168 protein-coding genes, 6 tRNA genes, 12 pseudogenes and 1 CRISPR repeat array (2 of these 187 running past the window's edge) are annotated in these 197,157 nt (G+C 40.9%); of the genes and pseudogenes, 82 read left to right on the top strand and 104 right to left on the bottom strand.

All coding sequences use genetic code 11. From position 1 onward, the window contains the following. From L5B83_RS11390 to L5B83_RS11375, 4 genes are all read right to left on the bottom strand, one after another. Positions 1-1,016: the 5' portion of a pyridoxal phosphate-dependent aminotransferase gene (locus tag L5B83_RS11390; RefSeq protein WP_265778606.1), read on the bottom strand. It extends 154 nt beyond the left edge of the window; 1,016 of the gene's 1,170 nt are visible here — the first part of the coding sequence; its start codon is at positions 1,014-1,016; the stop codon falls past the left edge of the window. A 410-nt stretch (positions 1,017-1,426) separates the two neighbouring features. After that, on the bottom strand, positions 1,427-1,936 hold the full coding sequence (gene hemG / locus L5B83_RS11385; protein ID WP_265778605.1) for a menaquinone-dependent protoporphyrinogen IX dehydrogenase: 510 nt from the start codon (positions 1,934-1,936) through the stop codon (positions 1,427-1,429). Continuing rightward, complete coding sequence (locus tag L5B83_RS11380; protein ID WP_250351465.1) at positions 1,936-3,399, bottom strand: TrkH family potassium uptake protein; 1,464 nt, start codon at positions 3,397-3,399, stop codon at positions 1,936-1,938. The genes hemG and L5B83_RS11380 overlap by 1 nt, the downstream gene beginning before the upstream one ends. Positions 3,400-3,410: 11 nt before the next feature. Next, positions 3,411-4,022, bottom strand: a complete 612-nt coding sequence (locus L5B83_RS11375) for a YigZ family protein (protein WP_265762982.1) — start codon at positions 4,020-4,022, stop codon at positions 3,411-3,413. A gap of 70 nt (positions 4,023-4,092) precedes the next feature. Between L5B83_RS11375 and tusA the strand changes: the two genes are divergently transcribed. Next, complete coding sequence (tusA, locus tag L5B83_RS11370; protein WP_250351464.1) at positions 4,093-4,332, top strand: sulfurtransferase TusA; 240 nt, start codon at positions 4,093-4,095, stop codon at positions 4,330-4,332. A 61-nt stretch (positions 4,333-4,393) separates the two neighbouring features. Here tusA and L5B83_RS11365 read toward each other — a convergent pair whose 3' ends face one another. Continuing rightward, the gene (locus L5B83_RS11365) at positions 4,394-5,077 is read right to left on the bottom strand and encodes a 2,3-diphosphoglycerate-dependent phosphoglycerate mutase (RefSeq protein ID WP_250351463.1); all 684 of its coding nucleotides are present in this window, start codon (positions 5,075-5,077) and stop codon (positions 4,394-4,396) included. Between the two features lie 242 nt (positions 5,078-5,319). Between L5B83_RS11365 and envC the strand changes: the two genes are divergently transcribed. Then, positions 5,320-6,534: a murein hydrolase activator EnvC gene (gene envC, locus L5B83_RS11360; RefSeq protein ID WP_442780645.1), complete on the top strand. Its 1,215-nt coding sequence runs from the start codon at positions 5,320-5,322 to the stop codon at positions 6,532-6,534. Beyond that, positions 6,534-7,409 carry a divergent polysaccharide deacetylase family protein gene (locus L5B83_RS11355; protein ID WP_265778604.1) on the top strand — a complete coding sequence of 292 codons (876 nt, stop codon included), beginning with the start codon at positions 6,534-6,536 and terminating at the stop codon, positions 7,407-7,409. The genes envC and L5B83_RS11355 overlap by 1 nt, the downstream gene beginning before the upstream one ends. 693 nt (positions 7,410-8,102) lie before the next feature. Here L5B83_RS11355 and L5B83_RS11350 read toward each other — a convergent pair. The 19 genes from L5B83_RS11350 to L5B83_RS11260 form a co-directional block, all read right to left on the bottom strand. Beyond that, positions 8,103-8,279 (bottom strand): hypothetical protein, encoded by a 177-nt coding sequence (locus L5B83_RS11350; protein ID WP_265778603.1) that lies wholly within the window; start codon positions 8,277-8,279, stop codon positions 8,103-8,105. A gap of 367 nt (positions 8,280-8,646) precedes the next feature. After that, on the bottom strand, positions 8,647-10,863 hold the full coding sequence (locus tag L5B83_RS11345) for a DUF927 domain-containing protein (protein WP_265778602.1): 2,217 nt from the start codon (positions 10,861-10,863) through the stop codon (positions 8,647-8,649). Next, on the bottom strand, positions 10,860-11,210 hold the full coding sequence (locus tag L5B83_RS11340) for a hypothetical protein (protein WP_265778601.1): 351 nt from the start codon (positions 11,208-11,210) through the stop codon (positions 10,860-10,862). Before L5B83_RS11340 ends, L5B83_RS11345 begins: the two co-directional genes overlap by 4 nt. A 2-nt stretch (positions 11,211-11,212) precedes the next feature. Next, positions 11,213-11,401, bottom strand: coding sequence for a hypothetical protein (locus L5B83_RS11335; protein WP_265755482.1), 189 nt, complete (start codon positions 11,399-11,401; stop codon positions 11,213-11,215). Beyond that, the gene (locus L5B83_RS11330) at positions 11,394-11,627 is read right to left on the bottom strand and encodes a hypothetical protein (RefSeq protein WP_265778600.1); all 234 of its coding nucleotides are present in this window, start codon (positions 11,625-11,627) and stop codon (positions 11,394-11,396) included. The genes L5B83_RS11335 and L5B83_RS11330 overlap by 8 nt, the downstream gene beginning before the upstream one ends. Further along, positions 11,620-12,177, bottom strand: coding sequence for a host cell division inhibitor Icd-like protein (locus L5B83_RS11325; protein ID WP_265778599.1), 558 nt, complete (start codon positions 12,175-12,177; stop codon positions 11,620-11,622). The genes L5B83_RS11330 and L5B83_RS11325 overlap by 8 nt, the downstream gene beginning before the upstream one ends. 209 nt (positions 12,178-12,386) lie before the next feature. Then, positions 12,387-12,761: a hypothetical protein gene (locus L5B83_RS11320; protein ID WP_265778598.1), complete on the bottom strand. Its 375-nt coding sequence runs from the start codon at positions 12,759-12,761 to the stop codon at positions 12,387-12,389. Between the two features lie 37 nt (positions 12,762-12,798). Continuing rightward, positions 12,799-13,599, bottom strand: a complete 801-nt coding sequence (locus L5B83_RS11315; protein ID WP_265778597.1) for an antA/AntB antirepressor family protein — start codon at positions 13,597-13,599, stop codon at positions 12,799-12,801. Next, positions 13,596-13,868, bottom strand: a complete 273-nt coding sequence (locus L5B83_RS11310; protein WP_265778596.1) for a hypothetical protein — start codon at positions 13,866-13,868, stop codon at positions 13,596-13,598. Before L5B83_RS11310 ends, L5B83_RS11315 begins: the two co-directional genes overlap by 4 nt. A gap of 85 nt (positions 13,869-13,953) precedes the next feature. Beyond that, a complete protein-coding gene (locus tag L5B83_RS11305; RefSeq protein ID WP_265778595.1) occupies positions 13,954-14,340 on the bottom strand; it encodes a hypothetical protein in 387 nt (128 codons plus the stop codon). Between the two features lie 4 nt (positions 14,341-14,344). Continuing rightward, positions 14,345-14,590: a helix-turn-helix domain-containing protein gene (locus L5B83_RS11300; RefSeq protein WP_265778593.1), complete on the bottom strand. Its 246-nt coding sequence runs from the start codon at positions 14,588-14,590 to the stop codon at positions 14,345-14,347. Between the two features lie 13 nt (positions 14,591-14,603). After that, entirely contained in the window at positions 14,604-14,786 is a 183-nt protein-coding gene (locus tag L5B83_RS11295) for a helix-turn-helix transcriptional regulator (RefSeq protein WP_265778592.1), read from the bottom strand. A 195-nt stretch (positions 14,787-14,981) separates the two neighbouring features. Next, on the bottom strand, positions 14,982-15,908 hold the full coding sequence (locus tag L5B83_RS11290; RefSeq protein WP_265778591.1) for a hypothetical protein: 927 nt from the start codon (positions 15,906-15,908) through the stop codon (positions 14,982-14,984). A 13-nt stretch (positions 15,909-15,921) separates the two neighbouring features. Beyond that, entirely contained in the window at positions 15,922-16,182 is a 261-nt protein-coding gene (locus tag L5B83_RS11285) for a hypothetical protein (RefSeq protein ID WP_250351445.1), read from the bottom strand. Between the two features lie 148 nt (positions 16,183-16,330). Further along, positions 16,331-17,431, bottom strand: a complete 1,101-nt coding sequence (locus tag L5B83_RS11280; RefSeq protein WP_250351444.1) for an AAA family ATPase — start codon at positions 17,429-17,431, stop codon at positions 16,331-16,333. A gap of 521 nt (positions 17,432-17,952) precedes the next feature. Further along, entirely contained in the window at positions 17,953-18,165 is a 213-nt protein-coding gene (locus tag L5B83_RS11275) for a BrnA antitoxin family protein (RefSeq protein WP_265778590.1), read from the bottom strand. Next, the gene (locus tag L5B83_RS11270; RefSeq protein ID WP_265778589.1) at positions 18,162-18,449 is read right to left on the bottom strand and encodes a BrnT family toxin; all 288 of its coding nucleotides are present in this window, start codon (positions 18,447-18,449) and stop codon (positions 18,162-18,164) included. The genes L5B83_RS11275 and L5B83_RS11270 overlap by 4 nt, the downstream gene beginning before the upstream one ends. 323 nt (positions 18,450-18,772) lie before the next feature. Continuing rightward, entirely contained in the window at positions 18,773-20,023 is a 1,251-nt protein-coding gene (locus L5B83_RS11265) for a tyrosine-type recombinase/integrase (protein ID WP_265778588.1), read from the bottom strand. A 305-nt stretch (positions 20,024-20,328) separates the two neighbouring features. After that, a tRNA-Sec gene (locus tag L5B83_RS11260) sits at positions 20,329-20,423 on the bottom strand. 244 nt (positions 20,424-20,667) lie between these two features. Here L5B83_RS11260 and selA point away from each other — a divergent pair. Together selA and selB are read left to right on the top strand one after the other, a co-directional pair. Further along, a complete protein-coding gene (gene selA / locus L5B83_RS11255) occupies positions 20,668-22,056 on the top strand; it encodes an L-seryl-tRNA(Sec) selenium transferase (protein ID WP_265778587.1) in 1,389 nt (462 codons plus the stop codon). Continuing rightward, a complete protein-coding gene (gene selB / locus L5B83_RS11250; RefSeq protein ID WP_265778586.1) occupies positions 22,053-23,912 on the top strand; it encodes a selenocysteine-specific translation elongation factor in 1,860 nt (619 codons plus the stop codon). Before selA ends, selB begins: the two co-directional genes overlap by 4 nt. A gap of 205 nt (positions 23,913-24,117) precedes the next feature. Here the strand turns inward: selB and cysE are convergent, their stop codons facing one another. Both cysE and gpsA read right to left on the bottom strand, forming a co-directional pair. Further along, a complete protein-coding gene (gene cysE, locus L5B83_RS11245) occupies positions 24,118-24,915 on the bottom strand; it encodes a serine O-acetyltransferase (RefSeq protein WP_250363705.1) in 798 nt (265 codons plus the stop codon). A gap of 1 nt (position 24,916) precedes the next feature. Beyond that, positions 24,917-25,930 carry an NAD(P)H-dependent glycerol-3-phosphate dehydrogenase gene (gpsA, locus tag L5B83_RS11240; protein WP_265778585.1) on the bottom strand — a complete coding sequence of 338 codons (1,014 nt, stop codon included), beginning with the start codon at positions 25,928-25,930 and terminating at the stop codon, positions 24,917-24,919. A gap of 191 nt (positions 25,931-26,121) precedes the next feature. Between gpsA and L5B83_RS11235 the strand changes: the two genes are divergently transcribed. Together L5B83_RS11235 and L5B83_RS11230 are read left to right on the top strand one after the other, a co-directional pair. Next, on the top strand, positions 26,122-26,418 hold the full coding sequence (locus tag L5B83_RS11235; protein ID WP_265778584.1) for a type II toxin-antitoxin system RelE/ParE family toxin: 297 nt from the start codon (positions 26,122-26,124) through the stop codon (positions 26,416-26,418). 4 nt (positions 26,419-26,422) lie between these two features. Then, the gene (locus L5B83_RS11230; protein ID WP_265778583.1) at positions 26,423-26,725 is read left to right on the top strand and encodes an addiction module antidote protein; all 303 of its coding nucleotides are present in this window, start codon (positions 26,423-26,425) and stop codon (positions 26,723-26,725) included. A gap of 42 nt (positions 26,726-26,767) precedes the next feature. Here the strand turns inward: L5B83_RS11230 and secB are convergent, their stop codons facing one another. Further along, a complete protein-coding gene (secB, locus tag L5B83_RS11225) occupies positions 26,768-27,280 on the bottom strand; it encodes a protein-export chaperone SecB (RefSeq protein ID WP_265778582.1) in 513 nt (170 codons plus the stop codon). Positions 27,281-27,309: 29 nt separating this feature from the next. Continuing rightward, on the bottom strand, positions 27,310-27,756 hold the full coding sequence (locus tag L5B83_RS11220; protein WP_265778581.1) for a rhodanese-like domain-containing protein: 447 nt from the start codon (positions 27,754-27,756) through the stop codon (positions 27,310-27,312). 280 nt (positions 27,757-28,036) lie between these two features. Here L5B83_RS11220 and L5B83_RS11215 point away from each other — a divergent pair, with 280 nt between their 5' ends. The 3 genes from L5B83_RS11215 to L5B83_RS11205 all read left to right on the top strand — a co-directional run bounded on the left by L5B83_RS11215 (position 28,037) and on the right by L5B83_RS11205 (position 30,717). Then, positions 28,037-29,350: an anaerobic C4-dicarboxylate transporter gene (locus L5B83_RS11215; RefSeq protein WP_250351436.1), complete on the top strand. Its 1,314-nt coding sequence runs from the start codon at positions 28,037-28,039 to the stop codon at positions 29,348-29,350. Between the two features lie 144 nt (positions 29,351-29,494). Then, positions 29,495-30,163: an NAD(P)H-dependent oxidoreductase gene (locus L5B83_RS11210; RefSeq protein ID WP_250351435.1), complete on the top strand. Its 669-nt coding sequence runs from the start codon at positions 29,495-29,497 to the stop codon at positions 30,161-30,163. A 92-nt stretch (positions 30,164-30,255) separates the two neighbouring features. After that, positions 30,256-30,717, top strand: a complete 462-nt coding sequence (locus L5B83_RS11205) for a DMT family transporter (protein WP_265762927.1) — start codon at positions 30,256-30,258, stop codon at positions 30,715-30,717. A 257-nt stretch (positions 30,718-30,974) separates the two neighbouring features. On the opposite strand, the gene pssA is transcribed toward L5B83_RS11205, so the two are convergent. After that, on the bottom strand, positions 30,975-32,336 hold the full coding sequence (gene pssA, locus L5B83_RS11200; RefSeq protein ID WP_265778580.1) for a CDP-diacylglycerol--serine O-phosphatidyltransferase: 1,362 nt from the start codon (positions 32,334-32,336) through the stop codon (positions 30,975-30,977). A 173-nt stretch (positions 32,337-32,509) separates the two neighbouring features. Between pssA and L5B83_RS11195 the strand changes: the two genes are divergently transcribed. Continuing rightward, a complete protein-coding gene (locus tag L5B83_RS11195; RefSeq protein ID WP_265778579.1) occupies positions 32,510-33,544 on the top strand; it encodes a TrmH family RNA methyltransferase in 1,035 nt (344 codons plus the stop codon). On the opposite strand, the gene L5B83_RS11190 is transcribed toward L5B83_RS11195, so the two are convergent. Further along, positions 33,539-33,799 carry a YfhL family 4Fe-4S dicluster ferredoxin gene (locus tag L5B83_RS11190; RefSeq protein WP_250351636.1) on the bottom strand — a complete coding sequence of 87 codons (261 nt, stop codon included), beginning with the start codon at positions 33,797-33,799 and terminating at the stop codon, positions 33,539-33,541. The genes L5B83_RS11195 and L5B83_RS11190 overlap by 6 nt on opposite strands. A gap of 73 nt (positions 33,800-33,872) precedes the next feature. On the opposite strand from L5B83_RS11190, the gene L5B83_RS11185 reads away from it, so the two are divergent. The 8 genes and pseudogenes from L5B83_RS11185 to murQ all read left to right on the top strand — a co-directional run bounded on the left by L5B83_RS11185 (position 33,873) and on the right by murQ (position 40,097). Continuing rightward, complete coding sequence (locus L5B83_RS11185) at positions 33,873-34,586, top strand: ribonuclease T2 family protein (protein WP_250351431.1); 714 nt, start codon at positions 33,873-33,875, stop codon at positions 34,584-34,586. 159 nt (positions 34,587-34,745) lie between these two features. Further along, the gene (locus L5B83_RS11180) at positions 34,746-35,915 is read left to right on the top strand and encodes a phosphoglycerate kinase (protein WP_250363715.1); all 1,170 of its coding nucleotides are present in this window, start codon (positions 34,746-34,748) and stop codon (positions 35,913-35,915) included. 73 nt (positions 35,916-35,988) lie between these two features. Continuing rightward, positions 35,989-37,068, top strand: coding sequence for a class II fructose-bisphosphate aldolase (gene fbaA, locus L5B83_RS11175; RefSeq protein ID WP_250351429.1), 1,080 nt, complete (start codon positions 35,989-35,991; stop codon positions 37,066-37,068). A gap of 128 nt (positions 37,069-37,196) precedes the next feature. After that, a pseudogene (locus tag L5B83_RS11170) lies at positions 37,197-38,189 on the top strand (IS3 family transposase); the annotation flags it as partial. Between the two features lie 106 nt (positions 38,190-38,295). Continuing rightward, positions 38,296-38,484, top strand: a pseudogene (locus L5B83_RS12370) (IS630 transposase-related protein); the annotation flags it as partial. A 60-nt stretch (positions 38,485-38,544) separates the two neighbouring features. Further along, positions 38,545-38,883, top strand: coding sequence for a transposase (locus tag L5B83_RS11165; RefSeq protein WP_265778701.1), 339 nt, complete (start codon positions 38,545-38,547; stop codon positions 38,881-38,883). A gap of 10 nt (positions 38,884-38,893) precedes the next feature. Beyond that, a pseudogene (locus L5B83_RS11160) lies at positions 38,894-39,175 on the top strand (IS3 family transposase); the annotation flags it as partial. Positions 39,176-39,179: 4 nt separating this feature from the next. Beyond that, a complete protein-coding gene (gene murQ / locus L5B83_RS11155; protein ID WP_265778578.1) occupies positions 39,180-40,097 on the top strand; it encodes an N-acetylmuramic acid 6-phosphate etherase in 918 nt (305 codons plus the stop codon). On the opposite strand, the gene rfaC is transcribed toward murQ, so the two are convergent. The 9 genes from rfaC to L5B83_RS11110 form a co-directional block, all read right to left on the bottom strand. Continuing rightward, positions 40,094-41,044: a lipopolysaccharide heptosyltransferase RfaC gene (gene rfaC / locus L5B83_RS11150; protein WP_265778577.1), complete on the bottom strand. Its 951-nt coding sequence runs from the start codon at positions 41,042-41,044 to the stop codon at positions 40,094-40,096. The two genes, murQ and rfaC, sit on opposite strands and share 4 nt — an antisense overlap. A gap of 13 nt (positions 41,045-41,057) precedes the next feature. Then, positions 41,058-42,113 (bottom strand): lipopolysaccharide heptosyltransferase II, encoded by a 1,056-nt coding sequence (gene waaF / locus L5B83_RS11145; RefSeq protein ID WP_265778576.1) that lies wholly within the window; start codon positions 42,111-42,113, stop codon positions 41,058-41,060. A gap of 45 nt (positions 42,114-42,158) precedes the next feature. Continuing rightward, complete coding sequence (locus L5B83_RS11140; RefSeq protein ID WP_265778575.1) at positions 42,159-43,757, bottom strand: xylulokinase; 1,599 nt, start codon at positions 43,755-43,757, stop codon at positions 42,159-42,161. A gap of 7 nt (positions 43,758-43,764) precedes the next feature. Next, positions 43,765-44,709 carry an ABC transporter permease gene (locus L5B83_RS11135; RefSeq protein ID WP_265778573.1) on the bottom strand — a complete coding sequence of 315 codons (945 nt, stop codon included), beginning with the start codon at positions 44,707-44,709 and terminating at the stop codon, positions 43,765-43,767. 1 nt (position 44,710) lies between these two features. After that, the gene (locus L5B83_RS11130) at positions 44,711-45,667 is read right to left on the bottom strand and encodes an ABC transporter permease (RefSeq protein WP_265778572.1); all 957 of its coding nucleotides are present in this window, start codon (positions 45,665-45,667) and stop codon (positions 44,711-44,713) included. Further along, entirely contained in the window at positions 45,651-47,141 is a 1,491-nt protein-coding gene (locus L5B83_RS11125; protein ID WP_265778571.1) for a sugar ABC transporter ATP-binding protein, read from the bottom strand. The genes L5B83_RS11130 and L5B83_RS11125 overlap by 17 nt, the downstream gene beginning before the upstream one ends. Before the next feature lie 55 nt (positions 47,142-47,196). Next, the gene (locus L5B83_RS11120; protein WP_265778570.1) at positions 47,197-48,171 is read right to left on the bottom strand and encodes a substrate-binding domain-containing protein; all 975 of its coding nucleotides are present in this window, start codon (positions 48,169-48,171) and stop codon (positions 47,197-47,199) included. A gap of 150 nt (positions 48,172-48,321) precedes the next feature. Beyond that, positions 48,322-49,185, bottom strand: a complete 864-nt coding sequence (gene araC / locus L5B83_RS11115; RefSeq protein WP_265778569.1) for an arabinose operon transcriptional regulator AraC — start codon at positions 49,183-49,185, stop codon at positions 48,322-48,324. Between the two features lie 55 nt (positions 49,186-49,240). Further along, positions 49,241-49,966 carry a 3-deoxy-D-manno-octulosonic acid kinase gene (locus L5B83_RS11110; protein ID WP_265778568.1) on the bottom strand — a complete coding sequence of 242 codons (726 nt, stop codon included), beginning with the start codon at positions 49,964-49,966 and terminating at the stop codon, positions 49,241-49,243. A 93-nt stretch (positions 49,967-50,059) separates the two neighbouring features. Between L5B83_RS11110 and L5B83_RS11105 the strand changes: the two genes are divergently transcribed. Continuing rightward, positions 50,060-51,106: a glycosyltransferase family 9 protein gene (locus tag L5B83_RS11105; RefSeq protein ID WP_265778567.1), complete on the top strand. Its 1,047-nt coding sequence runs from the start codon at positions 50,060-50,062 to the stop codon at positions 51,104-51,106. A gap of 156 nt (positions 51,107-51,262) precedes the next feature. After that, positions 51,263-53,101 (top strand): ABC transporter ATP-binding protein, encoded by a 1,839-nt coding sequence (locus tag L5B83_RS11100; RefSeq protein ID WP_265778565.1) that lies wholly within the window; start codon positions 51,263-51,265, stop codon positions 53,099-53,101. Between the two features lie 61 nt (positions 53,102-53,162). Here L5B83_RS11100 and fucP read toward each other — a convergent pair whose 3' ends face one another. The 7 genes from fucP to deoC all read right to left on the bottom strand — a co-directional run bounded on the left by fucP (position 53,163) and on the right by deoC (position 60,790). After that, entirely contained in the window at positions 53,163-54,449 is a 1,287-nt protein-coding gene (gene fucP / locus L5B83_RS11095) for an L-fucose:H+ symporter permease (protein WP_265778564.1), read from the bottom strand. Positions 54,450-54,576: 127 nt separating this feature from the next. After that, positions 54,577-55,224: an L-fuculose-phosphate aldolase gene (gene fucA / locus L5B83_RS11090; RefSeq protein ID WP_265778563.1), complete on the bottom strand. Its 648-nt coding sequence runs from the start codon at positions 55,222-55,224 to the stop codon at positions 54,577-54,579. Positions 55,225-55,257: 33 nt separating this feature from the next. Beyond that, positions 55,258-55,716, bottom strand: a complete 459-nt coding sequence (gene fucU / locus L5B83_RS11085) for an L-fucose mutarotase (RefSeq protein WP_265778562.1) — start codon at positions 55,714-55,716, stop codon at positions 55,258-55,260. Then, a complete protein-coding gene (gene fucK, locus L5B83_RS11080) occupies positions 55,710-57,173 on the bottom strand; it encodes an L-fuculokinase (protein WP_265778561.1) in 1,464 nt (487 codons plus the stop codon). Before fucK ends, fucU begins: the two co-directional genes overlap by 7 nt. A gap of 53 nt (positions 57,174-57,226) precedes the next feature. Next, the gene (fucI, locus tag L5B83_RS11075; protein ID WP_265778560.1) at positions 57,227-58,993 is read right to left on the bottom strand and encodes an L-fucose isomerase; all 1,767 of its coding nucleotides are present in this window, start codon (positions 58,991-58,993) and stop codon (positions 57,227-57,229) included. A 327-nt stretch (positions 58,994-59,320) separates the two neighbouring features. Further along, complete coding sequence (locus L5B83_RS11070; protein ID WP_265778559.1) at positions 59,321-60,070, bottom strand: DeoR/GlpR family DNA-binding transcription regulator; 750 nt, start codon at positions 60,068-60,070, stop codon at positions 59,321-59,323. A gap of 45 nt (positions 60,071-60,115) precedes the next feature. Beyond that, positions 60,116-60,790: a deoxyribose-phosphate aldolase gene (deoC, locus tag L5B83_RS11065; RefSeq protein WP_265778700.1), complete on the bottom strand. Its 675-nt coding sequence runs from the start codon at positions 60,788-60,790 to the stop codon at positions 60,116-60,118. A gap of 136 nt (positions 60,791-60,926) precedes the next feature. Here deoC and rfaD point away from each other — a divergent pair, with 136 nt between their 5' ends. Further along, complete coding sequence (gene rfaD / locus L5B83_RS11060) at positions 60,927-61,850, top strand: ADP-glyceromanno-heptose 6-epimerase (protein WP_250351194.1); 924 nt, start codon at positions 60,927-60,929, stop codon at positions 61,848-61,850. Between the two features lie 413 nt (positions 61,851-62,263). Here the strand turns inward: rfaD and L5B83_RS11055 are convergent, their stop codons facing one another. The 5 genes from L5B83_RS11055 to asnC all read right to left on the bottom strand — a co-directional run bounded on the left by L5B83_RS11055 (position 62,264) and on the right by asnC (position 65,641). Next, complete coding sequence (locus tag L5B83_RS11055; protein ID WP_265778558.1) at positions 62,264-62,542, bottom strand: heavy-metal-associated domain-containing protein; 279 nt, start codon at positions 62,540-62,542, stop codon at positions 62,264-62,266. Then, positions 62,539-62,916, bottom strand: a complete 378-nt coding sequence (locus tag L5B83_RS11050; RefSeq protein WP_265778557.1) for a mercuric transporter MerT family protein — start codon at positions 62,914-62,916, stop codon at positions 62,539-62,541. Before L5B83_RS11050 ends, L5B83_RS11055 begins: the two co-directional genes overlap by 4 nt. Next, positions 62,891-63,994 carry a transglutaminase-like domain-containing protein gene (locus L5B83_RS11045; protein ID WP_265778556.1) on the bottom strand — a complete coding sequence of 368 codons (1,104 nt, stop codon included), beginning with the start codon at positions 63,992-63,994 and terminating at the stop codon, positions 62,891-62,893. The genes L5B83_RS11050 and L5B83_RS11045 overlap by 26 nt, the downstream gene beginning before the upstream one ends. A gap of 402 nt (positions 63,995-64,396) precedes the next feature. Further along, positions 64,397-65,155, bottom strand: a complete 759-nt coding sequence (gene udp / locus L5B83_RS11040; RefSeq protein WP_265778555.1) for a uridine phosphorylase — start codon at positions 65,153-65,155, stop codon at positions 64,397-64,399. A gap of 33 nt (positions 65,156-65,188) precedes the next feature. After that, positions 65,189-65,641, bottom strand: coding sequence for a transcriptional regulator AsnC (gene asnC / locus L5B83_RS11035; protein ID WP_250351369.1), 453 nt, complete (start codon positions 65,639-65,641; stop codon positions 65,189-65,191). A gap of 160 nt (positions 65,642-65,801) precedes the next feature. Here asnC and asnA point away from each other — a divergent pair, with 160 nt between their 5' ends. Beyond that, complete coding sequence (asnA, locus tag L5B83_RS11030; protein ID WP_265778554.1) at positions 65,802-66,794, top strand: aspartate--ammonia ligase; 993 nt, start codon at positions 65,802-65,804, stop codon at positions 66,792-66,794. 290 nt (positions 66,795-67,084) lie between these two features. Next, positions 67,085-67,161, top strand: a tRNA-Ile gene (locus tag L5B83_RS11025). A 236-nt stretch (positions 67,162-67,397) separates the two neighbouring features. On the opposite strand, the gene L5B83_RS11020 is transcribed toward L5B83_RS11025, so the two are convergent. After that, a complete protein-coding gene (locus L5B83_RS11020; protein WP_265778553.1) occupies positions 67,398-68,186 on the bottom strand; it encodes an outer membrane protein assembly factor BamD in 789 nt (262 codons plus the stop codon). 99 nt (positions 68,187-68,285) lie between these two features. On the opposite strand from L5B83_RS11020, the gene rluD reads away from it, so the two are divergent. Both rluD and pgeF read left to right on the top strand, forming a co-directional pair. Continuing rightward, positions 68,286-69,260 (top strand): 23S rRNA pseudouridine(1911/1915/1917) synthase RluD, encoded by a 975-nt coding sequence (rluD, locus tag L5B83_RS11015; protein ID WP_265778552.1) that lies wholly within the window; start codon positions 68,286-68,288, stop codon positions 69,258-69,260. A 1-nt stretch (position 69,261) separates the two neighbouring features. Further along, positions 69,262-69,996 (top strand): peptidoglycan editing factor PgeF, encoded by a 735-nt coding sequence (gene pgeF, locus L5B83_RS11010; protein WP_265778551.1) that lies wholly within the window; start codon positions 69,262-69,264, stop codon positions 69,994-69,996. A 26-nt stretch (positions 69,997-70,022) separates the two neighbouring features. Here the strand turns inward: pgeF and ygfZ are convergent, their stop codons facing one another. Both ygfZ and L5B83_RS11000 read right to left on the bottom strand, forming a co-directional pair. Further along, positions 70,023-70,868, bottom strand: coding sequence for a CAF17-like 4Fe-4S cluster assembly/insertion protein YgfZ (gene ygfZ, locus L5B83_RS11005; protein WP_265778699.1), 846 nt, complete (start codon positions 70,866-70,868; stop codon positions 70,023-70,025). Then, a complete protein-coding gene (locus L5B83_RS11000) occupies positions 70,868-71,731 on the bottom strand; it encodes a YicC/YloC family endoribonuclease (protein WP_265778550.1) in 864 nt (287 codons plus the stop codon). The genes ygfZ and L5B83_RS11000 overlap by 1 nt, the downstream gene beginning before the upstream one ends. Before the next feature lie 113 nt (positions 71,732-71,844). On the opposite strand from L5B83_RS11000, the gene rph reads away from it, so the two are divergent. The 4 genes from rph to dusC all read left to right on the top strand — a co-directional run bounded on the left by rph (position 71,845) and on the right by dusC (position 75,206). Further along, positions 71,845-72,564: a ribonuclease PH gene (gene rph, locus L5B83_RS10995; protein WP_250351426.1), complete on the top strand. Its 720-nt coding sequence runs from the start codon at positions 71,845-71,847 to the stop codon at positions 72,562-72,564. Positions 72,565-72,593: 29 nt separating this feature from the next. Further along, positions 72,594-73,235 carry an orotate phosphoribosyltransferase gene (pyrE, locus tag L5B83_RS10990; protein ID WP_265778549.1) on the top strand — a complete coding sequence of 214 codons (642 nt, stop codon included), beginning with the start codon at positions 72,594-72,596 and terminating at the stop codon, positions 73,233-73,235. A gap of 48 nt (positions 73,236-73,283) precedes the next feature. Beyond that, the gene (djlA, locus tag L5B83_RS10985; protein WP_250351428.1) at positions 73,284-74,156 is read left to right on the top strand and encodes a co-chaperone DjlA; all 873 of its coding nucleotides are present in this window, start codon (positions 73,284-73,286) and stop codon (positions 74,154-74,156) included. A 111-nt stretch (positions 74,157-74,267) separates the two neighbouring features. Then, complete coding sequence (gene dusC, locus L5B83_RS10980; RefSeq protein ID WP_265778548.1) at positions 74,268-75,206, top strand: tRNA dihydrouridine(16) synthase DusC; 939 nt, start codon at positions 74,268-74,270, stop codon at positions 75,204-75,206. Between the two features lie 525 nt (positions 75,207-75,731). Here dusC and L5B83_RS10975 read toward each other — a convergent pair. From L5B83_RS10975 to L5B83_RS10965, 3 genes are all read right to left on the bottom strand, one after another. Continuing rightward, positions 75,732-76,724: an amidohydrolase family protein gene (locus L5B83_RS10975; RefSeq protein ID WP_250351095.1), complete on the bottom strand. Its 993-nt coding sequence runs from the start codon at positions 76,722-76,724 to the stop codon at positions 75,732-75,734. Between the two features lie 303 nt (positions 76,725-77,027). Beyond that, positions 77,028-78,773 (bottom strand): DUF3413 domain-containing protein, encoded by a 1,746-nt coding sequence (locus L5B83_RS10970; protein ID WP_265778547.1) that lies wholly within the window; start codon positions 78,771-78,773, stop codon positions 77,028-77,030. Between the two features lie 4 nt (positions 78,774-78,777). Continuing rightward, the gene (locus tag L5B83_RS10965) at positions 78,778-78,999 is read right to left on the bottom strand and encodes a YejL family protein (protein ID WP_265762391.1); all 222 of its coding nucleotides are present in this window, start codon (positions 78,997-78,999) and stop codon (positions 78,778-78,780) included. A gap of 118 nt (positions 79,000-79,117) precedes the next feature. On the opposite strand from L5B83_RS10965, the gene yejK reads away from it, so the two are divergent. The 4 genes from yejK (at position 79,118) to cpxA (ending at position 82,756) form a co-directional block, all read left to right on the top strand. After that, positions 79,118-80,134 (top strand): nucleoid-associated protein YejK, encoded by a 1,017-nt coding sequence (gene yejK, locus L5B83_RS10960; protein WP_265778546.1) that lies wholly within the window; start codon positions 79,118-79,120, stop codon positions 80,132-80,134. A 63-nt stretch (positions 80,135-80,197) separates the two neighbouring features. Beyond that, positions 80,198-80,611 (top strand): outer membrane protein assembly factor BamE, encoded by a 414-nt coding sequence (gene bamE, locus L5B83_RS10955; RefSeq protein WP_250351091.1) that lies wholly within the window; start codon positions 80,198-80,200, stop codon positions 80,609-80,611. Between the two features lie 46 nt (positions 80,612-80,657). Then, the gene (gene cpxR, locus L5B83_RS10950) at positions 80,658-81,359 is read left to right on the top strand and encodes an envelope stress response regulator transcription factor CpxR (protein WP_250351090.1); all 702 of its coding nucleotides are present in this window, start codon (positions 80,658-80,660) and stop codon (positions 81,357-81,359) included. Between the two features lie 11 nt (positions 81,360-81,370). Further along, complete coding sequence (gene cpxA, locus L5B83_RS10945; protein WP_265778545.1) at positions 81,371-82,756, top strand: envelope stress sensor histidine kinase CpxA; 1,386 nt, start codon at positions 81,371-81,373, stop codon at positions 82,754-82,756. A gap of 409 nt (positions 82,757-83,165) precedes the next feature. On the opposite strand, the gene L5B83_RS10940 is transcribed toward cpxA, so the two are convergent. The 4 genes from L5B83_RS10940 to L5B83_RS10920 form a co-directional block, all read right to left on the bottom strand. Beyond that, a complete protein-coding gene (locus L5B83_RS10940) occupies positions 83,166-84,341 on the bottom strand; it encodes a tetratricopeptide repeat-containing glycosyltransferase (protein ID WP_265778544.1) in 1,176 nt (391 codons plus the stop codon). A gap of 24 nt (positions 84,342-84,365) precedes the next feature. Then, a complete protein-coding gene (locus tag L5B83_RS10935; protein ID WP_265778543.1) occupies positions 84,366-85,169 on the bottom strand; it encodes a hypothetical protein in 804 nt (267 codons plus the stop codon). Between the two features lie 85 nt (positions 85,170-85,254). Beyond that, entirely contained in the window at positions 85,255-90,006 is a 4,752-nt protein-coding gene (locus L5B83_RS10930) for a collagen-like protein (protein WP_265778542.1), read from the bottom strand. Continuing rightward, positions 89,951-100,135 carry an ESPR-type extended signal peptide-containing protein gene (locus tag L5B83_RS10920; RefSeq protein WP_326938365.1) on the bottom strand — a complete coding sequence of 3,395 codons (10,185 nt, stop codon included), beginning with the start codon at positions 100,133-100,135 and terminating at the stop codon, positions 89,951-89,953. The genes L5B83_RS10930 and L5B83_RS10920 overlap by 56 nt, the downstream gene beginning before the upstream one ends. A 195-nt stretch (positions 100,136-100,330) precedes the next feature. Between L5B83_RS10920 and L5B83_RS10915 the strand changes: the two are divergent. The 3 genes and pseudogenes from L5B83_RS10915 to L5B83_RS10905 all read left to right on the top strand — a co-directional run bounded on the left by L5B83_RS10915 (position 100,331) and on the right by L5B83_RS10905 (position 102,409). After that, positions 100,331-100,981 (top strand): annotated as a pseudogene (locus L5B83_RS10915) (IS1595 family transposase). A 502-nt stretch (positions 100,982-101,483) separates the two neighbouring features. Continuing rightward, positions 101,484-102,227, top strand: a complete 744-nt coding sequence (locus L5B83_RS10910; RefSeq protein ID WP_265778541.1) for a zeta toxin family protein — start codon at positions 101,484-101,486, stop codon at positions 102,225-102,227. A gap of 5 nt (positions 102,228-102,232) precedes the next feature. After that, on the top strand, positions 102,233-102,409 hold the full coding sequence (locus L5B83_RS10905) for a hypothetical protein (RefSeq protein ID WP_265778540.1): 177 nt from the start codon (positions 102,233-102,235) through the stop codon (positions 102,407-102,409). Between the two features lie 334 nt (positions 102,410-102,743). Here L5B83_RS10905 and L5B83_RS10900 read toward each other — a convergent pair whose 3' ends face one another. From L5B83_RS10900 to L5B83_RS10870, 7 genes are all read right to left on the bottom strand, one after another. Continuing rightward, positions 102,744-103,763 (bottom strand): glycosyltransferase family 2 protein, encoded by a 1,020-nt coding sequence (locus tag L5B83_RS10900; protein ID WP_265778539.1) that lies wholly within the window; start codon positions 103,761-103,763, stop codon positions 102,744-102,746. Between the two features lie 107 nt (positions 103,764-103,870). Then, on the bottom strand, positions 103,871-104,047 hold the full coding sequence (locus L5B83_RS10895) for a hypothetical protein (protein WP_265778538.1): 177 nt from the start codon (positions 104,045-104,047) through the stop codon (positions 103,871-103,873). 193 nt (positions 104,048-104,240) lie between these two features. Then, entirely contained in the window at positions 104,241-105,425 is a 1,185-nt protein-coding gene (gene tuf / locus L5B83_RS10890; protein WP_046097610.1) for an elongation factor Tu, read from the bottom strand. Between the two features lie 102 nt (positions 105,426-105,527). Beyond that, positions 105,528-105,603, bottom strand: a tRNA-Thr gene (locus L5B83_RS10885). Positions 105,604-105,607: 4 nt separating this feature from the next. Beyond that, positions 105,608-105,682: transfer RNA gene (locus L5B83_RS10880), tRNA-Gly, on the bottom strand. Between the two features lie 41 nt (positions 105,683-105,723). Then, a tRNA-Tyr gene (locus tag L5B83_RS10875) sits at positions 105,724-105,808 on the bottom strand. Positions 105,809-105,842: 34 nt separating this feature from the next. Further along, a tRNA-Thr gene (locus L5B83_RS10870) sits at positions 105,843-105,918 on the bottom strand. A gap of 215 nt (positions 105,919-106,133) precedes the next feature. Between L5B83_RS10870 and coaA the strand changes: the two genes are divergently transcribed. Next, on the top strand, positions 106,134-107,087 hold the full coding sequence (gene coaA, locus L5B83_RS10865) for a type I pantothenate kinase (protein WP_250351361.1): 954 nt from the start codon (positions 106,134-106,136) through the stop codon (positions 107,085-107,087). A 63-nt stretch (positions 107,088-107,150) separates the two neighbouring features. On the opposite strand, the gene gltS is transcribed toward coaA, so the two are convergent. Further along, entirely contained in the window at positions 107,151-108,359 is a 1,209-nt protein-coding gene (gene gltS / locus L5B83_RS10860) for a sodium/glutamate symporter (RefSeq protein WP_250351360.1), read from the bottom strand. A 233-nt stretch (positions 108,360-108,592) separates the two neighbouring features. Here gltS and L5B83_RS12515 point away from each other — a divergent pair, with 233 nt between their 5' ends. Next, a complete protein-coding gene (locus L5B83_RS12515; protein WP_442780644.1) occupies positions 108,593-108,742 on the top strand; it encodes an IS630 transposase-related protein in 150 nt (49 codons plus the stop codon). A gap of 365 nt (positions 108,743-109,107) precedes the next feature. After that, positions 109,108-109,916: a CRISPR direct-repeat array (repeat unit 28 nt; unit sequence TTTCTAAGCCATCTACGCGATGGATAAC). 194 nt (positions 109,917-110,110) lie between these two features. Here the strand turns inward: L5B83_RS12515 and cas6f are convergent. The 6 genes and pseudogenes from cas6f to L5B83_RS10830 form a co-directional block, all read right to left on the bottom strand. Beyond that, positions 110,111-110,658, bottom strand: a pseudogene (cas6f, locus tag L5B83_RS10855) (type I-F CRISPR-associated endoribonuclease Cas6/Csy4). A gap of 10 nt (positions 110,659-110,668) precedes the next feature. Then, positions 110,669-111,688, bottom strand: a complete 1,020-nt coding sequence (gene cas5fv / locus L5B83_RS10850; protein WP_265778536.1) for a type I-Fv CRISPR-associated protein Cas5fv — start codon at positions 111,686-111,688, stop codon at positions 110,669-110,671. A gap of 10 nt (positions 111,689-111,698) precedes the next feature. Next, positions 111,699-112,664: a type I-Fv CRISPR-associated protein Cas7fv gene (gene cas7fv, locus L5B83_RS10845; RefSeq protein WP_265778535.1), complete on the bottom strand. Its 966-nt coding sequence runs from the start codon at positions 112,662-112,664 to the stop codon at positions 111,699-111,701. Positions 112,665-112,693: 29 nt separating this feature from the next. Further along, complete coding sequence (cas3, locus tag L5B83_RS10840; RefSeq protein WP_265778534.1) at positions 112,694-115,348, bottom strand: CRISPR-associated helicase Cas3'; 2,655 nt, start codon at positions 115,346-115,348, stop codon at positions 112,694-112,696. A 139-nt stretch (positions 115,349-115,487) separates the two neighbouring features. Continuing rightward, positions 115,488-115,724, bottom strand: a pseudogene (locus L5B83_RS10835) (type I-F CRISPR-associated endonuclease Cas1f); the annotation flags it as partial. Positions 115,725-115,884: 160 nt separating this feature from the next. Beyond that, the gene (locus tag L5B83_RS10830) at positions 115,885-116,898 is read right to left on the bottom strand and encodes a GlxA family transcriptional regulator (protein ID WP_265778533.1); all 1,014 of its coding nucleotides are present in this window, start codon (positions 116,896-116,898) and stop codon (positions 115,885-115,887) included. 182 nt (positions 116,899-117,080) lie between these two features. On the opposite strand from L5B83_RS10830, the gene L5B83_RS10825 reads away from it, so the two are divergent. The 3 genes from L5B83_RS10825 (at position 117,081) to L5B83_RS10815 (ending at position 120,600) form a co-directional block, all read left to right on the top strand. Continuing rightward, positions 117,081-117,932 carry an MBL fold metallo-hydrolase gene (locus tag L5B83_RS10825; protein ID WP_265778532.1) on the top strand — a complete coding sequence of 284 codons (852 nt, stop codon included), beginning with the start codon at positions 117,081-117,083 and terminating at the stop codon, positions 117,930-117,932. 326 nt (positions 117,933-118,258) lie between these two features. Next, positions 118,259-120,127: a monovalent cation:proton antiporter-2 (CPA2) family protein gene (locus L5B83_RS10820; protein ID WP_265778531.1), complete on the top strand. Its 1,869-nt coding sequence runs from the start codon at positions 118,259-118,261 to the stop codon at positions 120,125-120,127. A gap of 47 nt (positions 120,128-120,174) precedes the next feature. Then, positions 120,175-120,600 carry a GNAT family N-acetyltransferase gene (locus tag L5B83_RS10815; protein ID WP_265778530.1) on the top strand — a complete coding sequence of 142 codons (426 nt, stop codon included), beginning with the start codon at positions 120,175-120,177 and terminating at the stop codon, positions 120,598-120,600. Here the strand turns inward: L5B83_RS10815 and L5B83_RS10810 are convergent. After that, entirely contained in the window at positions 120,592-121,002 is a 411-nt protein-coding gene (locus tag L5B83_RS10810; protein WP_250363880.1) for a copper chaperone PCu(A)C, read from the bottom strand. The two genes, L5B83_RS10815 and L5B83_RS10810, sit on opposite strands and share 9 nt — an antisense overlap. Before the next feature lie 159 nt (positions 121,003-121,161). On the opposite strand from L5B83_RS10810, the gene hflD reads away from it, so the two are divergent. Both hflD and purB read left to right on the top strand, forming a co-directional pair. Continuing rightward, positions 121,162-121,773: a high frequency lysogenization protein HflD gene (gene hflD, locus L5B83_RS10805; protein ID WP_250351341.1), complete on the top strand. Its 612-nt coding sequence runs from the start codon at positions 121,162-121,164 to the stop codon at positions 121,771-121,773. Between the two features lie 15 nt (positions 121,774-121,788). Then, a complete protein-coding gene (gene purB, locus L5B83_RS10800; protein WP_265778529.1) occupies positions 121,789-123,156 on the top strand; it encodes an adenylosuccinate lyase in 1,368 nt (455 codons plus the stop codon). Between the two features lie 61 nt (positions 123,157-123,217). On the opposite strand, the gene narL is transcribed toward purB, so the two are convergent. Next, on the bottom strand, positions 123,218-123,847 hold the full coding sequence (gene narL, locus L5B83_RS10795) for a two-component system response regulator NarL (RefSeq protein ID WP_250351088.1): 630 nt from the start codon (positions 123,845-123,847) through the stop codon (positions 123,218-123,220). Between the two features lie 13 nt (positions 123,848-123,860). Next, entirely contained in the window at positions 123,861-126,353 is a 2,493-nt protein-coding gene (locus L5B83_RS10790) for a class I adenylate cyclase (protein WP_265778528.1), read from the bottom strand. A 182-nt stretch (positions 126,354-126,535) separates the two neighbouring features. Here L5B83_RS10790 and hemC point away from each other — a divergent pair, with 182 nt between their 5' ends. From hemC to L5B83_RS10760, 7 genes and pseudogenes are all read left to right on the top strand, one after another. Next, on the top strand, positions 126,536-127,462 hold the full coding sequence (gene hemC / locus L5B83_RS10785; protein WP_265778698.1) for a hydroxymethylbilane synthase: 927 nt from the start codon (positions 126,536-126,538) through the stop codon (positions 127,460-127,462). A 32-nt stretch (positions 127,463-127,494) separates the two neighbouring features. Then, entirely contained in the window at positions 127,495-128,247 is a 753-nt protein-coding gene (locus tag L5B83_RS10780; RefSeq protein WP_265778527.1) for a uroporphyrinogen-III synthase, read from the top strand. Positions 128,248-128,266: 19 nt separating this feature from the next. Further along, on the top strand, positions 128,267-129,784 hold the full coding sequence (locus L5B83_RS10775; protein ID WP_442780643.1) for a uroporphyrinogen-III C-methyltransferase: 1,518 nt from the start codon (positions 128,267-128,269) through the stop codon (positions 129,782-129,784). An 11-nt stretch (positions 129,785-129,795) separates the two neighbouring features. After that, positions 129,796-131,088: a heme biosynthesis protein HemY gene (locus tag L5B83_RS10770; RefSeq protein WP_265778525.1), complete on the top strand. Its 1,293-nt coding sequence runs from the start codon at positions 129,796-129,798 to the stop codon at positions 131,086-131,088. A 38-nt stretch (positions 131,089-131,126) separates the two neighbouring features. Then, entirely contained in the window at positions 131,127-131,600 is a 474-nt protein-coding gene (locus L5B83_RS10765) for a hypothetical protein (RefSeq protein WP_265778524.1), read from the top strand. A 163-nt stretch (positions 131,601-131,763) separates the two neighbouring features. After that, positions 131,764-131,952, top strand: a pseudogene (locus tag L5B83_RS12510) (IS630 transposase-related protein); the annotation flags it as partial. 60 nt (positions 131,953-132,012) lie between these two features. Then, positions 132,013-132,351, top strand: a complete 339-nt coding sequence (locus L5B83_RS10760) for a transposase (RefSeq protein ID WP_265778696.1) — start codon at positions 132,013-132,015, stop codon at positions 132,349-132,351. A 356-nt stretch (positions 132,352-132,707) separates the two neighbouring features. Here L5B83_RS10760 and L5B83_RS10755 read toward each other — a convergent pair whose 3' ends face one another. Then, positions 132,708-134,024, bottom strand: a complete 1,317-nt coding sequence (locus tag L5B83_RS10755; RefSeq protein WP_265778523.1) for an MFS transporter — start codon at positions 134,022-134,024, stop codon at positions 132,708-132,710. 405 nt (positions 134,025-134,429) lie between these two features. On the opposite strand from L5B83_RS10755, the gene L5B83_RS10750 reads away from it, so the two are divergent. Further along, positions 134,430-134,963, top strand: coding sequence for a helix-turn-helix domain-containing protein (locus L5B83_RS10750; RefSeq protein WP_265778522.1), 534 nt, complete (start codon positions 134,430-134,432; stop codon positions 134,961-134,963). A gap of 103 nt (positions 134,964-135,066) precedes the next feature. Beyond that, positions 135,067-135,531: pseudogene (locus tag L5B83_RS12505) on the top strand (transposase). 157 nt (positions 135,532-135,688) lie between these two features. On the opposite strand, the gene ycaC reads toward L5B83_RS12505, so the two are convergent. The 3 genes and pseudogenes from ycaC to L5B83_RS12500 all read right to left on the bottom strand — a co-directional run. Beyond that, complete coding sequence (gene ycaC / locus L5B83_RS10745; protein ID WP_265778521.1) at positions 135,689-136,321, bottom strand: isochorismate family cysteine hydrolase YcaC; 633 nt, start codon at positions 136,319-136,321, stop codon at positions 135,689-135,691. A 275-nt stretch (positions 136,322-136,596) separates the two neighbouring features. Further along, positions 136,597-137,382 carry an SDR family NAD(P)-dependent oxidoreductase gene (locus L5B83_RS10740; RefSeq protein WP_265778520.1) on the bottom strand — a complete coding sequence of 262 codons (786 nt, stop codon included), beginning with the start codon at positions 137,380-137,382 and terminating at the stop codon, positions 136,597-136,599. A gap of 111 nt (positions 137,383-137,493) precedes the next feature. After that, positions 137,494-137,751, bottom strand: a pseudogene (locus L5B83_RS12500) (thioredoxin family protein); the annotation flags it as partial. A 183-nt stretch (positions 137,752-137,934) separates the two neighbouring features. Here L5B83_RS12500 and L5B83_RS10735 point away from each other — a divergent pair. Next, entirely contained in the window at positions 137,935-139,455 is a 1,521-nt protein-coding gene (locus tag L5B83_RS10735) for an HsdM family class I SAM-dependent methyltransferase (RefSeq protein WP_265778519.1), read from the top strand. A gap of 3 nt (positions 139,456-139,458) precedes the next feature. After that, a complete protein-coding gene (locus L5B83_RS10730; RefSeq protein ID WP_265778518.1) occupies positions 139,459-140,226 on the top strand; it encodes a HincII family type II restriction endonuclease in 768 nt (255 codons plus the stop codon). 199 nt (positions 140,227-140,425) lie between these two features. On the opposite strand, the gene L5B83_RS10725 is transcribed toward L5B83_RS10730, so the two are convergent. Beyond that, positions 140,426-140,968, bottom strand: coding sequence for an OsmC family protein (locus tag L5B83_RS10725; protein ID WP_250351315.1), 543 nt, complete (start codon positions 140,966-140,968; stop codon positions 140,426-140,428). Positions 140,969-140,978: 10 nt separating this feature from the next. Then, positions 140,979-141,291, bottom strand: a pseudogene (gene trxA / locus L5B83_RS10720) (thioredoxin). A 173-nt stretch (positions 141,292-141,464) separates the two neighbouring features. Between trxA and L5B83_RS10715 the strand changes: the two are divergent. Continuing rightward, the gene (locus L5B83_RS10715) at positions 141,465-142,376 is read left to right on the top strand and encodes an AraC family transcriptional regulator (RefSeq protein WP_265778517.1); all 912 of its coding nucleotides are present in this window, start codon (positions 141,465-141,467) and stop codon (positions 142,374-142,376) included. A 357-nt stretch (positions 142,377-142,733) separates the two neighbouring features. Continuing rightward, positions 142,734-143,177 (top strand): methyltransferase family protein, encoded by a 444-nt coding sequence (locus L5B83_RS10710; protein ID WP_265778516.1) that lies wholly within the window; start codon positions 142,734-142,736, stop codon positions 143,175-143,177. Positions 143,178-143,384: 207 nt separating this feature from the next. On the opposite strand, the gene L5B83_RS10705 is transcribed toward L5B83_RS10710, so the two are convergent. After that, positions 143,385-144,353 (bottom strand): DMT family transporter, encoded by a 969-nt coding sequence (locus L5B83_RS10705; RefSeq protein ID WP_265778515.1) that lies wholly within the window; start codon positions 144,351-144,353, stop codon positions 143,385-143,387. Between the two features lie 219 nt (positions 144,354-144,572). Here L5B83_RS10705 and L5B83_RS10700 point away from each other — a divergent pair, with 219 nt between their 5' ends. Then, on the top strand, positions 144,573-145,406 hold the full coding sequence (locus tag L5B83_RS10700) for a LysR family transcriptional regulator (RefSeq protein ID WP_265778514.1): 834 nt from the start codon (positions 144,573-144,575) through the stop codon (positions 145,404-145,406). 475 nt (positions 145,407-145,881) lie between these two features. Here L5B83_RS10700 and L5B83_RS10695 read toward each other — a convergent pair whose 3' ends face one another. Continuing rightward, complete coding sequence (locus L5B83_RS10695; protein ID WP_265778513.1) at positions 145,882-146,781, bottom strand: LysR family transcriptional regulator; 900 nt, start codon at positions 146,779-146,781, stop codon at positions 145,882-145,884. 138 nt (positions 146,782-146,919) lie between these two features. On the opposite strand from L5B83_RS10695, the gene L5B83_RS10690 reads away from it, so the two are divergent. From L5B83_RS10690 to L5B83_RS10680, 3 genes are all read left to right on the top strand, one after another. After that, complete coding sequence (locus tag L5B83_RS10690; protein ID WP_265778512.1) at positions 146,920-147,894, top strand: alpha/beta hydrolase family protein; 975 nt, start codon at positions 146,920-146,922, stop codon at positions 147,892-147,894. 395 nt (positions 147,895-148,289) lie between these two features. Then, positions 148,290-149,087, top strand: a complete 798-nt coding sequence (locus L5B83_RS10685; protein ID WP_265778511.1) for a hypothetical protein — start codon at positions 148,290-148,292, stop codon at positions 149,085-149,087. A gap of 6 nt (positions 149,088-149,093) precedes the next feature. Further along, complete coding sequence (locus tag L5B83_RS10680) at positions 149,094-150,182, top strand: site-specific DNA-methyltransferase (protein ID WP_265778510.1); 1,089 nt, start codon at positions 149,094-149,096, stop codon at positions 150,180-150,182. A 126-nt stretch (positions 150,183-150,308) separates the two neighbouring features. Here L5B83_RS10680 and L5B83_RS10675 read toward each other — a convergent pair whose 3' ends face one another. Together L5B83_RS10675 and L5B83_RS10670 are read right to left on the bottom strand one after the other, a co-directional pair. Then, entirely contained in the window at positions 150,309-151,439 is a 1,131-nt protein-coding gene (locus tag L5B83_RS10675) for an NADH-dependent flavin oxidoreductase (protein ID WP_265778509.1), read from the bottom strand. Between the two features lie 18 nt (positions 151,440-151,457). Further along, entirely contained in the window at positions 151,458-152,465 is a 1,008-nt protein-coding gene (locus tag L5B83_RS10670; RefSeq protein ID WP_265778508.1) for an MBL fold metallo-hydrolase, read from the bottom strand. A 91-nt stretch (positions 152,466-152,556) separates the two neighbouring features. Here L5B83_RS10670 and L5B83_RS10665 point away from each other — a divergent pair, with 91 nt between their 5' ends. Then, a complete protein-coding gene (locus tag L5B83_RS10665) occupies positions 152,557-153,399 on the top strand; it encodes a LysR family transcriptional regulator (protein WP_265778507.1) in 843 nt (280 codons plus the stop codon). 163 nt (positions 153,400-153,562) lie between these two features. On the opposite strand, the gene L5B83_RS10660 is transcribed toward L5B83_RS10665, so the two are convergent. The 4 genes and pseudogenes from L5B83_RS10660 to L5B83_RS10645 all read right to left on the bottom strand — a co-directional run bounded on the left by L5B83_RS10660 (position 153,563) and on the right by L5B83_RS10645 (position 155,674). After that, positions 153,563-154,072: a hypothetical protein gene (locus L5B83_RS10660; protein WP_265778506.1), complete on the bottom strand. Its 510-nt coding sequence runs from the start codon at positions 154,070-154,072 to the stop codon at positions 153,563-153,565. 3 nt (positions 154,073-154,075) lie between these two features. After that, the gene (locus L5B83_RS10655) at positions 154,076-154,465 is read right to left on the bottom strand and encodes a hypothetical protein (RefSeq protein WP_265778505.1); all 390 of its coding nucleotides are present in this window, start codon (positions 154,463-154,465) and stop codon (positions 154,076-154,078) included. A gap of 181 nt (positions 154,466-154,646) precedes the next feature. After that, positions 154,647-154,913: pseudogene (locus tag L5B83_RS10650) on the bottom strand (helix-turn-helix domain-containing protein); the annotation flags it as partial. 110 nt (positions 154,914-155,023) lie between these two features. Continuing rightward, positions 155,024-155,674, bottom strand: a pseudogene (locus tag L5B83_RS10645) (IS1595 family transposase). A 385-nt stretch (positions 155,675-156,059) separates the two neighbouring features. Here L5B83_RS10645 and ilvY point away from each other — a divergent pair. Both ilvY and rarD read left to right on the top strand, forming a co-directional pair. Next, complete coding sequence (gene ilvY, locus L5B83_RS10640) at positions 156,060-156,938, top strand: HTH-type transcriptional activator IlvY (protein WP_250351211.1); 879 nt, start codon at positions 156,060-156,062, stop codon at positions 156,936-156,938. A gap of 36 nt (positions 156,939-156,974) precedes the next feature. Next, positions 156,975-157,856, top strand: a complete 882-nt coding sequence (gene rarD / locus L5B83_RS10635; RefSeq protein ID WP_265778504.1) for an EamA family transporter RarD — start codon at positions 156,975-156,977, stop codon at positions 157,854-157,856. A gap of 272 nt (positions 157,857-158,128) precedes the next feature. On the opposite strand, the gene mazG is transcribed toward rarD, so the two are convergent. Then, the gene (mazG, locus tag L5B83_RS10630) at positions 158,129-158,920 is read right to left on the bottom strand and encodes a nucleoside triphosphate pyrophosphohydrolase (RefSeq protein WP_265778503.1); all 792 of its coding nucleotides are present in this window, start codon (positions 158,918-158,920) and stop codon (positions 158,129-158,131) included. Positions 158,921-159,142: 222 nt separating this feature from the next. Between mazG and uspA the strand changes: the two genes are divergently transcribed. From uspA to trmL, 7 genes are all read left to right on the top strand, one after another. Next, positions 159,143-159,568, top strand: coding sequence for a universal stress protein UspA (gene uspA / locus L5B83_RS10625; protein ID WP_250351281.1), 426 nt, complete (start codon positions 159,143-159,145; stop codon positions 159,566-159,568). A gap of 177 nt (positions 159,569-159,745) precedes the next feature. Next, on the top strand, positions 159,746-162,370 hold the full coding sequence (alaS, locus tag L5B83_RS10620; RefSeq protein WP_265778502.1) for an alanine--tRNA ligase: 2,625 nt from the start codon (positions 159,746-159,748) through the stop codon (positions 162,368-162,370). 149 nt (positions 162,371-162,519) lie between these two features. Then, a complete protein-coding gene (gene csrA, locus L5B83_RS10615; protein WP_103854347.1) occupies positions 162,520-162,702 on the top strand; it encodes a carbon storage regulator CsrA in 183 nt (60 codons plus the stop codon). A 22-nt stretch (positions 162,703-162,724) separates the two neighbouring features. Then, on the top strand, positions 162,725-164,089 hold the full coding sequence (locus tag L5B83_RS10610; RefSeq protein WP_265778501.1) for a phosphomannomutase CpsG: 1,365 nt from the start codon (positions 162,725-162,727) through the stop codon (positions 164,087-164,089). Positions 164,090-164,238: 149 nt separating this feature from the next. Next, on the top strand, positions 164,239-165,126 hold the full coding sequence (gene galU, locus L5B83_RS10605; protein ID WP_265778500.1) for a UTP--glucose-1-phosphate uridylyltransferase GalU: 888 nt from the start codon (positions 164,239-164,241) through the stop codon (positions 165,124-165,126). Positions 165,127-165,380: 254 nt separating this feature from the next. Continuing rightward, entirely contained in the window at positions 165,381-166,682 is a 1,302-nt protein-coding gene (brnQ, locus tag L5B83_RS10600; RefSeq protein ID WP_265778499.1) for a branched-chain amino acid transport system II carrier protein, read from the top strand. 115 nt (positions 166,683-166,797) lie between these two features. Further along, the gene (gene trmL / locus L5B83_RS10595; RefSeq protein ID WP_250351623.1) at positions 166,798-167,277 is read left to right on the top strand and encodes a tRNA (uridine(34)/cytosine(34)/5-carboxymethylaminomethyluridine(34)-2'-O)-methyltransferase TrmL; all 480 of its coding nucleotides are present in this window, start codon (positions 166,798-166,800) and stop codon (positions 167,275-167,277) included. Positions 167,278-167,324: 47 nt separating this feature from the next. On the opposite strand, the gene nfuA is transcribed toward trmL, so the two are convergent. Both nfuA and L5B83_RS10585 read right to left on the bottom strand, forming a co-directional pair. Continuing rightward, positions 167,325-167,909 carry a Fe-S biogenesis protein NfuA gene (gene nfuA / locus L5B83_RS10590; RefSeq protein ID WP_250351286.1) on the bottom strand — a complete coding sequence of 195 codons (585 nt, stop codon included), beginning with the start codon at positions 167,907-167,909 and terminating at the stop codon, positions 167,325-167,327. Between the two features lie 105 nt (positions 167,910-168,014). Beyond that, a complete protein-coding gene (locus L5B83_RS10585) occupies positions 168,015-168,707 on the bottom strand; it encodes an amidophosphoribosyltransferase (RefSeq protein WP_265778694.1) in 693 nt (230 codons plus the stop codon). Between the two features lie 141 nt (positions 168,708-168,848). On the opposite strand from L5B83_RS10585, the gene L5B83_RS10580 reads away from it, so the two are divergent. Further along, positions 168,849-169,664, top strand: a complete 816-nt coding sequence (locus L5B83_RS10580) for a Cof-type HAD-IIB family hydrolase (protein ID WP_265778497.1) — start codon at positions 168,849-168,851, stop codon at positions 169,662-169,664. A 76-nt stretch (positions 169,665-169,740) separates the two neighbouring features. Then, positions 169,741-170,658, top strand: a complete 918-nt coding sequence (locus tag L5B83_RS10575; protein WP_265778496.1) for a Dyp-type peroxidase — start codon at positions 169,741-169,743, stop codon at positions 170,656-170,658. 122 nt (positions 170,659-170,780) lie between these two features. Here the strand turns inward: L5B83_RS10575 and L5B83_RS10570 are convergent, their stop codons facing one another. Further along, positions 170,781-171,659: a hypothetical protein gene (locus L5B83_RS10570; protein ID WP_265778495.1), complete on the bottom strand. Its 879-nt coding sequence runs from the start codon at positions 171,657-171,659 to the stop codon at positions 170,781-170,783. A 57-nt stretch (positions 171,660-171,716) separates the two neighbouring features. Beyond that, positions 171,717-172,430, bottom strand: a complete 714-nt coding sequence (locus L5B83_RS10565; RefSeq protein ID WP_265778494.1) for a tRNA1(Val) (adenine(37)-N6)-methyltransferase — start codon at positions 172,428-172,430, stop codon at positions 171,717-171,719. Between the two features lie 81 nt (positions 172,431-172,511). On the opposite strand from L5B83_RS10565, the gene srmB reads away from it, so the two are divergent. Beyond that, on the top strand, positions 172,512-173,831 hold the full coding sequence (gene srmB, locus L5B83_RS10560; RefSeq protein ID WP_250363833.1) for an ATP-dependent RNA helicase SrmB: 1,320 nt from the start codon (positions 172,512-172,514) through the stop codon (positions 173,829-173,831). Positions 173,832-173,880: 49 nt separating this feature from the next. Here srmB and L5B83_RS10555 read toward each other — a convergent pair whose 3' ends face one another. Both L5B83_RS10555 and L5B83_RS10550 read right to left on the bottom strand, forming a co-directional pair. Continuing rightward, entirely contained in the window at positions 173,881-174,261 is a 381-nt protein-coding gene (locus L5B83_RS10555) for a hypothetical protein (protein ID WP_250351302.1), read from the bottom strand. Between the two features lie 48 nt (positions 174,262-174,309). Continuing rightward, positions 174,310-174,744 (bottom strand): GNAT family N-acetyltransferase, encoded by a 435-nt coding sequence (locus tag L5B83_RS10550; protein ID WP_250351303.1) that lies wholly within the window; start codon positions 174,742-174,744, stop codon positions 174,310-174,312. A gap of 167 nt (positions 174,745-174,911) precedes the next feature. On the opposite strand from L5B83_RS10550, the gene tpiA reads away from it, so the two are divergent. Next, on the top strand, positions 174,912-175,679 hold the full coding sequence (gene tpiA, locus L5B83_RS10545) for a triose-phosphate isomerase (RefSeq protein ID WP_017805179.1): 768 nt from the start codon (positions 174,912-174,914) through the stop codon (positions 175,677-175,679). A gap of 233 nt (positions 175,680-175,912) precedes the next feature. After that, a complete protein-coding gene (locus L5B83_RS10540; RefSeq protein WP_265778493.1) occupies positions 175,913-176,863 on the top strand; it encodes an ROK family protein in 951 nt (316 codons plus the stop codon). Positions 176,864-176,931: 68 nt separating this feature from the next. Here L5B83_RS10540 and L5B83_RS10535 read toward each other — a convergent pair whose 3' ends face one another. The 5 genes from L5B83_RS10535 to L5B83_RS12495 form a co-directional block, all read right to left on the bottom strand. Continuing rightward, the gene (locus L5B83_RS10535) at positions 176,932-178,413 is read right to left on the bottom strand and encodes a sulfatase-like hydrolase/transferase (RefSeq protein WP_265778492.1); all 1,482 of its coding nucleotides are present in this window, start codon (positions 178,411-178,413) and stop codon (positions 176,932-176,934) included. A gap of 138 nt (positions 178,414-178,551) precedes the next feature. Continuing rightward, entirely contained in the window at positions 178,552-180,015 is a 1,464-nt protein-coding gene (locus L5B83_RS10530) for a sodium:solute symporter family protein (protein ID WP_265778491.1), read from the bottom strand. Positions 180,016-180,345: 330 nt separating this feature from the next. After that, positions 180,346-182,319, bottom strand: coding sequence for a 2',3'-cyclic-nucleotide 2'-phosphodiesterase (gene cpdB, locus L5B83_RS10525; protein ID WP_265778490.1), 1,974 nt, complete (start codon positions 182,317-182,319; stop codon positions 180,346-180,348). 239 nt (positions 182,320-182,558) lie between these two features. After that, on the bottom strand, positions 182,559-190,235 hold the full coding sequence (locus L5B83_RS10520) for a YadA-like family protein (RefSeq protein WP_265778489.1): 7,677 nt from the start codon (positions 190,233-190,235) through the stop codon (positions 182,559-182,561). A 38-nt stretch (positions 190,236-190,273) separates the two neighbouring features. Beyond that, positions 190,274-190,399: an ESPR domain-containing protein gene (locus tag L5B83_RS12495; protein WP_442780642.1), complete on the bottom strand. Its 126-nt coding sequence runs from the start codon at positions 190,397-190,399 to the stop codon at positions 190,274-190,276. A 363-nt stretch (positions 190,400-190,762) separates the two neighbouring features. Here L5B83_RS12495 and rplK point away from each other — a divergent pair, with 363 nt between their 5' ends. From rplK to rpoB, 6 genes are all read left to right on the top strand, one after another. Continuing rightward, on the top strand, positions 190,763-191,191 hold the full coding sequence (rplK, locus tag L5B83_RS10515; RefSeq protein WP_265762974.1) for a 50S ribosomal protein L11: 429 nt from the start codon (positions 190,763-190,765) through the stop codon (positions 191,189-191,191). Between the two features lie 3 nt (positions 191,192-191,194). Next, on the top strand, positions 191,195-191,884 hold the full coding sequence (rplA, locus tag L5B83_RS10510; protein ID WP_265778488.1) for a 50S ribosomal protein L1: 690 nt from the start codon (positions 191,195-191,197) through the stop codon (positions 191,882-191,884). 361 nt (positions 191,885-192,245) lie between these two features. Continuing rightward, on the top strand, positions 192,246-192,737 hold the full coding sequence (rplJ, locus tag L5B83_RS10505) for a 50S ribosomal protein L10 (protein ID WP_265778487.1): 492 nt from the start codon (positions 192,246-192,248) through the stop codon (positions 192,735-192,737). Positions 192,738-192,788: 51 nt separating this feature from the next. Then, a complete protein-coding gene (gene rplL / locus L5B83_RS10500) occupies positions 192,789-193,160 on the top strand; it encodes a 50S ribosomal protein L7/L12 (RefSeq protein ID WP_265762972.1) in 372 nt (123 codons plus the stop codon). 174 nt (positions 193,161-193,334) lie between these two features. Beyond that, the gene (gene fic, locus L5B83_RS10495; RefSeq protein ID WP_265778486.1) at positions 193,335-194,450 is read left to right on the top strand and encodes a protein adenylyltransferase Fic; all 1,116 of its coding nucleotides are present in this window, start codon (positions 193,335-193,337) and stop codon (positions 194,448-194,450) included. 297 nt (positions 194,451-194,747) lie between these two features. After that, positions 194,748-197,157 carry the 5' portion of a DNA-directed RNA polymerase subunit beta gene (gene rpoB, locus L5B83_RS10490; RefSeq protein ID WP_265778485.1) on the top strand. 1,619 nt of this gene lie beyond the right edge of the window, so the window shows 2,410 of its 4,029 coding nt (coding positions 1-2,410); the start codon lies at positions 194,748-194,750; the stop codon falls past the right edge of the window.

The raw sequence follows: 197,157 nt of genomic DNA, 5'->3' as shown, positions 1-197,157 counted from the left end.
ACACTATCACCTTTGATACTGTGAAAAATGAAATTTGCACTACTTGGTATATAAGTAAGCCCTAATTCATCAAGCGCTTTCATCACCATACGACGAGATTCATCTGTAACACGACGGCTTTCTTGTAAAAATGCGTTATCTGCTAATGTCGCACGTGCAGCCACTGCAGCGGTTAAGTTAGTGTTATCGGCGCTTAAGAATTGACGTAAATAATCCATTTCTGATTTCGCTGCCACCATATAGCCAATCCGCAAGCCTGCTAATGCGTATAATTTAGAAAATGTTCTCGTTACAGCTAAATGTTCAGTTCCTTTACGCACCCATTCCATCGCACTAGTGAATTGCGGATCACCTTCGGCATATTCTGCATAAGCCTCATCAATCAACAAACGATGATTCGCTGGAATATTATCTAACCAAGGCGCCAACTGGCTATTTGGCGTCAATAATGCAGTTGGATTATTTGGGTTACAAAGATAAATAATGCTCATACCATCAAATTGATCCGCAGCAGCACGGATTGCTTTAAGATCAAATGAGAGATCCTCTTTTAGTGGAACTTTCACCACCGGCACATTGCGTGCAGCGGCATAATCTTCATAAATCCCAAATGTTGGATCGGGTGCAATCACTTGTACAGCTTGCTTTTTCTCATTCGCTTGCTGAATCCAACCTGCAATCACCGCTTCAATCGCTTCAGAAGAACCATTACCTAACCCTATATTTTCCGTATTAAGATTAAAACGCTTGGCAATATCCTCAATCAAACCTTCACGTTCACTGTCCGGATAACGATTGGATAAATTGAGATGATTAATAATCGCCTGACGTGCAGACTGGCTCATTCCCAAAGAATTTTCATTAAAGTTTAATAGCAGAGGGTGTTCAGCGCTAGGTAGCGTAAATGTTGTCTGCGTTGTAATGGCTTGTGTTTCAGCAACGACTTTGTGGTGAAAAAAGCCTGCAGCAACACCCGCAGCGGTAAGTTGTAGCATACGACGACGATTAATTTGCATAATTATTCCTTATTGAGTTTTAGTTATTAAATTTCTAATTTATAAAGCAAGCAATCAACCCCTATCAAAACTTACTTTAACGGCGTTAAATTTGTAATAATTCATCAAAATTGTCAAGTGATAAAACCCATATTTTTAAATTAATATTTAAAAATAATGAATTTTAATTCAATAAAGGTTATTTTAGTTATGCACTATACAATGACGTTCTAATAGCAACATATGATAGATGTAAGATGAGAAAAATGTTCTTGCAGAAAAGTGAAAAAGGAAACGAGAAGATGGAAGTCTTGTTCAGAGTTAGTCTATCTTTTATATCACGTTAATGCTGGGGTGCAAAATCCACTTCAACGCGACTTGTGCAAGTGCGGTGGAAATTTTGTTAATTTTTCCACCTCACTTTCTGTTGGCTAATTAAGTTGCTTCAGCTGTTCGGCAAATTCGTCCACTTTTTGCCAATCGGTATATTCAATTTCTTTACTGGTGTCCGTTTCGCCGCCCGTAATTCTCATAATAAAGCGGATCATCATTCGGTCGAACCAGCCATAACGGGGATACAATAACGCCCCCGCAAATACCGCGCATAAAGTGGGGTTCCAGTGGATACGTTGCAAAAATTTTTTGACATATGAATTCGTTTCTGGCGTATCCTTGCCGGCTTTACGCGCAGTTAAATTCACGCCAAAAAATGCCGTTTGTTTGCGATTTAAAAGTGCGGTGTTTTTTTCGATAAATTGATAAAGCAATTTGTTAAAATGTCCGTAACGGATTGACGCACCGATGATAATGCGATCAAATTCCGCTAAGTCAGGCACGTTATCACTAATGCTACGCACTTCGGCGATTAATTTTTCTGCCATAAATTGGGCGATTTTCTGCGTTTGCCCATCACAGCTAGAATACAAAATCAAAGTTTTCATCAAGTTCTCCAAAAAGCAGGACTGAATAGCACTAAGAGTGAAAAAATTTCCAAACGCCCTGCCGCCATTGCAAAGGAAAAGACATATTTTGCACTATCTGGCACACCGGCAAAGCTTGTACTGATGATACCTAGCCCCGGTCCCGAATTTGTAATGGCGGCAAAAACAGCCCCAATGGAATCAAATGCTTCCATTCCGCATAAGATAGCCGCAAAGACGCATAGCCAAAATGTAAGGAAAAAGGCAATTAAAAACGCCCAGATCCGTTCAATAACCTGCATAGATAACAAGTTATCACCGAGTTTAACTGGCACAACAAGGCTTGGATGAACTAACGATTTCAGTTCTCGTTTAAACTGCAACCAGACAACTAAGACACGGATCATTTTAAGCCCTCCCGAGGTTGAGCCGGCACAGCCCCCTAATAACCCCGCAAAGACAAGCATCATTCCTAGAAATGGTGGCAATTGATTGAAATCAAATAACGTATAGCCTGACGTCATTGCCATAGACGCAGATTGCGCACTCCCTTGGGCAAAGGCATCAATCAACGAAAGGTTATCGTAAGAAAGATAAAGCCCTAGAGATAGCACGAGAATAAAGAATCCTTGAACGAAACAAAAAAAACGAAACTCAGGATCGTGCCAATAGGTTTTCCATATACTTTGGTGTTTCATATGTGTTAAAGCCGTAATGTGCAAGCCAAAATTACAACCTGCGACAAGCATAAAAAATGCGGCTAAAAAATAAATTTTGGAATCATTAAAATACCCTAAATTGGCATCGTGAGTGGACATTCCACCATTAGAAACCGTAGAAAAACTATGGGAAATCGCGTCAAACATTGACATTCCTGCCCACCAATAAGCAAGAATACATACAACCGTAAGCACGCAATATAAAATCCATAATAGTTTTGCAACTTCTGCAATTCTCGGCAAATTTTTCTGATCTTTCAGTGGGCCTGAAGATTCAATGCGATAAAGCTGGCTTCCTCCAATCCCTAAAATAGGTACAACGGCAACAACCAATACAATCAGCCCCATTCCCCCTAGCCATTGTAAAAACTGGCGATAAAATAAAATGGATTTCGGCAAGTTATCTAGCCCAGACATTACCGTTGCGCCTGTCGTCGTCAGGGCAGAAAATGCCTCGAATACCGTATCTGCAAAATCCATATGCACTTCATCAAATAACAAGAATGGAATCACCGCCAATAAACTCAACAGCACCCAGAATACCACGACGATTAAAAAACCTTCTCTGGCACGCAATTCCTGTTTATGTTGATGACAGCTCCACCACAACAGCGTGCCAAAAGAAAAGCTAGCAATGAAGGCTTGCATAAACGCTTTTCCTCCCCCATCACCATAAATTAGTGCCACAAATGCCGGCACAAGCATTGTGGCAGAAAAACACATCACCAAAATGCCGATAATTCGAAAAATAGATAATATATGCACAATGTTCTCTCTTATTTTATTGCGAGGATTGTTAGCTGACCGGCAGAACGTTCCGTTAATTCTCGTTCAAACTCAGCCTGTCTATCAGGACGGATTGCCAATACAAAATGGACTTTTTCTTGGAAATCTTGCGATTCAATCAACACCTCTTGCTGCACACACAAGTGTTGCAGCCAGTTGATTTGGTCATACTCACAGGTCAACCGAAAATGTTCTCGCTCCACTTTCATTGTGGTTTCAAGCAATTGCAAGGCTTGTTGCACGCCGTTGCCATAAGCACGCACCAAGCCTCCTGTCCCCAGCAAAATCCCACCATAATAGCGCACCACAACGGCACTGACTTCACCAATTTGGCTACCCAGCAACGCATTTAACATTGGCTTACCAGCTGTGCCTGCGGGTTCGCCATCATCGGAAAAGCCTAAACTTTGGGTATCTGACGGTTTACCCGCGACCGCCGCCCAACAATGATGGCGGGCATTTGGGTGCTGAGTACGAATTTCCTGCCAAAACGCTTTCGCTTGTGCTAAACTTTCTGTATGTTTGAGATACGTGATAAAACGGCTTTTCTTAATTTCTTCTTCAAAAACCACCGCACTTTGCGGAATTAAATATTCCATAATCCAGACTAATTTTGACCAATATTTAATTGAGCGGTATTATACGCACAAAATCACTTCAACTAAATAAACAATGAACGAAATTAATATTCATCAACAGTTAGATACCCAAGGGCTACGCTGTCCTGAACCAGTAATGCTAGTACGCAAGCAAATTCGCCATATGCAAGCGGGGGAAGTGCTACTTATTCTGGCTGATGATCCTGCTACCACAAGGGATATTCCCAGTTTCTGTCAATTTATGGATCATCGTTTACTCAAAAGCGAAACAGAAAGCCCCCCGTTTAGATATTGGGTGCAGAAAGGGCAATAACGAAGAAAATCAGAACAAAATAAAAAGGTGCGGACATTCGCACCTTTCTTTTTTAACGGGATTATAGATAGAATTTATCTACAAAATTTAATTTATCGTCAAGTTTTAGCACTAATGGCTGACCTGTTGGGATTTCAAAATCCATAATATCTTCATCAGAAATGCCGATAATGTGTTTGGCTAAGGCGCGCAATGAGTTACCGTGAGCGGTGACTAATACACGTTTTCCTGATAATAACGCTGGGGCAATTTGATCTTCCCAGAACGGTAAAACGCGCTCTAAGGTTACTTTTAAGTTTTCGCCATCAGGGATCACATCAGGCGGTAAATTTGCGTAACGGCGATCATTATGGGCTGAATTTGGATCATTTGGATCTAGTAATGGTGGTAATGTATCGTAAGAACGACGCCAAATATGCACCTGCTCATCACCATATTTTTCTGCCGTTGCTTTTTTATCTAAGCCTTGTAATTCGCCATAATGACGCTCATTTAAACGCCAACTTTTCACTTGCGGGATCCAAAGCTGGTGAGACTCTTCCAACACAATATTACAGGTTTTAATTGCTCGAGTAAGTACAGAGGTAAACGCGATGTCAAACTCATAGCCTGCATCTAATAATTTTTTCCCTGCCGCTTTCGCTTCTTCTACACCACGTTCCGTTAAATTAACATCACGCCAGCCAGTGAATAAATTTTTCGCATTCCATTCACTAAAACCGTGACGAATAAATACTAATTCCATAGAAAATCTCCTAATGTTAATGAAAAATACTACGCCACTTTATAGCAAAAATTTCAGCTTTTTAAAAGGAAAAAGCATTACTTTCCTGATCTTTCGCAAGGATTTACCGCATTCTGATTTTTCTCCAAACCGTGATTTTCTGATTTACTCAAAATTTTTCCCGCGAACATTTAGCGCCTTGCTCAAATAATGGTATAGTTATGCACATTTTTAGCCATTAGGGCAATACACCAATTTTATTAATGAGAGAAAAAACGTTGAAAAAACGCACCGCACTTTTCTTTTTTGCCTGCACCCTACCTTTCGCTGTGCAGGGCGCGGATCTGTCTGCGATTCAAAAACAGATCAAACAGCAAGAACAGAAAATTGCTGAACAAAAACGTGAACAAGACAAATTGCAATCCACCCTTAAAAATCAGGAATTGCAAATTAATGGCGTGGTTGGACAACTTCGCCAAACGGAATCAGATCTAAAAGCCATTCGCCAAATGATCGCGGATACCGATAAACAAATCAAACACTTAGAAAAACAAGAAAAAAGCCAAAAAGAAAAACTGGCTAAGCAGATCGATGCAATGTACCGCTCAGGCATTAACCCTTCGGTGCTAGAGAAACTCTTTTCAGAAGATGCTCAAAAAGCAGAGCGAATGAAAGCCTATTATGAGCATATGAACCAAGCTCGTCTTGCCTACATTGAAGATCTCAAACAAACGCAAGAACAGCTCAAGAAAGAAAAAGCCAATATTCAAACTCAACAGCAAGAACAACAAAATCAGCTGAATGCACAGAAAAAACAACAACAGAGTTTGCAAAAAGTGCAGCGCGAACGCCAATCTACGCTCAATCAGCTGAATAAGCGTTTAGCCAAAGATCAAAATAAATTAGATAGCTTAAAAGAAAACGAAAATGCCTTACGCCAACAAATCCAACGCGCAGAACAACAAGCGCGTGAGCAAGAAAAACAAGAACGTGAAGCGTTAGCACAGAAAACTCGCCAAGAAGAACAAAAAAACCAAAAGCCTTACACGCCAACTGCCCAAGAAAAACAGCTTATGGCAAGCAATTCAGGGTTGGGTAAACCACAAAGGCAATATCAATATCCCGTATCAGGCAAAATTCTCAACCGTTTTGGTTCAACCCAAATGGGAGAATTAAAATGGAAAGGGATTGTGATCGGGGCAAATGCAGGTAGTTCAGTTCGAGCTATTGCTGATGGACGAGTTATTTTAGCTAGTTGGTTACAAGGTTATGGCTTAATGGTTATTATCAAACACGGTGAAAACGATTTAAGTTTATATGGTTATAATCGCTCTGTTTCTGTTAAAGAAGGGCAATTTGTTAATGCTGGACAAAAAATTGCAGAAGTGGGGAGTTCTGGGGGACAATCAAGATCAGGGCTTTATTTTGAAATTCGCCGCAAAGGTGTTGCAGTAAATCCAACAGGTTGGTTGCGATAATGAAGAGAACTTACCAAAAGCAAATCACCAAAAAACAAAGTGCGGTTAAAAATTTACTGATTTTTTCTACCGCACTTTGCTTGAGCCTCTTCCCCACAATTTCGATCAGCCAATCTCGCCTTGCCATTGTTATTGATGATGTGGGTTATCGCCCTAAAGAAGATGCCGCCATTTACACAATGCCTAAAGAAATCTCCGTGGCGATCATTCCTTCCGCCCCCTATGCCAAACAACGTAATCAACAAGCAATGCAACAAGGGCGAGATGTGCTTATTCATTTGCCCATGCAACCTATGGGGAATCATAAGATTGAATCTGGTGGTTTGACACTTGGAATGACACAGCAGGCAGTTCGAGAAAGAGTACAAAATGCGAAACAAGTTATTTCTTCAGCTATTGGATTGAATAATCATATGGGGAGTGCAGCTACTGCTGATAGTGATTTAATGAATAAATTAATGACGGTATTAAAAGAGCAGCATCTCTTTTTTCTAGATAGCCGCACTATTGGGCATTCTGTCGCAAGTAAAACCGCAAAACAATACGGCATAAAAGCACTCGATCGCCATATTTTCCTTGATGATAGCGATGAATTTAACGACGTTCAACGCCAATTTCAACAAGCCATTAATTATGCCCGTAAGCAAGGTACCGCCATCGTTATTGGACATCCTAGAAAAAATACGATTGCAGTATTACAAAATGGTTTACGTCATTTACCTCAAGATATTCAATTAGTGAATATAGGCAGTCTATGGCGTGGTGAAAAAATCGTCCCACAAAAACCATTCATTATGCTCTTTAATGCAACACCAGCCCCGACATCCGTCGCCCCTTTTCGCGAAATACCATTACTAAGAGGGATACCAAAATAGAAGAGATCAAAAAGAAGTGGCGGAGATAATGGGAGTTGAATTGCAACTATAACATATTAATATATAACAAAATTTACATTAGAAACCCTAAATCTTGGTACAATTCTTGGTACAATTATCCAAAGTCACTTATAAATTAGACCGTTTTTTATACAATTATTACGGACGTAGAATGGGCGCATTTTCAGCTTCAGCTAATGCGCTTTCGCTTGATGTTAATTATTCCTATATAGCTATGTTTTCTCTTTTTATTGCCTCTGTAAAATCTGCATTTCCACCACAATAAATTATGTAGCATAAAACATAAAATTTTTCATTTTTTTAATTTGGTAAAATTTCACGCAAAAAAATTTTTTTTATATATTAGCAAAAAATCATAGGACAATTAGGACAATAGGACAATTCTTTAAATTACAATAAGTTAAGTCGCAAAAATTGTCCTATTGGTATAGGACAAAATAGGACAATTTAGGACAATTTTAGGACAAAAGGGCTATTTTGGTTGATTTTTGAACTACTCTATTTTAGTAAATCGCTATTTTCGCTAATTTTGGCAAAATTAAATGTAGCATAAATAACACAAAAATAACAAAAACAAACAAAAAAACAATCGATGGCAATAACACAAAAAATCAAACTCTCAAACGGTGATAAAATTCTTAACATCTTAGAGATTGTTGGTTTATGTTTCTGCTAATTATGTTGCTGTGCCAACTGTTTTAGCTGTTGAAGAATATCTTCAGGATCGCCAATTATCCCCATTGAAGTAAGTTTTGCATTTGGAACGCTTGGAAAATCTTCTAGAATAAGTGAAGATAGGTGATCTAACCATTTGTAGTTTTTGCTAGTTTGGCTGATTAAGTACCACATTACGGCTATTTTTGAAAATAATCTCTTCTTTGAATTAGAATCTAGGCTTAATTCATTAAAATAGGGGTTATCTAAAACTTTTATTGGATTTCCTTTTCTATTCCATATTCTAGATTTTTAAACTCTTACAAAGACAAGGGGCTGGCGTAATTAAACAAGTGAATAAGATCACTTTTTAACCATTGGCCAGCCCACGATTGCGACATATTCTACATAAACAAAAAACAAAAGCAAGGCGATTTTCTTCTCGCTGGTTGCTTCTCTTTGCTCCCTTTTGCGTCATTATCAATGATTTCCACCACCACAAGCAAGCAATAAAAAACGCCCATTGCTGAGCGTTTTATTGTGGTGGACGTTATGCCGTTGGTTATGTCTCTTCCTTGCTGTTCTCAAGCTCAATAACAGGATAAAGCAAATAGCACCTTGTGCGCTTAGGGTCGATTTTATGCGGTAGCTTGGTCATATACTTATAGCCCTTTTCATTGCCTTTCTTCAATATCCCTTTATCTAGCAATATTTGACAGGCTTGTTCTTTCGGGTTGCCATTTATGGCTTCCTCAAACGCCATCGGGTAAAGGTAAAAATGCTCAATGTCGTTATTTTCAGTTAATGTCATTCGATAACCTGCAATGTTATGAATGGTTGGTTGATGAACATTCAAAGGATAATGAATAAACCGCCCCTCTGCATTAGCCAGTAGCCAGCCGCTCACTTGTTCTATCACTTGCATTTCTTCACGGCTATGCAAGCCATACACATTTACCCATTCATTAAAACAGTGTAATAATGCTTCAGCACTTTCCACCACCGCCCATAGTGTTAAATGGCTTGAAAGGGTGAGTGCCGTTTCTAGCACAGCAAAACGACTTGCTACCCGTTGCACTTGTGGGCTTGCGTCTTGTGGTAAGCGTGCCAGCCATTTATTTTTAATCTGTTGATAAATGTTTACTAAATCACCTTGATTAGAAATAAGCCACGTTATCCACTCCCGACCAATTGCCCCATAATGCTTTTTACTGGCTTGGTTTAAGTGGTCTGCGTGGCTTTTACCGTCTTTGAAGTGGTGGAATTGTGTGGCAGATGTGATAGGAATATTCAATAAGCGCACCAACTGCCCCGCGTTGGTTTTTATGCCCGCTTGGGATAAATAGCCCTCTAGGTCAATTTCACCCGTGGAGAACGCCATAATGCGCCAGCGGTTCACTTCTCTATTGCCTCCGTCTTTTGCACCTTGCACTTTACCAATGCCATTAAAAAGCGTGTAGGCGGTTTGCTCAGCGTGTTTTTTATTTGCCCCTTGTCCTATTTCGTCCATCACTAAAAAGCCGTCATTGCGTGCGGCTGCTTCGTTGCTTAAGCCTAATGCGGTAGCGTTCCAGCTCACTCTGGTAATTTCGGGGTGTCCGTAAATGCTGGCGGCAATATTGGCGGTGGTGGTTTTCCCACTGGTTGATCCACCGAATAAATGCACTCCAAAGCTATCCGCCTCCAGTAAATGAATAAGCGGTGCAGATAAGGCACAAGCTACACCCAACATCATTGAAGCATTACCCTTTGCATATTGCCCGATTTCATTTTGCCAGCTCTCTAATGTGCCTTTGACTTGGTAGCCTACAAAGCCTGCAGATTGTGAACGGAATAACACGGGGCTATCAGGCTCACCAATAACTTCACCATTTGGCAATAAATACGCGCCATTCTGCCAGCCTGTGGCGTTGGTAATCGTCCATAGTTTACGGTCGCCCGTGGTTTGTAAATAATCCGCTAATTCGTTTTTAAGTGTTGCATTAGAGGTAACTTTCAAGCCACGGTTTTTTAACGTCCGCCAGCCCTCCCTTTCGCCAATATCACCAAGGGGCAAAGCCTCGGTTACTTTCTCTTGACTGTTTTCTAATTGCCATTGCAACACTAAATAACTTTCGCTTTCACTGCGTCCAATGCCAACCACGTCCACCACATCAGAAAGCCATTGCACACGCTCGATAATCTCGCCCGTGTCTTTGTCAAGTTTCGGGATAATGCGATATAAGCCCGTTTTTCCGCTCTCTGTGCGTTTTTCTATGTAAGGTGATAGATTATTCGGCTTTATGCTTTCCCCCTTGCTCTCGCTTGCCTGTGCGATAATTTTCGCGGTTTCTGCTTCTTCGCCTTGTTCTCTCAGGCGTTGAATATAACCGCTTAAATTTTCGATTTGGGAAAGGGTTACACCGTCCACCAGCTCCACAATTTCGGCTTTTGTGGTGGTGGCAAGGTGTAAGCAAAGTGCGGTGATTTTTTCTTGAGAAAGTTCACCACATTGAATGAGTTTTATTGAATGCTGTTCATCGGTCGCGATATGCCAATTAGCCAGCTCTGCTAACTGATTATCCCCTAAAATCACGGGCTTTTGCTCATAGCGGGGGATTTCTCCCCCAGCAGTTTTAAAAGGTGAAATTTGCAAACCATCAGCGATATTACGCCATTCTATGCCTACTCCATTGCCCCACGCTTGCCAAGCACGAGAACCAACCAAAACAAGCAATTCAAAGGCGTGTTTATTCCACGGCTCTTTTAAGTGCGGTGCGTTTTTAATGAATTTTTTCATTTGTTGCCCTCCGCCAATTTCTCGCTTTCCATTCGTTCTATTTCTAGCTTTTCCACGTCCGCCACTACGGTCATTAGAAGCCCAATTAAAAACTTGGTTGAACGCTTAAAGGCTTTATTCTTCGCTTGCTGAGTGGTGTTCAGTTCTTGATTATTAATTAGCTCAAGTAGCAATTCTCGCCCTTGTGCAAGCCCCTCTAGCAGAGCTTGGCTTTCCTTTTTCATTTGAATTTTATGGTGGAAATTATCAGGGAAATTCTCAAAGCATTTACGGTTAGCTTGTTTGATTAGCTCGCCTTGGCGTTTCCATTGTGGGAAATGGCTAATTGTTAAGGTTGGCTTACTCATCTCTACACCTCCCCTAAATGCTCTAAACCTTGATCCATTAATACCAATGCACCACGCAAAGCGGTTTGCATATCAGTAATATCCATTTCATTCGCATTACTTGCCATTAAAATAATAGTGTAGGCTTCCCATAAGCGGGATTGTGCTTGCAAATAATGTTGATCTTGTGTGGTTTTGTTTGGTTTAGTCATTACTCACCTCCGCTTTGCTGTCCGCTTGATTATGTTCAAGGTTAATGGCTCGATATAAATCTATTAGCACTCCTTCGCTTAGTATTTTGAAACCGTTGTCTAAAGTTGGATCGTTATATTGCGTTTCTGCATAGCGTTGTAATAAATCAACCATTGCTTCTACTTCAGAAAAACGGGCTAGAATTTGGTCTTGTTTAAAAGCTGGGGTAATTGGAGGATTAAACATTTTTCACCTCCATCATAGCTGAAGTGAATGTAACAGGGGATAAAGTGCGGTGATTTTTCGCCAAGTTTTGAACGTTAATGCAACCCGCAAAAATGAGAATAAACCACTTAGCTAATTTTGCTCTTGCTTGCATTTCAGTTTCGGCAAAAATGCGGATTTTTTGAATTGTATTGGTTAAGTCTGTGCGACGAATTGCCGCAAAAATGAAGAGTTTCATTGCGATTTCCTTGTATTGATTATTCAAGGTTACCGCTAAAGTTCTCAGGCTTGGGCGGTAACGTGTTACGGGCTGAGAAACTGCGATACAAGGAACACAGCAAAGGGCGAAACCTTTCCCATAACACGCTACCATAGAAGAACACGCTCTTTTTAGGCGTTCTTTGGGTGTGTTTGTGGTACGCATAAAAAAACACGCATTTAAGGGCGTGTTACTATACGCCTTGTATAAGTTCGAGTTCTCAGGCTCGGCACTGTTTGAAAGTGCGGTATTAAAATACGATAAATTTATGGCGGTTGTAAAGAAATTTCTACTATAATCTTGCTTAATCATTCGGGTTTCTCCTATAAATTTGAATGATTGGGGCTTGCTGGTTGGGGAATTAGCAAGCCTTTTTAATATCTGTTTCTTGCCGTGTTAATAGCCGATCTTGGTGATATTTTTTGTAAAAAAAGTAGGGTTTTTGTAGAGGATCTTATGATTACCATCATTCACAAATAGCCGCCATTTACGCCTTGATAGGCTTTTATTTATGCTACCCATTACTTACCCCTTGCTACTACCTTATTCAAGGCTCTCAGTAGTTTTTTACCGCCTTTAATATCGGCTAGGGTTAATCTTGGTGTTATAGGTTTAGGCTTCACTTCTTCGACATCTTCAGAATATAAATCAGATCGCCACGTTCTACCGTGAAAGCGCGGTAGTATTTCGCCACGTTTTAATATTTCAGCTTTTTCCTGCTCAATTAATTCCACCACCTCACAATGATTTAATAGCTCACTTGCTCTTGCTCTTAGGCTGTGCGGTTGCATTCTTTCCGCTCGCTCATCGCCTAATACTTGCTTTAAGGCTTTGTTTGCATTGCCTGTGTGTGCATAAGTAATGGCGAATTGTTTTCTGATTTCTTTTCCGTACATATTTCATTCCTCGCGTACTGGTCGCAAAATTCCGCCACTAGTGCAATTTATCTTCACGTTCAATTAATCGCTTTAAGTGGCTTTTACGTTGCTTGAATGGCATATCTACCATTAAAAAGCTGGTGTTCGTTTGTTGTAGCAACTTGAGCAAATAAAGCTGCCTTGTGGTAAAACTATCTCGCACATTCGCAATCCCGGTTCTTTCTTTCCAGTGGTGGACGTTTTCGCCAAGAAGTAGGCTATCTAACATTACTTGTTCATTGCTGAAGTGATACGCCTTCAATTCTTTGCCTTGCCGTTGGTAATAGTCCTTTATTGCATCTGTCATTGCTCGATTATGGTCAATCGTGGCAAGCCGTGCTTTGGTTCGCTCTAAGGTGTTGCGGTGAACATTTGGGGCAACCTGTGCTAATTGCTTTTCTGCTTCGATAAAGTGCTGGCGGATTGCGTGACCCACTTCGTTTTTTTCCAATAAACAAAGATGTTTGGCCATATCAAAAGTGATGATGTAATCAATCAACTTTTGCGGGCGTGCTTTTGATGATTGTTTATTTATATTTTCTATTTCAGGCGTAAATTGTTCACTATTTGCGCTCCCCCGTTTTGGGGAACTCAAATTTTCAACAATAATAAAATCACTGTTTTTAATAAATGAACATTCTTCAATACGGTTTTTAATCCACGTTGAAAAATCTCGCCCAATTTGCAAGGCTTTATGCAAATTACGCGCATTTACGGCATTTATTTCCTTGTGATGGAATTGGTGCGTTACTGGCTCAAGCAGTAAATTGAGCGCGTTAGCTTCTAAATTCGCTTGTAAGTGTTGATTATTGTTCATTGGGTTAATTCCTTTTGGTGTAGCTTGGTTAATTTTGCAAGTTGGCGTTTAGCTCTATATAGTCCGTGCTGATAAGTTTCGTTATTGGGGTAATTCAATACATCATTTTCTAGCGTGATAATTCGCTCACTGAGCAACGTTATGACCTCGGCTAATGGATATGGCTCGTTATCATCATAAAGGCTCATAAATCGCAATAGCGGGCGTTTTTCTAAATAGTGTTCAATTGCTTCACTCAATAACGCTGTTTTAGCAATTCGGCATTTCATTATTGCAATCTCCCTGTTGGTGGAAGTTGTGCTTGGTGGAATAATTGAGGAAATACCGCATTTTCTAATTGGTGTTCGGTCATCGCTAATCTTCCTCTTGTTCAAGGTTAATTAAGGCGTGTAGGTGGGTTTCTGCCTCGGTAAGGTTATCAAGTGCAAGTTCTATAATTTCATCTGCTGATAATACTTGGCCACGTTTATTTGTTACCGCCCCACCTTGATTTATGGCAATTTCTAACAAGGTTTTTGCTTGCTCGATTTTCTCGGCTAGTTCTAGCGTTTCAATTTCCGCCAGCCTTGCAATGGTATTGATAGGTTTAAAAATCCCCATATGGCTAATTGGTTTTGATTTACCGTTCTCAGTGGTAGAGACGGCATTATTTCCACCAGCGTTAGCTAATTCTTTAATCTGTGGGATAAGTCCTTTAATTTCGCCTAATTTGATTTTTGCTTTAGTTTCTTGTGCTGCCATTTTGTTAATCCTGTGGTGTTGAATGTAGGGTATAAACCCCTATGCCTTTGTGTTTTACTCCTGCGTGATCTAATTCGTCTTGCGTGCTAGTGGAAATGTCATAACCTTTGGCTCGCAGTTCCATAATGCGAGGTGCAAGGCTACAAATTCCCATCGCTCTAAATTCTAGTGTTGAGCAAGAACCTTGTTTTAATCGCTGGATAATCGCTATTTGTTGCGTGTGCTTGCTAGTGTCGGTGATTTGTTGCATTGTCTGCCCCTCCCTATGCTTCAAGGCTCGCTAAATAGGCTTTAACGCTGCTTTCTGGATAACGGCTACAAGTGCCAAGTTTTACCCGTCTTAATTTGCCTGCACGAACAAGGCGATCAACGGTAGAACGTGAGCCAACGCCTAAATCAGTAAGTTCTTTTTGTGTGTAATGTTTTTCGATTGGTTGATTTTCCATAACTTCCCCTTTGGTGTGATAGTGATATGGTTCTGGGTTCACCCTCGTAAGTCTTGGGATTGGTGGGGATTATGGAAAAGGTGGGAGTTTGCTTCAATTAGTTGATTTTTAAATTAAAAATTCGTTTTTAAATAAGACTTAATTAAAAAGAAAAAGCCCCTAATTTGAAAATTCTTAGGGGCTTATTTAAAAAGGCTATTTCTGTTTGGGTGGGAATGGTGATTTGTTGTTTATCCTTAACTTTTCATCAATTAAGCGATCAAAAGTTGGATATTGAATATCTGCTTGCCTTATCCCTTTTTCTCTTAAATCGGCATTAAGAGCCTCAAAAAGTGCATTTCTGCTTTGATAGTTAGGATAACAATTCATCACTAACAATGAGAATAAATCTCTTTGGGCTTGGCTTATTCTATTGTCTTGATTAGCTATGGGTTGATTTAACTGATTTTTATTCTGTTGAAGCTGTTCAATTTGAGCATCTAGTTCTTTAATGTAATTATCTTTATTTTTTATTACTGCGCTTTGATCAAGTTGAGCAATTTGAGTTTTTTCTGATTGTTTAAGCTCTCTTGTTTTTTCTGCTATCTGTTCAAATTGCCTTAATCTAACTAATGTTTCTCTAAGGTTTTCTTCGAGTTTTATATTCTCCGCTTCTAAACATAAATTTTGCTTTTCTAGCTCTTCTATCCTTGTTTCATCTTGATGCCACTGATTAGAGAAACTTTTATCTTTTCTTTCAGTACACGCAACACTTTGCAAACTAGGTAATGGCCATTCATAGCCATATTTTAGAGCAAATATTTCTGCACTCTTTCTATCAATACTTGCCTCAAAAATGCCATTAAACTCATCAAACGCGTGTATTTCTGAATTTGCCAGTTCTCCGTCTAATATTTTTTCTTCTAAGGTATGAAGCATCGGGTAAAAATTTATATCTTTAGAACTTGCATAATTAGCAGGCGAAATGCCTTGGAATAATGCGATACACTCATAAAAATTAAGCGTTTTTCTTGGTAAATACGGCTTTAAATCACCTTGAACGATGACTTTCTTTTTTATGGCAACTCCTAACGCTTTTTCAATATCTGCTTTTTTAATTAAAAGATTGCTTCTCAAATCCATAATGCCTCCTAGCTTAAAATGGAACCTCATCAAGACTGTCCAAATAGTCTTTTAATCTTAGATCAAGAGCTTTTAGCAAAACTGGCTCAGTGGATTTCAATATTCTTGGCTTTATTCCAGATACATTTTCATAAAGATAACAGTCATTGCCTTGTAAAGTCCCGAGCAAATCCCTAAGTGCTTTTTCTCGATCGTTTTCATTGAAAGGCAAAGCCCATTCAATAAGCTCTTCAATAGAAATGAATTGGTTTTGAATATAGGAATTTTTACCCATAAAACGCCCCTATACGTTGCCCTATTTGTTGGTGGAAGTGCAACAGGAAAGCAAATAGGGTTACTTTCTTTTCAAATGGGTTAATTACGCCCGTTCTAGTTGCACTTTAATTTGAGTTATTAAGGAATAGTTAATAACTGAAAAGCATTTATTCGTTGCTATGAAAGCAATTTTCTTTGATCCACGTCTGAAAATGTGGGTTATTTATTTTAATCGCTTTGTTTGCGTCTCGGGTGATAAGTTCTTTTTTCTCGAGCTTTCTTAGTTGCCCTTGAATTGAGCTTGAACTCACTTCATCAACGCCTATTTTCTGCGCTAAATTCTCCCTTGTGGCTTTTTTGTAAGGTGTGGTTTCACCTTGTGCGGCAAGTTTTAAAATTTCACGCTCTAACAGGCTTAAACTGCCCCATTCTTTACCCACTTCGCTCAAGTCTGCCATTTGTGATAGTCGATAATCTGCCGCTTCTTCCAGGGTCAAATTATGGTTAATAATCATATCCTGCGCAATAGAGCGCATATATAACGGCGTAAAGTGAAAGCGCTCAAACAGGTGATAAAAATCATCTTTATCAATCGTCTTTCCCGTTCTATCGTGGTAAATATCCGCCAAAAAGTCCGTAAAAGCGCGGTCGAGATGTGGGAAATCTATCGCGTGGGCAAAATGAAAAAACGGCGCTTTGTTATCATTAAACATTAAGCGCAAGCCGTTTGTGCTGCTACCTGTAAAAATCACTTTAATTTTATTTTGATTGACATCAAGCCCAGTCCGCAACGACTGAATAAAATCCGCATTGCCTTTTTCCCTTGCAAGCTCTTGTACTTCATCAAGTAGCATTAGAACGGGCTTCTTGGATTTCTCCGCCAATTCATTTAATAATCCGCTAGCGGTAACAGATAACGCTGCTTTATGGCTTTCTAGCTCAATGCCAACGCCTAGCACATCAACGCTTTTCAGTTGCTTTATGGCTTGCGTGAATTTGTTTGCGCCACTGGTAACGCTATCTAAAAACTGGAGAAGCTGAGCATTAAACGCCTTTCTCATTTCGCCATCAGATTTTTCCATAAAGCTAAAATAAAACACATTAAAGCCCATTTCTTCCGCCAGTGGCTTAATATCATTGAGCAAAAATTGCGTTTTCCCCATACGGCGAGGGGCAAATAATGTTAATGCGTGCATAATGCCATCTTTTAGGCTAATTAATAGACGGCTTGCCAGCTCACTTCTTGGAAAATAAAGCGGATCGCGCATTTCATCCCTCTTTTATATAAAATTATACAAGATGAATATAATTATATAGCGTAAATATAATTTTGTATATTGCCTCTCCGTGCGTCATTATACGCCCACATAAATCAAAAGCCAATTATTTAACTGTGGTTTTATCCAGTAAATAAAAAAGCCACAAAAAACTGTAATAGCGATTGCATAGGGTTTCTGTGGTGGTAGTTAGCTTTGTTTCTGTGAACTTTTCCACCACCCTACCTACGCAAAAGGTACTCCTGACGGGGTGGGGCTTTCCACGGGGTCGGGCGCTCGCGGTTTTCGGCAGTTTTTTGCATTTCTAGCCATCATCATCTTGTTGAATAATTGAATGTAAAGGGGTGATCTAAACAACCTTATTTTGTCAGCTTATGCCTTATTGCATAAGGGTTTATAGGTTGATCCAAAAACAAAAATCACCAGATAAAATGATGTTGAGAGATGTCGAAAGGAATTAAAGGGATATGCCAAAATTGAACATACCCTAAACATTGAGAAATGCACTAAAATCACCACGCTATTTTAGGCTTGCGTTTTTGTTCTACGCAATCTTTTAGATACAAGTTAATGAGTGTTTGATAAGGCAAGCCTGTATCATCTGAAAGGCTTTTAAAATAAGCAATCGTATCATCTTCAATTCTTATCGTAATCACCTTTTTTTCTTTCAAATTGCGTGCATAAGGGTTTTTAATCCCTTGACTGAAGTCATATTCATTTTTCATCGCTTCCCCCTATATTGGCTTTCTTCTCGCTTGGTGGCTTTTCTGGCTGAAATAATTCTAATATTCTCGTCACGTTCGCAGTGTACAACAACAAGAATATTGCTTTTCTTGCTTCTGCCTAACAAAATAAAACGTTCCTCAAAGTAAGAATGTTCAGGATCAGGAATTAACAAGGCATCATCATCATAAAAAACGCTTATGGCCTCGTTAAACGTAACGCCGTGCTTTTTCTCGTTGATTTCTGCTTTTATTTTGTCCCACTCAAAGCCAGCAATAGAAAACATAATCAGCCTCAAATTCATAAATATAAATATATAATATTTACACTAAAGCAAAAAATCAATGTATAAATTCACCCAAATAACCTCATCTCCACCATTTCAATAGGACAAAACACCCCAAAAATAGGACAAAATGACCTTAAAATAGGACAATTTTTGATTATTAATTAATCTATTTTTATCATAAGGTATTGATATTATTATATATGTAATTTTCCATTGTCCTATTGTCCTATAAAAAAATGCTCTCCTAATATGTAAAAATTTTTTCAGTGAAAAACGAACAAAAAAAGCCAGTGTAATCACTGGCTCTTGTGGTGGTGGAATTAAACAAAAGGCTTAGGTACAAGGCTTTCTAAATAATCGCCCCAATCTTGCAACATTGCCGCCCGTTGCTCTAAATACTTCGCTTTATTGTAAATCTCCCTTATGCGGTCTTTTCCCTTGTGTGAGAGCGCTTTTTCTATCCAATCCGCATTATAATCACGCTCATTCAAAGAAGTGCTTATTAAGTGCCTTATGCCGTGCGTAGTAAGTTTTCCCTTACCAAGGGTCTTTACTATCGCATTGCGCATTGCCTCAATCGTAATATGTCCTGATTTTGCATTTACGCTAGGAAACACAAATTCACTATTTAAACTAAGTGCGGTGCTAATTTCTCGCATTTTCTGCAATACCGCCACCGCTTGCCGTGAAAGTGTTACAATATGCAACCGTCCGCCCTTTAAGTTCTTATTACCTTTCTGCACACGATACGTCCAAAGGCTTTGACTAAAATCAATATCTTCCCATCTTGCCCCCGCTATCTCTGATGGTCGTCCACCAGTTAAAAGCACTAACAACACAGCATAGAAAGAAAACAGGCTAAAGCGATTGTTCTCTTTGGCTTGGTAAAATGCCGTTATAAAGCTCTCTAGCTCTTCTGGTTCGATTGTGTTCATTCCTTGCGGTGTTGGCTTAGTGAACTCCTTGCCAATCTTAGCAAGGTTATTTGTGGGGATAATCCCACGGTGTAGGGCATAAGTCATCACTTCATTAATTTTAGTGATTACCTTGGATAATTCTGTGTATTTGCCTGCTAATTCCAACGGTTTAAGCGCATTGATTGCCATTAAAGGAGTTATCTCTCGTATAGGATAATTGCCAAGTAGTGGGAGGATATGGCGATTAAATCGCTTCCAAGTGTCTTGTGCGGTGCGTTCTGAAAAGTCAGGCTTTAGCTTCCTATCTTCAAACCAATTTAACGCCACTTTCTCAAGGGTGTTATTAATTCCCTCCGCTTGTAACTGGCTTTGCTGTTGTTCATAGTCTTTTGGATCAATTCCTTGCGCTAATAGGGCTTGATATTCATCACGCTTAGCCCGTGCTTGCGCAAGTGAGATAGCAGGATAATGCCCTATCGTCTTTTTGGTTCGATTCTTAGTACGTGGATTAGTGTATTTAAAATGCCATATCTTAGATTGAGACAATGCCACCACAATAAAAAGCCCGTTACCATCGCTTAAGGTGATTTCTTTATTGTCGGCTCTCGCCTTTCTAATCTGTGTGTCTGTTAGTTGCTGTGTTTTTCTTGCCATAGTATCAACCTTTAAAAAATTGTACCAAGAAAAAACAACCACTTTGCCACCTAGCAGCATAATTTAACCATATGAAAATAAATGATTTTTAGGATAATTGTACCAAGATTTTTATTGCCTAAATCATTGCTTTTGGGAGTAACGTAGCGAATTTTTAAAATCTTGGTACAATTCTTGGTACAATTATATTGCGTTATAGAGATTTACGGGGACGCAATCAGACGCATACAATATCGCCAACGGCTAGATTTTACAAGGATTTTTGAAGCAGTTAGATTTATGTAGAGACGTGTAGAACGGTGGATTGGCGGAAGATAATGGGAGTCGAACCCACCCAAGATTGCTGGCAACCTTAACAGGATTTGAAGTCCTGCCGTTTCACCGGAAACGCCTATCTTCCAACAGTTTGCTCACTTTAAAGGAAATTTGTTGATTATTCAAGCCTATGTGAAAGTAAAATTATCGGTTCGCATTTTATTGTTATTTTAATGTGAAATAACATAAGATCATTTTAGTAAAGTGCTACCGAAAAACACACCAATGCCATATCCTTTCAACATCTCTCGGCAAGACTTCCAGTTAAAAGCTGAATTTTTGATTAAAAAACAGTATGATTACAAGTAAAAGTTTACTAGGACGATAAAATGAGCAGCCTTTTTCAACAACTTCCTTCAATAGATAAATTGTTAAAACAGCGTGAAATTGCCCCACTGATTACAATGTTCGGTCATCGTGCGGTGGTTAAGGTATGTCGAAAATTCCTTGAAGATGCCCGTTCTCAGATAAAAAAAACACAAACACTTCCCGATATTTTTCTCAATCAGGAAAACTTGCTTACCGAAATTCAGCGAACCCTCACCATACAACAACAAGTGAAAATTCAACCTGTGCATAATTTAACGGGAACTGTTTTACATACGAATTTAGGTCGGGCTTTGTGGGCTGAGGCTGCACAGCAAGCCGCATTATTAACGATGCAAGAAAATGTCGCATTAGAATATGACTTGCTCGCCGGAGAACGTAGCCACCGCGATAAGTATATTAGTGAGCTATTATGTGAGCTTACCGGAGCAGAAGCCGCTTGCGTGGTGAACAACAATGCAGCAGCCGTGTTACTAATGTTAGCTACCTTTGCAGCAGGTAGTAAAGAAGTGGTTATTTCTCGTGGTGAGCTAATTGAAATTGGCGGTTCGTTCCGTATCCCTGATATTATGCAACAAGCAGGCTGCAAGCTAATTGAAGTTGGTACAACAAATCGCACCCATTTAACTGATTATCGCCGTGCGATCAACGAAAATACCGCCTTTTTAATGAAAGTTCATAGTAGCAATTACCAAATTTGTGGCTTTACACATTCTGTCAGCGAAGCCGAATTAGCACAACTTGGTCAGGAAATGAATGTACCTGTGGTAACCGATTTAGGCAGTGGGACATTGGTGGATCTTTCACAATATGGCTTGCCGAATGAACCTACCGTACAAGAAAAATGGCAGCAAGGTGTGGATTTAATCTCATTCTCTGGGGATAAATTGCTAGGTGGTCCACAGGCAGGCATTATTGTTGGAAAAAAAGAATTTATCGATCAACTACAAGCGCATCCACTCAAGCGCGCATTACGCTGTGATAAAATCATTTTAGCGGGATTAGAGGCGACGTTGCGTTTATATCTTCAACCTGAAAAATTGACAGAGAAACTGACGAGTTTGCAGTTACTCACGCAGCCTGTCTCCGTATTACGCCAACAGGCAGAAATACTGAAAGTGCGGTTGGAAAATCAGTTAGATTTTGCCTATACCGTCCGTGTGGAACAAAGCCAAGCACAAATTGGCAGTGGCGCCCAACCCCTCGCCACGCTTCCTTCCATTGCGGTAACCATAGAAGAAAAAACATCGCAAAAATTGACCGCACTTCTTGAACGCTTCAAACGACTCCCCCAGCCTATCATTGGGCGAATTGAACAAAATAAATTATGGCTCGATCTACGTAGCCTTGCCAATTTTGAACGTTTATTAAATACCGTGGAGCAACTATGATTATTGTTACCTCAGGCCACGTCGATCACGGCAAAACCGCTTTGTTACGCGCTTTAACGGGTACTGATGCGGATCGCTTGCCAGAAGAAAAGAAACGCGGAATGACGATTGATTTAGGTTATGCCTATTTACCTTTACCACAGAAAACACTGGGTTTTATTGATGTGCCGGGACACGAAAAATTTCTCTCAAATATGCTTGCTGGGCTAGGCGGAGTAGATTATGCAATGCTTATCGTTGCCGCAGATGAAGGTATCCAGCCACAAACCGCAGAACATCTCGCCATTTTACGCTTATTGCATTTTAAGCAAATTATTGTTGTGATCACAAAAGCGGATAAAGTCAGCGAAACACATATTGCAAACACCAAGCAACAGCTGATGCAAACATATCCATTTTTGGAAGAAAGCGCTTTTTTCATTACTTCCGCTTATACAGGGCAAGGTATTGACGAATTACAAGCACATTTAGCGAATTTGCCTTCTCTTTCTAATAACCAGCTGCCTTTCCGTTATGCGATTGATCGCATTTTTACGATTAAAGGGGCAGGAACTGTGGTAACAGGCACGGCATTCAGTGGGCGTATTGCTACGAATGAAGAACTGTACTTATCCACAGGAAAAAAAGTGCGTATTAAAAATATCCATAGCCAAGATCAACAATCAATGGTTGGAGAGGCCGGGCAACGTTTAGCCTTAAATATTCAAACCGATGTAGAACGAACTGAAATTCAGCGTGGAGACTGGCTTTTCTCTCATCCACCAACAGTTGCCACTGATCGCATTACCGTAGAAATCGAAGCGGCACAGTGGATACAAGAAAGCCAAGCGGTGCATAGTTATCACGCCGCCTCGCATACAACGGGTAAGCTCACATTGCTCGAAAATAAACAACTTTATCCACAGCAAAAAGCCCTAGCAGAACTCACTTTACAAGATCCATTATACTTAACCTATAACGATAAATTAATTTTACGTACAGGCGATGCCAAATCCTTGTTAGCTGGCGCAAGGGTGATTGAAATTTACTCGCCAAAACGTTACAAGCGCACTGAAGTGCGGTTGAATTTTTTACATCATTTACTCACAACGCAAAACGTAGCTGAACGTTTAAGTTGCTATTTGCAACATCGACCAATGCCACTTACAGAATTAGCGTGGTTAGCACAACGTAAAGAAGAGGATTTACCCGATTTACTTGCAGAACGTCATATCCAAACCCGGCAAGGTTGGGCATTTACGCGTAGTTATCAACAACAGCAAAGTGAAAAATTAATCGCCACATTGACAGATTACCACCAGCAATCTCCCGATCAACTTGGCTTAAGCAAAGCACGTTTATATCGCATTGCGGCTATTCATCAGCCAGAAGCCTTAATTTATTATTTTATTGCTGACTTATTAGCCCAAGAGAAGCTTCAGCAAACGCGCGGTTGGTTGCATTTACCAGAACATAAAATTCGTTTTAATACAGAAGAACAGCAGTTATGGCAACAAGTCCTCACGCATTTTGAACAACAGCACGGACAAGCATTATGGGTGCGAGATTTAGCGAATTTGCTGGATTTAGATGAAAGCACGATGCGTAATTTTCTTTATAAAGCAGGGAAATTAGGCTATTTAACGCCTATTGTACGAGATCGTTTTATGCTTACGGAAACTCTTTATGCGTATGCCCATTGGGTAAAAAATGCTATCTTGGAGAAGGGAGACATTTCAGTAAATCAACTCCGCGATGAATTGCAATGGGGCAGAAAAATGACGGTGCAACTTATGGAATATTTCGATCGCTGTGGTTTTTTACGCCGTAAGGGAAATGTGCATTTATTACGAGATGGCGATCTCTTTGATTACTAACCATAAAACACAAGTGCGGTGAAAAATGGAGAAATTTATCACCGCACTTTTCTTAAATGCAAACACATTTTTATTGCCATTTATTTTTTCATCAATCCTTTTGCAAGCGGGATAAGACAACCTCCTCACAACGTCCATTTATTTCAAACTAAAGCAACGATAAAGCAGATCAAGTATCAACCTATGTTGAACCTGTGTTATTCCACTAAATATTTAAATTGATTTTCTCATCAATAAAACATTGATCCATTTCAAATGCCGGTTTTGCTGCTTTATCTTTACCAATGGTTTTTGAAGGGACACCCGCAACAGTGGTATATTCAGGGACGGGTTGTAACACCACAGAATTGGCACCAATTTTGGCATAACGCCCAATTTCAATATTACCAAGAATTTTTGCCCCAGCTCCAATCATCACCCCCTCCCTTACTTTTGGATGACGATCACCGGATTCTTTGCCCGTTCCGCCTAGGGTAACGCCTTGTAGAATAGACACATCGTTTTCGATGACAGAGGTTTCGCCTACCACAATGCCAGTGGCGTGATCGAACATAATGCCACAGCCTATTTGTGCAGCGGGGTGAATATCCACATCAAACGCAACAGAAATTTCATTTTGTAAATAAATCGCCAACGCTTTACGATTTTGTTGCCATAAATAATGGGTAATACGGTAACTTTGTAAGGCGTGAAAACCTTTTAAATATAATAACGGCGTTGTCCATAATTCCACTGCAGGATCCCGCTGACGCACCGCACGAATATCACAAGCCGCACTGCCGATAATATCAGGTTCTGCTTGGTAGGCGTCTTCAATAATTTCACGCAAGGTGATCGCGGGCATAATGGGATTTGCTAATTTATTAGCTAAAATATAACTTAATGCGTTACCAAGATTCTGGTGTTTTAGAATAGTGGAATGAAAAAAACTCGCGAGCATTGGCTCACATTCCGCTAATTCTTTTGCTTCTTGACGAAGTAAACGCCAAACTTCAACAGGCATTTTATTCTCCTTTTCGTTCTCGCCCAAGCAGACTGAATGCAACATCTTTGGCATTTTTAGCACAAAATAGGACTTGGTAAATTTGTTCGGTAATTGGCATTTCTACGCCTTGTCGCTGAGCAAGTAAATAGGTTTCTTTGGTGTTATAAAATCCTTCCACCACCTGACCAATTTCAGCTAATGCCTGCTCGGTGTTTTTCCCCTGACCAAGCATTAACCCAAAGCGACGATTACGCGATTGGTTATCGGTACAAGTTAGTACTAAATCACCTAAGCCTGACATTCCCATAAAGGTATTGGGGTTCGCCCCGAGTGATTCACCTAATCGGCTAATCTCCGCTAAACCACGTGTGATCAAGGCAGTACGCGCATTTGCGCCAAACCCCATTCCGTCTGACATTCCAGCCCCAATGGCGATCACATTTTTAATGGCTCCGCCAAGCTGAACACCGATCATATCTTGATTAAGATAAACACGAAAATGTTTACTGCAATGAATACGCGCTTGAAATTCTTGGGCAAACGCCAGATCGTGAGAAGCTAAGGTGATTGCCGTTGGTAGCCCTTGTGCAAGCTCTTTGGCAAATGTTGGGCCAGATAAAACAGCTAATGGATATTGCGTGCCAAGTTTTTCTTCTACCACCTGTTGCAATAAGCGCCCTGTATCTCGTTCTAAACCTTTCGTCGCCCAAACAATTCGATGCTCAGGTTGTAAGTGCGGTCGGATTTTTTCTAAAACTTCGCCAAAAACATGGCTAGGTACAACGATCAATAAATCTCGTGATTTTTGCACCGCACTCGCTAAATTCGTTTCAATTTGTAATGCTTCAGGAAACGGAATATCTGGTAAAAAAGACTGATTACAACGTGTATCCGCCAACGCTTTCATATGTTCGGCATTATGTCCCCAAAGATAAGTAGGTGAGCCGTTACGAGAGAAGCTGATTGCCAATGCCGTCCCGTAAGATCCTGCACCAATGACAGTAATGGGTGAATTGGAAATATTGTTGTGCATTAATCATCTCCATAATGAAAATAAAAGTGAATCACACTCACTATTAATGCCTTGAGTTTAACCTACTTGAATTAGACTGAAAATAGAATTTTTACAGAAGTGAGTTAGTGGTGGGGCGTTATATAAAGCAGTGGATAGATTACCTTGCCAAATTGTATCCTATCAAATACAATTTATAAAAGGAGATGGGTATGGAAAAAATAAATGAAATAAGAACAACAGCCGAATTTGACCACTGGCTAATGAATTTAAAAAATCGCATAGCAAAAATGGCAATTATCAAGCGCATAGAACGAGCTGAGCAAGGAAATTTCGGTGATCATAAACCATTAGGTGGTGGGCTTTATGAAATGCGAATAGCAACAGGAGCAGGTTATCGTGTTTATTACATTCAAGATGGCAATACGTTATATTTTTTGTTGTGTGGTGGCGATAAATCAACACAACAGGCAGATATTAACAAAGCAAGAATGATGATCGAGGATTAACATAATGAAATTAAAAGCAAATATTAAAACAAGTCATTTTGACGCAGCAAAATACCTTACTACGGAAGAAGATATACAGGCTTATTTAGCTGAAACCCTAAAAAGTGGAGGGCAAGAAGAATTTTTAACCGCACTTTCAACAGTTGCAAGAGCAAGAGGAATGACAGAGCTAGCTAAACAAACAGGTTTAGGGCGTGAAAGTCTGTATAAAACCCTATCCAAAGGCAGTAAACCGAGATTTGAAACCATACAAAAAATTCTCTTGGCGTTTAATTTGGAACTCGTGCCAACAATTAAAGGGCGGTGATTTTTTCCATAAAAAAGTGGGTCTTTCACCCACTTATTTTGATTAATTAACCGTTTCTGGTTTCTCGTCCTGTGCTTGCTCCGCTTGCTGACGCTCTAAATATTCCATAAAGAGTGCATCAAAGTTTACGGGAGAAAGATTTAATGGCGGGAAAGTGCCACGGTTTACAAGGCTTGCAATTAATTCACGCGCATAAGGGAACAACATATTTGGACATTGTGAAGTTAAACAATGGGTCATTTGTATTCCTTCTAGACCACTGATAGTAAATACACCTGATTGTTTAACTTCGCAAATAAATGCTAAATCACCACTTTCTTCTAACGTTGTTTCGACTGAAATGGTTAAGGTAACTTCATAAAGATTTTCACCCACTTCAGTAGCTTCACTATTAATATCTAAACCAAGTTGAGGACGCCATTCCTGTTGAAAAATATGGGGTAGATTTGGTGCTTCAAAAGATACATCTTTTACATAAATACGCTGAATTTGTAAAACGGCTTCAGTTTGTTGTTCTTGCGTTTCATTTGCGACTGTTTGATTTTGCTCGCTCATTTTTCTTCCTCAATAAATGTTAAACAATATTATTTGTCTTTTTTGACAAGTGGTAAATTAGCTGAACTCCAACCGATAATCCCTTCTTTTAGGCTATAAACATTTTTAAAGCCTTGCTTCGCTAATAACTCAGCACTAGCTGGTGCATTCATACCATTAGCACATACTAAGATAACAGGTTTTTCTTTATATTGTTCAAGTTTACCAATATTTTGATTTTTAATTTCACTAGGTAAGATATTAATACTATGAATAATATGACCACGCTGAAATTCATCCATCGTACGTAAATCAATTACCGTAGCATCTTGATTATTAATTAAAGCAACAACTTCACTGTTTTCAATGACCTTACTTTTTGCTGTAAATGCCTTAAAGTAGGTATAAATCACCAAAGCTAATACAGCAAACCAAGCGATAATTAACAACATATGATTTTTAGCAAATAAACTTGCCATAGGTAAAAATTCTTGCATTTTATTCTCTATTTGTAATGAAGTTTCAAGTTAAAAGAAAAGCATAAGTATAACCATACTTTACCTATCTTTCAAAGAAAGTCTTATGAAATTCCGTTGTTATTAAATAACTCTTTAGTTTAAATCAATGAATAAATAAAAATAGTAAGTGCTTATATAGCGATTCACCGCGTTTATTGCTATATTATTGCGCGATTTTAAAGAGATTTTTCTCTTTTCATCATTGTATGTTCTTTTTGCAAAGAAATTATCTAATCAATATATTAAAAGAGGTTCGATTATGTTTTTTCTCCAATTTGCCATCGTATTGGTGTGCATTTTGATTGGTGCGCGCATTGGCGGTATCGGCTTGGGAGTAATGGGCGGTATGGGGCTTGCTATCCTCTCTTTTGGCTTCGGCTTAGCGCCTGCGGGTTTACCGATTAATGTAATGCTAATGATTATGGCGGTCGTTTCTGCCGCAGCGGCAATGCAAGCCGCGGGTGGTTTAGATTATATGATCAAAATCGCCACCAATATTTTGCGTAAACACCCGAAATACATCACCTTTATTGCGCCTGCAGTAACTTGGACATTCACCGTATTAGCAGGAACAGGTCACGTGGCTTATTCTGTATTACCGGTGATTGCAGAAGTAAGTCGCCACAATGGTGTACGTCCTGAACGTCCGCTTTCAATGGCGGTAATTGCTTCACAATTTGCCATTGTCGCTAGCCCGATTGCTGCCGCGGTGGTTGCGGTGGTTGCTTATCTTGAGCCACAAGGCATTCACTTAGGTGATGTGTTAATGGTAACCATACCTTCAACCATTTTAGGCTTAGCGCTTGCTTGTATCTTCGTCAATAAAATGGGTAAAGAATTAAAAGATGACCCAGAATATCAACGTTTATTACAAGATCCTGAGTATGTAAAAGAAAACCATACAGATGTTAATCCTGACAACATTCAATTAAAACCAACTGCGAAATTATCTGTCGGTTTATTCTTATTTGGTGCGTTATTAGTGGTATTAATGGGGGCATTCCCTGGCTTACGTCCAGTTTTTGATGGCAAACCAATGGGAATGGCACACGCCATTGAAATCGTGATGCTGACTGTGGGAGCATTAATCATTTTAACTTGTAAACCAAATGGCAACGCCATTACACAAGGTTCCGTGTTCCACGCGGGAATGCGTGCTGTTATCGCTATTTTTGGTATTGCGTGGTTAGGTGATACCCTGATGCAAGCGCATATGGTGGAAGTCAAAGAAAGTGTGAAAGTGTTGGTTGAAACCGCACCTTGGACCTTTGCTATTGCACTATTTGTGCTTTCTGTTTTAGTAAATAGCCAAGGCGCAACAGTTGCCACTTTATTCCCAGTTGGGATCGCATTAGGCATTCCAGCACCGGTGTTAATTGGGGTATTTGTTGCGGTAAATGGTTACTTCTTCATTCCAAACTACGGTCCAATCATTGCCTCAATTGACTTTGATACCACAGGAACAACACGTATTGGTAAATATATTTTCAACCATAGCTTTATGTTACCAGGGCTATTAAGTATGGCATTCAGCCTTGCGTTTGGCTTGTTGTTCGCCAATATTTTGCTGTAATTTTTACCGCACTTTATGCTATCAACTGGGGGCATTGCTCCCAGTTTTTTTATGCCCTCATCCTGATACAAAAAGTTAGCTATGGCATTCCTTGCCAAACTTTCGCATAATATGGCCAGCTTTTTTAATAAGAGGAATATAATAATGACGATTTCCAAACAACAAATTCTTGATGCTTACCATTTTCGCCACGCGTGCAAACAATACGATCCCACAAAGAAAATCAGTGAGGAAGATTTTCGCTTTATCCTTGAAACCGCACGTCTTTCGCCAAGTTCCTTTGGATTTGAGCCGTGGAAATTTTTAGTGATTGAAAATCAGCATATTAAAGAACTCATCCGCGATACCGCGTGGGGAGCGAAAGATAAAATTATGGATTGTAGCCATTTTGTCGTTATCCTCGTTCGTCAACCCCAAACTCTCCTAGCAGATGGCGAATATGTCCCACATATTATGCGTGATGTGCATCATATCCCTGAAGATGCCCTTAAATTGCGTCAAGGTTTTTATCGCAACTTTACAGAAAACGATTTTGCGCTCACCGACAATCCCGTTGCATTTTATCATTGGGCTTGCCGTCAAAGTTATATCGCCCTAGGCAATATGCTCACTAGCGCGGCAATGATTGGCATTGATAGCACCCCGATTGAGGGCTTTCCGCTAGAAAAAATGAATGATCTTTTTGTTGCAGAAGGGTTATACCGTGCAGATGAATACAAGCTCAGCGTGATGGCGGCATTTGGCTATCGCGTAAATGCACCGCGAGAAAAAACACGCCAAGCATTTGATGAAATTGTCGAATGGGTAAAATAAAAACCCCGTAAAATCCTACCGCACTTTATCCTATCAATAAAAATAAAGTGCGGTGCAAATTTTCTTCTTTTTAATCATTCTTTGGAATAGGTATGCTCATTTCATTTATTCTAATTGCACTTTGTGCAGGCGTTGCCCTTGCCACGCAAGCCGCGATTAATAGCCAACTGGCAGGCTCATTAATGGGACAACCCGTGGTCGCTGCATTGATTTCTTTTGCAATGGGAACCCTATTGCTGTTTTTTATTTGTTGGTGGAAAGCTGATTTATTCACCGCCTTGCAACAAGTGCCAAAACAACCAATATGGAAACTCATTGGTGGCCCGCTCGGTGCGTTAGTGGTCTTCACAACCATTTTTCTCGCCCCTAAAATGGGCGTAACAAATATGCTGTTTTTCATCATTATCGGGCAACTTATTGCCGCAGCGGTGATTGATCATTTTGGCTTGATTGGTATGACAAGTCGTCCAATCCAAATCTGGCAAATAATTGGCTTTGTGTTTATGGGCGCTGGATTAGTGCTATTTTTCTTTGGCAAAAAATTGTTTGGCTAGCTTTCAACGCGTCGATCGATAAGTGCTATCCTCATCTCAGGTAAAAATACTGTAAAAAATTACCGCACTTCTTCATTGCCTTCCTATTTTCTCGTAATGGCGGGCTGGTGTGTCCGCCTAAAAAATATTGCCACACAAGCAATGTAAAGGCGGTCATTCGGAAATGAGTTAGGATTTCCCAAAAAATTCCCCTCTTGTATCAAGAGGGGAAAAGCAAAAGTGTGGTAAGAAAACATTCAAATGTAAAAAATTTTCTTCTACAAAATCATCTTCACTAATTTATCTGCTTTAATACGAGCAAATTTTTTCAGCAGTTTTTGCACTGGTTCTGGATATTGCGAAAGTGCCTCCAGTTCTGTGTAGTGTGTGAGCTGTATGGTATGTTGGCGAATACAATCTAACTCTTGTTGTATTTGGGATTGCAGTTGTTGTGCTGGATCTTGAATGAGCAAGCCATTTTCTGCGTCTAAACGCCAAGCACGCGGGTTAAGATTGTTGCCTGTTAAAAGCATATAATGATCATCTACCCACACACCCTTTAGGTGATAGCTGTTATCACCGTCTTTCCAAGTGCGAATAACCAGCTGACCTTGGTTGAGTTGTTGCTCAAATTTTTGGCTAAAACGACGTAAATTACTTTCATATAAATAAGGTAGTGCGCCAGCCATTTTAAATGGCTGTGAAGGGGGAATATAAAAATCATTGGCAGTTTTATCCCCCACAATAATTTCAATTCGCTTGCCTTTTTGTAATAAACGCCGAATTTTTTGTTGCAATGGGCGAGGGAAATTAAAGTAAGGCGTACAGATCACCAATTTTTCCTGCACAATCTGAAAAAGATCTTCAATCGTACGGTTAAGCAGGTTTGCCCCACCGCCTAAGCCAAAAAGTGGGGTGATTTTTAGGCCAGAATTTTCTTCGTTTGCAAACTTATATTGCCCATCGCTTGCCAAGCCTTTACGGAAAGCACGAATATGTTGGCGAATTTCTTTGGTTTTAGGGCGCTCAACATTATCCAACGGTAATACTGCTTGATTACTCAGCAAATGCTGTTTGAGAAAATCCACCATTGAGTCTGTTAAAGCCGAATGAGTGATTTTATGATAACGATCGTAGCGATATTTTTCATTTTGCTGTAAATAAACATTATTGATACTCGCCCCACTGTATAGCAACGTATCATCAAAAATAAAGCCTTTAATGTGTAAAACGCCAAAAACTTCTCGTGTATTTACGGGAACACCGAAAAATAAATGGGCGTGTTCACCATATTGATGAGTTGCCCGTTGATCACAATACCAATCCGCATTTGTGGCTGTCTTTTCTGCCCCGAGTAAATTACGTTGAGCGCGATGCCAATCCACAAAAATTTTCACATCAAGATTCGGATTACGGCTTTTCGCGGCAAAGATCTCATTCAAAATCGCTTGCCCTGCTTCATCATTTTGCCAATAAAGTGCGGTGATATAAATGCGTGTTTTTGCTTCACGAATAAGCTGAATAATCTGTTGCTTAAATTCCGCAGGGTGATGAAGAAAATCAATTTGTGTTTCCTCTAAAGCCAAATAAGGCAAGGTTTGTAGATTCTCTTTCGCCCGTTTCGTTTTATTTATCAACATAATTTTTACTCTAATTTTAGTAATCTTTTTTGTTCAGCTCGCTAGTTTACAATATTTACTTCTTCGCTTGGTAGAAAAAAGATATTTTTTCGCTATAATGCTCACACTTTCTGACAAAGTGCGCTGAAAATTCGCCCACTTTTCTTATTTTTATCACAATTTGGTAACGCAAAATGAACGCAAAAAAACCAACCTTCCAACAAGCGGATTCCACAAAACGTTTCAATGAACGCTACGCTGGCGAAAAACAAGACAAAAAAGCACCGCACTTTTCGCGTGGAAAAAAGGAAGATAAACGTCCTTTTTCTCGAGAAAAGACAGCGTTCAAAGCAAGCGAAAAAGTGCAACAACGTACAGAATTAACGATGGATAATGCACGTGGCACAGCCAATGTCAAAGTGGTAATTAAACGAACTGGGGAAAAAGAAAAACAGAAAAAAACAGGCCCTCTTTCCCCACGCGCGCCAGAAAAAATTAAGAAAAATCGCGCAGAAGAAATTAAAGTTTATGGTGAAAACACCTGTTTAGCACTTTTTGCTCAGCGTCCTGAAAGCATTGTTCGCGTATGGACTACCGTGGAAATGGCGCACCGTGTCGGGGAATTATTCAGCTATTTGGCGGCAAATAAAAAAGTCTATCACGTTGTAGATAATAAAGAACTTGCGTTAGTGAGTGGCACAGAACACCATAACGGCATTTGTATGTTGGTGAAAAAACCTCGTCATTTTACCCTTACTGGGTATCTAGACATTCCACGTCAAAGAGATGCCTTAGTGTTACTTGATAATGTACATAATGCCCATAACATCGGTGGCATTGTGCGAACTTGTGCGGTATATGGCGTGAAAGGGTTAGTATTGAGTGAAGCCGATTTACTTAACTCTGCTGCGGCAATGCGTGTGGCAGAAGGCGGTGCAGAATACATACATACGTTACTGACCAACAGCACAGAGCAGGGTTTAACTGAGTTGCGTGAAAAAGGCTATCAAATCGTATATCTAAGCCAAAACAAACAAGCCAAACCTTTCGCTCAGTTGAAATTAAGCGATAAAGTGGTCTTTGTATTAAGCGAAAGTGCGGGGGAAAATTTGGCAAAAAATCACGATGATGTCGTGAATTTATCCCTTGCTAACCCACTTAACGCAGGTTTGAATGTTGCTGTTGCTGCGGGTGTTCTCTTGGCAAAATGGGCAGAAAAATCCTTATAATTGATCCGCGTGATGAATAAGGACAAAGCGTTCCCATAACTGGGCTTCGCTTTCTTGATGATTAGGATCAGGCTTAATGCAGTTGCTGATTGGGCAAACTTTTTGACAGGTTGGGGTATCATAATGCCCCACACATTCGGTACAAAGATTTGGATCGATAAGATAAATATCTTCGCCCACGGAAATGGCATCATTCGGGCATTCAGGCAAGCACATATCACAATTTGTGCATTTCTCTGTAATTAAAAGTGCCATCATTTCCCCATATCATCATTGAAAGGGCGAGATTATAAAGAATCAGCAAGGAAAATTAAATAGGCAAAACAAGATGAGCAAGAAAAACAATAAAGGACTTTCTTTTTTAAGTACCCTAATCATTGCGGGCATTGCATTGATTTGGAATTATTTTCAACCTTCCGAAAAAACACCTAAACCGCAACCCGCCCCACAATCGCAACCAAATACAACCGCACCGCTTAGCGATAATTATGATTACATTATGCGCGATGATGCCATTGGGCAAAATAAAAATGCGCCGGTGGATTATTATATGCTGGCGTTGTCTTGGTCGCCGGGGTTTTGCCAAGCACAAAAGGAACGCTATAACGGTAAATTGCCACAATCGCTGATGAGCCAATGTGGCACGCAGCAGTATGGCTGGGTGATCCATGGATTATGGCCACAAAATGGCAATGCTCATTCCGTCAGTGATCATCCTCGTTTTTGTCAAGGGGATTTACCTATGGTTGATCCTAGCTTGATTAAGCCTTATCTTGCCGATAGCCCAAGCGCCAATTTATTACAAGGCGAATGGGAAAAGCACGGCGCTTGTGCGTTTAATGACGCCAAATCATATTTTGAAAAACAGCAAAATTTATACCGCACTTTAACCTTGCCAGATCGTGATTTACCACGCAAAGAATTATTTGCTTGGCTGAAAAAACATAACCCACAATTAAAAGGAGCCTATTTGAGAGCAAGCCATAATGAATTATTTATTTGTTATGACCTGAATTGGCAAGTGAGAGATTGCCCACATTAGTGCGCGCTTTACTCTATTTGGAGTAACAAAAGATCTATTATTTCTCAGAATTAAAAAAATCTGCCTGATTATTTGATCTAAAGCAGTTACAATCTAGTAATAACTGGGTATAATGCCACCCAGTTCTATTAATTTTTAAACAAATAAAGAGGGTAAATTATGTCAGTAATTAAAATGACCGACCTAGATTTAGCAGGTAAACGTGTGTTTATTCGTGCCGACCTTAATGTGCCAGTAAAAGAGGGAAAAGTAACCTCTGATGCACGTATTCAAGCAACCATTCCAACCTTAAAATTAGCCCTTGAAAAAGGGGCAAAAGTGATGGTTACCTCTCATTTAGGTCGCCCAACTGAAGGCGAATTCAAACCTGAAGATTCCCTCCAACCTGTAGTTGATTACTTAAAAAATGCAGGCTTTAATGTCCGTTTAGCACGTGATTATTTAGACGGCGTAGAAGTGAATGACGGTGAAATCGTTGTACTTGAAAACGTCCGTATTAACAAAGGCGAAAAGAAAAATGATCCTGAATTAGGTAAAAAATACGCCGCACTTTGTGATGTATTTGTAATGGATGCCTTTGGTACCGCACACCGTGCGCAAGCTTCAACTTATGGCGTAGCAGAATTTGCCCCGATCGCTTGTGCAGGCCCACTATTAGCAGCAGAATTAGATGCCTTAGGCAAAGCCTTAAAAGAGCCACAACGTCCAATGCTTGCTATTGTTGGGGGATCAAAAGTCTCAACCAAATTAACTGTGTTAGATTCTCTTGCTAAAGTCGCTGATCAACTTATCGTCGGCGGTGGGATCGCAAATACCTTTATTGCCGCAGAAGGCAAAGATGTAGGTAAATCTTTATACGAAGCGGATTTAATCCCTGAAGCACAACGCTTAGCAAAAGCAACCCAAATTCCTGTTCCAAGCGATGTGCGTGTTGGCTTAGAATTCTCTGAAAACGCACCAGCGATCGAAAAATCCGTTGATGATGTGCAAGCAGAAGAATCTATCTTTGATATTGGTGATAAAAGCGCAGAAGAGCTGGCAAACATTATCCGCAATGCGAAAACGATTCTGTGGAATGGCCCTGTAGGTGTATTTGAATTCCCTAATTTCCGTAAAGGAACTGAAGTGGTTGCCAATGCTATCGTTGAAGCGACCCAAAATGGTGCATTTTCTATTGCAGGCGGTGGCGATACCTTGGCTGCAATTGATTTATTTGGCATTAAAGATAAAATTTCATACATCTCAACAGGTGGCGGTGCATTCTTAGAATTTGTAGAAGGCAAAGTATTACCTGCTGTTGAAATCTTAGAAAAACGTGCGAAAAACTAATTTAATTCGATTGAAATAAAGGGGAATGTTCTTCCCCTTGAAACATTCCCAAAACTATATAGGAAATATTAATATGGCAAAATTACTAGACATCGTAAAACCGGGTGTATTAACAGGCGATGACGTACAAAAAGTTTTCAATTATGCAAAAGAGCATAACTTTGCATTACCTGCGGTAAACTGCGTAGGTACGGATTCCGTTAATGCGGTATTAGAAACCGCTGCACGTGTTAAAGCACCTGTGATTATTCAATTCTCTAACGGTGGCGCGCAATTCTATGCTGGAAAAGGGATTAAACCTGCAAGTGGCGCACGTCCTGATGTGCTTGGTGCGGTAGCTGGTGCAAAACACGTTCACGAATTAGCCGCTGAATACGGTGTACCTGTAATTCTTCACACCGACCACGCAGCGAAAAAATTACTTCCTTGGATTGATGGCTTGTTAGATGCAGGTGAAAAACACTTTGCGGAAACAGGCAAACCACTTTTCTCTTCACATATGATCGACCTTTCTGAAGAGCCAATGGAAGAAAATATGGCAATCTGCCGTGAATACCTTGCTCGTATGAGCAAAATGGGAATGACCCTTGAAATTGAAATCGGTATCACAGGTGGAGAAGAAGACGGTGTAGATAACTCAGATGTTGATGAATCACGTTTATACACACAACCTGAAGATGTACTTTACGTGTACGATCAATTAAATCCTGTAAGCCCACGTTTTACCATTGCAGCAGCCTTTGGTAACGTACACGGCGTTTACAAACCGGGTAACGTAAAATTAAAACCATCAATTTTAGGCGCATCACAAGAGTTTGTATCTAAAGAACGTGGTCTTCCAGCAAAATCATTAGATTTCGTTTTCCACGGTGGTTCAGGCTCATCAACCGAAGAAATCCGCGAAGCAATCAGCTATGGTGCGGTGAAAATGAACATTGATACTGATACCCAATGGGCAGCGTGGGAAGGCATCTTAAACTTCTACAAAGCGAACGAAGCATATCTTCAAGGCCAACTTGGTAACCCAGAAGGTGAAGATGCACCAAACAAAAAATACTATGACCCACGTGTTTGGTTACGCAAATCTGAAGAATCAATGTCTAAACGTTTAGAAAAATCTTTCCAAGATTTAAATTGTGTTGATGTTTTATAATCAGTAAAAGCAATTTCAAATATAAAAGCACTAACCAATGATCTGCACCCCAAAAGTTGGACTAAACAACCAACTGATTAAAGTGCAGATTTTTTATGACGAAATAGACTCAAAGTTTCAAACAACAAGTGCTCGACTTTTATCTTCAAAATGGAAAAAATCGTTCGCTTACTCGCCGCTATTTTCAGCTTACCCAAAGGACGTTAGCGCGCTGGATTGCAACATTTAATCATAATGGAATCAATGGATTAGCTATGTTAGGTAAAAACGCTGTTATTCTGCTGAGTTTAAATTAAAGGTCATTCAAGCAGTCAAAAAAGGACAAAGGGCAATGTTACGCTGAAGCCGCGTGCTTTCACTTTGATATCCTCAATTCCGGGATAATTAACCAATGGTTGCAAACCTTCGAAAAACAAGGTATAGCGGGGTTATTTCCCAAACCTAAAGATCGTTCAAGTATGAAACTAAAATCACCTAAAATGCTACCAAAGCTCAAAACGGAAGAGGAGCGCTTGCGTTACCGAATTTTGGAATGAGAGGCGGAGAATACTAAAAAAGCGGCAGGAACTCAACCAACAGAAAATGCAGAAAACGCCGTCATCGTAAATGCCTTGCGCTCGCGTTTTCCGTTGGGGTTGTTACTCAGCTTAATCGGATTGGCACGCAGCGCCTTCTTTTATCATCTCAAGTCAAAGATTGATAAAAATGTAGTGATTTCACAGCAAATAGAGGCGATTTATCGCAAAAAATGACGGAAATTATAGTTATCGTCGAATTACCTTAGAATTAAGAAAATATTTAATTATCAACAACAAAAGCGTACAAGCGATAATGCAACGCTTGAAGCTAAAGGGAAAAAATATCGTTCTTACCAAGGCGAAGTGGGACACATTGCCGATAATCTGTTGCCACGGGATTTTACGGCAAAGGCGCCGAATGAGAAGTGGGTAACGGATATCACGGAGTTCAAATGTGCGGAAGGCAAACTTTATTTATCGCCGATTAAAGACTTATTTAATAATGAAATTATCGCTTACGATGTGGCGAGAAGCCCGAGTTTTGAGCAGATAACCAGAATGATGAGACAGGCGATAAAACGATTAGATGGGGCAAAACCAATATAGTAAAATTCCCCAAAAAACAAAATGGAGCACAATATGACCTATCCCGTACATTTCCGTCAAAAAATCATAGAACAAGCCGAGAAAGGGACATCAAAAAAAGCCAAGAACCATCAATACCGAAGCATTGTTAAACGATGTCAAACGCTTCCCCGATGCCACTCAGGCTGAAAGAGCCGCACGTATAGGCGGAACACAGAGTGCTATCTGCAAAGCGTTGCGCCGCTTAAAAATCAGCCGTAAAAAAAACACTGCACCACCCTCAGTCCGACGAACAGAAAAGACAGAACTTTAAAGAAGCGCTGACAGCTTATTCTGAAGCGGGATATGACATTGTTTATCTCGAACCAATGCAATCGGCGCTATTCGAGAGGGGAATTTATTTGCACTCAGATTATTTGACTGTCCGATTGACAGTGATATTTTTTATGTTTGGCTGACCGAAGCATTGTTACCAGAGCTTGAGAAGCCGACAGTTATCGTGATGGATAATGCCGCGTTCCATAAACGACAAGATATTATCGAAGCCATTGACCAGACAGAACATAAGATTTTATGGCTACCGCCTTATAGCCCTGACTTAAATCCAATTGAAAAAACATGGGCTTGGGTTAAACGTCTGAGAAAACAATGGCGGCTTGATTGTGTTGATGCTTTATTTTTTTGGATTTTAATAATTATTTCGGTTTTTTAAGAATTAAACTATACTGCATTCCAACCAAGGATGTCAGTATCAAATGATGGGTTATCGGAAGATATTGAAAAAACACGGGATTAAGCAAAGTATGTCGAGAAAAGGCAATTGTCTTGATAATGGGGCGATGGAAAGCTTTTTCGGGCGATTGAAGACGGAATGTTATTTTAGCAAGCGGTTTGAGACGTTTGAACAGATTGAAAAAGTAATTCACGAGTACATTCATTACTTGTATATTAAGATTAATATACAAGGGACGAACCGATATATTCGCCCAAAACCCAAGAGATAAAAAAATGAAAGACAACAGGTTACTCAATCAACTTTCCCAGCTTACAACGGAACAACGCAATCCAAATTCAATGAATTTAGACGAGCTTTCTGCGTTAGAAATCGTGCAGTTAATGAATGCAGAAGACAAAAACGTGCCACAGGCTATTGAGAAATGCTTGCCACAAATTGCTAGAGCAGTGGAAAAAATTGTGCAAGCCTTTCAGCAAGGGGGGCGGTTAGTGTATCTTGGCGCAGGCACAAGTGGGCGCTTAGGCGTGCTTGATGCCTCAGAATGTCCACCTACCTTTGGTGTTTCTCACGAAATGGTAAAAGGCATTATTGCTGGGGGCGAACGGGCTTTACGCTATCCTATTGAAGGCGCGGAAGATAATCCACAAAGTGCGGTGGAAAATTTGCGAGAAATTGATTTTAACAAAAAGGATATTCTTGTCGGGATTGCCGCCAGTGGACGCACGCCTTATGTGCTAGGTGGCTTGGATTATGCCAACGCCTTAGGCGCAACAACCGTTGCCATTGCCAGCAATGCGAATTCGCCAATGGTACAAATTGCAGAGATTGCCATCATTACAGTCGTCGGCGCGGAAGTACTCACTGGCTCAAGCCGCTTGAAATCTGGCACAGCACAAAAATTGGTGTTGAATATGCTTACCACCGCCAGTATGGTGCTAATGGGGAAATGCTATCAAAATTTAATGGTGGACGTGCAAGCGAGCAATCAAAAATTAGTGGCGCGAGCTGTGCGTATCGTAATGCAAGCAACGGATTGCACAGCTGAACAGGCCGAGCAAACCCTCAACGTAGCCCATAATAACGCCAAAGTAGCAATATTGATGTTACTGGCAGATGTGGATTATCCCACTGCGGTACAATTATTAAGCAAAAATCAAGGGCGATTGCAAGCAGCATTAACATCCCACTAAAGTACGGGACGTAAGTATTCCATTACCTTTTCAGCAGAAATCTGTGCCATTGTTGGCGCTTGTAAGTGATATTGATTTTTACCATAAGTGCCGATTAACTCTGGATTGGTCGCGCAATAAAGGGTGAGGTTAGGTTTATCTAAGGCGGCGCTGAGATGAGCTAATCCCGTATCCACAGAAACCACCGCTTTGGCATTGGCAATCTGTTGGGCGAGTGTGGTGAGGGACATTTTAGGCAGAACAACGGCATTTTCAATGCCTTGTGCGATCCATTCGGCGGTGTGTTTTTCTTTTTCATTGCCCCAAGGCAAATGCACTGCAAAACCAAGTGCGGTGAGATTTTGTGCTAATTTTTTCCATTCTTGATTACACCAATGTTTATCCGCGCGAGTGGTGGCGTGAATCAACAACACATAAGGTGGCACGCTTTGTTGCACGGCAAAATGCTGTGCAATGCCATAATCCCCTTGCTGTTTCGGCAACCTATAACCCAAGACCTGTGCAAATAACTGACGAATGCGTTCTACCGCGTGTTGCTGATAATCAATGGCATAGTGTTTATCATAAAACAATGCCGCCAAAGGTTCGCGTGCGGATTGTTTATCGTAACCGTGCTTTATCCCTTGCGCTAGGCGCACAGCAAACCACGCACTTTTTACTAAACCTTGTGCATCAATCACTGCATCATATTGATTTTGTTGGAGTAATTGACGATAGACTTGCCATTCTAGCCACGTATTGCGTTGTAAAAGCTGTTTACGCCAACGGCGAATCGCTATCGGGATCACGCGCTTCACCGCAGAATGCCAAGTGGGAATTTCCGCGAAATTTTCTTCCACCACCCAATCCACTTGCAAATTAGGCAAAGCTTTTTGTGCATCCGTCAATGCGGGCAATGTGTGGATTACATCCCCCATTGAGGAGGTTTTCACTAAGCAAATTCGCATTGTTATGCCTTATTTATGCCTGTTCAAAGTGCGGTAAAATTTCGTTTAATTTCTCCATTACCATTGCTGGGGTAATGTCGATAAGGCTTTGGTGATAGCCTTCGGCACTATCTTTAGCTTTACGAATTTTTTCTAATCCGCCTTTTTGTAAACGAATGATCACCGCTTGGTGAGATAATGGTGGCGTATATTGTGGGCTTGTTGGGCCATAAAGTGCCACAAGTGGACGCTGCACCGCCGCTGCAACGTGCATTAAACCACTATCATTGGTTACCACGCCTTGACAATCTGCAATCAAATCTACCGCTTGATTAAGGCTTGTTTGCCCTGCCAAATTTAAGCAATAAGGCTGTAAATTTTCAGGCAAACTGGTACGAATTTCCTCCCCCACTTGCTCATCTTTCGCTGAACCAAAGAGGCGAATGCTGTAACCTTTTTCAATGAGCATTTGTGCAAGCTCGGCATAATGATAATGCGGCCAACGCTTGGCTGGACCAAACTCTGCCCCCGGACAAAAACCAATAGCAGGGCGATGTTGCGCCTGTGCAAGTTGCGCGTGAAAATGACCTTTGGTTTGCTCAATTTGCTGGCTGCTTACCTGTAAATAAGGATAAGGAAAGCGCATTTGCGAAGCAGTTGGCACAGCATTTTTTTCATAGGCCAATGCCACATAGCGTTGCACCATCATAGGGTAATCTTTTTTATTTACACGTAAATCATTCAAAAAGAAATAACGGCTTTCCCCTTTCCAACCACGGCGACACGCAATTTTAGCAAACACTGGAATAAACGCAGATTTGAGCGAATTTGGCAACACAATTGCCATATCATATTGATTTCTTAAACTTTTTCCAATTTCATAGCGTGCTTTCAAGCCAAAAGTGCCGTGTCCAATGGGCATTGGAAGAGCCTGACGCACCTCTGGCATTCTTTCTAACAGAGGGCGACACCAATTAGGGGCAAGTACATCAATTTGACAGTGAGCATATTGCTGTTTTAAACATTGATATAAACTGTGCGACATCATCATATCGCCAACCCAAGACGGGCCAATTATTAAGATGTTCATTATTTGGTTCTCAGTAATAAAATATGCTGGGGACTTATCTTATTGCTAATTATAACCCAAATGATTTAATTCAATTGCTTTTTTTACAATCGGTAAATTTTTTAGATATTGCTTCATATAAGCATTGTACCCTTGAATTATTTCTTTATCCGGATGTGTAACAGAGATATTTGCATAAGCAAAAATTTTGTCTAAATAATCTTCTAAAGAAGTATTACATTTATTGATATAGTTTGCCAGAAGCGCAATCCCCCAAGCACCGCCTTCACCCGCGGTTTTCATTGTCGCGATTGGTGTATTGAGCGCAGAGGCTAAAATTTTTTGTGCAACTCCCGTTGTTTTAAAAACACCACCGTGGCCAAATATTTGGTCAATATGCACATTTTCTTTCTTTTGCAAAATATCCACACCTATTTTCATTGCCGCAAATGCTGAATAAATATGCGCTCTCATAAAATTTGCTAAATTAAAATTCGCATTTGTTGGGTGAATAAATATTGGGCATCCTTCTGACAATCCAATATTATGTTCTCCAGAATAAAAGCCATAAGAAAGTAATTTTCCACAATTGCTTTCCCCTTTTAAAGCAAGTAAAAATAGCGCCTCATATAACTCTTCCGAATAAATATTGACACCAAAATGATATAAACATTCGCTAAACAGAGAAATCCAAGCATTGATATCTGAGGTACAATTATTTGAATGAGCCATAGCAACGAGTTTACCAGCTGGCGTCATTACCATATCCAATTCTTCATAAACATTAGATAATTCATGTTCTAGAACAATCATTGCAAAGGCAGAAGTACCGGCAGAAATATTACCTGTTTTTTCTTTTATGCTATTAGTCGCAATCATCCCTGTTCCAGCATCGCCCTCCGGCGGACAAAATGGGATATTAGCACATAAGTTACCACTAGGATCTAATAACCTCGCCCCATCTTGCGTCAACTTTCCTGCTATTTCACCTGCAACCAATACTTTGGGTAAAAGCTGTTCCAATTTCCAAGGATAATTTTTATCACGGATAAGCTGATTAAATGCCTCAATCATATCTGAATCGTATGATTTTGTTTTTATATCAATCGGAAACATCCCTGAAGCATCGCCGATCCCTAATACTTTTTCATTCGTTAATTTCCAATGTATATATCCTGATAATGTAGTGATATGATTTAGTTCATTAAGATGAGGCTCATTATTTAAAATTGCCTGATAAAGATGAGCGATACTCCACCGTTGAGGTATATTATATTGAAAAAGCGTGGTTAATTCTTTTGATGCTTGTTGAGTAATATTATTTCGCCAAGTCCTAAACTCTGTTAATTGTTTGTCTTTTCTATCAAAGGGTAAATAGCCGTGCATCATTGCGCTAATACCAATAGCGGATAATTTTTTAATATTAACTTGATATTTTTCTCTCACATTTTCACTTAAATTCAAATATGCGGTTTGTAAACCTTTTAAAATCTCATTATCATAATATGTCCATATTCCTTTATCTAAATGATTTTCCCAATCAAATATCCCTGTAGCTAATATTTTTCCAGTGCTATTAATTAAAACTGCTTTTATTCTAGTTGAACCAAATTCAATACCTAAAATAGCTTCACCATTTTCAATAATATTTTTCTCACTTAGCATAATCACCTCATCCATCACGACGACCAAAAAGATTATTTTTTTGCAAATATATAAAGAATATGAGTAATCCTCCCCATAATATCTTGGTAACATAGCTGCTAACACTTAGCATATTTAACCCACTTTCTATAATTTGTAAAAGAATAAGTGCAATCATAATCCCAATTAATTTCCCTTTTCCTCCATCAGGATTAACCCCACCTAACACAGCTGCAAGAATCGAGATAAGTAAATATGAATCGCCATAGGAAGCTTTAGCTGAATTCAATTTGGACATCATTAATATTGCAGCAAAGACACATAATACTGAAGATATAATATAAATAAGGTTAATCACTCGTTTTGTATTGATACCAGAGAAAAATGTGGCTTTTTCATTATTCCCAATAAAATAAATCGATTTACCTAATTTTGTTTTCTCTAAAATCCCCCAAACAATAATTGACAAAAAGATAAATATAATAATAGGTAAGGGAATAAATACTATCGTTGTTGAATCAATCAAGAGAATAGACGGTGAAAAGTTAGAAAGTGTTGTTCCATTAGTAAAGAGGATATTCAATCCATTAATCAAAGTCATCGTACCTAAGGTTGCTAAAATTGGTGAAACTCTTATGGTAGAAATCAACATTCCATTAACGAGACCGATTATGATTGATATAAGAAAACTTATCACCATCCCTAATAATAAGTTATCTTGCTTGGTTGTATAATAAGCAATAATCAGTGCGCAAGCATTCATACTGGCAATAATTGATAAATTAATTCCCCCTGATAACATCGGGATTGCCATAGCTAAAGTTAAGATACCTAATATAGGAATCTGTGATGCCATAGATTGAAAGCTTGATATAGACCAAAAAGTATCAGGGATAACAACGCTAAATATTATAATTGCAACAAAAAATAAAATGAGTAAATATTTAATTGAGTGATCTAATCTATCTTTCATTTTACACTCCTTTACGTTGAGCTAAAGATGTTATGCTGATACTCAAAAGAATAATCATTCCAGTGACAACGGTTTGCCAATAAGAAGATATATTCAAAAGATTCAATCCATTTTGAATAATTGCTAATAATGCGACTCCCATAATCGTACCGAATAACGTTCCTCGGCCACCCGATAAACTACTCCCACCTAATACAACCGCCGCAAGAACGGTTAATTCATACCCAAGCAGGGAATCTGGGGCAACTGATTGAACCGTATATGACTGAACAATACCCGCTAGCCCAGACATAAATCCCATATACCCATAAGCAAAAATATGTAATTTTAAAATATTAAATCCTATTCTTGATGCCGCATCTTTATTTCCTCCTAATGCGTATATTTGTCTCCCAATAGTCGATTTATTTATAATGAGCCACGTTAATATTACTGCCGCTATTGCCAAGATAGACTGAAAAGATAAACCATAGATAAAACCATCTGAATTAACTGTTTTAAATAATATAATTTCCTCTTGAAACCAAGAGGGATAATCATATAACCACACTCCCCTTGTAATATAAAGCAAGGAGCCATAAAAAATATTTAGTGTAGATATTGTGATAATAATAGATGGCACATCTAATTTATTAACTATTATTGCATTAATAGAACCTAATAATATCCCTACAACTAATGCAATAACAAACACCCCATAAAATCCTAGATAAGGATATTTTGATATAAAAGAGATCATTACATACTGAGAAATTATTGTTATTGCTGGAAAAGAAATGTCAATTCCTCCTGAAAGTAATACAACAAACAAACCACAAGATAAAATCATTAACATTGAATAATTATTAACAATATCGTAAATATTTTCTATTGTTGCAAAGTCATTTGTCGAAAATGTTAATATCATAATTAATATCACAATAGTACAAAATAATAATTTATTATTTAACGCTTTCATAGACGATCTCCGAAATTTCTTTTTCACTACTCTGAGATGGTATTATTTCATTTGTAATTTTTCCTTTTTTCATAATTAAAACACGATGACTATTATAATAAGCCTCTTCAATTTCATCGGTAATAAAAATAACGGATGCACCTTGTTTTGCTATTGCATTTATAATTTTAAAGATTGCTTCTTTATTAGCCACATCAACACCAATGGTTGGTGAGTCAAGAATCATTATTTTAGGTTTTATCGCTAACCATTTAGCAATAGATACTCGTTGTGCATTTCCTCCAGATAAAGTATTTACTAAGTCATTAGAATTAGCCACCTTAATGTTTAATGAAGTAATTAACTCATTGCTCAGATTATATGCTAATATATTATTTATAATCCCTAATTTATTTGTAACCTGCTCAAAAACACTAGAGATAATATTATTGTGAATACTTTCAGACATAATCAACCCTGTATTCAACCTATCTTCTGAAACATAAGCAATGCCTTGCCTGATTGCATCCCTATTTGTTTTTAAATTGATCTCTTGACCATCTAAAAATATCTGTCCACTTGTTGGCTGTGTAATTCCAAATAAACTTAAGCATAGTTCTGTTCTTCCTGAACCTAATAATCCTGTTATAGAAAGGATTTCACCTTCTTTCAAGGAAAAACTAATATTTTCGTATTGCGGTGATAATGTTAAATTTCTAACTTCTAAGATAGGTTTCTTTTGATTAAAATCTAATTCGGGTAATGTTTTTTGATCAATTTCGAGACCAGTCATTAAATAGCTTAAGTATTTCTCTGTCATCTCTTGAATAGGATATTTTCCGATCATTTCACCATCTTTTAAGACAACAACACTATCAGAAACTTTCATTACTTCAGCAAGTTTATGACTAACAAATATAATACTTATTCCTTTACTTTTTAATTTTACGACAATATCTAATAAGTCATTGACCTCTTTAGCAGTGAGAGATGCGGTAGGCTCATCCATAATGAGTAATCGAGCATTTTGTGCTAACGCTCGGCATATTGCCACCAACTGTTGTTGTGCGATAGGCAAGCTATCAAGAACAGCATCAAGATCTAATTTAGCGTTAATATTATTAATGACTTGTTGAGCAATATTTCTTTGTGCATTATGATGTACCCAACCAATATTTTTACAATGATGAATGGTGATATTTTCTGCAACTGTGAGATTAGGAAATAAAGCTAAATCTTGATAAATAACTTGAATACCTTTTTCAATTGATTCTTCAGGAGTAAGCTTAGAATAATGATTTCCCCCTATTGTAATCTCTGCCCCTGCATCAGGTTGATAAACACCAGATAGAATCTTTATCAGGGTAGATTTACCACATCCATTCTGACCGGCTAAGCAAAGTGCTTCTCCATAATTTAATGATAATTCAACATTATTTAGCGCCTTAACACCATAAAATGTTTTACTTATCTTGTTCATCGTAATAAAAGCCATATTACTCCTCCTTCATTAGGGACTCTTTAAAAAGAGTCCCTTTAGCTATGAATAATTAATATAAAGAATCAATATTGTCTTTTGTCACTTTTAGAACATTATGAAATTGAATCAGTTTTTGCTCCTTATTTACCTTAGCTTTACCTAGCCCTTTAATTTCGATTCCATCATTAATCGGTTCCCCTTTTACCACCTTTGCGGCGATAGTTCCTAAGGCATAACCTGATGTTGCAGGGTCATATGTTATTCCCATCGTAATATTTCCTGTTTTTATTAAGGATGCTGCTTGGGATGGAATCATCATACCAAATACACTTAATTTATTTTTTAATCGTTTTTCCTTCACTGCCAATCCTGCACCTATCGGTCCCTGAGAACCAAATGAAATCACTGCTTTTAGATCAGGATGTGCTTTCACTAGATCAATTGTTGTCCTACGAGCATCGTCAATATTTTCTGCAACAGGCATACGGCTTGTCACCTCAAACATATCAGGATAATGGACTTTCTGATACTTTATAAATAAATCTGCCCAAAGATTATGTTGTGGTACAGTTAATCCACCCACATAAATCACATATCCTCCTTGACCATTGATCGCCTTTGCTACTTCTTCAACATAATCCGCTGCAAACTGTGCATTATCAATGATTTCAATATCCCAATCAGCGCTAGGTTGTCCAACGGACTCGTGCGTGAGTACAACAATACCATTTTGTTTTGCTTTTTTTAGAATAGGTTCTAATGCATTAGAATCATTAGGTACAATGGAAATTGCACTGACTTTCTTGGCAACTAAGTCTTCAATTAATTTAACTTGTTGAGGCGCATCAGTATTGGATGGACCTACTTGATAGGCATTAACATTATTATCTTTACCGGCTTGAACAACCCCTTCTGCCATACGGTTAAACCAAGGCATTCCATCAATTTTAGAAATATTGACAATATCACCAGCCAAAGCAAGATTAGCACTACTTAAGACAAAAAGGCTTGATAGAAGTAATTTCCTAACTGTTTGATTTTTCATAATAAATCCCTCGTTATGTTTCGTTACGTGCTACTTTTGATAAAATACGTCTTATCAAAGTATCAAAATCATATGAAAGAACTTATGAAAGGAATATGTAATTTTTAGGCTTTTATATGGAATATTCTGCACCTAAAAGAAAAGTGGGATCTATATCACATATTTCTTATTTCGCTCAATTTCTCTATATTGCGAAGGAGAAAGTGCGGTATGTTTTTTGAAAACTTTTGAGAAATATAATGGATCATCGTAGCCTAGTGTCTTGGCTAGCATACTGATGCTTATATCAGAAAAATAGAGAAGTTTTTTCGCTTCAACCATTCTTTGCTGATCCCGCCATTGGATAATACTCATACCCAAAGACTGTCTGAATAATCTCGATATTCTTGATGGTGATAAAAAAACCTGTTTTGCTAAGTACTCAATACTCATATTGAGAGATAAATCATTTTTTATAATCTGGCATATAGCCATAACCCTATCATCAATAATCGGTAAGTGTTGAATATCTTCCAATGCAAAACATTTAATTAATAAATGATTTAATAAACTATAGCTAATTTCTTTATTAAAATTATTATTTGATTTGTATTCAATTTCTATTTTGGTAAAAATCTGACTGATTTCTTGAAATAATAATTCATTATTAATCTTGATTCTGCCAATCCCTCTTTTAGTATTAGGCCAAACAATCCATTGTTCCCATTGTGGATTTGGTAAAAAATACACCCATTTATAATGCCAGTATTGACTATCAGGATGACGTGCATATTTATAATAGGAATGGGGAGAAAATAAGAGTAATTCCCCTCTAGAAATAGAAAAAGACTGTTTACCATCAAAAACTAGCCCTTCACCAAAGGTCGTTAGTTGTAAAATATAGCCTTGTAGTCCATCAGGTTTAGAGGTTTCAAAATCAAGCTTATTTCCTTTTTCAATTTGTGTCATTTCACCGATTAATTTATCCCCGAGGAGAAGATTCATCGTATTCTTTTTAAATCTATTTATTAACATATAGTGTAACCTTTTGCAGACCTTCACTATAACTTAAGCAGTTTATACTGCTGTATCATTCATATCCCACCAAGATACTTTCCCAATTCTGTTGGGTAAATTGGATGGTCAGTTTATTTCCCTCTTTATTAAAAGAGCGGTGTAATCTGGCGAGATTTTTGGCTTTCCAACTATTCCCCGATTTTTCTGTGCATTTGTCGAAATCTAATAGCCAATATTTTTGTTCTGGCGTGGCGAAATGTTGTACTAGAATATTATGGGCGTTGAGGTCGGTGTGGCAAATTTGTCGGTCGTGTAATTGGCGGATTAATTGCCCGATTTGTTGCCAACTTTCAGCAGGTAAACTGTGGTGTTGTAACAGTGCGGTGAGATCTTGTGCATTTTCGATTTTTTCACTGAGCAAATCCGCTTGATAGCAAATGCCTGTTTTGCCTTTGATAATTCTTGCGCCAATCGGTTTTGGCACGGGTAACCCCTCTTGATGTAATTTATTTAACAGATGAAATTCAGCGAAACTACGTGTGTGCTTAAGATCGCTGAACCAATAGCGATCTTTATTTAGTCTGCCCAATAAACCACCGCGATAATAATGACGCAAAGCCCCATTCACACCAAACAGATCGGCGCTTTTTACGAACCAAGTGATACCCCGTCCTTTGGCCGAACCAAGAATACGCTGTTGTTGCTGCCAAAATTGCGGTTCAAAATAGAGGCTTGGATCCGCAGGTTGCGTTTCCAGATTAAAAATAAAATATTGGTTTTGCTGTTGCAGTTCAAGCATATTGGGTTGATTTCTTATAGAATAGATGAATGAAAACATTCTACTGAAAATAAAAAAGAATGCTATATTAAACAGAAAAACGAAGGTAAATCTATGGCACTTTTTTCCACGCCTCCAAAATCCATTTGTATTTTACGCCTTTCCGCCATTGGTGATGTATGCAATGCCTTGTCGGCAGTGCAACAAATTCAACGTTATTGGGAAAATACCCAAATTACTTGGATTGTTGGTAAAACAGAAATGCAGTTATTGCAAAATGTGAAAGGTATCCGCTTTATTCCTTATGACAAAAAAACTGGCTGGAAAGGCATTTGGGCGTTATGGAAAATATTGCGTAATGAACATTTTGATGTGCTATTGAATATGCAAACCGCATTGCGTGCTTCAATGATCTCCTTAGGTATTAAAGCCACTTATAAAGTTGGATTTAGTCAAAATCGTGCGCGAGAAGGGCAATGGCTATTTACCAATCGTAAAATCAATGAGCCGAATAATCCGCACGTTCTAGCAGGATTTTGGGCCTTTGTGGATTATTTGGGCTTGCCTGTGGGCGATCCGAAATGGGATTTAGGGATTGGGGAAAAAGAACGCTCTGCGGTTCGACAATTTATTGATCCAACAAGAAAAAATCTACTCATTTCGCCTTGTTCAAGTAAATTGGAAAAAGATTGGTTGGCCGAACGCTATGCTGAAATTGCCAATATTGCGCACAGTCAAAATATCAATGTGATTTTATGTGGATCAACAGCATTTAGAGAGCAAGCAATGATTGAAAAAATCATCGCATTGTGTAATTTTCAACCAGTAAATGCGAGCGGAAAAACCTCATTAGTGGAATTGGCCGCACTGATTGGAATGGTTGATTTGTTGATCGCACCTGATAGTGGCCCCGCTCATATTGCGACTGCACAGGGTACGCCAGTTATTGGCTTGTATGCTTATCATAATCCCTTGCGAACAGGGCCTTATTATAATTTATCAGAAGTGGTTTCCGTGTATGAACAAAATGCTCAGCAAGAATTCGGCAAACCTTCCCATCAGTTACCTTGGGCAACCAAACTGAAAGGCAAGCAGTTAATGACACAAATTTCTGTGGCAGAGGTGTTAGAGAAAATGCGACAGATTGGTTTTGTGAAATAAAACTGTTAAAAAATAGCCAAGCATTCGCTATAATACGCCGATTTTTGCGTTCGCGAATGGCAAAAATAAAGTGCGGTGGAAAATCTCTCAATTTTTCACCGCACTTATCCTTTTGTTTTATCTTGCGAACCTGTCTTTTTATTTTTAGGAAAAACGATGTTTAATAAAATTTTTGAATGGTTTGAAAGCCGTCTAAATGCCTATCCAGAGCAATCGCCAAAAACGCCCGAAAAAGGCTTAATTCGCTTTATTTGGTCGAATATGGAAGGAATGCGTGGCTGGATTTTGTTGCTTGCGTTGCTTACCGTTGGAACGGGGGTGATGGAAGCGGTGTTGTTCCAGTTTATGGGAATCGTAGTGGATTGGCTTGGGAAATACACGCCAGCAGCCTTGTGGCAAGAAAAAGGTCATTGGCTTTTAGCAATGGCAGGCTTGTTGATCTTTAGTGTGTTCTGGTCGTTCAGCGCATCAGCGGTTCGTTTACAAACCTTGCAAGGGGTATTTCCAATGCGTTTACGTTGGAATTTCCACCGTTTAATGCTTGGACAAAGCCTGAGTTTCTATCAAGATGAATTTGCCGGGCGTGTTTCAGCTAAAGTGATGCAAACAGCTCTAGCGGTACGCGATACCGTACTGACCATTGCCGATATTATGGTTTATGTTGTTGTGTATTTCATCACCTCAGGTATTGTGCTGGCTGCATTGGATGCGTGGTTCTTATTGCCTTTTGCCTTATGGGTTGTTGCGTTTATTACTATTTTACGCATTATTATTCCCAAATTAGCTAAAACTGCCGAGCGCCAAGCGGATGCCCGTTCATTAATGACAGGACGGATTACTGATTCTTATGCCAATATCGCCACAGTAAAACTGTTCTCACATGGGGCTAGAGAAGCCAGTTATGCCAAACGTTCTATGGAAGAATTTATGGTAACGGTACACGCACAAATGCGTTTAGCTACCTCCTTAGATACCATCACTTACGCCACCAATATTACCTTAACCCTCAGCACGGCGATCCTTGGCATTGTGCTGTGGAAGCAAGGCAGTGTTGGAGTTGGTGCGATTGCCACCGCCATTGCAATGGCATTGCGTGTGAATTTTATTTCCCGTTGGATTATGTGGGAATCCGCACGTTTGTTTGAAAATATTGGTACCGTCAATGATGGTATGAATACGCTCACTAAACCGCATACTATTGTAGATAAACCGCAAGCATTGCCATTAAAAGTGGGCAAAGGCGAAATTCATTTCAATGATGTAAGTTTTTCCTACGATCCTCAAAAACCATTACTCAGCCATTTTAATCTCACCATTAAACCCGGGGAAAAAGTCGGATTGATTGGGCGTTCTGGGGCAGGAAAATCCACTATTGTGAACTTACTGTTACGTTTTTATGAAGCAAATCACGGTGAAATCACGATTGACGGGCAAAATGTATGCGAGGTAACCCAAGAAAGTTTACGCAGCCAAATTGGTTTAGTGACCCAAGACACCTCTTTATTACACCGTTCTGTGCGAGAAAATATTCTTTATGGTCGCCCAACAGCGAGTGATGAAGAAATGTTTTCAGCGGCACAACGTGCTGAAGCCTCTGAATTTATCCCATTTTTGAGTGATGCAGAAGGTCGAACAGGCTATGACGCACACGTCGGTGAGCGTGGCGTGAAGCTCTCTGGGGGACAACGCCAGCGGATTGCCATTGCTCGTGTGATGTTAAAAGATGCACCTATTCTTTTATTAGATGAAGCAACCAGCGCCTTAGATTCGGAAGTGGAAGTAGCGATTCAAGAAAGCCTAGACAAAATGATGGAAGGCAAAACCGTGATTGCAATTGCTCACCGCCTTTCTACCATTGCCGCAATGGATCGTCTTATCGTATTAGATAAAGGACAAATTGTGGAACAAGGCACGCACAATGAATTACTCGCCCAAAATGGGCTTTATGCCAAATTGTGGCATCATCAAAGCGGTGGCTTTTTGAGTGAAGAATAATGCTAGCCTATGATGATAAAAAGCAAGATTATTGAGTAATCTTGCTTTTTTTATGCTTATATTATTTCAACACTCTCCAAGCTCGATAGCCATATATCGCAATCGCAACAAAGCAAATAAGTGGTAGTACGAAAGACACATTGACTGCAGGCATTCCAAAAATTTCGCCTTGGTCAATAATAATACCTTGCAATGGTGGCATTAATGCACCACCTACGATAGCCATAACTAAGCCAGCTGCCCCTAAAGTAGCTTCTTCTTTCAATCCATAAAGTGCAATGCCGTAAATGGTTGGGAACATTAAAGACATAAAGGCTGAAGTTAAGATTAAGCAATATAACCCACCAACACCATCAATGAAAATAACACCAAGAATACTGAAAAAACCACCTAAGGCGAATAAATAAAGCATTAATTCTGCTTTGAGATATTTCATAATACTGGTGCTAATAAAGCGGCTCACAATGAAAATCGCCATCGCAATAATGTTATAATTTTGTGCTTCTGCTTTGGTGAAACCTAAACGTTCTGCATATTGAATAATGAAAGTCCAGCACATAATTTGTACGCCAACATAGAACACTTGCGCAATGACCCCTTCGCGATATTTTGCTTTAGCAATAAGACGATTAAACGCTTCACGGAAAGAAAGTTTATTACCTTGCTCAATTTTTGTTGCAGGCATTTTGTATAAGCCAATGACAAGCATAATAATCACCACCACAAGCCCAACGACTAAGTACGGATTACGAATAATTTCGAGATCGTGTGTGCGTACAGCAGCTTTCTCTGCGGCAGATAAGGTATTGAAAATAAGATTACCTGCTGCATCACGTTTATCTGATTCTAAATTAACTAAGACAATTTGTGAGGCAACAAACATTCCTGTGATTGAACCAAGCGGATTAAATGATTGGGCAAGATTTAAACGGCGTGTTGCAGTTTGAGGATCACCCATTGAAAGAATATAAGGATTGGCTGTGGTTTCTAGGAATGCTAGCCCAAAGGTTAAAATATAAAGTGAGAACAGGAAGAAGGTAAATTGCTCATAGCGTGCTGCCGGATAGAATAGAAATGCACCGACAGCATATAATGCTAAGCCTAATAATACCCCAGATTTATAGTTGTAACGACTGACAAATAATGCGGCTGGAATTGCCATTGTGCCGTAACCACCATAGAACGCAAACTGTACCAGGGCGGCTTCTGAAGCAGGAATTTCCATTACTGTTTGGAAAACCGCCACCATAGGGTTAGTAATATCGTTAGCAAAGCCCCATAATGCAAATAAAGTTGTGATTAAGACAAATGGGACAACAAATTGCTTTTCAAGAATTTTTGCACTCATAATATTCTCCTTGTTTGAGAGCTAAACTCAAGGTCCTATTTAGAACAACAGTCAGGAAAATGAGCCTAATAAATCATTTGTTTTAGGGGCAATGATCATCATTGTTCATTGCCACCAGCCACACCTCTTATTCTTCTATACGTAGTCCATAAGATTTAAATTTCTCTAATACCGTTTTCATCTCTTGTTCAGATAAGAGCGGAATCGGTAATTGCGTAGCCAATAATTGGATATACCATTTGGCCAAAACTTCCACTTCATTTGCTAGCCATAATGCTTTATCTAAATTAGTTTCAGCAGCAATTAAGCCATGATGAGCAAGTAATATTGCTTTACTTTGTTTAATCCCCTCTGCCACATACTGTGCCAATTTCGCTGTGCCAAAGGTGGCATAAGGCACACAAGGAATATGATCCGTACCACTCACGGCAATCATATAATGGATAGGCGGAATAGGTTTTTCTAAAATAGAAACCGCTGCACAATGCGTTGCGTGATTATGTACAACTGCATTGACATCAGGGCGAGCTTGATAAACCGCTAGATGAAAATGCCATTCACTTGATGGCAGTTTACCTTCCTCGTGCTGACCTTGATGACTAACAAAAACAATATCTTCTTCTGTCATTTGCTCATAAGGCATTCCAGTAGGGGTAATGAGCATACCCTCTTGATAACGAACGCTGATATTACCAGCTGTCCCTTGATTTAACCCTAAACGAGTCATCTCAAGGCAGGTATCAATAATCTTGCGTGAAAGTTGTTGTCGATTCATTCTTTACTCCTTATTTCTTTACTCCTTATTTCTTTACACCATTGAAAGTGGCGTAACACCTTTTTTCAAAATAATATTGCCATATTTAGCACATTCGCCTGTTACCACAATGGCATAAGCCTGTTTTGCTCTTTCATAAAATGCAAAGCGATCAATGCGTGCTAATTTAGGTAAATTTTGTACCGCACTTTGCTGTTGAAGTGCGTGCTGTATTGCCTTGAGATAACGTTTTTCCACTTCAGGATCAAGATTATCACCCTCAACCGCTCGCATCATTATGAGTGGTGCGTCAACATAACTATCAAATTCAAATAACGGGGTGATAGCCGTCAATAAGGTACTCATTGGGATGCCATCGGCACGTAAGACTCGATGATGCAGTTGATGTGCTGGAAAGTGGGCATCAGACAGGACGATCTCATCACCATGCCCCATTTCAGCTAATATTTTTAATAATTCTGGTGAAATTGCTGGGTGGATACCTTTTAACATTGTCTTTCCTCCATTAATTGCTGATAAAGTGCGGTCTGATTTGAAGGATAAATTCGTTGCTTTTTCGGTTGCATATGTTGTTGGGCTTGCTCAACATTGGTATAAATCCCCACGCCTGTAAGGGTGAACATAGCCGCCCCTAATACTGTACTTTCTGCAACATCTACAACATCAAGGGGAAGATTTAAAACATCTGCACGAATTTGATTCCATAAGGTATTTTTTGAACCGCCACCGACACAAAGCAAACTCTCCGCTTTAAATTGGCTGACTTGTTGCAAAATATCTAGACCCGCTTTTAGTTGCATTGCCATATACTCCAGCGCTGCGCGGTAAATTTGACCTCGAGAACTGTGCATTGAAAGTCCAACAATTTGCCCAAAACCTTGCTCATTATCTGCTGGGTTAAACTTGCCACAGACTTGGATACCTTGTGATCCTACTGGCACTTCTGAACCTTCAGTGATCATTGTTGGGTAATATTGATTAGACCCTTTTACATCAGCAAAGAACGTTTTACCTACCCATTCCATCACCCCAGACCCAAGCCATTGCACAGCGGGATTAAAGCAAGAGGCTTGAGCATCAAATTCTGTCGTTAAGCCTTGTGGTACAAAGCTAAAATGTGGGGTAGCTTTTGCGGTTCTCGCCATAAGAATTTCCCACGTCCCAGAGCTAAGAACAGGTTGATTAAGTCCTGCTCCAGAGCCAAAAACGGCAAATTGTGTATCATGTCCACAAGAGATAACAGGAATCGCATTTAAACCCAATTGCTGACAAAGTGCGGGGGATAAATTACCTATTTTTTCACCAGCATTTACCATTGGTGGAAAATGATTTTCGGTTAAACCTAATGTATGTAATACCTCACTATCCCACGTTTGACTCTGTAAATCCGTCATCATTGAGGTTCCAGCCATCGTACGATCGGTGCTAAATACGCCTGTTAAGCGTTGATTAATCATGGAAGAAATGAAGACAAATTTATCCATTTTTTGCAAAATGTCTGGTTCATTTTCCTTCAGCCACAATAACTTAAACAGGGTGTTAAAGCTGTACTGCCCTATTCCGTTGCGTTGATAAAGCGCTTCAGGATCGAGATACTGCGCAAGGTTTTCCATAATTGAGATTGTTCTAGGACATTGCCAAGAAATAATTGGGTAGAGCTGTTTTCCTTGATGATCGAAAGGGGCGCCATCAACACCAAAGGTTGTAACACCAATACCCACAACCTCATTTAAATGATGCGTTTGGCGTAATTGCTCAAGGGTATTTTCCGCACAACCTAATAATTTTTGCCAAATTTCGTCAATATCCCAAATATAAAAATGAGGATAATGAGGATCGGGTTGAGTGTGATTTTCTTGGTGAGAAGACGCAAGAATATGCCCATTTTGATAAATGGCAATAGTGCGTAAATTAGTTGCTCCGCAATCAAAAATAAGTGCTATTGACATATATCCTCCAAAGTGCGGTTAAAAATGACCGCACTTTTATTTAAAGAGAAAAATTATTTATAGAGTGGACCAAAGTTGGCACAAGCACGATAATCTTGACCTTCTTTATCTTGTCCAAAGCCATTCCATGCACTTGGACGGAAAATATCTTGTTCCTCAACATTATGCATACAAACAGGAATACGAAGCATTGAAGCAAGGGTGATGAGATCCGCACCAACGTGTCCGTAAGTTGCCACACAGTGGTTAGCGCCCCAATTTGCCATTACCGAATAAACATCAGTAAATGCCCCTGTTCCTGTTAGGCGAGGAACAAACCAAGTACAAGGCCAGGTTTCATTTGTACGTTTCATCAAGGTATCATGGACTTCCTCTGGTAAATCAATTGACCAACCTTCGGCAATTTGTAACACGGGTCCAATTCCACGAATAATGTTGAGGCGATGCATAGTAAATGGCATTCCTCCTTTGGTGAGATATTGTGATGAATAGCCACCCCCGCGGAAATATTCATATACCGCAGGACACCAACGTGTGTTTTCCACACAGCGTTTTCCATCTTCCTCTGTTACTTCCCAAGCTGGCTTAATAACCGGATTTCCTTTTTCATCACGATGTTGACCTGTGCCATCTAACGCTGCAGAACCTGAATTAATGAGATGAATAAAGCCACTTTCAGGACGGAAACCTGTCGCTTTTTCTACCGCATCGGGACTCCAATAAGTTCGTACATCGGCAAAAATTTGCGCTTGTCCAGTGAGTTGATGACCAAACAGCATACATACGCCATTTAAGGAATCGTTTTCAGTGGCAAGAATATAAGGAGGGCGAACCCCATTCCAGTCATAGGTTGAATTCAGGATTGCTTCCATAAAATCGCCATTCGGCATATGATCTGTCCAGTGGCGCTGCCCTTGGAATCCAGCCGCAATAGCATTATGACCAAGTGCTTCTTCGCCGTAATTTAATTGTGCTAATTTTTCATTACCCGCCATTAAATCACGGGTAATAATGGCCATTTTCACCACGTTTTCCCAAAGTTTTGCTTTTTGCTCAGGTGTGTCTTGGTTATCTGGATGATTAACATCCACACCTTCTTTACAATATGCTTTTACCCACTGTAAGGCTAAATTGACTTCTTCTTTATCGTAGATTTCACGATCTAAACGGCGTTTAATTTCGCTCATATCAACATATTCATTTCTCATACCAAGATATTCTTGGAAGAATTTTTGATCTACGATAGAGCCAGCAATCCCCATTGAAACTGAACCGATAGAAAGATATGATTTGCCTCTAATGGTGGCAACAGTCAGTGCAGCACGAGCAAAACGAAGCAATTTTTCTTTAACATCTTCAGGGATACTGGTGTCTGACGCTTCTTGCACTTCAGTTCCGTAAATAGAGAACGCAGGTAGTCCCATTTGTGAATGCCCTGCTAATGCGGCGGCAAGATAAACTGCACCGGGACGTTCCGTACCATTGAAGCCCCAAATCGCTTTTGGCATATGAGGATCCATATCAATGGTTTCCGAACCATAGCACCAACAAGGCGTAACAGTAATTACTGCACCAACATTCGCGAGTTTAAATTTTTCTGCACACGCGGCAGCTTCTGCTACGCCACCGATGCACGTATCGGCGATCACACATTCAACAAAGGAGCCATCAGTATGGCGGATATGAGTTTGTAGAAGCGTTGCAACGGACTTCGCCATATTCATTGTTTGTTGTTCTAAGGATTCTCTTACCCCCATACGACGACCATCAATGGTTGGGCGAATACCGATTCTAATTGGGGCTGATTTTAATACTGTCATTGTGTTTTCCCTCCATACTAGGCTGATCTTTATCTTCAATAAGTGTTATGTTGAATAAAGTCAGCAAGATCTATTGAAAAAATACGACTTATCTAAAAATGAATTGCTTTCATCGTATATACGGCAAGAATGGAACGGTGGAGCAATATCGTTATGCAATGTATTGCATCAAGGTTATTGTTCAATAAATCAGAAAAAGAGAATAGTTTTTTAGTCAGTTTGTATGATTTTTGCGAAAGAGATCACAAAAAACGCCCGATTTTCGGTAATAAAAATGCCCGTTTTTTATTTATCAATCTAAATCGGGCAGTTTTAGATAAAGTGCGGTCAAAAAGAGAGGTGAATTTGATGTTCTTGGCAATAGTTTTGCAGATCTAGATTTGGCGCTTTTTCACTGAACAGAATATCTAATTGTGTGAGTTCGCCCAGTTTAATTAAATTTTTTTGCTCAAATTTGGAACTATCAAGCAATAAAAATTTCTTTCCAGAAGCATCAAGTAATTTGCGTTTGATGGAGGCATTGAGTTCATTGGATTCCCAAATAGCCCCATTGCTATCTACTCCAGTACAAGAGAAGACACATAAATCAATATGCAAACGTAGCAAAAGCTGTTCAGAAAGCGGGCCATAAAAAGCGGCATACTTTGCGGAATAAACACCGCCTGTTGCAATCGTTTTTATATTAGGTTTATTAACGAGTGCATTAATATTATGCATTGAGTTTGTCACTACCGTACAGGGAATATCCGGCATTTGTTGAGCAAAATGCCAACTACTGGAGCTTGCATCAAGACCGATCACCGCCCCCTCAAAGACATAATCAATCGCTTGTTGAGCAATATATCTTTTAGCCTCAGAATTCAGGCGTTGTCTGGCCTGAAATGAACGACCAATATCTTTGGACTGCTTACTCATTGCACCGCCATGAGTGCGATGCAGTAAACCTTTTTTATCTAATGCACTGAGATCTCGCCGAATGGTTTCAACAGAAACATTAAATTGTTGGGCAAGTTCATTGACATTCACTCGTCCAATAGAATTAACAAGTTGTAAAATTTGTGAGGTTCGAGCTGGCATTTTTTTCTCCAAGCAATCAAAACAATCATCAAAAACATCGCACGATTAATAATCGTGATTTTGTTGGGACACCCCTTCTACAATTGCTACTCCCGCGCTTACTCCTAAACGGGTTGCTCCCGCATTAAGCATTGCAATAGCCGTGGCGGTATCACGAATGCCACCCGAGGCTTTTACACCGATTTCATCACCGACAATGTGCTTCATCAAAGTAACGTCCTCAACAGTTGCCCCGCCTGTGCTAAAACCAGTAGAGGTTTTTACAAAAGCCACCTTGAGTGTTTTGCAGATTTCGCAGACTTTGATGATTTCCTCTTTGGTTAAGAGACAGGTTTCTAAAATCACTTTTAAGGTTTTTCCTTGGCAAGCAGAAAGTACCGTTGCGATATCTTGTTCCACGTCTTGCCATTGTTGAGATTTTACCCACCCTACATTAATGACCATATCAATTTCATCTGCGCCCTGAGCAATTGCTTGTTGCGCTTCAAACGCTTTCACTTGGCTTAAACTTGCCCCTAAAGGAAAGCCAACAACGGTACAAATTCTCACCGCACTTTGTGCAAGCGCCTGTTTTGCGAGAGGAATATACGCCGAGTTAATACACACGGAGCAAAATTGATGTGCTATTGCTTGTTGGCATAAATTAAGAATGTCTTGTGGCGTTTTATCCGCAGCAAGGGCTGTGTGGTCAATGTATTTTGCAATATCTTGTGGTTGCATCATATATCCTTAATCTTGGCTGAATTTGTGCTATATCATAACCTAAAAGAGGGGGTGAGCGCGAAATTTCTTTAGCCCTTATTAGCAAAATCCTTTAGAATAAACGCCAATAGTAAAATCAAATGAGGATTGAAAAATGATTATTGTAACTGGCGGCGCAGGCTTTATTGGCAGTAATATCGTAAAAGCGTTAAATGAGATTGGGCGCACGGATATTTTAGTGGTAGACGATTTAAAAGATGGCACAAAATTTGTCAATTTAGTGGATTTAGATATTGCCGATTATTGTGATAAAGATGATTTCATCGCATCCATTATGGCGGGTGATGATTTAGGTGATATTGATGTCATTTTCCACCAAGGTGCTTGTTCAGCCACAACCGAATGGGACGGCAAATTCGTAATGGAAAATAATTATGAATATTCCAAAGAATTATTGCATTATTGTTTAGAGCGTCAAATTCCGTTTTACTATGCGTCAAGTGCGGCAACTTATGGGGACAGCAAAACCTTTGTCGAAGCGCGTGAATTTGAAAAACCGCTAAATGTATATGGTTATTCTAAATTCTTATTTGATGAATATGTGCGTAAAATCTTGCCAGAGGCAACTTCACCTGTGTGTGGTTTTAAATATTTCAATGTCTATGGACCAAGAGAACAGCACAAAGGGAGTATGGCAAGCGTGGCATTCCACCTTAATAACCAAATTTTGAAAGGTGAAAATCCAAAATTATTTGCAGGCAGCGAACATTTCTTGCGTGATTTTGTTTATGTTGGCGATGTAGCTGCGGTAAATATTTGGTGCTGGCAACACGGCATTTCAGGGATTTATAACTGCGGAACAGGCAATGCGGAAAGTTTTGAGGCAGTGGCACAAGCAGTATTAAAATTCCACGGCAAAGGACAAATTGAGACCATTCCATTCCCAGAACATTTGAAGAGCCGCTACCAAGAATACACCCAAGCCGATCTCAGTAAACTGCGTGCCACAGGATATGACAAACCGTTCAAACCTGTTGCTGAAGGTGTCAGCGAATATATGGCGTGGTTGAATAAATAACATCACTACGCAATTAAATGAAATGAGGGGCGAACCTATGTTTTCGCCCGAAATAAATAGGATTCGTCGTAAAAAATTATCAAAATTTCCACCGCATTTTATTTTTAGCCAAATAGAAGTGCGGTGGAAAATATTACCTTTTTACCGAGCAAATATCCCTCTGTGCATTTGAATAATGTTGAAACTTAAGTCGTTTCTCTTTAAATCAAACCGTACTGGCGTACCTTATCAAACTTTCTGTGTTATCTATGCTAAACCGTCTTGCCTTATTCCAAATAGAAACAACGCGAGTGATGATATGAAACTCTCTTTGCGAAAAATCACCGAGCCTGCTATACAAAGCGTCATGCTGATGCACCAACAAAATAAGAGCTTGCCAAATATTATCCTATTATTTTGATATCACCTACGCATCATTGCACGTTCTGCACAACCGCATGGTAGTGAAGTTTATCAATGGCTTGAATCAGCATTTCATCACTCACTTTCTCATCTGCAACCACATTCACTGAGCGTGAGTTAAAATTCGCTTTAGTAGATTGCACGCCATCAATATTACGTAATACTTTATTGACTAAATAAACACAAAGCTGGCAATTCATTTCTTCAATATGCAATGTCACCTTTCGTTCTGCGCCAAGACTTGATAGTGAAAAACTAAGTGCGGTTAAAAAAAGTAATATTTTTTTCATTCTAAATAATCCAAAATATAAGGTAAAACATAAGGATAGGTTAAGAAAAAGAGAATAATCAGCGCCATTAACCAATATAAAACTTGTAACATACGGCGTGATAAATATTTGCTACAAATGATTTTCCCTGAGAAATTCAATAGCCAAAAGCCATAACCAAAGGCAAAGAGAGAAATCACAAGCATTGGAATTTGTAAAAAGGCAAGCTGATTTAAGCTCACCAACCAAGTGCTGGAAATGCCGAAGAGTAAATAAAATAACGGAGCAATGCAGCACAATGTTGATGCCACCGCAGCACTCACTGCAGTGGTACATATCGCCCAAAATTTGGTATTGGCGTTTTTCGGATTAACGTTGTTGTGAGATAAATTCATAGCCAAATTCTTTTGCATCAAATGAATTTAACGGATCGCCACCCACTTCGGCATAAGGATAGCCAAAATTATTGATTGGTGAGAGTTCTGGCGTTGGGTAAAGAGTGAAATCTCGTGCGTGATTAAAGCCCATCCAATTCCCCTCCCAATTTCCAAATAAATAATCTGAAACGGCTTGGGTATTTGTATCCGCCACGTCTTTTTTCTCTGTTAGGCGATATTTTGCTACGTCGGCTGAATCAACAGGCACCCAACCAAAGCCGGCAAGGTAAAATTCTGCACGGCAATGTTGTCCGCCGTTTTCATTGGCTATATTATTTTTGGCACTGCCAAACGCAGACTGAGAATATTTCCCCATTTTCACGGCTTCACCTAAACGGATACCAAACACTTCACGAGCAGGAATGCCAGAAGCACGGGCTAAGGCAACAAATACAGAATTAATATCGGTGCATTTTCCTTTTAATACACCTGTGGTTAAGATTTTTTCTACATCGCCATCACCGCAGCCTAACACCGAATTATCTCGCTCCATATTCGCCACAATCCACTGATGAATGCGTTCTGCTTTTTTGAGCGGATTGGTTTCATTGCCTACAATTTTATCGGCATATTCTTTTACGATTCCGTCAATTTTAATATGTTTTGTTGGCTGTAAATAAGGTTGCACATCAACGCCATATTCTATGTTTTGTGGGGCTTGATAGTCTTTCAGTAACCCTTGTTTCTTTGGTTCACGATCTTGCGTTTCCACCACCAAGGTAATTGTTAAATCACGTTTTTGGGCATCTGGCGCCCAACTGGCGAATAAGGTACTTGCACTATATTGATTATTTTCAGTGATGTACGCTTGTTGATAATTGCCGTCAAATGTAATGGATTTTACTTTTTGATAGTCATTGCTAAAAGGCAATGGCACCCATAAATTGGTGGTGCCAGATGAGCCTTTGGGAACTTGCAACGCATAGGTTTGGGTGAACTCATAAGTATGCGTAGTAGTATTGGGGTTTGGCATCGTTGTAGCATTTGCCAACGTAGCCGCCGCGAAAAGTGCGGTAGTAAAAATCGTTTTTTTCATAAAAAACTCCTGTTTACAAAAGGGATTGCAAGGTTATGCCATTCGCGATTAAAAATGGGCTACCTTATAGGAATTAGGCGAGAGAAAACGCATTGCGTTAAATAATTGCCAAATTTCTAACCTTCCTTAAATCCTTAAGAGAAATTGAAAACGGCAAGAATGGTATAACGATGAAAACCAGAATTGAAAACAGTTTGATCATTTCCTATACACAATACTTGCGATATAGCTGTTCAACGAACAAAGGGATTTTACGATCTATGGCTGAAATTGCAATCTTTTATTGAGCACGGAGGGACAAGAACCAGATAAGAAAGCCTGAAATTCAGCATAATTATGATACGTCATTTAAGAAAGTGCGGTAAAAAATGGGTAAAAATTCCACCGCACTTTATTTTTTAATTAAACTAATAATGCGGCGGCTTTCACCACAATATCAATGGCGTTTTGTTCCGTTTGGTGAATGGTTTCCTCGTTTGGAATTTCTTGCTGGGTACGGTTTACAATAGCGCCTGCCACCATTCCCGCACGCAACCCTAAGGCTGAACACATTGTAAATAAGGTTGCACTTTCCATTTCATAGTTCATCACATTGAGTTCTTGCCATTGTTTTAATGAACCTTGATAGTGGCGGTAAATTTTGCCCGTGTAAGTGTCGTAGCGTTCTTGCCCCGGGTAGAATGTATCGGATGACGCGGTGATACCGATATGCACTTTGGCGTTCTGATTTTCTAATGCAGCTTTGTGAAGCATTGAGGTGCAAGTAAAGTCGGCTACGGCAGGATATTCCAATGGAGCAAAATGACGGCTTGCACCATCTAAGCGCACCGCGCCGGTGGTGATCAAAATATCACCTACATTAATATGCGGTTGGATCGCCCCTGTTGTGCCAATGCGTAAGAAGGTACGCACGCCTAATTGTGCTAACTCTTCCACGGCAATGGAAACAGAAGGGCCACCAATTCCTGTGGAACACACCACCACCGCTTTACCATTAAGATAGCCAAGCCACGAAGTAAACTCCCTTGTTGCCGCTAAAAATTTTGGATTTTCCAATAAACGAGCAATCCGCTCAACGCGTTCTGGCGCGCCCGGAACAATGGCAAGTTTCGCCCCATCTAACATTGCTTTGGTTAAACCTAAGTGAAAAACATCAGACATAATGACTCCTATTTTTAGTTATAAATGAATAAGTTATGGAGTAATATCACGCAAAATCGGGTTTTGCATTGAAATTAAGGTTTCGGTAGATTGAATTTCATCAATCAACTGAATTTTAGTTGCGAGCACGGAATGAAGTTCCGCAATGGTGTGGGTCATCACCTTAATAAAAATGGAATAATTCCCCGTGGTGTAATAAGCCTCCACCACTTCTTCAAATTTTTCTAATTTCTCAATGACCTTATCGTAATCTTTCGCACTTTTGAGAATAATGCCAATGAAACAGCATACATCATAGCCTAATTTACGTTGATCAATACGGATTTTCGTCCCTTGAATAATGCCCGCCTGACGCATTTTTTCGACACGAACGTGAATTGTTCCGGGACTTACCCCAAAATTTTTTGCCATTTCTGCATACGGCGTACGCGCATCTTTGATTAATACACGGAGGATTTGTTTATCTAAGTTATCAATATTGTGCATTTTCTTTTCCCAAAATTAAATTTAATTTAAAATTATAGCTATTTTTTTATGGAAAAACCATTTTCAATCTTATTTTTGTTTATAGGTATTGAATTTTGATCCCGTATCATTAAATAATATGCAACGAAAATCAAAACCAATAATAAATAAGGTTCATACAATGGAAAAATCATTTATTTTACAACAACAAGAAATTAGCTTTGCTAAAAACACCTTTACCCAAAAACTTTTGGAACATTTAGGGCTTGTAGAAGTTCAAGGCCCTATCCTAAGCCAAGTTGGCAATGGTATTCAAGATAATCTTTCAGGTACAGAAAAAGCAGTTCAAGTAAATGTGAAGCAGATCACAGATGCCACCTTTGAAGTCGTTCATTCTTTAGCCAAATGGAAACGGCATACCCTTGCGCGTTTCGGTTTTGCCGAAGGCGAAGGATTATTTGTACATATGAAAGCGTTACGTCCAGATGAAGATAGCCTCGATCAAACTCACTCTGTCTATGTGGATCAATGGGATTGGGAAAAAGTGATCCCTGCAGGTCGTCGTAACCTTGCTTATTTAAAAGAAACAGTGCGTTCTATTTATCAAGCGATATTAGAAACAGAAGCCGCAGTAAGTGAAAAATTTGGTTTAACCCGTTTTTTACCGCAGGACATTACCTTCATTCATAGTGAAGATTTAGTTCAACGCTATCCGGGAATGAACGACAAAGAGCGTGAAAATGCTATTTGTAAAGAATACGGCGCTGTGTTCTTAATTGGAATTGGCGGTGAATTATCCGACGGCAAACCACACGACAAACGCGCCCCAGACTATGATGACTGGACAACGATTTCTGAAGGTGAGTACAAAGGCTTAAATGGTGATATTTTAGTATGGAATCCAACGCTAGAGCGCGCCTTTGAGCTTTCTTCAATGGGGATTCGTGTTGATGAAACCGCTTTACGCAAACAGCTTGCCATTACAGGTGATGAAGATCGCTTGCAATTTGACTGGCACCAAGATTTAGTAAACGGTCGCTTACCCCTTTCTATCGGCGGTGGTATCGGTCAATCACGTTTAGCAATGTTATTGTTGCACAAAAAACACATTGGTGAAGTGCAATCGAGTGTATGGCCAAAATCTGTAATGGAAGAATTTACAAATATTCTTTAATGTTTAAACAGTGTAAAAGCCTAGGTATCCTAGGCTTTTTAATTGCAGAAAAAACAAGATACGGCGTGTAGAAAATACTGTAAAGTAAGCCAACGCAGTCTTATTTCAAAATCGAACCACTATAAAATTAAACGGATCGAGAACGCACCAATATCGGATAGAATTCATTTATTACATATTGCCCCCGTTGTGTGCATTCATATCAGGCTTTTTTGTTCAAATTTAAACCGCATAATTGGTGAATGATAGACTTTACTAGGAGATTTCATTATAATCAGCAAACTCTCACCGCCCCCATAGCTCAGTCGGTTAGAGCAGTCGACTCATAATCGATTGGTCACAGGTTCAAGTCCTGTTGGGGGCACCACTTCAATCATTCAGCATCGTTCATTCTGCTTCAAATTACTTCATAATTCTTTATATTGATTTCCCGGATTTGCCAATAAATTCTTTATCATACATTTTACACTCTGACGAAAAAAAATCTAAGTGCGGTCAAATTTTTGGAAATTTTCTAATAACTTACCGCACTTAAAAATTAAGTAATAAAAAACCTCTATCTTCAATATAGAGGTTTTCTCATCATCTTCTATTGCGCATTGATTAAGCTTTTGGTTTATTTAATTTAACGTCTTTTGGTTTTTCGACATCACTGAATTTTTTATCTTTATTTGCTTGAATCAAGGTTTCCGTTTGTTTTGCCAAATCAGGAAGGTTCATTTTTTCATAGGCTTCCTTCATTAATGGCAATGCCTCAAGGGTGGCTTGGGTGTCAGGGTATTGTTGTAACATTCCGACTACGCGGTTAGCAACGGCAACATAGGCATTGCGTTTCATATAGAATTTAGCAATGGCAAGTTCGTGGCGAGCTAAGGCAGCTTTAATATAAGCCATTCTTGCTAAGGCATCTTGTGCATAAGTGCTATTCGGGAAATGATCCACAAGAGTTTGGAAGTTTGCAAATGCCGCTTTCATTGCGGTATTTTCACGGGTAGCACGATCAACCCCAAAGAAATCTTGGAAGAAGTTTTCGCCTGAAGCAAAATTGGTTAGCCCTGCCATATAGATCACATAATCTACATTTGGGCTATTTGGATATTGCTGTAAAAAACGTTCTGCTGCGACCAAGGTTTTGGTGTAATCTTGCGATTTATAATAAGCATAAATTAAATCTAACTGTGTTTGCTCACTGTAATTTGCTGCAGGGAAACGGTTTTTGACTGCTTCTAAATAGCGTACCGCTTGGGAATAGTCCCCGTCTTGCAAATAGGTTTGCCCTTTCGCATAAAGTTCTTGTTCAGTGCCTTGCTCTATTTCTTTTGATGAATTAGAACAAGCACTTACGGCAAGTGCCGTTAATGCAACGAATGTAAAAGACGTTAATTTACGCATTGATGAATCCTTTTTTTACGAGCAATAATAAATAAGTTACAATAATCCGTATTTTATAGCACCTTGCTAAATAAGCAAATTATTCACGGATTTTTATTTATGGCACACATTACTTTAGAAGCAGACGTTCAGCCAAATCAAATGGGACAACGTTTAGACCAAAGTTTAGCGGAAATGTTCCCTGACTATTCTCGTTCACGGTTAAAAACTTGGATCGAAAGTGATCTGGTGAAAGTAAATGACGAAGTGGTCAATGTGCCACGCAGTAAAGTGTATGGTGGCGAACACATTTCTATTACCGTAGAAGTCGAAGATGAAACCCGCTTTGAGCCAGAAGCTATTCCGTTAAATATAGTGTATGAAGATGATGATATTTTGGTCATTAATAAACCGAAAGATTTGGTTGTACACCCAGGGGCGGGCAACCCTAATGGAACGGTTTTAAATGCGTTACTTTATCATTATCCTGCCATTGCAGAAGTACCGCGCGCGGGGATCGTTCATCGTTTAGATAAAGATACAACGGGGCTGATGGTGGTGGCGAAAACCATTCCAGCTCAAACCAAATTGGTGCGTGATCTACAAAAACGCAAAATTACCCGTGAATATGAAGCCATTGCTTATGGGGTGATGACCCAAGGGGGGACAGTTGATGAACCGATGGCGCGCCACCCGACCAAGCGTACCCATATGGCGGTTCACCCAATGGGCAAGCCTGCGGTAACGCACTATCGCATTATGGAACGTTTCCGCAATTACACACGCTTGCGTTTACGCCTTGAAACAGGACGAACACACCAAATTCGTGTGCATATGGCGCATATCGCCCACCCATTACTCGGCGATCAAACCTATGGTGGGCGTCCACGTCCGCCTAAAAATGCCAGTGAAGAATTCTTAGCAACCTTGCGTGATTTTAAACGTCAAGCCTTACACGCCATAATGTTACGTTTAGCCCATCCGATTACGGGGGAAATAATGGAATGGTATGCCCCATTGCCAGAAGATTTTGTTGGCTTAGTGAATGCGTTAAAAACAGATTACCTTATTCATAAAGAGGAATTGGATTACTAAAATGGATGCGCTTATCCCTAATTGGCAAACATCAGCAAATATCTACGCATTGACCACCTTACGCCAAGGCGGGGTGAGCCAAGCCCCTTATGATAGTTTTAATCTCGGCGATCACGTCGGTGATGATAAAAGTGCGGTAAAAAATAACCGCACTTTATTGGTGGAACGTTTTCATTTACCGCAGTTTCCACTTTTCCTAAATCAAACTCACAGCACTAGAGTGATTCGCTTACCTTACGAGGGCAATAATTTAGATGCTGATGCGGTTTACACTAATCAACCGAACCAAGTTTGCCTTGTAATGACCGCAGATTGCCTGCCTGTCTTGTTTACGAATCAACAAGGTAATGAAGTCGCGGCGGCGCACGCTGGTTGGCGTGGTTTATGTGATGGCGTGTTAGAACAAACGGTACAACAATTCCAAGCCCAACCACAAGAAATTATCGCTTGGTTAGGGCCAGCAATAGGGCCTCAATCCTTCCAAGTGGGTGAAGAAGTGCGACAACAATTTATCGCACAAGATCCCAATGCGGCGCAAGCTTTTGTGTCTGATCCCAACGAGCAAGGCAAATACCTTGCCGATCTTTATCAGATCGCGCGCTTACGCCTTAACAAATTAGGTATTTCGCAGATTAGTGGGGGCGAACATTGCACTTATCTCGAAAAAGACAACTTTTTCTCTTACCGCCGAGATCAACAAACAGGGCGAATGGCGTCATTAATTTGGTTTGAATAGATAAATTGGGCGTAATGCCCAATTTTTTATGACAGACGATAAGGTAATTCAACGAGATTTAATAAGGTTTCTGAACCTGAAAGGCGAAATTTCGTGCTTGCTTCAAACTGATTATTCATTACCACCTGCAACCATAAAATGCCCTCAAAATGTACTGCGCTGAGAATAACGCCCGTTTTACGCCAGCCATTTTCCAATTCCATTTCAATTTCTGAGCCAAGCTGAACGGGATCATCAGTTTGTGTGTTCAATAGGAACATTGCACGTTTGTTAATGCCACGATATTTCGCTCGTGCCACGGTTTCTTGCCCGATATAACAACCTTTTTGGAACGAAATCGCTTGCTCAATACATTGTAAATTTAACGCTTGTGGAATAAATTCATTTTGGCTTTCAGGCGATAAAATAGGGTAGCCTGCTTGCATTTCAGCCAGCTCCCATTGGGCTATTGAACCAGTAAAATCAATCTGTTGTACGTGCTTATTTAATAATATGGCTCGTTCAGATTGCCCTATTTCCACGCAAAAATCCGCAGAAATTGCACCGCACTTTGCTTTATCCAGCACACCAATAATTTGCCAATCTTGTTCACTAAACACCACTTTGGAAAAGACCGCATATTTTTTCAGATTATCCAATGCGGAAGGTAATAAGCTATGGCGAACAATCAGATAAAACTGTTCAGCATTTTCGCGCAACAGACGAAAAATACTGCTCATTTTGCCTTTAGGATCACAATGCGCAGTCAGCGTGGATTGCCCATCAGCCAGTCCGTTTACATCGCAAGTGAGCTGACCTTGCAGAAATTTTTCTGCTTCCAAGCCTTGTACGGAAATAACACGATATTGTAAAAGATTGATGATTGCCATAATTATTCCAAATTCTGAATTTGTTCACGCATTTGCTCAATAAGCACTTTTAATTCCACCGCTGAATTGGTGATTTCGGCGTTGATGGATTTTGAAGCGAGCGTGTTACTTTCACGATTGAGTTCTTGCATCATAAAATCGAGCTTACGTCCTACCGCCCCGCCTTTTTGTAAAATACGCTGCGTTTCTTTCACGTGTAGCTGTAAACGATCTAACTCTTCTGCCACATCAATACGTTGTGCTAACAGCACCATTTCTTGTTCTAGGCGTTGTGGATCGGCTTGTAATTGTAATTCCTCAAAACGCTGCTGCAAACGCTCACGTTGCCATTGCAAAATCGCCGGCATTTTTGACCGCACTTTATCGCTTTCACTCGCGATTGCAGTTAAACGTTGTTGAATTAATTCATTTAATTTCGCCCCTTCACGTCCTCGCATCGCAATAAATTCTTCTAAGGCGAGATCAAACCCTGCGAGCAACCCTTGGCCAATGCGATCCAAATCTTGCTCTGGGGTTTCCACAACACCGGGATAGCGTAAAACATCGGTGAGATTGATTTCCCCCTCACCGGCTTGTTGTTTAATCCATTGTAACGATTCAATCACTTGCAATGCGAATGGCTGGTTTAAAGTAAGGCTAGCATTGGCTTGTGGCGTGCTTTCAAAACGCAGGCTACACTCCACCTTACCACGGGTTAAACGTTGGCGTAATTTTTCTCGCAAGGTGTTTTCTAAGCCACGAAATGGTTCTGGTAAGCGGAAGAAGGTTTCCAAATAACGCTGATTAACGGAACGAATTTCCCAAACTGCACTACCCCAATCTTGCTTGATCTCATAACGGGCGAAAGCCGTCATACTATAAATCATAATAAATCCTTAATGTGCGCTAAAAATTGCCGTCTATTCTACCGTTAAATTTCTCATCTGTCAGTTTGCGTGTTAGAATGAGCGCCATTTTATGAATGAGTAAGGAATTTCCAATGCGTCCGAATGATCGCCCATTAAATCAACCACGTCCAATTAAAATCACCCGTCATTTTACGAAATATGCTGAAGGTTCTGTGCTGGTAGAATTTGGGGAAACCAAAGTGCTTTGTACCGCAACCGTGGAAGATTCTGTTCCTCGTTTTTTAAAAGGGCAGAATCAAGGTTGGGTTACCGCAGAATATGGTATGTTGCCACGATCCACGCATAGCCGTATGCAACGTGAGGCAGCAAAAGGCAAACAAGGCGGACGCACGATGGAAATTCAGCGTTTAATTGCCCGTTCTTTACGTGCAATGGTGGATCTTAATGCGCTTGGTGAGCGTTCAATCACACTTGATTGTGATGTGATTCAAGCCGATGGCGGTACGCGTACGGCGTCGATTACAGGGGCTTGCGTTGCTTTAATTGATGCCATCAATGGTTTACTGGAAAAAGGCGTACTAAAAACCAACCCGATTAAAGGCCTCGTCGCGGCTATCTCGGTTGGGATTGTGGAAGGTGAAGCGGTGTGCGATTTGGAATATGTGGAAGACAGTAACGCAGAAACCGATATGAACGTGGTGATGACTGACGATGGGAGAATGATCGAAGTGCAAGGTACTGCAGAGGGAGAACCCTTTTCTCACCAAGAATTATTAACCCTATTAGATCTTGCTAAACAAGGCTGTGAAGTGATTTTCAACGCCCAACGCGAGGCATTACAACATTCTTAATTCATCGCCTTAATCATAAGGGAGTGCAAATGCAAGGCTATAAAATTGACTTTATCAAATTCGCGCTAAGTCGTAATGTGCTAAAATTTGGCGAGTTTACCTTGAAATCTGGGCGTATTAGCCCTTATTTCTTCAATGCTGGGTTATTTAATACAGGGGCAGATTTAGCACGGTTAGGGGAGTTTTATGCCGCTGCGATTGAAGCCAGTAGCTTAGCCTATGATGTGATTTTTGGCCCCGCTTACAAAGGCATTCCAATTGGCACAACCCTGTCTGTGGCATTGTTTAAGCAATATGGCATTGATAAGCCCGTGTGTTTTAATCGTAAAGAAGCGAAAGATCACGGCGAAGGAGGCAATTTAATTGGTAGCCCATTGCGCGGTAATGTGCTATTGGTGGACGATGTCATCACCGCTGGCACAGCAATTCGTGAGGCAATGGATCTCATTACACAAAATCAAGCAAAATTAAGTGCGGTGGTGATTGCCTTAAACCGTAAAGAACGTGGTAAAGGCGAACTTTCCGCGATTCAGGAAGTGGAACGAGATTATCAATGCAATGTGCTGTCGATTATTGATTTTGACGATTTAATGCAATTTATTGAGCAAGAGGCGGATTATCAACAATATTTGCCCGCAATGCGTGCGTATCGTGAACAATATGGTGTGTAAATCTCGCTAAAAAAGCACCGCACTTTATTATTCAAATTGGAGAACAGAATGAGTTTTATTGGAAAGTTATTAGGTTTTTTTATTGGCTACCGTTTTGGCGGCTTTTTTGGTGGGCTTTGTGGTGCTTATTTAGGACATTTAGCCGATAAAAAATTATATGAGCTTGGTAGTGTCAATTCGAGTTTTTTTAAACGCAAAGAAACCCGCCAATCCTTGTTTATGCAGACCACATTTGCCGTGCTTGGCCATTTATCTAAATCCAAAGGACGGGTTACGCAAGATGATATCGCCCTTGCGAACAATCTAATGAATCAAATGAATTTAGATGATAAAGGGCGTAAGTTAGCGCAAGACGCCTTTAATCGGGGTAAAGATCCTAATTTCCCATTACGCCAAGTCATTCGTGAATTTTGCACCGCTTGTGGACAGCGTAATGATTTATTGAGAATGTTTTTACGCATTCAATTACAAGCCGCATTTGCCGATGATCACTTACACGAAAATGAAAAAGACGTTCTCCAAGTGGTAGCAGAAGAATTGGGCTTATCCAGTTTCCAATTCCAACAAATTTTGATGGCAGAAATTGCCGCGCGCCAATTCAGCCGTGGTGGATTTTATTATGAATATAACGGCTCACAACAGGGAGACTCTCAGCAAGAGGGCTATCAACAGGGTAGTTATGGCTATCAAGGACAACGCTCTGGCCCAACCTTGCAAGATGCTTATAATGTGCTTGGCGTAAGTGAAAGTGATGATCGTTCCACAGTCAAACGTGCTTACCGCCGTTTAATGAATGAAAATCACCCCGATAAATTAGTCGCCAAAGGGTTACCAGAAGAAATGCTTGAAATGGCGAAAGAAAAAACCCAACAAATTCAAGCCGCTTATGATCTGATTTGTAAGGCGAAGGGCTGGAAATAAGCCTTTCTTAATTGCTGAATTTTTTACTGTTGTGCTGAAGAAATAAAGTGCGATGGAAAATTCAGCATTTTTTTATTTTTCATCAAACTAATAGCCTAATAACGAGTAAAAATGCGAGTTTTTTTAGCGCCAATGCAGGGCGTGCTTGATCCGCTTGTGCGGCAACTTCTGACTGAAATTAATGACTATGATCTCTGCGTATCAGAATTTGTGCGTGTGGTGGATCAACGTTTACCTGAAAAAACATTCTATCGCCTCTGCCCAGAATTAAAGCAAGGTGGACGAACTTCAGTGGGGACACCTGTCCGAGTGCAATTACTCGGACAACATCCTCAATGGCTCGCAGAAAATGCCATATTGGCAACAGAATTAGGATCGCACGGCATTGATTTTAACTGTGGTTGCCCTTCTAAAACCGTTAATGGCAGCCACGGCGGAGCGGCACTGCTGAAACAACCTGAATTGATTTACCAAGCCACTAAAGCCTTACGCGAAGCATTACCGAAAGAACAAGTGGTGAGCGTTAAAGTACGCTTGGGGTGGGATAGCGATGCGCACGCCTTTGACATTGCTGATGCGGTACAACAAGGCGGTGGCACAGAAATCACCATTCACGGACGCACCAAAACCGATGGTTACCGTGCGGAAAAAATCAACTGGCAGAAGATTGCTGAAATTCGCCAGCGTTTAACTATTCCAGTGATCGCAAATGGTGAAATTTGGGACTGGCAAGATGCACAAGATTGCTTTGCTATAACAGGTTGCCAAGATGTGATGATAGGACGTGGCGCATTAACCATTCCAAATTTAAGCCGAGTGGTGAAGTTTAATCACGCTAAATTAGATTGGGAAACAGGTGTTATGCCTTTGCTACACTGTTATGCTCATATTGAAAACCTACAAGATACCGGCTTTTATCATATTGCCCGCACCAAGCAATGGTTACAATATCTGAAAAAATCTTACCCGCAAGCCAGTGTGCTGTTTGAGTATATTAAAACCTGTCAAACGGCAGAAGCATTACGCGAAAGGTTAGAGCAAATAAAGTAAATCGTTTGTACTTTGCGTTACATCACCAACGTCATCCCATTTATCGTCATTTCAAATAAAAAATAATACGGCGTTACCTGCTCTCTTATGTACTCCCTGTACACCACGGTTGTTGTCGTATTGTCTTATTTTCATTTTAAACGATCATATCATTAGAAGTGCATTCTAAAATTGGCGCGGTGTCTTTGTCATTGAATAAGGTTTTTATTGTGCCAATCACTTACGATATTTGGGGGTATCACTATTTGGTACGCTAACGACTTAATAGTCTAACAATCCCCAAATTTGGCAAAACTTGGTTAAATGGTTTAGGAATATTTTACTTATTGTCAAGTAATTTTCCTTATATTGTAGGCAACTTTGTCTATTTTTAACCCCATTATTTCGGGATCCGCCCTAGAAAAATTTACGTTGCGGGGTAAAAATGCTTGAAAATCCCACCGCACTTTAAAAATAGGCAAGGCTAATAAAGCAAAAATCCTCCGTGCTTGGGAGGATTTTTATTCGTAAACGCCTAAGTCACGTCTAAGCCGCATCTAAGCCCAACACTTTTCGTCCATTGATACTGGCAATGTTTACCATCGCCTCTAAATCAGGGAAACGGCAACCTGCGGCAAGTAGGCTAAGTTCCTGCCACATATCGCCCTCACATAGTGGCACCATATAATCGCAAATGTTATCCGTACCAATGGCAACGGTGATGTTTTCTGGGATCATCTCATCAACGGGGGTGAGGGCATTGTGGAAGGGCATTAAATCTTCTTTACGATTACTGTCAATCCACGCCATTGGGCAGGCGATCATCATCATTTGGGCTTGGCGCATTTTCTCGTAAAGTTTGTAGCGATATTCGCGTGAATGTGCGCCAATGGAAATACCGTGAATGGCAACCACGCGCCCTTCCATACCGTGTTCAATGGTTTTATCACAGAGTTGCTCTGTTTCTTTTTCTTTCGGGGTGTTAAATTGATCAACGTGGACGTGGCACATAATGCCGAGCGATTTGGCTTTATCAAGCAAAATATCCATCGCCTCAAGACCGCGTCCGTAATCTAGTTCATCGCGATAAGGCAAGCCACCAATCATATCGACCATTTCTGCACCAATATCAAACCATTTTTTAGCGGTGGGTTCGATCACGCCTTTTAGGGTTTGATTAGCGAATTTTAAAGTGATGTCGTGTTTATACACATCACGCGCTTTATGCGCGGCGATGATGGCACGATCTTCACAAATGGGATCGATATCCACAAAAGTACCAAACGCGGTTACCCCTTGCGAGATCATTAATTCAATGGCTTGGCAAAAGCGGGCGTAGTAATCATCTACGGTGGAGGTGCGTTTTACTTCGTCCACTAAATCCCATTTTTGTTGCAAATTACTGCTGTGGTAAATACCGATTTTTTCTGGCGTCATTGTGAACGCACGGTCAGCGTGAGCGTGTGAATTGACCCAGCCGCCTTTTTTGATAATTTCGTCTCGAATATAGGTTTTAAAGCTACGAACGTGATTACGCATAATTTTCTCCGTAATAATGAAAGCGAGGCGGACAATAGGCTAGAGATGAAAAAATCCCAATACAGTGGGATCGTGTTATTAAGAGAAAATTGCTTTGCGCTCAAGTGATGAGCCTCTTGATTTGTGGTGTGTGGTGTAATGTTATGAAAAATTCGCAGATTTTTACTTAATAACATTCTATTTTGTCCAGATGAATTTGAATAATAAAAAAGGCGAAATGCCTTTACTGGGGCGATAGTATAAGCGCTTCAATAGTAAAAATATAATTGGTTTTAACTATTGGTTGCTTAATTTGTCTTCCTTTTATTTTTCAAAAAAAGCATTATCTTGATTAAATACCTCTAAGAACAAACCAAGCGGTGGCGTGCGTGAGGTGGTTTTTTGGTAAGTGCGGTCGTATTCTTGGTAGTTTCCACGGCGATCAAGATGATATTGTGTGCCATCAGCGGTAACAATCACATTCCAACGATAATTTCCTGCCTGTACCCAACTGCGGCGTAATGCGGGGTTAAACAAATCCATTCCCTGCGCATAATCAGAGGCAGGATTTTGCACGCCAAATAAATGTGTCATTAATGTAGGCAAAATATCTGTGTGGCTAGTGAGTTTTTTTACCTGCCCTTGTTCTAACCCTTGCCACGCAATAATCAGCGGGACGTGAATTTCTTCTGGTGCGAAATAATTACTTTGCTGTTTTTCACTTAATGAGGTGAAATGATAGCCTTCTTCAGCGGTAATTAAAATAAGGGTGTCGTGGCGATTGACTTCGCGTAATACGCCATCTAGCAAGCCATCTAATTCATTCAGTTGAAGCGCATAGGCTGTCTCATTTAACCCTTGCGGAATGGTCAGGCTCAAATAGCTGAAATAAGGTTTTTCTGTATTGTGTTTTGCATACCAATTATGCCATTGTTGCACGCTTGTTCGGTTGCTATGGACATTGTGATCTAATTTTTGTTGATTAAACAAATTCTGGCTTAACAAACTGGCGTGAAAGCCATCGCTGGAAAATAATCCCAGTTGATAAGCAAATTTTTCTTGCTTGAGCGTGCTAATTAGCACGGATGGCGTTTTGTTGCTTAATAAGCTATCGGTATAATTCGCCGTCAATCCGTAGAACAAGCCCGTTAAGGCGGTGTTATTGTTATTGCCCGTGCTGTAATGATTGAGATATTGCGTTGCTTGCTCAGCAAAGGCGCTCAGCTGTGGCATTTTTTCAGCACTAATTGCATCATAACGTAGTCCAGATACGGTAATGATCAGAATATTGCTTGGATTAACTGGGGCAAAGCGCAATGGCGATTTAGGATAATCGATCTTTAAGGCTTCAGGTCGTCCCTCTTGTTCTAAGGTTTGACTATATTGATTTTTATCTAAGAAACCGTGCTTTTCTAAGAAAGAGCGCGCAGTCATCGGGTAAGAAAGCGGAAAATTAGATTTTTGCATCGTGATCGGACGATAGATAAATGCATCTGCCCAAGCATAAATTAAGTGGGTGGCAATAAAGGTACAAACAAAGAATACCCCCACACCTTTAAGCCATTTTTGCCGTTCAAGGCTACGCAATTTTTCCCACGACCAGCGAGAAAACAGCATTTGAATCAATAAGATAATTGGCATCGACACGAAGAACAGTTGCCAGTTGCGGGAAAGCTCACCATTGTCTGGGTTTACCAATAAATTCCACACGAGTGAAGAAAGGTGAAAATTAAAGCGCGCAAAAACTTCTGTATCCACTAATAATAGGGTTGCCCCAATGGTGGTGAGAATCACACTTAGCCCACGGAAAGTGCGGTTGTTTTTTACCATAAAACTGAGCGGAAAAATAATCAGCAAATACAAGGCAAACACAATAAAACTAAAATGCCCTAATAAACTGATGAAAAAATACAGTTTGCCAAAAAGCGTGTCTGGCCAATCGATCAAAAAGGCATAACGTGCGCCAATCACAATTGCCCAAAGGATATTAAAAAAAGCAAACCAATGCCCCCAAGCGATTTTTCGCGAGGTGTTTTCACGATATTGTTTGCTTGTTTTAATGCCAAACATCGTATTATTTTTGCTCTTTGATAGAACGCATTAACGCATCAGAAAAGGCCTGCGCTAGCGCGATACGTTGCTGTTGCCCCATATTATGGGTAAGTACATTGGTTACCATATTACCCAGTACAACCAAGGATAAATCTACCGGCGTTTGATGTTTTTCAAACACGGCAATCAGTTCATTTAATAAGGTATCAACGTGTTTATCTTGGAATTTTGATTGTTTCGCCATAATGAATATTGTTGTTAAATTTGAAGGCTGAGAATAATTTTGCGTATGCTAGCATATTTTCGCCGAAAGTGCGGTTATAATATCGCACAAATTTATTTTTATAAATATGGATTAAAAAATGAGTATTACGGTTAAGCAAATTGTGTTGCACCAATTGGTAAAACACCAACAAGAAGATGCCATTCAACTTGATGTGCAACTGCGTAATGAACGGTTGCCAATTAGCCCTGAAGTAGAACAAATGATGCTGCATTTGCATCAAGGTTATCAAAATAAAGCAAAAGCCTATGGTGTATTTGAAGAAGCCTCAGAATTTGCGCAAAATCTTAATCGTTTTCTCGAAAATGACTTAGATTTTCTGCCTTTTAGTCACCAATCTGCGCAAAAGCTTGCACAGGAATTGGGGAAATATAACTTTGCAGATAGTGGCACATTCGTGTTGTGCCAATACAATTTTTTAGCGACGGATTATTTGTTTATCGCCTTGCTAGACAGCCACGCCAGTATGTTGGTGGACGAAAACCTAGAAATTCATCGTACGCAATATTTGGATCTTACTCAATTTGATATTGCCGCACGCATTAACCTGACGGATTTGCATATTGATGCCAGTTCTAATCGCTATCTCACCTTTATTAAAGGCAAAGTCGGGCGGAAAATTGCCGACTTTTTTATGGATTTCTTACAGGCAGAAGAAGGGCTAAATCCACAATTGCAAAATCAATGTTTATTACAAGCAGTGAACGATTATTGCGAGCAAGGTGAGTTAAATAATGAGCAATCCCAAGCGGTGAAAAAGCAAGTGTTTGAGTATTGTAAAGGGCAAATGAGTGCGGGCGAAGAAATTGAATTGCGGGAACTTTCCGACAGTCTGCCTACTCTAAATGAACAGTCTTTTGTGGATTTTACGCAAACGCAAGATTATGGCTTGGAGGAACATATTCCCCCAGTCCGTTCTGCCTTGAAAGGCTTAACCAAGTTTTCTGGCTCAGGCAAAGGGGTAACCATTAGCTTTGACGCAGAGCTGATTAACCAACGTGTCATCTGGGATGAAGTGGGTGATACGCTCACCATTAAAGGGTTGCCACCGAATTTGCGTGATCAACTACAACGTTGGCTAAAAGGTGCGAATTAATTTGGCAATAGGACGAAGTTTAGGTATTATCCCCCAATTATTAAAGAATAAAAGGTAACCAATATGCAGTTAAAAACTCTTATTACCGCGGCAATGTTAGCATTCAGCGTAACGGCCTGTTCCACCGTAAGTAAAGTGGTCTATCGTATTGATGTGCCACAAGGAAATTACCTTGAGGCGGCCACGGTAGATCAAGTCAAAGTGGGAATGAATAAGCAACAAGTACAATACTTATTAGGGACGCCGGTGTTAATCGATCCATTTAGCAATAATACTTGGTATTATGTTTTCCTTATCCAAAAGGCTTACCAAGCACCGGAACAACATACCTTTATCGTAAACTTTGATAAACAAGGTGTGGTCACTCACCTTGATTTAGATAAACCGTTGCCAACAGCGGGAGAAAAAGAAATCAATAACGTGGTGATTGACGCGCCAGAAAGCCAAAACAAACACTGGTGGCAGTTCTGGAAATAAAAACTCGGCAAAATAACACCGCACTTCATTATAAGGACCAAACGCAATGGCTAAATTATTATTAGTGGACGATGATATTGAACTTGTGGAACTTCTGGCGGAATTACTTCAGCTAGAAGGCTTTGAAGTAGATACCGCAAACAATGGTAAAGAAGCCTTAGACAAATTGGATAACAGCTATCACCTTGTTTTATTGGATATAATGATGCCCGTGTTAAACGGCATTGAAACCCTAAAACAAATTAGGCAGCATTTCACTACCCCCGTAATGATGCTCACAGCACGAGGCGATGAAATTGATCGCGTTATCGGCTTAGAGTTAGGTGCAGATGATTATTTACCAAAGCCGTTCAATGATCGTGAATTAGTGGCAAGAATTAAAGCCATTTTACGCCGTACTGAACTGGCAAATTCCGTGAATGAAAGCAAATCAGAAGAAAATCAACAAATTGAATTTTGTGGTCTCACGCTTTATCCCGGACGTCAGCAAGTGCTTTATGAGGATAAAAATCTCGAACTTACCGGCACAGAATTTGCTTTATTACAAACCCTTATCGCAAATCCGGGGCAAATTCTTTCTCGTGAGCATTTGAGTATGGAAATCCTAGGTAAACCGCTGACACCGTTTGATCGTGCTATTGATATGCATATGTCAAATCTAAGGAAAAAACTCCCACCACGAAATGACGATTCGCCTTGGTTCAAAACCTTACGAGGCAAAGGCTATCTCCTTGTTGCCTCGAAATAACCTCAAGCAAAATGAAATTAACGTTTCTCAATACCTTATCAATGCGAATTTTTGCCTTATTCTGGCTTGCCTTTGCGCTTCTCCTCGCATTGATTTTTTTACTGCCTTATTTTGATGCGCGTATTTACACGGAACTTGGCAATGAAGAAGTTTCGGGTTATTACGGTGAAATCGCCACCGCCATTCGGAATAAACAACTGGCGCATATTATTTCTGGCGTGCCAGTTATCCCTATGGACAAATTTGACGACATTCACCCTGTTTTGGCAGATAAAAATGGCAATATTCTTGGCGCAAGAAAGGAAGAAATTGCCTCTATTCAGCAATTTATGTACCACACCGTAAGCACATTAAAACCGCTGAAAAAAAACTTTTATGACATTCAGATTGCCGGGCCTTTTACCGTACACCTCAATTTAGACAATGATGTGCCTTACACCCTCTATTTTGTCAGCCGTGTTAATCCGCAAAAAGAAGTTCTGTCTTATATTTTTGACCGCCCTTATATCCTCATTTTATTTATTATGTTAATTTCCACCCCGTTACTTTGGTGGCTTTCACGAAGTATTGGGCGACCGTTGAGACATTTACAGCAAGCGGCAAATGCCGTTGCTTTAGGCAATTTTAAAGTGGATAAATCCCTTGAAACGCAAGGCACTATTGAGTTACGTCAAGTGGGGCAAAGTTTCAATCGAATGACGATTGCCTTAGACGATCAACTTTCTAATCAACAAACCCTACTTTCCTCTATTTCACACGAACTAAGAACACCGCTTACCCGCTTGCAACTGGCGCTAGCCTTATTACGTCGCCGAATCAATAGCAGCGCAGAAATCGCCCGCATCGAAAAAGAAGCCGTACGCCTTGATGAAATGATTAATGATCTGCTGTTACTTTCACGTCAGCAGCTAAATAGCCATATTCTACGAGAAATTTTCCCCATCACTGAAATTTGGCACGATATTATTAAAGATAGCCGTTTTGAAGCGGAACAGAAAAAATTATCCTTCAAAGTCAAACAACTGATTCATAAACCGAGCCAATATTACCTCAATGGAAATAAAGGGTTAATTTGCAGTGCCATTGAAAATATCTTACGCAATGCGTTGAAATATACGCACGCTAAAATTGAAGCAACAATCTTTATTGAAGAGAATGCAATGGTGATTGCCATTGATGATAACGGCGCGGGTATTCCAGCCAATGAATATGAAAATATTTTCAAGCCATTTTATCGCATTGATGAAGCCAGAACCCGTGAAACTGGGGGAACAGGGCTAGGGCTTGCGATTGTCGCTAATGTTATCCGTGAACATCAAGGAAAAGTATGGGCGGAACCAAGCCACCTTGGTGGCTTGCGTGTTGTGATCAAACTGCCGTTATGGATTTCTAAATAGCCTGATTTTTTGGCTAAATAGACGATTATTCTCCCTTATACCAAGAAAAACTCACCAAATTTTCACCGCACTTTATAGGAAGATATTTCACATTGTGAATCCTTATGCTCATTTAAGGGCGAAGTAAAATAGCGTGATCTAGATAAGATAGCGCAACAAACCCTATATTCTCTCAACAGTGTGTTGGCACGCTATTTACTTCGGAAGAAGGCTTGATCTTTTTATCAATACATAAAAATGCCATATTCTTTTAATAAAGATACACCACAGTATGAATATTGCTTCTCTGTTTATTCGCCACCATAAATCTCCGTTACCTTTCGCCCTTGAGAGACAGCCAAAACGTTGATGTATTCTCTATTACGCTCTCGCACTGCTGCACTATAAATAACACAAAGCTCTTAATGCGTTATTTTAGCCAATTCATAATGCGTTGCGCTTTGTCATAAAGAGGATGATTCTCTGGATAAAGATCAGCAAGGCGTTGAGATAATATATAACGAGAATAACTAGGATCTTGGTGAAATGCCTCTTTATAATAACGAATATTTCCTAATGTAATATCTAATAAATCTTTATCATTACACTTAATAAAAACGGATTTACAGGCGTCAAATCCCTTTTTAAGGTCATCGACATAATAAGCATTAATCGACATTTCATAATCTAATAAATACTCGTAAATATCCTTATTAATAAATAAAATATCATTAATAGGATAAGCTATTTTTTCTGCCATTAATCCTAACTGATAACCTAAACGTGATTTGCCTTCTCGACGTAATTGACGAATTGCATAGTATAAACATTCCGCGCGCTTAGGATTATAATCATAGCCAAGTAACCAATAATACAGTGCTTTTTCTGGGTTATTTAATTTTTCATAGCAAAGCCCCAGCCTTTCATAAGCAACGGTCACTTCCTCAATCCATTCCCCATCATTAATACGTTTTAAATACCATTCAATGGCTTTCTCATAATTCCCAATATCACGATAACTGTTTGCTAAATAGAATTTATATCGGCTATTATCGGGTTCCTCAATCAGCCCTTGTTCTAATAAGCGAATATCACGCTCAAATTTATCCGCTTTAGATCCCCCATCTTTAGAATCAAAAATAGAGATAGTACCCAATTTCTCTTTCTTTACTGGCACATCACAATCTAGATATTCGTGCGTTACACCTACATAGCGCCAATTATAATCACCCCGAATTAAGTAAGGGACAGAATAGTCTAGCCCACCTATATAACTGAGCAAATAGGCATCTGCTGTCAGATCATCGGCATTAAAATCTGCTGAAAACAGAATATTCTCATCTGCATCACATAATAATAAATAATCGGCTTTGCCTTTCGCTAAGGATAGACTTTCAGAACGATTAACACCAAAATTTACCCATTTTCTATCGTGTAGCTCACCGGGAATATCTTTTAAGGTTTCTAAAATAATTTCTTTGGTTTTATCTTCTGATCCCGTATCAACAATCACCCAATAATTTATCTTATCTTTCACATTGTCCAAACATCGTCTAATAATCTTTGATTCATTTTTTACAATCATCACAAGACAAATTGATTTCATACCCTATTCCTCTCAATACATCGCTTAATATTTTAAAATCGCTTCGTGCCCATTTGGTGCAATGATCGTAATCACCATCGGCGGTTTTTTCTGCCTATGTAAAATCACTGCAACATTGTCTAATTTGGCAAAATCCTGAAAATCGCCTTTGATTTGATAATCTTTTAAATTTATCTGATCATTGAACACCAAAAAAGTACTAATTTTTGTACTTTTTATTGTTTCTAACCCAATCTTTTGTTTTTCTTCCTCACTTTCTACCCGATACTCGGGCTGTTTTCTCCTTGAATATTGCTGAATTAATTTTTTATCCTGACTCATTGCTAATATACTTTTTATTTTTTCAGCCTCGATTTCTCTCGCTTTAACCTCATCTGGCGAAAGTGAATTCACCTGATGATCAGCACGTTTTCCAGCATCTTCAGCAAGCAGATTGCCCTTCTGTGACTTTCCTATGACGATAGGACCAATATAGTTTTTTTCCTTTGATTGCAACGGTTTTTTCTCTAACATCAAGGTAACTTGATCACCTATTTTCTTAAGTGAAATCACCGAAGTTGGTAATTGCTTATTAATAATGGAAATTAAATTAGCCAGTGAATTCGTCTCATCCTGCTGAACATAAATAACGCGTTGCACCTCTGCTTGATAAGTATAATAAGGAATATGTAATTGCTGCGCTAAATCTTGTGCAAACGCACCGACTTCCCCCTCATATCTCACTTCTAGCTTTGCCTGATAATAATCATCCACAGAATAGTCATTTGCTATTCCCCATGGGCTAATTAGCAACGCTAAATTCAATAAAATCAATCGCCTATTAATCATTAAATACCCTATTATTGATATAAAAAGTGCGGTTGAAAAATTTCAAATTTTTCACCGCACTTTATCTTCCTAGATTAGCAATGGATTACCACATAAACCCAATACCTGCCCCAACGGCGACATCACCTTTTTGTGATGCACTACCATTAAGTTTAAAGGTAACTTTACCATTATCACTAATCCGGCTCACGCCAACCGCAATTGAAGAGCTACCTTTGTAGGTACCTGTACCTACAGCAAGCATACTTCTACCCGGCATATAAACCTGTGGAATACTTGCCATTGCAACCGCATTAGAGATGCCAGATTTCATATTTTTATCCATTTTAGATATACGATCATTGACACCTGCAATTGCGCCATCAAGCTGACGTTTATTCACCGCATCGAATGGATTTACGCCATCGTCTACTCCCGTTAAACGACGGTTCTCGCCAAATTGGTTAGCAAAGTTTACCGCATAGCCTCCCGTATTCGCACCAACGCGAAGTTGGTTATCGTTCACTGGGTTACCATTATATTGGCGTCTTCCTATCAAGTCAGGCTTTTCCTCTTGGCGGACTAATCCCGCGGTACCATTTGTAATCGCGGTAGATAATGCATAAAGCTGGCTACCATTTACTGCATCAGTACTGTCTTTAGAGATCAAGCCTGCTGCAACATTTTGGATACGACGCTCCTCTCCCGGTTTACCCACGGTCACGACTCCAGTAGCGGTGGTTCCTGCAAACTCTACGGCAGCGCTAACAATATCTTTGAATGGACTATCTGAGACTTTATACTCCGTTGTCCCTGCTGTTTGAGCTGTTTTCGCTGTCTCAGCTTCAGACTTATTACCTAAATTCACAGAGTTCTCTGCTGTTTTAGTCACATTCGAGCCAATAACAATCGCATTGTTAGCTTCAGCTTTGCTGTCAGTACCAATAACAATTGTGTTATCCCCTTGTGCAGTCGCCCCTTTACCGATCGCGATAGCATATTTCCCTAAGGCAGAAGCATCATTAGGATCTCTGTCGTCCGGAACACTTGCAGAGGTATTAGAGCCATTAACATGAACATATTTAATGCCTTCATTGTTAATTTGCTCAATTGCCTCTCCTAGATTTCTCGGTGCAGTCTTCGACACACCTTTATGATCATACATAGGAATATTGCTTCTATCTGTGCCAGCACTTCCAGTTGCGCCAGTGTCTCCGGTTAGACCTTTGTCACCTGTCAGACCTTTATCGCCCTGAGGACCTTTGTCTCCGCTTTCACCTTTCGCGCCAGTATCACCTGTTAGACCTTTATCCCCTTGAGGACCTTTGTCTCCCTGAGGACCTTTGTCTCCGCTTTCACCTTTCGCGCCGGTGTCACCTGTTAGACCTTTATCCCCTTGAGGACCTTTGTCTCCCTGAGGACCTTTGTCTCCGCTTTCACCTTTCGCGCCAGTGTCTCCGGTTAGACCTTTGTCACCTGTCAGACCTTTATCGCCCTGAGGACCTTTGTCTCCGCTTTCACCTTTCGCGCCAGTGTCTCCGGTTAGACCTTTGTCACCTGTCAGACCTTTATCGCCCTGAGGACCTTTGTCTCCGCTTTCACCTTTCGCGCCAGTGTCACCAGTTTGACCTTTATCTCCGGTTGTACCTTTGTCTCCAGTCGCGCCTGCGTCACCAGTCGCGCCTTTGTCTCCAGTTGCACCTTTATCTCCGGTTTGACCTTTATCTCCGGTTTGACCTTTATCTCCGGTTTGACCTTTATCTCCGGTTTGACCTTTATCTCCAGTTTGACCTTTGTCTCCAGCTTCGCCTTTATCTCCGGTTTGACCTTTGTCTCCAGTTGCACCTTTATCTCCGGTCGCACCTGCGTCACCAGTCGCGCCTTTGTCTCCAGTCATACCTTTATCGCCGGCTTCACCTTTATCTCCAGTTTGACCTTTGTCTCCAGCTTCGCCTTTATCTCCGGTTGCGCCTTTGTCTCCAGTTGCACCTTTGTCTCCAGTTATACCTTTATCGCCAGCTTCACCTTTATCTCCGGTTGTACCTTTGTCTCCAGCTTCGCCTTTATCTCCGGTTTGACCTTTGTCACCAGTCGCGCCTTTGTCTCCAGTCATACCTTTATCGCCGGCTTCACCTTTATCTCCAGTTTGACCTTTGTCTCCAGCTTCGCCTTTATCTCCGGTTGCGCCTTTGTCTCCAGTTGCACCTTTGTCTCCAGTTATACCTTTATCGCCAGCTTCACCTTTATCTCCGGTTGTACCTTTGTCTCCAGCTTCGCCTTTATCTCCGGTTTGACCTTTGTCACCAGTCGCGCCTTTGTCTCCAGTTGCACCTTTGTCTCCAGTCTCGCCTTTGTCTCCAGTCATACCTTTATCGCCGGCTTCACCTTTATCACCAGTTTGACCTTTGTCACCAGTCGCGCCTTTGTCACCAGTCGCGCCTTTGTCTCCAGTTGCACCTTTATCACCGGTTTGACCTTTATCTCCGGTTGTACCTTTGTCTCCAGCTTCGCCTTTATCTCCGGTTTGACCTTTGTCTCCAGTCGCGCCTTTGTCTCCAGTCATACCTTTATCGCCAGCTTCACCTTTATCACCAGTTTGACCTTTGTCACCAGTCGCGCCTTTATCGCCAGTTGCACCTTTATCTCCGGTCGCACCTTTATCTCCGGTTGTACCTTTGTCACCAGTCGCGCCTTTGTCTCCGGTTGCGCCTTTGTCTCCGGTTGCGCCTTTATCTCCGGTTGCGCCTTTATCACCAGTTTGACCTTTGTCTCCAGTCTCGCCTTTGTCTCCAGTTGCACCTTTATCTCCGGTTTGACCTTTGTCTCCAGTCATACCTTTATCGCCAGCTTCACCTTTATCTCCAGTTTGACCTTTGTCTCCAGTCTCGCCTTTGTCTCCAGTTGCACCTTTATCACCAGTTTGACCTTTGTCTCCAGCTTCGCCTTTATCTCCGGTTTGACCTTTATCTCCAGTCATACCTTTATCGCCGGCTTCACCTTTATCTCCGGTTGTACCTTTGTCTCCAGTTGCACCTTTGTCACCAGTCGCGCCTTTGTCTCCGGTTGCGCCTTTGTCGCCGGTTTGACCTTTATCGCCTTTCGCTCCAGTATCACCTGTTGCACCTTTGGCGCCAGTGTCACCTGTTGCGCCTTTCGCTCCAGTATCGCCTGTCGCGCCTTTCGCGCCAGTATCACCCGTTGCGCCTTTGGCACCAGTATCACCTGTTAGACCTTTATCTCCGGTTGCACCTTTATCGCCAGTTGCACCTTTGTCACCAGTCGCGCCTTTCGCTCCAGTATCACCAGTTGCACCTTTGGCTCCAGTATCACCAGTCGCACCTTTGGCTCCAGTGTCACCGGTTGCACCTTTGTCACCAGTCGCACCTTTATCTCCAGTTTGACCTTTATCGCCTTTCGCACCAGTATCGCCGGTTGCGCCTTTCGCTCCAGTATCGCCGGTTGCGCCTTTCGCTCCAGTATCGCCTGTCGCGCCTTTCGCGCCAGTATCACCCGTTGCGCCTTTCGCACCAGTATCGCCGGTTGCGCCTTTGGCACCAGTGTCACCTGTTGCGCCTTTCGCTCCAGTATCACCAGTCGCACCTTTATCTCCAGTTTGACCTTTATCGCCTTTCGCGCCAGTATCTCCGGTTGCGCCTTTAGCACCAGTATCACCTGTTGCACCTTTGGCTCCAGTATCACCTGTTGCACCTTTGGCTCCAGTGTCACCTGTTGCACCTTTCGCTCCAGTATCACCGGTTGCGCCTTTCGCTCCGGTATCACCTGTTGCACCTTTCGCTCCAGTATCACCGGTTGCGCCTTTCGCTCCGGTATCACCTGTTGCACCTTTAGCACCGGTATCACCCGTTGCGCCTTTCGCACCAGTATCGCCGGTTGCACCTTTGGCTCCAGTGTCACCTGTTGCACCTTTCGCTCCGGTATCACCTGTTGCACCTTTCGCGCCAGTATCTCCGGTTGCGCCTTTAGCACCAGTATCACCTGTTGCACCTTTGGCTCCAGTGTCACCTGTCGCACCTTTAGCACCAGTATCACCAGTCGCACCTTTATCTCCAGTTTGACCTTTATCTCCGGTTGCGCCTTTAGCACCAGTATCGCCTGTCGCGCCTTTCGCGCCAGTATCTCCGGTTGCGCCTTTAGCACCAGTATCACCTGTTGCACCTTTGGCTCCAGTGTCACCTGTTGCACCTTTCGCTCCAGTATCACCGGTTGCGCCTTTCGCTCCGGTATCACCTGTTGCACCTTTGGCTCCAGTATCACCAGTCGCACCTTTGGCTCCAGTGTCACCGGTTGCACCTTTGTCACCAGTCGCACCTTTATCTCCAGTTTGACCTTTATCGCCTTTCGCACCAGTATCGCCGGTTGCGCCTTTCGCTCCAGTATCGCCGGTTGCGCCTTTCGCTCCAGTATCGCCTGTCGCGCCTTTCGCGCCAGTATCACCCGTTGCGCCTTTCGCACCAGTATCGCCGGTTGCGCCTTTGGCACCAGTGTCACCTGTTGCGCCTTTCGCTCCAGTATCACCAGTCGCACCTTTATCTCCAGTTTGACCTTTATCGCCTTTCGCGCCAGTATCTCCGGTTGCGCCTTTAGCACCAGTATCACCTGTTGCACCTTTGGCTCCAGTATCACCTGTTGCACCTTTGGCTCCAGTGTCACCTGTTGCACCTTTCGCTCCAGTATCACCGGTTGCGCCTTTCGCTCCGGTATCACCTGTTGCACCTTTCGCTCCAGTATCACCGGTTGCGCCTTTCGCTCCGGTATCACCTGTTGCACCTTTAGCACCGGTATCACCCGTTGCGCCTTTCGCACCAGTAGTTATCGCCACCTTTGGCTCCAGTGTCACCTGTTGCACCTTTCGCTCCGGTATCACCTGTTGCACCTTTCGCGCCAGTATCTCCGGTTGCGCCTTTAGCACCAGTATCACCTGTTGCACCTTTGGCTCCAGTGTCACCTGTCGCACCTTTAGCACCAGTATCACCAGTCGCACCTTTATCTCCAGTTTGACCTTTATCTCCGGTTGCGCCTTTAGCACCAGTATCGCCTGTCGCGCCTTTCGCGCCAGTATCTCCGGTTGCGCCTTTAGCACCAGTATCACCTGTTGCACCTTTGGCTCCAGTGTCACCTGTTGCACCTTTCGCTCCAGTATCACCGGTTGCGCCTTTCGCTCCGGTATCACCTGTTGCACCTTTGGCTCCAGTATCACCAGTCGCACCTTTGGCTCCAGTGTCACCGGTTGCACCTTTGTCACCAGTCGCACCTTTATCTCCAGTTTGACCTTTATCGCCTTTCGCACCAGTATCGCCGGTTGCGCCTTTCGCTCCAGTATCGCCTGTCGCGCCTTTCGCGCCAGTATCACCCGTTGCGCCTTTCGCACCAGTATCGCCGGTTGCGCCTTTGGCACCAGTATCACCTGTTAGACCTTTATCTCCGGTTGCGCCTTTGTCGCCGGTTTGACCTTTATCTCCGGTTGCACCTTTATCGCCAGTTGCACCTTTGTCACCAGTTGCACCTTTGTCACCAGTCGCGCCTTTGTCACCAGTCGCGCCTTTGTCACCAGTCGCGCCTTTCGCTCCAGTATCACCAGTTGCACCTTTGGCTCCAGTATCACCAGTCGCACCTTTGGCTCCAGTGTCACCTGTTGCGCCTTTAGCACCAGTATCGCCGGTTGCACCTTTGGCTCCAGTGTCACCGGTTGCACCTTTGTCACCAGTCGCACCTTTATCTCCAGTTTGACCTTTATCGCCTTTCGCACCAGTATCGCCGGTTGCGCCTTTATCTCCGGTTGCACCTTTGTCACCAGTCGCACCTTTATCTCCAGTTTGACCTTTATCTCCGGTTGCGCCTTTGTCGCCGGTTTGACCTTTATCACCTTTCGCTCCGGTATCACCTGTTGCACCTTTAGCTCCAGTGTCACCTGTTGCACCTTTAGCACCAGTGTCACCTGTTGCACCTTTAGCACCAGTGTCACCTGTTGCGCCTTTGGCTCCAGTGTCACCAGTTGCACCTTTCGCTCCAGTATCGCCGGTTGCGCCTTTCGCTCCGGTATCGCCTGTCGCGCCTTTCGCTCCGGTATCACCGGTTGCGCCTTTCGCTCCGGTATCGCCTGTCGCGCCTTTCGCGCCAGTATCTCCGGTTGCACCTTTGGCTCCAGTGTCACCGGTTGCGCCTTTCGCTCCGGTATCGCCTGTCGCGCCTTTCGCGCCAGTATCTCCGGTTGCGCCTTTAGCACCAGTATCGCCGGTTGCGCCTTTCTCTCCAGTATCACCTGTTGCACCTTTGGCTCCAGTGTCACCGGTTGCGCCTTTCGCTCCGGTATCACCTGTTGCACCTTTAGCACCAGTGTCACCTGTTGCACCTTTAGCACCAGTGTCACCTGTTGCACCTTTCGCTCCGGTATCACCTGTTGCACCTTTGGCACCAGTATCACCTGTCGCACCTTTGGCTCCAGTGTCACCGGTTGCGCCTTTATCACCGGTTGCGCCTTTGTCGCCCGTTAGACCTTTATCCCCTTGCGGACCTTTATCCCCAGTAGGGCCTTTAAGACCGGGTACGACATTTTGTTCGATGTCTTGTTTTAAGCCGTCGATGGCTTGTTTTAGTTGCCATACATTGACGGCGTCGGTGTCCGCTGACCCTGCGGCGAGGTTGGTAATTTGACGTAATCCATCTGAGCTACCCACAGACACAGTACCCACGGTGTCATAGTTTGTGGCGATTTCTCTGCCACCACCAATTGGTGCTTTATAAGAACCGCCTGTTGTCGCACCGCGTGTGGTTGTTGATCCTGCGCCTAATGCCACGCTATTGGCGTGAGATGCAATTGCACCTAAGCCAATGGCGATTGCTTTCGTGGCATCTTGCGTTGTGCTTGCATTTTTACCGAATGCAATAGAATCCACACCTTTTGCACCGAGATTATCGGCATTATTACCGTCCGTTGAGTTAATGCTTAAATAATGCAATGTGGCTGCTTTTAATTGTGCATAATTTACTGCATCGCTGTCCTCAACCCCCGCTGCAATATTGCTCAACCGTGTTGGTGAACTGGTTGTGCCATCTGGGTTAATTGCCACCACCAAAATGTCTGATGCAGGAACCAGATCGCCCTGTCCATTTGGTTCGGTATAGAACTTACCATTATATTGATACACTGGCGTGCCATCAGATTTTTGGTATTTAAATAGGGTTTTCGCGGTAATCGTTACTTTCGATTTACCTTCAGTCGCGTTGTCTTCCACTTTCACTTCAGTGGTTTGATCATCGCCTGAAACGAAATCGACACGCTCGCCCGCTGCCACTTTGCCAACTTCTGCTTGAGCTGGATCGTTGCCGATCGCCCAACCTTCCGCTACGGCTTTCAACTGCGCCACGTTCACAGCATCAGTATCATTTGTACCTGCTGCTACGCCGGTGATTTGGCGGAGGATACCTTTTGAAATATCACCGACACTCACCGCTCCCGCTGTTGCGATAAAGGCTTTATCATCTGTTCCTTGCGTATTTTTCAATGCAGTAAGCGCTTCTTGCACCAATTGTCGCTTAGTTTTAGCTGGATTGTTAATAGTTGGCGAATCAAGATGCTTATATTGCTCTGTTGCCAATTTGGTTAATGCATCATCAAGGCTATCACTCTCGATTAATAATTGTTGCAATGCCGATTTAGCTAAATTCTCATTGTGATATCGACTATTTTCAGCATTGATGGCTTTGAATGCTTCTTCTACTGCATTAACAGAAGAATCTAATGCTGGCAATGCTTCTGGTCGATAACCAACTGAACCACCTGCAACATTCGCAACAGATCCTGCACCTAGGGCAACAGCACCATCTTCTGGCACAAAGGTATATGAACCTAATGCCGTACCACCAACAACAGATTTCCATCCTTCAAAATTCGAGTAGTCTCCTACGTTAAGATATTCACGAGAACGACTAATGTATGCATTTGAACCTAATAAATTATTATTATGTCCTACTACCGTTTGATTAGATCCTAATGCGGAGTTATAGCTCCCCATCATCAAGCTGTTAGCACCTAATTGAATCAAATCATGACCAGTAGCTATACTTGCAACTGATGTACTTGAAGGATTTCCCCCTGCTCCTAAAACAATATTGTTAGAACCTTGGGTATATGCTGAACCAATAGCTGTTAGGTTCTTACCATAGGCAGTTCCGCCGATAGCTGTAACATTATCGCCTCTCACTTCTGCATTAATAGCATTTGCATTACTACCAATCACTCTTGCATTAATACCGACACTATTAGCACCAGCAACTGCTGCATTTACACTCGTACTATTTGTAGATGAAGTCGGCAATGTAACAAATTTATCTTCACTTTCACCTAAACCAACTTTTCCATCAAAAACAGATGTATAGGCGTTTATTCCTGAAGTGGTCTGTGAAAGCCTTTCTTTGAGAGTATTTAATTCATCCGTTGAAGCAATACCTTTAGCATTCAAAGCCAAGAACATATCAGTTCGAGTATCAACCAATGCCCCCGTTTCATTATTGATAGACACTGAGCCAGCAGCATCAACAACGGTTTTACCAATAGCAATGGAATTATCTGCGGTAGCACCATCATTATTGTAGTTACGTCCTTGTGTAGCTGCATCATTCACACTCACATAGTGCGTCTGCGCCGCTTTCAACTGCGCCACGTTCACGGCATCGGTGTCGTTTGTTCCTGCTGCTACGCCGGTGATTTGGCGTAAAATACCGCGAGAAACGTCGCCGATACTCACCGCACTTAGAGTGGAAACAAAGGCGTTGGTGTCTTTGATGTCTTTTAATTTGTTAAGTGCCGCTTTTACTTTAGCGATATCACCCATGATACGCTCACTATCCGCTGCGGTAATGGCGTCATCAAGCGTGGTATTTGCTAACAATAGTTTTTCAAAGATTTTACGTTCTTCCACAGTTAAATCTTTGATTTCTGTTGGTACAGTATAGGTATTTCCTCCTAATGGGTCATAGCCAACTACATTCGCTTCTGTCATTGCTGCTGATCCCGCACCTAACGCCACACCACTAGGTGTCATCACACTTGTACGATTACCAAGTGCGGTGGAATTTGTGAGATTTTTTGCAATAGTAACGTTGTTACCTAACACAAAGGTGCCATCAGCGTTTGTGCCAATAGTGTTATTATTCCCCACTGCACCGGCGTTTTCTGCAGACACTTCATTGTCCGTTCCAATGACGATGGCGTTATTGGCAAAGGCTTTTGCGCCTGAACCAATGGCAATAGCATTTTGCACGGCATCTTCCATTCCCAAGTTCGTGAAATTCGGTGGGAATTGGTTGAGTTTCTTTGTAGCCCGTTCGGTGAGTGCCATTGCGCCATCGCCGATAACGGTATTACCACTCCCCACTGAGACGGCTTTGTTTCCTAATACGTTATTATGTTTTCCAAGCACGCCACTGAATACACCAATAGAGTTATTGTAAGAACCCTGCAGGAATCCTACCGCACCTATCCGGTTAGAAAGCTGTGCATTAACTTGGTTATATCCACCCAAACTGGTCACCATATTGCCATAAATTTCCGAATAGGTACCGATACCAATGGCTGAGTTACCAAATACCATATAGCCACCAATATTAATCGCACGATCGCCATAGGCTTTTAAACCTGCTTCTGTACCGATTGCGATCGCTTGATTGCCCATCGTCTCGCCTGAACCAATGGAAATAGCTCCCGCGGAATTAAAACGGGATTGAGGGACATTAAACATATCGCTATATGCGATTTCTCCGCGCGAATCTAAGTCAAAGAGGAAAGCTTTCTGTTCCGGTGTGGCTTGGTGAGTATCATCCTCCCTTAATATGTAATATTTCTCCACATCGGATAATGCTTTGGCAATTTCTGTGCGTTCTTTCAAGTCGCCCGTAGTCGTAGTGCCTGCTTTGGCACGGTGACCGATGGCGAGAGATTCCGCCTCCATCGCAACGCTTTCCACACCTAAGGCAATGGCATTCTCGCCTTTCGCGCCGTCATTTCTCCAGTTTTCGTAAATATTATTATCACGAGTCTTCACGCTGAAATAGTGGGTTTCGGCGGCTTTTAATTGGGCGACGTTGACGGCGTCGCTGTCGTCCATCCCCGCTGCCACGCCTTTAATTTGACGATAGATGCCATTGCTCGGATCACCCACAGACACGGCGGCACGGGTGGCTAAGGTGTCAAACAGGTTTCTGTTTGGATCTTTGGAATCAACCGGCGTATTTAATGCATTGACGAGGTAGTTTAATTTTTCGCGTAAATTAAACAGTTTTTTCTCTTTGACGTCATCGCTATCACTTGCTCCTAGCCCATTTGTATCGGCTAATGCCACAAGGCGATCCACTTCTTTGGCACGTTCCTCTGCGTTTTTTTCACGCAATGCAAGGGCAAGATCCACTTCGTTGGTGAAAGTTTTGCTTGGTTCACTACTGTCACTGATTTTTTCCAGATCTTCCGTGCTGAAATGCCAGTTACGCAACACGCTTGAGACTGGATATGTTAGATCTTTTTGTTCAGGGCCAAGGTGTGAGAAATAACCAATTTGTTTATCCGCGCCCGCTTTGGATTCATAACCTAAGGCGACGCCACCATCAACAATCACCGAAGCTTTATTACCAAGTGCGGTGGAATTATTGACAATAATTGGATCGCCGCCCGCTGGGTTGGCACGGTGGTTGATGATCTCAGAACCAATCAACACGTTGTTTTTGCCACTGGTGGTGGTTTTTGCCCCGACGATGACCGAGCCATCGGTGCCTTCCTTGGCACTGGATCCTGCACCAAGGACGATAGTGTTTAGCCCTTTCGCACCGTCGTTGTTGTAGTTAAATTCTTTTGGATCGACGCCATCATCATTGATGCTGATGTAGTGCAGATTGCTGGCTTTTATCGCTTGATTTAACTGCGACACATTCACCGCATCATTCGGGTTGATGCCCGGTGCGATGTTGGTTAAACGAACAGGGGTTGTGGTGTTGCCCTCTGGGGAAACAAAGGAAATTGCCACATCGTTATTGGTGACCACTTCACCTGCACCGTTTGGTTGAGTATAGAACTTGCCATCGGTATGTTGATAAATTGGCGAACCGTCCACTTTGGTGTAGCGTGTTTGGGTTTTCGCGGTAATTGTTACTTTCGATTTCCCTTCAGCTGCGTTGTCTTCCACGTTTACTTCGGTGGTTTGCGCATCGCCTGAAACGAAATCGACACGCTCACCCGCTGCCACTTTGCCCACTTCTGTTGCCGTTTGCGCGGGATCGTTGCCGATTACCCAGCCTGCTGCGACGGCTTTCAGTTGTGCAACGTTCACGGCATCGGTGTCGTTTGTCCCTGCGGCAACGCCGGTGATTTGGCGAAGGATGCCCGCTGCGGCGTTACCCACGGCAACCGCGCCGTAGCCTTCGGTGCTAACCATTCCGCCTTGGGATTTGACGTGTTCAAGGCGAGCCTGTTTGACTTGCGTCGCGTATTCTTCTTGCGCCTTGGCATAATCTGCTTGCGCTTGGGCTAAGGCATCCGCATTTTGTTTTTCAATCGGTGGGTTAGTTTCGGTTTTGGCGATGTAGGCGTCAATAACGGCTTCAAATTTCGCTACGGTATTAATACTTGGATCGATGCTTTCAAACCAACGAGCAACGTCTTCATCATACGTTGGGCGATTAGGATTATGCAAGTCCTGTTTCACTTCTTGCGGGGTTTCGCGGCTGAACACATCTTCGATCAGCTCTTTTTTCGCCGCCTCTGTGAGGTTATCAAAAGCACTGGTATCTACCAGCGGGGTTGCCGTTGGTGCGACAAACACTGGCGCAGCAGGTGGGGTGAACGCGTGGTAATTGCCGGTGTTGAGCGGATCGTAACCCACGACACCACCTGCGGTGGTGGAATGAGATTGCGCCCCTAATGCCACGCCACCTGTTTGGGTCACATTGGTCTGATTACCAAGTGCGGTGGAATTTTCGAGATTTTCTGCAATATTAACGTTATTACCTAGTACAAAGGTGCCGTCGGCATTTTCGCCAATGGTATTGTTGTTCCCCACGGAATAGGAGTTAGCGGCGTTGATGATCGACGGATCGCCAATGGCGCCAGAATTTTCACCACGTACGATATTGCCCACGCCAATCGCTAAGCTGTTTTTCGCTAAGGCTTGCGAGCCTTTCCCCATCGCAATGGCATAACGCCCAACGGCATTGGTGTCATCCCCTAATGCAATGGCACTTTCGCCGTATCTTGCTTCGACATTCTTCTTGATGACTTCTTTGAACGCCTGTCGTGCTTCTTCAATTTTGCTATCATGTTCCGCTTTTGCTTTTTTATACTCCTCACCAGTGAGGATGTTTCTATCTCTCCACCAAGTCGTTTCATATAAGTAAGCGATTTTATCTTGTAGCTCTTTAGGAAGATCGGCAAAGCCCTGCCCGGTTTTGCTATTGCGCCCAATGGCAATGCCGTGTTCGCCTTCCGATTTGGCATTTTCCCCCATTGCAATGGTGCTGACATTCAGGGTTTGGCTATTCATCCCAATAGCAATATTATTGGTTTCAATATCTGATAATTTGATACCAAATTCGTTATAAAATCCCAACATATATGGTTGTGGACCTCCTATGCCTCCTTCTACATTAAGAATTCCATCATAGGCCTCAACCCACAGTTGATGCTTAAATTTCTCTGTATCCACTTCCGAGAGATTAGCTCGCTCTGCAATAGTGTTCTGCCAACGATGCAAATAGAAGTCTTTATTCAGGTCGTTTCTATTTAACCTCAATGTGGAATTTCCAACTCCAGAAAAACGCCCAATGGAAATATTGCCTGAGCCGAAATTTTCTGCCCCCGCTGCATAACCTAAACTCACGGCATCAAAAGTGTGTGTGCCTGAATTCGTCAATGCGCCTATACCAACATTATTTTTATTTGACTCTATCCCATAGTCCCTGCTGAGCAAGTCTGCAATAGTACCACTGCCACCTCCTGAAAGTAAGCCTAATGAGATATTGCTACTTCCCGCCTTATCAAGGCGATTATCATACTCATCTAGAGTATAAGGTAGCGTTCCACCAAGCTGATTACCCGGAGTCGCATTAATGCTAATCCCGCCATAGCCATTATCAACGCTTGGCCCGATCACCACACTATAATCTGCGAGAGCACCATTATTATTGTAGTTTCCTTTATTTACATAACGTCTATTTTCTGGCACTGAAATAGAAAAATAATGGGTTCTGGCGGTATCAAGCTGGGCGACATTCACGGCATCGGTTGGTGCAGTTCCGGCTGCTACGCCGGTGATTTGGCGTAAGATATTCTTTTCTACATTGCCCACACTCACTGCTCCCGCAGTAGAGGTGAAAGCTTGTTGTCGGCGAACAGCGGCATTGTGATAGGCTTCTTTCATCGCATTCACTACCGCGTCTTTATCTTTAGCATTACCGCTTAGAGGATAGCTAAGTTCATTCGCCATTAAACCTAAATCTAGCCCCGCTACACCAGCATTGTTTTTCATCCAAGCATCAAAGAATTCTTTATCCTTCCCTGATAAACGCTCATAAGCCGCTGTGGACAGGCGATTTGCCTTGGCGTCTTCCTGTATTTGCTGTGTTTCTTCTCTGGTAAAAGGGTACGGCACATAGTTGTTTAGGGGAATAGGTGTGATAATTGGATCATCACTATCATCTCGCTTAAAATCCGGTCTATTCTTACTCAAATAACCCGCCGTGCCTTTCGCACGATCCGCCAGTGCATTTGCCCCTAATGCCACGCCCCCTGCTTGGGTCACACTGGTTTGATTACCCAGTGCGGTGGAATTTGCGAGATTATTTGCGATCTTAACGTCGTTACCTAACACAAAGGTGCCGTCGGAATTGTCGCCGATGCTATTGTTGTTCCCCACGGAATAGGAGTTGGCGGCGTCGATAATCGACGGATCGCCAATGGCGCCGGAATTTTTGCCATTGACGATGTTGCCAGTTCCAATAGAAATGGTGTTTACATTGTTGGCTTGTGCATTATGCCCAATGGCAATGGCGGCGGTGGCCTCTTCCTTGGTTTTAGCACCAACGCCTAATGCGATGGATTTATCGCCTTTTGCTCCATCGCCGGCAAAATTTTCACCGGGTTGTTCGTTGTCTTTCACGCTAAGATAAGAGGAAGCAGAGGCAACCGCTGCTTTTAATTGGGCGAGATTGACGGCATCAGTATCCTCTGTCCCCGCCGCTAAGCCGGTAATTTGGCGTAATAAGCCTTTTGTGCTGTCCCCTACGCTGGCGGCACTTAATATGGCATCAAAACGTTTTCCTTTTCGTATCTCATCAATGGCTTGAAGCGCGGTTTTTAATTTTTCTTTTTGTTCCGCGTTAAGTTGTGAGAAACCGAATTCTTTGGAATCAATGTTACTTATCGCCTCTTCCAAAGAGCCGATGTTATCGAGGTAATCTTGTATAATGGTGTCAAAAAGCGCTTTTTCTTCTTCACCCAGTGCGGCAACTTCTGGCAAAACAAGGGCTTGTTTATTTGCATTGGCATAGGCGCCAAGTGCCACACCACCCTCTGCACCAACGCTGGTTTGATTGCCCACGGCGGTCACGTTATTCACGGAAATCGGATTGACATTATTCCCGACAATCACACTGCCTTGTGTTCCTAGCGTAGTTTCTTTGGTGGCTTCGTTGCCGATGATGACAGAATTTTGCTCCGCGCCGGTAATTTCCACACCGCCCACGCTGTCAGCATAGGCTGAGGAAGAAATGGCGCTAGAGACGGCTAAGAAAGCGAGGGAATACTTCCACGACGTTTTCGGGGGGGGGGGGGTAGATGCGTGGTTAAGCGATACTAACGTTTGCTTGGTTAGATCAATGTGTTGGTCTGACTGTGATTTGCTTTTGCCGTGTGCTTTGGTTAATTCCGACACCACGACAAAGGCTTGCTGCACAGCACTCCAGATAACTTTATAGATTTTGTTCATAATTTGACTCTCTTAATGTTAAAAATGCGTGTTCCACGCTATCGCGCTAAACTGTTTCCTAGTTAAAACGACAAATATCGTAGGCAAAAATGATCTTGGCAATTTTAAAGCAAATGTATAAAAAAGCAACTGATTAATTTTAATGGGGCTGTCCTAGATAACGACTAAAAACTCTATTTAGGTTAGAATGAACCAATGAGAAAAAGTCGTCTAAGTCAGCATAAACAAAATAAACTCATTGAGTTATTTGTCGCAGGGATTACAGCAAGGACTGCTGCGGAGTTGGTCAATGTAAACAAAACAACAGCAGCATACTACTTTCATCGTTTACGCCTGCTCATCTATCAAAATAGCCTACACTTAGAAATGTTTTAAGGTGAAATTGAAGCCGATGAAAGTTATTTTGGTGGTGCCCGCAAAGGTAAACGTGGTCGTGGCGCGGCAGGGAAAATCGCAGTATTCGGGCTCCTTAAACGCAATGGCAAGGTTTATACCGTTGCGGTTCCGAATACTCAATCAGCCACCTTGTTACCTATTATTCGAGAGAAAGTAAAGCCTGATAGTATTGTTTACACCGATACTTATCGTAGTTATGATGTGCTTGATGTGAGTGAATTTAGCCATTTTCGTATCAACCACAGCACACATTTTGCTGAAAATCATAACCATATTAATGGAATTGAGAATTTTTGGAGCCAAGCAAAACGCCATTTACGCAAATTTAATGGTATTCCTAAAGCCCATTTTGAGCTTTATTTAAAGGAATGCGAATGGCGTTTTAATTACAGTGACATAAAAACTCAAATTTCCATTTTAAAACAACTGGTTAAAGGGAGTTTAGTCTAGTTATCTAGGACAGCCCCATTTTAATTATTAAAAAAATAAGGTGAATGTGGATAACTTGCATTTTACCCACACATTTCTCCCTTTAAACGCCCTAAAATTGGGCAAGGTTTCCCCTTTATTGGGGAAAAGAAATGCTGAGGGTTATTTGTCAATAAATAGGGGGGAGGTTGTGGATAAGTTGGAGATCATCACAATCACATCACTTGCTGAATCTCCTTGAGAATCAACCTGTTGATGTGAGTGATGCTTATTATAAAATGGCAAAGAAAATGTTATTACAATTAGAAAAGAGAAGGTTGGTTGTTTGTGGTGGATTTCATTGGCGATAAAAATTCTTAATCTAATTTGATGTATAAAATAACACAAAAATTTGTTGCTGATTTTAAATGGAGAGAATAAAATTAGTTAGAAATCAGGTATCATTAATATTTAATAATTTATTTGGAGTAGCTTAGATTATTTGTAGGCTATTTTTGTTTTTTCTTAAATACATCTAATTAACATGACAGAACAACATTTAATAACAGAACAAGAATACAAAAACGCAGTAAAAGCTGAAGGCAGAATTGAAATTTTACTTGAACTAATTGATAATTATTACCAAGAGGAAATATCTACTTTTGAACAATTAAGTTCTGATAGTAATGATAGTATTGCTGTCTTTGTTGGGGGTGGTAGTTGTTCTGGAAAAAGTACTATTCGCAGAGATCTTATAGAATCATTTGACAATGCTCTTATTGTGGTTGATAGCGATCATTTAAAGGAAATTATCCCAGAATATAATGAGCTATTTCTTAGTTATGGATTTAAAACAGCTTCTATTGTTCATAATGAAAGCTCACATATGGCGAAGTTATTAACCGATAAAATTATCAAAGAGTGTAATAATTTTCTCTATGATGGAACACTAAAAAATACTGAAAAATATGAGATATTATTTTCTTTACTAAGAAAACATCATTATAAAATATCTTTACATATTGTTGATTGTGATATTGAACTAGCTATTCGACGAAACAAAGCAAGGGCATTAAAAGAGTCCAGAGTAGTCCCCGATAAGATTATTAGAGAATCACATCAAAAGATAGCTAATTCATTCTTGGTATTAAAAAATTTGGTTGATGAGTGGGTGTTATATAACACAAATGGAGAGGCACCTATTATCATTGCAGCATCTGGCACAAAAATAAAAGAGGAATCTTTATATCAAGCTTTTTTGGCAAAAGGGAAAAATGTTGAGGAGTAAATATTATGGAGAAAAAGTTATCCACCAGAGAAAAAATAGCTCTGCGGCTTTCTCAAAATAGGTCCTTTTATGTTGAGAAAACTAAAGAAAGTAATAAAGCGTATGAGCAATATTTATCTTCGGATAAAAAACAAGAAATAGATAAATTTATTTATCAAAAAATAAAGAGCTGTATTAGATAAGCATCAAAAGTCATTTGATCGTTTAATCGACAGTACGGCACAGATGGTTGCTATTGAAAAAGGTGAAATACAACCTCACCTAATTCGGTAACCCAATTTCGTATTTCTGATGTCAAAAAATTTGTACTCACCTATTTAACATAAAGGTGCTCGCCGATCTATCAGAGATAAGCCCTACATTAGTATAATATTGAGAAACAGTTCGCCACACGCCGAATCAAATAGTCCAGCGTTAAATTATTGCCTTCCTTTGAAAAAGAGAGCATACATTTTAGAAACATTAAGCGCGGTCTAATTTACATTAAAATCGGTGAAAAAATTACCGCACTTTAGTTTAGCTTTGTTTTTCTTCTTCAAAATACTGGAGTAGTTGTAACGTTGTTTTGTAGAGATTTTCTAGTGCTGATAATTTAATCAAATGCGTGTATTTGAGCGGCAGCGGTACGTTGATGAGTGGGTAAATTCTGGCAATTTTGATGCGTGTGTGTTGCTGTATTTTTTTATCTGTTCGATAAGTAAAGGCGGTATGACGCAGGGTGTCGAGGCTTTGTGCGTGTTGTAAATTATAATTGCTTGCTTCTTCCCAAAATAGATCTTGGCTGCGTTTATCTATGCGGTTAAAACGTGCCATTGTGAGACTGCCAACCAATAATTTCGATAACATTTGTTCACTGGAACGCACGGGATAATGTGCCAGTGTTAAGTGCGGTTCTGATTTTATGATGATGTTAGGCTCTTGTTGGTAGCTTGTTCTAAAGCGTTCAAGGTATGGGGGAAGAAACAGCAAGGTTGGAAAGCTGTTATCACGGGTGAACTGTTCGATAAATTGGTAATGGACTTTGTGACTTCCTGAACTGATAAAACCCGTTTTTGCAATCTCTGCGGGGATGATCACTTTTCCCATTACAAAGGTTTCATAACGCACTTCATTAAAACGTGCCAAAAAATCGGCTGTTGGTGTCGTTTGATTTGGCAAAAAAGTTTCCCACAAATAGGTGCCGACATAGCCTTGGGGGATCTGTTGTAAGCATTGTTCAAAATAATGTCGGTGGGGCGAATTGATAAATTCATCAGCATCGAGTGGGAGGACATAATCAATACTTGGATCTTGCTTGATGCAGTGTTTCATTAAATCATTGATGATTAAACTTTGTCGATGCTCAATAACGGGATGATGATAAATAAATATGGGCAAGCCTTCTTGCTTAAGTAATTCAAGAATGAGACGGGTGTTATCTGTACTGTTATGATCAAGGATGTGCATTTCATCAACAAAACGAAGGTTGTAGCGAATAAATGATTCGATAATATCTACTTCATTTTTTACCATTGATATACTGATAATTTTGCTCATATTTTTCGAGATTGTCCTTTGTTATTCTGTAAAGAAAATGGCGCTGAGTTTTATTATCCTTTGATAGGATGATAGCCATCTCCAATGAATGCACGATGTTTATAGGCTTAGCGTAAACCTAAAATGCAATCCATTTCATTCATTACGTCTTCATTTGAATAAATTTCGATTTCGCCAGATAACACTTTTTGAATGAAATGCTGTGCTTGTATTTGTGTTGTATCTAAAAACAAGGTCTTTTCTTCATTGCATTTTTCTGTTTCTGTGTTTTGTTCCTTTTGCATATCGTTTATTCTCTGTTATAGATAAGTGAGATGAGCGTGCAATATCCTATCATTTTTACCCTTAAAATAAACAAAAAGTGATACTGAGCTGAGGTGCTAAAATCAGGCGATAAGTAATCAAAAAACAAAAGGGCATCTTTCGATGCCCTCTTTCGCTTTCTGATAGTTTTCTAGTGTTACCTAGCAATAATCATTATTTGATGATTTTCGCTACAACACCCGCACCTACTGTACGGCCACCTTCACGGATCGCAAAGCGTAAACCTTGATCCATCGCGATTGGGTGAATTAAGCTTACTGTCATTTTGATGTTATCGCCCGGCATTACCATTTCTACACCTTCTGGTAACTCGATTGTTCCTGTTACGTCAGTGGTACGGAAATAGAATTGTGGGCGGTAACCTTTGAAGAATGGGGTATGACGTCCACCTTCTTCTTTTGATAATACGTAAACTTCTGATTCAAAGTCGGTATGTGGTGTGATTGAACCCGGTTTCGCTAATACTTGACCACGTTCGATTTCTTCACGTTTTGTACCACGTAATAATGCACCGATGTTTTCACCTGCACGACCTTCGTCAAGTAATTTACGGAACATTTCTACACCTGTTACAGTTGTTTTCGCTGTTTCTTTGATACCAACGATTTCTACTTCATCACCTGTGCGGATGATACCACGCTCTACACGACCTGTTACTACAGTACCACGACCTGAGATTGAGAATACGTCTTCGATTGGTAATAAGAACGGTTGGTCAATCGCACGCTCTGGCTCTGGGATGTAAGTATCTAGGTGGTTTGCTAACTCAAGGATTTTTTCTTCCCATTGTGCATCGCCTTCTAACGCTTTTAACGCTGAACCACGTACGATTGGGGTATCATCACCCGGGAAGTCATATTGAGAAAGAAGTTCACGCACTTCCATTTCAACTAATTCTAATAATTCTTCATCATCTACCATATCGCATTTGTTTAAGAATACGATGATGTATGGTACACCTACTTGGCGACCTAATAAGATGTGTTCACGAGTTTGTGGCATTGGACCATCTGTTGCTGCTACTACTAAGATTGCACCGTCCATTTGCGCTGCACCAGTAATCATATTTTTCACATAGTCCGCGTGTCCCGGGCAGTCAACGTGTGCGTAGTGACGAGTTGGGGTATCGTATTCAACGTGTGAGGTGTTGATGGTGATACCACGTGCTTTTTCTTCTGGCGCGTTATCAATTTGGTCAAATGCGCGTGCCGCACCACCGTAGTGTTTTGCTAATACGGTTGTGATCGCTGCTGTTAAAGTTGTTTTACCATGGTCAACGTGGCCGATTGTACCCACGTTTACGTGCGGTTTTGTACGTTCAAATTTTTCTTTAGACATTAAGAGTCCCTCTAGATAAACACGGTTATCGATGGTTCAAAATACCACATTAACCAATTGAATAAGTTTAAGCTATTAATAAGAGAAAGGTGAAATTAAGGCTGGTGCTGATAGGCGGATTTGAACCGCCGACCTCACCCTTACCAAGGGTGCGCTCTACCAACTGAGCTATATCAGCGCTTTGGAGCGGGCAGCGGGAATCGAACCCGCATCATCAGCTTGGAAGGCTGAGGTAATAGCCATTATACGATGCCCGCAGTCCTAAATTCATCTGTCCCATCAGAATTCATCTAAAAAATGGTGGAGGGAGAAGGATTCGAACCTTCGAAGGCTGAGCCGGCAGATTTACAGTCTGCTCCCTTTGGCCGCTCGGGAATCCCTCCGCACTAAATGAATGAACTTGGCTACGCTTGGTTATGGTGCCGACTACCGGAATCGAACTGGTGACCTACTGATTACAAGTCAGTTGCTCTACCTACTGAGCTAAGTCGGCGTCGTAAGCAAGTGAGGCGTATTATAGGGAAATTTTTATTGCTGACAAGCGTTTTTTTGAAAAAAAATTAATTTTTTTTATTGTTCGGCTATTTCTCACTCAAAATGCACAAAATTTATAAAAAAAGTGCCAATTTATTCTAAATTTTACTAATCAGAAGCCAATTTATAGGGTATATTTCTATTCATCATTCTATAAATTATGAAGACAACATTGTGGCCTTTTCTGATTCAACGTTATTAAATGAGCAATTAACGCCTTTTCTTTCTTTTGATCGCCAGCAATGGGCAGAATTACGCAAATCCGTTCCATTAAAACTGACCGAGCAAGATCTTAAGCCTTTGTTAGGTTTCAATGAGGATCTTTCATTAAATGAAGTAAGTACCATTTATCTGCCTTTGGCACGTTTAATTAATTACTATATTGAAGAAAATTTACGCCGCCAAACCGTATTAAAACGATTTTTAGCTGGTGATACCCCAAAAGTACCTTATATTATTAGCATTGCAGGCAGTGTCGCGGTGGGGAAAAGCACTTCAGCACGCATTTTGCAATCGCTCCTATCAAACTGGCCGCAAGTGCGTAATGTGGATCTTATCACCACCGACGGCTTTCTTTATCCCTTAGAAAAACTTAAAAAAGACAATCTGTTACAAAAGAAAGGCTTTCCTGTTTCTTATGACACCCAACGCCTAATCCATTTTTTGGCAGAAATAAAATCAGGTAAACGCAATGTAAGCGCACCGATTTATTCTCACTTAACTTACGACATTGTACCTGACCAATTTGATTATGTGGATCAACCTGACATTCTTATTTTGGAAGGATTAAATGTGCTACAACGTGGCAATAGCAATACAAATCAAGTTTTTGTTTCTGATTTTGTGGATTTTTCTATTTTTGTTGATGCCGAAGAACACTTATTAAAAGAATGGTACATTCGCCGTTTTCTCAAATTCCGCCAAAGTGCATTTAATAATCCTCATTCTTACTTTAAGCACTATGCCAGCCTTTCCGAACAAGAAGCCATTGCCACCGCGAGTAAAATTTGGGAGGAAATCAACGGCAAAAACCTCCGAGAGAATATTTTACCGACCCGAGAACGGGCTAATTTAATTTTGACCAAAGGCGCCAATCACGCGGTGGAAAAGATTAAATTGAAAAGATAGATATGAAAAATCGTTGTTAAGTTTGATTAACAACGATTTTTTATTATATCAATCGGCTCCTGTTTAATGGAATATCGCGACCACTTCCACAAAAAGCTTCAGTAAACTCGCATTAAGAATATCAATAAAAAATGCCCCCACCATTGGCACAATCAAAAAAGCTTTGTGAGAAGGTCCGTAGTGAGACGTTACCGCCTGCATATTCGCAACAGCAGTTGGCGTTGCCCCTAAACCAAAGCCACAATGCCCCGCACTCAATACCACAGCATCATAATCTTTCCCCATCACTCTGAAAGTAACAAGAATAGCATATAACGCCATTACTGCCACTTGAATGAGCAAGATCACTAAAATTGGCAATGCTAAGCCGACTAATTCCCACAATTTGAGCGACATCAATGCAATGGCTAAAAAAATCGAAAGTCCGACACTTCCCAAAATATCAATGGCCTCTTCCGCTACTTTAAATTTAAACAGATGAGATAAAGAATTACGCACAATCACCCCAGTAAACAAACACCATACAAAGGTTGGAAGTTGGAATGCGGTGCCTTTCGCCAATAAATCTAATTGTTGCCCAATAAACAAACAAATCGATAACATCGTAATTGTTTCAATAATTGAACGCGTATTGACTTTACGGCGATACACGGGTTTTTCAAACGCCTCTTCCACATCATCTAAATTTTCATCTTCAGGAATTTCTTTGCGGTGTAAACGCTTAAGTAAAAAGCTCGCCACCGGCCCGCCGATAACCCCACCAAAAATCAAACCGAAAGTTGCACAAGCCATTGCTAATTCTGTCGCACTTTGAATACCAAAACGTGCTGCCAACGCATCGGCCCAAGCCGCCCCCGTACCGTGTCCTCCGGTTAAGGTCACGGAACTGGCTAACAAGCCATAAGCGGGATCTAAGCCTAATGCCATTGCACTGAAAATGCCTACCGTGTTTTGTAATGCAATTAATCCCGCTGCAACAAAAAGGAACATTACTAACGGCATTCCGCCTTTGATTAAACGAGAAAAATTCGCACTCAAACCGATAGAAGTAAAGAAAGTTAGCATCATTGTACGTTGTAAATCCGTATCAAAACTGAAACTTAATCCCCAGAATTGATGAACGCCTGTTAAAACGATTGCAACTACAAAACCGCCTACAACCGGCTCAGGAATATTATAGTGATTCAATAAACGAACACGTTTGACTAAAAAATACCCCAACAATAAAACTAAACAGGCTAACGCCAATGTTTCATAAGTATCAAAAACCATATCCTTCTCTTTTTTATTTCTTCATCTCCTACTCCTTTAGGAGTAAAAGCATACCCTATGGAAAATCAAAGTGAGTTAATATAGCAAAAAAACCTTTATTAATGTAGGCTCACTGCGTTATTTGCCTGTTTTTCTCATTTCATATTGTTGCCGCAAATTGAATTTTACTCCCTGTAATCGTTCTCACAAATTTTCTTTTTCATCCGCACTTTTCGCAAAAATTCGCGTATATTTTGTACATTGATAACAACCTTCTTAAAGCGGATGTTGAAGATTATCCCAATGATTATCAATGGCAACGAGTACAGCGTTTAGGCAGCAGTCAAAATGCCATTCGATTTGCTTTAAAAAGGTTAGGGATAACACGTAAAAAAAGACGGTAACCCATCCTCAAGAAAGTGCTGAGAAACGTGCCTCTTTTGTTAATAAATTTGAATTATTTGAAAAAATGGAAGAAAGATCATTCAGTTAGATCAAAGTGGTTTCAAAATGCAGGACAATAGACCATATGGCTACACTTAAAGAGTGTCAGCCTTGACTGAGTCACGAAAACTAACAACGTAAACATCAGAGTAATGCCATTGAAGCAGTGCTCAATCAACAGCTTTTTGCTGTAGGCTTTATGATTGTGGTATCAATAATGATGTTTTTCATCACTGGTCAAACAGCGATTGCTTCCGCAACTTCGCGGTACTAAAGTCATTGCGATGGATAACGGGATTTGCGACCAGTCAGGCACGCCTGGGATTTTCTAAGCCATCTATGCGATGGATAACGGATAACGGGCGTGGTGTAGATGGTGGACGTGTTTCTAAGCCATCTATGCGATGGATAACAAAAACCTCTTTTTTATATTTATTTTGATATTTTTCTAAGCCATCTATGCGATGGATAACGTGCGGCAATGCTTGCAAGTCGTAATCAATAATTTCTAAGCCATCTACGCGATGGATAACGCGACAAGTGAGGCGATTACTATTAGCAAGTTATTTCTAAGCCATCTACGCGATGGATAACCAAGCCGAACGTGACCAATTGCTAGCGAGTATTTTCTAAGCCATCTACGCGATGGATAACTAAAAAAGGGATTTGAATAAATGGCATTAATTTTTCTAAGCCATCTACGCGATGGATAACATCGCCCTTGGTGCTGGCTTTCACTCCGCAGTTTTCTAAGCCATCTACGCGATGGATAACCCTGTAATCGTACCGGCTTTTATTTCGTTACTTTTCTAAGCCATCTACGCGATGGATAACGCTCTCGACCATTTTCGTAAGCACGAATAAAATTTCTAAGCCATCTACGCGATGGATAACCTCAATTGTGGAACAATGGCAAAAAGATTGTGTTTCTAAGCCATCTACGCGATGGATAACCTTTAACATTCCGCCAACCATTAGAACGATTATTTCTAAGCCATCTACGCGATGGATAACTTAGCTCCATCTTATTACCAATTTCGCATAGATTTCTAAGCCATCTACGCGATGGATAACGAGAAATATTCACTTTTACAACGTGCAAAAGCTTTCTAAGCCATCTACGCGATGGATAACCTTAATTTTATCTAGAAAATTTAGCTATAACAATGTGTTATAGTAAATTTTGTAATTTACCCCATCGTTTGTTTATTATTTATAACCTATTGTTTTTAATAAAATTATTAAAACGCCTTTAAAAAAGGGTATTTTAATTTTTAAGATCTCACCAAGAGGGTACCGTGCTGCTTTTATGGCTTAATCCATAGGTACTACCCCCCCTTTACGGGATTATCTGCTCGTGTTTGTAGAATCACAAGCTGATAAGATTGTGCATTGCTCTCGCTTTTCATTCTGATAAAGGGCGGGTGAAGCTCTGCTCTGCGGTGAGTCTTGCAATGCATCAATGCCTCTTCATAGCTGATGTGGTGGCGTTTTGCGTGGGCTTTGGCTTGCTGTTCAATTGGGCGGAAGCGGTAGCGTTTAACCGTAACTGGCACCGCATAGTCAGGCCGGCTGCTGGCTTTTTGATGTGGATATAGTCCGTCAATCTTGCCAGCCATTTTTCTAAATTCAGCGTTGCAAGAGTGGCTTCATCTGGAGCAATGAGACGGATTTTGCTGCCAAGAGTCGCAAAGTATTTATTATTTCTCTGCTCGTATTGATAATGAGGAAAACTTACACCAATAGGATTAGTCTTATGCTGATTATAAAGGTCAGCAAAAGCAATATGCAGCTGCTGATACCGTTTTTCCCAAAGAATTCTAATACTGTAATCTTCATTATCTATTAAGGTAATCTCTTGATAAAACTTGGTCATCTTATCTCCTTTAAATAAATCGTATCGCTGACACATATGCCAAGCCTTTTTTTCCTAACGGAAAAGGACTAACACCTGCATTCTCTATCATACTTTTAAGTTCTTGAGCTTTATCTATATCAATATCAATATCAAGTTTGATGCTAAGTTGCCCACTTGCTTTGGTCAGGGAGTATTTAACCTCCCCTTCACCCTTCTTAAATTCACTTCTTATATAGGGATTACCGTAAATAATTTTTTTATTTCCCGTTGTGTATTTCTCCATAAAATCTTTGGTCGTATGACCATTTTTAGAGATACCGCTAATACCGCCCCTTGCTGATTTAGCCGTTGCCATATCATATTTTTTTTCCAGCCGTTCAAGCTGTAAATATAAAGCTGAGCAATATAAAGGAAGAATGAGCAATTTACCTGCAGTATTGACTGACTTATACTCTTCTAGAAATTTCTTTTTTAATATTTCTGCTGCTTGCTGGGGTTTTCCTTCAAAAGGTATTGGCTTTTCTTTCTTAAGTAAATCAAGCCTTCCGATGATATGCACGGGATTAAGCGGTATTTCTGCTTTAACCTGAGTATCATTTAAAATAAATTCACACAACTCTTCTACAGAAAGTGCGAGCACACCCCAAAATGCTTGAGAATAATCCGATTGAAAGATGGGATCATTTGATTTAATCATACCCGTAAAGGCATTTTGATCAGTACTACCCTTGATGTTTCGGATATAGACAACTTCTTGGTTGACTGTTTGTATGTTGTCTTCAAAGCTGATTTTATCTTCAAGACTACGAAAATAATAGCAGCCACTTTGCTTTGCCTGATAAAGTTTTCTTTGATCGCCAATCAGGCGGCATAGCACACCCAAAACGGTATTTTGGGTGATTTCTCGCTGATGATAATTCTCCGCTTTCTTTAACTCAGTCATTGAAGCGATAAAATCTCTGCCTTTTTTCGGTAAAGACTCATCGTTACTGCCATTAAGGAAAGCATTTCGCCAACTGGCTTCATAGTCAATCATAATTTCTAACATAGCAATACTCTTATTTGGTCTCTTTCGCTTCAAAATAAATAGCGTATGCTGATGTAGGCTGTGGATTGATTTCTTCAGGACTGCGCTTGATACGCATCATTTTATTGCTATCGTTGTAATCCACTTCAATTTCATCTACATACATATAGCCCTTAGCTTGGCGGATAGAGAGTTCACGAATCATTTCCAGTATCGTCTCGACTAAGATTGCAATTGCATCTTGATTTAACAGAATACCAACTTCTCCCTCTTGATAAATGGTACCTTGACGGACGTAGTTAGGGTGGAATATGGCTTGAGGGTTGCGATGAGAGTCAGCATTTAGCGTCTTGATAAAATTGGTAATGGCTTGGGCGACTTTCTCTCCTTCAGTTTCTTTAATGACCATAGCACAACGGTCAAATTTTTTATCTAAAGAAATAAATTCCAATTGTTCGATGCTAAGCGATCCATAAGCAATATATTGGGTATCACCAAAAGTGGTTTTGGAAAAAAACGAAGAACTATCGCGCTCCCCTGCTTGGGCAAATTGCTCAAAATTGCCATTACCCAGCTGATCAATAAAATCTTCAATCAATAGCGGACTGGTACGCTTACATTGGCTTGCGGGTACAACATAACCACGAATTAAGCCTGTAAGAGAAGCCAATAGGGGGATCAAATCTTTCTCTTTTTCAGAGGCAAAATGTAAGTCATAAGCTTGTTCACGAAAAAGATGGTGGCGGATACAATTCTGGCTGATATAAAGCGGTGTTTCTTTAAAATCAATATCAGTCGCTTCTTTTTTGTATTTATATCCCGTTTCATCTTTTATTCTTCCCGTTAGGTTGCTGTAACCGCGCAGTTTAGGTAAGGTATGATTATCAACAGAACGCCCTTCGTTGCTCAATGTTGTAGGTCCGTTCCAATTGACAACACCATGCCCATAAGCAGTAATTTTAAAATCAACAGATTTAATGCCTTCAATTTTTTTCATTATCTATCTCCTTATTAATAAATGATATTTTATTTTTCATATGCCGACTTTATATTGTCAATATTCATGATGCCAACAGGCTGCTTCGTGGTTTTGACGTAATAAATTGCTAAACTATGAGGGTCTCCCCCAATAGCCCTTAAATCATCAGGGGTATAACTTAAATAGATGGGGGACTCTGGTGAGCGTGCTTGATTGAGTAAGATAAAGTCTTTATAAATTTTTTTACCGCCTTTAATATTGTGATGTTTTTGCTGCATAAAAGCCAATAAGTTCTTACCGCTATCACCATATCCTTCAATACGCTCTCTGCTTTCAGTCAACGACGCGTCAATTGCTGCTTCTACGTTATCTTCTTCATAAGCGTATTCATTGCAAATATGCGGATTAAGCTGTTCATCAACAAAACACACTGCCATTTGTACAAAGCGATTATCACCACGCAGTGAATTTTTTGCGATTTTCGGTGCGGTTGGCTGCTTACGTTTTGGTGCAATGCTAATGGGATCTAAAACCTTTTGATTAATAAGCGACACGCTATGTTTTAATAATTTTTCTATATCTTGTTCAATTTCTGATTGTATCTTTTCATTTTGGTAGAAAGAAGCATACAGTGCATAAAGCTCGTTGAGTGAATAGTCTTTTCCCTCATCTAAATTGTTTTTGAGGTAGTTTAGCCAGCAGTAGGCACTACGCCAAGTATGTAATTGGTTTAAGAATTTAGCTGTTTGACTGGTTTGTTTACCGTTCTCACTGCTTTTAGGTATCACGGTGATATAGGGATTGGGGGTGTTATTTGTTCCAAAGCGATCTAACCGACCAAGGCGTTGCAGCCAATTTTCTGCCGTTGTCATTTCAGTCAGCATTTTATTACAACTGATATTCAGTGAGGCTTGTACAATAGGACCGCTTCTTAAAGTTTGATATTTTTTAGAACCATTTTCTTTAAAACTTTTAAAGGTCTCATCAAACCAATAAGCTTTATCAGTTTTGCTATATTTTGAATGTAAAAGGATATTGTTTTCATCACATTGATGATGAAGAAATCCGTATTGTGCATCTTTAGCAGTATTGGTAATAACAAAGGTTTCTGTTTCATCCTGTTTTCTACTAACAAGCGGATTTGCTTCATTGGCATCATCATAGCTTTCAAAAATAATTTGATAACGTGATGGATTAAAACTTGGTATAGATACCATTTTATGCTCAGGAATACCAAGAAATTCTTTGATAAAGAAATAATTTGGAGTCGCAGAAATAAGCAGAGTATCGCTGTTTGTTCCAGTCGCTTTTTTGGCTTCTATGAGCTCGGCAAATAGAAGATTAAATGCGGGCAGTGTCATTATTTCATGAAATTCATCAAAAATAATATGCTGCTTCATAAAGTTAAAGATGGAAGTAATTTTATTATGAGAAATAATATTATTAACAATTTGATCAATGGTTGTAATAACAATATCACCACTAAAGTAACTGTCTTCTGGGGTATCTGGACTGTCGATAATATTGCCGTTACCTGTCAGAATCTTTTTGTACTCGCCAGTAAAGAGTTCAATTTGGCCATTAGGAAGATAATCAGCTTGGGTTAGATCATGTACCAAGCCAAGGCACACTTGTACACGTGGACAAATCCAAATAATTTGTTTTGCATCCGTTTTCAATGCCCACTCCAAGGCAATTTTGGTTTTGCCACAGCCAGCTGGGCCTTGTAGCACAGCGATGTTATCTTCTTTGTTAAATAGTGCACGCTTTTTAATTTCTATCAGTTTATTAACAGCTTCACTTTGAGAGAGATTGCGTTGGCTATTTGGAAAACGGCGTTCAAATTGAGTCAAACAACTATGGATATGATCTTTTAATATGGTCTCACTTTCGATATCAATTAAAGTGTCTAAGCTATTTTCAGCAATACATTCGGCAAGTTCTTCTGCGCTTTGTGCTGAAATAATCCGATCTGCACTAATGACCGCAGTTCGGATTAAATTATTATGCGCGTTTATCTTAATATCTTGGCGGTATTCTTCTAGCTTATCAGCCAAATCATCATAGCTTTTATAAGGCGGTAAGGATATTTGCTGTAAAGTGTAGTTTTTCCGCCAATGTATGGGGAAGTATTGACCGCCGATTGACTCCATGTCTTTTAATAATTGTAGTGTCTGCTGATAAAATGCATTGATACCATCTGGCAGATTTTTATTCAGTATTTTTTCAATGCCTCTTGGCTGTTCAAATAATTTTCCTTCTTTGCGAAATGGCCGTGTGTGATGCCAGTAAACGGTATGCATAATTTGATTTTTTTGGCTGTCATTCAATGTTAATGCGTCAGTATTTAAAAGACTTTGGGTTAAAAGCCAAGATATTTCATTATGCCGTGGGTGTTTTTCAAAACTAAATGCACTAAATCCTTTATGACTGGCATCAATATGCTCACCATCTTCAGAAATAATAAACTCATCTCGGCTATCTTCATCTAAAGATTTAATCTTTTCCGTTACCCATCTCTGAAATTTTTGGTCAAGTTTGCCAATATCATGTAACAATCCCGCATAAAAGGCAGCCTCAATCAGTTTAGGCTGTTTTAACCCCATCATTTCCACTAGCTTAGCAGCGAGATAACCTACAGCATAAAGATGGTGGCTGAGTAATTGTCCTTTGGTGTTAGCGTAAGCTTGATTAGCAGACATAGTTATTTTCTCCATAATAACGGGTTGATTTGTGTAATTAACAGGAACAATGCCTAATTCATTAAATTTACGTCTGTTGCCAATAATAAAAAGCAGTTCTGTGGTATGACTGGCGCGGTTGCGGTGTCAGCCAGCTGATTTCCGTGCCTGCAAAGAGCGGAGTGCCGCCACCGCCGCAAAAACCGACCAAAGCACCAGCCTGAGCCAATACACGCATAGCGACTTGTGTGATAGAAGTGCCAGTCCCCAGTAAGATAACGGTTGTATTGGCAATGGGAATATTGTAATAGAGATTTGCACGTTTGCTATGCAGAATGGTTTTGAGATCGGAAGCATTGAATCCAGATGCCTGATAGGGGCTTAGTGTATGAGGCATAAAGGCTCCTTTTTAATTTTTGACAACCCTATTTTCTGTTAATACTTGTTCTTTATACAACATATTTTGCCGTAACTCACGGAGCTGGCGAAGAATACCGCCTAAAACCTTTTGATGTCACTTTAGTCTATCAAAGTGCTAATTTTCCCCAAAAAACAGATTAAGACTTTCGCCATTCCATATTTAGCATAGTTATTTTATGATGTACTGCTTTAACGCTCAAATCATTCTCATCTCCTCCCCCCCTCCGCCACATTCTCGGGCTTACGCGGTGCTTTTTTCTAAAATGCTGGCGAAAGGCGGTGGCAGAGTGAAAGCCAATTTCGCTTGCAATGTGTTCAATGCCCAAACCCGTGTTTTCTAACAGTTCCCGTCCACGCTGAAGACGCAGGGCAATCAGCCATTCGGTCAAAGACACACCTGTGGCTTGGCGAAAATGGCGGGTAAAGGTGCTTCGGCTCATATTCAGACGCTTTGCCAGTGCATCAATACGGTAATCTTGCTTGAGGTTTTGCTGCATTTGTGCCAGCAGTTCGCTCATGTTTTCGCTTGGGCTTAGGCGGGCGATGGGCTGCTCGATAAATTGTGCCTGTCCGCCTTCACGGTGCGGTGAAACCACCAGTATGCGGGCGATTTGGTTGGCGATTTTTACCCCGTAGGTTCTGCGAATGATGGCAAGACAGCAGTCAAGGGCGGCCGCCGTGCCAGCAGAGGTCATCAGGCTGCCTTGCTCAATGTAGATGGCTTCAATGCTCAGTTTAACGGCGGGAAAACGCTTGGCAAAATCCGCTTCACCCAGCCAGTGGGTAGTCGCCTCTTTGCCGTTTAGCAGTCCGCTGTACGCCAACAAATAAGCACCGTAACAAAGTCCTGCAACCAAAGCCCCACGTTGATTGGCTCGGATAAGTGCCTGTTTTAAGGCATCGCTTGGCATTTTTTCAGGCTGCCAGCCAAAGGCAATCACCATATCGGCACGCTCAAGCAGGCGTAAATCGCCGTCAGCAGGCACGTAAATACCGTTTTCTCCATAACAGCAGTCAGGATGTTCTGCGACAATTTTCAGATGAAACAGTGGTTTATCGTCAACATTGAGCGAAAAAACACGTTGCGGTATGGCAAATTGAAAGGGGTTAAAATCAGGATACAGCAGCAGGGCAACAGTCGGTGCGGTCATTTTTTTCTCACTTTTTGAGCCAATTCTTTCGTTTTTTGAAAGATTGGTCAATATTTTTGTTTTTCAAGAAGATGGATAATGCTCGTTCTTGAAAAAGATGGCATTTCACCCGCCATTTTGATGATTTTTCACCGCCCGATGCTTTAATTTTCAAGTATGGGCAATCGATTTAAGGAATCACGATGCGTACCAAAACTTTACTTGCCACTGCCCTTTTTGGGGCGTTATTGAGCGTTCAGGCTTACGCCAGCGACAGCTATCAGCATATCCGCAACGCCACCGCGAAAGTCAGCTATGCAGGACAGACGTTTTTGATTGACCCGATGCTTGCCAAAAAAGGGGCGTATGAAGGCTTTCCCAACACGCTAAACAGTCAGCTGCGTAACCCTCTAACCGAACTGCCGATGCCGATGAATGAGGCTTGGCAAGGGGTAACGGCGGTTGTGGTTACCCATACCCACCTTGACCACTGGGACGAGGCAGCACAAAAATATCTGCCCAAAGATTTGCCAATTATCGTGCAAAATCAAGATGATGCGAAAATAATTCGTGAACAGGGATTTAATGATGTGCGGGTGTTAAACGAGACCTTGAAAATTGGCGATGTCAGCCTGCACAAAACAGGCGGTGCGCATGGCACCAAAGAGATGTATGCGGTCGCACCGCTTGGGCAATTGCTGGGCGATGCGATGGGCGTGGTGCTGCGTGCCAAAGACCGTAAGACACTTTATATCATGGGCGATACGCTCTGGACGGCTGATGTCAATAAGGCGCTCATCAAATATAAGCCCGATGTTTTGGTGATGAATACGGGGTCGGCAAGGGTCAATGGCTTTAATGAAGGCATTATCATGGGTAAAGAAGACGTCGCCCACGCCCATCAGGCAATGCCCAAGGCAAAAATCATTGCCGTGCATATGGATGCGGTCAATCACGGTGCGGTGAGCCGTCAAGCGATGCGTGCTTTTGTGCAAAAATCTGGGTTAAAAGATTGGGTTGCCGTGCCAGAAGATGGGGAAAGTGTGAAGTTTTAAAATAGGGACGTTTAAAGGTGAGATAAGGCAAGACGGTTTGACGCAGCAAGTTGAGCCAATATTGTCTTATTTCAAAAGCAAAAGCCTCTAATTTTGTACTGATATACTTTGATTTTTTCAAACGAAGGCTATCTGAATATATTTTGATGTTGAGATAGCCTTTTATTATAGATAGATTTTGTGTTGATCATCAAAGGTAGATTTTATTGAATGGGATAGAAGAAAGAGATTGATAATTTTTGTTTAAAATATCTCGTGATATTTGAAGTAAAACTGATTACTATGCTAAACCTATATTTCTATTTGATTAGGTAAATAAGACCCTTATGACATCACTATTAACTTCCGCTTTTATCTATCTTTTTGCTGCCGTAGTTGCGGTACCCATTTCTAAACGTTTAGGGCTTGGCTCTGTATTGGGATACCTTCTTGCAGGCGTGGCAATTGGCCCTATTCTGGGATTAGTTGGACAAGAAACGGAAAGTATTCAACACGTTGCGGAGTTTGGGGTAGTGATGATGCTCTTTCTAATCGGGTTAGAGCTAGATCCAAAATTGTTATGGAAATTACGCAATAAATTATTCGGATTAGGAAGTTTACAAGTCATTCTGACTGTGGGGGCAATAGCAGGTATTGCACATTTATGTGGATTAAGTTGGTCTATGAGCCTTGCAATGGGTTGTGTACTGGCTGTTTCGTCAACCGCAATTGTATTACAGACCTTAGGAGAGAAACGCTTATTAAATAGTCCCGGTGGACAAAGTAGTTTTTCAGTTTTGCTCTTCCAAGATATTGCGATCATTCCTATTTTAGCATTGCTACCCATTCTGGCTTCCCCTGAATTATTAACGAGTTTACAAAATGCAGAGCAACATAGCGGAAATTTATTAGAAGGTGTAAATAATTATGTTAAAACCTTAATAACCCTAAGTGTGATTAGCTCTATCGTCTTTGGTGGTTATTTTCTCGCACGGCCTATTTTTCGCTATATTGCTGCCTCAAGAATGCGAGAAATTTTCACTGCATTTGCTCTAGCTTTAGTCATTGGGATTGCCGCAATGATGTCAGCCATTGGGCTTTCTCCTGCTTTAGGTACATTTTTAGCTGGGGTTGTTTTAGCAAATAGTGAATACCGGCACGAATTAGAGAGTAATCTTGAGCCTTTTAAAGGATTGTTATTAGGGCTATTTTTTATTACTGTTGGGGCGGATATTAACTTTCGTCTATTTTTTGATGATTTTGCTGTTATTTTGGCTATCACTTTAAGCTTTATTTTAGTGAAAGCGATCGTACTATGGGGGTTAGGTTTTATTTTTCGGCTTGATCGCCTAAACCGTTATTTATTTGCTTTAAGCCTTGCACCCGCTGGAGAATTTGGCTTTGTCCTACTGTCTTTTAGCCAGCAAAATGGGATCTTACCTCAAGAGCTTACCGATAAACTCTTACTTGCTGTCGCCATTTCAATGTTACTGACCCCTTTCTTATTTATTGCTTATGATAAGTTGATTGTCGCAAGGGCAAGCCATCAACAAAGAGAAAATGATACCATTGAAGATCAAAATGACGTGATTATCATCGGACATGGTCGTTACGGGCAAATTATTAGTGGAATGTTGATAAGTTGTGGTTATAAGCCAACGGTTATTGATTATGATGCAACCTTAGTAGAAGGACTTTCACGTTTCGGCTTAAAAACCTATTTTGGAGATGGATCTCGCTCTGATTTGCTCGAAACAGCAGGTATTGATAAAGCCAGCCTTTTGGTTATCGCCTTAGATGATAAAGAACAAGCAATAAAAATTGCACACTTTGCACATCATTTTTATCCTCATTTACCTATTATTACTCGCGCCTATGATCGTTTGCATGTTTATGATCTATACCGTGCAGGCGCGCGAAATATTGTGCGTGAAACATTTGATTCTGCCATTCGTAGCGGACGCCTTGCACTTGAGGAACTGGGAATGGATAAAGATAAAGCCAAGCAAGTTGCCGAATTTTATTATCATCGCGATCGCCATAGTCTCGCTGAAATGGCGAGTCTTTATGATCCCGAAATGTCGGTTTTTAGCAATGAACGTATGATTGCTCGTGCGAAAGAATTAGAACTCGAAACAAAAGAAATGATGCAAACGCTTCTTCAAGGCGGTGAAGTTGATTGGCAACCCGGAGAGGAAAATCGTGCTGGTGAGTAAAGTAAAAGTGCGGTCGTTTTTTCAGCAATTTTTATATGAGGATAAAAATGTGTTTTACTATTGAGCCAATGAAACCAGAGCATTATATTCAAGTTTATCAATTATGGAAAAGTATTGATGGGATAGACATCAGTCCTGTTGATGATAGCTTTGAATCAATTAAGGATTTTCTACGCTTTAACCCCGATTTAAATTATATTGCAAGAGAGAATAGCCAAGTTATTGGTGTCATTATGTGTGGTTTTGATGGACGAAGAGCGACAATTTATCATATGGCGGTAGATAAAAACCAACAAGGTAAGGGAATAGGGAAAGCACTATTGACCCATTTAGAACAGAAGCTTAAACACAAAAATATTACAAAAGGGCGTTTGTTAGCATTTAGTCATAATATACAAGGGAGTAAATTTTGGCAGCAGCAAGGTTGGATAAAACAAACGCACTTAGATTATTTTTCTAAAAATTTACTTTGATTGAGCGATTACATTCACCTTTACCACTTCCCCATCATCAAAATACAAGGTAAGCGGGAAGGGGCTACCTTGTTTGATTGGGGTGAGTAAATCAAACACCATAATATGTAAGCCACCACGTTTCAAGCTAATGGTTTGTTTAGCGGGGATTTCTATCCCATCAAGATCGATCATCTTACCATTTTGCATACCGTGTAAGGCTAGTCGAGAAGGTTGTTCACTTTCAAGTAAGGCAAGATGTACTGCTTCATCGCCTGTGTTTTGTAATTGCATAAAAATAGCACTAGGCTCACCAGCTTTTTCTGTTGCAAACATTGTTGCCTGAGAAACAAGCATATCCGCTTGACTGATGAGAGGGAAAAGTGCGGTGCAAATTAATAAAGATTTTTTTATCCACTGCATTTTTTTCTCCGTTGAAAGGAATAAAGGCTATTGCGCTAGTATAGCAAGAATTTGTTTTACTGGGGGAATTTTGCTGCTTAGCTTTCAATAACCTATGAAAAATGCTATATTGCCCACACTTTTTAATATTTCTTTCCACATAATGGTTTTTATCTCCTTATGGCTGATTATTACCCCATCACGCTTGCCTTAGCGGGTGTGTGCCAAGCGGCAAAATTAGTTCAACAATTTGCGCATAATGGTCGTGCAGATTCAGATGCATTCAAGGCGAGTTTAGATTCTTTGTTACAAACTTCACCAGAAAATACCTTGGCCGTTTATGGGGGAAATGAAGCTCATCTTAAACTTGGGTTACAAATATTAATGGAGCAGTTGAATGGCAGAGATGCGGAGCTGACACGTTATTGGGTGAGCTTATTGGCGTTAGAAGGGAAGTTAAATAAATCCGCGCAGGCAAAACAACAACTTGCTCAACGTATTGCGTATTTGCCGTCACAACTTAATTTCTATCATCTGCTTGATGAACAGATGATCAGTAATCTAGCAAGTATTTATGTCGATGTAATAAGCCCTCTGGGTAATCGTATTCAAGTATTAGGCTCACCAGATTATTTACAGCAACAAGGCATACAGCACCGTATTCGGGCGTGTTTATTAGCTGGAATTCGTTCGGCAGTACTTTGGCGACAAGTGGGCGGTAAAAAATATCAGCTTCTTTTTTCCCGCAGCAAAATCGCTACAACAGCACAACAAATTTATTCAACCTTTTAGTAGGAGTTTTTTATTATGCAATTAAATGCGCTTACTGCAATATCTCCCCTTGATGGTCGTTATCAGGATAAAACAACGGCATTACGTCATATTTTTAGTGAGTTTGGTTTGCTCAAGTTTCGGGTGGAGGTTGAAGTTCGTTGGTTGCAAAAATTAGCGGCAACGGCACAAATTCAAGAAGTTCCTTCTTTATCAAAAAAAGCAAACGATTACTTAAATCAAATTGTTGCAAATTTCAGTTTAGCAGATGCCGAGCGCATTAAAGAAATTGAACGAACCACAAATCACGATGTGAAAGCGGTAGAGTATTTTTTGAAAGAAAAAACGACCGCACTTGATGAATTAGCCGCAGTAAGTGAATTTATTCATTTTGCTTGTACCTCCGAGGATATCAATAATCTTTCTCACGCATTAATGTTAAAAACCGCGCGTGAAGAAGTGATTTTACCCGAATGGCAAAAATTGATTGATGAAATTAGTCGATTAGCCCACGAATATAAGGCGATTCCGTTACTTTCTCGTACACACGGACAGCCAGCCTCCCCTTCTACCGTTGGAAAGGAAATGGCGAATGTGGTATATCGCCTAAAACGTCAATTTGAACAGCTACAACGTATTGATATTCTAGGTAAAATCAATGGTGCTGTGGGGAACTATAATGCGCATTTATCGGCTTATCCTGAGCTGGACTGGCACAAGTTTAGCGAAGAATTTGTTACCTCTTTAGGGATTAAATGGAATCCTTACACCACGCAAATTGAACCACACGATTACATTGCAGAATTATTTGATAACATCGCACGTTTTAATACCATTATTATTGATTTTGATCGTGATTTATGGGGCTATATCGCATTAAACCATTTCAAACAACGAACAATTGCGGGAGAAATTGGCTCATCAACAATGCCACATAAAGTAAACCCGATTGATTTTGAGAATTCTGAAGGAAATTTAGGACTGGCAAATGCAGTAATGGCGCATTTGGGGGCAAAATTACCGATTTCTCGCTGGCAGCGTGATCTAACTGATTCGACGGTGTTACGCAACCTCGGGGTAGGCTTAGGCTATTGTTTAATTGCGTATGCGGCAACCAGAAAAGGGATCAGTAAATTAGAGGTCAATGAACAACACTTACGTGATGAACTGGATCAAAATTGGGAAGTGCTTGCAGAACCAATTCAAACGGTAATGCGTCGTTATGGCATTGAAAAACCTTATGAAAAACTGAAAGAATTGACGCGTGGTAAGCGAGTTGATGAGCAAGCTATGCGTGAGTTTATTGAAAAATTAGACATTCCAGTAGCAGAAAAACAACGCTTACAGCAACTTACCCCAGCCACCTATATTGGGGCAGCCGTGGCGTTAGTGGAGAAACTTTAATTGCTCAATCATTCATAACCTAAGTGCGGTGGAAAATTAAGAGATTTTTCACCGCACTTTTTTATGCCCCTTTATGCTGAAAATACAGCACCGTGGCTGCCACACGAGAGTGAACATTGAGTTTGCGTAATAAGTTGCGGATATGGACTTTTACTGTTTCTTCTGAAATAAAGAGTTGTGCGGCAATCTGTTTATTGGATAAGCCCGTTGCAATCAGGCGTAGCACATCCATTTCTCGATCCGTAAGGGTGTAAATCGGATCTTGTTCGGGGCGTTGTTCTAGTAGTAAATCTTTAATTGAATCACTTAAAATCACTTCTCCTTGAGCAATACGTTTAATTTGTCCAAGTAATAGATCAGGTTCGGTATCTTTTAATAAATAGCCGTCTGCGCCCGCATCAATCAGCGTGAAAACATCATTTTTGGCATCGGAAACGGTAAGAATAACAATGCGAGCATCGACATTTTCTTCACGTAATGCCTTGAGCGTGTCTAACCCTGATAGCCCTTTCATATTCAAATCAAGCACAATTAAATCTGGTGAGGTTTGTAAGGCAAGGTTAATTCCTTCTGCACCACTGCCGGCATCACCAACGATTTCAAATGTTTCATCTAATTCCAATAATTGTTTTATGCCACGACGCATCAGTGGGTGATCGTCAATCAGCAACACTTTCATTGTATCCAACATAAGTTTCCCCTAGTTATGATGACACCAAACGACTATAAAATGGGACAATTTTGACGCCACTTTCGCTTGGTAATAATTGATAAAATTGTGGATAGTTAAAATTTCGTTGCACAATTTTATACGGATTATTATTTCCCTCCAAGCCTGCCGATTGATAAATATGATTTATCTCATGAATTTTCTGTTCTTTTTCGCCTTCACAGTTACGATAAATCTCAATTCGGTTAGCTTCGTCTAAAATATAGACATTAAATGTCTTATCCAAGTTATTTTCAAAGAAAAATTGTAAAAAACCTTCGCTGGCAAAGGCGTCAATTTCATAGGGGTATGTTTTGTGCTTGTGGTTTTCCTCTTTATTGTCGATGACTTCTTGTACCTCTACATTGAAATCCTCGTTACTAATCAAAGGTGGGGTGTGGATTTCTTGCAAGCTAATGCCACGTTCTTCAAAGAAAAATTGCCAGTTTTTTCCTGCAACACGCAATAAATTATTTTGTGGCACATCACTGACGCCTACTTGGATATTGATACATTTGTTGATTAATGCGGTAACAATATTTCGTAAGGTTTTTTGATAATATTTGCTATAACAGAATACATTTACGCTTTGTGGCGAGGCGGAACCACGATAAATTTTGTTAGAAAGCACTTTTAATGCCAATAAAATGGCATTTGGTCCTTCAAAATGCAGGGTACGAATTTCATTCCATAAATTGCGATAAGTTAAATCAATACTTCCTACTAGGCTTTCTTCATCAGGCCCAAAACTAAATAAATCATTGGCGACGATGGTGGTTTTTGCCTCAGATAAATGTGCTGTCGGGTCTTTGGTGAGATTAATGGAAACGACTAAGCTTTTTATTTCGCAGTTATGATTTAATTCCTCATTACTTGCCGCGGCCACTACTGTGGGCAGAGATAAACGTAAATCGGTAACGAATTGCCTTAATTTTGCAAGCGTTACATTTGGGCTAAAGATGTGTAATTCTGTTTTGGGGGTCAGTAAACGGTTGAAATATGCCCAAGAAACCAATTTATTGAGATTTTCGCTATATTCTATGTAGCGTGGCTGTTCAAATCCTTGGACATCAGGCGTTTGGTTTACTAAGTACCAACCTGCTTTGAAATGACGGTTGTTTTTGACTTCAATAAAGGTAATGTTTTTTTCCGATAAATCAGAAGAAATCATTGCATTGAGTAAAGTGATTTTACCCGGCAATTCTTCAAATGCCGTATAAAGTTTACGAGTTAAAATGCTAATATCTTGCGGCATTATGCTGGAATTTACCTTATATTTGCGGGCAAATTGTACTAAATGCCGATAACTAAACATTAAGAACTTAATTAAGTTATTATGGCTTTCTTTTACGCGTTTTATTTTCCAACAGGCGCGCTGATTTAGCTCTTGTACCAATTCTTTTGACCAGCCCCACGTTTTGGCTAGGTTCTGTAATTGGGCTAAACGCCAACTGTGTTTGGGAACATTATGGCTGTATTCATTGGCTTTAATATAAAAGCAACGGCGAACAAATTCTAAGCGACGTAAATCGTTGAGTCCGATTAAATAATTGGTTACTCGCTCAAGCATTGTAAGATAAGGATCAAAGTGATGTTTTTTATCGCCATTCAGTAAGCGCGCTTTAAATTCTTGGGCGATCAGGTAAGTGTCTGGGTAATCCGCGGAATAGGTTTCTAGCAACAAAATTTTTAACACAGATTTGTAAGGTGAATCAATCCCTTTGTAGAGTTGCCACAAACTCGCACCAAAATATTCATTGGCAGAAAATGCCCCTAAGCCACCAAAATCCACCCAATCATTAGGATCAATACGTTTTTCTTTGATTAAACGTGCCACTTCTTGTTCATAGTCTTTTTCATTTTCTACGGGCAGATGTAGCCATAATAAGGGTTTCCCGGCAAGGCGAATGGCGGAGCGGTAAAATTCATCTAGCAATAGCATATATTGTGCCGAACCACAATTTTCTGCCGTTAACGGATCCGCGTAACGAAAACAGCGGAAGCGGTTTTGATCCATTAAATATAAGTTAATTTCCACCCCTAAGGTTAATGCCCATTGCTGTAAGGCGTCCATTTTTTGGCTTAATAAATGGCGATCTTCTGGGCTAATTTGCGGGTGGTGACAAACCCAAATATCCAAGTCTGAAGCCGATGTTTGGCTAATTGAAGCGATACTGCCCATTACATACACGCCAAGCACGGGAAAGAAAGTGCGGTGAGAAAATGGCGAATTTTCGATTTCTTGTTCACTTAACTCAAAATGTGCGGAAAGATAGGCTTGTTGATAATCCGATAAAACAAAATCAACAATCCCTGCTGGGGCATTTTTGATATAGCCCGGCAGCGTGTGATGATTGAGGTGCAATAACAAGGTAATCGTTTGAAAAACTTGACTAAATTGAGCTGAACTGCCTGAAATTGCGCGTTCAAAACGTAATTTGTCGAGATATTCCACTTGTTGTTTCGCACTATTAATATCGTAATTCAATTTATATCCTAGGAAAGAGGGAGTGATAAATGAACAATTTCCTCGAATTTCATACAAAGAAATTGAAGTATTACTCTATCATTTGCCTTATCGGAAAGCAAAAAAATTAAATGAAAACTGACATTTTGAGGCAACAATGATAGGATAAGCCCTAATGTTTCTACGCTTATTTTTGCATAATGATGACAAAAAAACTAATCAAAATCGCAACCCGCCGTAGTCCTTTAGCATTATGGCAAGCGAATTATATTAAAGATCGTTTAACGCAATTATATCCAGCACTTTGTGTTGAGCTTGTGCCAATGGTAACCAAAGGCGATGTAATTTTAGATACGCCACTGGCGAAAATTGGCGGAAAAGGTTTATTCGTCAAAGAATTAGAAAATGCACTATTAAAGGGCGAAGCCGATATTGCCGTACATTCAATGAAAGATGTGCCAATGCAATTCCCACAAGGCTTAGGGCTAAGTGTTATTTGCCAACGTGAAGATCCCCGTGATGCCTTTGTGTCAAATTCTTACCGCACTTTAGAGGAATTACCTGCGGGTGCTGTGGTGGGGACATCAAGTTTACGCCGTCAATGTCAGCTTAACGCGTTACGACCTGATTTGACCATTCAATCTTTACGAGGAAATGTGGGGACGCGATTAAGTAAATTAGACAATGGTGATTATGATGCGATTATTCTTGCTTCAGCGGGATTAATTCGTTTAGGAATGGCAGAGCGTATTGCCTCTTTCATTGATACGGAAATTTCCTTACCCGCAGCAGGGCAAGGGGCAGTTGGCATTGAATGCCGTGTTGATGATGTAGAAGTGCAAACCCTGTTAGCACCACTTGCCGATCCAGAAACCACGGCCTGTGTGTTAGCTGAGCGTGCGATGAATAATCACCTAAAAGGTGGCTGTCAAGTGCCAATCGGGGGGTATGCGGTGATTTCTGATAATCAGCTTTATCTTAAAGCGTTAGTGGGGAAAACAGATGGCAGTGAAATTATCCGTGCAGAAGGTAAAAGTGCGGTGGAAAATGCGCAAGAATTAGGTATTCAAGTCGCAGAAAGCTTATTAAAACAAGGGGCAGATAACATTTTACAAGCCCTTGGTGTGTAATTATTCACCTTTACAACGATAAGGAAAACCCAATGGCAGTGTTGGTTATGCGCCCTGATGAAAAGGGCAAACAACTGGTGGAAATGCTGGCAAAGGCAGGCATCGCAGCCATTCATTTTCCGCTCTTTTCTATTCAAGCCGGACGTGAGCTTAATGATTTGCCCTCTCAGCTCAATCAACTCAATGCGGGGGATTATGTTTTCGTGGTATCGCAAAATGCGGTAACTTATAGTGCTGAAAGCCTTAAACAAGCTGGCTTTCAATGGCGGGCAGATTTACAGTATTTTACCGTTGGACAGCGAACCGCACAGGCATTTTGTAGTCAAACAGAACAGTGTATTCATTATCCTTTTCAGCAAGAAACAAGTGAAGGTCTGCTTTCTTTATCGGCAATGAAAAACGTGCAAGATAAAACCATTTTGATTTTACGGGGTAATGGTGGACGAGCTTTTTTTGCAGAGCAAGCCAGTGTGCGAGGGGCTAAAATTAAAACACTGGAATGTTATCAGCGACAGCCCTTAGTTTATGACCCTTTAGAACAAATCAGTATGCTTAAGCGAGCTGGCATTACGACAATCATTGCGACCAGCAAAGAAATTTTGCGTTTATTGCTAGATTTTGTCCCCAAAAATGAACATAATTGGCTAAAGTCTTGCCACTTAATAACGGTAAGTGAACGAATTCAACGCGTTGCCTTTGAAATGGGCTGGGAAAAGGTGAGTCTTTCACCACGAGCAGATAATGCAACCTTGTGCGATACTTTATTGCAATTTAACGAGTTTTAATAATCATAAGGAATAAATTATGGCTAAACATCACGCAAAAAAAACAGATAAAACCCCTGCTGTGGAAAACACAACACAATCTGTCGAACCTGTGGAAAATTCCCTTCAAATTGAAAATTCTGAACAAGAAAATGAAGTGGTGAAAAACGAGCAAGCCCCCCCTGAACTGACAAAGGAAGAACCTATGCAACCATCACCAGAAAAAGTTACAACGGACAATGAACCTGCTAAGCCAGAAACCGTGATTGTTAAAAAAGGCGGTACAGGTGTGGCGATTTTAGCGTTATTAGTTGCATTGGGTTTAGGGGGCGCGGGTTATTATTTTGCAGAGCAACATCTAACCAGTGTACAAGCAAGATTAACGGCGTTGGAAGCGCAAAAACCACTCTCAACCCATAGCCAAACTTTCACTGACGCTGACTTAAGTGCATTAAAACAAGATCAAAGCAAAATCGCTCAGCTTGCACAAACAAGCCAATCTACCAATGAAAAATTAATCGCATTAGAAAAAATGGTAGAAATTAAGGAACAGCAAATCTCCACCTTACAAAATCAAGTAAATACATTAAGTAATGCGCAAAAAGCGGCGCAGCCAAATGATTGGTTGCTGTCAGAAGCTGATTTCTTATTAAACAACGCATTACGCAAATTAGTATTAGATAATGATGTGGATACCGCAATTTCTTTATTAAAAGTGGCGGATGAAACCTTAAGTAAAGTCTCTGACCCACGCGTGATCAATGTTCGTAGCGCAATTAATAGCGATTTAAAACAGTTGCTTTCAGTCAATAACATTGATCAAAATGCCATTATGCAGCACCTGTCTCAGCTTGCGAATAATGTTGATGAACTGAGCGTACTCAATGTGAATTTCGATGAACCCAATGAAAATAATGATAAATTGAGTGGCTCTTGGGACGATTGGAAAGAAAATGCAGAAAAAAGTGCCACTTCTTTTTTAAATCATTTTATTCGTGTTACGCCAAAAAATGCGGATAACAAAGCATTGTTAGCACCTAATCAAGATATTTACCTGCGTGAAAATATCCGTTTGCGTTTACAGTTAGCGATTATGGCGGTACCGCGTCAGCAAAATGATTTATATAAACAATCTTTAGAAACCGTGGCCTCTTGGGTGAGAAGTTATTTTGATACCAATACCGAAGTGGTACAAAATTTTCTTAAAGAAGTGGATGAGCTAGCAGAACAATCTATTTATGTTGATGTGCCAACGCAGTTAACTAGTTTAAATTTATTAGATAAGTTGCTTAATAAGCCTTCGCAAGAGGTGCAAAAAATTGAGCTTTCCGTAGATAAAGAGGTGGCGCAAGAAAATGCGCAAAATGCCAAAGGGGAAAGCGCACAAGGTAGCAACACAACAGAAAATGCAGCTTCAGCGGTGAATGCAGAAAGCAATGCGACGCAAAACGATGAAAATCAAAGTGAAAAGCCGAGTGAAAACCAAACTGCCGTGGAAAACCAAAGTGCGGTGGAAAATGCAGACAAATCTGAGCAAAACCAAGCACAACAACAGTAGAGGAAATAGCAATGTTTAGAACCCTATTTTTAATGCTGGTGCTACTTGCCGGCTTAATCGCAGGCCCTTATCTATCGGGCAAACAAGGCTATGTGTTAATTGAAACCAGCACATACAGCATTGAAATGTCAATCACCACCCTTGTGATTTTCTTCGTGATTGCAATGGCGGTGGTATATGGCATTGAGTGGATCATCACAAAATTCTGTCGTTTAAGTAACAGCACTTATGGCTGGTTCTCTCGTCGTAAACGCCTTAAAGCACAAAAACAAACGCTTGAAGGGTTAATGTTAATGGACGAAGGGCAATATTCTAAAGCTGAAAAATTAATTGGTAAAAATGCCAAACATTCTGATGAGCCAATCCTAAACTTTATTAAAGCAGCAGAAGCAGCACAGCAACGTGGCGATGAGTTTGGCGCTAATCGTTACTTAATTAAGGCCACTGAATTGGCTGGCACAGATAACCTACTTGTTGAGATTGCGCGTACGCGAATTTTGTTACAGCAAAATAAATTGCCTGCCGCACGCAGTGCCATTGATAGCTTGTTAGTAATGACCCACCGCAATAAAGAAGTGTTAAAACTGGCAGTTGAGATCTACTTAAAATCGCACGCTTTTGAAGCGTTAGATAAAATTCTGGATCAAGTGGAAAATTCTGGGATCTATTCAGATAAAGAATTTACGACCTTGCAACATCGCGTAGAAGATGGCTTACTTGACGAAAAAATGAATGAAGAAGGCGTCGATGGCTTGCTTAAATGGTGGGACGATCAACCACGTAAACGACAAAATGATCTGTATGTCAAAATTGGGCTTATTCGTCGCTTGATTGATAGTGATGATCACGAAACCGCCTATAAATTGATCTTAGAAGCCTTGAAAAAAGTGGATGACAACAACCCACTGGCACAACAACTTTGCTCGCAAATTACCCGTGTTCAACCCGTAGATAACAGCAAATTGCTGAAAATTATGGAAAAACGGGCAAAACAAAGTAAGGAGCAATCTTGTTGTTGCACAAACCGTGCCTTAGGTTACTTATATGTGCGTAATGGCGATTTTGCTAAGGCAAGCGAAGCATTTAAGAAAGTGATCGCAGATAAAACCCAGCTTCAGCCGAATGATATTACAATGGCAACCTATGCCTTTGAGCAAAACGGTGAAAATGAACTGGCTAAACAACTTCAGCAAGAAAGTTTGAAATCCGCAATGTCGGTGCAAAACTTAGCCTCTGAAGAAAATGAAAAAACGCCAGAAAATCCTACCGCACTTGTTGAAACGGCAGAAACAAAAAACCTTTAAGCTAAGCAGAATGCCCTGTTTTCAGGGCATTCTTTTATATGATGATAACCCTTCCTCATAAGATTGCACAATTTTTACAACAGCAAACGGTGATGAGCCTTGCTGTTCATAACACACAAGATTTTTGGGCGGCAAACTGCTTTTATGTGCTTGATAATGAGAATGTCAGCCTGATTTTCTTTTCTTCTCTTAATACGCAGCACGCACAAATAATGCAACAAAGTGAGCAGGTCGTTGGTACGATTGCCACACAAACCGATCAAGTGAGCGAGATTGAAGGCGTGCAGTTTAAAGGTCGAGCGGTATTGCTTGATGGAAATGCCCGCCAGTCTGCTCTTAAGAGCTATTATGCCCGTTATCCCTTTGCCCGTTTGATGAATACTGACTTATGGAAAATTGAACTTGATGAAATCAAACACACCTCGAATAAATGTGTTTTTGCCCAGAAAACTTACTGGAAAAGAACAAGTAATCTACCCCCCAAAAAAGTTGGACAGGTTGTTAAACTATAAATACTGAGTTCTGTATTGAACAGGGCTCAGCCATTTTAATATATTTTTGGTTGTAATACACCACATCCCCAAAAAACCAAAATAAAGCACAATATGACCTCTCCCCTACATTTCCGTCAAAAAATCATAGAACAAGCCGAAAAAGGGACATCAAAAAAAGCCGAGAACCATCAATACCGAAGCATTGCTAAACGATGTCAAACGCTTCCCCGATACCGCTCAGGCTGAAAGAGCCGCACGCATAGGCACAACGCAGAGTGCTATCTGCAAAGCGTTGCGCCGTCTGAAAATCAGCCGTAAAAAAAACACCGCCCCCCCCTTAGGCAGACGAACAGAAAAGACAGAACTTTAAAGAAGCGCTGACAGCTTATTCTGAAGCGGGATATGACATTGTTTATCTCGAACCAATGCTATCGGCGCTATTCGAGAGGGGAATTTATTTGCACTCAGATTATTTGACTGTCCGATTGACAGTGATATTTTTTATGTTTGGCTGACCGAAGCATTGTTACCAGAGCTTGAGAAGCCGACAGTTATCGTAATGGATAATGCCGCGTTCCATAAACAACGAGATATTATCGAAGCCATTGACCAGACAGAACATAAGATTTTATGGTTGCCACCTTATAGCCCTAACTTAAATCCAATTGAAAAAACATGGGCTTGGGTTAAAAGCCTCAGAAAACAATGGCGGCTTGATTGTGTTGATGCTTTATTTTTTTGGATTTTAACAATTGTTTTGGTTTTTTAGGAATTTTACTATAGTACATGAGGGTGCGGGCAACGATGGATCCGTTTGAAGTTAAACGACTATAAAATAAGAAATCTTCTCCAAAGAAGCACATTTCTAAGAAATATACCAAATATGAAGTTTGACAAAGTTTTATAATTTGCATTCTCTTTGTCAGTAAAATTCTATTGTAGCCTCTGACAAAAAGAATGCAAACTCATGACAAAACGCTCGCTACCTACAACACCTTCGCCGATTTCTTTAAAAAGCATTTATAAGTTGTAAAAAGTAGCATTGATAATGCACCGCACTTTAGGCGTTTGGTTTAAAGTGCGGTGTTTTTTTCATTATTTTTTTATGCCGTCTGAAAACCGTTTTCAGGCCGCCTTCGTTTTCTCACCTTGCCAAATTTGCACCCACATCAGCACGCCGCTCACTGCAAATAATCCGATTGAAACCATCGGCTGCGACACCGCAAGGGCGGCGAGGGCGCTGCCGAATGCGGCGGCGAATTGGGTAGCGAGGCGGCTGAGTAAGCTCGCTTGGGCACGGTGTTCGGCGTTGATGGTGCGGTACAGGGCTGCCATTGGCATAATGCTCAACAGCCCTACGCCACTGCCACGCAAGCTCATTAAAGCCAATGCTGAAGCGGTATTCAGTGGGAACAATAATGCCAAACTCGACAGCAACACTGCACTAGCGGCAAGGCTTAATAGACGGCGTTCGCCCCAACGCTGGGCGAGGCGTTCCAAATAACGGCGAGCGATCAACGTGCCAACGCCGTGTGCTGCCAGCAAGATGCCGATCCAAGCCACATCGTGATGGGCGTTCGTCCACAGGATTGGCAGTAGCAAAATACCGCCGTAGTAATTGAACGCTGCCCAAAACAGCAAACTCAGTTCACGGCGAAAGGCGGAGAGGTGAAGCAAATCGAGGCGTACTAATGCCCGTTCACCTTGACGCTTGGCGTGTATCACAAACAATCCGCCCAACATCAATCCCACCGCTCCAGCTATCAATGGTTCAGGCTGCCACGCCGCTTGTTGCACGGCATACACCAACAACACTAAGGCTGGGGCGAGGCACACATACCCCCAGCCATCAAAGTCCCGAGCAGGGTTGGCAGACAAGGCGGGAATCCATCTGCTCCACACCAACGCCCACGCACACAGCGGCACATTTACGGCAAAAATCCAATGCCAACTGCTCACTTTCAACAAGGCGGAAGCCAACAGCGGTGCGGCAATCGGGGTGATCACCGCAGGCACGGCTAAGGCGGTGAGTGCGGGGCGTAATTTTTCAGACGGCATCACCCGAGCGCACAAGGTTTGCAACAGCGGCTGCATCAAACCCGCCGCCACCCCTTGCCCCACACGTGCCGCCAGCAACACCGCAAAACTATTCGCCACCGCCGCCATTGCAGAACTCAAGGCAAACAATAGCAAACACGCACGCCACAAACGCACCTCGCCCAAGCCTTGCCCCAACGCCGCCGACAACGGCACAGCCGCCACCGCTGCCAACAAATACGCCACCACCAACCATGCCAAAGGGGCAGCAGGAAAACTCACGCCCAACGCAGGCAATGCCGTATTCAATGCTGTTGCATCGGCTAAGGGCAACACAATGCCCAATAACAACGCATTTAAAAAACGTTTTTCGGGCAATGAAAAAATAATCGTTTCAGATGACATAACTCTTCCTCGTCTGTTTGGATATTGTTTGGCACAATGTTTTTAACTGTTTTATCGGCTCAACCAGTCAATGCCAACAATGCTGACTGATTGATTTTTCAAACAAAATCAGCATAATCCTTTTTTAACTGTTATACTTTCGACAAAATAGCAATGATTATCGAATAAATGGCAAAAACACTCGCTCAACCGCTACCCGATACCCCTTACGCACCCAGTGAAGAAATGCCCATTCGTGTGGTACAGCGCCATCATCAACCCCGCACGGCGGTGGCGAGCCATCAACACGCTTGGGGGCAGTTGGTGTATTCCCGACAAGGCGTGATTCGTGTGTTTACGGCGCAGGCGAGTTTTACCGTGCCGCCTGAACGGGCGGTGTGGATTGCCGCCAATGAGCCGCATCGGGTGGACGTGTTGTCTGCCACGCAGGTGTTTACCGCCCATTTGTACCGTGATGTACCCAGCACCGCTCTGAGCGTGCCGCCCTTATTGCGTGAGGTGTTGATTGCCCTGTCAAAGCCGTCTGAAAAACGGCGTTTCGACTTGTTGTCTGCTTTATTTTGTGAAGAGTTAGAAAACGCACCTGCCTTGCCGTTGGGCGTGCGCTTGCCACAAGACAAGCGTTTGCGTCAGCTGTGTGAAGCCGTGTTGCAAACGCCGAGATTAGATATTCCGCTGGCACAATGGGCACACGATTGTGGGGCAAGCGTGGCAACGGTGCAGCGTTTGTTTAAGCATGAGCTGGGCTGCCATTTCAACGCGTGGCGGCAACAAGCCTTGCTCGCCCGTGCCACCGAACTCGCCGCCCAACAGCTGCCCCTCGCCCATATCGCCCTTGAGCTGGGCTACCGCAGCCAAAGTGCGTTTTCCTTTATGGTGAGCCAATGCACAGGACAAACCGCAAGCACGTATTTTTATCCGAAAGGTAATGAAAATTGAGTGAAAAAATTGCCGCACTTTCTCATTACTTATGTCTTTTATACCCCAAACACATCAGACATAATCAATAGCCGTTAAATATACTTATATATAATATTTTTATATCTTTGGATTATGGCCTCATCTAGCATATTCATTTAATGGAGTAAGACAAGCATTTACCCAGCAACTGACACAGTTTCAAGAAAACAATCGCCCCATTATCTATCTTGATGAAAGTGGGTTTAAAATAAGCGATTATAGACCTTATGCTTATGCCCATAAAAGCCAAAGATGTTATGATATTTATCATTGGCAAGCCAAGAACCAAACCCATGCCATTGGTGCAATCCACAACAACCAATTGTTTGCTGTAGGTCTTTGTGAATGCAGCATTAACAGCCATGTGTTTTTATCTTGGGTAGAAAAAGTATTGCTACCAGAGTTACCTAAAAACAGTGTGATTGTCATGGACAACGCCACCTTTCATAAAAGATAAGACATACAAGACACAATCACAAACAAAGGACATGACATTCTTTGGTTACCACCTTACTCACCTGATTTAAATCCCATTGAGCAAATTTAGAGTTGGATTAAGAGATTAAGACAAGATTGGCGATTGGTGCATCATACGCTTGTGGTGTTATCTTGCCTTTGGTGGTGCAGCAAAAAGCCTACCTGAAAGGCTTTCAGGTAGGCCTAGTGTCTATTAAAAATGTTTTTTCTAAAAATACTTAAAATACTTATTTTTCGGTCAATTTTGCATAGCTGGTCATCAGGTTACGATAATCAGGAATGTGGTTGCTAAAGAGTTGTCCCAATCCCTCAATATCATTACGCCAATCACGGTGCAATTCAGCAGCCGCACCAAACCATGACATCAATTGCACACCAGCGGCTTCCATTCTCCGCCATGCAGCATCTCGGGTCATGCTGTTGAATGTGCCTGAGGCATCGGTAATCACAAACACTTCAAAACCTGCTTCAATCGCCGATAAGGCTGGAAAAGCGACACAAACTTCGGTAACAATGCCTGCAATAATCAATTGCTTTTTGCCTGTGGCTTTGACTGCCTGCACAAAGTCTTCATTATCCCAAGCGTTGATTTGTCCAGGGCGGGCAATGTAGGGAGCTTCAGGGAACATGGCTTTAAGTTCGGGAACCAATGGGCCATTGGGGCCTGTTTCAAAGCTCGTGGTTAAAATGGTGGGCAGGTTGAAATACTTTGCCAAATCTGCGGTTGCCAAGACATTGTTTTTAAATTTGTCGGGGTCAATATCACGCACCAAAGACATTAAGCCTGCTTGGTGGTCAACGAGCAGCATGGCAGCGTTATTTTTGTCTAAACGGATATAGGGTTTGTTGGTCATCATCATTCCTTAGGTTTTTCTTGGCTGCCTGAAAACTTAAATTTCACTTTCAGGTAGCCTGATTTGGCAAACGCTTTTAAATGGGAATTTTTTTAATATAAATTTTCACCCGAGTCAGTAGAAAAATCATTCAAAAATCAAAACGGGAAACCATCAAATCAGGATAAAAACTTAAAGATTTTTGACCGCTCTTTTAATCCCCTTTTCCCAATAAAAACGCTGCCTGAAAATATCAAACGTTCAGGCAGCTTTTTGCTGCAAAGGGCGGTTTGAGGGGCTTGCTATACGTCATCGCGGCGTGTCATGGCACCGCCGTCCACATGCCAAATGCTGCCTGTAACCCAGCTTGCTTGGTCGGAGAGCAGGAAAACAGCTGTGGCCGCAACATCTTCTACCGTGCCGTTGCGTCCTAAGGCGTGGTATTTTTTGAAGTTTTCTAGGGTGTCTTTTACCTGTTCGCCGCTTGCAAAGCGTTCAAAAATGCGGGTTTCAATGATGCCAATCGGCAGGGCATTGACACGGATACCGTATTCGGCAAGTTCGGCGGCGGCGTTTTTGGTGAGTGCCTCAAGCCCCCATTTTGCCATGGAGTAGGCCGCCATCGGTGTGGATTTGATGGGCAAGTGCGATAAGGCGGCGGTGATATTGACGATTGAGCCTGCTTTTTTGTTGTCAATCATCAGTTTGGCAACCGCTTGGGTGATGAAAAAGATGGCTTTGTTGATACCTAGATAGCCGTCATACTGGGCTTCATCGGTTTCCAAGAAGCGGTTGGGGAAGTACACGCCTGCACTATTGACCAATAAATCTATGTCGCTGTGTTCGGCGTTGAGCTTGGCTATCAATGCTTGCACGCTTGTCATTGAGAGCAGGTTGGCGGTTAAGGCACTGACGTTTTCTTGTCCGTAGCGTTCGGCTAGGGTTTGACAGGCGGTTTCGGCCTTGTCGGGATTATTACCTAAAATAACGGCTTTGCCGCCCTGTGCTAAAATGGCTTCAGCAATGGCAAGTCCTACGCCGCTTGTGCCGCCAACGACTAATAATTTGCGGTTTTCAAAGTTTTTCATGGGTTTTTCCTCTTAAGGTAAGTGATGTTTGGTAGATGCTTTATCTGCGTTAGGGTTAAATCATAACGTTTTTCTGGTATCTTGATTTGCCCAAAAGAAGCTTTTTCTTGCCTAATGTGATAAATCTTGGTAGCTGCTAAGTTTTGCTCCAAAGTCGTTTAGGCGGATAAAATGTGCCTGCCGTAAGATTTCTTGTTGCTTCCAAAAAAGCAGCAGCGTGGGGGCGGTAAAGACCAAAAACCGCCCTGCAAGGCTTGGCAGCTGTGCGATGTCTGCTTCTATGACGGCAAGCTGTTTACGTTCGGCAAAACTTTTGAGCTTGTGATGCAAAACGCTGCACACGCCGCATTTTGGGGCAGTGATAGAGACTAAACTTAGGGCATACTCTGCTAGATAGCCATCTCAAATTCACTCAAAATTTCTTTATAAATTGAATAGATAATATTCATACCATTCCCAAATGGTTCATATTTTGATTATTTTGTGATAAAATAAACACATATACTATTGATTTTAAAACTATTTAAAAAACTTCTGGGATTCCGTATAATTATGATAATAGAACAAAATCAAATTTCTTTTGGGCAATTTTTTACTCCAAGACACATTGCTGATTTTATGGTAAATATGATTACCCATGCTAAAAATAGCAAAGTTTTAGAACCCTCCTGTGGGGAAGGTATATTTATTGAAGCATTGCAAAACAAAAATTTTCACAATATAACAGCTTATGAGATTGACGCTTCACTTATCCATCATTCATTTGTAATTAATGATAGCTTTTTAAATTGCTCAATGGATGAAAATTTTAATGTTATAATTGGCAATCCACCTTATATTCGTTGGAAAAATTTAAACTTAGCAGCAAAACAAGAATTAGCCAATAATTGGTTATGGCAAAAATATTTTAATAATCTATGTGATTATTTTTATATTTTTATATTAAAATCAATAAACTTACTTAAAGACAATGGCGAACTTATTTTTATTTGTCCTGACTATTGGTTTTCCACAACACATGCTAAAAATTTACGTCAATTCATGATGGAAAACGGTGGATTTGAAACCATTATTCGTTTTCACGAATCACAGATTTTTCCTAAAGTCAATTCATCTATTGCTATTTTTAAATATAAAAAAACCAAAATAAAGTCTCAAGATATTAAGGTTATACAATTAACTAAAAGAATGAAGGTAGATACTGTATTACTGGATAATTTAGAAAGAAATCCTTTCGTACAATGTTTTAATATTCCACAGTTCACTAAAAGAGATAGTTGGTTATTTATATCTGAGGGCATTCGCCAGAGATTACAATTATTTGAAAATCAGTGTGCATCAACAATTCATGAAATATGCGATATTGGGAATGGGATGGTAAGTGGTCTGGACAAAGCCTTTCAAATGAAAGAAATAGAAAGTTATACAGATAACGAACGTAAAGCAAGTATAAAAGTTGTAAAAGCTAAAAACTTGGGTCAATTCCTTGTCAAAAAAATTACTTATTATATCTTTATAAACAAAGATATTGATGAAAAAAATTTTTCCATAGATTATCCAAATTTTTACCATGATTTATCAATATATCGTGAGCAATTAAATAAACGATATTCGTACAATAAAACTATCCCTTTCTGGCAATGGAGCTTTTTAAGGAATTACCAACTATTTAGCAAGAAAGAAAAACGTATTTTTGTTCCATGTAAAGAAAGGGTTACTCATAAAAACTATTTCCGCTTTGCTATGGTTGATGAATTCACGTACCCTACTCAAGATGTAACGGCTTTATTTCGGAAAGAAAATGTAAGAGAAAGCTTAGAATATATTTTAGCCTACCTTAATCAGCCCATTGTTTTTGAGTGGCTGAAGTATAACGGTGTTATTAAAGGTGGAATTATTGAATTTTCTGAAAAGCCATTAGCATCTATTCCATTTAGGAAAATTAATTGGAAGTGTAAAAAAGATATTGAATGTCATAATAAAATTACTTATTTTGTACGTCTCTATCAAATAGAACAGCAGGAAACATATTTACAAGAAATTAGAAATTATTTTCAAAAATTGGGGATTTAATTAATGAATTCAGAGCAAGTACTTCAACTTACAAATAAATTGATAAACCAAAGTGTTCCTAAGCCAATCTCAGGAACATTATCAGGCCACGCCGCTGGAGAACCTTTTGAAAAATTAGTTTACCAATATTTAAAGCAACAACACCCAAATAATATTTTTAAACAATTTGAATACTTAAATGATTTATATCGTAAAAATCCAACAGTGATTGGACATAAAGCACGTGCAAATTTATTTCAATCACCTACTGTTTTATTTTTGTTAAGTAGAGGAAAATCCGCAACTGATAAATGGAGTGAAGAAAATCTCTTTGAAGAAAAGCAAAATGATACCGCTGATATTTTACGTGTAATTAATGGATTTTATGAGCTAATTGATGTTAAAACACGAAACATTAATAAAAATGCACAACAGCCTAATATTATCTCTGCATATAAACTGGCACAAGTATGTGCAAAAATGCTAGACAACAATGAATTCTATACCTTTGAGATCAATTACTTTGAAATTGACTGGAAATTGGAGGGAGATCAATTGGTTTGCAAAAGTATTCATTATGCGGAATTATTTAGATCTCAACCAAATACTTTATATATCAACTGGGCTGCAGCTATGCAAATTCAATTTCATGTTTGCGATTTAGATCAAAGTTTCTCACTATCACGACAAGAATGGGCAAAACAGTATTTAAAGCACTTTGTTTTACAAGCAAAGCAACGTGCTGAAATTATGGTAGAAAAATTTGTTAAACCTTTTGAGCCATACCTATGAAGTTTTAGAGAAATATTGATTACCCAAGACATCGGGGCTTGGATAAAGGGTTTTTCAATATTAAGCAACGATACAATACGGTTTGACATGATTTTCCTTAAAAAAATATGAGGCTCATGCAATAAAGGCTCACACAATAAAAGTTAAAAAGCCATCGGCAAAGAAAGCCCAAGCCAAGCTCAGGCTTTCTTTATTGTCCTTACACCGAGCGGTTAATCACGTTAACGGGATTGACCAGCGTGTCATACACGGGCGAATGATTGGCGATTTCATCAACCAAGGCATCAAGCTTTTCTTTATCGGTATTTGGACTTTCTAGGTGAATATCCACACGGATTTGGCTTGCACCGCTGCGAACGTCTTTAAACTTCAAAAAGCCATTTAAATCAAAATCCACACTAAGCTTTAAATCAATACGGCTTAATTCAATGCCCTTGCCAGCGGCAAGCAGCGTGAGGGTTGCGGTATAACAGCCTGCCAACGCCTGCAAAACGTACTCCATCGGGCTTAAGGCACGGTCTTCGCCCAGCACCGCCTGCGGTTCATCGCCAAGCGTGATGAATTTATTCACACGGCTGTTATCGGCAACACCGCCTTGCACCGTGATGCCTGTTGCGGTTTTTACGCCAACACCGCCGTTTGATTCACTGCTCATATGCAGAGTAAATTCGCCAAGTTTGGCATCGTTTTGAATACGGGCGGCAAGCTCGTTAATTTTTGTAACATCAGCAAAAGGGGTCATTCTGTTCTCCTTAAAGTTCTTTATCAATCAATTGGGCAAGGGCAGATTTGGGCATCGCACCTGCGTGGCGTGCCGTCATTTGCCCTGCTTTAAAAGTCATCAGCGTTGGGATATTGCGAATGCCATATTGGGCAGAAAGCTTAGGATTGTCATCAACATTGACCTTCACCACCTTGGCCTTGCCTGCGTAATCCTCTGCTAATTCATCAAGCAAAGGGGCAATCATTTGGCAGCGGACACCAATCGGCATAAAAATCAACCAGCACGGGCGTGTTTGCATTTAACACTTCGTCAGAAAAGGTCTTGTCTGTGGCATAAATCATAAAAAATACTCCATTGAAAAAGTTTTGATGTTGAAAAGCTTTCATGTTGAAAAGCTTTGATGGCGTTATTATCGGTTAAACCCTGCCGCCATATTTGCCAAAACGAAGTCAATTCTTGCCTAATTTGACAAACTCCCTTAAAATCACCCTAAAAACATTTAGGGAGCCGCATCATGTATCAAGACCCATGGGAAAAACTTGCCAGCCTCATCAAACGCTTCACCCAGAAAGAAGGCAGCTTTTCTGACACCGCCCTGCCCGCCTTAAATCTCTGCCGCCGCAACCACCGCACCCACCCCGTGCCTTGCATCTATCCGCTTAGCCTGTTTGTGGTCGTGCAAGGCGTGCAGCACGTCAATTTTGGCAACGAAATCATGCAGCTTGCCCAAGGCGATGCCGCATTGACCACCCTTGATTTGCCTGTGGTATCGCACGTTTTGCAGGCAAGCCAAAGCACGCCCTACCTCAGCTTAAGAATTGAACTTGATGTGATGCTCTTGCGTGAACTTGCCGAACAGACCGACTGGCAGACCAAGCAATCAAGCCTTTCGGACAGCCTGTCGGTCGCCCCGATTGATGAGGGATTACTTGATGCGGTGGTGCGTTACACCGCTCTGCTTGACGAACCCAAATGGCAGCCGCACCTTGCCCCCTTGATTGAACGTGAAATCGCCGTACGCCTCTTAAACGGCGTGCATCAGCCCATGCTAAAAAGGCTCTTGATGCAAGGCAGTGCCGAACGCAACATCGCCAAAATTATTGCCTATTTTAACGAGCATTACACCCAAAAGACCGACATCAACCAACTGGCAGAACAGGCACACATGAGTCCATCTTCCTTTCGCCAGCACTTTAGAAAGCTGACAGGCGTAAGCCCCCTGCAATACCAAAAGCAGCTTCGCCTCCAGCACGCCAGACGGCTGATGTTTAAAGAAAATCAAGATGCCACCACCGCCGCCTTTGCCGTGGGCTATGAAAGCCCGACCCAATTTAACCGTGAATACGCCCGACTGTTTGGCGAACCGCCCCACCGCGACATACAGCGGCTCAAAGACAATGAAATGCAGTTTGGCAGGATTGTTTAGGATTTTAGGCTGCCTGAAAGTTCAACTTCAGTTTTCAGGCAACCCAAACTCAAACCAAACTCAAACTATAGAAAAATCTTCAAGTAAGCCAAAAGAATACATCATTTTCGATTTGGCAAAGTTTTAGCTCAAAAAGGCAATGCCTATCCATAGACAAACTGTTTTCGCTTGCTTGATAAGCCCTAAAGTGTACGATAAAATAGAGTTTTGGTACGTTATCGGACTTTTTTTATGCAATATCAAGCCCCTTTTATGGATAAATTTTGGACGTTATCTATATTGGTTTTATGGTGCTTGATATAAGGCAATTGCCATTGATACTGGCTTTTACCTAGCAAAAGCCCTAGGAGAACCCAAATGGAACTTAAATTTCCCCCGCCTTTAGTGATGCTGTTTTGTGGCTTGTGTATGGGATTGGTGGCTTGGCTGCCCTTTGGTCAAATTCTTCGCCTGCCATGGCTTGCTGTTATTGTGGCTTTGCTTGCTGTGTTGATTGGCGTAATGAGCGTTACCAGCTTTAAAAAAGCCAAAACCACCATCAGCCCCGTTAATCCTGAAAAAAGCAGCAGTCTCGTTACTTCAGGCATTTTTGGCATAAGCCGCAATCCGATGTATCTTAGCATGGCGTTATTGCTTACCGCACTTGCGTTGGTGCTTGGCAGTGTGTTTGCTTGGTTTTTTGTGCTGGGCTTTATTTTGTACATGAACCGCTTTCAGATTATCCCCGAAGAGCGAATTTTGGCTCAAAAATTTGGTGAGGTTTATCAGGCCTATTGCCAACAAACAAGAAGATGGCTATAGGAAATTTTTGTGCGTATTGAGGCTGCCTGAAAACTTGAAATGAGGATTTTTGGGCGGCTTTTTATTATGACAATCAAGGTTATCATTCCTAAAAAACGATGGCATTAAACCCTTAAATTTCCACTTAAGTAGATAGAAAAATCTTTGAACAACTAAAGCCCAAAATCATAAGTTACAACAAAAATAGCAGAATTTTTGACAGCACTTTTAATCCCCTTCTTTAATACAAGGGCTTGCCGCAGAGAGCGAAACGCCCACTTTTTTACGGGATTTTTTGCCATGCAGGCTTGCAGCTTTGGGCAGCCGTTTCACACGGTAGAGCAGCAACGCAAGCAAAATCAGCACGCAGCCGATGATTTTTGACGTGCCAAGCATTTCTTGCATAAACATCACGCTAAGCAGCATCGTCCAAACAGGTTCTAAAATCATGATTAACGCCCCATTGCCGACATCGCTTAATTTTTGCCCAAAGGTTTGCAGCAAAAAGCGGGCATTGGTACCAATCAAAACGCTAAGGGCAAGCCAAAGCCACGTCATCGAGCCAACAGAAGACGGCATATCTTCTGCCAACAGTGCATAAAAACCGCTTGACAGCCCAACCATCGCAAGCTGGATAAAGGTCAGCGGCAAAATCGGCACCGACTTTGCGTAGCGGCTGTTTAACACAAACTGAATGCCCGCCCAAAGTGCCGTCAATAAAAAGAACAGCGTATCAAGCCCCAATCCGCCGCCCGAAGAAAGACCGCTTGCTGCCAAAAAAATCATGCCCAAAACGGCAATCGGCAGGGCAAGCCAAAACCGCCTTACGGGTCGCTCTTGATAAATCAGCCACGCAATCAACGGGGCAGCAAGCATCGCAAGGCTTAACAAAAACGCCCCTTTGCCCAGCTCTTGGGTGTGCTTTACGCCAAGCACCCAGAAAAAAAGATACAGGCTAAAAGATAAGCCAACAAGCAGACTTTGCTGCCACTGTTTACGGCTTAACCGCCCAAGTCCACGAAAAGCAAAGGGCAAAAAGATAATTGCCGCCGCACCAAAACGCAAGCTCACAAAGGTTACCGCTGGCAATTCGGCGATCGCACTTTTGGAAAACAGCCAGCCAAAGGCGGCGGCAAGGGTGGCAAGCAGCAAAATCCACTCACCACGGTAATGTTTAAAGTAATGTTTTAAGGACATGGTTTTTCCTGTTTCTCAGTAGCGTCATTTAAATTCAAGCAAATACGGCGTTGAAAGCTTTCTCATGTACCATCTGTACACTTTCGGCCGCTTTCGCCTTGTCTTCATTTGAATTTAAGCGACTAGAACAATCAAAGATTTAAGCGTATTTTATCCGTTGTTTTTTCACATAAATAGGCTTAAAATTGACAGCAATGTTTATTTTTTCACGATTAAGCGATGGATTTAGACTGGAACGATGTGCACTATTTCATCTTACTGATGGAAAAAGAGACCCTAACGGCGGCGGCAAATGCCCTAAATGTCGAACATGGCACGGTATCACGGCGGATTGAACGGCTGGAAAAACAGCTTGGACTGCACCTCTTTGACCGCATCAACAAGCGTTATCTGCCGACCGATGACGGCAGAGAGCTGTACCAAGAAGCCAAAAAATTGCAGCTAAACATCAAGCAATTTGCCCAAACAGCACAGGATAAGCGGGAATCGGTGGGTGAAGTGGCGGTTTCGGCACCGCCCTTTGTCGCCAACAGCCTGCTGGCACCGACCCTTGCCGTCTTTTATCAGCGGTTTTCGCATATCCGCTTGATTATCCAGAGCGATTCGATCATCAGCAATCTGCACGCCCGCCAAGCCGACATCGCCCTAAGGATTGCCGAGCCGCTGCAAGAAGACTTGGTGGCACGCCGTTTATGCTATGTCAAATACCGCTGGTTTGCCCATCGCTCCTATCTTCAGCACGAGTCGCAAGAAAGCTGGCAATACTTAAGCCTACAGCTTGCTGGCACGCACGAAAAATGGCTGCAAACCGAGCTTAATGGCAAGCCGATTCGCTTTGCCTGCAATGATTTTCAGGTGATGAAGGCGGCGATTGCCCAAAAAATGGGCATTGGTTTATTGCCGATTTGCCATGCCGACCACCCTGATTTTGCTGCCATTGAGGAGATGGAGGACTTCACCGCACCGCTTTATTTGGTGATGCATGAGGACGTTCGTGCGTCAAAAAAAGTGCGGACGGTGGCCGATTTTCTGATTGAAATGCTTGCCGATTAGCTTTGTGATGGGGCGAAAAGCATCAAGGCTAAATGAAGGGGCTGGGTGAAAGTTTTTAGGTAAGTTTTTATGGCAAAAGCCATGTTTTCCCTTAAAAAGCGATAAAAACTTCAAGATTTTTGACCGCTCTTTAATCCTTTAATAATAAAAAGGCTACCTGAAAACTTACATTTCCCTTTCAGGTAGCCTGATTAAAAAAATACGCTTTTAAATAGAGATTTTATTCAATATAAATTTTCACCCAAGTCAGTAGAAAAATCATTTAAAAATAAAAGCAAAAAACCATCGCATCATGGCGGTAAACATTTAAATATTTTTGACCGCTTTTTTATCCTTTGACAATAAAAACGCTGCCTGAAAACTTAAAAACCAGCACTTTCAGGCAGCCTGATTAAAAAAACACGCTTTTAAACAGCAATTTTATCGGATAAAAATACCCGCCCGAGTCAGTAACACGCCTTTTCCCCAAACCATTTCACCCAAACCGCTTCTGCAAAATTTCAGCCAGCAAATGAAAGACCAGCTTAATGCGGTTGGATTCGGCTTTTTGTTTGGGGCGGTAGAGATAACAATCCCAGTTTTTTCTTGGCAATTGAGGCAAAAGCTCCACCAATTGACCCGTCTCAAGGTATGGACGGCACAAGGTTTTGGGCAGGCTGCTGATAACACTGCCGCTCAATACGGCAGCCAGTTCGCTGTTCATATTATTGGTTAATAATTTCGGGGCTTCAGGCTGCAAACGCAGATTTTTGTTTAATTCCCATGGCCAAATTCGTCCATTGTTGGGATTGATAAGCGAGCTAAGCGGAAATTGGGGCAAATCCTGCCAGCGTTCAGGCGTGCCGTAACGGGCGATAAAATCGGGCGAGGCGGTGATGATTTCCTGCTCCTGCCCCACTTTTTTGACAATCAAACGGCTGTCTTTCGGGTTGCCATAACGTATGCCAAGGTCAATGCGGCCTGCCACCACATCTTCAAGGGCATTATCCGTCCGCCAATGAATTTGAATGTCGGGATAGTCTTGTAATGCCGTTAATAAATCTTGTAAAACGGCGTTTATTGGCGGGTAATCTGGCACGGCAATGCGTATTATGCCTTGTATTTGCTGGTTTTTCCGTGGCATTAAGAGGGCATTGGCATCGGCAAGCAGCTGTTCGGCACGTGGTAAAAACTGTTTGCCAAAATCGGTCAGCGTAACCTGTCTTGTGCTGCGTAAAAACAGCACTTCGCCCAAATGCTGTTCCAATTGGGCGATTTGTCGGCTGATAACTTGGGGCGAAACCGCAAACCGTTCTGCGGTGGCTTTAAATTGTAGGGTCTGTGCCAAATCGCAAAAAATTTGCACCGCACTTAGGGCGTTGAGTGATTGTTTCATCGCATTTTATCCAAAGATAAATACAAATAACGGCATGATAAATCTAATTTTAGGAATTCTAAAATCCTAAATGGGGAATTATCATCGCCATTTCAAGCAGATATAATCCAGTTTTTCAATACAATAGAAGGAAACCTTATGCTAAGCAACCGTATGTCTGCCGAACGTCTCGCTTTGGCACTTGAGCAAGAAAAAACCATCTCACCTGAAGACCATGAAAAAGTCAAAGGTTTGGCAAGCATTGTGCGTCCGCTGCGTAGTTTTATTTTCAAAACACCAGCGGCTTACGATATGCCTTTTGAAGAATGGGTGATTCCGTCTAATGACGGTACACCGCTTGAAGCGTGGTTTATCCCAGCCAAAGGCGGTATGAGCGACAAACTCGTGATTTTTAACCACGCCTTGCCGATGTGCCGTGCAGGTTTCCCTGGCCATTTTGGTCTGCCTTGGGCGGGCTTTGATGCGGTAGAGATTGATTTTGTTATCCAATACAAACACTTGACCGATGCTGGCTACAACGTTTTGACTTACGATATCCGCAACCACGGCAACAGTGCAGCAGCCAACGGCGGCGTATGCGGCATTGGCAACTGGGAATGGCGGGACTGTGTCGGCGTGAAAGCATTTGTCGATGCCCACCCTGAACTTTCTAAAATGAAAGTGGCGTTATACAGCCAATGTATGGGCGGTAATTCACAGTACCGTGCGATTATGGAACGCCCTGAATTGTTTGAAAATGTCCGCTGTATGGTCAGCCCGATGGTGGTCTCAATGGCGGCGATTTACGATGCGTTTTCAGAGCTGCAAGGCGTGCATCAATATCAGCCGCTGATTGATTTGGAATTGCTGAAAATGGGCGGCTTCACCATGGCAGAAATGACTCCGCATTTATGGGCACACGCTGTGAAAATGCCAACCCTGATTGTGCAGGTCAAAGATGACGCTTGGACACGCAACCCAGAAGACAGTCAAAAAACCTTTGATTTATTGGGTGCTAAAGAAAAAGAATTGCTGTGGATTGAAAACACACCTTACCGCTTTAAAGACGGCTACAACTACTTTGGGCGTTATCCTGAAAAAATCTTGCCGTTTATCGATAAATACATGAAATAAACGCTAAACATCAAATAAAAAGGCTGCCTGAATGTTTTAGGATTTTTAGGTAGCCTGATTGAAAGAATAACAATTTATTTGATACGTAAATTTTCACCCGAATCAGTAGAAAAATTTTCCCTAAAGAGTAAATTAAAGGACACTTAACGAGGTTAGATTCAGATTTTTCTTGGCAATTGAGGTAAAATCAAACACATGTAGGCAATGATTGATTTTTGATTATCAGGGTAAAAAAACAAACAGACATTAAGAACAACATGTTGAAATATAATCAAAAGGCCATATTAATAGAAAATTCAAGAAACTGACTTGTACCAATAACATATTGCCTGTACCGTAAGACAAATAAATTGTAGAATTTTAGAACAAAACTTTTAACTTTAAAAGGTAACAAAATGAATATTTGGACGCAGAAAAGTATTGACTTGGCAACTCAAAGTAATTACCTAGATCTACTTTACCGTATATATCCCATGTCAGTTAATTTACGCCGTGAACTAACACAAAGTACACAAGATGAAATTCGTAAACATCTTGATAACAAAGATGGTAAGAAATTACTTGATATACTATTAAAACAAGAGATTTTTCCAATTAAAGATAGTTATGTTGCTTATCTAAAAAGAGATAAAACAGCAATTAATCGCAATCCAGCAACAGTTAGTCGCTTATCTGGCATGCTGATTGAAATGGGATTTGATGAAATTTTAAATAAAACAACTGTACCTAAAGAAACCAATCGACAAATTGGTCCGCTATTCAAAAAATGGATTTCAAATGGAGCGTTAGGAGTTCCCGTTACAGATGACATCGATTGTTTTCTACAGTATCAGGATAATATAGTTTTTAACGCAAGTGATAAAGTTATGGAAAACTTTGCTAAAACACATTTAGGGTATCAACATAATAAGGGATTAGACTTTATTGCCAAGTTTAATCAAACAATAATTATTGGAGAAGCAAAATTCTTAACTGATTTTGGCGGACACCAAAATGCACAGTTTAATGATGCTATTGCCACAATGAAAGCACCATTAAAGGCGTCCAAATATAAAGTTAAAACCATCGCTATTTTAGATGGTGTTCTATATATCTCAGGTAAAAACAAAATGTTTTCTGAGTTAAAAAATTTTTCAGATGATCAAGTTATTATTACAGCTGTTTTATTACGTGATTATTTATTTTCGGTATAACATATTATGCATCTTACTTATCCAGATAAAAAAACTGAAAATGAAATTTTGGCAGAAATCAATCATATTGAGCCAATAAAACTAGATGAACACCTTCCTATTTTATTTCATGGGGATAATAAAATAGCATTATCAATATTACTTAATAGCGGTTACCGTGAAAAAATAGATTTAGTTTATATAGATCCACCATATAATACACAACAAGTTTTTACAATTTCAGATAATCGGGCAAGTACCATTAGCCGAACCAATTATGGTACAACAGCTTATTCTGATAGCCTACCTATAGAATATTACATAGAGTTGATGCGTGAACGTTTGATATTAATACGTGAGTTATTATCACAAAATGGCTCTATTTATTTACATATTGATAGTAAAGTTGGACATTATTTGAAAATAATTATGGACGAAGTATTTGGTATAGAAAACTTTAGAAATGATATTGCAAGAATCAAATCTAATCCTAAAAATTTTTCACGGCGAGCATTTGGCAATGAAAAAGATATGGTTTTATTCTATACAAAAAATAATAAGAAAAATATTTTTAATCAAGTTACTTCCCCTTTAAATGAAGAAGATAAAATAAAAATGTTCAAGAAAATTGATGAAAATGGCAGGAGATATAATACTGTTCCTGTTCATGCACCTGGAGAAACACAAAATGGCGTAACTGGAAAAACGTGGCGTGGAATGCTGCCTCCGAAAGGAAGACATTGGCGTTGCTCACCTGATGAATTAGATAAGTTAGATAAACAAGGTTTGATAGAGTGGTCAAAAAATGGCGTGCCTCGTATAAAAAAATTTGCAGATGAACATAAAGGTAAAAAAATTCAAGATATTTGGGAATATAAAGACCCAATTTATCCAATTTATCCGACTGAGAAAAATATAAGTATGTTGGAAATGTTGATTAAGCAATCATCTAATCCAGATTCAATTATATTAGATTGTTTTGCAGGTAGCGGTTCTACATTATGGGCGGCACAATCATTAAAAAGGAGATGGATTGGTGTAGATATATCAACCATTTCTATAGAGACAATACGACAAAGGTTTGGCTTGCTACCAATGCAGTTTATTAAAATATAAAACCTTAAATACCTTCAATGTTTTTTATTAAGTTGACTTAAAATATCGATCAAAAAGGCTACCTGAAAACTTACATTTCGCTTTCAGGCAGCCCTTTCTAACACCATCTCTTTATCCCATCACCGCTTACACATCTCTTGGCTGCCAGTCGGCACCTTTTAGCGGCGGCAGCCATGACGGGCCTTGCAGCTGCTGTTGCCATAGGGCTTCTGGGTAGCGGTAGGCGGTTTTTCTTTCGAGGTCAATGGCGGTTTGTATTTGCTCTTCTTTGCCTGTTTTGATGAGGGTGGCAAAGTTTGGGTTGATGAGCGAGGCTTTGCCTACGGCCAAAAATTCTGCCCAGCCTGTTTGGTAGGCGGCGATGAGGTCGTCTGCGGTAAAGAGGTTGCCTACGCCGATAAGCGGGAGTTTGCCGCCAATGCGTTCGTGGATAAGCTGCATGCGGCTTTGGTTTGTGTCGGCACCTCGGCGGGCTTTTTTGTAGAAGTCCCATAGGGATACGTGTAGGTATTGCAGGGGTTTGTCAATGAGGCGGTCGATGAGCTGCAAGGTATCGTGCATGGTGAGCCCGTCTTCGCCTGCTTCTTCGGGTGAGAAGCGGTAGCCGATGATGAAGTCGTCTCGCTGATGGCGTTGTTTGGCCGCAACGGCAGCGTCAATCACGGCAAGTGGAAACCGCATGCGGTTTTCTGGGCTGCCGCCCCATTGGTCGGTGCGGCGGTTGGTTTTGGCTGAGTAAAATTGTTGCAATAGGTAGTCGTTGGCACCGTGGATTTCTATGCCGTCAAAGCCTGCTTGCAGGGCAAGTTCGGTGGCTTGTCCAAAGGCGTTGATGATGGCGTGAATTTCGCTGTCTTCTAGGGCTTTGGCTTGGTTGATGGCACTTGGGGCAAGGGGGTGTTTGATGAGTCCAAAGTCTGCTGCACGTGCTCCGCCGTGGTGGATTTGTAAGATGGCTTTGGCGTTTTGTTTTTTAATCCGTTCGGCAAGGGCGGTCAGCCGTGGCAGGTTTTCTTGTCCGATGGCGTGGGGCTGGCCAGGAAAGGTTTTGCCGTTTTCGGCGACAAGGGTGGCGGCGGTGATGAAGAGTCCAAAGTCAGCGGCTCTGCCTTCAATAAAGTGGGCTTCTTCTTCGCCTAGGCTGCCGTCTGGGTTGGCTCCGAAGTGGGTCATCGGGGCAACGGCAAGGCGGTTTTTGATGGTGATGCCGTTATTAAGGGTAAAGGGGGTAAAAAGCGGTGCGTAACGGTCGTTCATGGTGTTCTCCTTAGGTGTTTAGTGTTGGTCAAGGGGGCGGTATTGTACGGGGATAAAGCGGTAGCCTTCGCCGTCTTTTTGTAGGTGTCCAAGCCCTGGAAATGGCAGATGTGCACCTGCGATGAGTGTTTTTTCCGCCACGATGTTTTTGAGCATGGTCTGACGGGTTTTTCGGGCTTGCTCGGCATTGGCATCAAAGTCTATGGCGACTTCTGGGTGCGGCATTTGTATGGCTGGGCTGTGCATGAGGTCGCCCCAAATGAGCAGTTTTTCGCCTTTGGATTCAATGAGAAAGCCGCTATGCCCTGCGGTATGCCCAAAGAGCGGTATGGCGGTTAGGTTTTCAAAGATTTCTTTGCCCGATGGGTAGTATTTGACCCGCCCTGCTTTGGCATAGGGTTGGACGGCTTGGCGTGCCAGTTCAACATAGGGGCGGACGGTTTCAGGCAGCATGTTTATGGGGGTGTCAAGCCAAAAGGCTTTTTCTTGTTCTGCCAGATAGAGGGTTGCATTTTTGAAGGTGCGTTTGCCTTTGTGGACGATGCCGTTTAGGTGGTCGGCGTGCATGTGGGTGGGCAAGATGATGTCAATTTGTTCGGGGCGGTAGCCTGAGGCGCGCAGGCTGTCAATGAGCCGTCCTTGTTTGTCCAAAAAGATGGGGGCTTGGACTTCGCCTTTGCCTGCATCAATGAGGATAAGGTGGCGGCCTGTGTTGATTAAAAAGCCGATGATGGTGCCTTCCATGCCGCCAAGATGGGTTCGGGGAACAAAGGCATCATCAAGCAGTTGGTTGAGTGTTTGTTCGCTAAGGTCGGTGTGTTTTGCCATCAGGGCGGTGTCCAGATTGCCTACGCCGTCATAAAGGGCGGTAACTTCGTAATCGCCGACCATTTGGCGAAAGTAGCCTGCAACCTGTGTTTTTTGCATGGGAACGGGGTTGGCTTTGGGCTGATGGACGGGCTGTGCCATCGCAGGCAAAGCGGTCAATCCAAACAGTAAGACGGCGGTAATCAGCGGTTTTTTCATGGTTTTTTCTCCAAAAATTATTTGATGTGGGGTTATTTTACCGCTTGTTATTGTTCAATAATATGGATAAAATGCAAAACAATGACGATTTATGCACATTCTTATGCGACTTGATTGGAACGATATTCACTATTTTTTATTGCTGGTTGAAAAACAGACGCTCACCGCCACCGCCGAGGCTTTGGGTGTAGAGCACAGCACGGTCGCCCGCCGTATTGAACGCTTGGAAAAACAGCTCAATCTACATCTTTTTGACCGCATCAATAAACGCTATTTGCTCACGGCAGCAGGGGAACGGCTTTATCCTGAAGCGAAAAAACTGCAATTTAATATCCGCCAGTTCCGCCAAACCGCCGAAGATAGCCAGCAGGCGGTCAGCGAGGTGTTGCTGTCGGTTTCGCCCTTTGTTGCCCATGCCTTGATTGCCCCGCTGTTGCCGCTCTTTTATCAGCGTTTTTCTCATATTCGCTTGGTATTGACCAGCGACCCGACCTTAAGCAGCCTGCATCAGCGTCAGGCAGACATTGCCCTAAGGATTACCCTGCCCGAGCAAAACGACCTTGTTGCCCGCCGTCTATGCAATATTGATTACCGCTGGTATGGGCATCAAGATTATCTTGCCGACACGCCCAAAGACGCGTGGCAATATCTGGGCTTGCACTTAGGCGGTACGCAGGCCAAATGGGTGGAGGAGCAGCTGGCGGAAAAGCCTGTTTGCTTTGTGTGCAATGATTTTCAGATAATGCAGACCGCCATTGTCCACAAACTTGGCATTGGGCTTTTGCCTTGTGATTACCGCACAGAAGCGATGACCGCACTTACCACCATGCCAAGCCTTAGCACACCACTTTATCTCATCATGCACGAAGATGTCCGCCATAGCCAAAGCGTACGTGATGTGGCGGATTTTTTGGTGGAGGGGCTTGGGGAGTAATTGATAAAAATATGATTAGAGGGAATATGGTGTTATGTAAACAATATAGTAAAAGAAATACTTTTTTGGCACAAAAATGGTTACACTGACTACCCCCTAAATCAAAAATAACTCTCCCTATAACGCATATGCCATCAAATTATATTTCATAACCAAGTCATCATTAATATCCTATTTTTTTATCATCTTGGTGGTTTAATTGTCTATCTACTGCTTTTTTGATTCTTTCGACTCCTTCACTTGATATATACCCAATTTTTTTCTTAGGGTAATTATCTGTTGCATTTTCCAATACATCTTTAGCTCCCTTTGTTAATCCCTGTCCTCCTATGAGTAAATGCCCTTCTATTAAAGGAGATTTTGCAATATCAGAAACAAATTTCTCTGCGACAGGTTTATTTATTTTTCCAGAGTAAGACTTTACATCTATTCTTGTATCTATTTTCTTACCTTCATAACTTTTTGGATCTGAAAAATCAGATCTACATCCTTGCGATATTTCAACCATTTCACGCAAATGATCTTCATTGTGCGTAAGCCATAAATCTATCCCATTATCGGCTGTATTGGTTATCGAAGGACGTTTGAAGTCAACTGACGAGCCGTCAACTCGCCCCATTTTTGATACGATTTCAGAAACTATCATTTCTCCCTTTTTACCTTTATTACTCATATCCTATCCTACCATCAACAATACGTCTTGATTATCACTATAATTATCGCGCTTAAGGGTAAATATCTTTAATATACTAGCCAAATCTCCAAATGATAGGATTTTGGATTCGGTATCACTAGTAATCAGTTGCTTATCTATCTTCTCGCTTTCTCTAACACACTCAGGTATTAAAATATCATTAATAATATCAGCAATCTTATTGCTATCTATATATTTTTGTGAAAACATATCGTCTGAACCTTTGGATTCATAGATCATCTTCTCTATTAAATAAGGCTCCAACCTTTCATAAATATGATCTTTTAAAGTCACTTTTTCCAAAGTCTTCGAAGTATCATCATAATATTCTTCATTACCATCGTATTTTACTAAAAACAAAGTATTCGACATTTAAAATCCCTTAAAAATTATAAAGTTAACCCAGCTAATTCAACTTGAAAAAATATTTATTATTAAAATCTCCAACCTCCTTTGAGTTGTATACAATTTCTTAGACGTATTAAAAGAAAGAGATATTTGAAAAATGATAACACAATATATCTAAATATATTCAACAGCATACCATTTTATTTTACCAAAAAACCTCACAAAAAAACCTCCACCACGCTCTCGGGCTGATACGGTGCTTTTTTCTAAAATGCTGACGAAAGGCGGTGGCAGAGTGAAAGCCGATTTCGCTTGCAATGTGTTCAATGCCCAAATCCGTGCTTTCTAACAGTTCCCGTCCACGCTGAAGACGCAGGGCAATCAGCCACTCGGTCAAAGACACACCTGTGGCTTGGCGAAAATGGCGGGTAAAGGTGCTTCGGCTCATATTCAGACGCTTTGCCAGTGCGTCAATATAATCATTTCCACAGATGCGTCTGTCTGTTAAATATGTGGTTGCTTTTACAACGGCTCACCTCCGCTCATTACGAAAGAATAATAATGGGGCTGTCCTAGAGATAACTAGGCTAAACTCCCTTTAACTAATTGTTTTAAAATAGAAATTTGAGATTTTAAGTTACTGTTATTAAAACGCTATTCGCATTCCTTCAAATAAAGCTCAAAATGAGCTTTCGAAATACCGTTAAACTTGCGTAAATGGCGTTTCGTTTGATTCCAGAAATTCTCAATTCCGTTAATGTGATTTTGTTTTTCTGCAAAGTGTGTACTGTGATTGATACGAAAATGGTTAAATTCACTCACGTCAAGTACATCATAACTTCGGTAGAAATCAGTCTAAACAATACTATCAGGCTTTACTTGCTCGCGAATGATTGGCAACAATGTCGCGGATTGGGTATTTGGCACCGCGACGGTGTAAATCTTACCATTGCGCTTTAAAAGCCCAAATACAGCCGTTTTACCTGCTGCATCTCGCCCTCGTTTGCCTTTGCGAATGCCACCGAAATAGCTTTCATCGGCTTCAATTTCGCCATCAAACATTTCCAAATGGGAGCTGTTTTGATAAATAAGCAATCGTAAGCGATGAAAGTAATACGCTGCCGTCGTTTTGTTTACATTTACTCGCTCAGCTGCTGTTATTGCGGTAACACCTACGACAAACAGCTCAATGAGTTTATTTTGTTTATGCTGACTTAAGCAACTTTTTCTCATTTGGTCATTTTAACCTAAACAGAGTTTTTAGTCGTTATCTAGGACAGCCCCTAGATTTAAAGTTGCGAGCTAATTTTTCAAAGCGTGTCGTAATACATAAAGTCCTTTAAATCACAACGTTATATCAAATATTAAATTGAGGATACGTCTAGTCTACCTATTCAATTCCCTCCAAAATCTCTCTAATTCGACCTAAATTTTTCTGCGTTAATCTTAATAAGGATGTATAGTAATACACCGTAGAAAGTTAAGTGCGGTGATTTTTTTACAAATTTTGGTAAGTACAGATCTATATGTTTACCCACTTAATCTTATCATTCCTATCATTAGGAAACACACAGATGAATCCTCTGCAATAAAACCTCTTTTTATTGAGAAAAACTTAATGGAATTTCAAGATCTTAAACTATTTATTGATTTAGCTGAAAATAAACATTTTGCCAAAACAGCAGAACAGCATTATATGTCGCCTTCTACCCTTTCACGGCAAATTAAACGGATTGAAGAGGCGTTAGGGGAAACCTTGTTATTACGCGATAATCGTAAGGTTTCTCTCACACCCGCTGGGGAGTTGTTTTTACAATTTGCTTATCAACAATGGCAACAATGGTTATCTTTAAAACAGCAATTTCATACCAATCAGCAAGAATTACAAGGTGAATTAAGGCTATTTTGTTCGGTTACTGCCGCGTATAGCCATTTGCCCCAAATGTTAGAAAAATTTCGTTTGCGTTACCCCAAAGTAGAAATTCAGCTCACTACGGGTGATCCTGCCCAAGCATTAGAAATGATCCAGCGCCAGCAAGTGGATTTAGCTTTAGCGGGGCGACCTGCGCATTTACCACAAAATGTCATGTTTCATTATATTGATGCTATCACCCTTTCCCTCATTGCGCCACGCGTTGCCTGCGCAACCACGCAATTATTGCAGCAAATGCCTATCGATTGGCAAAAAGTTCCCTTTATTTTGCCCGTAGAAGGGCCTGCTAGACAGCGAATTGATCAATGGTTTCAGCAGAAAAAAATTAAACATCCCACAATCTATGCGACAGTATCAGGACACGAAGGAATTGTCTCAATGGTGGCGCTCGGTTGTGGTGTCGCCTTATTGCCTGATGTCGTGATCGAAAATAGCCCACTTAATTCACAGGTTTCAACATTAACCATTGATACGCCAGTACAGCCTTTTGATTTAGGGCTTTGTATGCAAAAGAACCGTTTAAATTTGCCCTTAGTTCGTGCATTTTGGCAAATGTTAGAGTAAAGTGCAGTTATCATTTCATTTAAATTTAGGTGGGTTATGTTAAAAGGGATTGGCTTTTCACTTTTGGCTTCAATGCTATTTGGCTACATTTATTACTTTTCCACGTTATTACTTCCATTAAGTGGCGAAGATATTTTTGGCTATCGTGTTGTTTTTACTGCGCCTTTTGTGATTGCAGCGGTGTTTATTTTCCGCCAAAAATATATGCTGATCGCTCACTTAAAACGAATTAAACGCGATCCTTGGTTACTACTTGTTTTCTTATTTAATGGCAGTATGATGGGGTTTCAAATGTGGCTTTTTTTGTGGGCGCCAAACAATGGAGGTGCATTGAGTGTTTCCCTTGGTTATTTGCTATTACCTCTTGTTTTAGTGGCAGCTGGGCGGATTTTCTTTAAAGAACGCATCTCCCCACTTAAATTTCTTGCCATTATCATCGCCGCAATCGGTATTGGTTTTAACATTTATAGCAAAGGAGGGCTTTCTTGGGAAAGCCTTGCGGTGTGTGGCTATGCCATTTATTTTATGATGCGAAAATGGTTTAAGCTCAATGATATTACCAGCTTCGCCATTGAAATGGTTCTGACCTTACCCGTGTGTATCTATTTTGCCACTCAAGTAAACATTGCAGAAGTGCAGTTGGTGAATCCCCATATTTTGTCTTTATTATTTCTACTCGGCTTACTCAGTGGCATAGCCTTTAATGCTTACATTATGGCAAGCAGTCTATTGCCAATTAATGTGCTAGGACTATTAGGTTACGCCGAACCGATAATGATGCTCGCCGTTTCGTTGTTTATTGGGGAAAATATTGACGCAGAAAATTACCCGCTCTTTTTATCGTTAATGATTGGAATGGGCTTGATCATCATTGATGGTGTTTTAGCGATAAGACGACGTTCCGTTGTTGTATCCTAAATTTTCTTACCCGTCGTGCAAAGGGGTTATTAAGCAAAGATGACGATATTTGGGGCGTTGATTATTTCTGTTTCACATTGAAATAACGTAGCTTGTTATGAGTAGTATCAGATATTACTCATAACAAGCTAACGTGATAAGACTTGCCATTAGCACAACATTTTAAAATCTTCCAATATACCTCTTATCCTCAAAAGAAGTCGCATTTGACACCTTGGAGAATAGGTAAGCACCAAGACATCTTATACTCAATGAAAAAGTGCGGTGCTTTTTTAGCAATTTTCTTGTTTTTTCACATCGTCCCATAATCGGTCGAGTTCTGTCAGTGTGCTGCTTTGCAACGATTTACCTTGTTGTTTAACACGCGTTTCCACTTGACGAAAACGACGTTCAAATTTTTGATTCGCTTTGCGTAAGGCTTCTTCTGGGGAGCAATGCAGATGGCGGCTTAAATTCACCACAGCAAAAAGTAAATCACCAATTTCTTCTTCAATTTTTGCTTGTTCTTGTTGTGGACGAGCAAGTTCAGCTTGCACCTCTTGTAGTTCTTCTTGCACTTTAGCCATAACAGGTTGGATGTTATCCCAATCAAAGCCGACTTTTGCACAGCGTTTCTGTAATTTTTCTGCGCGCATTAAGGCGGGGAAAGATTGGGGAACATTATCCAAAATGGATTGGTAGGCTTTGTTTTTATTTTCTTGTGCTTTGATTGTATTCCAATGACGCAGGGCTTCTTGCTCGTTGTGTGCTTTTGCTTCACCGAAAACGTGTGGATGGCGACGCAAAATTTTTTCTGCCACCTCATTGATAACCTCATCAAAGGTGAATAAATTATCTTCTTTGGCAAGTTGGCTGAAAAAGACCACTTGGAGCAATAAATCGCCGAGTTCTTCGCGTAAATTGTCCGTATTTTGTTGTTCGATTGCTTCCACCACTTCATAGCTTTCTTCTAATAAGTGGGGGATCATTGTTTGATAGGTTTGTTCAAGATCCCAAGGACAGCCTCCATTTGGATCACGCAATTTGGCAATGAGTTGTACAAAATCTTGAATAGAATAGTTCATTTTTATCCTTTATGTATCAGGGTTGGCACGCAAGAAATGGGGCGATAATAGCACAATGTTTAGTGGGCTTAAGTAAAATTTTATGGCGAATTGCGATTTTTTTACAAATAAAAATAAATGTTTTTTCTAAAACGTGATCAAGTGCAAATTTTTTTTATTTGACTAGTGCTAGTATTACACCAAAAGAAATTGATTAACCTCTAAGATAATAAGGAGTTAGTTATGTATAAACACATTTTAGTTGCTGTTGATCTTTCTGAAGAAAGTGCATTCTTGGTGGAAAAAGCGGCAGGCGTTGCCAAACGCAATGAGGCGAAGTTATCCATTATCCACGTTGATGTAAACTTCTCTGATCTTTATACGGGGTTAATTGATGTGAATATGTCTTCAATGCAGGATCGTATTTCCACCGAAACCCATCAAGCCTTAGTTCAATTAGCGGAGCAATCTAGCTATCCTGTTTCAGAGAAACTAAGTGGTAGCGGTGATTTAGGGCAGGTTTTAGCGGATGCCATTGATAAATATGATGTGGATTTATTGGTGACAGGTCATCACCAAGATTTTTGGAGTAAATTGATGTCTTCCACTCGCCAAGTGATGAACACAATTAATGTTGATATGTTAGTTGTTCCATTACGCGAAGAATAGCGATTTAGCTGATTTATTCTGATTTGTGATCTGTACTTTGGCGATGAAAAACATCATCGGAAAAAGTGCAGATCCTTTTTATTTTGGGAATTGAAAAAAGTTTTTTCTAAATGTTAAAAATGTGCCAAAATAGCAAGATTCGTAACGAATTTAATGAAGATAAAATAAGGCAATTTAATGAAAACAACCGCAGAAATTAGAAAATCATTTCTTGATTTTTTTCATAGTAAAGGGCATCAAATTGTCCCAAGTAGTTCACTGGTTCCAGAAAATGATCCCACATTATTATTCACCAATGCAGGAATGAACCAATTTAAAGATGTATTTCTTGGTTTAGATAAACGCGCTTATACCCGTGCAACCACCGCTCAACGTTGTGTGCGTGCAGGTGGAAAACATAATGATTTAGAAAATGTGGGTTATACCGCGCGCCATCATACGTTTTTTGAAATGTTAGGTAATTTCAGCTTTGGCGATTATTTCAAACAAGATGCGATCACTTTTGCTTGGGAATATTTAACTTCAAGCGCGTGGTTAGGCTTACCAAAAGAAAAACTTTGGGTAACCGTATATGAAACCGATGATGAAGCCTATGATATTTGGCATAAACAAGTAGGCGTGCCAGCAGAGCGTATTATTCGTATCGGCGATAACAAAGGCGCCCCTTATGCTTCGGATAACTTCTGGCAAATGGGTGATACAGGTCCTTGTGGTCCTTGTACAGAAATTTTCTACGATCACGGTGATCACATTTGGGGAGGTCCACCGGGTTCACCAGAAGAAGATGGCGATCGCTATATTGAAATCTGGAATATCGTATTTATGCAGTTTAACCGCCAAGCAGATGGCACGATGGAAAAATTGCCAAAACCGTCAGTGGATACAGGAATGGGGTTAGAGCGTATTACGGCGGTATTACAACACGTTAATTCCAACTATGATATTGATATTTTCAAAGTATTGATTGCAAAAGCGGCAGAATTAACGGGGGAGAAAGATTTAACCAATAAATCCTTACGTGTCATCGCCGATCACATTCGCTCTTGTGCTTATTTAATTGCAGACGGCGTGTTGCCTTCTAATGAAGGGCGAGGTTATGTGTTACGCCGTATTATTCGCCGAGCAGTGCGCCACGGGCATTTACTTGGTGCGAAAGATGCCTTTTTCTACAAACTTGTGCCAACCCTTGCAGAGGTGATGGCTGAAGCAGGTAAAGAGATTAAAGAAAATCAAGCACATATCGAAAAAATCTTACGCTTAGAAGAAGAACAATTTGCACGTACCTTAGAGCGTGGCTTAGCGTTATTAGATGAGGCGTTAAGCCAAGTGAAAGATAACGTGCTTTCTGGTGAAGTTGCCTTCAAACTTTATGATACCTTTGGTTTCCCATTGGATCTTACCGCAGATGTGTGCCGTGAACGCAATATCGTGATTGATGAAGCGGGCTTTGAACGTGAAATGGAAGCACAACGCCAACGTGCGCAGTCGGCAAGTCAGTTTGGTATGGATTATAACAACGTTATCCGTGTGGACGGTTCAACGGCGTTTGAAGGTTATAGCGAATCAGAAAGTCTCGCAAAAATCACCGCACTTTTCTGTGAGGGAAAATCCGTAGAACAAATTAGCGCAGGGCAACGTGCGGTAGTCATTTTAGAAAATACGCCATTTTATGCAGAATCTGGCGGTCAAGTGGGGGATACGGGGCGTTTAGAAGGGCAAAATGTCTTATTTAACGTCACAGACACGCAAAAATATGGTCAAGTGTTTGGGCATATTGGTGAATTAGCCGAAGGCACGTTAAGTGTTGGACAATCGGTAAATGCCGTGGTGGATGTAGCACGTCGTAAACAAATTTCCTTAAACCACAGTGCCACTCACTTATTACACGCCGCATTACGCCAAGTGTTGGGTAACCACGTTGCACAAAAAGGCTCATTGGTGTCAGACAATTTATTACGCTTTGATTTTGCGCAACCTGAAGCCATTTCTAAAGCACAATTGTTTGAAGTGGAAAAATTAGTCAACCAACAAGTGCGTGCGAATCACCCTATTCAAACTGACATTATGGACCTAGAGGCTGCGAAAGCAAAAGGCGCAATGGCATTATTTGGCGAAAAATACGCCGAACAAGTGCGTGTTTTGACAATGGGCGATTTTTCTATTGAACTTTGTGGCGGAATTCACGCCCAATATACAGGTGAAATTGGGTTATTCAAAATCATCAGTGAAAGTGCAATTGCGGCAGGAATTCGCCGTATTGAAGCCGTAACGGGAGAAACTGCGATTGATTGGCTTCACCAACAGCTTGGTGTGTTAAATCAAAGTGCAGATTTATTGAAATCTGATGTTTCCTCACTGACGGATAAAATTCACCAATTGCAAGATAAAGCGAAAAAAGCGGAAAAAGAATTGCAGCAATTAAAAGAAAAAGCGGCAATGCAAGCTGGATCGGATATTGCAAAAAGTGCGGTGAAAATTAACGGCGTTTCTGTGGTATTACAGCAACTCGACGGTATGGAAACAAAATCACTGCGTGTGATGGTTGATGATTTAAAAAATCAACTCGGTTCAGCCGTGATTGCCTTTGTTTCTGTCTTTGACGGTAAAGTCAATTTAGTTGTTGGTGTAACAGCGGATTTAACTGCAAAAGTAAAAGCGGGTGAGTTAGTTAATCTAATGGCACAACAAGTAGGCGGTAAAGGCGGCGGTCGTCCAGATATGGCAATGGCTGGTGGCTCACAGCCTGAAAATGCAGAGAAAGCCCTTGCTGTTTGTTCTGAATGGCTAAATTCTCACTTATAAAATAAAAATTTTGTGTCGTAGCTCACAACTTTGCATTTCAGTCATCACGTTGTGAGCGTAAGTACGGTAATATTTTGGGGAGATGTACCCTAGGATATAAGGGGTAAATGATCGATAGGGATGTCGAAGAAAGGAAATGAGGAGGTTGTATGCTAATCTTAACCAGAAAAGTTGGCGAAAGCTTACTCATTGGTGATGAGATTTCTATTACGATATTAAGTGTTCGTGGTAATCAGATTAAAGTTGGTGTGAATGCACCAAAAGAAGTATCTGTCTATCGAGAAGAAATTTACCAACGTATTAGAGAAGCAAAAGATGAGCAATCATCTTAATTAGGAAAAGGAAGTGGATGTTATGGGTAAATTAACTTGTTTTAAAGCGTATGATATTCGTGGTCGTTTAGGCGATGAATTGAATGTGGATATTGTCTATCGCATTGGTCGAGCATTTGGACAGTTTTTAAAGCCTAAAACTATCGTTGTTGGTGGTGATGTGCGTTTAACCAGTAAAGAATTAAAAAGTGCCGTCACAAATGGCTTATTAGATTCTGGCGTGAACGTCATTGATTTGGGTGAAACGGGAACTGAGGAAGTTTACTTCGCCACTTCTTTTCTTAAAGCCGATGGCGGAATTGAAGTTACCGCAAGCCATAATCCAATGGATTATAACGGCTTAAAATTGGTGCGTGAGGGGTCGCGTCCAATTAGTGCGGATACAGGACTTGCGGATATTCAGCGTTTAGCAGAGGAAAATCATTTTCCACCTGTAGAAAAACGAGGAGAGTATAAGCAACTTTCCGTGTTAGGTGATTACGTTGAGCATTTATTGTCTTATATCAATTTAGATAATTTAAAACCAATGAAATTGGTGATTAACTCAGGAAATGGCGCAGCAGGACACGTTATTGATGCGATTGAAGCGCAATTCCGAGCAAAACGCGTGCCAGTGGAATTTGTGAAAGTGCATAATAATCCAGATGGCACATTCCCAAATGGGATTCCAAACCCCATTTTGCACGAAAATCGTCAAGATACTATTGATGCGGTGCTTGCGCATAATGCAGATATGGGGATTGCTTTTGATGGCGACTTTGATCGTTGTTTCTTATTTGATGAAAAAGGCCATTTTATTGAAGGTTACTATATTGTTGGGTTGCTTGGTCAAGCTTTCTTGCAAAAAAATAAAGGGGCGAAAATCATTTATGATCCACGCCTGATTTGGAATACCATCAAATTAGTGGAAGAAAATGGCGGTGAGGCAGTATTGTCTAAATCTGGCCATTCTTTCATTAAAGAAAAAATGCGTGCTGTTGATGCTATCTATGGTGGGGAAATGAGCGCGCATCACTATTTCCGTGATTTCTTCTATTGCGATAGTGGAATGATCCCTTGGTTACTCGTAATGGAATTAGTTTGTACCACAGGCAAGTCTCTTGGTGAATTAGTGAACGAAAGCATTAATACTTTCCCATCACCGGGCGAAATTAATAGCAAACTGACGGATGCTAAGGCGGCGATTGCACGTGTACGAGCGGCCTATGAAAAAGATGCTATTTCAGTCAATGAAATTGATGGTATTAGTATTGAATATCCTACTTGGCGTTTCAATTTGCGTACCTCAAACACGGAGCCAGTCGTACGCTTAAACCTTGAAACACGCGGTGATAAGCAATTAATGACAGAAAAAACCGAAGAAATTCTGGCGTTATTACGTCAATAATATGTAAAAAAGCACCGCACTTTGGTTTATGGTGTCGCATATCAACGTGGCTATCCGAGATAGCCGCTTTGCTATTTTCACGACAACCCTATCATTAAATATTATTAAAGTGCGGTTGTTTTTTTAGAAATTTTAGAAAAGGAAAACCAATGAAAGTCATTATTCCTGTTGCAGGTCTTGGTACGCGAATGTTACCTGCGACAAAAGCCATCCCTAAAGAAATGCTGACGTTAGTGGATAAACCCTTGATCCAATATGTAGTGAATGAGTGTGCCGCAGCGGGGATAAAAGAAATTGTCCTGGTTACCCACTCTTCTAAAAATGCGATTGAAAACCACTTTGACACCTCTTTTGAGCTGGAAACAATGCTGGAAAAACGGGTAAAACGCCAGTTATTAGAAGAAGTCCGTTCCATTTGCCCGAAAGATGTTACCATTATGCACGTTCGTCAAGGTAACGCCAAAGGTTTAGGACACGCCGTATTCTGCGCACGTCCAGTGGTAGGGGATGCCCCTTTTGCGGTCGTGTTACCTGATGTGTTATTAAGTGATTTCAGTGCAGATCAACACAAAGAAAATCTGGCGGCAATGATCAAACGTTTTAAAGAAACCAATGCGAGCCAAATTTTAGTTGAGCCAGTTTCTGAACAGGATATTAGTAGCTATGGTATCGTAGATTGCCAAGGTGTGCAGTTTAACCCGGGTGAAAGTGCAAAGATTAAACGAATCGTAGAAAAACCCGCGGTGGAAGATGCTCCTTCTAATCTGGCTGTGGTGGGGCGTTATGTTTTCTCAGCGAGCATTTGGGATTTATTAGCTAAAACCCCTATTGGTGTGGGGGATGAAATTCAATTAACAGATGCCATCGATATGTTAATTGAAAAAGAAGAGGTTGAAGCCTTTCATCAGACTGGGGGGAATTTCGATTGTGGTGATAAATTAGGCTATATGCAAGCTTTTGTGGAATATGGCGTAAATCATCCTAAACTGGGCAGTGAATTTAGTGCTTATTTGAAGCAATTTGTTAAAACGCTTTGATCGTTTTTATTCAGTAAAGGAATGAGGGTTAAACATCATTCCTTTTTTATTTTTCTTGTATATTTAAATTTTGTCAAAAATTTCCCCTTATTTTTAAGTGATTTTAATATTCTCCACGCGAATTCCTGAGAAATCCCCTCTCCCGCTTGACAATAAAATCATAAAACTCTATAACTTTCCCATTTTCTAGTGGAAAATCATTTTGATTATTTATTAATATAATATTAAATGCTGAGTTTTAAGAGGTTAATAAAATGTTATCTGGAAAAGATGTTGCGATTTTGGGAATGATGATTTTTTCTCTCTTCTTAGGTGCTGGGAATATTATTTTTCCACCAATGGAAGGATATTATGCTGGAAGTCTGTGGTTTTGGGGGGCGTTAGGGTTTCTATTAACAGGCGTACTTATGCCTTTTATTACCTTAATTGTCGTAACCTTAAAAGGCTGTGGGGAAGAACTTTCCCTCGATTTACCTAAGTGGGCTCAGGTGGCGTTCTGGACAATTTTATATTTAGTCATTGGCTCAACCTTTGCAATGCCAAGAGTTACAAATGTTGCCTATGAAATGGCGTGGCAGCCCTTGAATTTATTGTCTGGTGAGTATTCCCATATTATTTTTGTGACGGTATTTAACTTAATCGGAATGAGTTTTATGCTAGGGCGCAGTACAATGATTTCTAGTATTGGTAAATTTATGGCGCCTGCATTACTGGTGCTATTAACCATTGTTGGGTTTGAAGTGGTGAATGCGCCGCTTTCAGATATTGTTGAGCCAAGTCAGGCTTATAAAGATCATTCTGCGATTGCAACGGGGTTGATTGGTGGCTATCAAACAATGGACGTGCTTTCCGCAATGGCATTTGGCGGCATTGTCGCACGGGCATTAGCGGTGAAAGGGGTTTCAAATAAACGCGCGATTTTACGTTATACCCTGACGGCGGGCGCTGTCTCAGTGGTGTTATTGAGTTTACTTTACTTATGTCTCTTCTATTTAGGCGCGACGGGTGAACAAGTGGCTCAAACATCAAGTAATGGTGGACAACTGTTTGCGCAATATGTGAATGCGTTATTTGGGCGTGAAGGATCTTGGATTATGAGTGCTATCGTGCTGTTAGCGAACTTAACAACCCTTGTCGGCGTCACCAGTGCTTGTGCGGATTATTTTTCAAAATTCCATCCTCGTTTAAATTACACCTTCTTCGTGGTGCTATTTACCATTTGTACCATTATTATTTCTGAAACAGGATTGAACACGTTATTACGCGTTACCATTCCAGCATTGTTATTAATTTATCCTATCGCCATTATGCTGGTTGTAATGCAGTTATTACGTCATAAGTTAGGCATTAGTCGCACAGGGTACAACTTTATTATGGGGATTACCGCCTTATTTAGCGTAACCGATAGCCTAAAAAATATGGAATTATTACCGCACTTTATTCAGAACCTATTAGCGCATATACCGCTCCATCAGGAAGGCCTAACGTGGTTATTGCCAACCTTAGCAATGATGATGCTCTGCACGCTATTTAAAACAAAAAACGTTTCTGCCTAATATTAAGCCCTCCTTGTGAGGGCTTTATATTAAAGTGCGGTGCTTTTTTTATTATTTTGATCTTTCATTATTCAGCGGTAAAATTCGCACACGAAAATTGAACGAGAAAAAAATGATGCTAGATATTGTATTATATGAGCCAGAAATTCCCCAAAATACAGGAAATATTATTCGCCTATGTGCGAACACGGGATTTCGTTTGCATTTAATTGAGCCACTTGGCTTTACTTGGGATGATAAACGTTTGCGCCGTTCTGGCTTGGATTATCATGAATTTGCCGAAATTAAAAAGCACAAAACCTTTGCGGATTTTCTTGCCACAGAACAGCCTAAACGCTTATTTGCAATGACAACCAAAGGGCGCTTAGCACATAGCCAAGTTTCGTTTCAAGCTGGGGATTATTTAATGTTTGGGCCAGAGACCCGTGGTATTCCAATGGCAATTTTAGATGAAATGCCAATGGAACAAAAAATTCGCATTCCAATGACAGAAAATAGCCGCAGTATGAATTTATCTAATTCTGTTGCGGTAGCGGTTTATGAAGCGTGGCGGCAACTTAATTATTCTGGGGCGATCAATTTTGATCCCGAATGATAACAAAAAGGCACGAAATAATTCGTGCCTTTTTATTTGTTTTACGATTAATAATAAGAATGTTCACCGCGTTGATGCTCGGTTACATCTTTAGCGCCTTTCAATTCATCAGGGAACAAACTGACTAATTGTTTTTCAACCCCATCTTTAAGGGTAACATCAACCATTGAACAACCATTACAACCGCCGCCAAATTGTAAAATAGCATAGCCCTCTTCGGTTAAATCAATCAGCGTAATATGCCCACCGTGTCCTGCCAGTTGCGGATTAATTTGGGTTTGAATGACATATTCTACACGCTCAATTAAAGGCGCATCATCTGCAACTTTACGCATTTTCGCATTGGGTGCTTTGAGCGTAAGCTGAGAGCCTAATTCTTCTGTTACATAATCAATTTCAGCGTCTTCCAAAAACGGTAAGCTCACCTCATCAACAAAGGCGGAAAAGGTATCGTATTTCATTTCGGTATCGGTGGCTTCTACACTGTTTGGCGGGCAGTAAGACACCCCACATTCCGCGCTTGGTGTTCCCGGATTAACCACAAAAATACGAATATTCGTGCCTTCTTCTTGTTGATCTAATAAACGGCGAAAATGAGCTTGTGCCGCATCAGAAATCGTAATTTGTTGCATTATTTATTCCTCAGTAATACTTGAGCTAGATAGTCAGGCATCATACCCCTAGATAGATTTTTTTTCCACCTTTTCTTTTATTCGGTATTTTCTATACACAAGATACTACTCGGTGTGGAAAGCCCGTGCTAATCCCCAAACTTGAATATTTTCTACGCCTAATTGACGAAAATGTTGAGCGATTTCATTTAAGGTTGAGCCAGTGGTGATCACATCATCAATCAATGCAATAGAGCGGTAATTGAATGTTTGGTTTTCAAACCTAAAGGCGTGTTTTAAATTTTGTTTACGCGCTTTAGCGTTTAAACCAAGCTGAGGAGGTGTGTGTTTTACGCGCTGAATAAATGATGAATGACAAGGAATAGCTAACCATTTTGCTAAACGCTTGGCGATTAAATCAGCCTGATTATAACCTCGTTTCCACTGGCGAAAATGGTGCAGTGGCACAGGAAAAATGGCTTCTGGAAAATGAAGGGAATGTTGTCGTCTTGCCTCATAAACCGCTAATAAAAGCAAGCGTGCTAGGGTATTGTCTAACCAAAAGAGATGGTGGAATTTAAATTGCTGAATTAATTTCGATAAAGGTGGATCATATTTGCTAACCATAACGATTTGATCCCAGCGAGGAGGAGTTGCTGTGCAATGTCCACAATGTTTAACGTAATTTGGCGTTGGCATTCCGCAACAACCACAATAGACGTAACGTTTCATTGCTTTATTGCAAGTTGTGCATATACCCTGTTTCTCTTGCGATAAAACTTGATGGCATAAGACACAACGAAAACCGAAAAAATTCACCAATTTTTCCACCGCACTTCTCTTTTGGTTGAACCCACTATAATTGATTTTTCTAAGAAAAACACTTTTTCTGATCAATTTTCCGATCTTGATCGCAAAAAATGGTAAAATTTGCTCAAAATTTAGTAAAAGAGGATAAAAATGACCGTACCTAACTATCACAAGCAAATTAAAGCCGTTTTTTTTGATATTGATGAAACCTTATTTGTAAAAAATAAAGTTCATTTTCCAGAAAGTGGCAGACTTGCCATTCAAAAATTGCACGCGAACGGGATTTTAGTCGGCATAGCAACAGGGCGCGCACGTTGCAGTTTCCCCGCTAAAATTAATGAAATGGTGGCGCAAGAAGGGATTCACACTTTCGTCACAACCAACGGACAATTTGCTGTGCATAATGAAGAAGTGATTGAAAAACACCCTATTCCAACAGAAAAAGTGCAACGGCTTGTGAATTTCTTTGATCTTCATCATATTGCCTATGCGTTTGTTTCTAATGATAAAATTCGTGTTTCTGAAATGACGCCAATGTTAAAACACGCCCTTGATCCAATCACCACAGATTATCAAGTGGATAAAACCTATTATCAACAAAATGATGTGTACCAAGTGTTAGCATTTTATGCAGAAGACAAAGATGAACTCGTCGCGCAGGCACATATTTTGGACGATCTCAAAACCGTGCGTTGGCACGAAAATTCTGTCGATATTTTTGATGCGGAAGGCTCAAAAGCGAGAGGAATTGAAGCGATTGCCCATCATCTTGGCTTTTCGATGGAAAATGTTATGGCATTTGGAGACGGTTTAAATGATCTCGAAATGCTCAGTGCAGTTGGCGTTGGCGTAGCAATGGGAAATGGACACGATACCTTAAAAGCCGTCGCCAACCACGTTACCGATCATATTGAACAAGACGGTGTATATAATTTTCTTGTAAAATCTGGTTTGATTGAAGACTAAAAAATATTATTTAATCTTAAAAACTCAACAAAAAAACAACCGCACTTATTAAAGTGCCTCTAACGAAGGAAATACTATGGCGACTTTACAAAATGTTCTTGATGAACCAAATAAAAATACCATTTTTATGGTGTGGAATTTTCACGATAATCTCGATATTAAACCCGCATTCCAACAGCTTTGTGGTTTAGTGGGTAACTTAAATAATACAGCAAAAACACGTTTCCCCGATGCGAAAGCCAGCGTGGTGATGGGCATTGGATACGATGCGTGGCTACGCCTCGATTTACCTAAACCATTACCGAAAGAACTTGCCCCTTTTGAACCAATAAAGGGAGCAAAATACACTGCGGTGGCAACACGTGGTGATTTACATTTTCATATCCGTTGCGATCAACCAAGTTATTGCTTTGATATTGCACAAAATATCGCAGATGTGTTGCGCGACGTGGCAAAATGTGTGGTCGATATTCAAGGGTTTCGTTATTGGGACGGGCGTAGTATTCTCGGTTTTGTGGACGGTACAGAAAATCCGCACGATCCAGAAGAACGCATATTATTCGGTACCATCGGTGAAGAAGATCCCGCTTACCAAGGCGGTAGTTATTTGTTCGTACAAAAATATGTACACGATATGCAAGCGTGGCGTGCATTACCTGTAAATGAGCAAGAAAAAGTATTCGGTCGTTCTAAAGCCGATGACATTGAAATGGACGATGATAGCAAACCAAGCAACAGCCACAGCGCATTAGCCAATGTGGGCGATGATCGCAAAGTCATTCGCGACAATATGCCATTCTCCGCAAACGGCGAGGTGGGAACCTATTTTATTGCTTACGCGAATACCTTTACCACAGTACAAGCAATGCTAAACAATATGTTTATTGGTAACCCCGCAGGTAATTATGACCGCTTGCTTGATTTCAGCCGCACCCGCACAGGAACACTTTTCTTCGTCCCAACGTTAGATATGTTAGATGAATTTGCGGAGTAATTTTCATTAAACAACAAAAAGCCACTTTATCATGTGTGATGTGGCTTTTTGTTTACTACGCTTTAATTTTGTAATGATGCTACGGCATTTTCTTTCAAACTAAAATAACAATAAATTTAAAATTATTTATTAGCTTGATTTAATACTGTTATACTTTTCCAACCTTCATTAGTGAGAATTAACACCGTACGTTGTTGATTTTTCGCTTTATCAAACAGGCGTCCAAATAATTTTTCTACATCGTTATTTGTTGCCCAAGAAGCAACATTTTCATAGCTTACCGTATAATTTACTTGAGAAAGTTTTCCCCCTGATGCTCGTTCATTAGGTTCAGTGAATGTACCCACAGAATCTAATTTTAATGCCCCCGTACAAAATTTAGTTCGCGAAAACATCCCTGTGCTGAAAAATGGTTTACCTTGTTCAGTAACTTCATAAACATTCACGTTAAGGATTTTTTTCTTTCCCCAATCTAGTTTTTCAAGTTTGTCTGCTTTTGAAGTAAGCAGTCCTGCTTTGACGAAATAATCTGCCTGAGCAAGTGATTGTTGTATACGCTGATCAGATACATCTGTGTTTAAAATCAATGCAGCATTATGAAGTGGTGATTGGTCAGAAACGTATGTACCAGAAGGTAACGAAATACAAATAGCTGGGCTTTTTTGTAATGCCAATTGTTCTTCAATCGCTTTTGCGAAATTCTCTTTATTGGCTTCTTTAGGATCATTACAAGCGGTTAAAAATAAGCTTGCAAAGAGCGTTGAGAATATTAGTTTATTGCGGATTGCGGATTGCGGATTGCGGATTGCGGATTGCGGATTGCGGATTGCGGATTGCGGATTGCGGATTGCGGATTGCGGATTGCGGATTGCGGATTGCGGATTGCGGATTGCGGATTGCGGATTGCGGATTGCGGATTGCGGATTGCGGATTAGCCATTGTATTCTCCTTATAGTGAAACAATCAAGATTTACAGTTGAATTAATAAATATGAACAACATTCTAACAAAGCCCTTTTAAAACACAATATCACGCCTAAAAGTCTATTATTATTTTTCTCAAAACTTCAAATAAAATCCTTTCGTCAGCGCCACAAAATCAGGGTGATATTGATTATTTTCGTCATAAATAATCAGTTGGGAATGTTGCATTGGCTCGGGGTGTTTGCGGAAAGTGAGCAACAGGCGTTGCGCGGGCTTGCCGATTTTGGTGATCACATCACATTGTTCCGTACAGTAAAGTGCGGTGCTTTTTTGCAAGATTTTTCCTGCGTCATAAGGAAGAATAAATTGGATTTTGCCCTGTTCATTCAAGCATTGCGCTGCGATATTTAGCCAATCGTTATGGCTCTGTTCAAGTATATAACGAGCAAGATTGCGTTGGGGTGTTTTGCAATCTTGTGCTGGGGAAAAATAGGGCGGATTGGCTACAATTAAATCAAAAAGATGTGGGGGATTTTGTGCGAATGTTGCAATATCTGTATGATATAAGGTCATTTTTTTCGCCCAAGGGGAATGTTCAATATTTTCTTTTGCCTGCTCTGCGGCTGCGTGATCACGCTCAACAGCACTAATCTGGCAATGTTGCGCGGTACGCTGGGCTAACATTAAGGCGATCAACCCTGTGCCTGTGCCAAGATCTAACAGCGTCTGAGCCTCTTTGACATCTGCCCAAGCCCCAAGCAAAATGCCGTCTGTTCCGACTTTCATCGCACAGCGATGGTGATTCACGTGAAATTGTTTAAAGGTAAAGCCCTGATTTTCCTTTGTCATAAACTTCCTAAAAATTGACCGCACTTTAAACGCAAAGTGCGGTATAATTCGCGACAATTTTCCTTAATAGTAACAAGAAATATGAACTTAGCACAATTTGAACAATTGGATCTCGCCCCTGAATTATTAAAAGCCTTAGCAAAAAAAGGCTATCAACGCCCTACTGCCATTCAGTTAGAAAGCATTCCAGCAGCGATGGCGGAACGAGATGTGCTAGGTTCAGCACCAACTGGCACAGGAAAAACTGCCGCTTTTTTATTACCTGCATTGCAACATTTGCTTGATAATCCACGTCGTAAACCCGGCACGCCAAGGGTGTTGGTTCTCACGCCAACCCGCGAATTAGCGATGCAAGTGGCAGAACAGGCGGAGCAATTGGCACAATTTACCTCTCTTGATATCACTACGATCACCGGTGGCGTAGCTTATCAAAATCACGGCGAGGTGTTTAATGATAATCAAGATTTGGTCGTCGCCACTCCCGGACGTTTATTGCAATATATTCAAGAAGAAAATTTTGATTGCCGTTCCGTAGAGATACTGATTTTTGATGAAGCGGATCGAATGTTGCAAATGGGCTTTGGGCAAGATGCGGAAAAAATTGCGGCGGAAACGCGCTGGCGCAAACAAACTTTACTTTTCTCAGCCACTTTAGAAGGTGAACTATTGAGGGATTTTGCGGGGCGATTACTCAATGATCCCGTACAGATTGATGCCGAACCAAGTCGCCGTGAACGCAAAAAGATTCAACAGTGGTACTATCACGCAGATAGCGATGAACATAAAGTGAAATTGCTTGCCCGTTTTATTGAACAAGAAAAAGTGAGTAAAGGCATTATTTTCGTTCGTCGCCGTGAAACCGTGCGTGAGCTTTCTGATACCTTGCGTAAACGCGGCATTCGTAGCACCTATTTAGAAGGGGAAATGGCGCAAACGCAACGCAATAATGCCATTGATAAACTCAAAAATGGCGTAGTTACCGTGCTAGTTGCCACCGATGTTGCCGCACGCGGTATTGATATTGATGACATCAGCCACGTGATGAATATGGATTTGCCTTACAGCGCAGACACCTATTTGCACCGTATTGGCCGTACCGCTCGAGCAGGTAAAAAAGGCGTCGCCGTGTCTTTTGTTGAAGCTCACGATTATAAGCTACTTGGCAAAATTAAACGTTATACTGAAGAGCTACTCAAACCACGCCTTATTGAAGGGTTAGAACCTCGCACTAAAGCTCCGAAAGATGGTGAAATAAAAAGTGTCAGTAAAAAACAAAAAGCACGTATTAAACAAAAACGTGCAGAAAAGAAAAAATCGGCACAACAGAAAAAAACCAAACTTCGCCATAAAGATACGAAAAATATTGGCAAACGACGCCAGCCAAGCGGAGGAGAGGGGTAGAATAAAGTGCGGTATGTTTTTACCGCACTTTTTCGTTCCATAAATCCTCTTATTTGATTTGAATATTCACTTTATAACGTGAAGTTAAATTTTTAATGGATTGAGCTTTAGGCTGGAGTACGCGTACTTCATAACGCCCTGTTTTTGGTAGCGTATAAGGTTCATTTTGTACAAAATCATCGTTACCATAAATAATCGCTTCCGCTGCGCCTTTTGTGTTTAAGTTAAAGGTTAAGGTTTGCCCTGCTTTGGCATAAAACGCATAAGTGCGACATTGCCAGCCTTTAATTTTCCCATTGTAGCTGGCTGAAGACGCGCCCTTTTTAAATTTCACATTGGTAACAGGACAATCAGCCGCATAACTTGGTACCGTTGCTAAAATGGCTGAACCAATGACAATGGCTGAAGCCAAGGTTTTTATCGCTTTCATAAATAACTCCTAAATGTGTTTTTGGTAAGCCTATTGTTAGACTTTGCCCTACAAACGAAGTTCAAAAATTTGTTTATCTGGATTTACTTTAAAGCCTGCCATTTCTAACAAATTATGCTGTTGGCTGCGTTGTTCTACAATAAGTCGAGTGGCTTGCGTATAACGAACAAACTCCGTTGCTTTCGCAATAAGCGCGGTATAAATTTTTGATGAATTTGCGTGTTGCTGCACAAAAATATCGGTAAGTTGCCAATAACGTTGAAGTTGTAACGAAGAAAGACGCGGGTAAAGTTGAATAAAACCCAGTGCTTGATTTTGTTCATCGACAGCAAGGAAAAAAATACTTTCACTGAAGCGAATTCGATTGGTTAGAAAAATTAAGGTTCGTTCCGGGTTTTCCACCATACCTTGTGAAAGACGATATTGCTCAAAGAGGGGGAGCAATAGCTCTAGATTCCATTGTTCAGCTTTAAATATTTTCATATTGATGATTTTTTGTGAAATTTATACAGTGAATTGTATCTTTTTAACACAAAATAATCATCTTTTCGGAAAAATTTTTTTCAAATTTGCCTAAAATCAACGGTAGAACATAAAAAATTTGATATAGTAATGCGGTTATTTTTTATTAATTACTATGGAGAAAAATTATGGCACGTCGTCCTTTAGTTATGGGTAACTGGAAATTAAATGGTAGTAAAGCGTTTACCAAAGAATTAATTGAAGGTTTAAAAGCGGAACTTGCCGGTGTGAATGGCTGTGATGTGGCAATTGCGCCACCTGTGATGTATTTAGCGGAAGCGGAAGCGGCGTTAGCGGGTAGCCAAATTGCGTTAGGCGCACAAAACGTTGATGTGAACGTGCAAGGTGCATTTACAGGCGATATTTCAACCGCAATGTTAAAAGATTTTGGTGCGAAGTACATCATTATCGGACATTCTGAGCGCCGTACTTATCACAAAGAAAGTGATGAATTTATTGCGAAAAAATTTGCGGCATTAAAAGAAGCTGGTTTAGTCCCTGTGTTATGTATTGGGGAATCAGAAGCTGAAAATGAAGCAGGCAAAACAGAAGAAGTATGCGCTCGCCAAATTGATGCTGTGATCAATGCGCTAGGCGTAGAAGCCTTTAATGGTGCGGTGATTGCCTATGAACCAATTTGGGCGATCGGTACAGGGAAATCAGCAACGCCTGCACAAGCACAAGCGGTTCACGCCTTTATTCGTGGGCATATTGCCGCCAAATCACAAGCTGTTGCCGATCAAGTGATTATTCAATATGGTGGATCAGTAAATGATGCCAATGCGGCGGAATTATTTACTCAGCCAGATATTGATGGCGCATTAGTTGGTGGTGCGTCACTAAAAGCCCCTGCTTTTGCGGTGATTGTAAAAGCAGCTGCGGCGGCAAAAAATTAATTCCATTTTCCTTTTCATCAAATCTGCTCATCTTGGGCAGATTTTTTTATCTCCTAATTTTACCTCCACATATCAGTGAGTAAGCCTAGCCTTTAAGCATTTAAAACAAATTCCGCACACCAGTTTGCAAAATTGTGATCCCTATCACTGCATAACTATGATATTTATCATAGTCTGTTTTGGGTAAATCAGTTATGTTGAAATTTAGGTTTATAAAATAAATGGAGTTGAGGATGAAATATTACGCAGGTGTGGATATTGGCGGTACAAACACAAAAATTGGTATTTTAGATAGCCATTTTAATATTCTCGCAGAACAAAGCATTGCAACACTATCTCAGCAAGGTGCAAGAACCACTTTTTCTCGCATTTGGCAGACTATTTTGGCTTTGCTTGCACAAAATCAGCTTTCAGAAACCCAATTAGAAGGGATTGGCTTGGGCATTCCCGGCCCCGTAGTGAATCAAGCGGTAGTCAAAATTGCGGCTAACTTTTCTTGGGGGAATGATTTTAATGCCAAACAATTAATGGAAGACATTTCTCATAAAAATGTGGTGGTGGAAAACGATGTACGCGCCATTACCTTAGGAGAACATTTATTTGGTGCGGGAAAAGGAATTGCGAATCTTATCGTTGTCCCCATTGGTACTGGCATTGCTTCAGGTATTTTGTTAAATGGCAAGGTATTGTCTGGTTCTGGCGGCTGCGCAGGCGAATTTGGGCATATAATGGTGAACGAGCAAGGAATGAAATGTGGGTGCGGATTAACAGGTTGCTTAGAAACCTATACCTCTGCACCGGGGTTAGTTAGAGAGGCAAAAAAATTATTACTTGAAACGAAGTGCGGTGAGTTTTTTCAGCGTTTTTCCACTGATTTAGATGCCCTTCAAGCACATCATATTTTTGAATACGCCAAAAAAGGAGATGAACTAGCCCTACAAGTGGTGGATAATTTTGCAAAATATTTAGCTTACGGTTTAGGCGTGCTGATCAATATTTTTAACCCTGAACTTATCGTCCTCGCTGGTGGGGTCGCAAAATCCGCCGAGTTCATCATTGAAAAAGTACAAAAATTTCTACCGCACTATGCCCTAGGCGTTTCCTTACAAAACTTACAAATCAAACCAAGCCAATTACTTGATTCCGCAGGCGTAAAAGGGGCAGCAGCATTGGTGATAAAATAGTGCTATGACACAATAAAAAAGTAGGAAATGATTTCCTACTTTTTATTTTTTGCATTTATGCTATCAGTTTACTGAATTTTTTCTTTCACCTTTACATCCACTTTTTCCTGCAATTCCGCTTCTGCAGAAAAAATAAATTTACTGGTGTATTTGTTGAACGTGTTTTCTGCATAGCCTCCCCATTCTCCCGCAAACGTACGCTGTCCACCGCCATAAACAGGCAAGGTTGCCCCATCTATTTCCTTATTAATATATTGATTAAACCACCTGTTTAATTCTCGCCGCATTTGAGTTATCTGTTGTTGATAATTGGGATTGTTTATTTGATTATGACGTTCATCAGGATCATTACGCAGATCATAAAATTCATAAGGCCCATCAGGATAACGATGAATATATTTAAACGAGCGATTACGGATCATTCTAGTTGGTCCATATTCATCAAAGATCACTAGATGATTTTCTTCTAACGGATTTGAGGAATCTTGCTTCAGTAGGGAAGCAAAACTTTTTCCGGGATAGCGTACCTGTGCTTGCTGTTCATCATTGATATTGAGATATTCCAACAAGGTATGGCGGAAATCATAATGGCTTAACAGATTATCTACGGTATCTGTGGATAAATGATTTTTGTGATAGAGAATAAACGGTACTTTTACAGAGGTATCGAACATATTCACAGGGCTTGTGCCATTGCCTTTACCAAAAATACCGTGATGCCCCATATTCATACCATTATCACTGGTAAAAATAATCAGTGTATTTTCTAAAATTCCTTTTTCTTCAAGCGAATGAAGAATTCGTCCAATATTAAAATCCATTGAAGTCAATGCTGCAAAATAGCCGCGTAATATCTCTAAACGTGCTGTTTCATCACCTTCAAAGGTTTCATAAATTTTCCATGGATGATAAGGATCCCGTGGGCAAGATTCAAATTGACAATCAGCATAAAGATCAAGCATTTCCTGTGGATGATTTTTTCTATCCCAAGGAGAATGCGGTGCGGTATAACTTAAATTAAGAAAAAATGGCTGTTTCGCATTATGTACCTTTTCAATAAAGTCTAGCCCATAGTCGGTAATTTTATCCGTAATATATTCAGGTTCTTCAATGAATACGCCATCTTGATACATTGGTGCATTAAAATAAGGACCACCACCACGCTGATGGGAATACCAATGATCAAAACCACATTGTGGCATATCTGCCATTCCTAAATGCCATTTTCCACTCATTGCACAGTGGTATCCGTGCTGTTTTAATTGATCAACAAAAGTGGATTGCCCTTTTAAATAATGTTCTGTGGTAGCGCCATTTTCCCATTCTTCTAACCAATCGTGAATACCGTGCTGAGAAGGTATTCTCCCCGTAAAAATAGATGCTCGAGCTGGAGAACATACTGGTGATACGCAGAAAAAGTTTTCAAATTTTTTTCCTTGCTGAGCAAGACGATCAATATTTGGGGTAATCGCGTCTTTATTGCCATAACAACCTAATGCCCAATACCCCAAATCATCAGCGATTATCATTACAACATTCGTTTTTTTCATCTTTGCTGACTCCTAACATTGTTTTAATATTTTGAAATCCTTTTTTACCTACGATAAAAATAGTACATACATACCAAATTAATCCACAAAGAATTAATCCTTTCCAAAATAAAATGAGTATCTCTGTCATATTTCCCCCTATTTACGCAATGCATTTTTTAGCAATGAACCCACAATCATTGCAATCCAAGCAAAAACAAATGCTGCAATACCTGAATAATAAGGACCAATTTGACTCGCAATCGGTTCAAGGGCGGGAATTTGCTGTGCAACTAAGTATGAAAGTGGCGTTAATGCACCGATCACAATTGTTGCATACGCCCCCCAGTTATTGGCTTTTTTGAAATAACAAGCTGAAATAAGTAATGTTGATACCGCCACAGAATAGATTGTCGCCGTTAAGGTCATATAGACCCAAAGATCACTTTTCAATGGATACCATAATCCATAAAAGAGCAAGAAAATACCAATTAAAGCGACTAATACTCGATTCACGGCAATAGATTTACGTTCGGACCATTTATTTTGATGGAAAATGATCAAAACATCATTATAAATAACACTTGCCCAACCTAATAAATATGATGAATTCGTGGACATATCTGCCGCCAACATAGCCGCAACAAGCAAACCGATAATACCTGTTGGAATCACAATGGATAGCATTGTTGGCATCGCTTGAATCGGTTTGCCTCCTACACTTTCTAAACTAACTAATGATAAAGCGGCAACACCCCACATCACAGGAATTAAAGAACGAACGATATAAAATAAACTTGTACGGGTGTACATTTGTTTCGCCACTTTCTCATCTTTTGCTGACAGGACACGTGAAACCATCGTTTGCCAAGTTAGCACGGTGGCAGTTAAGACTAAAGCGGTGTAAAGCACATATTGCCAACCTAAATTTGGATTAACAAAAGGGTTAATTCCTCCCATACCATAATTTGAAATAGCCGTATCAAATAAAGTATCCCAACCAATTTGATAAAAAATAGTGCAAGTGGTAAGAACTAAGCCAACACTCATTAAAATAAATTGCATATAATCTGTCACTAAAACAGAAAGCATACCGCCCAATATGGTATATAACGCAACAACAAGTAATAAAATCGTCATCGTAATTTCTAAATATTCAGGCTTAAGTCCTGCTACCGCAACTAAAAATTCCCCGCCTGTACGCAAGAAAACGCCCATATTAAGTAAGCCGCCAAGAACAATAACGACACCAGCAGCCCATCGCACTTTTTTACCAAACTTATGTTCAAAGAACTCTGGAATAGTTACCACGCCTGCTTTACGTAAAGGTTCAATACAGAATCCTGTTTTCCCTACGGTGAACATCACGATAGTCATAATTAATCCCACCGTTGCCCCCGCAAAACCATATTTATAGCCTAGTTGAGCCGCAGCCATACAGGTAATGATGCCAAATTCCGTGGCAGCCAAAGAGGCAATCCCTACGTGTAAATCTACATTTCTACCTGCAACGAGGAAATCATTCACATTTTTGACATATTTACGCACAATAATGCCGACAACAAGACTTAATAAAATATAAAGTCCAACAATACTGCCATCTATACTCCAGTTAAATTGCATATTTTTCTCCCTGTGATATATAGAAACTATAGTTGTTGAAGTTGGGAATAAAACAACGCGATCTAAGTGTGTTTTATTTCAACATTGCCTGACGATATTTTTCATCGCTAATAGCAGTTTAGATAAAATGGTAAGAGAGGAAATATGATGAGAATCATAAAGTGCCTGTGATGTAGATCACAGATTGAAAAATTACTCATTGAAAATGTGGAAAATTTTCACCGCACTTTAGATTTAATCGTTATTGATTACTGAGAGGGAAGAATCACCTTAATCAATATGTAAGTGTATATGGCGATGCGAAAACATCGCCATATTAGAAAGTGCGGTCTATTTTTGGCTTAAATTTATTTTATAGACTGCAAAACCGAGTTCATCTTGACCGATATAATCCATAGGGTATTGGGCTTTTTCTTTGATGAACGTATTGGCTTTCTCACTTGGTGACGTTTCCACTTGGATATTGAGTGGTACCTTTGTTGCAATAGGGGCTAATCGCCAGTTATTGTCTGCTGAAGGTACAACCTCGCCTTTTTCTTTTGTGGTTTGGCTGATATAGTTCGCTAAAATTTGGCGATTTTCATCTGGTGCGGCAAAGACAATATGCGCATCCCCCGTTCCCGGGAATTTGCCAGAATATGCACGATAATTATTCGTTGCGATTAAAAACTGATCGCTTTCTTGCACGGGCTTACCTTGGTAAGTCAGGTTGACAATGCGCGAGGCGGTAGGATTGATGAGTTTGCATTCTCCATCATAACGTGCGGGTTGGCTCACATCAATTTGATAATTAACCCCATCAATGACGTCAAAATTATAGGTGCGGAAGCCATTCCAGTTTAATAAAGGTTGTGCTTTATCACTGTGTGGATCAATCTGATTAAACATTCCCGCACTGCATTCAAGCCATTGTTTCAATTCTGCCCCACTCACTTTTACGATCACTAAGGTGTTGGGATAAAGGTAGAGATCGGCGGCGTTGCGGAAGGTTAAATTCCCTTTATCTACCTCAACATAGGCGGTTGGATCGTTTTTACGTCCACCAACTTTAAAAGGGGCAGCCGCACTTAACACGGGAATTCCTGCCAGCTCTGGTAGGTTTTTAACGACATTTTCAGCATAGGCTTTCTGTGCTTGATTCACAATTTGTACCGTTGGATCATCTTGGAATAGCGCGAGGAAACTATACATATTGTCTGATGCTTTACCAATCGGTTGTGCAACAAATTCACGCGTTGCTTGATGAATAGGTGCAAGTAATGCCGCAATTTCAGGATGGTTGCCTATAAGGGCTTTCTTTTTATCCGCATCATAAATTGGGCGCAATGCCGCTTTACCGTCAGTCACAAACCATTTGCCATTATGTTGGTTTAAGGTTAAATCAACCACACTGATATTATTTGCCCAGTAACCCGCCATACTTTCAGGTACGCCGTTCATTGTGCCTTTTTCAATATCTGCACCTTTACTGTGGGCAAATTCTTTATTCGGGAATAAACGGTGTGAATGCCCAAAGATAATCGCATCAATTCCTTTTACATCAGCCAAATGGAATGCGGCATTTTCTTCCCCCTCTTTATAAGGTTCATCGGAAGGCCCTGTATGAGCCAACGCCACAATAATATCTGCCCCTTTTGCTTTTACAATAGGGACATAGTGTTCTGCGGTTTTCTTAATATCATAGGCTTTGACTTTACCTTCTAAATTTGCTTTATCCCACACCATAACTTGTGGTGGAACGAAACCAATATAACCAATCTTAATCTGATGCGATTTTCCGGCATTATCTGTCACGGTTTTTTCTTGAATAAAATAAGGTTGGAAATACGGTTTTTCATCGTTGGCATTGACGACATTTGCATTAATAATTGGAAACTCAGCTTGCTTAATGGCGCGATCTAAATACGCTAAACCATAATTAAATTCGTGATTACCAATTGTTCCCACATCATAATGCATCGCATTTAAGGCTAAAATAGCGGGGTTAGGTTTCCCCTCTTTATCACCTTTTGCGGCTTGATAATCTGCGATCGGGTTGCCTTGAATTAAATCGCCATTATCGACTAACACGGAATTTTTCACTTCTTGCCGTGCTGCTGCGATTAAACTGGCAGCACGTGTAAAACCAAATTTATCGGTTGGTGCATCTTTATAATAATCAAAATCGGTTAAAAAACCGTGAATATCTGTTGTCGCAATAATGCGCAAAGACAACGCATTATTTTGTTCAGCTGCACTTAATTTTAAACTATTTACCGCAAATAAACTTAATGCCCCTACGCGTAAGAAATGTCGTCTATCCATTTTTTTCTCCTTTTGATGTTCACTAAAAGCGTGATGATTGTACGTTGTTTCTTTCCTCGCTTCTAGTGACGTTTTGTGATTAAAATCAAGTGCGGTGGTTTTTTGAGAGATTTTTTACGTTTTAGGTGATTGCTTAGCAAGGCTGTTTCCTGTTTCTGTGATTTAAGCGACGATATAAAAATAAGCCTACGCAGAAAACGTAGGCTTATTTATTTTTAGCTTATATTAGTCCCGTTGCATTAGAATTGATAACCTACTGCACCACCGACAATATAATTTTTACGGGTATCCGCTGAGGCACCCACTTTAATGACCCATTTTTCATTATCAGAAACACGGGATACCCCTAACGCAACCGCACTTTGGTTGCGATATGAAGTACCACCTACGGAAACCATTGATTTGCCCGGACGGGTTGGTTGAGGTTGCATACCCAATGCTGCTGCGCCAGCAATACCTGCACGTAGATCTTTATCCATCTTATGGACATTTTGGTTGAGGTGATTAATCACCCGATGTGTGTCATAAAGCTGGCTACCATTGATGGCATCAGTGCTATTTGCTGAAACCACCCCGGCGGCAACGTGCTGAATTTGACGCGTTTCATTGGCATTACCCACAGAAACCACGCCTTTCACATTATCTACACCGGCAACATTCGCGTCATTCGCACCTGCATAGGTATAATTTCCACCATTTGCCGTAGTATGTATTCCGTTGGAAGATGAACGATCGCCTAAGAATACAGAGTTTTCAATGGTTTGAGTAATATTACTACCAAACGCATAAGTGCTATTTGTTTGAATATTATTGTTATTCCCCACAGAATAACTGCTATCGCCATTGATAATTGCCGAGTTACCAAGTGCTCCAGCCTCTTTCCTAGAGATGATATTAGCAGTACCAATAGCAATACTATTTTTGCCTGTTGCTTTGGCACCATTGCCCATAGCGATGGCATTCTCACCTTGCGCATCTGCTCTATAGCCAATTGCGGTTGATTTTGCACCAGAAGCACTCGCGTCTTCAGTATTCGTTTTAGTCCCTTCAACACGTTGTCCACCATTAACATGGAAGTATTTCGTTCCTTGCTCTTTCACTTGAACCAGTGCATCAATGATAGAGGCATTTTCTCTTTCTTTTTGACCAGATATTTCATAAGTGACTAATGCTTCTTTACCCTTATCTGTTAATTGACCAGTGCTATCAACATATTCCTTACCTAAGATATTTTGATAGTTATTGGTTACATTCGTTACATTATTTTGTACTGCATTTTGTAAGGCTAATAAATCACCAATATTTGCGGCATTGGTTTTTTCAGCAGGTGAAATATCCCCGTTCGCGATCGCTTGTTTGATCTCATCAGGTGTTCTGTTACCAAAGCCACTTGCCACATTGGTAATCTTATCGCCACCAACATCCAAGCCATTTGCTGTGCTAGTGAGTTTTGTTGTGTTATTGCCCTTACCAATGGTTACACTATTGAGATCGGTTAAATCTTCAGCCAATTTCACGATAACTTCATTGTTTGCAACATCCACACGAATATTTTTCGCTGAGGCAGCCGCGTTATTGGCTAACTCACCTTTGATGGTAATGGTTTTACCTAAGTTTTGCTTAGCTTCATTACCCGCACTGTCTTTCAGTCCGAAACCACCACCCAAATTCATATTGGTAATATTGCTAACCACATTTTTTAAATCACCGATATTGGCAGCATTGGTTAGCGTAGCGCCTGTTGCACTGGCTAAATCGCCTCCCGATAAGCCACTGGCAACATTCGTGATTTGATTACCGCCATTGCTTAGTCCTTGATTGGTTAAGGATACTGTGTTGTTCGGATCTGTTGCAGTAATTTTAACGCCATCCTTATTTACTACTGTTGCCCCCGTTGTAACGCTACCATCCTGACCCAAATCAATATTCTTAGCTAATTTAACCGTTAATGTATCCGTGCCATTAGAGACCACACCAATATTATTATCGGTTAGCTTGCTTTCGTTCGTTTGCCCCCCTTGAATTTTCACTTCTTGGCTGAGTTTGCGTGCAAACGTCTTATTCGCGTTATCACCACTAAAGAACATTGGCGTATCGGCGAGATTTTTTAAATCGCCCACTGTACTAGCTTGGTTCAGTGTGTTATCTGTTGCCTTGGCTAGGTTATCAATAAAGCTATTTGTGCCAGCAGTTTGATTAAGCGTGTTAGCTGAGCCTGCACCATTCCCTACATTGCCACCGATACCACTTGCGATATTAGCCAGCGTGGTTGGTGCTTTTGTTGAGCCATTAGCATTTTGCATCGAAGCCACAACATTTTCTTTGTTTACACTTTCACCCTTTCCATCAGCTTGAGTGTTGAATTCGCCATCAGCAAGTTTATACACCTTCGTGCCATCATTTTTCGTGTAAACCACTGGAAGTTGGGCATTTTGTGCCACGCTTTGGGCATCAACGGCAACGGTAATGGTGTTTACGCCATTTTCTGTTTTGCCGGAAACGGTAGCACCCCCGGTTCCCACAAACTTGACTTCACCGGCATTTTTCACTTGTGAGCTAAAGGCGGTGCTTAAATCACCCGTTGTTTTATCGCTACTCACCACAAAGCCCATATTGCGTAAATCGCCTACGGTGGCAACGGTGGTATTGTTCACGGCATTGTTCCCTAAATTGGTTAAGCCATTTGAACCATTGTTTGCATTGCTGATTGTGCCTAAGCCACTGTTTACATTGGTAATGGCATTGCCGCCGTTGTCTAAGCCATTTTTGGTCAAACTAACTGGGGATTTCGTGCTATCTTTTGGTGTAATGGTGATTGCATTTCCATTTACTGTTGTTTGATTACCCTCTGCATCAACAAAAGCGGCGGAGGTTAAATCGGTTAGGGTTTTAGCCAATTTCACTGTGATAGTGCCGTCTGTATTCCCCACCGTGCCAATGTTGTTGTCGGATAACGTATTGCTTGCCGCTCCCCCTTTAATTGTTAAGGTCTCGCTTGGTTTACGTTTTACCGTAACAGTACCGTTATCGCCAGCAAATTGTGATGTGGTGTTATCAACCGCCTTGTTAATGGCGTTTGCCACCTCTGTTGCATTGGCAAAGCTATCCCCCGTTGTCCCTGCTGAGACATCGCCATTCTCATCAGTAGTCAGTGCGGTGGTTTTTACATTGAATTTTACCGTTGAGGTTTTTCCGTCGGTATTTTCAACGGTTGCGGTGGTGCCAGTGCCGTTTGCAAAGTTTACGGTGTCGTATGGTTTTACAAAGTCTTTGGCTGTGCCATTCTCTTGCAAGTTCCAACCAGCATTAAGCACATCGCCCACTGTTGCCGCATTGTTTTGCTTGATGTCTGCTGGGGCGGTGGCTTGAGTTGTCGGTGCGGTGCTGTTCGCTTTTGCCCCCTCTAAGTTCCCCGCGATATTAGCCAGCGTGGTTGGCTTGTTTGTTGAGCCATCGGCATTTTGCATCGAAGCCACAACCTGACTTGGCTCAATGGCATCAGAATTTGGATTAGCTGGATCCGCAGGTCCTGTTGGTGTTGTGTAGAATTTATCACCGACTTTATATACCTTCGTGCCATCATTTTTCGTGTAAACCACTGGAAGTTGGGCATTTTGTGCCACGCTTTGAGCATCAACGGCAACGGTAATGGTGTTTACGCCATTTTCTGTTTTGCCGGAAACGGTAGCGCCCCCGGTTCCCACAAACTTGACTTCACCGGCATTTTTCACTTGTGAGCTAAAGGCGGTGCTTAAATCACCCGTTGTTTTATCGCTACTCACCACAAAGCCCATATTGCGTAAATCGCCTACGGTAGCAACGGTGTTATCGTTTACGGCATTGTTCCCTAAATTGGTTAAGCCATTTGAACCATTGTTTGCATTGCTGATTGTGCCTAAGCCACTGTTTACATTGGTAATGGCATTGCCGCCGTTGTCTAAGCCATTTTTGGTCAAACTAACTGGGGATTTCGTGCTATCTTTTGGTGTAATGGTGATTGCATTTCCATTTACTGTTGTTTGATTACCCTCTGCATCAACAAAAACGGCGGAGGTTAAACCGGTTAGGGTTTTAGCCAATTTCACTGTGATAGTGCCGTCTGTATTCCCCACCGTGCCAATGTTGTTGTCGGATAACGTATTGCTTGCCGCTCCCCCTTTAATTGTTAAGGTCTCGCTTGGTTTACGTTTTACCGTAACAGTACCGTTATCGCCAGCAAATTGTGATGTGGTGTTATCAACCGCCTTGTTAATGGCGTTTGCCACCTCTGTTGCATTGGCAAAGCTATCCCCCGTTGTCCCTGCTGAGACATCGCCATTCTCATCAGTAGTTAGTGCGGTGGTTTTTACATTGAATTTTACCGTTGAGGTTTTTCCGTCGGTATTTTCAACGGTTGCGGTGGTGCCAGTGCCGTTTGCAAAGTTTACGGTGTCGTATGGTTTTACAAAGTCTTTGGCTGTGCCATTCTCTTGCAAGTTCCAACCAGCATTAAGCACATCGCCCACTGTTGCCGCGTTGTTTTGCTTGATGTCTGTTGGGGCGGTTTGTGTGGTTGTTGCATTGCTTGCTTCACCCGAAGCGGCTGTATTATTTTGGGTGGTTGGCAAGTTGCTTGCAATATTAGCAAGGGTTGTTGGAGTGATTGTGTCACCCGCTGTGTTTTGTACTGATGCAATAATGCTGTTTGGATCTACTCGCGTTGCACCTGAATTTGGTGTGCCATTTGGAGCAACATTGTCCGGCGTATAATAGTTGCCATCGTTTGCTTTAACTAATTTATTGCCAGCGGCATCGGTATAAACCACAGGAATATTATCAAACGCTTTTGCCACAGCGTAAAGTTGTGAACCATTGATTGCATCGGTTGAAGTTTCAGAAATTTCACCCGCTGCCAGATGTTTAAGTTGGCGTTCAAAACCTGAGTGACCAATAGAAACTTGCATTCCTATGTCCTTTTTATCTATGCTGCCCGCAAAACCAGAGTAAGTGAGATTTCCAACCTTAGCTTGTTTGACAGAAGTGGCATTCGTTGCTGTTGTACTATCTTTACCTAATGCGACAGCGGCTTTTTCACTTGCGTTTGCGCCCCAACCTAGTGCAATGGCACCTTGGGCAGTGATAGTGGTGCGTGATGAGGTTCCGATAGCCAAACTTTGCGCACCAGCTGATTGTGCATCATAGCCGCCAGCAAAAGATTGTGCGCCATTCGCAATGGCACTTTGCCCTATTGCCACCGCACTATTTTTAGTCGCTTGTGAAAATGCCCCCATTGCAATGGCATAGTTACCAGAAGCGAGTGCGGTATCACCAAATACCAACAGTCCTGAATTCTCTTTACCTTTGTCATCTAGCTTTAGCGCCTTTGAGTTGTTACCCATAACAAAGGATGTGTTTGCTTCAACGGTATTGTTATTACCAATGATACGGCTGTTATTGCCTGTCAAGGTATTATTGTTACCAAAAGCACCCGCTTCATCGGCAGATACGGTGCCATTGTTATTACCGATGGTATAAGTGCCGGTACCTGTAATCGTTGTTGGATCACCAATGGCACCTGAATTTTCTCCCCGTACGATATTGCCTGTACCAATGGAAATGGCATTGTTGGCAAGTGCTTGTGCGCCTGTACCAATGGCGATACCGTTTTCAGCGACAAGAGTGCCTGTAATACGAGTAGGAACCTTGTTACCATTTGAACCATCGCTTTCAATCTCGCCCTCACCCACGCGAGAACCTTGACCGATGGCGATACCTGCGGTAGAACCTTGATAAACGCGTGAATCCGCAGACAATGCCAATGCATTATCCGCCCCTGCATAGGCACTATTATCGCGTGGTAAACTAGAACCTGTACTGACGACAGATGAGCCACCAATTGCCACCGCGCGCTTGCCTTGTACCGTTGCACTTTGCCCCAGTGCCAATGCACCGGCACTTCCTTGAATAACTGTTGCACCACGCCCAATGGCTTGCGCACCAGCAGAATTTTCATCCACAATCGCTTGGTTGCCTACTGCAAATGAACCATCAGAACGGGTTTCGGCATAATAATTACCAAAGATGGTGTTGCCCCACGCACCAATAGCAATACTATTGATTGCATTCGCGTGTGCCGCACCCAGTGCCACTGCCGCACCTTGTGCAGCGACAGCATTATGCCCCACCGCAGTTGCCCCACCCAGTGACCCATGTTCTTGTTTCGTTGAATAACTCTTAATGGTTTCCTCTACTGTTTTTGTGCCAGCAATCCATTCAAGTTTACCTGATGAATTGCGTTTCCAGCTCACATTATTGGGATCTGTAATTTGCGTCGTGCGTATATAGGTATCACCATTATAAACCTTGGCATTATCACCAATGGCGACACTGTGATCCGTTTCCTGTTGATTTGTTTCCAGTTGATTTGAACTATTATATATCACAGGGCGAGTTGCAACGACTTCCGCACCATTACCAATTGCCACCGTACTTGTAGCTTGGCTTTTGCTGTCCTTACCAATGGCAACGGCATTTCCCCCGCTCGCTTTACTGCGGGTCCCCATAGCGATGTTGTCTTGAGTTAAGAGCGGTGCATTTTCGTCGAATTTATTGGCTTCATAGCCGAAGGAAATATTGTTACTGGATGTGTGAACCGCTGATTTGACTAATTTATTTTCTGTATTGACGGTTATCGTTCCTTGCCCGATGTATTGCCCTGCATCTTTACCGAACGATAAATTGTAGTCACCGAAGACTTGTTGTCCTTTCGTGATCTGATTTGTGTTTGTATCTTTCTGGGCATCATTGGCGTTAGAAGAATAGCCAATAGAAACGTTACCTGTTCCAGCCACGGCGTGACCGACGTGATAACCTAGCGAGGTATTTTGATTGCCTAAGATATATTGCCCGTTGCTGATCCCCATTGCGTAGTTATCTGCACCACTAACATATTGACCTGAGCGTACCCCTAACGCATAGTTTGTATTACCATTGGCAAACTGCCCTGACTCACGACCAATGGCAACATTTTCTGTACCGCTAATGTAATTCTTTCCTGCATTGACACCGATAGCAATACCATGGGCATTGCCTGTGCCTGAACCGGCTTTGTTACCAATCGCAATCATATTTTCGGATTGTGCCGAGGCTTCTAAACCAATCGCCACGCCGGCTTTGCCAGAGGCATTGGTTTTAAAACCTGCGGCAACGCCGCCGTAATTTGCTAATGCAGCAGCACCAATGGCGACGTTATCTGCTCGGTTTTGGGTGTCGCTGGGATTTGTTGCCCAGCCCTCGTTGGTTGCTTTTGCCCCCGTGCCGATTGCGGTTGCATTTCGTCCTGTTGCACTGGCACCTGTGCCAATTGCTAAGGCGGCAGAAGCGCGCTCTGCTTTTACATCATTATAGGTAAAGTTGTTTTTATTTGTTGTGCTTGTTGTGCCATCTGCCTTCGCACCGCCACCAATTGCCATATCACCTCGGGCATTTGCGAGCGATGCTGAACCAAGTGCAATGCCGTATTCTGCTGCAGGTTTGGTGGTTGCGCCGTTGTTTGACGCATCGCCGCCACCAATGGCGATTGAATAAGCTCCATCGGCATCTGCGCCGTAAGTCCCCTGAACCAGCCCAGAACCAATGGCAATTGAATTCGTACCGTCGGAGCTAACACTATTCGCTTTAAAATTTGTTCCAATAATAATGGAACCATCTTTGGTGGCACTAATATCATTACCTAGTGCGATCGCGGAAGCACCGGTGGCATTGGTGCGTGCGCCAACCGCGACGCTTTCAGCTCCAGTCGCAACAGCATTTAAGCCACAAGCTACTTCGCCCATTCTATTTGGTGAAGTCGTCTCTCCATCAGCATCACAGTTAACATCCTGATTATGATCAGTAGCAGATGCATATACCGTGCCTGACATCCCAAATGTTGCCATTGCCAATGTGGTTAAAAGAAAACGTGGTGAAAGGGCGTTCAGTGTTTTATTATTTTGTTTGTTTGTTTGTTTGTGGTGCTTTTGCCTTTTCCTCGCGTAATTTCTGAAACCACGATTAACCTGTTAAGCACTTGATTAAAAATCACTTTATAAATTTTGTTCATTTGTCATTGCTCCCTAGCCTTAGATGAAATACGATAACGATTAAAAAACAAACAACTTACGTTATTTAAAACTCAAAAAAGAGGCTAATTTTACTTGAATTAATGAATTAGCTCAACTAATACCTTTTTCTGTATTTACCTTTATACGCTTTTATGGGTGAGAAAGCGCTTGGTTTACTGCAATCGTTGAAAATAAGGTAGGCTGATAGGATTAACGCATTTTTGATTTGCAATGCGGCGTAAAATTTGTATAATTCGCAACCTTACGCGCAAATCTTGTGTGTATGTTTATGTAATTGGCACAATCGTGCTTTCAATCACGGGGAGCTGAAAAGCGTTATCACCCATAACGAGGAAATTAAAATGGCAAAGAAAGTTCAAGCCTATATTAAGTTGCAAGTTGCAGCGGGTATGGCTAACCCTTCACCACCAGTTGGTCCAGCATTAGGTCAACAAGGTGTGAATATTATGGAATTCTGTAAAGCATTCAACGCTCGTACTGAGAGCTTAGAAAAAGGTTTACCGATTCCAGTGGTTATCACTGTTTATGCAGACCGTTCATTTACTTTTGTAACTAAAACCCCACCAGCAGCGGTATTATTGAAAAAAGCAGCTGGCATCAAATCAGGTTCTGGTAAACCGAACAAAGATAAAGTCGGTAAAGTAACAAAAGCACAAATCCGTGAGATTGCTGAAACAAAAGCGGCGGATATGACGGGTGCAACAATTGAAACTAAGATGAAATCTATTGAAGGTACTGCACGTTCAATGGGTTTGGTAGTGGAGGACTAATTAATGGCTAAACTCACCAAACGTATGAAAGCAATCAAAGCGGGTGTTGATTCAACTAAAGCTTATGAAATCAATGAAGCGATCGCAGTATTAAAACAATTTACGAGTGCTAAATTCGTAGAAAGCGTTGATGTTGCAGTAAATTTAGGGATTGATGCACGTAAATCTGACCAAAATGTTCGTGGTGCGACAGTATTACCAAACGGTACAGGTCGTAACGTTCGCGTTGCGGTATTCACTCAAGGCGCAAATGCAGATGCAGCGAAAGAAGCAGGTGCAGATTTAGTGGGTATGGAAGATTTAGCAGAGCAAATCAAGAAAGGCGAAATGGACTTTGATGTTGTTATCGCTTCCCCTGATGCAATGCGCGTTGTTGGTCAATTAGGTCAAATTTTAGGACCTCGTGGCTTAATGCCAAACCCGAAAGTAGGTACTGTAACCCCAAATGTGGCTGAAGCAGTAAAAAATGCGAAATCTGGTCAGGTTCGTTACCGTAATGATAAAAATGGTATTATTCATACCACAATCGGTAAAGCAGACTTTAGCCCAGAGCAATTAAAAGAAAACTTACAAGCTTTATTAGCGGCTTTAACAAAAGCAAAACCTGCTTCCGCTAAAGGCGTATTTATTAAGAAAGTAAGTCTTTCTACCACTCAAGGTGCGGGTGTCGCAGTAGATCAAAACAGTCTATAATTTGAGTTTAAAAAACGGCTTATTGTATTGATAAGCCGTTTTTATATTGGGTTTTATACTGAGAAAATGGCTCTTCAATGGAACTTTTTATTTACATTGATGATAAATCTCTCTATAATGCCCGACCTAAATCTGTTTCGGCAGATTTTTGATGGTGCTTACTATCAAGCCCCGTCCAAGACCGTAGGTGAAATGGTTTCATTTCTTAATAGCAATGCCTGCGTAGATGGTGGACAGACAGAATTTTCTGCTTCTGGACACCTTAGCCTCAAAGAGAGACCTCACGAATTTAAAGTGCGGTTATTTTTTGAGATTTTTTAGAAGTTCCGCTTAGGCGGAGTGTATCAGGAGCTAACAACCAATGGCATTAAATCTTCAAGACAAACAAGCAATTGTTGCTGAAGTAAATGAAGCAGCCAAAGGTGCCCTGTCAGCAGTTATCGCGGATTCCCGTGGTGTGACTGTTGATAAAATGACTGAATTACGTAAAGCAGCTCGTGAAGCTGGTGTTTCAATGCGTGTTGTGCGTAACACCTTGTTACGTCGTGCAGTTGAAGGCACAGATTATGAGTGCTTAAAAGATGCGTTTATAGGTCCAACACTTATCGCATTTTCTACTGAACACCCGGGTGCAGCAGCACGTTTGTTCAAAGATTTTGCAAAAGCAAATGATAAGTTTGAAATTAAAGGTGCAGCCTTTGAAGGTAAGATCCAAGATGTTGAATTCTTAGCAACATTACCGACTTACGAAGAAGCAATTGCACGTTTAATGGGTACAATGAAAGAAGCTGCGGCAGGCAAACTTGTTCGCACTCTTGCAGCATTACGCGACAAATTACAAGAAGCAGCTTAATTACAGCGTTTCTTATTCGGTTTAATTTATTTACTTTAGGAATTGATTGTTATGTCATTAACTAACGAACAAATCATTGAAGCGATTGCTTCTAAATCAGTAACTGAAATCGTAGAATTAATCTCTGCGATGGAAGAAAAATTCGGTGTTTCAGCAGCAGCGGCTGCAGTAGCAGTAGCAGCAGGCGGTGACGCAGCTGCAGCAGAAGAGAAAACTGAATTTGATGTAGTACTTGCAGCAGCTGGTGCAAACAAAGTAGCAGTAATCAAAGCAGTACGTGGTGCAACTGGCTTAGGCTTAAAAGAAGCGAAAGACTTAGTTGAATCTGCACCAGCAGTATTAAAAGAAGGTATTGCTAAAGCAGAAGCTGAAGCACTTAAGAAAGAATTAGAAGAAGCTGGCGCACAAGTAGAAATCAAATAATTTTGATTTTTCTGCGACCAGTTCTGGTTCTGAAAGCCCCGATAGAAATATCGGGGTTTTTTATTATTCCTAATAATATGTTTAAAAACAGACAAAATTTAATGCTATTTCATTGATATGTTGATTCAATCAACCTATACTTAAAATATGTTTAAAAAATGGTGTTTTTTAAAGATGATGAATTGGGATCCAACTTTACCTTATAATCAGCTTCCTGATCTGCCTCCGAATGAAGATATTGAAACAAAAGAAATTTTGAAACAAACCATCTTAGCTCGTGCGGCATTGGCTGAATTAAAGCAAGCAGCGGAGCTTATTCCGAATCAATCAATGTTGATTAATACCTTGCCTATTATGGAAGCAAGGGCAAGTAGCGAAATAGAAAATGTTGTAACAACAACAGATAAACTTTTCCAATCTTTGCAATTACAAAAGAGTGAGCAAGATCCTGCGACAAAAGAAGCATTACAATATCGAACTGCACTTTTTTCTGGGTTTAACAGCCTAGCAACAAAACCTTTATGTGTACAAACAGCAGTAATCGTTTGTAGTGAAATTAAAGGGAGAGAAATGGATATTCGTAAAATTACGGGAACATCGTTACGTAATGGTATAACTGGAAACATTATTTATACCCCACCCGAAGGTGAAACCTTAATTCGAGATAAATTATCTAATTGGGAAAAATTTATTCACTATAATGATGACCTTGATCCGCTGATTATTCTTGCTGTGGCACATTATCAATTTGAAGCGATTCACCCTTTTACTGATGGCAATGGTCGAACAGGAAGAATTTTGAATAGTTTACTGTTAATTGAAAAGGGGTTATTGCATTTACCTATTCTTTATTTAAGTCGTTATATTATTGAAAATAAAGAGGATTATTATCGCTGTTTATTAGATGTTACCGCAAAACAAAATTGGTCGCAGTGGATCATTTATATTTTAAAAGGTATTGAAGATACCGCAAAATGGACGGTTGCCAAAATTGAGGCGATTAAACACTTAGCGGAAGAAACCGCAACATATATTAAGCATAAGTTGCCACAAATATATAGTCGAGAATTGGTCGATTTACTTTTTGAGCAACCTTATATCCGTATTACACATATAGAGGATAAAGCCATTGCGAAACGTCAAACAGCTTCAAAGTATTTGAAAGAATTATGTGAAATTGGAGTTTTGCAAGAATATGTTCGTGGTCGAGAAAAATTATTTATTCACAATAAGCTAATGGAGCTATTAAGAGGTGATAGTAATATTGTCGCTCCTTATTCATTGCATTAATGCGAGCTTGCACTGTGTGGATTTTTTCTTGACTGAATGTGCTTATTTTATATATAATCATCAACCATTTTTAATTCCGCTAAATAGTTTGGATTAAAAATATACTGAATAATCACCGTTTTGTTGCGTGAATCAGGCTAGTTTTCTGGTAGTTTGATGGCAACCCGCTCATCAGAAGTAAGGTTCAGAGTGCGGTATCTGGAAACGGATTCATCATTGATTGAAAATAAGCGAAAAAATGACCGCACTTTTATTTTCTTTCAACTCGGTCTCACTAAAATTTATTGAGGAAAACCAATGGGTTACTCCTATACTGAGAAAAAACGTATTCGTAAAGACTTCGGTAAGCGTCCGCAAGTTTTAAATGTACCATATTTATTAACAATTCAACTTGATTCTTTTGATAAATTTATCCAAAGAGATCCTGAGGGTCAGCAAGGTCTAGAAGCGGCATTCCGTTCTGTATTCCCGATTGTCAGCAATAATGGCAATACAGAATTACAATATGTCAGCTACCGTTTAGGTGAACCCGTATTTGATGTGCGTGAATGTCAAATTCGCGGTACCACTTATGCTGCGCCATTACGGGTAAAATTGCGTCTTGTTAGCTATGATAAAGATGCCGCACCGGGTACGATCAAAGATATTAAAGAACAAGAAGTGTATATGGGTGAAATCCCATTAATGACAGATAACGGAACATTTGTGATTAATGGTACTGAGCGTGTAATTGTTTCGCAATTGCACCGTAGCCCTGGTGTGTTCTTTGATAGCGACAAAGGTAAAACACACTCATCAGGAAAAGTGCTTTATAATGCACGTATTATTCCTTATCGTGGTTCTTGGTTAGATTTTGAATTTGATCCAAAAGATAACTTATATGCACGTATTGACCGTCGCCGTAAATTACCTGCGACCATTATTTTGCGTGCTTTAAATTACACGACAGAAGAAATTTTAGATTTATTCTTCGATAAAGTTGTTTTCCAAATTGACGATAACAAATTATTAATGACCTTAGTGCCAGAAAGATTGCGTGGTGAAACGGCAACTTTCGATATTGTGGCAAATGGAAAAACCTACGTTGAAGTGGGTCGTCGTATTACTGCTCGTCATATTCGTGCGCTTGAAAAAGACAATGTGACTCAGGTTGAAGTGCCAACAGAATACATTGTAGGCAAAGTTGCCGCGAAAGACTATGTTGATCTTGAGACTGGTGAAGTGATTTGTCCTGCCAATGGTGAAATGACGCTAGAGGTTTTAGCAAAATTATCACAAGCAGGTTACAAAACCATTGAAACCCTATTTACTAACGATTTAGATTACGGTCCATATATTTCAGATACCTTACGCGTTGATCCAACCACTGATCGTTTGAGTGCATTGGTTGAAATTTATCGTATGATGCGTCCGGGTGAGCCACCAACAAAAGAAGCAGCAGAAGGCTTGTTTGATAATCTTTTCTTCTCGGCAGATCGCTATGATTTATCTGCGGTAGGTCGAATGAAATTCAACCGCTCTTTAGGCATTGAAGAAACAACGGGCAGCGGTATCTTAAGTAAAGAAGATATTGTCAATGTGATGCGTAAATTGATTGATATCCGTAATGGTCGTGGTGAAGTTGATGACATTGACCACTTAGGTAACCGCCGTATTCGTTCTGTGGGTGAAATGGCAGAAAACCAATTCCGTATTGGTTTAGTGCGTGTTGAGCGTGCAGTAAAAGAGCGTCTTTCTTTAGGCGATCTTGAAGCAGTAACTCCACAAGATTTAATTAATGCGAAACCAATTTCAGCCGCGGTGAAAGAATTCTTTGGTTCATCACAACTTTCCCAATTTATGGATCAGAATAATCCGCTTTCAGAAGTGACGCATAAACGCCGTATTTCTGCATTAGGGCCGGGCGGTTTAACTCGTGAACGTGCAGGCTTCGAGGTGCGAGATGTTCATGCAACCCATTATGGACGTGTGTGTCCAATTGAAACGCCTGAAGGTCCAAACATTGGTTTGATCAACTCGCTAGCGGTGTATGCGCGTACTAATGATTACGGTTTCTTAGAAACCCCATACCGCAAAGTGGTAAATGGTCAAGTTACGGAAGAAATTGAATACTTATCAGCCATTGAAGAAGGCAAATATATCATCGCACAGGCAAACTCAAATTTAGATGAGGAATTACGCTTTACCGATACTTTCGTAACCTGTCGTGGTGAGCATGGTGAATCTGGTTTATATCGTCCAGAAGAAATTCACTATATGGACGTATCAACACAGCAAATCGTTTCTGTGGCAGCAGCGTTGATTCCATTCCTTGAGCACGATGATGCAAACCGTGCCTTGATGGGGGCGAACATGCAACGCCAAGCCGTGCCAACCTTGCGTGCAGATAAACCATTAGTCGGTACAGGTATGGAAAAACCTGTGGCATTAGACTCTGGGGTGGCGGTAGTCGCAAAACGTGGTGGAACAATCCAATATGTTGATGCTTCACGTATCGTGGTTAAAGTAAACGAAGATGAAACTATCGCAGGCGAAGCGGGGATTGATATTTACAACCTTGTGAAATATACCCGTTCTAACCAAAACACCTGTATCAACCAAATTCCTTGTGTGCAATTAGGTGAGCCTATTGAACGTGGTGAAATCCTTGCGGATGGGCCATCAACAGATTTAGGTGAACTTGCACTTGGACAAAATATGCGCGTCG

Origin of the sequence: Avibacterium sp. 21-599 (assembly GCF_026226765.1) — a bacterium.
In the GTDB taxonomy this organism is placed as follows: domain Bacteria; phylum Pseudomonadota; class Gammaproteobacteria; order Enterobacterales; family Pasteurellaceae; genus Avibacterium.
The sequence above is the reverse complement of the archived record's forward strand: the minus strand, read 5'-3'. Positions and strand labels throughout refer to the sequence as shown.

Coding starts and splice junctions, on each gene's coding strand:
- hemG (WP_265778605.1), bottom strand. CDS start 1,936: ATGAAAACTTTGATTTTGTATTCTAGCTGTGATGGGCAAACGCAGAAA.
- tusA (WP_250351464.1), top strand. CDS start 4,093: ATGAACGAAATTAATATTCATCAACAGTTAGATACCCAAGGGCTACGC.
- L5B83_RS11365 (WP_250351463.1), bottom strand. CDS start 5,077: ATGGAATTAGTATTTATTCGTCACGGTTTTAGTGAATGGAATGCGAAA.
- envC (WP_442780645.1), top strand. CDS start 5,320: ATGAGAGAAAAAACGTTGAAAAAACGCACCGCACTTTTCTTTTTTGCC.
- L5B83_RS11355 (WP_265778604.1), top strand. CDS start 6,534: ATGAAGAGAACTTACCAAAAGCAAATCACCAAAAAACAAAGTGCGGTT.
- L5B83_RS11350 (WP_265778603.1), bottom strand. CDS start 8,279: ATGTGGTACTTAATCAGCCAAACTAGCAAAAACTACAAATGGTTAGAT.
- L5B83_RS11345 (WP_265778602.1), bottom strand. CDS start 10,863: ATGAAAAAATTCATTAAAAACGCACCGCACTTAAAAGAGCCGTGGAAT.
- L5B83_RS11340 (WP_265778601.1), bottom strand. CDS start 11,210: ATGAGTAAGCCAACCTTAACAATTAGCCATTTCCCACAATGGAAACGC.
- L5B83_RS11335 (WP_265755482.1), bottom strand. CDS start 11,401: ATGACTAAACCAAACAAAACCACACAAGATCAACATTATTTGCAAGCA.
- L5B83_RS11330 (WP_265778600.1), bottom strand. CDS start 11,627: ATGTTTAATCCTCCAATTACCCCAGCTTTTAAACAAGACCAAATTCTA.
- L5B83_RS11325 (WP_265778599.1), bottom strand. CDS start 12,177: ATGATTAAGCAAGATTATAGTAGAAATTTCTTTACAACCGCCATAAAT.
- L5B83_RS11320 (WP_265778598.1), bottom strand. CDS start 12,761: ATGTACGGAAAAGAAATCAGAAAACAATTCGCCATTACTTATGCACAC.
- L5B83_RS11315 (WP_265778597.1), bottom strand. CDS start 13,599: ATGAACAATAATCAACACTTACAAGCGAATTTAGAAGCTAACGCGCTC.
- L5B83_RS11310 (WP_265778596.1), bottom strand. CDS start 13,868: ATGAAATGCCGAATTGCTAAAACAGCGTTATTGAGTGAAGCAATTGAA.
- L5B83_RS11305 (WP_265778595.1), bottom strand. CDS start 14,340: ATGGCAGCACAAGAAACTAAAGCAAAAATCAAATTAGGCGAAATTAAA.
- L5B83_RS11300 (WP_265778593.1), bottom strand. CDS start 14,590: ATGCAACAAATCACCGACACTAGCAAGCACACGCAACAAATAGCGATT.
- L5B83_RS11295 (WP_265778592.1), bottom strand. CDS start 14,786: ATGGAAAATCAACCAATCGAAAAACATTACACACAAAAAGAACTTACT.
- L5B83_RS11290 (WP_265778591.1), bottom strand. CDS start 15,908: ATGGATTTGAGAAGCAATCTTTTAATTAAAAAAGCAGATATTGAAAAA.
- L5B83_RS11285 (WP_250351445.1), bottom strand. CDS start 16,182: ATGGGTAAAAATTCCTATATTCAAAACCAATTCATTTCTATTGAAGAG.
- L5B83_RS11280 (WP_250351444.1), bottom strand. CDS start 17,431: ATGCGCGATCCGCTTTATTTTCCAAGAAGTGAGCTGGCAAGCCGTCTA.
- L5B83_RS11275 (WP_265778590.1), bottom strand. CDS start 18,165: ATGAAAAATGAATATGACTTCAGTCAAGGGATTAAAAACCCTTATGCA.
- L5B83_RS11270 (WP_265778589.1), bottom strand. CDS start 18,449: ATGTTTTCTATTGCTGGCTTTGAGTGGGACAAAATAAAAGCAGAAATC.
- L5B83_RS11265 (WP_265778588.1), bottom strand. CDS start 20,023: ATGGCAAGAAAAACACAGCAACTAACAGACACACAGATTAGAAAGGCG.
- selA (WP_265778587.1), top strand. CDS start 20,668: ATGAGCAGCCTTTTTCAACAACTTCCTTCAATAGATAAATTGTTAAAA.
- selB (WP_265778586.1), top strand. CDS start 22,053: ATGATTATTGTTACCTCAGGCCACGTCGATCACGGCAAAACCGCTTTG.
- cysE (WP_250363705.1), bottom strand. CDS start 24,915: ATGCCTGTTGAAGTTTGGCGTTTACTTCGTCAAGAAGCAAAAGAATTA.
- gpsA (WP_265778585.1), bottom strand. CDS start 25,930: ATGCACAACAATATTTCCAATTCACCCATTACTGTCATTGGTGCAGGA.
- L5B83_RS11235 (WP_265778584.1), top strand. CDS start 26,122: ATGGAAAAAATAAATGAAATAAGAACAACAGCCGAATTTGACCACTGG.
- L5B83_RS11230 (WP_265778583.1), top strand. CDS start 26,423: ATGAAATTAAAAGCAAATATTAAAACAAGTCATTTTGACGCAGCAAAA.
- secB (WP_265778582.1), bottom strand. CDS start 27,280: ATGAGCGAGCAAAATCAAACAGTCGCAAATGAAACGCAAGAACAACAA.
- L5B83_RS11220 (WP_265778581.1), bottom strand. CDS start 27,756: ATGCAAGAATTTTTACCTATGGCAAGTTTATTTGCTAAAAATCATATG.
- L5B83_RS11215 (WP_250351436.1), top strand. CDS start 28,037: ATGTTTTTTCTCCAATTTGCCATCGTATTGGTGTGCATTTTGATTGGT.
- L5B83_RS11210 (WP_250351435.1), top strand. CDS start 29,495: ATGACGATTTCCAAACAACAAATTCTTGATGCTTACCATTTTCGCCAC.
- L5B83_RS11205 (WP_265762927.1), top strand. CDS start 30,256: ATGCTCATTTCATTTATTCTAATTGCACTTTGTGCAGGCGTTGCCCTT.
- pssA (WP_265778580.1), bottom strand. CDS start 32,336: ATGTTGATAAATAAAACGAAACGGGCGAAAGAGAATCTACAAACCTTG.
- L5B83_RS11195 (WP_265778579.1), top strand. CDS start 32,510: ATGAACGCAAAAAAACCAACCTTCCAACAAGCGGATTCCACAAAACGT.
- L5B83_RS11190 (WP_250351636.1), bottom strand. CDS start 33,799: ATGGCACTTTTAATTACAGAGAAATGCACAAATTGTGATATGTGCTTG.
- L5B83_RS11185 (WP_250351431.1), top strand. CDS start 33,873: ATGAGCAAGAAAAACAATAAAGGACTTTCTTTTTTAAGTACCCTAATC.
- L5B83_RS11180 (WP_250363715.1), top strand. CDS start 34,746: ATGTCAGTAATTAAAATGACCGACCTAGATTTAGCAGGTAAACGTGTG.
- fbaA (WP_250351429.1), top strand. CDS start 35,989: ATGGCAAAATTACTAGACATCGTAAAACCGGGTGTATTAACAGGCGAT.
- murQ (WP_265778578.1), top strand. CDS start 39,180: ATGAAAGACAACAGGTTACTCAATCAACTTTCCCAGCTTACAACGGAA.
- rfaC (WP_265778577.1), bottom strand. CDS start 41,044: ATGCGAATTTGCTTAGTGAAAACCTCCTCAATGGGGGATGTAATCCAC.
- waaF (WP_265778576.1), bottom strand. CDS start 42,113: ATGAACATCTTAATAATTGGCCCGTCTTGGGTTGGCGATATGATGATG.
- L5B83_RS11140 (WP_265778575.1), bottom strand. CDS start 43,757: ATGCTAAGTGAGAAAAATATTATTGAAAATGGTGAAGCTATTTTAGGT.
- L5B83_RS11135 (WP_265778573.1), bottom strand. CDS start 44,709: ATGAAAGATAGATTAGATCACTCAATTAAATATTTACTCATTTTATTT.
- L5B83_RS11130 (WP_265778572.1), bottom strand. CDS start 45,667: ATGAAAGCGTTAAATAATAAATTATTATTTTGTACTATTGTGATATTA.
- L5B83_RS11125 (WP_265778571.1), bottom strand. CDS start 47,141: ATGGCTTTTATTACGATGAACAAGATAAGTAAAACATTTTATGGTGTT.
- L5B83_RS11120 (WP_265778570.1), bottom strand. CDS start 48,171: ATGAAAAATCAAACAGTTAGGAAATTACTTCTATCAAGCCTTTTTGTC.
- araC (WP_265778569.1), bottom strand. CDS start 49,185: ATGTTAATAAATAGATTTAAAAAGAATACGATGAATCTTCTCCTCGGG.
- L5B83_RS11110 (WP_265778568.1), bottom strand. CDS start 49,966: ATGCTTGAACTGCAACAGCAAAACCAATATTTTATTTTTAATCTGGAA.
- L5B83_RS11105 (WP_265778567.1), top strand. CDS start 50,060: ATGGCACTTTTTTCCACGCCTCCAAAATCCATTTGTATTTTACGCCTT.
- L5B83_RS11100 (WP_265778565.1), top strand. CDS start 51,263: ATGTTTAATAAAATTTTTGAATGGTTTGAAAGCCGTCTAAATGCCTAT.
- fucP (WP_265778564.1), bottom strand. CDS start 54,449: ATGAGTGCAAAAATTCTTGAAAAGCAATTTGTTGTCCCATTTGTCTTA.
- fucA (WP_265778563.1), bottom strand. CDS start 55,224: ATGAATCGACAACAACTTTCACGCAAGATTATTGATACCTGCCTTGAG.
- fucU (WP_265778562.1), bottom strand. CDS start 55,716: ATGTTAAAAGGTATCCACCCAGCAATTTCACCAGAATTATTAAAAATA.
- fucK (WP_265778561.1), bottom strand. CDS start 57,173: ATGTCAATAGCACTTATTTTTGATTGCGGAGCAACTAATTTACGCACT.
- fucI (WP_265778560.1), bottom strand. CDS start 58,993: ATGACAGTATTAAAATCAGCCCCAATTAGAATCGGTATTCGCCCAACC.
- L5B83_RS11070 (WP_265778559.1), bottom strand. CDS start 60,070: ATGCCAGCTCGAACCTCACAAATTTTACAACTTGTTAATTCTATTGGA.
- deoC (WP_265778700.1), bottom strand. CDS start 60,790: ATGCAACCACAAGATATTGCAAAATACATTGACCACACAGCCCTTGCT.
- rfaD (WP_250351194.1), top strand. CDS start 60,927: ATGATTATTGTAACTGGCGGCGCAGGCTTTATTGGCAGTAATATCGTA.
- L5B83_RS11055 (WP_265778558.1), bottom strand. CDS start 62,542: ATGAAAAAAATATTACTTTTTTTAACCGCACTTAGTTTTTCACTATCA.
- L5B83_RS11050 (WP_265778557.1), bottom strand. CDS start 62,916: ATGAATTTATCTCACAACAACGTTAATCCGAAAAACGCCAATACCAAA.
- L5B83_RS11045 (WP_265778556.1), bottom strand. CDS start 63,994: ATGAAAAAAACGATTTTTACTACCGCACTTTTCGCGGCGGCTACGTTG.
- udp (WP_265778555.1), bottom strand. CDS start 65,155: ATGTCTGATGTTTTTCACTTAGGTTTAACCAAAGCAATGTTAGATGGG.
- asnC (WP_250351369.1), bottom strand. CDS start 65,641: ATGCACAATATTGATAACTTAGATAAACAAATCCTCCGTGTATTAATC.
- asnA (WP_265778554.1), top strand. CDS start 65,802: ATGGAAAAATCATTTATTTTACAACAACAAGAAATTAGCTTTGCTAAA.
- L5B83_RS11020 (WP_265778553.1), bottom strand. CDS start 68,186: ATGCGTAAATTAACGTCTTTTACATTCGTTGCATTAACGGCACTTGCC.
- rluD (WP_265778552.1), top strand. CDS start 68,286: ATGGCACACATTACTTTAGAAGCAGACGTTCAGCCAAATCAAATGGGA.
- pgeF (WP_265778551.1), top strand. CDS start 69,262: ATGGATGCGCTTATCCCTAATTGGCAAACATCAGCAAATATCTACGCA.
- L5B83_RS11000 (WP_265778550.1), bottom strand. CDS start 71,731: ATGATTTATAGTATGACGGCTTTCGCCCGTTATGAGATCAAGCAAGAT.
- rph (WP_250351426.1), top strand. CDS start 71,845: ATGCGTCCGAATGATCGCCCATTAAATCAACCACGTCCAATTAAAATC.
- pyrE (WP_265778549.1), top strand. CDS start 72,594: ATGCAAGGCTATAAAATTGACTTTATCAAATTCGCGCTAAGTCGTAAT.
- djlA (WP_250351428.1), top strand. CDS start 73,284: ATGAGTTTTATTGGAAAGTTATTAGGTTTTTTTATTGGCTACCGTTTT.
- dusC (WP_265778548.1), top strand. CDS start 74,268: ATGCGAGTTTTTTTAGCGCCAATGCAGGGCGTGCTTGATCCGCTTGTG.
- L5B83_RS10975 (WP_250351095.1), bottom strand. CDS start 76,724: ATGCGTAATCACGTTCGTAGCTTTAAAACCTATATTCGAGACGAAATT.
- L5B83_RS10970 (WP_265778547.1), bottom strand. CDS start 78,773: ATGTTTGGCATTAAAACAAGCAAACAATATCGTGAAAACACCTCGCGA.
- L5B83_RS10965 (WP_265762391.1), bottom strand. CDS start 78,999: ATGGCGAAACAATCAAAATTCCAAGATAAACACGTTGATACCTTATTA.
- yejK (WP_265778546.1), top strand. CDS start 79,118: ATGAGTATTACGGTTAAGCAAATTGTGTTGCACCAATTGGTAAAACAC.
- bamE (WP_250351091.1), top strand. CDS start 80,198: ATGCAGTTAAAAACTCTTATTACCGCGGCAATGTTAGCATTCAGCGTA.
- cpxR (WP_250351090.1), top strand. CDS start 80,658: ATGGCTAAATTATTATTAGTGGACGATGATATTGAACTTGTGGAACTT.
- cpxA (WP_265778545.1), top strand. CDS start 81,371: ATGAAATTAACGTTTCTCAATACCTTATCAATGCGAATTTTTGCCTTA.
- L5B83_RS10940 (WP_265778544.1), bottom strand. CDS start 84,341: ATGAAATCAATTTGTCTTGTGATGATTGTAAAAAATGAATCAAAGATT.
- L5B83_RS10935 (WP_265778543.1), bottom strand. CDS start 85,169: ATGATTAATAGGCGATTGATTTTATTGAATTTAGCGTTGCTAATTAGC.
- L5B83_RS10920 (WP_326938365.1), bottom strand. CDS start 100,135: ATGAACAAAATCTATAAAGTTATCTGGAGTGCTGTGCAGCAAGCCTTT.
- L5B83_RS10910 (WP_265778541.1), top strand. CDS start 101,484: ATGACAGAACAACATTTAATAACAGAACAAGAATACAAAAACGCAGTA.
- L5B83_RS10905 (WP_265778540.1), top strand. CDS start 102,233: ATGGAGAAAAAGTTATCCACCAGAGAAAAAATAGCTCTGCGGCTTTCT.
- L5B83_RS10900 (WP_265778539.1), bottom strand. CDS start 103,763: ATGAGCAAAATTATCAGTATATCAATGGTAAAAAATGAAGTAGATATT.
- L5B83_RS10895 (WP_265778538.1), bottom strand. CDS start 104,047: ATGCAAAAGGAACAAAACACAGAAACAGAAAAATGCAATGAAGAAAAG.
- tuf (WP_046097610.1), bottom strand. CDS start 105,425: ATGTCTAAAGAAAAATTTGAACGTACAAAACCGCACGTAAACGTGGGT.
- gltS (WP_250351360.1), bottom strand. CDS start 108,359: ATGGTTTTTGATACTTATGAAACATTGGCGTTAGCCTGTTTAGTTTTA.
- cas5fv (WP_265778536.1), bottom strand. CDS start 111,688: ATGTTAGAAATTATGATTGACTATGAAGCCAGTTGGCGAAATGCTTTC.
- cas7fv (WP_265778535.1), bottom strand. CDS start 112,664: ATGAAAAAAATTGAAGGCATTAAATCTGTTGATTTTAAAATTACTGCT.
- cas3 (WP_265778534.1), bottom strand. CDS start 115,348: ATGTCTGCTAATCAAGCTTACGCTAACACCAAAGGACAATTACTCAGC.
- L5B83_RS10830 (WP_265778533.1), bottom strand. CDS start 116,898: ATGACCGCACCGACTGTTGCCCTGCTGCTGTATCCTGATTTTAACCCC.
- L5B83_RS10825 (WP_265778532.1), top strand. CDS start 117,081: ATGCGTACCAAAACTTTACTTGCCACTGCCCTTTTTGGGGCGTTATTG.
- L5B83_RS10820 (WP_265778531.1), top strand. CDS start 118,259: ATGACATCACTATTAACTTCCGCTTTTATCTATCTTTTTGCTGCCGTA.
- L5B83_RS10815 (WP_265778530.1), top strand. CDS start 120,175: ATGTGTTTTACTATTGAGCCAATGAAACCAGAGCATTATATTCAAGTT.
- L5B83_RS10810 (WP_250363880.1), bottom strand. CDS start 121,002: ATGCAGTGGATAAAAAAATCTTTATTAATTTGCACCGCACTTTTCCCT.
- hflD (WP_250351341.1), top strand. CDS start 121,162: ATGGCTGATTATTACCCCATCACGCTTGCCTTAGCGGGTGTGTGCCAA.
- purB (WP_265778529.1), top strand. CDS start 121,789: ATGCAATTAAATGCGCTTACTGCAATATCTCCCCTTGATGGTCGTTAT.
- narL (WP_250351088.1), bottom strand. CDS start 123,847: ATGTTGGATACAATGAAAGTGTTGCTGATTGACGATCACCCACTGATG.
- hemC (WP_265778698.1), top strand. CDS start 126,536: ATGACAAAAAAACTAATCAAAATCGCAACCCGCCGTAGTCCTTTAGCA.
- L5B83_RS10780 (WP_265778527.1), top strand. CDS start 127,495: ATGGCAGTGTTGGTTATGCGCCCTGATGAAAAGGGCAAACAACTGGTG.
- L5B83_RS10775 (WP_442780643.1), top strand. CDS start 128,267: ATGGCTAAACATCACGCAAAAAAAACAGATAAAACCCCTGCTGTGGAA.
- L5B83_RS10770 (WP_265778525.1), top strand. CDS start 129,796: ATGTTTAGAACCCTATTTTTAATGCTGGTGCTACTTGCCGGCTTAATC.
- L5B83_RS10765 (WP_265778524.1), top strand. CDS start 131,127: ATGATGATAACCCTTCCTCATAAGATTGCACAATTTTTACAACAGCAA.
- L5B83_RS10755 (WP_265778523.1), bottom strand. CDS start 134,024: ATGTCATCTGAAACGATTATTTTTTCATTGCCCGAAAAACGTTTTTTA.
- ycaC (WP_265778521.1), bottom strand. CDS start 136,321: ATGATGATGACCAACAAACCCTATATCCGTTTAGACAAAAATAACGCT.
- L5B83_RS10740 (WP_265778520.1), bottom strand. CDS start 137,382: ATGAAAAACTTTGAAAACCGCAAATTATTAGTCGTTGGCGGCACAAGC.
- L5B83_RS10735 (WP_265778519.1), top strand. CDS start 137,935: ATGATAATAGAACAAAATCAAATTTCTTTTGGGCAATTTTTTACTCCA.
- L5B83_RS10730 (WP_265778518.1), top strand. CDS start 139,459: ATGAATTCAGAGCAAGTACTTCAACTTACAAATAAATTGATAAACCAA.
- L5B83_RS10725 (WP_250351315.1), bottom strand. CDS start 140,968: ATGACCCCTTTTGCTGATGTTACAAAAATTAACGAGCTTGCCGCCCGT.
- L5B83_RS10715 (WP_265778517.1), top strand. CDS start 141,465: ATGTATCAAGACCCATGGGAAAAACTTGCCAGCCTCATCAAACGCTTC.
- L5B83_RS10710 (WP_265778516.1), top strand. CDS start 142,734: ATGGAACTTAAATTTCCCCCGCCTTTAGTGATGCTGTTTTGTGGCTTG.
- L5B83_RS10705 (WP_265778515.1), bottom strand. CDS start 144,353: ATGTCCTTAAAACATTACTTTAAACATTACCGTGGTGAGTGGATTTTG.
- L5B83_RS10700 (WP_265778514.1), top strand. CDS start 144,573: ATGGATTTAGACTGGAACGATGTGCACTATTTCATCTTACTGATGGAA.
- L5B83_RS10695 (WP_265778513.1), bottom strand. CDS start 146,781: ATGAAACAATCACTCAACGCCCTAAGTGCGGTGCAAATTTTTTGCGAT.
- L5B83_RS10690 (WP_265778512.1), top strand. CDS start 146,920: ATGCTAAGCAACCGTATGTCTGCCGAACGTCTCGCTTTGGCACTTGAG.
- L5B83_RS10685 (WP_265778511.1), top strand. CDS start 148,290: ATGAATATTTGGACGCAGAAAAGTATTGACTTGGCAACTCAAAGTAAT.
- L5B83_RS10680 (WP_265778510.1), top strand. CDS start 149,094: ATGCATCTTACTTATCCAGATAAAAAAACTGAAAATGAAATTTTGGCA.
- L5B83_RS10675 (WP_265778509.1), bottom strand. CDS start 151,439: ATGAACGACCGTTACGCACCGCTTTTTACCCCCTTTACCCTTAATAAC.
- L5B83_RS10670 (WP_265778508.1), bottom strand. CDS start 152,465: ATGAAAAAACCGCTGATTACCGCCGTCTTACTGTTTGGATTGACCGCT.
- L5B83_RS10665 (WP_265778507.1), top strand. CDS start 152,557: ATGCACATTCTTATGCGACTTGATTGGAACGATATTCACTATTTTTTA.
- L5B83_RS10660 (WP_265778506.1), bottom strand. CDS start 154,072: ATGAGTAATAAAGGTAAAAAGGGAGAAATGATAGTTTCTGAAATCGTA.
- L5B83_RS10655 (WP_265778505.1), bottom strand. CDS start 154,465: ATGTCGAATACTTTGTTTTTAGTAAAATACGATGGTAATGAAGAATAT.
- ilvY (WP_250351211.1), top strand. CDS start 156,060: ATGGAATTTCAAGATCTTAAACTATTTATTGATTTAGCTGAAAATAAA.
- rarD (WP_265778504.1), top strand. CDS start 156,975: ATGTTAAAAGGGATTGGCTTTTCACTTTTGGCTTCAATGCTATTTGGC.
- mazG (WP_265778503.1), bottom strand. CDS start 158,920: ATGAACTATTCTATTCAAGATTTTGTACAACTCATTGCCAAATTGCGT.
- uspA (WP_250351281.1), top strand. CDS start 159,143: ATGTATAAACACATTTTAGTTGCTGTTGATCTTTCTGAAGAAAGTGCA.
- alaS (WP_265778502.1), top strand. CDS start 159,746: ATGAAAACAACCGCAGAAATTAGAAAATCATTTCTTGATTTTTTTCAT.
- csrA (WP_103854347.1), top strand. CDS start 162,520: ATGCTAATCTTAACCAGAAAAGTTGGCGAAAGCTTACTCATTGGTGAT.
- L5B83_RS10610 (WP_265778501.1), top strand. CDS start 162,725: ATGGGTAAATTAACTTGTTTTAAAGCGTATGATATTCGTGGTCGTTTA.
- galU (WP_265778500.1), top strand. CDS start 164,239: ATGAAAGTCATTATTCCTGTTGCAGGTCTTGGTACGCGAATGTTACCT.
- brnQ (WP_265778499.1), top strand. CDS start 165,381: ATGTTATCTGGAAAAGATGTTGCGATTTTGGGAATGATGATTTTTTCT.
- trmL (WP_250351623.1), top strand. CDS start 166,798: ATGCTAGATATTGTATTATATGAGCCAGAAATTCCCCAAAATACAGGA.
- nfuA (WP_250351286.1), bottom strand. CDS start 167,909: ATGCAACAAATTACGATTTCTGATGCGGCACAAGCTCATTTTCGCCGT.
- L5B83_RS10580 (WP_265778497.1), top strand. CDS start 168,849: ATGACCGTACCTAACTATCACAAGCAAATTAAAGCCGTTTTTTTTGAT.
- L5B83_RS10575 (WP_265778496.1), top strand. CDS start 169,741: ATGGCGACTTTACAAAATGTTCTTGATGAACCAAATAAAAATACCATT.
- L5B83_RS10570 (WP_265778495.1), bottom strand. CDS start 171,659: ATGTTGTTCATATTTATTAATTCAACTGTAAATCTTGATTGTTTCACT.
- L5B83_RS10565 (WP_265778494.1), bottom strand. CDS start 172,430: ATGACAAAGGAAAATCAGGGCTTTACCTTTAAACAATTTCACGTGAAT.
- srmB (WP_250363833.1), top strand. CDS start 172,512: ATGAACTTAGCACAATTTGAACAATTGGATCTCGCCCCTGAATTATTA.
- L5B83_RS10555 (WP_250351302.1), bottom strand. CDS start 174,261: ATGAAAGCGATAAAAACCTTGGCTTCAGCCATTGTCATTGGTTCAGCC.
- L5B83_RS10550 (WP_250351303.1), bottom strand. CDS start 174,744: ATGAAAATATTTAAAGCTGAACAATGGAATCTAGAGCTATTGCTCCCC.
- tpiA (WP_017805179.1), top strand. CDS start 174,912: ATGGCACGTCGTCCTTTAGTTATGGGTAACTGGAAATTAAATGGTAGT.
- L5B83_RS10540 (WP_265778493.1), top strand. CDS start 175,913: ATGAAATATTACGCAGGTGTGGATATTGGCGGTACAAACACAAAAATT.
- L5B83_RS10535 (WP_265778492.1), bottom strand. CDS start 178,413: ATGAAAAAAACGAATGTTGTAATGATAATCGCTGATGATTTGGGGTAT.
- L5B83_RS10530 (WP_265778491.1), bottom strand. CDS start 180,015: ATGCAATTTAACTGGAGTATAGATGGCAGTATTGTTGGACTTTATATT.
- cpdB (WP_265778490.1), bottom strand. CDS start 182,319: ATGGATAGACGACATTTCTTACGCGTAGGGGCATTAAGTTTATTTGCG.
- L5B83_RS10520 (WP_265778489.1), bottom strand. CDS start 190,235: ATGGCAACATTTGGGATGTCAGGCACGGTATATGCATCTGCTACTGAT.
- L5B83_RS12495 (WP_442780642.1), bottom strand. CDS start 190,399: ATGAACAAAATTTATAAAGTGATTTTTAATCAAGTGCTTAACAGGTTA.
- rplK (WP_265762974.1), top strand. CDS start 190,763: ATGGCAAAGAAAGTTCAAGCCTATATTAAGTTGCAAGTTGCAGCGGGT.
- rplA (WP_265778488.1), top strand. CDS start 191,195: ATGGCTAAACTCACCAAACGTATGAAAGCAATCAAAGCGGGTGTTGAT.
- rplJ (WP_265778487.1), top strand. CDS start 192,246: ATGGCATTAAATCTTCAAGACAAACAAGCAATTGTTGCTGAAGTAAAT.
- rplL (WP_265762972.1), top strand. CDS start 192,789: ATGTCATTAACTAACGAACAAATCATTGAAGCGATTGCTTCTAAATCA.
- fic (WP_265778486.1), top strand. CDS start 193,335: ATGATGAATTGGGATCCAACTTTACCTTATAATCAGCTTCCTGATCTG.